Consider the following 230686-nt stretch of genomic DNA (forward strand, 5'->3'; position numbering starts at 1 on the left):
TAGCCTTGCTCGGTCACGAGAGCAACGGCTTCATCCTTAAATTCTTGTGGGTACTGTTTGTAACTGCGTTTCTGACTCATGGTTGGCACCTCTGGCTGAGAAGAGTTTATCTCTTCTTGAGGTGTCCAGGTTAAAACCAGAACACCTGGTTTTAACCTGGTTTTAAGAGAATACAGTCCGTTAAAGTTCTTTCTGCTGCTGATGTTTTATTCTGGCTGTGGTGCAGGGGCAATCTATTTGGCGATTTTCAAAAAGAAGTAAATCTGTAACCGGAATCAGCTCAGTGCCAGCGGCCAGTTTAGATAAATGTAAAATACCCAGTGATTAACGATGCCCACAACAACGCCAATCAAGATCGGCATTATGAGCGATAAAGTCAGATTGAATCTGGTTGTATTTCTGAGTTCTATCTGAAGCTATCTCTTTCCAACTCGGTCTTGCCATAAACCACAGTGACAGGCACGCCGGACTTGGCTTTGTCTGAAATCAGTTCGCAGAGGCGGGGATTGATTTTCAGGTACAGGCTAACCAACACCAGGTTCTTGGTGGACTTGAGAACGAGTTGTTCCAGGAGAAAATTAAGGGGTGCTTCAGTGAGGAGCTTGGCCATGGTTCATCCTTGAGTAGTTACATAGCCAATTTACTTGATTTTGACTCTGCTGTCAGGAGTTGGATGGAGTGCCCAGGGCGGATGCCAATCGGGATATTCTAAAGCATCTTTTGAATTTGAATTGTCGCCAGCTGCCTGAAGGCTCTGATAGGAGAGGGATATAGATGGTAGGATTATCCAATACTTCAATTTGCCATTGTTTGTCACCGAGGAATTCAAAGACTACCTTATTCGGTTCAATCAGACCAGATATTGCAAACACCCCTGTGTTGTATGGCCAAAATAGAGATGCACTATCCAGAATACTGTTACAAAAATCAACCAGGGTGATATTTAATACTTCTTCGAATAGGCAGTCATCCGTTGCAAACACGAGAACGAAGTCACTGCATTGAATGCATGCCTCAACAAACGTACCGCTCACAGTTATATCTATCGGCGAATCAGTTATTACTACGCGAATTTTTGCCGAAGTATCTTCAGTGCTTTCAGTCACCAACGTCGAGATGATGCGATTCCCGTCAATAATATGCATATGTCTCGATCTTTAGCTCAAAAACCGTTAAGTCGACCTTACGGTTAATCCTCTGACACTTCCGTTAACACAGTCATAATCTTTTCAATATCACTAACGGATTCTTTGCTCTTAACAGCCAATTTACCCTCCATACCAAGCAAAAAACGCCGAGCCCGCCATGAGAATGGCAGGTAGTCTATGCGGGCTGTTGTGATCCTGTGTTGGCCAATGAGATTGGGGAGCTGTTTGTCTAAGGCATTAAAGCCAGCAGTTGAGTCAGGCACCACCCAGAGAGAATGGTCAAAAATCAGTATGAAGCAGCATGAGTCATTCGCAAGAACATCGCTACCGATCAGCAAGGCGTAAACACTGCCGAGGCTTTCTACCTGCTCAGAAACGCGTTCACCGTTAGGCAACTGCAACTCTAGGGTGTCGATACTTGTACTTATTTTTCCAATAGGCATGATTTTAATCACTGCTGCGAGCTGGAGTGGGAGAGGTTGTCATTACTGGGTTTGTCTGGCAGCAGCAACTTGTTAAATGCATTACTGCACACTGAAATTCACTTCTCGTGTGCGTCCATTACATTCAAATCCTGGATCCCCAATGCATGATCCAGTTTCGACTATGGCACCGCCCACCTCAGAGACCACCCCCAAATTAAATATTGTGGGCATAGGATGTGCCGTAGGAAGTATCACAGCAAAAAACTCGAATTCCTTTTTTGGCATCAGCTCGTAGTAACCGTTTTTATCAGTTATCGTATAGAGCTCGGGATTGGACTCATAGAATACTTTTGCTCCTGAAACTGGCTCACCCGTCTTTGCACTTGATACAACGCCAGTAAATTTGGGGGTCTTCCAATTGTGGTGAGGATAAGGAAATGCACACCCGTACAAAGATAGAAAGATTGCAATAGACGCGATATGTCTCATAGGCATTTAACGTCGCCGTCACTGGACAGCTGGCTGTAGTTGTAGTTGTAGTTGTAGTTGTAGTTTATGTTAACGGAGCGACAGCGTAGTGCATAAACTGCAACGAAAGACTGCTGTTCTGGCGCACGGCTTGGTTAACACTAGTATTTGAACAGTGGTTTTACCTGATCATTAAAGTACCAAGAATTTAGTAGCCACTTATCTTTTGGCTTGTAAAATATGAAGTGCCAAACCATTACATGTTTTTCAAGTTTCTGAAGATACATATATTGTATTAATGAATCACCAAGATGATCTTCTTCAATAAATTCATACCCAATTGACCTGCCAAATCGTTGTGAGATAGCTGGAAGTTTCATGTCCATCTGGTTTATTTGAACATCAAATTCGGCCACTGGAATAACAGAATATGGGCGAAGCTTTGAAAGACCCTCTTTAAAATTATCTTTACTAACACTATCCATTACATCTTTTGCTAACGATTGAGCGTCTTCTTTACTGGTCAGATACTCAATAGCTTGTGCAGAAAAAGACAAGGTAAGTATAAGCATTAATATCAGGTATTGCATTGTGGCTCCTTGTGAGTGTTGACAGTTTGTGAGTGCGTATGGGCGTTTTTCTGGTGGCTTATATTTTTGCAAGTGATGACTATCTTATTGATTTCCATGAAAACTTCCTTATATAAGAAACACCCGATCACTAGAAGAACGAGCATGCGCGTATATCCATTTTCTTTTGCGCGATAATCTGTAAACCCTTCACACAAAGTCCCTGCCTTCAGCCACTTACGCTAGCATCTACCAGAAAAATGAGCAATCCATCTAGAGAAAACAGGCACTAGGATTGGAAATTGGTGATTATGCTATATGGATATACAGATTCTGGGGCGAGGGACTATCAAGCCCCCTTTTAAAATACGTGTTACAGGGACGCATCCCCAGGGCAGGGCACAGCAGAGAAGCCTGCACGGCCTGCATGAGCTTTACCATCGCTAGGCTAATCCTGGCGGTCCGAGACTTGTGGAGTTGACTGACGGGTTACCAGACCTGCTGCGAGACGGGCGCCTGCTGCGCTGGGTAAACCCTTGACCGCAGTCTCCAGGAGAGGGGTAACCATGCCAATCCCCACCATATCGGCGTTGCCGCATTGACCAGATGCAGATCCGGACGCCTGCGAACACCGCACAGCGGCGCTCGCAGCCCCCCCCAGAGCATTCACACTGGCTAGCCATAGAGAATGGGGAGAAGGAACCAGATCCTGCAGTTGTAATTGCCGTTATCAGTAGTGACAACGAAGCAGGGCGGTATCGGTGACTTTGTAGACCAGAATACCCTGACCAGTTGTGCTTGAGGGGCTCAGGATCACCAAGCCCTTCAAACGGATGTCGCTGAATGTCTTTGGTCAGGGTGTTGATGTGTTTCAGGATTTTCTTGTCGGTCTGTTGCCAGTAGAGCGTCTTTGGCCCAGGACCGGATCACTCTTCAATCAATCCTTGTTCTGTGCCGTGCCCCGCTTCAAGTTCAGCAATAGCCCGATTCAAACGCTCGGCGTTTTTGGGCTGGCCATCAAGTAGGCGGTTTCTTCGTAAGCGTGGAAGTCTTCCAGGCTCATGACTACCGCGGCTTTACCATTCTGACGTGTGGTCATCGTTGACTTTGTCGAGCACGCTGGACAGCTGTGACCGGAAGGACGAGTAGCTAATTGCGTCCATCTGTTCTGCCTCTTTGGGTTGTACAAGTTATTGTACTCTCACATTCGAATTTCAGCTGCTGCTTTCCTGATAATGCAGTCGAATATATTCAGTCGCTATTTGCCTGACGTCATACACCGTCAAGTCTTCTGGTAAATCTCCCGCCTCGCAAATTTCCAGGATTCGTTCGGCAAAGGTGTTTATCGCCTCTGCTTGTAGCTTATTGAACATGGCTTTCAGTTGCTGGCATTCCGCGGCAAGGTCGTCGCGTTCAGCCTGTAATTTGAGGTAGTCGCTGGAGGATGGGATTTTCAATGAGGGATTCCCGAATTTAAGGCATCAGTGGAATTCGGGGATTTTCGCATGCCGGCAACCGGGTTTCTGCGACATCTGGCTGGAATGGATTTTTTTGCTGAAATTGCCAATAGCTGTCGTGAAAGCACCCTGAGCTGGTGACAGCTCAGGGTCTTAGAATTACTGGCGATTCGGATACAGTCCGGTAATCGAAATAAAATAGCTCAATCCTTCAAGTGGTGATTTGCCGCGTAAATCCGGCAGTGCAAATGTTGCAGGAGCCTCTCCACCGAAACGATTCCCCAGCACGGAGAACAATGCTGCATTTTGCTGCACATTCATTATTTGACCTTCACAACGAGCCCAACCCTGAATAGAAAATTCATACGGAAACAGCTGGATCTGGCCCAAAAGCGCTTCGTGCATCGGATACTCCTTTATGCGGATTGGTAGTAGGAGAAGCGACCGTATCAGTCGATCAAAAAACGTGCAATTACGCCGGGTAGTCCAAGCGTGCCACCGACTGAATTTGTATACCGGGTCACTCTTAAGCCAGTATGCAACGCACTCCGACAGGCCGTCGATCATCCATATGGCCGATTCTGGTTATAATCTTGCTGTGCGCCGCTGCAGACTGGCTATTACAGCAGCTCCAACCACCTGAATCATCGAGATACTTATGTCACTTCAATCCTTGCTTGAAGCCCTTGGCAAGCAGCCATCAGGAATGCTTCCTCCCGTCAAAGACTGGCACCCTGACTTTTGCGGTGAAATCGACATTCGCATCGACGCTGCGGGCAACTGGTTTCATGAAGGCGGACAAATTACCCGCGAGCCGCTGGTGCGCTTGTTTGCCTCGGTATTGCGCAAAGATGGCAATGACTATTTTCTGGTGACGCCGCAGGAAAAGCTTCAGATCCAGGTGGAGGATGTACCATTTCAGATTATTGCCATTGAACGTCAGAACGGTGTGATTCAGGGCATTACCAATGTTGGCGACAGTTTTGAGATCTCCGCCAGCCAGCCGTTTGAAAGCGACATGCAAAATGGTGTCGATGTCCCCGTGGTCGATATTCGTCAGGGATTAAAAGCCCGCCTGGGTCGTAATGCGTATTATCAGCTTATTGACTGGTGTGAAGAAGACAATGGCCGTTATTTTGTTCGCAGCGGCGATTACCGCTATTGGTTTGAAGGGCTGACAGACTAGCTCAGGGCAGGGCAATCAGCCGCCCAACACCTTCTGAGCCTGGTGATGTTAGGATCGATGACTTGCGACGAGCATCAATCCAGAAGTAGCCGCCAGTGGCAATATCAAATGGGTCGAGCAGGTTTGAGCCGTAAGACGCAGTTGCCTCAGCGGGGATTTCAACCCAGCGCCAGGCCAATATTCCAGCGCTGCGACGAGCATGCTGATGGTGGCAGTCGGCCGTCAGGCTGGCAGCAGGCTGGCGCTGAAAGGCATCATCCAGATACAGGGCCGGGTTGCCATACGACGTCAGGGCAAACCAGGCAAGCCGGATTTGTCCCGTCGCCAGTCCTTTGTTGAGTTGCTGGGCGCTGGTCTGATGGCTGATAATAGCGGATTCCCCGGCCATTTGCTGCAGTTGTTGCTGTAGCCAGTCGCCGTCGGGGTTGATGGTGTAAGACAACTCCAGCGGCGCACCCGTCAACTTCAACGGGCGAACCAGGCATTCCCACAAATTCACCGGCTGGTACTGATAATGGTATTGGTCGACCGCGGCACGGGCAGTCAGTGCGGTTTCATGATCAGCAATGGCCGGATCAAGCTGCAAGGTGTCCAGTTCGCCGCGCTCAAGCATCTGATAAGCCTTGTGGGCTTCCGGCAGCAAATAAACCATCACCCGACTGACGTTGTAGCGATACCAGAACAGGGGCACGCGCAACCCCCACCAATCGGATCGCCGACTGAGGGTAATTTGCTGGTTTTTAATGATGCGGGTGATGTTGTACGGACCAGACGTCGGTTCGGCGCGCCAGTCACGATCCTCAAACCACTGAACCTTGCTCCAATAATGCTTTGGCAGTGGCCGCAAGGCCTGTATTTGTTCAATCAGATCATTGGAAATGGCCGCTGTAGCGACAATTGAAAAATGGCGTTCGTCGTGAATTTCAAGCGTCATACCAAGTTGACGAACGACAGCTGCGGCCCAGTCTGAGCGGCCAACGACCGATCTGAACGTATAGACAATGTCTTCCGTATTGATGGCGACGCCGTCGCTCCAGAATATGTGGTTACGCAGTCGGAAGGACAGTCGTTTGTGATCAGCAGAAATCGCCCAGTGATCAGCCAGCCCGCCCTGAAGCTCGTCACTTCCGGGCAAGCGATAGAGCAGCGGAACCTGCAGAGAGTCGAGCAAGGGAGTCAGTGCATGACTGGAATCCGGGCCATAACGCCGCAAATTCAGCTCTGTGCCGATAATCGCCATGCGAAAGGTGCCGCCAACAACGGCTTCCGGCACACCACGCGCAATTTCGGTGACATTGGTTTGCCAGTCAATAAAGGCTGGCAGGGGTGTTTCGAGGATCTCGATCGGGTTATCGCTCGCCGTGACGTCGAACGTAGCCAGCAAACCCAGTGCAAGCCAGACGGACGCAATGCTTCGACGAGCGGACAATCGGGACATCAGAACTCCCTGGGTATTAGCGCACCACGTTCACATACAGCAGCAATGACATACCGGGCTGCAGGTATTTGGCGCGGGTGTCGTTGGGGTTCCACTTGCGAATATCTGCCACCGAAACCCGGAAACGACTGCCAATGCTGGCGAGCGAGTCACCACTACGTACCCGATAGGTCACTTTACGAATTTCCTGACGGCCGCTATTACCACTACTGGTCGGCTTGCTGGTCGGCTTGCTGGTCGGAATCCAGATTGTCAGCTTTTTGCCAACAGTCAGAGGGTCGCCCGGAGCCATGCCATTCCAGTGGGCAATTTGACGCGAGGTCACGCCATATTTTTTACCAATTTCCCAAAAGGTATCACCAGAGGCAACCTGGTAGGAAATCTTGTTGGTATTGGCAGGCTGGCGCGCCGTCTGGGTGCGATCCATACGTTGTGACAAACTGTAAGAGTAACTGTCCTGGCCCTTGATAGCGCCGGGAATCAGCAGCGTTTGACCAACCCGGATAGTATTGCCAGACAGGCTGTTTACCCGTTTAACCACATCAATGGTGGTGCGGTAATGATTGCTGATGGTTTGCAGATTATCGCCGGATTTGACTGTGTAGCGGTGCCAGCGCACCCGCTGCGAGGCAGGCAAAGAGGCCAACCGAGTCTGAAATTCCGCCTGCTGTTCCTGTGGTACCAGAATTTCATGCGGGCCATCGGGGTGCGTCGCCCAACGGTTGTATCCGGGATTGAGACGGTAGATTTCATCAAGATCGGTATCGGACAAATCGGCAACCTGTGCGAGGTCGATCTGGCCACCGGTCTGCACTACCGCAAAGTAGGGTTTGTTCTCAACCGGCTGGAATGGAATCTGGTAACGCTCCGGATATTTAAGCAGCTGCGCCAGTGCCAATAGTTTGGGAACATAAGCCTGGGTTTCGGTTGGTAAGTCCAGCGCCCAGAAGTCTTCCGGTTTGTGAGCCGCCTTGTTCTGGCGAATGGCCTTGCGGACAGTGCCTGCGCCTGAGTTGTAGCTGGCCAGCGCCAGCTGCCAGTCACCGTCAAACTGACGCGCCAGACTGGAAAGATAATCCAGCGCTGCGTTGGTGGCCGCGCGAATGTCACGACGGCCGTCGTACCACCAGTCCTGATTCAGTCCAAAATACTTGCCGGTCGACGGAATAAACTGCCAAACCCCGGACGCCCGTCCATGGCTATAGGCAAATGGATCAAAGGCGCTTTCGACGATGGGCAGCAAGGCAACTTCGCCAGGCACCTCACGCGCTTCAATTTGCTCGGCAATATAGTAGAGGTAGGGGCGCGCCCGTTCTGTCACCCGTTTCATATATTCCGGGTGCTTGATGTACCAGTCACGCTGCTGACGCAGACGTTCATTGTCGACGTTCAGATCAAGCTGAAAGCTGTCGAGAATCCGCAGCCAGACATCCTCTTCGACGAAGGATTCCACCGTTGTGCTGTCAGGTAGTTCATCCAGCAAGGTGACCGCTTCGCTGGCAGGCTGCCAGGCCGCGACGGCAGGTTTCAGATTTTGCTGGCTACAGGCGGTTACCCAGGCGAGGGGTAACAGAATGGTGACTAGTGAGAACGGACGCATGCACTTAAACTGTCAGAAGATTCGCGGCACAGTCTAGTGATTGACCGAGTGTCAGGCAACCAGAGGATCAACAGGAGGTCGAATAGTGGGCGCCAGAGTAAAGTCCGATGCATATCGCAACTGGATTGCAACACGTTCGGCCAGACGATTGTTGTCGCTTGAGGCTGGCTGGATCCGGGAGGTTCTGGTGGACCTGCACGGCCAGCACCTGATGTATTCCGGCGTCGATAATACGCCAAGGTTTCTCAAGCGCAGCCGGATGCGTCATGCCTTTAACATGGGCATGACCTGGACAGATTCCAATGCCGTTGATGGCCTGATGGCCGAAGATGCCTGGCCGCTGGCGGATGAATCCCTGGATGGCGTAGTCCTGCAGCACAGCCTTGATATGTGCGCGCGACCCCATCAACTGGTCCGGGAAGCAGCGAGGGTATTGCAGCCAAGCGGATATCTGGTTGTGGTGGGATTTAATCCGCACAGCGTCTTTGGCGCGGTTAAATTGGCCTGTACACTGTCGTCCCAGGTGCCGTGGGTCTGTAATTGTGTTGATTCCCGCCGCTTGCGTGATTGGCTGACACTGCTGGATTTTCGGGTTGAATCGGTTACGTCGGTGGCTCATTTGTGGCCGTTGCGGCTGCTGACGGAAAGCGCCAGTCGTCGCTTTGACCGGGTTTTTGCCGGTCGCAACTGGCTGCCAGCCAACGCCTATATTCTGGTCGCGCGTAAAACCATTCCAGGCCGCACGCCCAGTCGTCAACGACGCTGGCAATTGCCGCCGGGCTTTGCCAGTAATCCGGCGATAGCACGAGTTAAACAACAAGACTGAATATTATTCAGGCAAACAGGTGTGTTTTGAAAGTAGAGATTTTTACGGATGGAGCCTGCAAAGGTAATCCTGGCCCGGGTGGCTGGGGAGCCCTGCTGCGCTTTGGTTCGGCAGAAAAAGAGCTGTGGGGTGGTGAGCAGGGAACCACCAACAATCGAATGGAACTGATGGCAGCGATTCAGGGTCTGGAGGCTTTGACTCGCCCTTGCGACGTCATCCTGACCACCGACTCCAAATACGTAATGCAAGGTGTTGAGCAGTGGATGGCGGGCTGGAAGCGTAACGGCTGGAAAACTGCCTCCCGGCAGCCGGTGAAAAATCAGGACCTGTGGCAGCGCCTCGATGCGGCAGTCGGCAAACACAAGGTCGACTGGCGCTGGGTCAAGGGTCATGCCGGACATGACGAAAACGAACGGGCCGACATGCTGGCCAATCGTGGTGCGGCAGGGGTGAAATAATGAGACAGGTTGTACTGGATACGGAAACCACCGGTATCGGCGAGGGGCACCGGATTCTTGAAATCGGCTGCGTCGAGGTGATTGAGCGAAAACTGACCGGTCGTCATTTCCACAAATACATCAATCCGCAACGTGAAATCGATCCAGAGGCCCAAGCTGTTCACGGCATCAGCATGGAATGGCTGACAGAGACCAATGCGCCATTTTTTGGCGATGTGGTCGATGAGTTTCGCGAGTTCATTGATGGTGCCCAGCTGGTGATCCACAACGCCGCGTTCGACGTCGGCATGATGGACTACGAATTCCGCCTGTTGGGACTGTCACCGACCATCGAAATCTGCAGCGTGCTGGATACGCTGAAAATGGCTCGCGACATGTTCCCGGGCTCACGGGTTTCACTTGACGCCCTCTGCAAGCGTTACGACATCGACAACAGCCATCGCGAACTGCACGGGGCCTTGCTCGACTCCGAAATTCTTGCGGATGTGTACCTGGCCATGACCGGCGGCCAGACGGCGTTGATACTGGCTGTCGAAGACGACAACAAGGATGGCATCGTTGAATTGGATCTGGATCAGCTGGGCGGTGTTGATACTACCAACCTGCCGGTAATTCGGGCGCTGGCGGATGAAATCAATGCCCATAACAAGATGCTGGAATTGATCGACAAGAAGAGCGAAAACGGCGCGATCTGGCGATCGCTGGAAGGATAGGCTGCCGCGACAACTCGTGGCGGCAACCTGAAAGCCCATGCAGAAACCTGCATGGGCTTTTTACTTTACAGCCAGTGGGTGACTGCAAAATAACCGATGCCGGTCATGACCACGGTGTATGGTAATGCCATTATCACCATACGGCCGTATGACAATCGAATCAGCGGTGCCAAAGCAGAAGTCAGCAGGAACAGAAATGCTGCCTGGCCGTTTGGCGTGGCAACACTCGGCAGGTTGGTGCCAGTGTTGATCGCGGTTGCCAGTACATCGAAGTGTTCACGGGTGATTTCACCGGCCAGCAAAGCGGCCTTCACCTCAGAGATGTAAACCGTTGCAACAAACACGTTGTCACTGATCATCGACAGCACGCCATTGGCGAGGAAGAACACGCCTGGTTGTGAATCTGTGGTGACGTTATTGGTATCCAGAATCCAGCTGATAATCGGCGTAAACAGATGCTGTGCGTGAATCACGCCAACAATACTGAAAAACACTACCAGTAGCGCAGTAAACGGCATGGCTTCTTCGAATGCCTTGCCAATCTGATGCTCTTCGATAATGCCGTTAAAGGCAGTCAAAATAATAATCACCGCCAGGCCAATCAAACCGACTTCCGCCAGATGCAGTGCCAGCCCCAGCACAAGGAAAATGGCAACCAGTGCCTGAATGGCCAGCTGAGCCTTGATTTTGGGTGTCAGTGCAGCTGATTGTTTGTCGTTGAAATCCTGCAGGATGGCGCGTACATCTTCTGGTAGCTTGGCGCCATAGCCAAAGAAGCCGGTTTTTTCCAGCAAGGCACAGGTGATCAAGCCGGCAACCAGAACCGGCATGGTAACCGGTGCCATGCGAGTGAAGAATTCAATGAACTCCCAGCCAGCCTCTTCCGCGATCAGCAGGTTTTGCGGCTCACCAACCAGAGTACAGACGCCGCCAAGAGCAGTACCAACCGCGCCATGCATCATCAGGCTGCGCAGAAAGCCGCGGAAAGCGTCCAGATCCTGACGATGCTGTTCCTTCAGCTCGGCATCGGAACCGTGATCGTGTTCATTGTTGAAGTTTTTACCACTGGCGACCCGGTGATAAACACTGTAGAAACCGACAGAAACACTGATCAGCACAGCGGTGACCGTCAGCGCATCGAGGAAGGCTGACAACAGAGCCGCAACAATACTGAACAGCAGCGACAGCATTACCTTGGAGCGCACACCCAGTAGAATCTTGGTAAAAGTAAACAGCAACAGGTCCTTCATGAAATAAATTCCGGCCACCATAAACATCAGCAGCAGGATCACCGGGAAGTTGTGCAAAGCCTCTTCATACACAACTTCAGCAGGCACCATGCCGAGCAGAATGGCTTCAATAGCCAATAGACCACCCGGTTGCAGCGGGTAACATTTCAGCGCCATGGCCAGCGTGAAAATAAACTCGACAATCAGCAGCCAGCCAGTGATATAGCTCCCCAGCGCGTAGACGCTGACGATGTTAAACGCGAGAAAGGCAAGTATGGTTTTTTTATACCACTGGGGCGCGCTTCCCAGAAAATTGCCCAACACGGCGCTTGTTATTGATGGATTCATTCTTGTTTCCTTGGTCGTATCCCTCTTTGGGGTGTCGGAAATGTAATGGGTTTTGCATTAATTTCAACTGACACAGGCCAGTCAGCTGTTCAGTTAACGGCCAAATGCCAACCTTGTTCCCGCTCATGCGGCAGTTTGGATAGAAGTCTGTCACATGCTGAATATCTTCTATCTGCAAAAGGTTTCACGAATAAGGGGTTATATGGATAGAATACCTTTACCTCTAGTGCGTGGACTAAGCGATACAGCGTCATGGCAGAACTCAACCCGGCAATTGAAGATACCCAGTTTGCAACATCCCTGAACCTGGTGAAGGGAGAAGTTGTGAACGCGCTTGATCAGGCGGCATCACAACTGGACCTGTATTCCGATACAGGAACGCCAGAAAACCTGCGATCCTTCCTCGAAGAAGTGCAGCAGGTGCGTGGTACTTTCAAACTGCTGGATTTCCGCGCCGGCGAACGACTGTGTGAAGAATTTGCGGATACAGGTCGTTCAGCTCGCGGCGGCAAGTTGCCTGATTCGACCCTGTCTGCATTCACCCAGGCAATTATTTTTCTCAAACGCCTGGTTGACCTGATGGGTGAGGGTGCGCCAGTGTCACCGAGCCTACTGGTACCAGCTATCAACCAGATTCGTCGCGAACGCAACGACGCACCACTGCCAGAATCCTATTTTTTCCTGGTCAACCTGCGGCCGAGAGTAGACTTGCCAAAAACCGAGCCGGGCGCTGCCCGGTTTCCATATCGGCGTGCCCGTCAAATGTTCCAGCTAGGCTTGCTGGGTCTGATTCGTGGCCAAAGCCGGGCTGGCGCCATCAAGATCATGCAACGCGCGGTAGGTCGTTTTGAGCGCGCCAGCCGCGGCGGCGCCTCCTGGTTGTTTTGGCATGCAGCATCTGCCGCACTGGATGCACTAACCCAGGACGAATTTGAAATGACCGGCACCCGTCTTGCGTTGCTAGGCCAGCTGGATCGTCAGGTTCGCAAAATTCAGGAAACCGAAGGTCGAGGCTTTGCCGAGAAACAGCCTGACTGGTTGCTGAAAGAGTTCATTCATATTGTTTCGCTGGCGCAGCCTTCGACCGATCTGGTTCGCCAGGTGCAGGAAGAATTCCACGTTGGCAAGGGCATCAAGGAAACCCAACTGATCGACTTGCGTAGTCAACTACGCGGCCCGGATTCCAGTGCGCTGGCATCGCTGGCTATTGCACTGCAGGAGGAACTGCAGTCCATCAAGGATCAGATCGACCTGATAGAGCGCATGGATATTGCGCCGGAAGAATTCAAGGAACTGGTCTCAGGCCTGCGCCGCATTTCCGACACATTGTCGATCACCAATCATGTTGAAGCAGCGGACCGAGCCAACCTGCTGGCGGTTAATCTTGAAGCAACCGGCATGGCCGGGCTGCGTAATCGAGCCACATTTGTTGCCGATGAAGTCATCAAGCTTGAGCAAAGCCTGCGCACGATCGGCGCCAGCGGCATTGATAAAACCGCCGCCGTTGATCCTGTCAGTCTCAATGAAGCCAAAATCGCCATCCTTTCTGAATCCATGGCGGCTTTGGGCATGGTCAAACGCGCCATTGGCAGCTACCTGGAATCCGCTGGCGACAAGCTACATGTCCGCAATGTCAGCAAGAGCCTGCTGGATGTCGCTGGAGCCATGCTATTCCTTGAACGCCAATCCATCCACGATATTCTACTGGCCTTGCGTGATTTCATCGAAAACCAGGTCCTGGCCGGTGAAGAGATGATTGAAGAGCACAAGATGGAAGCCTTCGCGGACGCCATTACCGCAGTTGAGTATTATATCGACTCAATGAACACTGGCGGAGCCGGTTCAACAGAAGCGGTTAAACTGGCCCAGGAAAGTCTTCGCCACCTGATTAGCTGAAGGATGTAGCACATGTTACTGGGGACGCTCACGGCAGTATTTGCAGGGATCATCGTTGTTATTCTGGTTGTCGTGGGCATCATGTGGCTCGGCAAGCCCTGGTTTATACAATGGCTGAAGGGCACCGCGGGCATTCTAATGCTGTTTGGCGGCGTCATCATCGTTTACAGCATTCTTGATTTGATCACCTACAAGCAGGCAGCGCTTGAACCGCCTGCACTGACCGTTACAACCTACCGCACTGGCGATCAAACCTACGACGTCAGCCTGGTAGATCAGGAGGGTACTGAACAACGTTTTGTGTTGCGTGGCGATCAATGGCAGCTGGACGCGCGCATGCTGCGCTGGACCGGTCCAATTGCTTCCCTTAACGCTTATCCACTGTATCGCTGGGATCGCCTGTCTGGGCGTTATTTGTCGCTGGAGCAACAGCGCAGCGAAGAACATTCAGCCTACAGCTTGGCTGAAAAAAGCCAGGTCGATCTATGGTCGGCTTTCGCAAAAATCGGGTTTTGGCTGAAAGCCGAGATGGGCAGCGCGGTATTTATGCCAATGGCTAACGGCGCCACATTCGCCGTATTTGTAACCAATGATGGTGTGGTGACTGAACCAGTCAATGCGGTTGCGGAAAAGGCCCTAAAAGGCGAGTGGTAAGAAACATGAGCAACAACAGCAGATTGAAGACATAAAAAAACGGGCCATGGCCCGTTTTTTTATGCTTGTCGAAAAGATCCCTCGGGTATCAGTTCGGGAACAACTCACCAATCTTGGTGGCCAGCATCATATCGCCTTCAACTCGCAACTGACCGGACATAAAGGCCTGCATGCCATCGGTTTCGCCAGTAGCAATACCTGCCAGTGTCTCGGTATTCATAATCAGGGTAACGTCGGCATCATCATGCTCGCCTTCACCAAACTCACATGCGCCGTCTTTTACCGTGATGTAATAGTCATCACCGTCTTCGATACTGAACTGGAATACAGCGTTCAGATCATCAGCCGCATCAGAGTCAAAACGGCTGTTCAGGGTATTGATGATTTCAGAAACGGAAGTCATTGCTGGGTCCTTATTGTTGATTTTGCAGCGACTCGTCGATCAGCGACGTGGTTCGTTGTGTTAAACGCCACTCTAGGCTTCTCTGCGAGGGGTGTCAACCGGGTTTCATACGGGCGTTTGAATTTACTCGGTCGTTTTGTTGCCGCCGCTCTTCAGTTAAACTAGCGGTTTTAATCGACGAGAGTGCCTGAGTGGAATTTCTATCTGATTACGGCTTGTTTCTCCTGAAAACCATCACCATGGTCGGGGCGCTGGTAATTGTTCTGGCAGTGATTGCCAGTATCAGCATGAGGAACCGCCATCGCACGGACGGCGAACTGGTCGTGAAGCGTCTCAACGACGATATTGAGGACTTCAAAACCACCCTTGAAGAAGCCTTGCTGGACGAACACGAATACAAACAACTGCAAAAAAAGCGCGAAAAAGAAGAGAAGGAAAAAGCCAAGGCGGACAAAAAGCGTACCCGCGATGGCCTTGAATCCTCCGAAGTCAAAAAGCGCGTGTTTGTGCTCGACTTCAACGGCGACGTCAAAGCTTCGGAAGTCGATTTGCTGCGCCACGAAATCACTGCAGTACTGACCGAAGCCGACAAGGACGACGAAATTGTGCTGCGACTGGAAAGCCCGGGCGGTATGGTTCACACCTATGGTCTGGCAGCATCACAACTCAAGCGCATCCGCGACAAGGGCATTCAGTTGACTATTTGTGTTGACGAAGTGGCGGCCAGTGGCGGTTACATGATGGCTTGCCTCGGTAACAAGATCGTTGCCGCGCCATTCGCACTGATCGGCTCTATTGGCGTATTGGCGCAGATCCCCAACTTCAGCCGTTTACTGAAAAAGCACGATGTTGACTACGAACTGTTCACAGCCGGTGAATACAAACGCACGGTAACCATGTTCGGCCGCAACACTGCCAAGGCACGGGAAAAATTCCAGTCAGACCTGGAGGAAACCCATGAGCTGTTCCGTCAGCACGTGCAGAAGTTCCGTCCGCGTCTGGATGTGAACGCAGTTGCCAATGGTGATGTCTGGTACGGTCAGCAGGCCCTGGAGCTGCGCCTGATCGACGAAATCGGCACCAGCGATGATTACATCGTTAACGCCTGTGCCAAGGCCGATGTTTACAGCATCCGTTACGAATATCGCAAGAGCCTGCAAGAGAAGCTGGGTGTTGGTGTTCAGGCTGCCATTGAGAAAGCGACCACCACCATTCTCGGTCGCATCCAGCAACAAAACATCAGCAAGAGCTGAAAATAAAAAAAGCGGGCATAGTCCTAATGCTGCTCACTTAACAAATCCACGTCATCACGGACGCGAAGCAGATTCGGGATCCATAGGGCGGTGAATTTCCCATCGCCACATGGATTAAGCTCGTATGGCAGGCGTCATTTATTAGGTATAGCCCGCTTTTTATCCCCGCTATCCCGCCTTATCAATCCCGCCGCAATTTCTCGGAAACCGCAATCGGATTCGGGTAGTTGAATACCACAATATAACTGCTGGCGACGAAAGTAATGATCGCCGTGGCCTGAATCAGCAGTGAGCCTTGTGCGCTCAGTAAGCCGCCCTCGGCAGCCACAAAGGCAATTAACAATGAGAACTCGCTGATCTGACCAAGACGAAATCCTACGTCCCAGGCGAGGCTGGTTTTTTCACTGAATTTTTGCAGCAAGACCCGGAAAGTCACAGGTTTCAGAGCCAGTACCAGCGCCGCCAGCGCGACTGAGGCGAAAGCAACCGTCGATAGCAGGCCCAAATCCAGTCGTGCCCCTAGCGCGAAAAAGAACAACACCAGAAAGAAATCCCGCAAAGGTTTCAGACTAATCGCAATAAACTGGGCAATGGGACTGGTGGCCAGGGTAATACCAGCGATAAAGGCCCCGATTTCATAGGTCAGTCCCGCCAGTTTGGCCGCTTCGGCTACCGCCAGACACCAGCCGATAGCCAGAATAAACAGGTATTCCTGATAACGATCGAAGCGGGTAATCAGTGGCAAGATCACCCATTTAACGGCGTAATACGCCACCGCAATCACCACCGGCAGTGCCAGGAATGGTTGCCATACCGGCATCTCACCATCACCCCTCATAACGCCCAGCAGAATCAGAGTGAAAATCGCCAGCATGTCCTGCAACAGCAGCAAGCCGACCATCAATTCGCCCATGTGCTTGTGGTGCAGCACGGTTGTTGGTAACAGCTTGAGGCCAATAATGGTACTGGAAAATATCAGTGCCAGACCGACCACCACAGCGTCCATTTGTGGATAGCCGAATGCCAGTGTTAAGCCATAGCCGCCGACAAAAAACACCAGTGAGCTCACCAGCCCAACGGTTGACGCCTGCCGCAGGACCGCCAGCAAGGCCCGTGGCTGCATATCCAGCCCCAGCAAGAACAACAGGAAAATAATGCCGATGTGCGACATTTCTTCCAGCTGCTCCGGATGTTCAATCCAGCCCATGCCGAATGGACCAACAATGGCCCCCAGACCAATGTAGGCGATCAATACCGGCTGTTTGGTATAAAGCGCAAAGGTCGCCAGCAACGAGGCTCCGGCAAAGATCAGGAAAATGGAAAAGACAATGTCTTGCTGCATATTGGGCTCCTTGCTTATTCCCATGCAGATTACGTGAATGCGGCTATTTACGCCAATACAGGCCGAATGACAGAAAGATAATCCGGACGTTGAGCAGATGGCGACAGATAATCTGGCAGGGGCATTAACAGCTGAAACAGGAAGGAAGAGGAGAGCTGCCAGCCTGAAAGACTGGCAGCAGATCGATCAACGGCTGACGCGATTAAACAGCGGCTTGTCGTTATCAACCGCAGCCTGATAAGGCTGGCTAAAGCTGCTGAACGCGGCCAGCGCATTGGCTTCGTTCTGATCTTCACGCAGGGCGTAGGAGCTGAAGCCACAACGCTTCATAAAGAACAACTGGTCGATCAGCACATCGCCAACGGCGCGCAGGTCACCGGCATAGTGGTACTGTTCACGCAACAGGCGCGCAGCGGAATAACCACGACCATCAGTGAATTTCGGAAAATCCACGCTAATGACCGCAAAGTTGCGGCACTGTTCAGCCACCAAGTCAGCGGTTTGATCACTGTTCAGATACAGACCCAGCTTGCCACGGGATGCCAGTGGTTGCAGTTCAGCCTGCTGATGAATCCAGCGATCCAGGCTGATCAGGTTGTATTCCTGCACCATCTCATCATCAGCAACGACCACCCATGGATCGTCATTGGTAAATGCGCCGCTTTTAATCAGCTTTGCCATAAACGGTCTCCTTGAATGTGTCGTGACCAATACGCTTGTAGGATTCCAGGAAGCTTTCGCCATCGATACGTTTTTCAACGTACAGCTGCAGTACCTTGGCAATCACATCCGGCACCTGGGCGCGGGAGAATGATGGACCAAGGATTTTGCCGATAGAGGCTGCGCCGCGGCCGCCAGAGTTGCCACCAAGGGAAACCTGGTAGAATTCTTCGCCCTTCTTGTCGACACCCAGAATGCCGATGTTGCCGATATGGTGGTGGCCACAGGCATTCATACAGCCGGAAATGTTGAGGTCGATTTCACCGATATCATACTGGAAGTCGATATCGTCAAAACGAACCTGCAGATCTTCTGCAACCGGAATCGACTTGGCATTGGCCAGCGCACAGAAATCACCGCCAGGGCAGCAAATCATGTCAGTCAGCAGTCCCAGCGATGGTGTCGCCAGGCCCAGTGCCTTGGCTTGTTGCCAGAGGGTAAACAGCTGACGCTGCTCAACGTTTGGCAACACCAGGTTTTGCTGGTGCGTGGAACGCAGGTCGCCAAAGCTGAACTGGTCAGACAGGTCCGCTACTGCGTCCATCTGGGCGTCAGTCACATCACCAGGCGCCGTGCCTTTTTGCTTCAGGGTCAGGGTAACAACCGCATAACCAGCTTGCTTGTGCTCGCGCACGTTGCGCTCCAGCCAGCGAGCAAAAGCCGGATTTTCGGCTTTGGCGTTAACCAGTTCGGCCGGGTTGTTTTCCAGTGCCGCGTATTCCGGATCGATAAAATGCTGCTTGACGCGATCCAGCTCAACCTGAGTCAGCCTGGTAGCAGAATCCTTGATACGATCCCATTCAGCTTCGACCAGTTCTTTCATGCGCTCGATACCCAGCGCCTTGGTCAGAATCTTGATGCGGGCCTTGTATTTGTTGTCACGACGACCGAACTGGTTGTAGACGCGAATGGCGGCTTCCAGGTAGGTCAGCAGGTCCTGTTCTGGCAGGAAATCACGAATGACTTCACCCAGAATTGGCGTACGACCCAGGCCGCCACCAATCAGGATGCGATAGCCCAGCTCACCAGCTTCGTTGCGAATGATGTGAACGCCGATGTCGTGCACAAAAGTCGCGGCGCGGTCAGAGCCTTCAACAGCATTAACGGCGATCTTGAACTTGCGTGGCAGGAAGGCAAATTCCGGGTGGAAGGTCGACCACTGACGGATAATTTCACAGTACGGACGTGGATCGACCAGCTCTTCGGCAATCACACCGGCGTATTCGTCGGTAGTGGTATTACGGATACAGTTGCCACTGGTCTGTACAGCGTGCATCTGCACTTCGGCCAGCTCAGCCAGAATTTGTGGACAGTCTTTCAGCTCTGGCCAGTTGAACTGGATATTCTGGCGAGTCGAAAAGTGGCCATAACCCTTGTCGTAGTCACGGGCGACCTTGGCCAGTGCGCGCAGCTGCTTGCTGTTCAGGGTGCCGTAAGGAATGGCAACACGCAGCATGGGTGCATAGCGCTGCACATAAATGCCGTTTTGCAGTCGCAGTGGCAGGAATTCGTCTTCAGCGATCTCGCCGGCAAAATAACGCTCAGTCTGTTGTTTGAACTGGGCTACACGCTCGTTGAGGATCTGCTGATCGTACTCGTCGTATTGGTACATAGCGTCTCGGTTGCTTGGCTGGGCGCAAGGCGCCTGTGTATGCAAACGGCGAACGGGCTTCGCCGCTATTATTCTGATGGCTGCGAACATTACCAAAGCCGCTTTATTCTTAAAACGACTATTTACCTATATGGTAATTACTTTTCCGTCTTAGTTCGTTCGGCCAAACCGAATAGCAAATGATTCTTATCGAGCCGTTTCAGAAGCGCCAGACAGCAGGGCAGGATAGTCACTGAAGACCGCATCAATTCCCATATTGAAGAGGGATTCCGCCTGAATAGCCGAATTGACGGTATAGCACCGCAGTTGGTAACCCAGCGACTTCAGCTCAGCCACCGCAACCTCATCCACCAGCTCGGCGCAGAAGTGCAATCCTTCACACTGCAAGGCGGCCAGTCGGGCAGCGGCGTCAACGGCAATGGCTTCGGTAAGCAAGGCGCGTTGAAGCCCGGGATGACATTCGCGCGCCAGCTGTAAGGACAGGGGATTAAAGGAACTGAACAGGATTTGATCCGCCTGCAGGGCGGTATGCTCAAAAGCCCACTCCAGCGCGCGATGAATTGCTGCAGCCGTCTCCGGCTCACGGCCCAATACCGGTTTGATTTCCAGGTTCAGGAACATGTGATGGCGCGCAGCCCAGTCGAGCACCTCAGTCAGGGCAGGAATCGTGGCACCAGTAAACTGCTCCGAAAACCAGCTGCCCGCATCAAGGGCTTTCAACTCGGCCAGCGACTGTCTGATCAGCCAGCCGGAGCCATTGGTGCAGCGTCGCAGAATTTCATCGTGGAAAATTACCGCTTCGCCATCAGCACTGACGGCAACATCCATTTCCAGCCAGCGTTGACCATGTTGGCGCGCCAGTTCAAACGCCTGCAGGGTATTTTCCGGCGCCATCGCACTGGCACCACGATGACAAATCAACGAGCTGGTCTGCATGTTACACCTGTATCTGGGTCCATTGGCGACGTTGCCAGATAATACTGTAGATCAGCGACAAACCGGTACGCTGAACCCCTTGCAAAATCCACACGCCAAGCAAACCAAACCCCATCACCGGACCGACCAGCCAGGCCAGTGGCAAAAATACACACCACTGCATCATAAGATTAATCTTCATTACCTTGCTGCTGGCACCGGCTCCGAGCAATGCCTGGGTCAACACCATTGCAGTCACCTCAAAGGCGATAAATACTCCGGTCACCTGCAAGGGGTGAATGCCCGCAGCGATGAGGGCGGGCTCATCAGTGAAAATGCGCAGAATCAGTTCCGGGAACAGCCACAAGGGGACGCCGATCAGGGCAATCACCAGGCTGGCAACCCGTACCACTTCCCAGCCCCAGCGATGGGCATCCTGATGATTACCAGCCCCCAATGAATGACTGACCAAACTGGTAGCGGCGATCCCCATCCCAACCGCTGGCAGGATCAGCACCAGCTGCAGCGAAATCAGAATATGGCCGATAGCCTGTTCTACTGTGCCGATCTGGCCAATGATCCAGAAAAACACACTGATGCCGAGTGCAAACAGGGTTTGCTGAACCGAATTGGGCCAGGCCAGACTGCCAAGCTGGCGCAGGGTTCTTTTGGTCGGCAGTTCAACATTGCCAAGCTTGTGGCGCTGCTTGCGGAAGGTCATCCAGGCGTACATGGCAGTGCCACACACCAGTGCCATTGCGGTGCCAATGCCCGAGCCAACAGCACCCAGTCCAGCCCAGTCTCCAAGGCCGAACACCAGCGCATAGCTGAGAGATACATTGATAAAATGCATTGCCAGCAAAATAATCAGATAGTGACGGGTTTCGCCAATACCACTCCAGTAACCGCGATAAACAAAGTTCATCGACACCGCCATCAAGGCTGCAGTGCGCCACTGAAAGTAGGGTGTGGCAATGGCAGCAACATCCGGATTGTCAGTGAGGGCGGGCATCAGCCAGGGGGCCAGAAAAATAAACAGCAACGTCAGCGGAGCGGCAATGGCGCAGGCCAGAAACAGCCCCGCCATTAATGGCTCATGCAGGCGTTCGGTATTACCGGCTCCCTGACGCCGGGCCACCAGCGCCTGCACGGCAGCAGACAGGCCCATCACCATCGAAACCATCACAAATGAGGCGTAGCCACCAATACCAACCGCCGCCAGCGCAGCATCGCCCAGGCGGCCCACCATGGCAGCATCGATCAGATTGATCAGGCTCTGGGACAGCATGGCGCCGATGATCGGTAGGCCGATGCCAAAGATGCGCTGAACACGCTGCGGCTCAAGCCGCAGCAGGGTTCCCAGCCAATGACTGACGGGCATGAATCAGCGGTCGTAGCTCAGGTTTGGCGACAGCCAGCGCTCCATGGTTTCAACATCCATGCCTTTGCGAGCCGCAATGTCTTCCACCTGATCCTTGTCGATTTTGCCAAGGCCGAAGTATTTGGCTCCCGGGTGGCCGAAGTACCAGCCACTAACAGACGCTGCCGGTGACATGGCGAAGTTTTCGGTCAGGAATACTCCGGTGTTGGCTTCCGCATCCAGCAGGCTGAACAGGGTCGCTTTTTCGGTGTGATCCGGACAGGCCGGGTAGCCTGGTGCCGGACGAATACCCTGATATTTTTCCTTGATCAGGGCTTCGTTATCCAGTTGTTCGTCGGCTGCATAACCCCACAGTTCCTTGCGCACTTTTTCGTGCATGCGCTCGGCAAAGGCTTCCGCCAGACGGTCGGCTAGCGCCTTGATCATGATGCTGTTGTAGTCATCGTGGTTGGCGTCGAACTGTTTCGCCAGGCCTTCTGCCTCGATACCGGCAGTCACCACAAAGGCGCCCAGGTAATCCTGTTTGCCATTGATCAGTTTTTCTTCCGGGGTGACAAAGTCGGCCAGCGAATAGTTTGGCTGGTCGTTTGGCTTGTCGGTCTGCTGACGCAGGTGGTGCAGTACTGCCAGCTCTTCCGTCGGGTTCTGCGGGTTGAAGATCACAGTGTCGTCGTTGCCGCGTTTGGCAGCAGGCCAGAGACCAACCACAGCACGAGCGCGGAACAGTTTTTCGTCAACGATGCGCTTCAGCATCAGCTGGGCATCCTTGAACAACGCCGTAGCGGACTCGCCAACCACTTCATCTTCCAGAATGCGCGGGTATTTGCCCGCCAGCTCCCAGGACATAAAGAAGGGTGTCCAGTCGATGTAGTTCACCAGCTCGGCAACGTCGTAGTGATCGTAAACCGTCACACCCAACTGCTTCGGTGCGACTGGCTGATAGGCGTCCCAATCACAGGTAAAGGCATTTTCAGCGGCTTTGTCATAGGTCAGCAGCGCTTTCGCCTTACGATTGGCGTTACGCTCACGCACGTGGATGTATTCGTCACGGGTTTCCTGGATAAAGGTTTTCTTGGCTTCCGGGGTCACCAGCTTCTGGGCGACCCCGACAGCGCGGGAGGCATCCGCCACATAGACGGCGATGTCGTTCTGGAATTGCGGCTCGATCTTCACTGCTGTGTGGGCTTTGGAAGTGGTCGCACCACCAATCATCAGTGGCAGATGGAAGTTCTGACGCTGCATCTCACGAGCAACATGAACCATTTCATCCAGTGATGGGGTGATCAGGCCGGACAAGCCAATAATGTCGACGTTTTCTTCTTTGGCGATCTTGAGGATTTTCTCGGCCGGAACCATTACGCCCAGGTCAATCACCTCGAAGTTATTGCACTGCAGCACCACACCCACGATGTTCTTGCCGATGTCGTGAACGTCGCCTTTTACCGTCGCCATCAGGATCTTGCCCTGCGACTCGGACTTGCCGTCTTTTTCAGCTTCAATAAATGGCAGCAGATAGGCAACCGCCTGCTTCATAACGCGGGCGCTTTTCACTACCTGTGGCAGGAACATCTTGCCGGATCCAAACAGGTCACCAACCACGTTCATGCCGTCCATCAACGGACCTTCGATCACCTCAATAGGGCGATCGAACATCTGGCGGGCGGCTTCGGTATCTTCTTCGACGTAGGCGTTGATGCCTTTCACCAGGGCGTGAGTCAGACGCTCAGCCACTGGCAGTGAACGCCATTCCTCACTTTCTTTCTCAGCGACAGAGCCATCACCGCGATAGTTATCAGCAACTGCCAGCAGGCGATCGGTAGCGTCGTCACGACGGTTCAGTACCACGTCTTCAACCAGCTCTTTTAATTCGGCTGGCAGGTCGTCGTATACCGCCAGCTGACCAGCGTTAACGATGCCCATGCTCATGCCGTTTTTGATAGCGTGGTATAGGAATACGGAGTGGATGGCTTCACGTACCGGGTTGTTGCCACGGAAAGAGAAGGAGACGTTGGAAACACCACCGGAAATCTTCGCAAACGGCAGATTTTCAGTGATGTATTTACAGCTATTAATGAAGTCAACAGCGTAGTTGTTGTGCTCTTCAATACCGGTCGCTACCGCAAAAATGTTCGGGTCGAAAATGATGTCTTCCGGCGGGAAGCCAACTTCATCGACCAGGATGCGGTAGGAGTTTTCGCAGATTTCGTTTTTGCGGGCTTCGGTGTCGGCCTGGCCTTGTTCGTCGAACGCCATGACCACCACGGCAGCGCCAAATCGCATACAGGATTTGGCCTTGGCGATAAATTCTTCCTTGCCTTCCTTCAGCGAGATAGAGTTCACCACCGCCTTGCCCTGAATGCACTTCAGACCGGCTTCGATGATGTCCCACTTGGAGGAGTCGACCATGATGGGCACGCGAGCAATGTCTGGCTCGGAGGCGATCAGGTTAAGAAAACGTACCATCGCGCCCTTGGAGTCCAGCATGCCTTCGTCCATGTTGATGTCGATGACCTGGGCACCGTTTTCAACCTGTTCGCGAGCAACCTGCAACGCCTGGTCATAGTTCTCTTCAACAATCAGGCGCTTGAATATGGCCGAGCCAGTCACGTTGGCGCGCTCGCCCACGTTTACAAACAGACTGGTGTCGTCAAAGTTGAATGGCTCCAGGCCAGCCAGGCGACAGGCGGGCTTGATCTCAGGAATCTTGCGCGGCGCATGTTTACTGACGGCTTCTGCCAGCGCCTTGATGTGGCCAGGAGTGGTGCCACAGCAACCACCGAGAATGTTGAGGAAGCCGCTTTGAGCGAATTCTTCAACGATGACAGCCATTTCTGCTGGCGTCTGATCGTATTCGCCAAATTCGTTGGGCAGGCCCGCATTCGGGTGGGCGGAAATAAAACAGTTGGCCTTGGCAGACAGTTCTTCGACGTGCGGGCGCAACTCTTCAGCACCGAGCGCACAGTTCAGACCAATCGACAGCGGCCGGGCATGGGCAACTGAGTTGTAGAAGGCTTCGGCGGTCTGACCGGACAGAGTACGGCCAGAAGCGTCAGTAATGGTGCCGGAAATCATGATCGGCAATTCTTCGCCACGGGCTTCAAAAACACCCTGTACCGCATAAATGGCAGCCTTGGCGTTGAGGGTGTCGAAAATGGTTTCGATCAGAATAATATCCGCGCCGCCGTCCATCAGGCCTTCAGTGGCTTCGGTATATTCCTCAACCAGCTGATCAAAGGTAATGGCACGGAAACCCGGGTCGTTCACATCCGGAGAAATTGAACAGGTTTTTGAGGTTGGGCCAAGCACGCCCGCAACATAACGCTGCACGCCGGTTGTCGCGGTAACTTCGTCACACACGCGGCGGGCGAGGGCCGCAGCTTCGCGGTTCAGCTCGGGGACCAGTTCTTCCAGATGGTAGTCAGCCTGGGAAACCCGGGTGCTGTTAAAGGTGTTGGTTTCAATAATGTCCGCACCGGCGTCCAGATACTGGCGGTGAATACCGGCAATAATGTCTGGTTGCGTCAGCACCAGCAGGTCATTGTTGCCTTTTACTTCCTGGCTCAGTTCGGCAAAACGCTCACCGCGGTAATCTTTCTCTTCCAGCTGGTGTGACTGGATCAGAGTGCCCATACCACCGTCCAGAATCAGAATGCGTTCCTGGATGGATTGTTTCAGTTGCTGGATGCGTTGCTGGCGACTGTTGTTAGGCATTGGGTATCGACTCACTTGTGACATCGGACATCAAAGAAAAATGGCGCAGGATTGTATCAGAGGTGACACAGCTTGTCTTTTCCAACCATTTTGGTTGGGTATTTCGTCTGCCGCCCCCATTCGCTACAATAGCGCCACGTTTAAAGGAATTTTTGAAATGACCGAATACCTGACCATTACCCCGGATGCTGAAGAGTATCTGGCTGATTTGCTTGTCAAACAGAATGTCGAGGGCATGGCTGTACGTGTCTTCATCACCCAGCCGGGCACGCGTTACGCGGAGACCTGTCTGGCCTACTGCCGTCCTGAAGAAGTGAACACCACGGACGAAGTACAGCAAATGGAGAAGCTCAAGGTATTCGTTGAGGCCATGAGCATTCCTTACCTTGAAGAAGCGACCATCGATTTCGCCAAGGATCGTATGGGTGGCCAGCTGACCATCAAGGCGCCCAACGCCAAGATGCCAAAAGTAACTGCCGACAGCCCGGTGGAAGAGCGCATCAATTATTTGCTGTACACCGAGATCAACCCAGGACTGGCTTCTCATGGCGGTGAAGTCAGCCTGGTTGAGCTGACCAGTGACGGTATCGCCATCCTGAAGTTCGGCGGCGGCTGCCAGGGTTGCAGTGCTGTGGATATGACCCTGAAAGACGGTGTTGAAGCCACCATGGTTGCTCGCATCCCGGAAGTCAATGGCGTGCGTGACGTAACCGACCACACCCAGACCGAAAACGCCTACTTCAAATAAGTTGGCTCGGGTCGAATAAAAAACGGGGAATCATCCCCGTTTTTTATGCTGTTGTTTTTATCTGACCTCATCAAACCGGACTGCCACTTCCTCCTTGTGGTCATCCACATCACTGACTCGAATCACGGTAAAGTCTGCTTCCAGTGGCGCCGTATGACCACCACCACTCTGAATTTCAACGATACCCTTGTCGCCATCCGCAAGTCCGGTAGGGGATTGTGAAATCATCCGTGCTCCAGTGCTGGAAAGATCCACACAGGTCACCGCCAGTTCAACACCGTTGACGCTGATTTTGGCGTTTGTCTCTACCGTCATACGTCGAAAGTCCCGTTTTTCGGAATGGTACATTGGGTGCTCCTGAGTGACTTTTTGAGGTTTGCCAAAGAGTATAGTTAAGAATAGTCGTGCCATATGCGGATTTGGGATTGCGTGGCATGAGTTGAGGCGTTAGTGTTCGCACGTTTGAAGGGGGCTCTGGCTGGCAGATTCCCGAGGCTGATCCAAACTGTATATTGTTACGCCTGCTTTGTTACCTTGCTGAATATTCCGGAGATACAGATGACCGCAACCGTGTTGGTCATTGATGACGACCCCAGTGTTCTGGATAGCGTTGCCGCCTTCCTGCTTGACTATGAATACCAGGTTGAGACTGCCGACAGTGCCGAAGCGGCCTGGGGAGTGCTGGGCCGAACCCCGATTGATGTTGCTATCTGCGATCTGCGCATGCCTGGCGTCAGCGGTATCGAATGGCTCGAACAGCTGAAACTGAAACAGCCATCCATTCCTGTGATTGTCGTGTCTGGTGCCGGTGTAATGGACGACGTCGTCAAGGCGTTGCGACTCGGTGCCGATGACTTTCTGGTAAAACCCATACTCGATCTTGAAGTGCTGCACCATTCGGTGAAACGCGCACTCGAACGAGTAGAACTGCAACGCCAGAACGAGTCCTACCGCAACTACCTTGAAAAAACCAACTTTGAATTAAAAGAAGGCCTGGAAGAATTGCGTCGCGACCAGCTGGCCGGTCGCCAGATCCAGATGCGCATGCTGCCGGACCCACTGGAATTCCAGGGTTTTGAGTGCGACCACAAGCTCTACACTTCCTTGCTGCTGAGCGGCGACTTTCTTGATTATTTCGAACTTGGTGAGCATCGGCTGGTGTTCTACATTGCCGACGTCTCTGGCCACGGCGCCTCGTCTGCCTTTGTGACTGTATTGCTGAAAAACCTGTCCTATCGCTTGCGGCGTAATTATCGCCGCGGTTCCAGTGACGACCTGCTGTTTCCGGCACGGGTACTGGAACGCATAAATTCGGAAATGCTGGCCACCGGACTGGATAAGCACCTGACCATTTTCTATGGTCTGATAGATACCCAACAAGGCACCCTGCAATACAGCGTGGGCGGCCATCTGCCCATGCCGGTGCTGCTATCGGCAAACGATTGCCACTATCTGGAAGGCCGAGGCATGCCGGTTGGCATGTTCGCCGAAGCGGAATACCAGAACCGCACAGTGGAACTACCGGACAACTACCGGCTTCTACTGTTTTCTGACGGCATTCTTGAAGTCTTGCCGCCAAAAGAGCTGGAAGACAAGGAATCCGCACTGCTGCAATTGATTGAGCAGCAAAAAGGCAGCCTGGAAGGGCTCGCCCACGAACTCGCATTGGATAGCCTTGAAGAAGTACCAGACGATATCGCCATGTTGGTGATTGGTAGGGGAGCCATATGACGGCAGGTCAAATTGAAGTGGCGCAGCAAGAAGGCGTACAGATCATCCGCTTGCAAGGGGATGTGCGACTCAACCTGTGTACCGCGTTTGAGCGTTATATCAAAGACGAGTTGTCAGAGAAGCCGTTCAACAACATTCTCATCGACCTATCCGGTGCCGAAGGCATCGACAGCACCTCGCTGGGGCAGCTGGCTAAAATCGCCATTCTTGGCCGTCAGCGTTACGGTATTATGCCAACTGTGTATTCGCCGCGATCCGGCATTACCCGTATCCTGATGAGCATGGGGTTCGATGCCGTGTTTCATATCATTGAAGCGCCGTTTAATAACGAAGCCGAATTTCGCGAATGGGTAGACGACACCATTGATGAAGAACAAGCCAGAGAGCATGTTATCTCTGCACATCGGGTGTTGATGGATCTGAACGAAACCAATCGCCAGACATTCAGCGAGCTGGTTGAAACCCTCGAGTGCAGCAAGCACTTCTGAAACGAGTAACAGGGCCAGCAATCGTGTGCGGCCTTGTTGTCAACAGAGAACAATTCCAAGGGAGGAAGTAGTGGCAATCCAACGCGCAGCCGTTATCGGTGGTGGCAGTTTTGGAACCGTTGTCGCCAATATTCTGGCCGACAACCATGTAGATTCAACCCAGTGGCTTCGCAATGAAGATATTGCGAACAGCATCAACCAACTCCACACCAACGAGCAGTATCTGCCTGGTATTGCACTCAATCCAGCCCTGAAAGCCACCACGGATATTGCTGACGCCATTGCTGGTGCCGACGTGATTTTTGTCTCAGTACCGAGCAAATCCGTACGTCAGGTGCTTGGCAGTCTGGCAGGTCTGGTAACGCCAAATCAGGCACTGGTCAGCACCACCAAGGGTATTGAGCCGGAGCAATTCCTGCTGATGAGTCAGGTCATCAGTGAGATGTTTCCCAACAATCCGGTTGGCGTGCTGAGCGGCCCAAATCTGGCAAAGGAAATTGCCCGCAAGGAGTTGGCTGCAACCGTGATTGCCAGCGAAAACAGCGACCTGCGTCGGGATACCCAGGAAGCCCTGAGCTGTGATTATTTCCGTGTCTACGCCTCCAATGACGTTTTTGGCGTTGAGCTGGGTGGTGCGCTGAAAAACATTTACGCCATCGTGTCAGGCTTTGTTGCTGCACTGGGAATGGGTGAAAACACCAAAAGCATGATCATCACCCGCTCACTGGCGGAAATGAGCCGTTTTGCCGAAGCGATGGGAGCCAACCCGTTAACCTTCCTCGGCCTCGCCGGTGTTGGTGACCTGGTAGTGACCTGTATGTCACCACTGAGCCGCAACTATCGGGTCGGCTATGCTATTGGCAGTGGCAAAAATCTCGAACAGGCAATCGACGAATTGGGCGAAGTCGCCGAAGGTGTCAATACCTTGCGCTATGTCAGGGCCAAGGCTGCAGAATGGGGTATCTATATGCCCTTGGTGATGGGCGCGTACGAATGTTTATTTAACGGCGCCAATCCAGCTGTTGTAGCACAGGGATTGATGACGGGCGAAGCGGCGTCCGATGTAGAATTTGCCTTACCCAAACATGAAATTTGAATTCAGAGATTGTGGATATGAGTAAAGGTAGCTTCCAATCCAGTGTGACCTCCGAGAGCTTCTGGTTCCGGACCCTCTACACAGTGATTTTTTTTGTGGTTGTTCGCATTCTTGATCTGATTCTTTTGGTTGCGACGATTGTGCAGTGGCTTGCACGGCTGTTTTCTGGAGAGGTAAGTTCCAGTGTTGCCAGATTCAGCTATTCGCTCGGCTTGTATTACCAGCAGGTGGTGCACTACCTGACAGGCTGTAGCGATGAAAAGCCATTTCCTTTCTCGGACTGGCCCGAGCCTGCACCTCAGCAGGCAGCAGAGGCTGAATCAGCCGTCGACAAGGATGCCGCAGCCTAACCATTAAGGCGGTTGATTTGTGAAAATCTGCGTAGTTCGTCATGGCTCTGCCATGGCAGGCCAGCTGGATGACGTAAGCAGAGGGCTGACGGAATCCGGCTTGCGTGAAGTAGTCATGGCAGGAAAATGGCTGGCAAGCCAGCAGTGGAACAACCCGGTCATTTGGGCCAGCCCATACCATCGCGCCCAACAAACTGCAGCTGCCATCAGCGAGGCCAGTGGTCTCGATGTTGACACTCACCCGACACTGGTGCCTTCCGCCGACGTTCAGCCGATCCTGGACGACCTGGTGCAACAACAACGCGATCTGATTCTGGTATCTCACCTGCCACTGGTTGGCCGCCTGGCTGCCACCCTGATTGATGGTCAGGCCTATGATCAACCCTGGTCGCCAGCAGAATGCTGGGTGCTTGAGGGTGATATCGCTGCTGCCGGTTGCATGTCTGTTGCAGCGGTGTGGTACCCTGCGCTGGAGCGCTGATCCCAACCATTCGGCGTTCCTCATGCAATTGCGCAGGACAATGAATGAAAGAACGCCTTTTCTCCGTCGATGGTCATCAACTGGCTGCACTTGAATACGGCAGCGAATTTTCATCGCTGGCCGTTGCCATTCATGGCTGGCTCGACAACGCCGCCAGCTTCTGGCGACTCAGCCAACATCTGCAATGCCGCATTATTGCACTCGATCTGCCAGGCCATGGCAATTCGGACTGGCTGGCCGACGGCTATACCATCTGGCGTCATGCGGAAATTGTTTGCGCTTTCGTGCAGCAGTACTGCGAGGTGGCGCCGCACTTGATTGGTCATTCACTGGGCGGCGGTATTTGCAGCATGGTTGCAGGTACGCTGGGCGAGCAGATTGCCAGCCTTACCCTGATTGACAGCATAGGGCCAATGACCACAGAAGGCGTATTGGCGGCTGAAACCTTCCAACGTTACGTTCGCAGCAAAGCCAGCAAGGCTCGCTTTGCCCGTTACGACGATGAACAACAAGCCCTGGCCAGTCGCTTGCGCCATGGAGCTGGTATCACGCCAGCCGCACTTCTGCCGATCGTTCGCCGCGGCTTGCGCGCCGATGCCAATGGCGTCAGCTGGAAAATGGACCCTCGTCTGAAACAACCGTCACCTGTGCGCCTCACGCCAACCATGCTGGAAAGCTTTTTAAGCTCAATCCAGGTTCCGGTTTTGGCCGCCAGGGCCCGCGATGGTCTTTACGATGCGGACACTTTCGAACGCCTGGCAGGTTATATTCCGGACTGTCGCATTCTGGTCACTGATGGCCATCATCATTTTCATCTTGAAGACGATGGCTGCAAGGCACTGTCGCCAGCCATTCAGCAATTGACAGGAATCCAATGACTCATCGTGTTTCGCAGCCGCTCTGGTTGATTGTGCTACTGGCAGGCTTGCTGGCCTCAGTCAGCTTGTCCTGGTTCGGCATGGGCAAGGTCCATTACGGTTTTTCATACTGGTATGACTTCTACGGCATCGAGGCCCATATCGACAAATACGGCCCACAAAATCGCTACATTCGCGGCCTGGAAAGCGTCTCACCGATAGAGCATATCCGCCTGTTCAATGAGATAAGCGATGCCGTCCACAATCATGGCGAAGGCCTGAAAAGCATCAGCTTTGAGCGCTGGGGCCATCAGACCCGCTTGCTGCGCAAACCTGAAGTTCAGCACCTGCAAGATGTTGCTGATTTGATTGACGTACTACGTATTGCTGCGATTATCAGCGGGCTGATCTGTGTTGTCGGCAGCGCTGCATTGCTTGGCCTGAAGACCAGACCATCCTGGGCCATTCAGGGTGGCTTACTGCTATTCCTGATTGCAGGAATCACAGCAGCAGTGCTGATAACAGGCCCGCTAAAGGTGTTCTATTTCCTGCACGAGCATATATTCCCACCCGATCACGCCTGGTTTTTCTATTATCAGGATTCTCTGATGGCAACCCTGATGAAGGCGCCGGATTTGTTCGGAGGTATTGCAGCGGTAATTGCAATAGCAGGAGTGGTGCTGTTTGGTGGCTATTTATGGCTGCTGCTGCGGGCAGCAGCATGGCGCAACCGTCAGGTATAAACCTGACGGCCGTTGGCATCAGAAGGGCGCAGGGCAGACAATGTCCATACGCTCGCCCGTGCGAGGGTGATCGAACGATAATTCGCGCGCATGCAGATGCATGATGGGCGTGCGCTCCTCACTGTAATCCTTGCTGTAAAAAGGATCGCCGACAATCGGGTGACCAATCTGCTGCATATGCAAACGCAGCTGGTGTGAGCGCCCGGTTTTCGGATACAGCTCAACACGGGTAAAAACACCGTCTTCTGTGGTTTCAATTGCCAGTTTTTTCCAGCGGGTGAGAGCATAGCGGCCATCCACATGAGCAATTTTCTGCAGTGGGCGATTGGGCCAGTCAACAATAATTGGCATGTTAACCGTGCCCTGGTTGCCTTTCACAATACCACTAACACGCGCTTCATATACCTTGCGGGTTGTCTGCTTTTCAAATTGCTGTTGCACCGCAGTCAGGTCTTTTTTGCTGCGGGCGTAAACAATAATGCCAGAGGTGTCACGGTCAAGCCGGTGAATGATGTGCATTTCACCAAGCAAGGCCTCCAGCCGACCAAAGGCCGAATCCTTGTTGTGCAGGCCCGGAACGCTGAGCAAGCCGGATGGTTTGTTCAGGATGACGATGGCGTCATCCTGATAAATAATTTGATCTTGAATCATGTCTATCCAGTCAGTTCTGATCGATGACCGCTGCGAGTCAGGCTTGATCCGGCAAATTGCGAATCAGCATGGCGTTTTCCATATTAAAGTTCAGCGCCGCTGGCGGAATTTCAATGCTGACCTTGAAGCCGGAGCCTGGCGCATCCTGCCGAGGCTCGCCTTTCTTGTCGACAATAGATTCCAGTCGGAACGGCACATTACCGTCGCGGGTCATCAGTTCCAGCTCATCACCACATTCAAAGCGGTTGCGCACGTCGATATGCAGTCGATCACCCTCACGACCCAGTACTTCACCCACAAACTGCTGGGTGGTGCTGGTTGAGACACCACGCTCGTAGTTCTGATATTCATCGTGTACGTGACGGCGGAAAAAGCCTTCGGTGTAGCCACGGTTGGACATGTGTTCGAGGGTGTCCATCAGGCCAATATCAAATGAGCGACCGGCAATGGCATCATCAATTGCCTGACGATAAGCCTGGGCGGTACGCGCAGCATAGTAGTGGGATTTGGTACGACCTTCGATTTTAAGCGAATCCACGCCAATTTCGACCAGCTTCTGTACGTGCTGAATCGCCCGCAGATCACGGGAATTCATGATGTAAGTGCCGTGCTCGTCTTCAAAGGCTGGCATGTACTCGTTCGGACGCGAGCCTTCCTGCAGCAGGAAGATCTGGTCAGATGGCTTGCCTTCGCCCAACGTCGGTATATCGCCGCCCAGTGCGTTCGGGTCAAACTCAATTACCTGGGCCGGAATTACATCACCGCTATCGGTTTCCCTGGCTTCGTGAGCATCATACTTCCAGCGACAGGCGTTGGTGCAGGTACCCTGGTTTGGATCCCGGTGGTTCATGTAGCCAGACAGCAGGCAACGGCCAGAGTAGGCAATACACAATGCGCCATGCACAAAAACTTCCAGTTCCATTTCCGGACAGCGCTGCTTGATTTCGGCAACTTCATCCAGAGACAGCTCGCGCGACAGAATGATCCGGCTGACACCCTGACGACGCCAAAACTCTACCGCGGCGTAGTTCACCACGTTGGCCTGGACAGACAGGTGAATTTCGGTTTCCGGCCAACGATCCTTGACCATCATGATCAGACCCGGATCAGACATGATCAGAGCATCCGGCTGCATCTCGATCACCGGCTCAATATCACGCATATAGGTGGCAATCTTGGCGTTGTGCGGCGCGATATTGCTGGCCACATAGAATTTTTTACCAAGTTCGTGAGCCCGCTTGATACCCAGTGCTAGGTTTTCGAGGGTAAAGTCGTTGTTGCGTACTCGCAAGCTGTAGCGTGGCTGGCCCGCATAGACAGCATCCGCGCCGTAGGCGAAAGCGTACTCCATGTTTTTCACGGTGCCAGCAGGAGAAAGTAATTCGGTCTTCATAATAATGCCATTGGGTGAGCCGGAGTCCGCCAGGCGGCCTCAACGACGGGTTTGCCAAAGTTGTTGTCAGTATAAAAATTAATCGTCAGCGACGCCAAACAGACTGGTGTCTTGCTGACCCAGCCACTGAAAAAAGTCCTTGCTGACCGGCACCTGGCGAACACTACTCCAGCTGGCGGTGAATTCCTGCAACAGCTCGCTGCTGTATTGTTGCAGGGGCTCCATTTCCGGTTGCATCTCAATCAGGTCGCCAAGAATGTCGTCGATGTACTGGTTCAGCAGACCAACATCGTCGCACTCTTCATCGAACAGGGTTTCAACCGATGCATAGAGTGCCGCCATCGCCAGATCAGCGGCCAGCCAGCCGAGACTGTCGTCGGCTTCCAGCGTTGCGCGCCAGTCGATAAATTCGTTAAAAAACCGCGCCAGATTGTCACGGGATTTCAGCTCACCACGCAAAAAAGCCGTTTGTTTGGACAATAGTTTATTGAACGGCTCACAGTCGCCATTTGACCAGATATCAACATGAATCCGGTTGACGCTGGCAATGACCAGACACCAGGCGCTACGGGCAATGTGATTGGCGAAACTCATGACTTGGCTCCGGAGGCGGGTTGTTTGGCACACAGCCAGACATTGAATTTATTGTTGCTGGCGACCAGCTCTACCTGTCGAAACAGGCGTGCCAGTTCGGCCCGGTAATTAAGATGGCGATTTGCAACGATCAGCAGTCGACCATTCTGTGTCAGCTGTTGGTGACTGTCGCGAAACATGCTTTTGGCGATGTTATCCAGCTGTTTGTGGCCGTCGTGAAAGGGTGGATTACAAATCACCCAGTCGAGATTTTCGGTAACTGCGGCGAGGCTATTGCCATGGCAAACATCAGCAGCCAACCCCAATTGAGTGGCGTTGTGGCGGGCAGATCTTACCGCTGCCAACGAATCGTCGGTCTGGATCAGCTGAATCTCTGGCAGACGGCTTTTCAGCCACAACCCCAGTACACCATTACCACAGCCAAGATCACAAACCTGGCCATGAATATCAGCGAGTTGTTCATGACCCGCCAGGGTTTCAATCATAAAGCGCGCGCCCGGATCGAGACTGTCACGACAGAAAACCCCGGGTAATGCTTCATAGCGCTGCTGTTCGAGGTCATAACCTTGCCAGATCGCTTTGCGCTTTACTGACTTGCGGCTATGAACGCAAATGAGGCGTGCCTTGCGCTGCTGGGGCAATTGCTGATATTCGGCGTACTCAGACTCCAGCCAGTTGAGCCAGCGAACCGGGATGTGCTTACTCATGCCTGCCAACCAAATGCGGGCGTGCGGAAGCAATTCGGCACAGATATCCAGCCACCAGGTCAATTGCTCCAGATTCTTCGGAATCTTGATGGCGACTTGCTGAACATCTCCTGCGACTTGCCTTAAAGCCTCTTCGCCGTCAACCCAACCAACCTCACTTGCCAGCTGGTTAGCCGCCAGATTGGTGGTGGTAGCAAGTTGGCTGCAAGCGCTTTCCAACCAGCCAAAAGCCGATGGCAGGGCACAAGCCAGTGCGCCATGCCGATCATTAAACAGCAGGGTCGTTTGGTCAGAGTTGATGTGCTGCAACAGGTAATCATCCGCTGCATCCCAGGGCAAGCTGACGTGCTCCGGGACAACCGGGAAGCATTTGAGATCGAGGTTTTGTTGAGTCCAGTAAGGCATCAGTAAATGTCTTTGAAATCCTTGCTTTCCAGCTGTTCAAGCAGAGATTTTTCTTTTTCCTTGGGTGCTTTTTCTGGCTCAGCAGCTGCGGGCTTCGGTTTTGACTGGGCCGCAGTCTTCGACTTCGGCTGGGCAGCTTCTTGCTGTTGCTGCTTGACGGACTCCGCCTTGGCATCCGGATTTTCGGCCAGGAATTTTTCATAAACCGAGGCAACGCGGTTTTTGACTCGCTTGCCAGTTTGACGGTCCGCACCAGCTTGCTTCTTGAGCTTGGAGATGCTGCCGGTTTTGACGTTGTGAATACGTTTTAGTGAGCGAGTTTTCTTCAGGCGAGTCATGACAATCGATCCAACAAATTTGGTGGCAAAGTATAGCAACAATCCCATGTTGTTTACATTCATGACGCGTGCTGTACTGTGTCGGCAAATTCGACTCAATAGTCAGGAAACAACCTTAAGATGTACCTTCAATCCCTTGTTTTTACTGCAGAAATTATCCTGCCAGTGTTTTTATTGGCCATTCTTGGCGTGGTTCTGCGCAAGCGCAATATGATTGATGATCACTTTGTCGGGGTTGGATCGAGACTGGTATTTAACCTGACACTGCCGGTATTGGTGTTTCTGGCCATTTCAAAAATCCGTTTTGACTCCGGCACCCACCTGGGATTGATGGGCTTTGTTGCCGCCTCCATCCTGATCGGTTGGCTGTTCTGCATTGGCTGGTCGTATTTCTTTCGGGTCGACAATAGCGATCGCTCAGCTTTTGTTCAGGCGGCATTCCGCGGCAATCTCGGCATTGTGGGTATTGCTACCGTGGTTTATGCCTTCGGCGAAGAAGGGACTCGCGCCGGCGCACTGGTACTGGCGGTAGGAGTGCCGATGTACAACCTGCTGTCGGTCGTTACTCTGGCACAAGGGCAAGGCGTAAACTGGGGTGGTCAAATGATGCTGATCGCCAAAAACCCGTTGATCATTGCCATTGTTGCTGCACTGCCATTCAGCTTTTTTCAGTGGCATTTACCGACACCCATCCAGAATGCAGCGACCAGTCTCGGTCAGATGACATTGCCATTGGCCTTGATCGGTGTTGGCGGGAGTCTTGATTTTCAGGCTTTGCGTCGCGCCAACTGGGTCGCCGTTCAGATCAGCTTGCTTAAGTTGCTGATTCTTCCAGGTGCCAGCGTAATCGCTGCCTGGTGGCTTGGTTTTCGCGGGGTAGACCTTGGTGTGATAGCACTAATGCTGGCCAGCCCAACCGCTGCCGCATCGTTTGTGATGGCGCGTGCCATGGGCGCCAATCACGTACTGACAGCCAACACTATCGCTGTGACAACCCTGGCTTCAATGGTGACCATGGGCGGATTTTTTTATGTCTTGAGCGTTATGTCGCTGGTATAGTGACGTTCTTGGGCTTTAAATGACAATTTTTGATGGGTGAGTCTGAATGCCAGAGAAGTACCGCCACATGGTGTACCTGGCGTCCAACATGGATGGCCTTGAGCTGGAGCGTTACGAGATCCAACGCTTGCTGGCTCGCAATGGAATGATAGACGTAGGCATAGCTTGCCCCCCAGCCGGAGTGAATTACGACTGGAACCTGGTCCGCCAACAAATTGAAATGGCGGATCTGTTTATTTTGCTGACTGGCGACAGTTATGGCCCGGTGACTCAAACCGGCATTAGCCATCTTCACCGGGAATATGTTCACGCTCGCACGCTCGACATTCCGGTAATTGGATTTCTGAAAAAGCTTCCCACAGGCAATCTTAATCCGGAGCAATTGCGCCTGAAGGGCTTTTACCAAATGGTCACCCAGCAGATCAGTTACAAGCTCTGGCATCTGCGAGACGAGTTGCTCGCCTACGTAAAATCCAATCTGAAAAGCATTCAGCCAACTCTTGGAGTTGGCTGGAGTCCAGCCGACCCTGTGCCTGAAACTCCGCAGTTGCCAGCACCCAGGCCACAGGCTATTGCCCCGGGCATCAGCGCCAGAGAAAAAATGGAGCTCTCTCGCAAGGAAGTAAAACTGGTCGTATCGGCCAAGGTTTATGAAGGCGGCAACCTCACCCCGGAAGAAGTCATTCTGCCTGCGCGACTGGATCAGTTATTCCGCGCATTACAGGGCAGTTTTACCTCATCAACCAGCGAGGATCGTATTCGCGCAGGATTGGAGAGTGTTATTAGCGACACCGTGCGCAAACAACTTCTGGGTCGACGCCCCTCAGCGCACGCCGTTGACGACATCAAGCTGTCAAAGATCCAGTTCCGGTCAATTCTGGAGTCATGGCAGTTGCTGGGACTGGTAGAGCACCAGTTTCATTCAGGCAGGGATTTCTGGAAGGCGATACCTGAAGCCAGCAGGGCAGGTACCGCCTGAGACGGCTGCTGCCGCTGATCATTTACTGCCGGAAAGTGCAATCCCGAGCAGTGACTGCTTTTGTTCCCACTCATCTTTCATGCTGTCGCACACCGTGCTGCACAAATCGAAGACGAACGGCGTTCCAATGCTGAAATAAGCCATATTGCCTTCCTGGCGACGCTTTACCATACCCTGGGTTTTCAGTGTAGAGAGGTGCTTGGACACGTTTGGCTGCGAAGCCCCGGTGGCCTCAACCAGCTGGGTTACAGATTTTTCACCGGCCTGCAAATGATGCAGGATCTTCAAACGCATGGGATCTGACAACAAACGAAAGCGCTGGGCGATTAACTCCAGCATTTCATCAGACAGGTTTTCTGGCATGACTTTCTCCTGAATTTCAAGCCAGTTTACCTCAAATCAAAATATTCCATCCTATTCATATAGGCATTTTTAGAAATTTTTATTTATAAGCTTATTACTTGGATGTTTTTGATTTATCAGTAAAAACCGCAATCAGCGGCAAATGATCCGATAGTCGAGAGGCGGCAGCACTCTGATCAACTTCGGCATTCAGACGCTCAAGCTGACGACTGTAAAACAGATAGTCAATGGTACGGTCCGGGCCAGACACATCAGGATCGTTAGGGTAGTGGGTGTACCAGCTTGCTGGTGTAACCAGTACTTCCGCCAGTGATGGCACTGAAGGCCAGTGCAGCAAAGGCTCCAGCTCCGTTTGCGGGTCATACAGATATTGTTGCGAGGCCTGCAGATGGGCGTATTGTCCGGGCATCAGCAAATTCAGGTCGCCACCAAAGACAAAAGGCAGTCGGGCATTGTCATAACCAGACAATAGCCCGGCAGCCATCAAGGCCTGGCGCTGCATCGTATCCGACCCCTGAGCAAAAGCATCAAAGTGAGTATTAATCAAATGCCAGGGAGTACCGGAAGAAGTCGGCAGTTCAACATCCAGCAAAGCTCGCTTCAGATAAAACTGACTGGAAACCCAATCCATTGGCGGCTGCGGCAATTGATAGCGCACAGGTTTTTCAAGTCGGTAGCGCGACAAGGTCACCAGCTTCATGCCAACACTACCCATAATTCGCGGGTGAGGAATGAAATCAGCCTTCCAGTACCAGGCTGACGCCTGGCATGGATACATTGCAGAGGGCAACAAATCCATCAACGCCGCTAACTGATCCCGATGATCTGTCGCTGCTGCGCCGTCATGAACTTCCTGCAGCAATACAACATCTGGATGGTGCCGCTGAATCAGCCCTGCAATGCCCTTGAGCGTGGCAGCTATATCCTTCGCAGCCGGGCGATCGTCCGGCCCGGCATTATTGGGCAGGTCGTAATAGAAAACGTAGTTTTTACCCGCAAAAAACTGCACGTTGTAGCTCATTACCTTGAGCGGCTGCTGATGATCAAAAACCGGTGCGTCGAGCGAGCACTCGATATCAGCCACTTGTTCCGGTGCCGGATGCCAGGTGCTCAGCCAAACCCAGGCAAAAAAGCCTGCAACCACAGTCGTCAACGCCAATAAAATGACTAACACGATCTTTTTCATGCAATTCCCTGATTTTATTAATCATGGCGATTCGAAAAACGGACTTTATCACCCGCCGGCGATGATTATCAGGGATCTTGGCTGTATACTGGCGCGCCATCAAGGGGGATTCATGCCTAAGCACCTTATACTCGCCTTTTCGTTTCTTTTTATCCTGACGGCTTGCTCAAAAGAGCCTGAAGTTGTTCGTATATCCGGCCCCACCATGGGCACCCAATACCACGTTAGCTGGGTCGGTGACGAGTCCAGCGCAGAAGCCATTCAGGCTGACATCGATGCCCTGCTGGTGCAGGTCAACAAGTCGATGTCGACGTATGACCCACAATCCGAACTATCGCTGCTGAATCAGCAAAAACAAGCCATTGATCAAACCATCTCAGCCGGACTGGCGGATGTATTGACCGAGGCCCTGGAAGTCAATCACAAATCTGAAGGCCTGTTTGACGTCACCGTCGGCCCGCTGGTTAATGCCTGGGGATTCGGCCCAGGCAAGCACCTCGACGAACGCCTGCCACAGAATGAAGTGGATGATCTGCTGACCCAAATTGGCTCCGACCACATTCATCTGAACGGCCAGCAACTGCAATCGGATATTCCGCTCTATATCGACCTGTCAGCTATTGCCAAGGGCTGGGGCGTTGATCAGGTTGCCGAGTTGCTGGTCAGCAAGGGCATCAATTCCTACCTGGTTGAAATTGGCGGCGAGCTGCGTATTGCAGGCAACAAGCCCGACGGGGCCAGCTGGCGCATTGCCATCGAGCGACCAACCAGCGAAGTTTCCGACCGTCAGGTACAACTGATTCTGGAGCCCGGCCAGGCAGGTGTTGCCACCTCTGGCGACTACCGCAATTACTTCGAAGAGAATGGCGTGCGCTATTCTCACACTATCAACCCCAAAACCGGCTATCCGATCACCCATCGACTGGCATCTGTCACCGTGATTGCCGACAAATGCTCAATGGCCGACGCCTGGGCGACTGCCCTGAATGTGGCGGGCCCGGAATTGGCGATGGAATTAGCCAATCAAAACAAACTGGCAGCGTTTATTATTGTCCGTACAGATACGGGCTTTAGCGAGGCCGCATCCGACGAATTCAAACGCCGTTTCCCGGGAGCACTGGAACAAGCGGCAGCAGGAGATTGATATGACCATGTTTCTGGTGGCATTTGGTGCCATGTTGTTGATTGTGGCCGGCATGGCGATTGGCGTCATTATGGGCCGCAAGCCAATTAGCGGATCATGCGGGGGTATGTCTGCGATTGGTATGGACGTCGCTTGTGACATCTGCGGCGGCGACAAGAACAAGTGCAAAACCGAAAGTGAAATTGCAGCCAAGAAGTCCAAGAATGCCGACTTCTACGACGCGACCTCAGGTAAGCGTTAAGTTACTGCAAGCAATAACCAAAAAAATTCAGAAGAACACTCAGACTGGAGATGGAGTAAATGGCTGATTACCGCTACGACGTAGTCATCATTGGGGCAGGGCCTGCGGGTGAAGGCGCTGCCATGAATGCGGCAAAACACGGCAAAAAAGTGGCTGTGATTGAAGACAAGAAACTGGTCGGCGGTAACTGTACCCATCTGGGCACCATTCCATCCAAGGCACTGCGTCACGCGGTCAAACAGATCATCCAGTTCAACACCAACAACATGTTCCGTGAAATTGGTGAACCGCGCTGGTTCTCTTTCCCGCAGGTGCTGCAGAGCGCCGAGAAGGTGATTGGCAAGCAGGTCAAGATGCGTACCGAATACTACGGTCGCAATCGCATCACGGTTTACACCGGCAAAGCCCGTTTTGCCGATGCCAACGCCGTTGATGTTTATCAGGGCAACATGAGTAATACCCGCTTGCATGCCAAGGAAATTGTCATCGCAACCGGTTCCAGCCCATGGCGCCCAAGCAACATCGATTTCAACCACCCGCGCATTTACGACTCCGACACCATTCTGAAGCTGGAACACACGCCGCGCACCATCATCATCTATGGCGCTGGTGTTGTTGGTTGCGAATACGCGTCGATCTTCTCTGGCCTCGGTGTAAAGGTAGACCTGATTCACCCGGGCGACCGTTTACTGAACTTCCTTGATGACGAAATCTCTGATGCGCTCAGCTACCACCTGCGCGACAAGGGTGCACTGATTCGCCACAGCGAGCAGTTCGACTCCGTCGAAGCTAACGACCGTTATGTCACCATGACCATGGCGTCCGGTAAAAAGGTCAAGGCTGACGCCTTCCTGTGGGCTGCTGGCCGCAGTGGCAACACTGCCAATCTGGGACTGGAAAATGTTGGTATCGAAACCAACTCCCGCGGCCAGATTGATGTCGATAAAGAATACCGCACCTGCGTCCAGAATATTTACGCCATTGGTGATGTGATTGGCTGGCCAGCTCTGGCATCTGCGGCGTACGACCAGGGTCGTGCGGCGGCTTCCGTGATTGCCTGTCCGTCCGACTTCCACTATGTGGATTCCGTACCGACCGGTATTTACACCATTCCAGAGATCAGCTCGGTTGGTAAAACCGAACGTCAATTGACGGAAGAAAAGGTGCCTTACGAAGTTGGCCAGGCGTTCTTCAAGAACATTGCCCGCGCCCAGATCACTGGCGAAGGGGTTGGCATGCTGAAGTTGCTGTTCCATCGCCAGACGCTGGAAATCCTTGGCATTCACTGCTTTGGTGACCAGGCCGCCGAGATTGTGCACATCGGCCAGGCCATCATGAACCAGCAGGGCGAAGGCAACACCATGCGTTACTTCGTCAACAACACCTTCAACTACCCAACCATGGCGGAAGCCTACCGGGTCGCAGCGTTGAATGGTCTGAACCGTCTGTAACTGAAGATGGAGAGTCGCCTGTCTCAGGCGACTCCGCAGCCATCATAAAAAAGGCCGCATCAGCGGCCTTTTTGTTATGCAAGGTTGCCTGGAAGTCAGGCCGCTCCATCCCGATATACGCCAAACACACCGGCGTGTTTCTGATTCAAATGGTGCGCGTGAATCTTGCTCATGGTACCTTTCTGGCAGTACAGCAGATAGCGCTGCGCCCCGGAAACGTCCAGCTCAGCCAGACGACTGTCCAGTTCATAGAAAGGAATAGCCAGCACCTTGTTGTTGGCGAACTGCAGCTCAGCGCCTTCCAATTCACCCGGATGACGGATGTCGATAATTACATCGGAAAGAGCCGGGGTATTTAACTGCACCACATCCTCAAGACCGGTTTCAGCTTCGGCCAGAACTTCGTCGATTCGTTGAATCCTTGCGTTGGCCAGGGCATTTTCCAGCACCTGCATATCGAACGCCTGTTCGGCTTTTTCGGTTTTGACCAGATCACCCTGGGTCAGCGGGTTAACAGAAATCACCCCGCAATATTCCGGCATACTGGCAGCAAAGGCTTCAGTGCCTATGCGACGCGAAATCGCAATGATGTCCTGCTTGTCCATGGTGGACAGCGGACGCAGCACCATACAGTCGGCCGCACGATCAATGATCGCCAGATTGGAAATGGTCTGGCTGGCAACTTGTGCAACCGCTTCGCCGGTAGCAATCGCATGCACATTCATACGAGAGGCAACCCGCGAGGCCGCACGCATCATCATACGTTTCAGCACCACGCCCATCTGGCCGTCATCGACGTTGGTGAGGATTTCAGTGACCACATCCTCAAACGGCACAGTGACAAACTTCACCCGATGACTTTCACCGTAGAGCGACCATATGTAATGAGCGACTTGCTTGACGCCAATTTCATGCGCGCTGCCACCCAGATTGAAAAAGCAGAAATGGGTTTTGAGGCCGCGACGGGTCAGCAAATAGCTGGCAACAGTTGAGTCATAACCGCCGGAAATCAGCGACATAATCTCGCCCTGACTGCCCAGCGGAAAACCACCCAAACCCTGAATACGATGCTTGACCACATGCACCTTGTCGTTGCGAATTTCGACATTCACAACCACATCCGGATTTTTAAGTGACACCCCGGCTGCTTCCGTTTCCTTCAGCAGACCACCACCCATGTAGATTTCAGCCTGATGGGAGGTGAAGTCATGATTGCCCGCACGCTTGACCCGCACACAAAAGGTTTTTCCCTTGATAACATCGCGATTGGCTTCACGCACCAATTGATAGGCCTGATCCAGGGTCTCGAACGGGTGTTCGTCGATTTCCAGCGAATAACCAATACCCGGCGTATGCGACAGAATCTGAACCATCCGGCGATGGACGGTCTCAGGGTCAGAGTCTTCGGTCACATTGACGGCAATCACCAGACTGTCCCAGCGGTCCTGCACGTCAGCAGACACATCATGCTTGCGACACAGATTGCGCAAGTTGGCGCGCAGGATTTTGGTCATCTGCTTGCGCACTGACTTGGATTTGATAGTAATTTCGGGGAACAGCTTGATGACGAACTTCATGAGATTCTTACGGAGGATAGGGGCAAAGGGAAGCGATTATAACCCAGGTCATCAAAGGGTTCACTCGAACTGGTGTAAGGTGATGCCAATTGGGTCAGTCATGCCAAATCGAGACAACCGAAACAAGAAAGCTGGACTCATTAACCGTGTTGTCATATCAAGATAGCAAGCTAAGTTTGACCATAGCCGAAAGAGCAAAAGGAGTGGATAGTATGTCTAAACGCGTTGCATTGGTTACCGGTGGAACCGGGGGAATTGGTACTGCGATTTGCAAGAAACTGCATGACGACGGTTACCAGGTAGTGGCAGGGTATTACTCAGGCGGCAAGCATGAGAAAGCCCAGGCTTGGCAGGCTGAACTGGCCGCAGAAGGCTATGATATTGCGCTGGGATTCGGCAACATCACCGACTGGGAATCCTGTGAAGCTTGTATCGATAATATTCGCAAGGATTTCGGCCCGGTCGACATTCTGGTCAACAACGGCGGTATCACCCGTGATACCACGTTGCGTAAAATGAGTCCTGAGATGTGGCATGACGTCATCGCCACCAACCTGACTTCCGTGTTCTTTATGACCCGCTTGGTGATTAACGACATGCTGGAGAAGAAGTGGGGGCGCATCGTCAACATTTCATCTATCAATGGTGAGAAAGGCCAATTCGGTCAGGCCAACTATTCTGCTGCCAAGGCAGGTATGTACGGTTTCACCAAAGCAGTTGCCCAGGAAGTTGCTTCCAAAGGCATCACTGTGAACACGGTTTCTCCTGGCTACATTGCAACCAGCATGATCATGGATGTACCAGAAGAGATTCGTGAAGGCATTCGAAAGTCTATTCCGGTTGGCCGTTTTGGCGAACCTGAAGAGATCGCTCGTGTCGTCAGCTTCCTGGCTTCCGAGGAAAACGGTTTCATTACAGGTGCAAACATTTCTGCCAACGGCGGTCAGTATATGCACTAACAGCTGTTAGCCGGACTAGTACTCCGGCTTCAGTTTCTTGTTGCGGGCGCTGGCATGGCGCTCGCGCATTTCGGTATCGATATACCGATCCGTTGTCGCCAGACTGGCGTGACCAGCGTCTTCCTTCACATGTTCCTTCGGACGATATTTCACATCCTCGGAAATTCCGGTGTGACGCAACCAGTGGACTGTTGCCACCTTCAATTCATTGGCTTCCTGTTCCAACCCTTGAGCACGCATAGCCTCCCAGGTTTGATCAAAGCAAAATTGCACCAGATAACGGATCTGCCGGGTACTGGTAACCGGCCCCTTGCCACGCAGCTTGGCAACCAGCGGCGTTTGTTCGCCGGGTGTCGGCAACTCAGACAGGCCCAGATGATTTCGATAACGACGCAGGGCAGTGAGCATCTCATCCGACACTGTGACCATGCGCGCCTTGTTACCTTTACCAACGACCCGCAGCCACCAGTTGCCATCCATATCACGCTGAAAATCACCCATCACCGGTGTCGAACGCTCATCAGCCACCAGTTCTGAAATCCGCAAATACATAGCAAACAAACAACGCATTACAAACAACGAACGCTCATGTTCACGGGGATTTTCTGCCGCCAGCTTCTCGACCGTTTCCATCACATAGTCCCACTGCAGATTGGAAATCCGCCGGATCGGTTCGGAGTAGGCATGGCGCTGCAGGAACTTGCTTTTCTGGCGGATCAACGCCACCGGATTGCCTTCCAGGTAGTCCTCCTGAATCAGGAAATTGAAGTAGGAAGACAAAACCGCAAATAGCGATTGCAGGCTTTTCTGCGACAGTTCAAAACCCGGCGAGGCATCGGCATTCACAAACGGTCGCCATTTGGTGTTGGCAATCCGCTGGCCCTGATTGGTAATAAAGCGGGGGACTTGTACCGGCCCAACCCAGCTGGCAGGCGGTGCCTGGCAAAATCGTATGTACTCCTCCAGATCTGCCCGCCGCAGCTGTTGCAACGACTTACCATGAACAAAGAACGCCCACTGCAGTAGTCGCTCAGCTTCACGGCGATAGCTGTTAAAGGTAGCCGTCGAACCATTAAAGCTGATCAGAAAACCTAACGTATGTACGATGTCGTCAAAAGCGCCATCAACCTCGTTGAGCCGGGGAATACGCCGGGCGATTTCGCGAGCGTCAGTCAGCGGGCTGACAAGGTAGTTCAGGTTGTCAAAAAAGGCGACTGGACTGGCAGGCTGACTCATGAAAAATCCCGACATCTGATAATTATCGGAAATAGTGACAATTCAAACGGTCAATTGCAAGTATGCCAACGCCAGCAGCCGTCCTTGGCATGAGCCGAAAAGTCAGGCAAAGGTCTTAATTATTGGCTAGAGTAACTCAGCTTAAAGTTGTAGAAGTTGAAATTCATGAAAGTCATTGTAGTCATACTGTGCCTGTTGGCAGGCGCAGCTCAGGCCGCCGATGAATTATGCGGTAACTATGGTTGCCCAATCGGCATGTCGGCATCCAATCAACGGGTCGAACGACCGATTTACATACTCAGCAACAATGCCACAACCAAGTTCGCGGACTGGGCTGCGTACCGGGTTACGCCGGCAACTATCAATGGCCCAAGTCGTAAACGCCACTGGAAAGCTGACCCGGAGATCGCGCCAGAAAACACGCTGGAACCGGACGATTACCGTGGCGCACATGAAAACCTGCAAACCGATCGCGGCCACCTGGTGCCGCTGGCGTCGTTCAGCAATACCGAGTTCTACAAGATGACCAATTATCTGTCGAACATCACGCCACAGAAATCCAATCTAAACCAAGGCCCATGGGTCGACCTCGAAACTGCAGTTCGGCAATTGGTTGAAACCGGTCAAACCGTGTTTGTAGTGACCGGGCCCATGTATGAATCTTTTAGCGGAGATTTGCCTGGCGCAGATGAAACGCACCGGATTCCCAGCGGCTATTTCAAAATCATCAGCGTTTGGCAGGCGGAGCAGCCGCGGCTATCCGCATTTGTGATGCCGCAAAGTGCAGGCCGTAAAGACAATTATTGTGGCTTTGAAGTCAGCGTCGATGAAGTTGAGCGTCGGACCGGACTGGATTTCATGCCAGCCATGCCGAAAGAGCTACCGGATGGCGAATTGAATGTTGAAAATAAAACCGGCGGTTTAAGCCAGGATCTGGGCTGCCAAGCCCCTTAAAAGCCATATTTCCAACTATTCCGATAATATCAATTATCGGAAATATAAGAGATAACCAAGGCGCGCTCTGCGCCTGTTTAAATGGTCTGGATTCTGAATCGTGTTCAGCCCAACGACTTTTTGTCCGGACACATGCCCGCCAGCGCAGCATCTATTTCACTTTTGATAGCTGCCAGCTCGGCGATTTTTTCTGCAATCTCGTCACGCTTGTCGCGCAAATGCAGCTCCATCTCGCGTGGCGTTAACGAATTCTGATACAGCAACACAGCCAGACTTTTGATTTCTTTCAGCGTAAAACCCAGATGCTTGGCCCGCTTGATCAGCTTTAATTGCCGAACCACGCTTTCGTCGTAATGCCGATACCCGTTGCCAGATCGGACCGGCGCCGGGATCAGACCTTCCTTCTCATAAAAACGAATGGTATCGCGGCTCAAATGGGTCGCTTCGATCACTTCTCTCATCTGCATGCAGCTTGTCCTTGACTATGGAGTTAACTCCATAGTTTAGGCTGCATTGAATTCGACTGAAACAGGATCAAACCATGCAGGTTCAATTTGTCACTGATGACCAGGTCACCCTCAACGGCTACTGGTTTGACGCAGAAAATCCCCAAGGTGCGGTTTTGCTGAACCCAGGCACCGCCACCCAAACACTGTTTTACAAAAACTTTTGCGAGTTTCTGGCCGTCAACCGGTACCAGGTGCTGCTATGGAATTATCGGGGTTTTTGTGAATCGCGCTCGGGATCACTCAAAGATGCAAACTATCGCTACTCTGACATCGGCCGTTTCGACATCCCGGCTGCAATTGCCGCCATCAAAAGCCGTGCCCGTGCAGACCTGCCGCTGTTTTGCATTGGCCACAGTGCCGGTGGTCAGCAGTTCGGCTTTGCCAGTAATGCCGAAGATATCAAAGGCCTGATCGCAGTGGCGTCGTCTGCCGGATACTTCCCTAACATGCCGCTGGCCTATCGTCTCAAGGCGCTGTTTTTCTTCCGGATGTTTTCACCGCTGTCTTCGGCCTTGCTCGGCTATGTTGCTGCCAGCAGATTCAATTTGATGGAGGATCTAACCAGCAATCTGGCTCGCGAATGGAATGACTGGTGCAGTGAACCCAACCTGTTTTTCGCCGACCGCTATTACGGCAAAACCATTGAGAAAGGACACTATGAGAACATGCCGATGCCGGTACATGTGATCAGCGCCAACGACGATGAAATCTGCACGCCTGCTAACATCGACAACTTCTGGAAACACGTTAAAAGCCGCCAGGGAATTTCGTTCAGTCAGTATCCGGCGGCTGATTCTCCGTCTAAAAAGATCGGTCACTTCGGCTATTTCAAGCGCTCGAACAGCTACATCTGGGAAGATATCCTGCAGCAGCTGGAAAGCTGGCGTAGCTCCAGCAGCTAACCCATTTCACAACCTGGCACCCAGACAAATAACTTGTTGCAGTCAGCCGCCTGAGGCAGAGTTGCAACTCGCCAACCCTGCCAGGATGTCTCCGCGATGTTTGATCCCCTGCTATTTTTGTCTTTTCTTGCTGCAGCGACCCTACTGGCGATCACCCCGGGACTTGATACCCTGATGGTGCTTCGAGCATCCATCAGCAAAGGGCCTGTTCCGGCATTCTATGCGGCAGTCGGCATTCTGCTCGGATGTCTGGCCTGGGGGGCTGCTGTTTCGCTTGGGCTTGGGGCGATTTTGCAGGCTTCAGAGGTGTTGTATCTGGCAATCAAGCTGGCTGGCGCTGGTTACCTGATATGGCTGGGCGCATGTCTGCTGCTTCAACCGAGGACAGCATTGAACGATGCATATGAAACACCTGCTGGCGACAGCTGGCAGGTGCTCTGGCAAGGCCTGATCACCAATTTGCTGAATCCGAAAGTTGGCATTTTCTATGTTTCCTTCCTGCCACAGTTTATTCCCGCCGACACCAATGTTGCCCTGTATTCTTTTATGCTGGCTGGTATCCACACTCTGATATCTGCACTCTGGTTTGCCGTACTGATTGTACTGAGTAAAAAGTTGCGTACGACCCTGTTCAAGCCCAGAGTCGTTACCTCACTGGATCGAATAACTGGCGGACTGTTTGTTGTTCTGGGATACAAGCTGGCAGGATCATCCTGATCAAGCCAGCCTGGGGCTTTGGGTGCTTGCGTTTTGAAAGACCGGGAAACCAGTTAGCTGTGGCGAATGCCACTAATGCTGCTGGAGGGTAATGCCGTTGGCTTGCTGAACTTCCCGAATAAATTTGACGATGGCCGAAGCTTCGTAAAAGCCGACCCCTGGCTGTTTTGGCATATCGCCATAAGGCCAGTGGTGTTGGCGCACGCCATTATGAATGGCACTGAATATGGATTTGTCGCTGTGATGGCCGGGATTGTAAATCGCGTGAATCAGTGACGGCCCTTGCATTGTTCCTGAGCCATTTTCACCGTGGCAACTGGCACAGCTCTGGTTGAACTGCAGTTGCCCTGCACTGCCCATTTCGCTCAACGCTGGCAGGCGGACATCAACGTGCCCCTGGCGATGATCTGCCAACGCGGAATTGGCCAGCAACAGCATGATTAGCAGCCCCGAGGTCCGTTTCAGCAAACATTGCAATAACATGATTAAATCCAATCTAACGCTTGGGCGATTTGTTGCAGCAGTGTGCTTCGTGACGGGAGTTGTTGTGGATGTTCTGGTCGATCTGGCGTTGCCAGCCCAGTCTCAGCTGGCTCCACCAGTGTTCACTGACGGAGCCGCCGTGTTTTTCCACCACTGCGATGACTTCATCGATATTGTGGCTTGACGCGTCATAAGCCAGTTTCAGTACCTGCCTGGGCGCATCCAGCTTAACCTTGTCCATCCAGGGGAAGGCGCCCAGTTCCTCGGCGGTTTGTGAGGCGGCCTGTTCACTCAGGCCACACAAACTGAGGCGGTGCTTGACCACAAAACCCGGGTTGATAGCGGTTTTATACTGGCTCATGAAACTTCTCCCTGACGGTAAAACTGCCATCAGTATACGAAAGCTGGCCAAACAGCTGCATGACCCGAAGATTACAATTCTGTCATCCTGTCGCAGCCGCCCGTGTCAGAAAAGCTGGCTGTACATCAGATTCACGCCCATCGCGGTTTTGCGATCAGTCAGCGGGCTGTCAGTAATTTCCTTGCCATAACGGGTGTGAGTCAGCTGCAAACGTACAGCCCCTGCCAATACGCCCGCGCGCGAAAAAGCCAGGCTGTATTGCTGATTCATGGTGCCGTTTGGCGAATATTGCGGCCGTCCGGGGCGAGCTTCCGAGGCTTTGACGCCGTAATAATAATCGACGTACTGCTGGCTTTGCCAAATTGCCTGAATACCCGGTTCGATACGAAATCCTGCTACCAGCAGACCATAGGAAGCCCCGGCCGTCGTTTCATAACCCTGATAAACATTGAGCAAATCGTGCATGGCGGTCAGGTTCAGCTGCCAGTTGCCTGGCCGATAGTCCATCCGCAAACCGCCAGCCATGGAATAGCTGCGATCATCCATGCCTTTTAATGCCGGGCTATCAGAAGACGAATAACCAGCGAACACCGGGTTCACCTGCAAGGCGACGCCCACTGCCCCCACTCGGGCCAGATCGTAACGGGCGTAAGGCCCATATAGATGAAACCGGTCGCCCCGATAAATCACCATCGGAAATGGAATCACCCGACGGTCAAAGCCTTGGTAAACATCCTGCGATGACACCATGCCAACGCCCACGCTCCAGGGTGATGACTGCTCGGCTTGCGCCAAAGAAGCAGCCACGCAGGCAAATCCGGCGGCTAACGACATCAGCGTTCGGTGTGAACGATCAGGATTACTGGTGCGAACGGACTTCACAAGAGGCCTCCGGCAATGAAAAGTGTCAATAACTGTTAATGAGAATACTGTGAACAGCGAACAACCAACATGGTCGCAATGGCAACAAGCCGTTCCAGACACGCCGTGTATGTCAGCAGAGTTATCTCCTTCAGCCAGGATCCAGAGAATCAGGCAATGAATACAGAGAATCCATGTACCGCCCGATCAGCCACTGTCGGCATAGTAAACATCAACGAATAACTTCCTGATTTCTCAAACGAAGGAGCAAGACCATGCAACTGACTCAAGAATGGGATAAAACCTTCCCTGCCAGCGACAAGGTAAACCACCAGAAGGTCACCTTCAAAAACCGTTACGGCATTACCCTGGCGGCTGACCTGTACACGCCCAAAGCTCCGATCGATCACAGCCGTCCAGCACTGGCGGTAAGCGGCCCATACGGTGCAGTAAAAGAACAGGCATCCGGCCTGTACGCCCAGACCATGGCAGAACGTGGCTACATCACCCTCGCCTTCGACCCATCCTACACCGGCGAAAGCGACGGCGAACCGCGTCACCTGTCTTCCCCTGAGATCAACACCGAAGACTTCAGCGCGGCGGTCGACTTCCTCGGCCTGCAGCAGCAAGTAGATCGCAACAGGATCGGCATCATTGGTATTTGCGGTTTTGGTGGTATGGCACTGAACGCCGCTGCCGTCGACAAGCGCATCAAGGCCGTCGTCACAACCAGCATGTACGATATGTCCCGGGTGATGTCGAAAGGTTACTTCGACGCCATGACGCCCGAACAGCGCAGCGTGGCACTGGCAGCCATGAGCCAACAGCGCTGGGCGGATGCCGAAGCCGGTGAACCTGCCCTGTCCGGCGTCGGCTTGCCAAACGAACTGACTGGCGAAGAGCCTCAATTCGTCGCCGAGTACTTCGATTATTACAAGACGCCACGTGGCTTCCACGCCCGTTCAATCAACTCCGCCAGCTCCTTCCTGGCCACGACAGCTCTTTCTTTTATGAACATGCCGTTGCTGACCAATATTGCGGAAATTGCACCGCGCCCGATTCTGCTGATTGCCGGTGAGAATGCTCACTCCCGTTATTTCACCGAAGACGCCTTTGCCGCGGCGGCAGAGCCAAAGCAAAAGCTGATTCTGGATGGCATGGTTCACGTTGATCTGTACGATCAATTGGACAAAATCCCATTCAACGCCATCGACGCTTTCTTTGGTGAAAATCTGGTGTGAATTAACCGCCAGAACGGATTCTTTCAGCAATCGCAAAACCAAAAACCCGAGTCGTTACCGACTTGGGTTTTTTATTTCGCCAGACAAATCAGGCTCGTCCGCTACTTCTTCACGACGTCGGCAATGGCAGCAACAACCCGCTGGCCCACAGACTTGCCAACCCGGTAATCCAGCAGGCTGCCAATGTCTTGCAGTTGCTGCTGACTCAAGCCGGTATTCATGGCCATAAAGATATGGGAGCGGAGTTGTGAGTCCGTGCCATCCATCGACGCCAGCATGGCGACAGTCAGGACTTCGCGAGCCTGATTGTCGAGCAAGCCACGGCCGAATACATCACCAAACAAATGCTTGCGCAGAAAGGTATTGGCAGCTGGTGCAAAATCAAACAAAGGCCCTTCGACCGGGTGGCCAACCAGTTTGGTCTGGATCTTGGTTCCGGCCGCCAGCGCATTCTCTGGCAGCTCTGTCGCTGCGTCACCGATAACGTCTTTTTTACCCTCAGCCTTGCGCTCTTCCACGACCGCCATCATGGTCGCGAGGGCGTTGAGAGCTTTCGGGAAACCACCGTACGGATACAGGTGAATCATCACTTCTTTCAGTTCATTCACCGTCAGGCCAGCATCGAGCGCGTTGTTCAAGGCAATTTTCAGTGAGCCTGACTGATTGCCGGCAGCATAGGCAGCCACCACGGCCAGTTGCTGGTAACGGCTGTCCAATGCCTTCAGTTCGGGCTGCTGATCGGCCAGCGAATCGAGCGCCGCCTGATATTGAGCGTCGGTCACCTTGTCTTTCCAGGTAACGTTTTCACCTTTTTCGTTGCTGCCAGTGATTACAAAATGCGTCATGGCGGAATGCGGCGTTGCGCCGTGCCAGTGATCAATATCCTCCGGACACCAGACGGCTTCACCCTCATGAAATTCCACCACCTGCCCCGCACGGGTGGCCGTGATCGCCGTGCCTTTGGTTACTACCATATGCTGCCCGGCTGGATGCGAATGCCAGGCAGTGCGGGCGCTCGGCTGAAAGGTGACGTAAGCGCCGGAAAAAGGTTTCTGATCGCCGGGGAACACCACCTGCACATCAACCTGACCGGTGAAGAGTGTTTGCGGGCCGCTGAAGCTCGGTTGGCTGCCTGCGCTATAGACAAGCTGGTCTTTTTCTACCGCAGCGGCTTCACCAGACAAAGCCGCCAGCGCCAACAAGGCTGCCGGGCTAAGACGTGTTTCGTTCGACATAAGGGATCTCCGTAATCAAGGGCTTGAAGTTGGCCGGGAACCAGTTATTAGAGCGTTTTGCGCCTCTGGCTCAGTACACTGATTGCCTGAAGTTCTTGCCTGATTCTCTGATGAGGTGAATAGAAGAGCTGAATGGCGCTGAACAGCAAACCAATAAGCACCCGGCCTGGATGTTGTTATTATGACCGCCGTCACCGGGAGTTATTCATGAGCAGAAATCATTACCGCAACCGGTTTATTTGAATTAAAACCTGGGCCCGACGAGCGTAAGCTGCGGCCCAGGCCAATCCAGCCGGGAGCTTTACTGTATGAACCTGCCTCGTGATGCCATTGCTTTCTGGGGCACCGCTGTTGCGTTAATTCTGGCTTACGCCTCTTCCTCCACCCCTGTTCCACTTTATGAAACCTGGCGTGTTGCTGATGGCCTGACCTACTCCGATTTATCCCTCAGTTCGGTGATTTATTTTATTGGTGCCGTGTCCGCACTGATGTTCTTTGGCCGCTTGTCTGATTTTCTCGGTCGTCGCCCCATTGCAATCCTGGCGATGTTGCTGGCGGCTATTTCCAGCGTGCTGTTTATGTTTGTCGATAGCGCCTTGCCATTGCTACTCGGGCGTGGCTTGCAAGGTCTGGCCAGCGGCCTGGCCTCAACCGCCATGACCGCCTGGATTGTTGATTCAGCCAAACCTCATCAACGCTCATTGCCACCCCTGATCATCAGTGTCAGCCCACTGGTTGGCCTGTCGCTGGGCAGTCTCGGCGGTGGCGCACTGATCACCTACGCACCACTGCCGCGCACGCTGGTATTTCTGACCAGTCTGGCGCTGATCATTATTTCAACCTTGATGCTGTGTTTTGCGCGTGAATCCATCAGCCGCAAGCCCGGCGTGCTGCAATCCATGAAGCCGCTGGTCGGCTTGCCTGAAGCAGGTAAACGCTGGTATCCGATTGCCGCCATTACCTTTACCTGCACCTGGGCCATGGGCGGTTTCTATCAGGCGTTTGGTCCAACCATTGCTGCCCAGTACCTGCATTCAACCACCGCCATTGCCGCTGCCATCGTGTTTGCGTCTTTTATGATGCCAAGCATTTTTGGCGCGACGCTGGCCAGCAAGCTGACACAGGAACGGGCAGTGATTCTGGGTTTACTGGTATTCATGGTTTCCGCTGCCGGCGTGGCGGTTTCGCTGTATTTCGGTGCGCTGGTGCCGTTCCTTATCTGTGGCGCCTTGGCAGGTACCGCACAAGGCGCCTGCATGAATGGCGGCATCCGACTACTCATGACGGGCGCCCAGCCGCACCAACGCGCCAGCACCTTTTCGGTGATTTACGCCACCGCCTACACTGGCGCGGCGATTCCTACTCTGGTGGTTGGCCGCCTGACTGGCAGCTTTTCGCTGATGGAATTGGTATTCGGCTACGCCATGCTGGCGGTACTGGGATTTGCATTGGTGTCGTTGCTGATGCTGGCACAGCTGCGCAAACAGCAACTGCCTCTTGTCTGATAAAAGATTCTGGCAAGGCATGCCTTGCCCCTACCCGATTTTTCGTCAGGCGCGCATCGCCAAGCGCAGATTCTCGATATCCCGTTTCGGCGGTGCACCGTACAAGCGGCTGTATTCCCGGCTGAATTGCGAAGGGCTTTCGTAGCCCACTTCGTAGGCAGCACTGGAGGCATCCAGGTGTTCGTTCAGCATTAATCGCTTGGCTTCATTCAGGCGCAGCCATTTCTGGTATTGCAGCGGGCTCATACCGGTAAGCTGACGAAAATGATGATGAAAGGTCGGTGTGCTCATTTGCACCCGCGTAGCCAGCTCATCAATTTTCAGTGAGGCGGCATAGTTAAGCTTGAGCCAGTCGATGGCTTTAGCAATTCGGAAGCCCTGGCTATCGATCGAGGCGATCTGACGCAACCGTTGGGCCTGATCCGTTTGTAGCAGCCGGAAGTGAATTTCACGCTTGATCATGGGGGCCAGAATATCAATGGCTGCCGGTTCATCCAGCAAGGAAAGCAAACGCTGGAAGGGTTCGACCAGAGTGACGGAGGCGTCGCTGAGCCACAGTCCAACGCCTTTGTCGGCAGAGCCTTGACGAGCCTGTGCAGGCACTGCCCCCATCGCTGCCAGCTCGGCAATCAACCGCAAATCCAGCTGTAGCACCAGACCTACACAAGGCTGTTGCGGGCTGGCTTCCACCACCTGGGAACTGGCGGGCAAATCCAGCGACGTAATCAGAAACCGCCTGGTGTCATACGGAAATTGCTGCTCGCCGATATGCATGATTTTGCGGCCTTGCATCACCATCACCACGCTAGGTTGAATCAGGCAAACATCGGGCTGGGTTGGCTGGTCGCGGCGAAACAAGCCCAGGCCGTCGATGGCGGTCGGGTAATCACCGGTTTTCTGCGCATGGCTGCAAATTACAGCGGCCATATGGGCATTGATTCGATCAAGATCGGTTGTCCGGGTCATGGCAAGACCTGTCGCAAGCAGTTGATTGCCGAAGTTTACTTCAGGACTTTCGCGTTTGCCTTTAAACCCCGGATAACTCAGAGGATCAGGCAAGAATTACAGAGGATTTTGATACGGCTTGCGACGCTTGTTATGAAAAATAGAGCATGAGAGAAATAGAGCCAGTGGTCTGTGCTCCAAACAGCCACCAAAGTTATGCGCCGGAGGTTTTGTGGGTTTATTACTGAAAATTGTACTGATTATTGTCGTTGGGGCTGCCTTGCTGGCATTCGGTATCTGGCTGTTTTTGCAGCAGAACCAGTTCGATGAGCCGGAAGTTGCACCAGCATTGCGGCAGCCAGCGCCGTCGATCACAGGATCCGCCCGTTATCAGGATGGCAAATTTCATAATCTGGAAAATACGGTGGTAATGACACAGGCAGCCGAACCGACACAGAAAAAGTCCGGGCTGTTCGGCAACCTGTACAAGTTCCTGTTTGCCAAAACGCCAGGTGCGGTACCAGAACAACCCCTGCCTTCGCGCAAGACGGATTTGTTCAACCTCGACCCGGCAGAGAATCTGGTGGTCTGGATGGGACACTCCAGTTATTTCATCCAGCTGGATGGTCAGCGGATTCTGATTGATCCGGTCTTCAGCCAATATGCGTCGCCAGTTCCGGGCACCAATGGTGCCTTTGCAGGCACCAATATTTACACCACCGACGACATCCCGCAGCTGGATCTGTTGCTGATTAGCCACGATCACTGGGACCATCTGGATTACCCGACGATTAAAGGGCTGCAAGGCAAGGTAAAACAGGTGGTTACGCCGTCTGGTGTGGGCTCTTATTTCCGCCAGTGGGGCTGGCCAGCCGCACAAATCCTTGAAGGCAACTGGGGTGATGTATTTAGTAGCGGCAATCTGGATGTGCACATTCTGCCAGCCCGCCATTTCTCTGGACGCCTGTTCGAGCGCAACCGCACCCTGTGGGCGTCCTTTGCGCTGATCACTCCGGATCATCGTTATTACCTTAGCGGCGACACCGGCTACGGCCAGCATTTCAAGGCGATTGGTGACGCCTTTGGGCCGTTCGATCTGGCGATTCTGGAGTGCGGCCAGTACAACGCCAACTGGGCAAACATTCACATGATGCCAGAAGAAACCGCGCTGGCAGCCATCGAACTGCAAGCCAGCAAGGTAATGGCAGCCCACAACAGCAAGTTCAAACTGTCCCGTCACAGCTGGCAGGAGCCGCTTGAGCGCATCAAGCTGGCCAGCGAAAGCCAGCCCTGGCATTTGCTGACGCCGATGATTGGCGAGTTGGTGGATGTTGATGACAACAACCAATTGTTTACCGAATGGTGGCAGCCAGCAGAAGACGGTCAGATTGCAGAACAGGCTGACAGCATGCGCCAACCTGCTGGTTAAACAAATTTTCGCACTCGTGAAGATAATGAAATTGAATCGTTGATTCTGGCTGCCACGACTATATTTGCGCCTCATTTCTGTCAGCGTTCGCATGTATGTCGTGTCCCTATTTTGAGCAGTCGCTGTGCCGCTCCTGTTCACTGCTCAATACGCCGTACGACCAGCAGGTCGAAGCCAAAAGCCGGACCCTGCAGGCACTGACCGGCATCCCGCAATCGCAATGGCTGGCGCCTTGCACCAGTGCTACTGAAGGCTTTCGCAATAAGGCCAAAATGGTCGTCATGGGAGTCGCCCAGGCTCCGGTGCTGGGCATTGAAATTGAAACTGCTGACGGTTTTCAGCCCCTGTCGTTACTCGATTGTCAGCTCTATCCGCAAAGCATGCAGACGCTGCTACTGGATCTGCCGGAGTGGATTCGCAGCTCCGGCTTGCCGCCTTATAACCGTCACAAGCGTCGTGGTGAACTGAAATACCTGTTACTGAGCCAGAGCCACAGCAGCGGCCAGTTTATGCTGCGGCTGGTTTTGCATAGTGAAAAAACGCTGGAGCGAATTCGTCATAACCTGCCACGCTTGTTGCAACAGCACCCCGCAATTGCCGTGGTTAGCGCCAATATCCAGCCCGTTCACATGGCCCGCCTGGAAGGCGAGCAGGAAATATTTCTGACCGGACAGCAAACCCTGGAAGAGAGCTTTAACGGCATTCCGCTGTTTATGCGCCCCAAAGGGTTTTTCCAGACCAATCCGGTGATTGCCGAGCAGCTGTACGCCACCGCCGCCCGCTGGGCCAGCGAAGGCAGCACAAAACACGTCTGGGATCTGTTCTGTGGCAGCGGCGGTTTTGCGCTGCATTGTGCATCGTTCGCCAGCCGCGTGACCGGCATTGAGATTGAAGCCGAAGCGATTGCCTGCGCCCGTTTGTCTGCCAGTCGTCTGGGTATCGACAATCTCGATTTTGATGCGCTGGACTCGGCCGCATTCAGCCAACAGCAGGCAGCGGTTGCACCGGACCTGGTGATTGTGAATCCACCCCGTCGTGGCCTTGGTGACGAACTGGCGCAACGGCTGCGTGAGCTGGCACCAGCGCGGATCATCTATTCCAGTTGTAATCCCGCTACGCTGCAGAAAGATCTGCAAACATTGCAGTATTCCGTAGTGCGGGCCCAGTGGTTCGATATGTTCCCCAACACCGAACATATGGAAGTATTGGTCGAGTTGCGGCGAGACTAACCCTTCAGTTATTTATTCACTGGCCGCCGTTAGTGCAACCCCGGCCAGCTTCTGAAGATGTCATAACCGCATATCCGCGTTTAAGGCAATAATCCTTCCCTTTGTGTCCATTGGTTAGGCCGCCTCATTGCGTTAGACTTCGCCGCTTGTAACGCACCCTGTTCCATGGGCGCATTTTCAGCACGTTTTATCAGGATTTTCTTCTATGTACTCAGTTGGTCAGCGTTGGATCAGCGAAGCCGAAACAGACCTCGGACTTGGGCTTGTTCAAAGCGTCGACTTTCGTTCTGTCACTCTTTATTTTCCGACCATCGACGACGTCCGGACCTACGCGGTGCAAAACGCCCCGCTGACCCGTGTCGTTTTCAAAGCGGGTGACAAGGTGCCGTTGCAGGACGGTTCGGTCGTAGAAATTGATGAGGTTGAGCTGATTGATGACATCGCCTTTTATTTCAGCAGCGGTCGCTCGATTTCTGAAATCCAGCTGAGCGGTTCAATTCAGCTGAACCAGCCGGTTGACCGGCTGTTTTCCGGCCAGATCGACAACAACAACCTGTATGAGCTGCGTCAGCTGAGCCTGCAGCAACTGACCCGTCTGCGTCAGCGGCCGTATTACGGCCTGCTCGGTGCCCGTACCAGCATGCTGCCGCACCAGCTCTACATTGCCCAACAGGTCACCCAGGATTCGCTGCCACGGGTATTGCTGGCGGACGAAGTGGGCCTGGGTAAAACCATCGAAGCCGGCCTGATTCTGCACCGCCTGATGCTGCAGCAGCGCATTCAGCGCGTCATGGTGCTGGTGCCGGATCATTTGGTACACCAGTGGCTGGTGGAAATGATCCGCCGCTTCAACCTGAGATTCAGCATTCTGCAGCAAGACGACATCGACGACGCCAAGGACATTTGCGCGCCAATTTTTGGCGGTTCGCAGATGTATCTGTGCCCGATGTCATTGGCCAACGACCCTTACGTTGCCCATTCCATGACCGCCAACGAATGGGATCTGCTGGTGGTCGACGAAGCGCACCACCTGCAATGGTCACCGGAGGGTGCTGACCAAGGCTATCAGCTGGTTGAAGCGCTGGCGGCCAAAACGCCGGGTATCCTGCTGCTGACCGCCACCCCGGAGCAGCTGGGTGTTGAAGGTCACTATGCGCGCCTGCGCCTGCTCGACCCGGAACGCTACCCAAGCCTGGAGCAGTTCCTCGACGAACAGTCTACCTACCAGTCAATTGCCGACCTGGCCTCTGCGTTGTCTGACGAGCAGCCGTTAAATGCTGATCAGACCAGTCAGCTGCAGGCTATCCTGCCGGATCTGGCCAGCGAAATTACCGCTGAAGACGGCCGCCAGCGGCTGCTCGACGCCCTCATCGACCGTCGCGGTCCGGGCCGTGCCATGTACCGAAACACCCGTCATGGTGTTGCTGGCTTCCCGGCTCGAGTGCCGCACTTGCAGCAATTGCCTGCGCCGGAACTTCAGGAGACCGCGGTTAATCTGCAACAGGCACTGTATCCGGAAGTTGGTCAGCCAGACTGGTGGCTTGATGACAGCCGCGTTGATGCGCTGATGGAAATCATCAAGGGCACTGGCAAGTCGAAGATCGTGCTGATCTGTCACAACGCCGCTACCGTGCTGGATCTGGAAGCCTTCCTGTGGGAAAAACACGGCGTTCAGGTGGCGGTTTTCCACGAGAAAATGCATCTGATCGAACGTGACCGTGCCGCCGCCTACTTCGCCGACCCGGATCAGGGCGCACGCTTGCTGCTGTGTTCTGAAATCGGCAGTGAAGGTCGTAACTTCCAGTTCGCCCACCATCTGGTGCTGTTCGATCTGCCGTTCAACTGCGACCTGATTGAACAACGTATCGGCCGTCTTGACCGTATCGGCCAGGCCCATGAAATCCAGATTCACAGCCTGGCGTTCGACAACCATCCGTCAGCGCGCTGGCAGACCCTTGTTCACGAAGGTCTGAACGTTTTCAGTGAGCCGAACCCGACGGCCCAGACGCTGCTGGATCTGCACCGCGACGAAATCGAACAGGCGATTCTGGCCGATGATTCGCTGCAACCGCTGGTCGAGCGCCTGGCGCAAGAGCGTGTGGCGCTGCAACAGAAACTGGAGCAAGGTCGTGACCGCCTGCTGGAGTTGCACTCCTGCCATCCGCAGAACGCCCGCGCGCTGGCGCAGGAAATGTCGATCACCCATATTGAAGACGAAGCCGAACTGAACGACTTTGTTGACCTGTTCGCCGACGCTGTCGGCGTTGAAGTGGCAGATCTGGGTAACGACTGCGTCACCATCGCTCCTGGCGATCACATGCTGGTGCCAGAACTGCCACACCTGCCGGAAGACGGCTTTATGGCCACTACCCGTCGTGATGTGGCGCTGGCCCGGGATGATGTGCAGTTCCTCAGCTGGGAACACCCGTTTATCGATCAGGCACTGGAGCTAGTCACCAAGGGGCCAATTGGTAACGCGGCCATCGGTTATATCGACAACCACGACCACCAGACTGGCGATTGCTTTATCCAGATCCAGTTTGTCGCCAACTGTCCGGCGCCCAAACGCCTGCAGGTTGAGCGCTACCTGCCAATCGACGCCATGCACCTGACCTTCACGCCGAAAGGCGAACTGAAGGTTAACGAACCGGAACTGGTGGGTTTTGTGCTGCCGCTGAAGAAGTCCACCGGTCGCGGTCTGGCAGAACAGCGCATGGCTGAAATCAAACCGCTGCTGCACAAGCTGGAAAAACTCGGGGCTGGTCAGCTCGACAAGATGATCGCCCGCGCAACCAGCAAGGCAACCGAAGCTTACGAAGACCGCATCCAACGTCTGCGTGCGCTGTCTGAGCACAACCCGAACATCTCGCCAGCACTGTTGGCGGATGTTGAAAAAGAAGGCGCTGAAGTACTGGATGCCATTTCCCGTGCCCAGCTGCAAATGGACAGCGTACGCCTGGTGTTCTGCGGTTAAGCCTGAGAGGCGGTGCCCGGAGCGTTCGGGCCGCGCAGGCCCAGGATCCATACAGCTTTGATATTTTCAAGGCTGTATGGCCCCCAAATCGCTGCGCGTTTGGGGTGACGGTGTTGTTCAGCTCAGTCCGTATCAGATCTGCCGCGCCGGGCTGCGCATGGTGACAAACTCTTCTGCCGCTGTCGGGTGAATCCCGATGGTGCTGTCAAACACGGCTTTGGTGGCTCCGGCTTTGATCGCCACGGCCAGGCCCTGCATGATTTCGCCGGAATCTGCACCCACCATATGCACGCCAATCACCTTGTCGGTGGAAGTTTGCACCAGCAGCTTCATGTAGGAACGTTCTGGCAAACCGCTGATGGTGTGTTTCATCGGCCGGAAGCTGGATTCAAACACAGTCACGTCACCGCTGAACTGCGCCCCCGCCTCTTCTTCCGTCAGGCCAACCGTGGCGATATTAGGCTGACAGAACACCGCCGTCGCAATGTTGCTGTAGTCCATCGAGCTGGTATCGCCAGCGAACTGCTGGGCGACGAATTTCATGCCTTGTGCCAACGCAACGGGCGTTAGTGCCGGAGTACCGACAACGTCACCAAGCGCATAAATGCTGTCGACTGACGTGCGGAAAAAATCATCAGCCACAATGGTACCGTCATCGCGTGTTGCAACGCCCAGGGTTTCCAGGTTCAGGCCGTCAGTCATTGGCCGCCGGCCAGTGGCGTACATCACACAGTCGACTTCGGTGGTGCTGCCGTCCTTGAAGGTGACCTTGAGTGATTCGTCGGCGTTCTGTTCGATAGCGGCGATATCCGTGTTAACAAGAATCTCGATGCCTTTGGCAGCAATCTGCTCAGCCGCGAAATTACGTACGCCGTTATCAAAACCACGCAGCACCTGCTCACCGCGATAAACCAGTTTCACACTGGAACCCAGGCCATTGAAAATACCGGCAAATTCCACTGCGATATAACCACCACCCACAACGATCACGCGTTTTGGATAACGCTCCAGATAGAAGGCTTCGTTAGAGGTGATTGCCAGCTCGGCACCCGGTACTTCCGGTTTGAACGGCCAGCCACCGACGGCAATCAGAATGCGTTCGGCACTGTACTCCTTGCCTTCAACGGTGACCGTATGAGCATCCTTGATCCTGGCGGTGCCGTTGATAACAGTGACGCCAGCATTGCCCAGCATGGTGCCGTAAATGCCGTTCAGGCGTTCGATTTCATGGGTTTTGTTGTCGCGCAGCGTGGCCCAGTCAAAGCCGTTAACGGACATATCGACGCCAAAGCCTGCGGCTTCTTTGGCTTTTTCAGAATATTCCGAGGCGTAGACAAACAGCTTTTTGGGAACACAGCCGACATTGACGCAAGTGCCGCCGAGATAACGATTTTCCACCACCGCTACCCGCGCACCTTTGGCAGCAGCCATACGAGAAGCCCGAACGCCACCGGAGCCTGCGCCAATCACCAGTAAATCAAAATCGAATGCCATGTGTGTTTCCCTAAAAGATTGAGCGATGGTGCATGCTAGCTTGTTAGCCGCCAAAACAAAAATGGCGATAGCTGTTCGCTATCGCCATTAATCAAGAGATACAAAACCCAAGCGCTGCGGGTTTATTCCGCCGTCAGTGTCGCCCGCACATCAACCCAGCCCGGCGCGTCATTGGAGTCGACGGTGATCTGGCTAACGCGAATACCATGGCGCACCTGCAGACTTTCGACCCAGGCGATAAAACGGTCAAACTCGATATGATCGAGCCAGATCCGCACGCCTTTGCCGTCCTGTTCGTACCGATCCAGTTTGATATTGTCCTGCCGTGCAGACTGGCTGATCATCGGCAAAATCGGGCCGCTCGCAGCCGTCACCGTCCGACCACCAAACTTGTCAGCGTTGCTGGCGATCAGGTTATACAGCTCGAGGTTTTTCTGCAGACCCTTTTGGGCGCTGGCGTTGCCTTGCAGCAAGGGGGCAAACACCATCAGATAGACCAGACACAGCCCTACAAACCCGGCCACCGCCTTGACGATCAGCTGATCCCTGGCAGGCAAGGCCCGATACCAGCCCTGCGCCGCTTGTAACTGCGGATGCGCAGCCAGTCGGGATTTCAGTTCAGCCAGCTGGCTCATACTGAACCCTCCACCTTGATTCGACCTTTAACCACGTTGTTTTCGTTGGCGGCAGACGCCACTTCGGCCTTCAGGCCCTTGGCTGCGATGGCTTCACGCAGGCTTTGAACGTCGGCCAGATTGGTCGCCACCACTTCCAGAATCAGCTCGCCCTGACGCTCGTTAAAACGCATGGAACCGAGTTTGAGATTGCTGGCCTTGAGCTCAGCCACTGCTTGCGCCGTCAGATTCACCAATTCGCCAAAACCGCCGGTTGATGCATTGGCGCCCTCGGACAACTTGCTGCGAAAATCCCGTTCCAGATACTGGATCCGACTGCCCGGGAACAATTGCCCGTAGAGTTGTCGCGCCTGCTGATAGGCCTCGGCGGATTGCTGTTTGAGCTGGTGGTTTTCAACGCCCAGCCCAACGGCATAAATTATTGCCAGGCTAGCCGCCATGGCCGCCAATGGACGCCACCAGACCCTGGGTTTGTCGATGCGGGTTTCACGCACTGCAAACTGGCCTGACAACAGGTTGGCTGGACGAGTGAGCTGATCGACGGATGGCAGCAGGCTGTCACCACCTGAGTGTAACACCACATCGCTGAACACGCCGCTGTAGCCGGTTTCAATGGTGGTTTTCAGCAGATTGGCCTGGTCGATGCCCGGTGCCTGAATATGGAATTCACCAATGCCCTGCTTGTCGGTCAACAAGGTATCCAGCATCGGCGTCATCGCCGCAGCTGGTAACCAGCCCTCAAACTCCCCGGAGATTTTCAGCAGCCAGCCTTGCTCGAACCAGATTGCTGAGGAAGATTCCGGCAGCAGCCAGGTTTCCGGAACCAGCTCAAAAACCTGCAAGTGCAGATGCTCAGCCTGTTCCAGCAGACGCTCAACCAGGTCGGTACTGGCTGCATAGGCCCGCACCTTGCTGCCGTGTTTGCCAGCAGCAACAATCTGATAACGACTGACATCTTCAATCAGATGTTCTTCCAGTGCAAAAGGCAGTGCCCGCGCCAGATGGCGACTGGAAACACCTGGCAGCTCAACATAGTGTGTACTGTAGTTTGCCGACGCCAGCAGCATTCTGACCTGGCTTCGTTCCGGCTGACTGGCAGCCCATTGCTCCAGCGACAGCGGGTTTTCGCAGCCTGGGAATGGCATCACCAGCCATTCGCCTGCCAACTGGTTCCAGTAAACCCTGATCGTATTCATGATTCGTCCTGTTGTCTTTATCACTGAGTGGTACTGACGGACTCAGCTACCGGCCGCGCTTGCAGGCGCGAGAAGTCCCGATAAATAGTACGGAAGTTACCACTGCTGGCATCGCGTTTCAGCAGCATCTCCGCAGTCGCCACCCATTCACTGCCAGGGCCGTAGGCAACCTGGGTGAATATCTCAAAATATTCTGTCTTTACTGTGAAATCGTCGTTAGACCAGCCGCTTTTGCTGCTCGACTCACTGTCGCTGTCTGAACTGCTGTCGGAATCTGACTCAGTGGTTGTTTTGGTCGCCGCTTTTTTAACCGCGTCGACGGTCATAAAGGCATCCACATCAGTAAAGCCTTCGTCGCCTCGCTCACTGATAATCGTCTGTCCATCTTCGATGGTCAGATCCGTTCCCAATGAGGCCAGCACCAGGTCTGACGCCGTGTTCACGTTCAGCTGTGTGGTCGCTGGCAGACAGGCGATATAGGGTTCAAGGCGGTCATAGGTTGCCTGATCCACGCCTTCAACCAACATCAACTCCGAGGTATGGGCACAAAGGTTATAAGCCGCGCGATATGGTACTTCCAGCCCAAGGTAGTCATTGTCGACCTGACTTTCAGAGTTGAACCAGTTGGCCAACCGCTCGGCAATTTCGACATCCAGACCAAGATCATTCAACAGTTTGTAAAAGCGCTGCTGCCAGAGACTCTGATTGGAAGCACTGGGTGACAGCCAGTTGAGGTTAAAACGCCCCTGGGCGTCGGCGATGTGCACCAGCACAGCGCCATTATCCATCGGGAACTGGCGGTCGATATTCCATTCTTCCATCGCGTGGTCAATATCCGGATCGTTTTCCCAGTCCAGATGCAGGCCACTGCGTACCACGCTTTCGACACCAAACGTCAGCGCCCGCGCCTGCTGGGTAGACAGCTGCGCTATCGCCCGTTGAATATCGCGCGACTGGCGATCAATCATGACCGTAGCCAGCACGCTAACCACAGCAAAAATCATCAGCACCATAATCAGTGCCAGACCGGATTGGGAGCGCCGCATCAGAGGTTTTCCCCGTCGTGAGCAATCGGCCACAGCCGGGTGATGGAACCAACCACCGGTAATTCCATATTCCAGCGCACCGCGACCGGAATCACGCTTTCACCGCTGTTCTGTACGATCGGCCAGCTGCTGTACCAGTCGGTGGCGGTACGGTTGCCATCTTCGTCGAACGTTTCGCCAAGAATCGAGATTTCCAGCTCATCAATCTGGTCCAGCACCACGGTGGATTTCGGCTCGCTGTCATATGCCCGATCCAGCACTGCCCAGCTATAACGCACCAGACATTGCCCCTGCGGTTCACTGACACCTTGGTCAGCCAGTCGCTGACGGGCGAACTCACAGGCGTCGGAATCCATGTCTTCCAGATTGTAAGCCACCCGTTGCAGGGTTGAGCGTGGATCTTCGGCGCCAGGCCGGTTACGCCAGCCAGCGCGGCTGAATTCAAACAGGTAGTCGCCGTCTTCCAGCCGTAAGGATGAGACATCATCGCCGTACATGTCGCGGATACTGCGATTGATGAATTGCTCAATGTCGCGTGACGCCACCCCATTCATACGTTGCAGTGCGTGCATTTGTTCTGAGCGCAGCTGGGTAATATCGCGGGCATTGATAATGCCGCTGAGCAGCTGCACCGCACCAACACCGATGCTGGCGGTGATAGCCACGGCAATCAGTACCTCCAGCAAGGTAAAGCCACGCTGGGTTGAATTTTGATGCGCTGACTTTTGACATACCGGGTTTGGATAAGCCGGGAGAGACGACAGGGACATCAGTCGTAGGCTCCCATCACGGTAGTCAGAGTGGCGATGGTTGAATCGGCATTGGCAACTTCCGCCACCGACACCGTAACGCGTACGACATTGGGAAAATCGGTCGCCTCCACCCTGGTGGTCAACTTCCACTCGCGGTTAGCCATTTCGACTTCATCCTTGCTCTGGCCAACACTCGGCAAGCTGTGATTGAGGCGTAGTTCTGTGAGCCGGTTTTCTGCCACCCAGGACGCCAGCGACTTGTTTTCCAGCGTCAGCAGGGTATCTGTTGACTGACTGGTAGTGCCACTGACCACCACCGCGATCGAGGCAAATATAGCCAGCGCAATCATCACTTCCAGCAGGGTAAATCCCTGCCAGCGACCAGCAGAACTAGCTTTCATAGGTCACCAGTTCCTTGCGTACCGGATTGAAACCATCGCCATGAATCACAAACACAAAGCGGTTGTCGGCGCTGTTTTCAATGGTCAAATCAAAGGCGGTGTATTCTTCCGAGGACAGGAATAGCAAGGCTGGCAGCGGGCCATCGTCCGAGTTCAACAGCTCGTCGAAGTCGACCTCAGCGCCGTCAATGCTGAGCGACAGCCGAATGCCCTCAGGCACTTTGGGAACACCCAGTACGGCGTTGCTGTAGGCCGTCCAGGGATTTTTCTGCAATTGGGAGAGTTCTTCTGCACTCATGCTGGTGGATTGCGCTCGCTGGCGCACATCCGTCCACTGCAGTAACAGCATTTCCTGGCTGTCCATCGCCAGACCGTAATCGGCATTGCGGTATACAGCTTCTTCCCGATAGAGATTCATCTGCACCACCAGAGCAGCAGCAAAACGACCGGTCTCGTCGCGAACCTTGGTGTCGCTGCCATTAAGCGACACCAGTCCCAGCAGACCAGCGATGATCGCCAGTACCACCATGATTTCCAGCAGCGTAAAACCAGACTGTTGGGCAACTGGAGTTTTCATGCAAGCGGCCGTTTCCTGTTAGCTCTGTTTATTCCGGGTAAACGATATCAGCGTTATCGTCTTCGCCACCTTCGGCACCGTCCGCCCCCAGTGAAATGATTTCGTACTTACCCTTTTCCATGAAGTAGAGGAAGTTGTTCTGCCAGGCATCCGTCGGCACAGAGTTGCCTTTCAGGTAACCACCGCTGCGGTAGTTCTTTGGTTCTGGTGAAGAAGACGGCTTTTTCACCAGTGCTTCCAGACCCTGCTCAGTGGTTGGATAGGTGAAGTTGTCCAGCTTGTACATGTCCAGCGCACTTTCGATCAGGTGCATCTGGCTTTTGGTGGTTTTAACGCGGGCATCCGCAGCTGAGCCGATAATATTGGTTGCTACCAACGCCATGATGCCGCCGATAATCGCCAGTACCACCATGACCTCAAGCAAGGTAAAGCCTTGTACGCGCTTGCGGGTTTGCATGTATTTCTCCTATTGAACCATTTTTTGCAAATCGAGAATGGGCATCATGATGGCGGCAACAATCAGGGCCACAATGGCCCCCATGACCAGCAACATCACGGGCTCAAAAATTTTAACCAGCGCTGAGACCGTATTTTCCAGCGTGGTTTCCTGCTGACGGGCAGTTTTTGCCAGCATGGCGTCCAGTTCACCGCTGTTTTCACCACTGGCAATCATGTGCAGCATGATGGGGGAAAAGTAACCGGTATTTTTCAGTGCCTTGTGCAAGGCACCACCTTCGCTGACTTCGATGGTGGCATCGACCAGTGAACGCTGGATCGGAATATGACTGACCACCTGACTGGCGATTTTCATCGCCTCGACCAAAGGCACACCGGAGGTCGTCAGAATCGCCAGCGTACTGCCAAAGCGGGCAGTATTGGCGTCCCGGGTAAAGCCACCGATCAGCGGAATGCGCAACAGCGTCTGGTGCCAGCCAGCACGAAAGGTTTCATTCTTCAATGCCTGACTGAAACCCAGCACAGCAGCGACCCCGCCGATCAGAATATAAATGCCTGAGCCGGTAATCAGGTGTGACAGATCCAGCATAAACTGGGTCAACGCCGGTAACTCCTGGCCGTTTTTGACGAACACATCAACAATGTCCGGCACTACATAGGTCAGCAGCCCGACCACAATACCAATGGCCACAATACTGAGGATGATGGGATACATGGCCGCCAGTTTGATTTTCTGGTCCGACTCCTGACGGGACTCGGTGTAATCCGCCAGCCGGATCAAGACGCCATCCAGATGCCCGGCATGCTCACCGGCACTGACCGTGCTGCGATACAGATGTGGGAAAGCCCGAGGGTATTCCGCCAAGGCTCTGGCAAGGGTGTAACCCTCAAGAACCTTGGAGCGAATCGCCAGAATCATGGCTTTGGTTTTGGCACGGGACGTTTGTTCGGCCAGCGCTGACAAGGCTTCATCGATCGGCAAACCGGCACCAATCAGGGTTGCCAGCTGACGCGTCAGCAGTGCCAGCTCCGACACCGACAAGCGCGGGCCCTTGCCGGTGCTGCCGGTGGTCTTTTGCTTGACCACGGTGGATTGCACGTCCAGCGGCATCCAGCCCTTGTCGCGCAATTTCTGACGAACCTGGCGAGCACTATCAGCTTCCAGCACCCCTTTCTGCTGTTTGCCTTTGGCATCCAGCGCCTGAAATGTAAATGCTGGCATGCTTAACCCTTGGCAACCCGCAGCAGTTCTTCAATCGTGGTACTACCCGCCAACACCTTGCGCACACCATCCTGATGAATGCTTGGGCCAAGCGCCCGGGCATGACGTTCGAGTTCCTGTTCGCCAGCGCGATCGTGAATCAGGGTTTTCATGCCTTCGTCAACTTCAACGATTTCATAGATACCCTGACGGCCGCGATAACCAAGCTGGTTACATTTTTCACAGCCCTTGGCGTGGTAAATCACCGGCGCCTGCTCGACTGCCAGGCCCAGCACCTCGCACTCGGAAGCGTCTGCTGGAGCCGCCACCTTACAGTCGTCGCACAACACCCGTACCAGTCGCTGGGCCAACACGCCAACCAGACTGGAAGACAGCAGGAAGGGTTCAACGCCCATGTCCTGCAAACGGGTTACGGCGCCCACTGCCGTATTGGTGTGCAGGGTCGACAAGACAAGGTGACCTGTGAGCGACGCCTGAATGGCGATTTCAACGGTTTCAAGGTCACGAATCTCACCAATCATCACCACATCCGGGTCCTGCCGCAGAATCGCCCGCAGTCCCTTGGCGAACGTCATTTCAACCTTGGTGTTTACCTGCGTCTGGCCAATACCTGGCAAGCTGTATTCGATTGGATCTTCAACCGTCAGAATATTACGACTGGTATCGTTGAGGTCGCTCAAGGCGCCATACAGAGTGGTGGTTTTACCGGAACCGGTTGGGCCGGTAACCAGAATAATGCCGTGTGGCTTGCTGATAATGTTGCGCATCACCCGCAAGTCGCGCTCGGACATACCCAGCTGAGACAGGCTCAAGCGACCGGCTTTTTTGTCCAGCAAACGCATCACCACCCGCTCGCCATGGTTGGACGGCATGGTGGAAACCCGCACGTCCACTTCCCGGCCGCCAATACGCAGGGCGATACGACCATCCTGCGGCACCCGCTTTTCAGCGATATCGAGTTTGGCCATAACCTTGATACGGGAAACCAGCAAGGCTGCCAGTGCCCGTTTGGGTTGCACAACTTCGCGCAGCACGCCGTCGACCCGGAAGCGTACTACCAGACGCTTTTCGTAGGTTTCAACGTGAATATCAGAGGCGTTTTCCTTGATCGCTTCGGTCAGCAAGGCGTTGATCAAACGAATGATCGGCGCATCGCCATCCTGCTCCAGCAAGTCTTCGGTTTCCGGCACCGAATCCGCCAGACTGGCGAGGTCCATGTCGTCACCCAGACCTTCCATCATTTCCATCGCTTCGGATGAGTCAGTCTGATAGGCCAACCCCAGTCGGCGCTCAAATTCCTGATCATTAACGGCTTCAATCTGGAACGGTTGGCCCAGAAAACGCTGCACTTCGGTCAGCGCGACCGGTGCCAGTGGTTCCTTGTAAACCAGCCGAATACCATCGCTGGTGCCTTCCGTCAGAACGCCAAACCGCTTGGCAAAGCCAAATGGCAAACGTGTAGTCAAACCGGTTGAGACAACCCGGCCGTCGTCAGCGAGTTCCATGCTGTGCGTTGTTACTGGTTCAGCGGTGATTTCGTTGTTGATCATTTGTGTCCTGCTTATCCGGCTGAACGGCCAATACCTGAATAAATGAAACCTTGCTGGGCAAGTGCTTCCGGATCGTACTGATTACGGCCGTCGACAATAACAGGCGTCTGCAACAGTTTTTTGATGGCGATGAAATCCGGCTGGCGGAAAGGTTTCCATTCCGTCACCAGTACCAGCGCGTTAGCGGCTTCGACCGCATCGTATTGGTGACTGGCAAAACGCAACTGCCCGGATTCGACCATCTGATTATCAAACCATTGGGATGCCATGGCCTGATCACAAACCGGATCGTATACCTGCACCCGTGCGCCGGCTTGCAGCAAGGCCTGAATCAAGGGAATCGAGCTGGATTCGCTCATGTCAGCAACGCCAGGCTTGTACGCCAGCCCCCAAACGGCAATTACCTTGCCTTGCAGCTGGTTGTCGAACAGCATTTCAAGCTTTTCAAAAAGGCGGTTTTTCTGCTGTTTGTTACGCTGTTCGACAGCACGCAATACTTGCGGATCCAGACCGCAGGTTTCAGCCGACGCAACCAGGGTGCGGACATCCTGACTGAAACGGGCGCCGCCGTAACCACAGCCCGGATAAATAAAGGAGTAGCCAATACGGCTGTCAGAACCGATACCGCGCCGGATGTTCTCGATATCCACGTCCATCGACTCGGCCATCAGCGCCAGCTCGTTCATCAACGAAATACGGGTCGCCAACATGGCCGTAGCGGCATACTTTGTGAACTCGGCGTCACGACGTCCCATGAACATCATGCGGTCGCGGGTGCGGGTGAAGCTGGTGTAAACCTGGGCCAACAAACGACCGGATTCTTCGCACTCAGTACCAATAATAATGCGGTCAGGACTCATGAAGTCGTCGACCGCAGCACCTTCCTTGATAAATTCCGGGTTGGAAACCACTTCATAGCTGCAGCCGGCTCGACGGTTGGCATCCAGATAAGCATGTACCTTGTCAGCCGTTCCCACCATTACGGTAGATTTGATGGCAATCACCGTATGGCCTTCACAGTAGCGGACTATATCCGCCAACAAACCCATGATTTCGGCGGATTCGGTAACACCAACAACATCAGCCGGGCGACCGATGGCAATAATACAAATCTGGCATTCGGCCAGAGTTTGCCAGTCGGATGAGAAGCTCAGCCGACCCGCCATGCTGTTTTGGCGCACCAGATTTTCCAGTCCAGGCTCCTGTGTCGCCAGTTCGCCCTGCTGCAGTCTGGTAATGGCTTTCTCATCCTGATCAATACAAACAACCTTGTTTCCCATTTCTGCAAAGCAGGCGGCGGTCACCAATCCGGTATGACCTGCGCCAACGACAACAATATCCAAACCTGTAGTCCTTCTGTTCTTTATGAATTCAATCAGCCGGGCAGCTTATGTCTATTTAATGACAAATCAGTGACATAAAAAAGCCCGGCTAGTGCCGGGCTTTTTTAAAGTTTTGAAATCAAACGAGTTTTTCAAGCTCAGGAATGACGTCAAAGAGGTCTGCCACCAGGCCATAGTCTGCGACCTGGAAGATTGGAGCTTCCTCGTCTTTGTTGATCGCAACAATAACCTTGGAGTCTTTCATACCGGCCAGGTGCTGGATAGCGCCAGAGATGCCAACTGCAATGTAGAGCCCAGGGGCGACAATCTTGCCGGTCTGGCCAACCTGCAGGTCGTTTGGTACGAAACCAGCGTCAACAGCAGCACGGGATGCACCAACGGCCGCACCCAGTTTATCCGCCAGGTTGTACAGCATGGCGAAGTTGTCGCCATTCTGCATGCCACGACCACCAGAAATAACGATGTTGGCAGCAGTCAGTTCCGGACGATCGGACTTGGCCAGTTCTTCACCAACAAAAACTGCTTTGTCGTAACCGCTGACAAAACCAACCGCTTCAACCGCAGCCGAACCGCCAGTGGCTTCAACAGCGTCGAAACCAGTGGTACGAATGGTCAGCACCTTGATCGCGTCGCTGGTCTGGTAAGTGGCAATCGCGTTACCAGCATAGATAGGACGGGAGAAAGTGTCTGCCGCAACGACTTCAACGACGTCAGACAGCATGTTGACATCCAGCAGAGCTGCTGCACGTGGCAGGAAGTCCTTACCGGTAGTGGTCGCTGCAGCCAGTACGTGGCTGTAACCCTTGGCCAATTCAGCCACCAGGTCGCCCATTACTTCGCCCAGCTGATGTGCGTATACGGCGTTATCAGCCAACAGCACCTTGCTGACACCTGCAACCGCAGCAGCGGCGTCGGCAACGGCCTGACAGCCAGCACCGGCAACCAGCACGTCGATGTCTCCACCGATGGCCTTGGCCGCTGCGATAGTGTTCAGGGTGGCGCCTTTCAGGGAGGCGTTATCGTGTTCTGCAATAACCAGAATGCTCATGATGCCGCTCCTTAAATAACCTTGGCTTCGTTTTTCAGCTTGTCGACCAGTTCGGCGACGTCAGCTACCTTGATGCCAGCCTGACGTTCGGCTGGTGGAACTACTTTCAGCAGCGTCTGGGTAGCAGCCATAGCAACCCCCAGGTCAGCCGGAGAAGTCATGTCCAGCGGCTTACGCTTGGCTTTCATGATGTTTGGCAGCGATGCATAACGAGGTTCGTTCAGACGCAGATCGGTAGTCACGATGGCTGGCAGAGTCAGGCCAACAGTACGCAGACCGCCGTCAACTTCACGAGTGACGTTAACCTTGTCGCCGTCAACAACCACTTCAGAAGCGAAAGTACCCTGTGGCATGCCAGTCAGGGCGCCCAGCATCTGGCCAGTCTGGTTGTTGTCGCTGTCGATGGTCTGCTTGCCCAGCAGTACCAGCTGTGGCTGTTCTTTTTCAACAACCGCTTTCAGCAGCTTGGCAACAGTCAGGGATTCCAGCTTCTCGTCGGTTTCAATCAACAAGCCGCGATCTGCACCGAGCGCCAAAGCAGTACGAATCTGCTCCTGCGAGGTTTTCGGGCCAATCGATACCACGACGATCTCAGAGGCAACACCCTTTTCCTTGAGGCGTACGGCCTCTTCTACGGCAATTTCACAGAATGGGTTCATTGCCATTTTAACGTTGGTCAAATCAACATCTGAGTTGTCTGGCTTGACGCGCACTTTGACGTTGTAGTCAATAACGCGTTTAACAGCGACGAGAACCTTCATAGATTCCTCATTTATTAAACTGGTTAGATTTCATTTTTCCCGTACGGTTGGAACCATACATAGCAATTACGGGAACACGCGAAGGGATTATTCTAATCCTTCACTTTTAAGTCAATAGTGAAGCTTGATTGATTCCAAACAATCACTAGTGCAGTGAGATCCAATCGCCGTTAATTTTGTCGACTAAATCCCCACCCCGTAGAAACAAAAAAGCCCGCTTGCGCGGGCTTTTCAGTGAATGCTTATTGCACCACTTCGGTATTGTCTCTGGACCACTTGCGGAAGCTGACCAGCGCAATACGAGCCCGACGGGCATCTTCCCGCGCCAGGCTGTCTTCATCAGCCATCACATCGTCCATTGCCGGAGTCTGAATGTCTTCAACGCGTACGACGGTATAACCCGCTGGCACACGTACGGATTCTGACTGCCCCTTGGCCAGACCAAATGCCTTGGCCTGAGCTGCACGCGGCAGATCATTACCCTGTGCAAAAGTGGTCGTCAGCTGAGTCCATTCAGCCTCAGCTTCACCCGATGCTACAGCCTTGGCCTGCTGTTCCGCCAATGACGTGGCCTTTTCACGCTTCAGGGTGGTTTCAATCTGGGCACGAACAACCGCCATCGGCAAGGTTGTTGGCTCGTTGTGTTCAGATACTGTGAACACATAGAGGCCGTCGTCAGTTTCAACCACATCGCTCAATTCACGATCCAGCAAAATATTTTCTGCGAAGGCTTTTTGACGGACGTTTTCGTTGGCGGCAATGCCATCACCAGAATCACGGGTGAAGGCCTGGCTTTCCTGAACCTTCAGGCCGAGAGAATCAGCAACTTCGTCGATTGAACCCGCGGAGAATGCCAGGTTACCCAGCTCCTGTGCCTGTTCGGCAATAAACAGCTTGGCTTTTTCTGAACGAATCCAGTTTTCCAGTTCTGCTTTTTTGCTGGCCATGGACTCGGTATCAGCAGCCTTCACTTCTTCCAGATTGATAATGTGGTAGCCAAATTCAGTCTTAACCGGTTCAGATACATCACCAGCGTTCATGCTGAACAGCTTGTCTTCAAACTCGGTAGCAAAAGCGCCATGCCCAACAAAGCCCAGCTCGCCGCCACTGGAAGCACTGCCAATATCATCTGAGTATTCTTTCGCCAGCGCAGCAAAATCACCACCCGCTTTCAGCTTGGCTTCGACTTCTTGGGCGCGCGCCAGAGCATCCGCATCAGAGCGATCATCGTTCACTTCGATCAGGATGTGACGAGAGCGACGCTGTTCTTTTTTGCCCAGGTCTGACAGGTAGTCCTTGTAGGCAGACTGCAGATCTTCTTCGGAAACTTCCTGTTGGGCTTCAATCGCAGCACGATCAAAACCTGTGTAGCGAACCTTGACCGTTTCAGGCGTCTTGAAACGCTCCTGATTGGCGTCGTAGTACTGCTTCACTTCATCTTCGCTGACTTCAGCACTTGCCATCAGGTCATTGACGTTAACAGACGTCCACGAAATGGTGCGCAGCTGGCCTTCCAACATGCCGTTGAAGCGGGCCTGGTAAGGAGTTGCAAAGTCTGACAGGGAAACAGCCTGGCGCAGCTGGTTGGTCTTGATGTCGCCAGCCAGATTTTCCCGGAAAGTCATTGGCGTCCAGCCATTCATGCGCAGCACGTTCAGGAACTGGTCTTTATCAAAGCGACCGTCAAGCTGGAACGCCGGGATGGATACAATGGTCTGATCGACCAGAGAACTTGCCGCATAGATGTCGAGACGACGAGCCTGTTCCTGTTCAACAGAATCCTGAATCAGTTGTTCAATAGCAGACTGGCGCAGCAAATCCTGATTAAACAGGTTTTCATCAAACTGCTCACCAAACTGGCGACGCAGATTGGCTTTTTGCTGTTCAACGACACGCTGAATGTCAGCCTCGTAGATTTCGTGATCACCTACCTTGATTGCGGCGTCGTCACCACCGCCCAGGTTTACGATGCTTTCAACACCCCAGAGGGCGAACACAAAAATAATAAAAAAGACGATAATCTTGGCAACAATACCCTGAGCGTTGTCGCGCATCGTTTGTAGCATGGTTCCTCCAAATATTTGCTACAGCCATATAAAAAGAGCGCATCCATGATGCGCTCTTTAGATTACGATCCGACTGTTTTCCAGAAGGATCGTTCAGAGAGTTGCCTCTCTGCAGCTATTAGTTAACTGCGTCCTTCAGAGCCTTGCCAGGCTTGAAGCCAGGAACCTTGGCAGCCTTGATCTGGATAGGCTCACCAGTTTGTGGGTTGCGGCCAGTGCGTTCTGCACGTTCTTTAACCATAAAGGTTCCGAAACCAACCAGGGCAACCTGATCACCCTCTTTCAATGCTGTGCCAATGCTTTCGATCATTGCATCCAACGCACGACCAGCAGCTGCCTTAGGAATATCAGCAGACGCTGCGATAGCATCAATCAACTCAGACTTGTTCACACTTATCCCCTCACTCTGTGCGCAATATTAATAACTTTATTTCTGCGAACGGGCGATCGCTACAAAAATTCAAGAGCGTCGATTTATACCAAGCAGGTATGGCACCGTCAAGCAGACTCAGTGGGTGTTGGGCCGACTTGCCTCATCTTGCCCATTACTACCCTCATCCCCAGAGATCATCGGGGCTGGCTGAGCCTCCGGCTTACTCTCCAGAGCAATATCAAGAACCTCGTCTATCCAGTCTACCGGAATCACCTTGAGATCAGCCTTGATATTGTCCGGGATATCCCGAAGATCCTTTTCATTCTCTTTCGGAATAATAACAGTCTTGATGCCACCACGATGGGCTGCAAGCAGCTTTTCTTTCAAGCCACCGATCGCCAGCACCTTGCCACGCAGGGTGATTTCACCCGTCATGGCCACATCAGCCTTGACCGCAATACCAGTCATCACAGATGCCAGCGCAGTCGCCATACCGATACCGGCACTTGGACCATCCTTCGGCGTAGCTCCTTCAGGCACGTGAACGTGCAAGTCGTGTTTTTCGAAGAAGTCCGCCGAAATACCCATGCCTTCAGCGCGACTTCTAACGACCGTCAGGGCCGCCTGAATGGATTCCTGCATGACATCGCCCAACGAACCGGTCTTGACGATCCGGCCTTTGCCTGGCGTTGCTGCAGATTCCAGGGTCAGCAACTCACCGCCAACCGACGTCCATGCCAAACCGGTCACCTGCCCGACCTGATTGCTGACACCTGCCAGGCCATAACGGAACTTCGGCACACCGAGATATTCTTCCAGCAACGCAGAGTCGATCGTGCGTGTCGCCGTGCTCTTGTCGAGCATATTGGCTTTCACCACGCGACGACACAGTTTGGCGATTTCACGCTCCAGTCCACGCACACCAGCTTCACGGGTGTAGTGGCGAATAATGCCGCGCAGCTGCTCATCCGGCAGTGCCAGTTCAGTATCCGCCAGACCATTTTGCTTGATCTGTTTTGGCAGCAGGTAACGCTTGGCGATATTCACTTTCTCATCTTCGGTGTAACCCGGGATGCGAATAATCTCCATACGATCCAGCAACGGACCCGGAATATTCATGCTGTTGGAGGTACAGACAAACATAATATCGGACAGGTCGTAGTCGACTTCCAGATAGTGATCCGCGAACGTTGCGTTCTGTTCAGGATCCAGCACTTCCAGCAAGGCAGAAGCCGGATCACCACGGTGATCCATACCCATCTTGTCAATTTCATCGAGCAGGAACAGCGGGTTCTTGACGCCAACCTTGGTCATACGCTGTACTAGCTTGCCTGGCATGGAACCAATATAGGTGCGACGATGGCCGCGAATTTCCGCCTCATCACGCACGCCACCCAGCGCCATACGCACAAACTGACGATTGGTCGCCCGGGCAATGGATTTGCCCAGTGAGGTTTTACCAACCCCTGGAGGTCCTACCAGACACAGCACAGCACCTTTGACTTTCTTGACCCGGTTTTGTACCGCCAGGTATTCCAGAATGCGTTCTTTCACTTCTTCCAGACCATAATGATCGGCATCCAGAATTTCCTGGGCGCGCGACAGGTCGTGATTCAGGCGAGTGCGCTTCTTCCACGGCAGATTCAGTAGCCAGTCCAGATAGCCACGAACAACCGAGGCTTCAGCTGACATCGGTGACATCATGCGCAGTTTGCGCAACTCAGCCTCAGCCTTCTCTTTGGCTTCCTTGGTCAAACCAACGGTTTCAATTTTTTCCGTCAGCTCATCAAATTCGTTACCACCATCTTCCAGATCACCGAGCTCTTTCTGAATCGCTTTCATCTGCTCATTCAGGTAATACTCGCGCTGGCTCTTTTCCATCTGCTTTTTGACGCGACCACGAATACGCTTTTCAACCTTCAACAGGTCGATTTCGGATTCCATCAACTCCATCAAGTGCTCTACCCGATCTTTCGGGTCGAACATTTCCAGCACTTCCTGCTTCTCATCCAGCTTGAGAGAAATATGGGCAGCAATGGTGTCGCTCAGGCGGCCGATTTCCTCAACGCCAGAGATGGTGGAGAGCACTTCGCTCGGCACTTTCTTGGACAGCTGAACATACTGTTCGAAATGTCCGGTCAATGAGCGAGTCAGAATTTCGTTTTCACGTTCGCCAATTTCACGAACACCGGCCATTTGAATCTGGCCACGGTAGAGATCATTTTCGTTGATCAAACGATCCAGCAAGGCACGCTCTTCGCCTTCGACCAGCACTTTGACTGTACCGTCTGGCAGTCGCAGCAATTGCAGAATGGTGGCGACAGTACCCACCGGATGGAGCTGCTCCAGGCCCGGTTCATCGACAGAGGCATCTTTCTGGGCAACAAGCATGATGCGCTTGTCGGCCGCCATGGCCTCCTCAAGCGCGTTAATGGATTTTTCGCGACCTACAAACAGCGGGATAACCATTGACGGAAACACAACGACATCGCGCAATGGCAACAGGGGTAGAACTTCTTGATTCATCAGATATATATCTCTGCTGGCAGCAACAACTTCAGAGTGGGGGTTGCAGGCGGGAATTACAAGGTAGGGACAAAGAAAAAGGAGCCATTGGCTCCTTTGGTGCGATCGAAAATACGACCTCAGTCATTTTCCGAAGACGCTTTGGCGACATCCGAACCATCATAAATAATGATCGGCTCTGCGGTTCCGCGAATCACGGAATCCTCAATCACCACCTTGGAGATAGAACTCTCGGAAGGTACTTCATACATGGTTTCGAGTAGCGCGCCTTCCAGAATGGAACGCAGGCCACGAGCACCGGTTTTACGCTCCATCGCCAGATTGGCAATGGCTTCCAGCGCCGACTCACGAATCTCCAGTTCAACCTCTTCCATTTCGAACAGCTTCTGGAATTGGCGAACCAGCGAGTTCTTTGGCTCGGTCAGAATACGGATCAAGGCATCCTTATCCAGCTCATCCAGGGTTGCAATCACCGGCAAGCGGCCGATGAACTCAGGAATCAAGCCGAACTTGACCAGGTCCGTTGGTTCAACATCACGCAACGCCTGACCAATGGATTTTTGATCTTCCTTACCTTTCACCGTAGCGGAGAAGCCAATACTGCTGCGCTCGGAGCGATCACGAATGATCTGGTCCAAACCTGCAAAGGCACCACCACAAATAAACAGGATATTGGACGTATCAACCTGCAGGAATTCCTGCTGCGGATGCTTGCGACCACCCTGCGGAGGAACTGAAGCAACTGTCCCCTCGACCAGCTTCAGTAACGCCTGCTGAACACCCTCACCGGATACATCACGGGTGATAGACGGGTTGTCGGACTTGCGGGAAATCTTGTCGATTTCGTCAATGTAGACGATGCCGCGCTGGGCTCTTTCAACATCGTAATCGCACTTCTGCAACAATTTCTGAATGATGTTTTCAACATCTTCACCAACATAGCCGGCTTCAGTCAGGGTTGTTGCATCAGCGATTGTGAATGGCACATTCAGCAGTCGGGCAAGCGTTTCTGCCAACAGGGTTTTACCACTACCGGTTGGGCCGATCAGCAAGATGTTACTTTTGGAGAGCTCAACATCCGCAGCCTTGCCTTCACCGAAACGAAGACGCTTGTAATGGTTGTACACTGCTACTGACAGTACAATCTTGGCTTTATCCTGACCAATAACGTACTCATCCAGAGTTTGACGAATTTCTTTCGGCGTTGGCAGCTTGTCAGAACCACCCTTGTTTTCTGCTTCTTGCACTTCTTCACGAATAATGTCGTTGCACAGGTCAACGCACTCATCGCAAATAAACACCGAAGGCCCGGCTATCAGCTTGCGTACTTCGTGCTGACTCTTACCGCAAAAGGAGCAGTACAGCAGCTTGCCGCCATCTTCGCCTTTGCCTTTAGTATCGTCGGTCATTCGACTGCCTCATTCTTTAACTTAGCATTCATATATAGGTGCTGCAGGCGGGCTATTCAAGCCCTGCCCGCCTCACCGGGGACAAATTTACTCACCGCGACGGGTCAGAACCTTGTCCACCAGGCCGTACTCCAGCGCCTGCTGCGCTGTCATAAAGTTATCACGCTCGGTATCGGCAGTCACAGTCTCAATATCCTTGCCAGTGTGGTGCGCCAGAATGGCATTCAGGCGCTCCTTGGTATGCTGGATATTTTTGGCGTGGATCTGGATATCGGTCGCCTGACCCTGCGCGCCACCGCTTGGCTGGTGAATCATCACACGGGAGTTAGGCACGCTGTAACGTTTGCCTGCTGCACCAGCGGCCAACAGGAAGGCACCCATGCTGCAAGCTTGACCAATAACCATGGTACTGACGTCAGGCTTGATGAACTGCATGGTGTCATAGATAGACATACCGGCAGTTACTGAACCGCCAGGTGAATTGATGTACAGGTGAATATCCTTGTCAGGATTTTCAGATTCGAGGAACAGCAGCTGGGCAACCACCAGGTTGGCCATGTGATCTTCAACCGGACCGACAAGAAAAATTACCCGCTCTTTCAGCAAACGGGAGTAAATGTCGTATGAACGCTCACCGCGCGCCGATTGTTCGACCACCATTGGGACCAGAGCACTCTGAATATCACTCAAGCCCTGATCATAGATCCCTTTCATATAAATTCACTCCCGTATCTGATACGCAACGCTCAACAAAAAACAGCCGCTTCATGGGCGGCTGTTTTCGAGTTTAGTCATTGAAGGACCAGATGTCAGTCCCCAAAATCCAATCTTTGTTACAAAACTTGTTACATCTGATTGGAATTCGCAGCGCGAATGACATCTTCGTAAGAGGCTTCAACCACTTCAACGCTGGCAGCAGCCAGAATTTTCTCGATCAACTGCTCTTCCAGAGCCAGTGCTTCGATTTGTGATTTTTGCTGAGCATTGTTGGCATAGTATTCACGAACTTGCTCAGGATCCTGATAGGTCTGAGCAATTTCTTCGATCAACTCGGCAACTTTTTCTTCTGAAGCAGTCATGTCAGCAGATTCAATAGCTGCATTCATCAGCAGACCAACGCGTACGCGCTGCTCAGCCTGGCCCTTGAAGATTTCCGCTGGCAGCTGGGATGGGTCCATCTGACCGCCGAACTGCTGTACTGCCTGCTGACGCAGACGATCGATTTCCTGATCAACCAGAGCTGCAGGAATGTCCAGCTCGTTGGCTTCAACCAGCTTGGCAATCACAGAGTTCTTGGTCAGGGTGCGCAGGGCACGCTTCAGTTCGCGATCCATGTTGGTGCGAATTTCAGCAACAAACTCTTCTTCAGTTTTGGATTCAACACCGAAAGTCTGGAAGAACTCTTCGTTCAGCTCTGGCTGCTGACCTTTTTCGACCTTGTGCACAGCGATCTTGAATTCAGCTGCCTTACCTTTCAGGTCTTCCTTGTGGTAATCCTCAGGGAAGGTTACCTGGATAGACTTTTCGTCGCCCTTGGAGAAGCCAACGATGGCATCTTCAAAGCCTGGAATCATGGAACCGGAACCCAGCTGCAGGGTATGACCAGTAGCCTTACCACCTTCGAAAGCAACACCATCAATAAAGCCTTCGAAATCGATAACAACGCGGTCGCCGCTTTCGGCAGCTGCATCAACTTCTTCCCACTTGGTGTTTTGCTGACGCAGAGTGTCAACCATCTTGGCAACATCAGCATCAGACACAGAAGCAGTTTGCTGCTCTACAGACAGCTCAGCGAAATCTTTCAGGGCAACTTCTGGATACACTTCAAAAGTAGCCTTGAATTCGAAATCCTTACCATCTTCATCGATGGTTGGCTCGAAGCTTGGCATGCCAGCCAGTTTGACTTCCTGGTCCTGAACCGCACGGAAGAAAGACTGTTGCATTTGCTGGTACAGGGCTTCGTAACGAGCCTGCTTGCCAAACATACGCTTGATCACAGCTGGAGGAACCTTGCCCGGACGGAAACCATCGATACGACGGCCTTTAGCCAGCTTTTTCAGCTCGGCACTTACTTTTTCTTCTACTTCCGCTGCCGGAACGCCAATCGTCATACAACGCTGCAGACCACTGGTTGTCTCAATGGACACTTGCATAGATGCCTCTCAGATAACTTGTTGGAACAATCAGGCGATTTGCCGCCATGAAATAACAAAGCGGCGGAGTATAGCGCATGAAAACAAACGAATAAACGGAAGAAACCCCGCCAAACAAGACGGATTTACGCTGAATCGACCACTAAACAACCAGAACACGGATTTGAAACAATCTGCAGCCACCGCTCGACAGCAGCACATCAACCAGTCCGATAGGAATGACAGACAAGAAAGACAGATGTCAAAACATAGGCTTGCAGCGGGATTGAGATTCGCCGAATGAGCCGTCACAAGGACAAAGCAAACAACAGGGAGCTAAGTAACCTGCCCTACAGGGAAGCACTGACAAGGCAGCACCAGGTTTCATTGGAAATTGCCAGAAATCTCGTTTCCGGCCCTTCCTGCATCAAAAACTGCAAGAAGTAAGAAGAAGTGGGGTGGCCGACGGGGATCGAACCCGCGACAACAGGAATCACAATCCTGGACTCTACCAACTGAGCTACGGCCACCACAAAGATAATCACTTTCGGACTGCACCTAATGGCGCACCCGGCAGGGCTTGAACCTGCAACCCTCGGCTTAGAAGGCCGATGCTCTATCCTGTTGAGCTACGGGCGCATAGGCCACAAAACCTTAGCGATTAAGTGGTCGGGGTAGAGAGATTCGAACTCCCGACATCCTGGTCCCAAACCAGGCGCGCTACCAGACTGCGCTATACCCCGAGTACTTTTGGACGGGCTTGACTGCCTCCCCTCAAGTGCCGCGCATATTATAGAGAGCTCCCCTGCCCGTCAACACCAATTTTAAAAAAACTTTAAAAAAACAATAACTTTGGTGATTTTACCCGATATTAGATCAGCTATTAATCAACTCTGTTTAAAAGACAATCAATACTCGCCCAATATGATCTTTTTATAACCAGCAGCAATCCCGAACGACACCGCCGAGCAACACTGCCGAGCGATAAAACCAACCCCAATAAAATCAGAATCCGCCAATCCCGGCTGAAAAACTGACGCCCTGTAAAAAATCCGAAGCCTCTTTCTATATATAAGGAAACCGCCCTCGCCGAAATAAGCCTCCTGACCAGCATGCGGCTTTGTTTTCCTTTATCGACGTGAGAAAATCCAGCCTCTTCATATTTCCAAGCTACAGGCTCCCAGATAAATGACTGCACAACTGATTGACGGCAAGGCTCGTGCCGAGGCAATTCGCTCTTCTATTAAAGCTCGTGTATCCGAGCGTCTGGAGCAAGGACTGCGCGCACCGGGCCTGGCCGTTATCCTGGTTGGGGAAGATGCTGCATCCCAGGTTTACGTTTCACACAAGCGCCGCGACTGCGAGCAGGTTGGCATTATCAGCAAGGCTTACGACCTGCCCGCCACTACCAGCCAGCAAGAGTTGCTGGACCTGATCGACACCCTGAACAAAGATGACGCAGTTGATGGCATCCTGGTACAGCTGCCACTGCCTGCCGGTCTGCGAGCTGACGAGATCCTCGAACGCATCGCTCCAGACAAGGATGTTGATGGCTTCCACCCATTCAACATGGGTCGCCTGGCTCAACGCATTCCGCTGCTGCGCCCCTGCACACCATATGGTGTCATTGATCTGCTCGAAAACGCCGGTATTGAACCCAAAGGCATGCACGCAGTAGTGGTTGGCGCATCCAACATTGTCGGCCGCCCAATGAGTCTGGAGCTGTTGCTGCGTGGCGCCACGGTAACAACCTGCCACCGCTTCACTGCCGATCTGGAACATCATGTACGCCAGGCCGAGCTACTGGTTGTTGCCGTCGGCAAACCGGGCATCGTCAATAGCGAATGGGTAAAAGAAGGTGCCGTTGTTATCGACGTAGGCATCAACCGTACCGCCGATGGCAAACTGGTAGGTGATATTGACTTCACCACAGCTGCTGCCAAGGCCTCTCACATCACACCAGTCCCCGGTGGTGTTGGCCCAATGACCCGCGCCAAACTGCTGGAAAACACCCTGTTTGCCTGCGAAGAGCTGCACGGCTAAGCCAAACCCGTAGCTTTCAGGCATAAAAAAGCCGGTCAAATTGACCGGCTTTTTGTTTTCAGGAGTCAGGCAATTATTGCTTGATCCAGGTCGTTCCTTCCGGGCCGTCTTTCAGAGTAATACCTTTGGCCGCCAGCTCATCACGCACAGCATCCGCGGTTGCGAAGTCTTTGGCCTTTTTGGCATCAGCACGTTTCTGGATCATTTCTTCAATCCAGTCAGCCTCGTCACCGGCACCCGCCTGGAAGAAAGCTTTTGGATCAGACTGCAAACAACCCAACACACCACCCAGATAACGCAACTGACCCGCCAGCGCGGCCTGCTCGTCACCACTGGCCTTGTTGAGCTCACGCGCCAGCTCGAACAGTGCTGCAATCGCTTCCGGAGTATTAAAGTCATCGTCCATGGCGTCATGGAATTTCTTCGAAAACTCGTTATCCAGATCCGCAACCTCACCAACCACCACGCCATCGAGCGCGTTATAGAAACGCTCCAGCCGAACCTGCGCCTCCTTGAGACTGTCTTCGCTGTAGTTGATCGCACTGCGATACTGGGACGACAGCAACAGGAAGCGCACCACTTCAGCCGGATACTTGTCGAGAATTTCACGAATGGTGAAGAAATTGCCCAGTGACTTGGACATTTTTTCGCCATCAACACGAACTGCCCCAGCATGCATCCAGGTGTTCACGAACTTTTTGCCATTGGCCGCTTCGGACTGGGCAATCTCATTCTCATGGTGCGGGAATTTCAGGTCCGGGCCGCCGCCATGAATATCGAAGGTATCGCCCAGGCAGCACTTCGACATGGCGGAACATTCAATGTGCCAGCCAGGACGACCGATACCCCAGGGTGATTCCCAATGCGGCTCTTCCGGCTTGGCGGCCTTCCACAGCACAAAATCCAGCGGATCCTGCTTGTGGACTTCAACATCGACACGGGCACCGGCTTCCAGCTCATCCAGCACCTTGCCGGACAGCTGGCCGTAGCCTTCAAATTTGCGAACGGAATAATACACATCGCCATTATCAGCAGCGTAGGCGAAACCCTTTTCGATCAGGGTTTCAACCAGAGCAATAATGTCGCCGATATGCGCAGTGGCTTTCGGTTCGGAATCCGGCGCTTCAATACCCAGCAGTTCGGAGTCCTTGTGCATCTCGGCGATAAAACGCTCGGTCAGGACATTAAATGCCTCACCGTTTTCATTGGCACGCTTGATGATCTTGTCATCGATGTCGGTGATATTGCGGATGTAATTGACGTCATAACCGCTGTGACGCAGGTAACGTGCGATCACGTCAAACGCCACCATCACCCGGGCGTGACCCAGGTGACAGAAGTCATACACAGTCATACCACAAACGTACATGCCAACCTTGCCAGCAACCAGGGGTTTGAATTCTTCTTTCTGACGCGTCAGCGTATTAAAAATCTGTAATGCCATCTGTCTGTCAGCCTTTCGCCAATTCCTTGTCTTCACGCAATCCTATGGTCAGATTGAACACAGGTGCGTCTGCAGTGTGGTCGTAGCGATCTGCCACGTAATAGCCTTCACGCTCAAACTGGAAGCTGCTTTCCGGAGTAACCTGGGCCAGCGCTGGCTCAACCCAGCCTTTTGCAACCACCAGAGAATCCGGATTCACATGCACCAGATAGTCGTCTTCGCTCTTGTCTGGTGTTGGATGATTGAACAGACGCTGATACAAGCGCAGTTCCGCCTCCACAGAATGGGTCGCAGACACCCAGTGCACCACGCCTTTTGGCTTGATGCCATCTTCCGGATCCACGCCCAGGGTATTTTCAATCAGCACAGCACGAATCTCGGTGACGTCGCCCTGCTCGTTCTTGTCAAAGCCGGTTGCTTCCAGCACATAACTGTGACGCAGACGAATACGATTACCTGGCGTGAACTTCTTCTTGAACTTCTTGCTGTACTCTTCCTTGAAATCTTCACGATCAATGTAGAGTTCGCGGGTAAATGGCATCTCGCGAGAGCCCAACTCCAGCTCATGATGGTAAGGCGCAGCCAGCTGCTCCAGATGATCTTGCGGCAGGTTTTCAATCACCACTTTGACCGGATTGATCACACACATGGCACGCGGTGCGTTTTTGTTCAGGTCATCACGAACCGCGTGCTCCAGCATGGCAATGTCTACCAGGCCATCACTGCGGGTCACACCAATCATTTCGCAGAAGTTGCGGATCGAGCTCGGGGTAAAACCACGACGACGCATACCGGAAATGGTTGGCATGCGCGGATCACTCCAGCCAGTCACCACGGCGTTATCCACCAGGCCTTTCAGCTTGCGCTTGGAGGTCACGGTGTAATCCATGTTCAGGCGGCCGAATTCGTACTGCTTTGGCTCACACGGCACAGGCAGATTGGCGATAAACCATTCGTACAGCGGACGGTGATCTTCAAATTCCAGCGTACAGATGGAATGGGTTACGCCTTCGATGGCATCTGATTGACCATGAGTAAAGTCATAGGTCGGGTAGATGCACCACTTGTCACCGGTCTGGTGGTGATGGGCCTTGCGGATACGATAGATAATCGGGTCGCGCAGGTTCATGTTGCTGGAAGCCATGTCGATTTTGGCGCGCAACACGCAGGCACCTTCGTCGAACTCGCCAGCACGCATTTTTTCGAACAGCTCCAGGTTTTCTTCTACCGAGCGGTCACGGTACGGGCTGTTCTGACCGGCTTCGGTCAGGGTGCCGCGATACTGACGCGCCTGCTCCGGGCTCAGATCACAGACATAGGCATTGCCCTGCTCAATCAAATGCACCGCCCACTGGAACAGCTGGTCGAAATAATCAGAGGCGTAATGCACCTCGCCTTCCCAGTTAAAGCCCAGCCATTGCACGTCATCCTTGATGGCGTCGATAAATTCCTGGTTTTCCTTTTCTGGGTTGGTGTCGTCAAAACGCAGGTTACAACCGCCACCAAATTGCTGGGCCACACCAAAGTTCAGACAAATAGACTTTGCATGACCAACATGCAGATAGCCGTTTGGCTCTGGTGGGAAACGGGTAATAACCCGCTCGACCTTACCATTGGACAGGTCTTCTTCAATAATTTTGGCAACGAAATTATTACCGCGCGCTGGTACGTCTGACATAAACACCCTGACAACGAATTGCTGGATCGACTGATTAATAAGCTACGATCATCTGACCGGCTGGCAGATAACCACCGCCAACACTGTAAGCCCGTAAAAAAGCCGGTATTATAACCGCCCTCGGGTTCCAGTGTTACCTGAATTCCATAACCCGCCAGCACTTGTTTGGCTGGCACAGCTACGGACGATATCAATATGATTCTGTTAAAAACCAACTTCGGCGACATCAAGATCGAACTGAACCACGAAAAAGCGCCAAAAACCGCAGCCAACTTCGAAAGCTACGTTAAAGATGGTTTTTATGATGGCCTGATCTTCCACCGCGTCATCGACGGTTTCATGATCCAGGGTGGTGGTTTTACACCAGACATGGGTGAAAAGCCGGAAGGCAAGGCACCAATCGACAACGAAGCAGACAACGGTCTGGCCAACAACACCGGCACCATCGCCATGGCTCGCACCATGGACCCGCACTCAGCCAGCTCCCAGTTCTTCATTAACGTATCTGACAACAGCTTCCTCAACCACACCGCCAAGAACATGCAAGGCTGGGGTTACTGCGTATTCGGCGAAGTTGTTGAAGGCATGGACGTGGTAAACCGCATCAAAGCCGTTAAAACAACCAGCAAGATGGGCCACCAGGACGTTCCTGCCGAAGACGTCATCATCGAGAAAGCGGAAATCATCTGATCATGGCTGTTTATTTCATCTCTGACCTCCATCTGTCACCGGAGCTCAGCAGCCTGACGGCTGGTTTTGTGCGCTATCTGGATAGCCTCGAAGACGCCGACAGCCTGTACATTCTGGGCGATTTTTTTGAAGCCTGGATTGGAGATGATGCCGTCACTCCCCTCAGCAGCGAAGTCGAACAGGCGTTAAAGCGCCTCTCGGAGCGCCAGTGCAGCATTTACCTGATGCACGGCAATCGTGATTTTCTGATCGGGAGTGACTTCTGCCAGCGGGCTGGCTGCCAGTTGATAAACGAAGGAAGCGTGATTGAACTGGGTGATCAGGCCGTCGTCCTGTTGCATGGCGACAGCCTCTGCACCGACGACACCGCCTATCAACAAGTGCGGCAGATGCTGCGCAACCCGGCCTGGCAACAGCAATTCCTTGCCAAAACCATTGCCGAACGCATCGAATTTGCCCGCCAGGCCCGCCAGCAAAGCCAGCAACACGGTCAAATGACCAGCGACGAAATCATGGACGTGAATCCGGATGCCGTAAACCAGGCGCTCGACAGCGCCGGTGTTGAGCTGATGATTCACGGCCATACCCACCGCCCGGCCTGCCATCAATGGCAAGCCGACCAGCAATCCCGCCAACGCTGGGTGCTGGGCGACTGGTCTGAAACCAAAGGCTGGGATATTCGCTGGACAGCAGCAAATGGACTTGAATTGCGGGAGTTTTCCTTGAGCTAACCCGTTAGCTGCGGGAGTAACTTCCAAACAGCTGGGGCTCCGGCTCCAGCATCACAGCAAATTGCTGCCTTACCGAATCCTGCACCGCCGCCGCCAGCTTCCAGACATCCGCCAAACTGGCAGAACCATCAGAAACCATCACCAGCGCCTGCTGGCAATGCATCGCCACCGGCCCCAGCCATTTACCTTTCCAGCCTGCCTGATCAATCAACCAGCCCGCTGCCAGCTTGCAGTGTTCTGGATCTGCCAATGGATAAACCGGCATGGTGGGATATTGCTGTTGCAGCTGGTTGGCCAGCGCAGCAGGCACGACCGGGTTCTTGAAAAATGACCCAACGTTTGGCGTTTTATCGGGATCGGGTAATTTGCTGGCGCGAATTTCTACGACCCGCTCGACCAACGCCGCTGGTGTCAGTTGACCGCTGCGCAGACCGTCTTCCAGTTCTTTTAATGGCCCATAGGACAGCTCGGGGGCAAATTGACGCTCCAGCCGAAACACCACCCGGTAGATAATGGCATCACCGGCCAGCTCACGCTTGAAGATTGAATCCCGGTAACCAAAGCGGCATTCGCTGGCATTCAGTCGCCGCAACTGTCCGGTTGAGGGCTGGAAAAATTCCACCGACTCAATCAGCTCACCGACTTCAACACCGTAAGCGCCAATATTCTGCACCGGCGCAGCGCCAACCGTGCCCGGGATCAGCGCCAGGTTTTCCAGCCCAAATCCATATTCCCGACTGGCAACAACCCAGTCATGCCAACAAACACCCGCATCTACTGCAACATACGCATGCTGTTCAGTAGAACGCTGCAGCCGCACATTGGTCATGGCTGATTGCACAATCAGCGCCTCAACATGCTCTGGACACAGTACATTACTGCCCCTGCCCAGCGGCAGCATTGGCAAGTTCGAAGCCTCGGAAGCACGCCAAAGTTCCAATAGCTCGGCGACGCTGCTGAAACGCCCAAACTGACTGGCAGTACACTGCAGACAAAAGGTATTGAGCCGCGACAGGTCGGCATTGGATTCAATCAGCACGGCGACTCCAGACGCTGGCGAACATCTGCCAGCAAGCCACGAGAGGCCGCTTCGACCAGATCCAGCACTTCGGCAAAGCCATCCGCACCACCATAATAGGGGTCCGGAACTTCGCGCACAGGCTGTTGGCTGGCGTATTCAAGAAACAACTGGATAGATGCCGAATCTACTTTCGATTTCTTCTGTAACTTTTTGATTTCAGAAAGATTATTACCATCCATAGCCAATACGTAATCAAATTCAGCCAGATCTTCTGAAACCAGCTGACGAGCCCGCAAATGAGCTAACTGGTAGCCGCGCCTGGCCGCTTCCGCCGTTGAACGGCGATCCGGTGCCTCACCAACATGCCAGCCACCGGTCCCACAGGAATCAACCCGCACCCGATCGGCCAGGCCGGCATCGTCAATCATCTGCTGAAATACACCATGCGCTGTTGGTGAACGGCAAATATTGCCCAGACACACAAACAGCACACTCACATCCGCCACGCTCAGGAATCCGAACCTGCGGTTGATGAATCCGCCAGATCCAGCTTTTCTTCTGCCGACATCTTGCGGGCTTCATTTTCCAGCATCACAGGTACGCCATCACGAACCGGAAACGCCAGACCGTCAAACGTACACAGCAGCTCAGCAGCCTGGGCATCATATTTGAGTTTGCCCTTGCAGACTGGGCACACCAACATCGCCAGCAATTGCTTATCCATTTCTTTTCTCCCCCCAGGTGAGCAACAATTTATCCAGAGTGTGACGCGCCGATTTGGTCAATACCGCCCCAACCGGTAAATACCAGCTGTTGGCAGCGGCAAAGGCACGACATTTCACCCAGTCTTTTTCTGTCATAACCACCGGCAGACCATCACCAAAATCGAGGTCTTCCGGTTTGAATTCATGATGGTCATTGAACGGGTGCTCGATCAATTCCATCCCCAGCTGCCGCAAGGTCGTAAAAAAGCGTGCCGGGTGGCCAATACCTGCCACTGCATGTACCTTCTTGCCTTCCAGCGCCAACAAGTCTGCCTGCTCATTGGTATCACCACGACGCAGGCTCAACGGTTCCAGTACAAAGTCTTCGCCATTTACCAATACCGCGTCCACCGTCTGCAGGCGGGCCCTGGGCTCACGCAATGGTCCAACCGGTAACGTCCAGCCGTTACCAAAACGCCGTTCGCCATCGACCACAACCAGTTCAGCAACACGCGGCATGGCATAGTGCTGCAACCCGTCGTCGCTGAAAATAATATCAACCTTGCCTTGCAGATATTCAACCGCTCGACGACGTTGCGGGTCTACCACCACGGTGCAGCCGGTGCGATTGGCCAGCAAGCGCGGCTCATCACCACACAGCGACACATCGGTATCAGCTGTCACTTCCAGTGGATACTGTTCAGACTTGCCGCCATAACCACGACTGACCACACCAACCCGCATATTGAGCTGCATCGCACGCTCAACCAGCCAGGTGATCAGCGGGGTTTTCCCGGTACCGCCAACATTGATATTACCAACCACCACAACCGGCACAGACACAGCTTTTGGAGGGAACACGGCGTAATAAATACGCCGCAGCACTGCAACCACCACAAACAACCAGTTCAGCGGCAGCAACCAGAGGTTGTACAGCGCAGGGCGATACCAGTTGCGCTCAATCAGCGCAGCAAGGCCGCGGCGGGATTCAGAACTCATTCACCAACCTGTTCATCTGCACCGAACTGCATCTGACTGAGCTGATAATAGATGCCCTGCTGTTGCAGCAATTGCTGGTGACTGCCATCTTCGACCAGCTGCCCCTCATCCATCACCAGAATGCGATCAACGCTTTCAATGGTGCTGAGGCGGTGAGCAATTACAAAGGTCGTGCGACCTTTCATCACTTCTTCCATGGCCGCCTGAATATGCCGTTCAGAACCGGTATCCAGCGCCGAAGTGGCTTCGTCCAGAATCAGGATTGGTGCGTTTTTCAGGATCGCCCGGGCAATCGCAATGCGCTGACGCTGGCCACCCGACAAAAGCACACCATTGTCACCCAAACGGGTGTTATATCCGTCCGTCAGCTGGGAGATAAACTCGTCAGCGTGAGCCGCCACCGCCGCAGCCAGGATTTCCTCATCACTGCAGTGACGCAGTGAGCCGTAGGCAATGTTTTCCTTGACCGTGCCATCAAACAAGGTGATCTGTTGGCTCACCAGTGCAATCTGGCTACGCAGACTCGCAAGGCTGTATTCACGGGTATCAACACCATCGATGCGCAGCTGGCCAGATGTCACCTCATAGAAGCGCGGCAACAGGCCCACCAGACTGGTTTTACCACTGCCGGATTTACCAACGATGGCAACCGAGGTGCCCGCTTCAATCGTCACCGACAACTGCTTCACGGACGGCTTGTCTGCACCTCGATAGACCAGCGAAACCTGATCGAACTCGACCCGGCCCTGACAAGACTCCAGCACCCGGGTGCCAGTATCGGATTCCTCTTCCGAATCCAGCACCAGAAAAATAGATTCTGCCGCCGCCATGCCACGCTGAATCACCGAGTTAATATCGCTCAACGAACGTAAGGGCTTGGCAATCAGGGATGCGGCAGTAATGAACTGGAAGAAATCCGCGCTGGACATTGAACCTGCCGAGACGCGCTGGAACATGATGTAAACCATCACGCCCAGACCAATCGAGACGATTTGCTGGGTCAGTGGCACACTGATAGCACTGGTCAGATCGAACTTCAGCGCCTGTTTGCGATTGTACTCACTGGCTTTCTGAAAGCGGCCCTGCTCATAATCAATCGCACCATAGGCACGCACATCGCGATAGCCCTTGATCGAATCATTGGTTACCTGGGTTACGTCACCCACTGATTTCTGTACTCGCCGGCTGTAGCGCCGGAAGAAACGACTGGCCAACGCCACCACGGCAACAATAAAAGGCACCAACACCAGGAACACCAGCGTCAGGGTAGCATCCAGCCAGATCAGGTAGCACATCAGGAAAATCACCGTCAGACCTTCCTGCACTACGGTCGTCAAGGCACGGGTAGAAGCGCCAGTGACCTGATCAACATCGAAGGTGACCCGGGAAATCAACCGACCACTGGATTCGTTGTCGTAATATTCGCTAGGCAAGCGGCTCATTTTATTGAACAGGTCGACCCGCAGCGAATGCACCACGTTACGGCCAACCACAGCAATAAAATATTTACCCAGAAAGGTGCCTACACCACGATAGAAGAAGGTTCCCATCAGCAGCGCGATCAAGGTCAGGATTTTTTCCTGGCTGGGTTCTGTGAGCGTTTTCTCAACCGTACCCATCAGATGAGCCAGCGCGGGCTGGGCGGAAGCAAACAGGGCAAGACCGGCCACACTGAAGGCAAAAGCCCATTTGTGTGGCCATACATATTTCAACAGGCGGCGATACAAGACAGAGGTACTGACCTTGTCACCGTCCTGATCGGGAACAGCAGATTTAGTTGGCATTGTCGGTTTGGCGCGTCGTAATACTCAGATTGATCAAACCCAGCTGCCCTGCTGCGTCCATGGCTTTGACGACCGCGCCATGGGGGGTGTTGGTATCGGCTGTAATCACAACCGGTGCCGTCTCACGCCCGTCCAGAATTTTGAGCAGTGCACGTTTGAGAGTGTCGACCTGCTGATTCAGCAAGGCCTGACCATCAACCTGGTATTCACCAGCCGATGAAATAACAATTTCGATTGCTTTCGACGGTGCCTGGGATGGCTCTGCCGATGCTTCTGGCAAATCAATGCTCAGGTGGCTTTCCTGGGTAAAGGTCGTCGACACCATAAAGAAGATCAGCAACAGAAAAACGATATCAATCAGAGGCGTCAGGTTAACTGACACCTCTTCACGGTTCTGACGCTTGAAATTCACTTCTTGTCAGCCTCTTGGGAATTATCGACAACCTCGCGATCCCCATGCAGCACGTCAACCAGTTTCAGGGCTTCCTGCTCCATGTAGATCACCATGTCATCAACCCGGCGCTGCAGGGTACGGTGACACACCATCGCCGGAATCGCGATAATCAAACCCGCCGCAGTGGTAATCAGGGCTTCAGAAATACCACCTGCCAGCACACCCGCCTGACCTGTGCCCTGAATCATGATCTCGGAGAACACCTTGATCATACCGATTACGGTACCCAACAAACCCAGCAGTGGCGCAATCGAGGCGATTGTACCCAGAGCATTGAGATAACGCTCCATTGCATGAATTTCCTGAGCGGCCACTTCTTCGATGCTTTCCTTCATGATCTGACGACCATGACGGGAGTTCACCAGGCCAGCAGCCAACACCCGACCCAACGGACTGGACTGTTGTAACTCACGGATTTTGTCTGCGTTGAGCTGTTTTCCTTTCATCCAGCCCCAGACACGGGCCAGCAAGTCCGGCGGTACTATTTGCGAGGTACGCAGCGTCCAGAAACGCTCTACGCTGATACCCAGGGCGAGCACCGAACAAAGAATGATCGGTACCATCATCCAACCACCACTCTGGATGATCTCGAACATGGAAAACATCTCCCTAAACCAAATTTGCGCGCTACTCTAGCACAAGCCAGAAGTAACAGGTAAGACACGTCACAAGCTACCTTGAGATAACTGCTGGTGCAGTCTCAAAGCTGATCAGTATTCGCCCGAAACTGATTATGGTTTGTACAAATCCATCATCTGAACACCCCAAAAGCGGCAGATATGCATCATAACCATCAGGCGATCGGCCGTTTTTGACAATCGCTATCAGAACGGTTTCACTCCGAACGCAAAATAAAAGCCCGATAACAGCGTACTGCTATCGGGCCAGAACGAGTGTTAGCCACTCACGTCAGATATCTATCCGCCTTAGTAGAGGTATAACGCCGGATTCCGGTCTTGCACTGAACAGCCGAGGTTGTTGGCGCCGATCGCCAGTGTGCCATCGTCAGCCAGTGACACACTGATGCCAAAATAATCACAGTAGATGTTATCCGTTGGCGCCTTTTTCACCGAACGAATGAAATTACTGCGCACCCAATCACCAGTACCATCCGGATCTTTCAGTACATACACAGCACCTGAGTTGATCATTTCAGTATCCAGATTACTTGGGTCCGCATTAATGCCATAGCCATCACTGCGATCACCCGGAGCACCAATTGCGATGGTTCGGCCATCCCGGCTGATTTCGAGATTTTTGCCGAATTCCTGATACCACATGGTCGTTGCTGCGGCCAGCGCGGTGCTGCTGTCCAGCTCATAGCCACCGGCAGTCCAACGCATAACGTACATACTCACACTACCAGGGGCTCCAATCGCCAGTACCGAACCATCTTCACTGAGCGACAGGGTTTCGGCGAAACGCGCACCGATCGGCGGCGTCACCGGATCATGTGCCAACAGCACTGGCGTTTCAGTAATATCATCCGCATCAAGCCGGAAAATATTAACGTTTTCCGCTTCACTTGACTGGTAACCCACCGCCAGCGTCAAACCGTCTGCACTCAGCGCCAGACCATTGCCGAAGTTCGGATTGATATTCCAGGTCGCATTTTCAATATACGAGGTGTAACAGTCCTCATTCGGGCAACCAAAATACTGAGAGCCAACAGTGAAACCTGTTGTAGTTGCCGTAATGTCGTACAGATAAACCCGTCCGGCATTGGTCAACCCACCCGTTGAAATAGAAGCCTGCTTGTCTGGCGCACTGACCGCCAGTCGCAATGTGTCACCGACGTTCTTCATTTGCCCGCTCAGCGCAACATTGGCGCCGTAGCGCGAGCTGGCGCCAATAACAACGGTGCTATTCAGTTCCGAGAGATAGAGTTCAGTCCAGCTGTTTTCACCGTTCTGGTAATACAGGAACACCTGGCCGGTTGGCTGGGATGATCCTCTGTCACCATAATAGCCAGCATCACCAATCACAAAAGCAGAGCCATCAGCATTCACTGCCGGTCTGGAGAAGCTGACCGGATTCAGTAACTCCTGACTCCAGACCAGCTGCCATTCGGCACCTGCCCGCTTTAACACGTAAATTTTGCCAATCCCGCCGTAGTTAGCATTGGAATTGGAATCGGCGAATACCAGCGTCGTACCGTCAGCACTGAGAGTGCCGTTAAAGCCCAGTCCGGAATCCAGTTTGATGCTTTCGCCCAATGCCACACGATCAAGACGCAGGATGCCGTCATTAAGATCCGCCAGCGCTGGCGAAACAGCGGCGGAATCCACACAACCATTCACATTACAGCTGCTGACCACATAGCTGGCATCAACACGATCATACAAGGAGACGTTGATACTGATGCTTTCAACGCCTGCGGCCACAGGATCACCAACAGCGACATAACCTGACGCACCGTCCTTGTTTTCATACAACTGATAATAAGTAGCAGCGGCAACATCGTTCCAGCTGATGGTCAAGGCGCGTTCACCGTTACCCGCAATCGTTGCCGTGACCGGCTCCAGCGCCGCATCAGCAACAACCACTGTACGTTCAATTGCTACCGCCTGGTTACCCGCCGCATCAACCACGCTATAAACCAGCGTATATTCACCAGCCACCGAGGTATCGACCGAGCCACTAACCTGTATGCTGGCAGAGAGATCACCATCGATATCGTCTATTGCCGTTGCACCAGCGTCGGCATAGGTTTCCCCAACAGTCACCGTGATGTACTCATCACCTACCAGGGTAATGACTGGCGCAACCGTGTCAGCGACTGCCTCCACAATCACGGTACGACTGACAGTCACCGCCGTATTACCAGCAGCATCCTGCACACTGTAAGTCACGGTATAAGTACCTTCGGTGCTGGTATCAACGGAATTGGAAACCGTAATGCTTGCAGTCAAGTCGCCATCCTGGTCATCCAGTGCTGTCGCTCCCGCATCGGTGTAGCTATCGCCCACCGCCAGAGTAATGCTGGCATCACCCAGCAGGGTAATGACTGGCGCCACCGTATCAGCTGGACGAGCCACTACCACCGTGCGATAAGCTGATGCCTGGTTGCCTGCTGCATCACTGACGCTGTAGGTCACCTGATAGGAACCCGCCACGGATGTATCAACGCCGTTACCCACCACAATTTGACCGGATATATCACCGTCAACATTGTCATGAGCGGTTGCACCCGCATCGACGTAGCTGTCACCAACCGTCAACTGAATCCGCTCAGCACCAAGCAGGGTCAACACAGGTGCGGTGGTATCTGCTACAACGACATCCTGTTCTGCCACAATAACCAAGCGAACCATGGTTGCGGCGACATTACCGGCACTGTCGGTCACATCGTAGGAAACGGTATAACTGCCAGGTACCAATGGATTAACCGGATTGTTAACCACGATGCTGGCGGAAATATCACCATCGACATCATCATAGGCTGTCGCACCGGCGTCATAATAACTGTCGCCATAGGCCAGCGACACGGACTGGGCGCCAATCAGCGAAATCACCGGAGCCGTGGTATCAACGATTACCGGAGCTTCTGCTACAACGACCGTTCGAACCACCTGGACTGCTGTATTTCCAGCGGCATCCGCAACGTCATAGGTGATCCGATAGGTTCCAGCGTGTTTGCTATTGATAGCGTCGCCACCGATGACGACATTGGCACTGATATCACCATCGATGTCATCAGCTGCTGTCGCACCTGCCTCAACATACTTAGCGCCAAAAGGCAGCTGGACGGTTGATGCTCCCAGCAAGGTAATCACCGGTGCGGTGGTATCTATCGTGGTTTGATTGTTATTGCCGTTCGGCGTGTCAGTTTGTTGTGTGCCATCTGACGATCCGCCCGCGCCACAAGCGGCAAGTGTGGTTGCCAGCAAGGCGGCGGCGAGTTGTTTGGGTAACCCTGAAGCCATGAATCAGTCCTTTATGTCCGAGAATTAGAACTCGAACCTCACAGCCCTGTCGGTAACGCCCCGCCACGCCAATAACCATAAGCAGCGCCTGCCCACAGCAACATCCCTGCCTGCTGCAAACCCTCAACCGGTGCTTCAACAACTCTATATTGACGACACTCAAGGCGCTTTTATTACCGCTATCAATTCGTACGGATGACCAAAAAAACTGCAAGGTTCGAACGGCCGGATTTTGTTAAATGGCAATTCCAGCGGCATCTACCAAGTGGTATAAAACGTCAGGAAAGGTGTTCTGGAAGGGAATAAATGAGTATTAATTGTCAACCAGGCCTGCTGGCCGGCGAACAGATCGAGCCACAGCAGATTCGCAACATGGTGTTGTCTGTGATTCGTAGCCAGCAGGATTACAGTGCCATCCTGCAATATATGGAGCCTGTCACCCGAGCTGGCGGCCCACTCAGCAGCGACACCGTGATGGAGCTGGCCCTGCTACTCAGCGATGTCGAACAGCAGGCGGCACTGAACGACCAGCTTTACAATCTGGTCAAGGACGAAAGCTCACCAACGCTGGTATTAACTGAGGCCGGAGTCATCCTCGCGCAGAATCGCGCCGCCGCTACCCTGTTCCACACAACCGACGGCGAAAACCATTCCCGCCTTGGTATCAGTAGCAGTGAATTTGCCAGCTTTCAGCAACGTATCTTCACGCATCGCGGCCCAACCTTGCTGCAAACCTGGCCGGAATCCCGCCAACAGATGCCCTTGATCATGACGGCCTCCTACTACGAGCCACACCATGTTTTTGTGCTGCAATCGCTCGAATGCCGCTGGCCGGAATCCATTGATCATGCGTTACAGGAGCTGTTCGACCTGACGGCCAGCGAGCGCGACATTCTGGCTTGCCTGGCACAGGGCATGACCGCCGAACAAATCAGCGAGCAGCGCGTGCGGGCATTGGGAACCGTGCGCCAGCAAATCAAAACCCTGATGAACAAGCTTGGCACCCATCGTCAGAATCAGGCGGTGTCACTGGCTGCCGCTATTGCCAATCGAACCCAGGGCAATACATTGAGCCACAGCCAGCCAGGGCAGATTTCTTCCCGCCCACTGCAACTGGGAGAATTTGTAAGGGATAACCGGCTGGTGGGCTGGCGTCGTTACGGACCTCGCAGTGGAATCCCGGTGCTTTTGTTACATGGGCCATTTTTTGGCGCCGGAGATTTTGAGCATGACCGCGAGTTGGCGCATCAACACAATTTTTGCGTCTGGATTCCGGAACGTCCCGGCTATGGTCGCACCCAGCCAGCCGGTCGCGACATTGATCCACTCGAAAACCAGCTGCAAGACTGCCTGGAACTGATGCAGCGCGAAAACATTGAACAGGCTTTTCTGCTCAGTCATGAATCTGGCCTGATTCCCGCTTTGGCACTGGCCGAACGAGCACCGCAACGATTTCACGGCTTGCTGGCGGTTTCTCCATCTGGCCATTTCAAACCCAACGTCAACCTCGAAGCCATACCGCGCCAGCAACGTATGCTGCTATGGGCAGCTCGACATGCCCACTGGATGCTGCGCATGATGATTCGTCTGGGCATGGTGCAGGTACGTCAGCTGGGCCCTGAACGCTGGGTGGAAGCCATTTTTGCTGACTCGCCACTGGATCTGAAAGTGCTCAATGAAGACTCAATGCGGCAGGGAAAACTGGGGACCTATCATTACAACTACAGCCAGAACGGCGCCGGACTGGAGCTTGATGTGCAACAAACCACCACGGCGTGGGATCGCCTGGTGAGTACGGTACGGCTTCCCTTTCTCGGAATTATGGGCAGCCAGAACGCCACTACGCCACCAGACTTCGTACGTTCGTTGCTTGATCTGAACGACCAGATCCAGTTACTGGAAATTCCGGAAGCTGGTCAGACACTCAGCCTGTCTCATGCCGACCTGGTCTTTTCACTACTGGCGCAAATGGTCGAAAATCACTACCACAACCGGGCTTCAATCAACCATGCCTGATCTGCGCTGTCGCCAGGGTGGCTGCAAGCGCTCCAGCTGCTGCCACACTGCGCCATTTATCTCCATATGAATCGCCCCCAGATCGGCAGTATTGCGCACGGTGATTCGCCGTTCTTTCAGCCGTTTGATCAAGCCATCGGCTGGGTGGCCATAGCGGTTGTTAAAACCGCTGGAAATCCAGACTTCGCGAGGCCGAACCGTTTGCAGAAATTCCGCTGAACTGCTGCTGGCACTGCCATGATGGGCTGCAATCAGAATATCGGCCTGCAATTGCGAGCCGTACCTGGCAATAAACTGCCGCTCTACCGAGCTGGGAATATCACCGGGTATCAGTAGCCGCTGACCATACCAGTCGAGCATTAACACGCAGGATGCTTCGTTATCAGACAGGCTCGCTGCTTCGATGCGATTAGCTACAGACAACAATCGAAACCGCAGCTTCGCAGGCTCATTTGGTTGCCAGGCATCCGAGTCGTGACAGCTATGATGCTTTCGCGCCAACAAACCCCGATTCTCAACATCCAATAACGCCCGATAGGCATCAGCAGGTTGTCCCAGATAAACAGTTTGCTGGCCAGTCGCAACCTCACCATCAAACTGCTTCAACCATGCATTCAGACCACCGGCATGATCACTGTCGGCATGACTGACAATCAGGGTTTGTGGCGAACTCCAACCCTGCTGTAACAACAAGGGAATCACCACCCGATCAGCCAGATTAAAGCCGTCTGCCGACCCTGCCCCCAGGTCGTACACCAGTTGCTGGTTTTCTGCCGCGACCAACAACGACAGCCCCTGCCCGACATCGGCCATGATCAAACCAGGCGCAACCGATCGAAACCGGCCATCATCCCTGACAAGATTGGTCGCCAACAAAACCAGCAGTGCCGCCAGTGTTAGCAGGCGCAGCCGACTATTCAGCCCCAGCCAGAGCAGCACCAATGCCGCCAGCATTAACAACTGGGCTGCTGGCGGTAACAGCAAACTGGCATCCGTCCATCCCGCCAGCCAATTCAACAGCCACCACCAGATGTGATCCAGCTGTTGTAACAGTCTGTCCAGCCAACCCAAACCGCTCAAGGCCAATAGCAACACCAGCGGCAGCAACACCAACGTCATCAAGGGAATCGCCAGCAAATTGGCCAGCAAAGAAATCACCGGCAGCGGCTGCTGCCAAACCGAGCCGACCAACACCATGGCGGCAAACACCACCAACTGCGGCAAGATGAGCGCCTGCCACCAAACCAGTCGACGCCCCTGCAGAAACGCCAGCAAGGCAGCCACCGCCGCAAACGAATAGCAGAACCCGGCACTGGTATAGATCAGCGGATTAATCAGCAGCACCACAAGCAATGCCAGCCACAACACCAGCCAGTAATTGGGTCGATTCCAGAACACCGCCACGATAACCGCCAGCATGGCCATGACCCAAGAGCGCTGCAACGCGATACCTGCGCCTGCCAACCAGACAAACCCCAGCGTGACCAGCGCACTGGCCGACGCCTGAATGGCCAGATCAAAACGAGCCGATCGCTCATCAGACACCAGCAACCGGCGCAAGCCACCGAACAACAGCAACACCAGAGCGATAATCATGCCCAGGTGCAATCCACTGACGACCAGCAGGTGCACAGTTCCAGTCTGTCTGGCCAGCTGCCACTGCTCTTCGCCAAAGGCTCCCTGCTCACCAAATACCAGTCCATCAACCCAGCCGCGACTGGTAGCAGACAAGTGAGACAAGACGCTTTGCCGCAGAGCGTCACGCAAGCCCGGTTCTGTTGCGGCAGGCTGATAACTCACCAGTTTTTTGATATAGCCGCGGCCATCCAGCTGCTGACGAAGCTGCCAGGCTTCGTAATCAAACGTCAATCCGTTGGCAAATCCCACCCCAGCTCGCAATAACGCCTGAACCTCAAGCTGGTCAGCCACCTGCAAGCGGGGTTCTGACTGATAGAACCCCAGGCTCAAATAGCGCAGTGACGAGGTGTCGCAGGCACGGGTTTCCAGCACTTTCGCCCGGATGCGCTGATAGCGTTCCTGCTGTGCTTCAACTTCCTCAACCTGCAGTTGCAGCACACAGGAAATACGATCGAGACTGGCTGGTAAACGATGCTGCAATTGCCATAAAAGCCATCCCTGCCCCCAGCAAAGCGCCAGCATAAACAGCCCGATGCCCAGCAGTAACTGGCGCGAACCGGTGATCTTGGAACCTCGCCGATACAACAGAGTCAGAGCCAAACCTGCTGAAAAAAGGAAGGCCATCAGGTAGTAAAATTGATGAGACAACAACAGCGTGCCGACAATCAGGCCGCCACTGCAGACGATCAGGATGTATTGCATTGCCACTCCATGGCTTAGTCGGCATAATCGCCGCGCAGTGTCATCACGGCGGTTCCCATGCCCAAAAAGTTATTCAAACGCATCTTCCCGTCCCCGGAAGAAATTCAGGCTAACAAATCCCTACGTTTCCTGGCACCACTGTTCGCCAACCCGAACTTGTGGCATCTCAACAGACGAGCGGTTTCCAAAGCATTTTTTGTTGGTTTGTTCGTGGCATTTTTGCCAATGCCTTTTCAGATGGCGATTGCCGCCCTGTTTGCCTTCTGGGCCAACGCCAATGTGCCGATTTCCGTTGGTCTGGTGTGGGTCAGCAATCCGCTGACGATTCCACCACTGTTTTACGGCACCTATCTGTTTGGTACCTGGATGCTGCAGACGCCGACGCGGGATTTTCATATCCAGCTGTCCGTAGACTGGGTGCTGAATGAGTTGGAGCTGGTTTGGGAACCATTGCTGGTCGGATCGCTGACCGTTGGTATTGTCCTCGGTATCATCGGTTATTTCGGCGTTGACTGGTTCTGGCGACACCATGTCTGGCAGAGCTGGAAAAACCGTCGCAGGACCACTCCGCCGAAAAACAGCTGACCTCAAAAACAGCTGGCGAGAGCAAGTCTGTATCCGTTAATCCGTTAGCCACGCCAAATGCGGCCAATAAAAAAGCAGCTATGGTTAGCTGCTTTTTTTTTGCGCTGCGAATAATCCAGCCGTCAGTCAACCTGATCTTCGACCAACAGCTGATTTTTCAGGCGCAAACACCTATCCATTCGTCGCGCCAGCGATTCATCGTGAGTCACCAGCACAAACGCGGTATCGACCGAACGAATCAACTCCAGCATCAACTCTTCTACCTGAGCGGCCGTTTGCTGGTCCAGGTTGCCGGTTGGTTCATCCATCAGAACCACTTTCGGCTGATTCACCAATGCTCGCGCAATCGCAGTACGCTGACGCTCACCACCAGATAACTCCGCTGGCTTGTGGCTGGCACGTTCTGCCATTCCCAGCCGACTGAGACACTGCATCGCCCGCTCACTGGCTTCCGCCGTTGGCTTGCCACCCAGCAGCAAGGGCATCATGACGTTTTCCAGTGCGGTGAATTCTGGCAACAGGTGATGAAACTGGTAAACAAAGCCAAGACTCTGGTTCCGCAGTCGGGTCCGCGCGGCTTCTGACAGCTGATGAATATTTTCACCACCCAATAACACAGAGCCTTCATCAACTTTGTCGAGGCCACCCAACACGTTCAGCAAGGTGGTTTTACCAGAACCCGAGCTCCCAACAATTGCCAGGGTTTCGCCAGCATGCAGGGTAACCGACACATCTTTCCAGACCGTCACCGACTGCGGCCCACTGGTGTAGGTTTTACGCAGCCCTTCTGCCACCAGAACCGGTTGATTATTCATAACGCAGGGCCTCCGCTGGCTGCACCCGGGAAGCCCGGTAAGATGGATACAGGGTTGCCAGGAAACTCAGCACCAGCGATGAGCCGGTAATCATGGCCACATCACTCCACAGCAATTGCGATGGCAGATAGGAAATAAAATAGACGTCCGGGTTAAGGATATGGAAACCAAAAACGCTTTCAGCCCAGGCTACGATGTCAGAGATAGACCAGGCCCCCAATACGCCCAGCGTCGTCCCCAACACCACACCAACCAGACCAATCGACAATCCCTGCACCATAAATATCGCCATAATGGTCGAGGGTTTCGCACCCATGGTGCGCAGAATGGCAATGTCCGCCTGCTTGTCTGTGACCACCATCACCAGGGTCGAAATAATATTGAAGGCAGCCACGGCAACAATCATCAGCAACAGCAGCCCGATCATGGTTTTTTCCATATGAATGGCCGCAAACAGGTTGCCGTGGGTGCGAGTCCAGTCACTGCCGGAATAAAAGCCGTCAAGGTTATTAATCAGCTTCCAGATCAGCTTTGGCGCCTGGAACAGATCATCAAACTTGACTCGCACCGATTCGGCCTCGCCATTGATACGACCCAGTTTGCCCGCGTCCTGCAGGTTGATAACCGCCAGGTTGGCATCCAGTTCAGCGCCGACTGAAAACACCCCGGCAACCGTCAGTCGACGGACCCTTGGAATCACCCCGGCCGGACTCAGCGTTGCTTCCGGCAACATAAATGTGAGCTTGTCACCTTCGACAACGCCCAGATTACGAGCCAATAACTCACCCAGCAACACGTTGTAACTACCGGGCGTCAAATCAGCCAGCGAGCCGGTTTTGATATGTTCAGGCAAGATCGACACATCGGGTTCGGCAGCCGGGTCGACGCCGGTCACCAGCACGCCTTTCACCCGCCCGTTAACCGCCATCATGCCTTGCAAACGGGTCAGTGGTGCCACTCCGGCCACTCCGGGAAACTCCTTGATTTCCTGCGCCAGCGCCTGCCAGTCCTGAATTCCACCGGCCTTGTAAACCACGCCGTGCGGTACCATGCCCAAAATACGTTGACGCAGTTCGCGGTCGAAGCCGTTCATCACTGACAGCACCAGAATCAGCACCGCCACACCAAGGGTCATGCCCACCATCGACGAGGCGGAAATAAAGGAAATAAAGTGATTGCGGCGCTTGGCGGCCAGATATCGCAAACCGATACCGAGCGGCAAACTGCCTGCTGACAAACTCATGTGTCGTACTGCTCCCGATTACGAACGCGGATTCAAACCTCGCTGGCGGTCCTGCCAGACGGGCTGCGCAAGTGTGCCCGAAGCAGGCCGGAAAGGCCACGTTTGCCCCATTCCTGCGCTGCGGTGCCTGTCTCAGAAAGGTTTACAGGCGACTGGTTCCCGAGAGATGAGATCGAAAGTGGGAAATAAAATAGATAACGGTATAAAGAATTCAGAGGGAATTTGGAACAGACGCAGGCAAGATACCTGCGCCTGGTGTCAATCAGCCAAGGCGTCAGATACGCCGTAACGGCGGCATGGCATCCAGCAGCAATTTGCCATAACGGCTGGAAATCAGTCGCTTGTCGAGGATGCTGACCTTGCCACTATCGGATTCCTTGCGAATCAGACGACCACAAGCCTGTACCAGTCGAATCGAGGCCGCTGGCAGTGTCAGATCCATAAAGGGATTACGGCCGCGGCTTTCGAGCCATTCGCTGGTGGCTGCATGAATCGGGTCATCCGGCACCGCAAAGGGAATTTTCACGATCACCACATGCGTCAGGTATTCACCCGGCAAGTCGATCCCTTCGGCAAAGCTGGCGAGACCAAAGATCACACTGCCTTTGCCACCATCAATGCGCTCTTTATGGCGACGGACGATTTCACTTTTCGGCAAAAAGCCCTGACACAGCAGGCTTTCGTACCAGTCACGAATAAAGGTCTCGCGGGTGGCCTCCAGCTGCGCCCGGGAACTGAACAACACCAGCGTGCCTTTGGTCAGATCAAGCTGGGTTTTAAGCCAGCCCTCAACATCTGACTGGAACTGCTCACTTTTTGGGTCCGATGCCAGCTGCACCACTTCCAGCTGGCCCAGATTCGGATAATCAAACGGACTGGCAACCCTGTGGTAGCCAACCCAGTCCGGCAAACCGGTTTCCCAGCTGAGGTTGTTGAAGCTGTTCAACGCCGTCAGGGTTGCCGAGGTTACGACGGCGCCATGACACCGCCACCAGAGGTTCTTGCGCAATTGATCGGCAACGGCAATCGGTGAGGCGCTGAGTTTGATATCCCAGTCTTCACCGAACGGCGTTTTGGCTATCCAGCGCGCTACCGGAATTTCCCCTTCGGCTTCTTCGGCAGCCATCCAGGTAACGGCTTCCCACAGTGATTCTGCCCGCGCCAACATCATGCCCATCGGTGCCTGCCAGCTTTCAGCGACATCACGACTGAACTCGCCTTCACCCTTGGCATCGAGCGATTGCTGCAGCATGTCGTTGAGTTTATCGAGGCATTGCAGCAACGGCTGCAGCGGCGCCTTGATGTTGTTGAGCAAGTCGCGCAGGTTGTCTGGAACCCGGCCCTGTTCAAACCGCAAACGGTCACGGTCGCCCATCAGGTCAAACACCAGCGGCCACATCAGGCTGAAATGGCTACTGAGTTCGCGACACTGACCCGGCGCATCCTGCAAGGCATACAAAATGGATGGCGGCATGCTGGTCGCGCCGACAAACTGCTCAACCCCCTGCTCCAGCTGCTTGAGCCACTGGCGCTGGGCCCGCACACCGAATTCCAGCCGGAAGTGATTGAGCGCCTTGTCGGCCAGGTGATGGCCTTCGTCGAACACATAGATAGTCTTTTCCGGCGCTGGCAACACAGCGCCACCACCGAGACTCAGGTCCGACAACACCAGATCGTGGTTGGCGACAATAATGTCAGCATCTTCCATGGCCTGACGGGCTTTAAAGAAAGAGCAGTTATCAAACTCAGGGCAGCGTCGATTGGAGCATTCACGATGCGTCGCCGTCAGGTGACCCCACTGACTGTCGGAAATTTCCTCACCCCAACGGTCGCGATCACCATCCCATTTGCCAACGGCGTATTGGCTCAGCATGGATTCGTACAAATCCCGATCCTGCTCTTCTGGCGACTGCTCGAACAGATCAATGGTCGAGAGAATGCCGGACAGCTGTTGCAAGGCCTTGTCGAGTTTTACCAGACACAGATAACGACCACGGCCCTTGGCCAACGCGAAGTTAAACGGCAGCGAGATATGCTTTTTCAGATTAGGCAGATCCTTGTCGAGAATCTGTTCCTGCAGGGCAATGGTGGCGGTGGAAATGAGCAGTTTCTTTTCCTGTTCAATCGCCAACGGCAACGACGCCAACAAGTAAGCCAGGGTTTTACCCGTCCCGGTACCCGCTTCCACCACAACGATACCAGCGTCGTTATTGCGCTCGCCCTTGTCGTCGGTTTTGACCGAGCCCAGCGCCTTGGCGATTTCCGCGATCATCACCCGCTGGCCCATACGCGGCTTGAGATCAAGCGCCTTGATCAACTCACGGTAGAGCGCCTGGATTCGTTGTTTGGATTCGTTACTTAACACACTATTACTCAATTGCTTGCCAGCCACGGCGGCGGCTGATCGTCAGCGGATAACCGTCGACGTCGATAATCAGACCATCAGAGGTAATCTGGTCCACATAAATACCCGGGCGAATCATATCGCCCTCATGAAAACTGTCGCCGTTCAGCGTCACACTACGACTGCTGACGTCCGGTCCATAAATGTGGCCGGTGACATCGAGCGTTGGAATTTTTTTCAGCGAGCTTAAGGGCGGCAACTGACGAACTTCGACCCTGGCAGTGGCCATTGCGGGTTCTTGTTCGACTGATATAGCCGCCGGAGTCGCTGGCGCTGATTCAACAAGATCAGCAGACTGAGGCACAGGCGGTGGCGTTATGGACGACACAGAAGCCGCAGCAGGCGGAATTGGCGGCCGCTCGGCCGGATCAATCCGCAGCACAATCGCCGGATTCAAGGTCGCCACCACTGGCGGCTGCACCACATGAGTTTCGGACTCGGGAATCACATCCGTTACGACTGCCACTGGCTCAGCGATCTCTGCCGGGGTTACTGACTCAAGCGCATGATCGTCACCTGACAGTCGATAGACAGACCAGCCCACCACAGCAATCAGCAGCAACACCGCAACCGCGATCAGAGGCAATGGCAATTTGGCCTGGGTGATCACAGTCGTCTGAACCGGCACGCCCTCAGCTGATCCCGGTTTGCCTTGCTGTTCAGACTTTTTCAGCGCATCCAGAATGTACGACATCAGGAATCACCTCCGTCGTCGCTATTCGCCTGCTGAGACTGCTGCGCCTGTTGTTGCAGCTGGCGCTGGATATAGATCAGCGTCTGTGGACCAATAATGCGGTCAGCATTGAGACCGTTTTCGGCCTGAAAGCGAGCCACCTGAATCTGGGTAATGGGGTCGTATACCAGAGGGTCCAGTGTCAGCGGTTTTTCGCCGCTGGGGCCAATAACTTCCCAATTGGCATGCGCTGCAACACCTAACGCCCGCCGCACCCAATCCACTACCAGAGATGACTGGCCGGGATAAATGGCCTGCTGATACCCCACTGGCGGCTGCCACAACAGCAGCGCTTTCTGGTTGCTGGCGTTGGCAGCATGATCAGCAAACCAGTCCGGGCCATAGACCCATGCGTTGTTTTGACGAATGACCAATTGGTACTGCACACCTGCCAGCTGCTGGGCGGGCCACTCCACTTCCAGGCAATGCCAATCTTCAACAGCCAGAGTTTCACAATCGCCAGCAACCAGGCCCATCGACCCGCTGAGGAATTTTGCGGCCCGGTCTTTTTCTGATTCTGGTGGCAATGCAGATGGTTCAGCCGCGCTCATAGCCAGGGAATCCGGGGGTTGTGCCGTATTGGTTGCTGGTTGTGGGTTGGTTTGCGGCGTATTGGTGTTTTGGTCATAAGCCGACGGCGCAATCCAGCTGGCCAGCTGTGTTCTCACAGAATCCAACCCGCCAGCCTGTTGCAGCAGCAACACCAGCACACACAAAGCCAAACCACTGGTCAGCCAGGACAACTGACGCAGCTTGCGATCAGTCGCTGTTACAGCCGGTACGGCAGTTGCTGCGGAATCTGTTTGAGCAACGGAGTCCGGCGCTCCCAGAACTTCCGTCAAGGCCGTTTTTGCCGTAGCCCGATCAACATGCTGTTTGCCCTGAGCGAATGCTCCGAGCAAGGCGCGGTCAGCGACACTGTTGATCAACCGTGGAATGCCCTTGCTGCCCTGCCAGATGACTTCACAAGCAGCGGGTTCAAACACGTTCTGCTCACAACCGGCCAACTTCAGCCGATGAGCCAGATAATCCGCCGTTTCTGCCGGTTGCAGATGATTAAGGTGATAGCGGGCAGTAATACGCTGACTCAGCTGGCGCAGCTGATGCGACGCCAATACCTCACGCAGCTCCGGCTGGCCGACCAGAATCAGGGTCAACAATTTGTGATGGCTGGTTTCCAGATTGGTCAGCAGCCGCACTTGCTCAAGCGTCGCCGCTGGCATCGCCTGTGCTTCATCGATCAGACAGATAACCCGCTTACCGTCAGCGTACCAACCCAGCAAGGCTTCATTTAACTGGCGATACAAGGTCTGCTGGGAATCCTCTGCTTGCCAGGGTAACTCCAGCTCATCAAACAAGGCGCGCATCAACTCCAGCGGCGACAGCAGCGGATTGAAGATGTAGGCGGTTTTGAATTCGTCACCGGTCTGTTCCAGAAAGGCCCGACACAGCGTGGTTTTACCCGTACCTACCTCGCCGGTCAGACACACCAGACCGCCGTGACCTGTCAGCGCATATTGCAAATGGGCAAGCGCTTCCTGATGGCCAGCGGAAGGAAACAGAAATGATGGATCAGGCGCGATAGTGAACGGAAATCGTTCCAGCCCGAAATGACTCAAGTACATGCACGACTCAGCAGCGGATCAATCAGCGCGCCATCATACCGGAAGTTGGGAGGCAATCGCACGACTAGCGTCGCCAGACGCCAGACGCCAGACGCCAGACGCCAGACGCCAGACGCCAGACGCCAGACGCCAGACGCCAGACGGGAGCATTATTATAGGCTGGGCCATGCCCAGCAAATGTTGGGCGCGGCCCAACCCACACAGAGTCGGGACTTGGAGATCGAGCGGGCACACAGACCCGGAAGCCGCAGGAGGGAATTCATTCCCGAAACCAGGGGTAACGTTGGGCGCGGGCCAACCTACTCTAGAGCCTGCCCTGCCCACCCAGACCCCAAGCCAGAACAATCCCACACCTGGAACAGTCCGATGAAAATTACCCCTATTAGTTTTTACTAACAACAAATAAAAGGAACTCAGCTAGAATAAAACCATCTACCAGAAACCATTTATCAAGGAGCCCACGATGACCTGGACCACTGTCCTGGTGCTGACAATTGCCGTGTTTGCTCTGGTAGCACTCGGTTGGTTCAGCCCCATAGCTGCAATTGTTCTGAAAGGCCTGCTGTCGGCCGCTATTATGGCTGGCCTCGCACTGCTGCTGTTCAAACGTCAGCGCACCATCAAAAAACAGTACGCGACCTATCGCGCACATCAGATCACTAACAAGCATACAAATAACAAGAGGACCCAATGAAAAACAACGCCATCCAGAAAACCATCCAGTCATTTCTGCTGGTTTCGGCCGCCTACCTCACCGTTCCAGCCACCGCAGCAAATACCGCGGAAGTTTTCGATAATCTGTTGACCACCAGGACGTCTGAACTGAGCCACGACAAACAAGACACCGACTCATCCCGCGCCAAACCCTCTCTGCAAGACTGATCACACCGGCGGATTTTGCTTGCAGAAGGCCAGTCAAAAGATAACGGTATAAATCAGAAAGGCAATGCCAGTCGCAAATTGAAGTCGGCATCGCGAACATTCGCCATGCGGTAATCGTCCAGCTTGAGATCCAGCGCCAGGTACTTCCAGCCAACTCCTGCGCCCAGCTGTCGACTGGAATAGATGCCACTGTGTACCGACCAGCTGTCAGCCAGTTGCTGCCGGACAGTTGCGCCCACTCGGCTATAATCGCCCTGATGATAGAGATTGATTCCCAACTGCAAGCCCTTCAATTGCGGAGTCCAGCTCAGATTAATCTCTGTCGCCGGGCGCAGCCGACCATAGAAGACTTCCTGACCGGATTTACCCGATGCCGTCGCACTGCTGGTGCAGACGCTTTGGGACGGAGAATCAAAGTTGATACAGGCGTCGGTGTAGCCGGAGTCTTCCATGCGCCAGAGGTTCCACAGATCATCGATCTGGCCGCGCAGACGCCACTGTTCGGCAATTTGCCAATCCACACCCAGATTGAAACTCAGACCCCAACCAGCGGCAGGATCAACCTGATACTCCAGCAGTTTGTCTTCATTAAAGTGATAATCGAGCGTCGCAGAGGCACTGCCAGACGATCCAGCCGCCGCCCAGCCATTCAAGTGACCAAATTGCCAGGAGTCGGCCCGATAAACCGTCACCGATGGAGTCAGCTTCAAGGACTGTTCAGTCAATTCAAACTGCTTTCCAAAATTCAAGCCCGTGGCGGTAATGGCACGAATGTCCAGTCGCAGTGATTCGTCCTGTTGAAGCGCTTCACCCGTCTCGGAAGCACGGTAATAACGCGCCATTCCTTTTGAAAACGACAGGTCGTAATGCCAGCGTCGCTGCCATTCCAGTAGCCAGTGCGAACCTTGCGGGTCACCGACCAAAACACCAAGACGCTGACGGGCATCGGCATAAGCGTACTCACCATCCTGAAACCCACCGTCCCAGCCATGGATCATATCGCGCAGCGAAACCGCCGCTGAACTGGCGACCAGTTTGGTGTCGGAGTACAGCTCATCAGCGTTTGCAGATGGCATCCAGACCGTTGTGAATAGAAGTACGCCCAGATTCAATTTGTGTTGCTGCAACACCGGATACCACCTGCCAGCCTAGGAAAACCGCTCTTATACCAGCTGAATCGCCAGATGCCAGCACAGCAACACATTTTTGCTTTGTCAGTCGGGCTATTTGTTTCGGGCAAATATACCCCCTACATAAACTCCGAATTAATTACATATATTAATATTCCCATATGATTATCTTGATATTTATAAGCCACACAAATACTAAGACATTTACAATTCCTGACTGAAACTGTTTCGATTTATTGAATTCCTATAAACCGTTGAAAATGAAAAGTTTTGACGCGCATCAAAAATTGGTTATAGTCGCGCCCACTGCATCAAAATTCCTCTAATAAGCAGACAAAATGTGACCTTCCGGCACAAAGGCCGGTATAAGAGCCATGGCCTGTATTAGAGGACCCAGTATTTATATGAGCCACCATTTCCTGACCAATCAACTGACGAGACACCTGCTCACTCTGGCTGCCCTGCTGGCGGCTATGACTGCGGGCGTTGGTGAGCTGGTTACGGAACTGAGCAGCATCAGCGACCTGTCGCTGCTGGATCTGCGCTCACTGCTGTCCGTGTCGGAATGGAGCGTCATCAACAGCTTGTTGATCAGCGCACTGTTCTGGATCCTGTTTCTGGAACGTCGTGTTCCTCGTTGTTTTCTTACTTTTCGTACCCTGTTCCGCGAACCATTACATGGTATTCGCCGGGGTCTGGAATCGGCTCACAGCAGCCGCGCACCACCACTTTTTTAACGCTCAAGTCACATATCGGGTAGCTGCTATATAAGCTGCTGCCGGCGCTGGCTTATGCGTTCCCCTTTGCCGATTTAACCTTTCAATAACTGCGGTTATATGCGCAGTTATAGCCGGGTTATATCGTCAACTTCAGCGGTTCAGTCCGCAAATTTACCGACTTCACAATTGTGTTGCGGAAATCTTTTGCCCATTAACCAAGGTTCGATAATGAAAAACGCCAGGAACAATCGGCTTTTGGCCGTATTTCTTGTCGCCGGCAGCGTATTACTGTCCGGGTGTTCGGGAGGTATTCTCGACCCCAAAGGACAGGTAGGTGTCGACGAGAAGAATCTGATTCTGATTGCTACCGGTTTGATGCTACTCGTGGTGATACCGGTTATTTTTATGACGCTGTTTTTTGCCTGGAAGTACCGTGCCAGCAACACTCAGGCGCCGTACAACCCTGAGTGGTCACACTCTAACAAGATCGAAGCAATCGTCTGGACCATTCCGATCGTTATCATCCTGGTGCTGGGTACCATTACCTGGATTTCCACTCACGATCTGGATCCATACAAGCCGCTGGAACACGACAAGAAACCCCTCGAAATCGATGTTGTGTCCCTCAACTGGAAATGGTTGTTCATCTATCCAGAACAGAACATTGCCACCATCAATGAGCTGGTGATTCCGGCTGGCCGTCCGGTGAGCTTCAAGCTGACGTCCGAGTCAACCATGAACTCCTTCTTCATCCCTCAGCTGGGCAGCCAGATTTATACCATGGCGGCGATGACCACCAAGCTGCACCTGATTGCTGACGTACCAGGCACCTATAACGGTTTCTCTGCCAACTACAGCGGCTCCGGCTTCAGCGAAATGAAGTTCGACACCGTTGCAACCAGCACAGATGCCGAGTTCGACAAGTGGGTAGCCAAAGTGAAGGCGGCTCCTGCCGTACTGAGCAGCCAGGAATACGACAAGCTGGCGGTGCCAAGCGAAGGCAACCCGGTTGCCCACTACGCCTCCGTCAAGCCAGGTCTGTTTGACGATGTCGTGATGAAGTACATGCAGCACCACGGCGCTACACCGTTTACAGATCAGAAAATGGATCACATGTCTGCGACCAGCATGCACAAGCACGCTGAGCACGAAGGCCATCAGGCGACTGCCGAGGAATCCATGAACCCAGCGGCAATGCCAGCAGAAACCATGCACCAGGAGGCCGGAGAGTAATATGTTCGGAAAACTCACTCTCGATGCCGTTCCGTACCACGAACCCATCATCATGATCACGCTGGCTATTGTCGCCGTGATTGGTGCGGCACTGGCCATCGCAATTACCAAGTATCAAAAATGGGGCGTGCTGTGGCACGACTGGATCACCTCGGTTGACCACAAACGCCTGGGCGTTATGTACATCGTACTGGCGCTGGTTATGCTGCTGCGCGGCTTTGCCGACGCTATTATGATGCGGACCCAGCTGGCCGCTGCCACCAATGGCGCGGAAGGCTATCTGCCACCGGAACACTACGACCAGATCTTCACCGCTCACGGTGTGATCATGATCATCTTCATGGCCATGCCTTTCATGATTGGCCTGATGAACATCGTGCTGCCACTGCAAATTGGTGCCCGTGACGTTGCCTTCCCGTTCCTTAACAACCTCAGCTTCTGGCTGGCGGTTGCCGGTGCCCTGCTGGTGAACATCTCACTGGGTGTGGGTGAATTTGCCCGTACCGGCTGGGTTGCTTATCCACCCTTGTCTGAGCTGGCCTACAGTCCCGGTAGTGGCGTCGACTACTACATCTGGGCGCTTCAGATATCCGGTATTGGTACCACGCTGACCGGGGTTAACTTCCTGGTAACTGTGATGAAGATGCGCACCCCGGGCATGAAGCTGATGGAAATGCCGATTTTCACCTGGGCCTGTACCTGGGCCAACGTGCTGATTGTGGCTTCCTTCCCGATCCTGACCGGCGCGCTGTTGATGCTGACCATGGACCGTTACTTCGACTTCCACTTCTTCACCAACGACCTTGGCGGTAACGCCATGATGTACATCAACCTGTTCTGGGCCTGGGGTCACCCCGAGGTGTACATTCTGGTACTGCCAGCGTTCGGTATTTTCTCTGAAATCATGGCGACCTTCTCTGGCAAGCCACTGTTCGGTTACAAGTCGATGGTCTGGGCCAGCGGTTCGATCGCCATTCTGGGCTTCATCGTTTGGCTGCACCACTTCTTCACTATGGGCTCAAGCGCCGATGTAAACGCCTTCTTTGGTGTGATGACCATGATCATCGCGGTGCCAACCGGCGTGAAGCTGTTCAACTGGCTGTTCACCATGTACCACGGTCGTGTGCAGTTCACTCCACCGGTACTGTGGACTCTGGGCTTTATGGTGACCTTCAGCATCGGCGGTATGACCGGCGTACTGCTGGCGGTACCGGGTGCCGACTATGTGCTGCACAACTCGCTGTTCCTGATCGCCCACTTCCACAACACCATTATCGGTGGTGCGGTATTTGGCTACCTGGCCGGTTTCTCTTACTGGTTCCCGAAAGCCATGGGTTACAAGCTGGACGAGAAATGGGGCAAGCGCGCCTTCTGGTTCTGGCAGATCGGTTTCTTCGTGGCCTTCATGCCGCTGTACGTATTGGGCTTCATGGGTATGACCCGTCGAATCAACCATACCAACAACCCTGACTGGAACATCTGGCTGTACATCGCTGCCGTGGGTGGTTTCATCATCGCTCTGGGCATTCTGTCCCAGCTGATCCAGCTGTACGTCAGCTACAAAAACCGCGAAGCCCTGAAAGACACCACCGGCGACCCATGGAATGGACGTACGCTGGAATGGTCCACCATGTCACCGCCACAGTTTTACAACTTTGCGGTTGATCCAAAAACCGACGGTGTTGATGCCTTCCACGGCATGAAGAAAAACGGCACTGCCTACCAGCGCCCTGGCAGCTATGCACCGATCCATATGCCACGCAACACCAGCGCTGGTTTCATCATGGGTATGTTGCTGACGGCCTTCGGCTTCGGCTTTATCTGGCACATCTGGTGGCTGGTTATCGCGACCTTCGTACTGACGATTGTCACCCTGATCAAGCGTAGCTACGACAACGATGTCGACTACTACGTCCAGCCGGAAGAAATCGAAAAAATCGAAGGCGAGCACCTGGCAGCCATCCAACAGCAATCTCTGTTAAAGGCCTGAGTATGACGACTAGCGCTATGACACATGGTGCTCACGGCCACGACGCCGGGCACTCACACGACGACCATCACCACGACACCAGCAGCACCACGCTGTTTGGTTTCTGGGTGTACCTGATGACCGACTGCCTGTTGTTCGCATCGGTCTTCGCGACCTACGCCGTGTTGTTTATGAACACTGCGGGTGGCCCTTCCGGCCACGACATTTTTGAACTGGACTATGTGCTGGTTGAGACCTTTGCACTGCTGTTCTCCAGTATTACCTATGGCTTCGCCATGATCAGCGGCCACAAGGGCAACAAGCAGGCCACCCTCACCTGGATGATGGTGACCTTTGCCCTCGGCGCCGTGTTTATCGGCATGGAAATCAACGAATTCCATCATCTGATCGCCGAAGGCTTCGGTCCTGACCGCAGCGCATTCCTGACCTCGTTCTTCTCGCTGGTGGGTATGCACGGCTGTCACGTAACTGCCGGTCTGATCTGGATGATCGTGCTGATGCTGGAAGTGAAAAACCGCGGCCTGCAGCCACGCACCATGACCCGTCTGGGATGCCTGAGCCTGTTCTGGCACTTCCTCGACATCGTCTGGATCTGTGTATTCACCGTTGTTTATCTGATGGGGGCCGTGTAATGAGCCAACATACTCCTGACGCACACGCTGACCACGGCAGTGTCGGCTCCTACGTCACCGGTTTCATCCTGTCAGTGATCCTGACCGTGATTCCGTTTGGCCTGGTAATGACCGAAGCACTCGACAAGGTCGCCACCATCTGGATCTTCGTGATCATGGCGATCGTACAGATTGCCGTGCATCTGAAGTACTTCCTGCACCTGTCATTTGTGACCGAAGAAGGCAAGCTGAATACTTTCACCTTCCTGTTCTCGGCGCTGATTATTGTGCTGGTTGTGGGTCTGTCGATCTGGATCATCTACGCGTCCAACGCCATGATGATGGGCTGACGGGAGGCATCTATGAAGCCTTCTGGCAAGCCTTCTGCCGAGGGGCCGCAAGGCCCCTTCAAACGCTACCTGACGGTGACCAAGCCAGGCATCATCATGGGCAACCTGATCGCCTCCGCAGGCGGATTTTTCCTCGCCTCGCGCGGTGAAATCGACTACCTGTTGCTGCTGGCAACCGTGGTAGGCCTGTCGCTGGTGGTTGCCTCTGGCTGTGCCATCAACAATGGCATCGACCGTGATATTGACGGCCATATGCAGCGCACCCGCAATCGCGTCACCGTTACCGGCGAAATGTCGGTACTGGCCGCGGTCGCCCATGGTGTGGTGCTGGGGCTGCTGGGCTTCGGCCTGCTGGCCTGGCAAACCAACACCATTACGGTGCTGTTTGCCGCCTTCGGTTTTGTGGTTTACGTCGGTCTGTACAGCCTCTGGCTGAAACGCTCATCCGTTTACGGCACGCTGATTGGCAGCCTGTCTGGTGCGGTACCTCCGGTGGTCGGCTATTGCGCCGTCACCGGCAGTTTTGACGTAGGGGCGGGAATTCTGCTGCTAATGTTCTGCCTGTGGCAGATGCCCCACTCCTACGCCATCGCGATTTTCCGCTACGACGACTACAAGGCAGCCGGTATTCCGGTACTGCCGGTCGCCCAGGGCATCGGCAAGACCAAACTGCACATGGTGTTGTACATCATTGCGTTTGGGCTGGTCACTGTCCTGCTGACGGCCACCGGTTACGCTGGTTATGGCTACCTCGCAGTGGCCTGTGTCACCAGCCTCTGGTGGCTGGTACTGGCGCTGAAAGGCTGGCAGGTTGAAGTGGACAACAGCGGCTGGGCAAAACAGGTGTTTATGGTCTCTATCGTGACCATTACCGCTCTGAGTATTGCCATGGCAGTGGACTTCCACAGCCCTGCGCAACACTGGCTGACTCTGGGTTAATCCCGGGGTCACCCCCTATTCCTTGGCTTGGCGGACACGGACAGCCGCCCCGGAAAGAGTCGTCATAGACCAGCGTTGTTACGGGCACCCAGACCACCCGTAACGGCGTCATTCCATGGCGACTCTGCAACCTCACTATCCGACTTCATGAGGGTGTGGTTTGATGGTGAGGCTCCCAAAACCCCCGATTGGTTGGGCCGATCGGGGGTTTTCTTTTACCCCGTTACGTATTTATCCCCACTCCGTTTACCAGCAAACCGTTCACCAGTAATACAGCCACCAACAACATTCCCACCACCTCCCCCCATAGCCAGAACCCCGGGATTAGCCAGCCGTGACGCGCTGCGACCTCCTCGCAGTCTGGCCGAATTGGTCTAGGCTTGGGAGAAAGTATGCCTCGACCGGAGAAACCTGATGTTTATTGACAAGCTCAACATCAGAACCAAACACACACTGATCCTGCTTCTGGTGATTGTCGGACTGATCATCACCTCTGCCCTGACCGTTTTGCAGTTCACACAACTGGTCGACCTGGGCCACGTGCTGTATCAACAAGAGAAAATTAACAGTGACATGCTGATGCTGCGCCGCCACGAAAAAGACTTTCTGGCCCGCAAGGATCTGAAATACGCCGATGAGTTTAAACAGCAGGCGGTTCAGACCAGCCAGAACCTGCAGCAGCTGCAACAGGAAATGAACACATCAGGGCTGGAGACCAATCTGGTGAACCAGCTGTCATCACACATAACCCGTTATGAAAGCGTATTCAGTGAACTGGTAAAACAGCAGACGGAAGCCGGTCTGGACCCGGAAAGCGGCCTGTATGGCGCGCTGCGCACGGCCGTCCATAACATTGAGCAAACCGCCAAATCCGCTGACGATTACGAAGTCCTCTATTACATGCTGATGCTGCGGCGCCACGAAAAAGATTTCATGCTGCGCTCGGATCCTAAATACATCGACAAATTTAACCAGGGCATTGAAGACTTTCGGGCGGCACTACCAACCAGCAGTCTGGCTGGCAACAGTACCGTCACACAGCAGCTGAATGCCTATCAAAAGGACTTCACCAATCTGTTCAACAAGGAGAATCAAATTGGCCTGAGCCAGGACAAGGGGCTGCGTGGTGAAATGCGTTCTGCCGTACATCAGACAGAAACCGGCTTTGAAGAGCTGGCGTCCTACATCAGAACGACCATGGAAACCAAACGTCAGGCGATTTACACCAATATCACCATCAGCATTGTGATTACCTTTTTGATTGTCTCGATACTGACAGTACTGGTATCGCGCGCCATTTACCGGCCAGTACAGGATATTACCAATCGTATTAAACAGATCGCGGGCGATCTCGACCTGACCCAGATGACCGCCCATCAATCCAACGACGAAATCGGTGTCTTGTCCCATGCGTTTGACTCGCTGATCAAGACCCTGCGCGACACGGTTCATCAGGTGAAATCCGGTGCTGTCGAGGTGGCGTCAGCATCCGAAGAAATGTCAGCGATTACCCGCGAGGTTGGCCACGCCAGCCAGTTGCAACAGGACGAAGTTGTCCAGACCGTGACGGCAATGAACGAAATGACCGCGACCATCCAGAATATTGCCGGCAACGCTCACGAAGCCGCCAGCGCAGTTGGCAGGGTGCACGACGAAGTTAATCATGGCCGCAAAATTTCCGATCAGGCCCGCGACGAAATTGAGCATCTGAACAAGGAAGTACTGGAAGCCAGTCAGGCCATTGAAAAGCTGCAGCAAGACAGCGCCAGTATTGGTGCCATTCTCAATGAAATTAACGGCATTGCCGAACAGACCAATCTGCTGGCGCTGAACGCTGCTATCGAAGCTGCCCGTGCCGGTGAACAGGGCCGCGGATTTGCCGTGGTGGCCGATGAGGTTCGCACCCTGGCTCAACGAACCCAGGAGTCGACCGAATCGATCCGCACCACCATCAGCGAATTCAACAAAGGTACTGCCGATGTGGTCAGCACTGTGCTGAAATCCCGTGAACGAGCCCAGGCCGGTATCAGCAAGGTCCGTGACGCCAGTTCAGCCTTGCAGGTGATCTACGAAAACATTACCAGCATCAGCGACCTTAACAATCAGGTCGCCACTGCGGCAGAACAACAAAGCTACGCTGCCGAAGAAATCAATCGCAATATTGTTCGGGTCAACGAACTGGCCGACAGCAGTCGCAGCCAGGCCGCCCAGGCTGCAGAAGCCAGCCAGGCGTTGGCCGCGCTGGCCACTCGCCTGACCGACACGGTGGAAAAATTCACTGTGAACTAACCATCAGCGAGCACAGCCGCCGGGCTAACACACTGATTCAGCAGACTTGCCAGCCGGGCATCGTTAACCTGCCCGGCCACCAGCCGAAAGCGTTGTATTAATGGTCCGGCAAAATCTGGCTGCAAATCGAGTGGCAGCCAGTGTTCCAGCAAACAGGCCGACATACCAGGGTCACTGAGCGCAAGCTCCAGCGCGCACAAGGGCGCAAACGCCTCACCGAATATTTCGCTCTGGCTCACCACAAATTCACACAAACCGGCCACCAGCGGTGTCAGCTCTGCTGTTGGAGACTGATCGTCACCAACCACGTCTAGCAAGGAATTATTGATCGCCAGTTCAAAACCATGGCGCTTGCCCAGCGTGCGATTGAATTGTTGCAGCCGGGGCTGATCAGCCTCCAGCAATTGCGGCAACAGCCGACTCTCAAGGCTCACAGTGGCAGAACCGGCAGGCTGCAGCAAACACCATTGCGATAACGTTCGAGCCATATTGTGTTTACGCAGATAACGCTTGTATTGCCGTTGCCAGCTGACAAAACGCTGAATCAGCTGAATTTCCGCTGGCTGCAACCAGCGTGGTTCGTCCAGCCGTCCAGCCGCTTTCTGCAACTCAGGAGCCGCCACAAGCTCCTTGAGGTCGGCCAGCTCCAATAACGCCTGCGGCAAACAGCGTTGCCATTGCTCATAATGCAGCAACCGGACATCGGCAAAACTGCCGTGCAAGGTCGACACCCAGTCAAGTTGATCGATCAGAGAACATTCCGCCAGAAAGCTTTCCAGCGCATCCGTATTCCCGCCCTGCCGCACGCTTTTTTCGAACCGCGAATAGCAGTAAGGCAACAAATCCCGTACAAACACCAGAATTTGTAGCTCAATGCCTTCCCGCTGGGCCGCTTGTTTGAGTGCCGCCAAAGCCTTGCTGTCCCACGTCATTGGATTGGCCGACAACAACAGTCGTGGATGTCCGGCAAACAGTTCGCCAAGGCGAATCTGAGCCACCGGCAAACTGCGCAAGGATTGCAGCAAGTCCGCAGCGTTACTGGCATCCGGCGCTTCGGCGAGGGGGTAAAAGAGTCCGGCTGCCAGCAACTCCTGTTGCTGCACCAACAGCCAGCGGCGCAATGTCGAGGCTCCGGTATGTTCGTCACCGAGATGAAAAATCAGCTGCTGCGGCACTATTGGCACTCCTGTTGATCCCGTTTCATGGAAGAGGAATTGCAAAAACAGCGCCGCTCACCGAGATACTGTATATAAAACCAGTTCTCGATAGAAATGGCACCGTGCAGCCGACTTGCCCGAATTATTTAAAACCCCGCTTTCGAACCCGCCAGAGCAGGTCAATGATCAGGTTTTTTGCTGAGCGACCTGCCTGACTGCGAGTTCCAGCCCAACCTACCTGGCAACAAAGTGCCTTCGCAACCAAATACTGTACAAAAACACAGTATCACTATTCAAACCGACTCTTGATCAGCTGTTTGCCTTCCTTCAGCGGGTAAAGCAGCTGCCCAAGCACCGTCTTTGGCAACGGCGACGTCGTTCCATATTCAGCAGGCCAATGTTGTTTGGGGAAATGGCAGGTACGGAATAGCAGATCAAACAGGATGGTATGAGCACCATAGTTGGTATCCAGGGCAGGATCTTCAGAGCTGTGATGCCAGTGATGAAACCGAGGCGTTACAAAAACGTATTTCAAAGGGCCAAAAGGTATGCGCGTATTGCAGTGAATCAGCACCGCCTGCAATGCTGCGAAGGTGACATAGACGTTCAGTGCGGCAGTGTCGACTCCGGTCAGGTACAAGGGCACCATGACCAGAGCCCGTTCAGAAAAGACCTGAACAAAATGCCCTCGTGAACCCGCCAGCCAATCCAGCTGTTCAACCGAATGATGGACCGCATGGATAGGCCAGAGAATCCGCACTTCGTGGTACAGGCGATGCTCCCAGTACAAAACAAAATCGGCCGCCAGAATAATGAATACAACCTGCAGCCACAGCGGTAATGCCTGCACCCAGCTCTGGAAGTCCGTGCTTACCGCCCAGTTGAAATGGCCAATATGATAGTTTGCAAACAACAAAATGGCTGAGATCGCCAGATGGTTGAAGCAGAAATACACCAGGTCTACGTCCCAGTCCGGCCGCAGAATCGGCTGGTCACCATACTGAGGCAACAGTTTCTCCAGCGTCATAAAGATCAATACCGAGCCCAGAAAAGCCAGGATCATCCAGTCGACACCCAGTGTCAGCGAGCGAGCCTCAACCGGGCCGATGGGTATTTGGTATCCCCCCAACGCAAACGCCAGTAGTGTCAACGCGCTGCCCCAGATACCGTATTTCCGATAACGTCCACGATTGAGCAGCAGACTAAGGCAGCCAAGCAATAACGAGAAATACATACCGTACTTCAGAATCTGTTGCAGAACCCGGGCATCGTAAACCTGACGTAGCTCAGTGGTCGTCAGCCAGGCAGGATAGAGATAGGCCAAAACCGTGAGCAAGCTCAGGATTCCAAGCGTGAGTGAACCGACGCCACTGATTTTTCCTTCGCCGAAACGAAATTCCCGCTCTGGTTGTGGCTGTACCAGACGTTGCCGATATTGATATTGCGGTTTCAAGCCCTTGCTTCCTGCAAAAATTAGAGCGTCGCAGCATACTTTGCCCGCGGTGCGGGGTCCGTGAAAAGTTTCACCCATCACTATTCAGAACCCAGGAAAACCGTACCCACTTCCCAAAAACCTGATAAACACCGGGCACTTATGATGATTTCTTGATTTGGCTACTTACCCGGTTACAACGAAAGTGCATGCTATTGCTTATCGTTGATGTATCCAGGAGCAGCATTATGAATCTGATCAGCCGTAGCGATTTCGCAATCAAGGCAAGTAATTTCAATATATTCAATGGACTGGTGCTGATGCGCATCGCTTGTGGTCTGTTTATGTTGCCACACCCGTTCGGCAAGTTTGCCGATGGTGCTCCGGCCGCCGGAACCGTGGCGTTTTTCAGCAAAGTCGGCTTTCAACCCGCAGAATTATGGGTCTGGATTGCCGGCGCCTCTGAACTGGCTTTCTCGCTTCTGCTGATTGCTGGCATTTGCACTCGCTGGGCAGCGCTGGGACTGGCTTCCGTGATGGCGGTGGCTGTGTATTCCATTTATGCACTGAAGGGATTCGTCTGGATGAGCACCGCGGGAGGGTTCGAATATGCCGCATTTTTCGGCACCATGTTGATTGCACTGGCGATAACAGAATTCAAACGTCACCCACTGTTCTGAGCCCATTTTCCTTACATTTTATTACCTTCAATGATTGCAGCGACCGCCTCTCCGGCGCGGGATATTCAATTCCCGGTCGCTGACATCATATATCCGTCAAACAGCGGAACTTTCCATTGTTTGCACCTGTCCAGACTGCTCAAATTCAGGTTATATCTGCTGCCACTAACTTTTTGATTCTGACTGCCTTTGCCGGTTATGCCAGACCCTGCCACTCGCTGGCAAATGTCTGAGATCAGCATCTGTAATCAGCAAGTCTGACGGTATCGATATAGCCGCAGCTGGAGCCTGTCTCCCGGCGCAGAACTAATAAAAACACTGACTCCCCCGACCGCAAACTCTTGTCGATCGCCTCCCAGCCAGTGACACCGAATCAAGGATCTTGTAACCGCGCAGCGTCATCGCGGCCTGCGTTTCCCCAGGGATGTTTGTTTAATAATTAATCTGGAATCCATCCATGAATGCATGGTACCTGCTCTGCTTCCTGTCGGCCCTGGCTGTACTGATCGCCTTTTCCAACCAGTACATCCTCAAACTTCAGACCACCATCGCGATCACCACTGGCTCTGTGCTGATCTCATTACTGCTGATGCTTTCTTACAATCTGGTCGGTGATGAAATCGCTGCACCCGTTACCCAGGCGATGAGTACCATCGACTTTAACCAGCTATTACTGAAAGGCATGTTGGGCTTTCTGTTGTTTGCCGGGGCGCTGGAAATTGACCTGCACGCGCTGCGCAAACAACGCTGGGAAATCACCATTCTGGTGTTGTTCTCAACGCTGGCGTCGACCTTTATTGTTGGTTACCTCGCCTACTGGCTGTTAGCTATGTTGGGATGGCCGGTACCGCTAATTTATTGCTTGCTGTTCGGCGCCCTGATCAGCCCTACCGACCCGATCGCCGTACTGGCAATTATCAAGCAGATGAAAGCGCCGGAAGGCATTTCCATTCAGGTGGAAGGTGAATCACTGTTCAACGACGGTGTTGGTCTGGTGGTGTTTACCACCATCTTTGCGGTGGCTTTCTCAGGCACTGAACCAACGTTCGGCAGCGTTGCCGAGCTGTTTATGGGCGACGCCGTCGGCGGCATCCTGTTTGGCTTTGTGCTGGCACTGATCGGCCATGTATTGCTGTGTAACTCGCTGCAGAACGCCAACATCCGCCTGCTGATTACCATGATGATTCCATCGGCCGGTTTTGCGCTTGCCAATCTACTGGATATTTCCGGTGCGCTGGCAATGGTGGTTGCGGGTATCTTTATTGGTAACGTGACACGCGCCAAGGTCGCCAACCCGGATGACCCGATGAGTTCGCATTACATCAACAGCTTCTGGCACGCCACCGACAGTTTCCTCAACTCATTGCTGTTCCTGCTGATTGGTATGATGCTGGTGACCATGCCGGTTTCCATGGCCGAAGTTGGCCTTGGTCTGTTGATGGTACCTGTGGTGCTGCTGGCGCGTTTTATCAGTGTCGGCATGCCGTTCAGCCTGTTCCGTCGCTACCGCAGCTACGACGTCAATTCCGTACGGATTCTGACCTGGGGTGGTTTGCGTGGTGGTCTGGCGCTGGCGATGGCAGCGTCGATTCCAACCGGCAAAATGGTGCTGAACGGGGTCGATATCCATAACCTGATTCTGATCATCACCTACATTGTGGTGATTTTCTCAATCGTGGTGCAGGGGCTGACGATTGCGCCGATGATTCGCACCAGCATCAAGGCTGCTGAGCAGGCCAAATAATCAGCGGCTGATTCGCTCCCACGCTCCGGTATCGGCGCGCGTGGGAGCCAGAATTCACCCCTCCAACAGCTCACGCACTCGCGGCATTACCTGCTCGCCATACAGACGGATGCAGTCCAACTGATATTCATGCGGTACCGGCCCGGTGACGTATTTCAGATCAAATCGCTGCAACGATAAATCCACCACTGCCCGGGCAATTTTGTTCGCCACCGTTTCAGCGGAGCCGACAAACAAGGCCCCCTGCTCAACTTCCTCGATAAAGCGGTCTTTGGTCATCGCTGACCAGCCACGTTCGCGCCCAAGGCGATTCATCATGCGCTGGTAATATGGCCAGAAACGTTCTTTCGCCTGCTGATCGGTTTCGGCCACAAAGCCTGGCGAATGCATGCCGATTGGTTTAGGCGACCGCCCAAGTCGGCTGCAGGACTGCAGATATAAATCCACCAGCGGCCGGAAACGTTTTGGAGCACCGCCAATAATGGCCAGCATCAACTGAGCATCGTGGCGTGCTACCCGCACCACCGATTGCGGCGTCCCGCCAACGCCAACCCAGGTGGTGAGTGGCTGCTGTTCAAATTGGGGAAATACCGCTGCCCGGTTCAATTCGGGCCGGGTTTTGCCTTGCCAGCTGAGCGGGTTTTCTCTGGTCAGCTGCATAAACAAATCAAGCCGCTCCTCGAACAGCAGGTCATAGTCCGCCCCCTGAAAACCAAATAACGGATAGCTTTCGGTGAACGCTCCACGCCCAAGAATCACTTCCGTACGGCCATTGGCAAGCGCGTCGAGTGTCGCAAAGCGCTGAAACAATCGTACCGGGTCATCCGTCGACAGCACAGTGACGGCGGTGCCCAACCGGATACGTCGGGTTTTGGCGGCAATCGCGCCAAGAATGACCTCAGGAGAAGAAATAGCGAAGTCATCGCGATGATGCTCACCCAGACCGAGGTAATCAACGCCAACTTCATCGGCCAGCACACCCTGCTCGACCACATCTCGCAGAACCTGCGCCATTGATTTGAGCTGAGCTCTGGCTGAATCCACAACGGCCGAATCCACAAAGGCCGTTACATCACCAAAGCTGTGCAGCCCTAATTCAATATTTGCCATTCTTCCACCCCGGGCTGTCGCCGATAGCTGTCATTGGTAGCGATCATTATGCCGTTGCGGCCAGCCCGGATTCAGCCCTGCCTCAGCAAACGCACTGTTACCACCAGTTTGACAGTCGCTTGCTGCGGTTACTGCTGACTCAGGGCTGTATGGTGAGCTGATGACAGTCGACGAAGGTCAAGCCTGTTTGCTGGGCGAACTGGTTAAGCGCAGCGAGATTGTCGAGCGCCCTTGGGTGAACATCGTGATAGAGAATAATGCCGTGACGCCAAAGCAGCATCAGGGTCTTTACGCGGTCACGAACCTCGTCATTGGTCAGCTTTTTGTTCCAATCCTGGCTGTCGATATTCCACAGCATCACTTTTCCACCCTCTGCTGCCACATGGTCCAACAGTTCCTGATGCCGCTGGCCGTAGGGTGGTCGCAGCCAATACGGACCTGACTGATAAGGCACCAATGCCTGGGTTGTTGCATCCAGTGATTCTGCCCACTGTTGCCATTTCTGGTGGCTTTTGTGCTGCTGACCATGAGAACCAAGACACTGGCCATCGTAGGTGTTAATGGCAGGTTTCTGACTAACCAGTCGCTCTCCCAGCACAAAAAACTGGCCGTGAAGACCAAAACGGTTAAGCGATTCAACCAGCATTGCGGTTGGGTTAACCACTTTGCCATCGCGGGTGGCGTCAGCAGCGGGGCCGTCATCATAGGTCAGCAGAAAATGCAGATCCGGAAACTCTGTGCCGTTAATTTCCTTATCGGGATCAAGCAAACTGATTTCACTGGTAATGCGGGGAAACAGGGCTGCCAGACGCACCTGTTCGTAGAGATAGTACTGATGGAATTTCTGGCTGGCGGTAAGCCATGCCGTGTTATCAGCTTGTGTTTGCGACAGTGGCTGGCTGACCAGTGACTGCCAGTCAGTGACTCCACAATCAGCACAAGCCAGCTGATAATTTCGCAGCAGTTGTTGGCGGGTTCGATCACGCCAGCGATAGACTTCTTCGGCATTGATATTCTCGATGCCCGTGAATCCCTGGATGTTGGCCTCGGAGTCGATATCGATCTGGTCCAGCAGTTGCGAGAATACGAGAATTTCTGCCGCAGATGCGCGGTTGAATTCCTGTTTGTTCACTATGGCTGTCGGCCACAATCCCCGATCCATGGTGGCGACTTTTTCTGGCCCGGCGGCGGTCGCAGGCATCGACAGCAGGGAAAACGACAATACGGAAAGTGCGAACAGATGGGAGATTGGTTTCACCGGAAAATCCTTTAATCGGTCGGGAGCACGAATACCAGGATGGCAAAGCCCGGAACAACAGCTGACTATCGTTCCGGGCTCAATAACAAATATCGGTTTGCAGTCAGTTTACAAACCAAGCTTCTCTTTCATCCGGGCGACGCCGGCGTCATAGGCATTGTGAGAACGGAAGGACATCGCCCAGTAGAAATTCTGCAACGCCTCTTCGTACTTGTTCTGGGCTTCAAATATTCTCGCGATGTTGTAGTAGGAGCTGGCGCTCACCACATTGCGGGTTTTGCCGCGAGCCAGAGCAATCGCCTTCCGGTTTGCCCAAATGGCATTTGGATAGTCATTGACGCGCTGATAAGCCAGTCCCAGATTGCTGTATGCTTGCGCGAAGGAAGGATCTTTATCGATTGCTTCCTTGTAATGATAAATCGCGTCTTCGTATTTCTTCGCGTGATACAGCTCTTCGCCCTTGCTGTTCAACTCCAGCGCAATACCATGGGCCATGCGGGCTTCCTTGGCTTTGCGAATGGGTTCGATCAGACGATCGGTTTTGCCGGAATAGAGCTCGACCTCACCAAAGCCTGTTTCGCTGGCACTTGCCTTGACGATACTGACCTTGAATTGGTTGATCGCCATTTCACGATCAAATTCACCAGAGATGAGCTGGCCGGAAGCATCCGGGCTATAAAAGCGTTTCTCACCACCGTTAATCTGAACCGCAACCGTTGTTGGCAAACTGGAGCCGGAACCTGCACGAATAGCAAATTTACCAACAGCCTCCGGTTTGTTGAAGTTCATCGCCAGCCATTCCCCTATGCCAGAACCGCTCACCCCTTCAACCCAGCCAGTGCTATCGGAACCATCAACAACATAATGCGGTGCATAGCTGGATTCACCGCCTTTGAGAGCATCCTTACGACTGGAAGCAGTCACCCAGCTCGGCGCCTGATATTGCGTCACGCCGTTGTCAAAATCATGCCCCTGAACCTTCAGTTCCAACGCACGCCAGGTGAAGTCGTACTCTGGGCGAGGACTGTTAAAGGTCAGACGATAGTTGCCAGAGCTACCGCCGGCAATCTGGGTAACAATGCGCTGGAATTGGCCAGAGTCCTTGTCATAAAAGGTGCCGCCCAGATCCGCAGTCATTACCTTATACTGGTCGATGTTTGGCCCAACGGTATGAAACTTGATGTTTTTGGCTTTCAGGGTATTAACCACATCATGCATGGTCAGTGACGTTACCGAGTCAGATGCGTGGAAGGTTGCATCGGTAATAAGTACAAAAATGACCTCGGCCCCGTCGCGGAACGTGGCTGCGGCAGCCTCGTTAATCGCATCAAGGGCGTTCTCTGGCTCATCATCGCCACCATCGGCGTTGAGGTCAGAAACCCAGCTTTTGAATACATCAGCCTTGTCGGTAACCCGGTATTTCTTATTGACGACATCCTTATAGGAAATCAGTCCCAGGTTATAGTCGAAACCGCTGCTCTGAATAATATTGGCGAATTCGATGGTTTTATTTTTCAGACCCTCGATTTCTTCCGCCATACTACCGGTATCATCAAAAACGAACACCACGTCAATACGATTATTGCCCAAGCTGGCGTCTGTTGTTTCAAACCCGGTGAGAGCCACGTCTTTCAGATCTTCGGACAGCATGAAGTCTTTCATTTGAAAGCCGCTGACGGGCTTGCCATCCTTGTCCCGAACATTCACATTCAGTTCAATGGCGGGATATTGGCTTGCCACCGGCTGAATATAGATTTCACCTTCACTGGCCTGGGCAGCAATAGCCGCAAACAGAGAACTGAAGACCAGCGTCCTTGCATAAATTTTGATCATTTAAAACACTTCCGAATACACAAATCGGCGTATATTAACCACGCATGCTCCAGAAGCCAGTCAACGACCCGGGAAATGTATTTTTTCTTGACTCAGTGCTCAATTAAAAGACATAAATAAATGGTATTGAATATCGTCACCTTGGCTGTTCAATAGCCGCCAGGTGTTTATATCCCAGAGAATATCCGTTGAAGACGGTGCAGCAGCATCCATGCTCTGCGCTGCCTTGAATTATCCGCGCGCTTGCACCAGTGGCGGCAGGTTGAACAGCTCCTTCAAGACCGCGTCATACTCGTCGGGATTAACCATCCGCTGGCTGGTTTCACCATTGGTGATGGTTTTCAGGCTGCTGCCCAGCAATATTGTGCGGCCAGCCGGATTGAACGAAACTACCAAGGGCTTTTGCACAAAAATCGCGTCCGGGTGGGTGGAGTTCATAAAGTTGGCTGGGGCGAAATCAATCCATTCCGGCGAGTACAAATCAAAGGCGTATTGGTTGGCCCATTCGCCCTGTACCAGTGCTTTCAGCAGGTAAGCCGGCTCACTGTTGGATGACGCCACAGGCTCCAGCATGAAAGTATCGCCGTCTTGCTGAACCGGCTGATTCAACACCGCCAGGTTCATTGGCGCACGAATACCGTAACTGCCGAAGCCCAGATCACACAGCCATTGTTCGCCATCGAGACTGACGATAATCGCCATATGCGTCTTTGGCCGCAGCACCGGGTAAAACATCGGCCGGGCCGCGACAAACTGGTATTGGATCCCAAGCGCTTCCAGCGCCATGGCAAAAACGCCATTCACTTCGTAGCAATATCCACCACGACCAACCCCTTGTGAATTCGGCAGCACGATTTTGCTGACGATTTCTTCCGGCTCCAACGAGACAATTTTGCCCGCCTGTACATCCAGGTTTTCAAACGGTACGGAAAACAGCTGACAGCGCATCAGCTCAGCGACCGTTTCAATCGAGGCGCTTGGTGTTCCGGTATAACCGATACGGCAGAAATAATCAGCAAGGGAAAAGTTGGCGGCGTTCATGGGTCACTCACTACTGGTTGGCAAGCATCGCAGTCTAGCGGCCAGACCGCCCTTGAGGCAAAGCCCGCGGCCCTCTCCGGGCAATACAAATCCGAAGAAAAGCAGCGGTACAATTCCAGGTACAACTCCAGCCAGGTTCGAAAGCAGAGTATCAGGATTGCCAAACCTGGCTGGCGATATCACATACCAGGCGGATCTTGTTCCATTGCTCTGCCACCGTCATTTTGTTGCCTTCCTCAGTGGAGGCGAAGCCACACTGCGGGCTCAGACACAGATTTTCCAGTGGCACATATTGCGTGGCTTCTTCGATACGCGCCTTGATCACCGCAGCCTCTTCCAGCTCAGGGAACTTGCTGGTGATCAGGCCCAGCACTACCTTGCTGCCGTTGTTGTGCCAGTGACGCAATGGTTCGAACCCACCGGAACGATCGTTATCGTATTCCAGAAAAAAGCCGTCATAGCGGGTGGCGAACAGTTGCTCGGCAACTGGCTCGTAGCCACCGGAAAACAGCCAGGACGAAGCATGATTGCCACGGCAGATATGCGTGGTGATCACCATATCCTGTGGTTTATCGGCCAGCGCATTATTGATGATGTTGGTGCACACAGAAGCAATCTCCTGGGCATTCATGCCACGTGCCTGCAATTCCTGCTGTTTATTGGCGTCCGCCAGAAAAGCCCAGTTGGTGTCATCAAACTGCAGATAACGACAACCGGCCTGATAGAACGCCTGAATCACTTGCCGGTAAGTTGCAGACAGATCGCGATAGAACTGATCCAGTGACAGGTAAATTTCCTGCAGCCGTGACGACCCATCGTTAGCCAGCAGTTCCTGCCGCAGAATCATGGTTGGGCTGGGAATGGTCGCCTTGGCTGTGGTTTTGCCATCGGTTTCAGCGACACGTTTCAGGAACTCATAGTGGCCGATAAACGGATGCTCTGGATTAAAACTGAGCTTGCCGACCAGACGGATGTTATAGGACGGTGCCGCCTTGCCTTTGAATTGCTGGTTGTAGCCAGCTTCCGGCACATAACCTTCGATACCCGTCAGGTTCTCCAGAAAGTCGATATGCCAAAAAGCACGGCGGAATTCGCCGTCGGTTACCACGTCCAGGCCAGCCGCTTTTTGCTGCTGCACCAGTTCGATAATCGCGCGGTCTTCAACCTCGGTCAGGGCAGCACGATCAATAACCCCGGCCCTGAAATCAATACGAGCCTGTTGCAGATAATCCGGGCGCAAATAGCTGCCAACAATATCGGCACGGGCTGGAAATGGTTTAATCACTGCATATCCCTCATTGGATCCAATTCAATGAGCGGCATCCTAACGCAGCCTCGCCTTGATGTTGCGCGCAAATATTTCAGCATGATTTGAAGCCAATTCATGTTGCTGTAAGCAGCCCCTGCAAACGCGCCAAAATGCAGCTAATATCAGCCCTATTGAATCAGCGTCCAGGATTGTTCTGCTATGACCGCCCTTCTGCTTTCTGTTGTTGCCGCCATTGCTCTGGGATGTCAGTGGCTGGCCTGGCGTATTCGTTTACCGGCCATTCTGTTTTTGCTGTTGGCAGGTCTGCTGGCCGGGCCCGGACTGGGATTGATTGATCCCGATCAGCTGTTAGGTGAATTGCTGTTTCCGCTGGTGTCGCTGTCTGTCGCCATCATCCTGTTTGAAGGCAGCCTGACTCTCGATCTGAAGGAAATTCGTCAGCAACAACGGGTGGTGCTGAAGCTGGTGAGTATTGGTGCGCTGGTGACCTGGGCAGTGATTGCGGTTAGCTGTCAGTGGCTGTTTGAACCCGGCTGGGCGTTGAGTATTCTGTTCGGTGCACTAACGGTCGTTACCGGCCCGACCGTGATTGCGCCCATGCTAAAGGCTATTCGGCCAAAGTCCGAACTCGGTAATATCCTGCGCTGGGAAGGCATTGTGATCGACCCCGTCGGGGCCCTGCTGGTCGTGGTGGTGTACGAATTTATTGTCGCCCATGGCCAGAGCAGCGGTATTGGCAACAGTCTGCTGGCTTTTGTCGAAATCATCGCCGTTGGCACTGTGCTGGGTCTATTGGCCGGCTGGCTGCTGGGCAAGGTGCTGGCGCGCCAGTGGCTGCCGGAATATCTGCAAAACCTCGGCACACTGGCGAGCGTGATGCTGGTGTTCAGCGCTTCCAACACTCTGGTACATGAATCCGGCCTGCTGGCGGTGACCTTGATGGGCGCCTGGCTGGCCAACCGCCGTGATATTCATATCGCTGAAATCCTCAACTTCAAGGAAGAGCTCAGCCTGGTGCTGATTTCCGGGCTGTTTATCCTGCTGGCAGCGCGGCTGAATCCGGAAGATATTCTCAGTCTTGGCTGGGCTCCACTGGCCCTGCTGGCACTGGTGCAGTTTGTCGCCCGGCCGCTGTCTGTGTGGGTTTCAACACTGGGCAGTTCATTATCGATCAAGGACAAGTTATTTCTTGGCTGGGTCGCGCCGCGTGGCATCGTTGCCGCGGCGGTTTCAGCACTGTTTGCCATCAAACTGGAGCAGGCAGGCGAGCCTGCCGCCCGCCTGCTGGTACCACTGACCTTCTGTATTATTTTTGGCACCGTGATCTTCCAGAGCCTGAGTGCCCGTGTCTGGGCTCGCTGGCTGGGCGTGGTTGAACCGGCCCGTAATGGCTTCCTGATTCTGGGTGCCAACAAGGTTGGCCAGGCGATTGCTGAAATCCTGCAAAAGCAGCAGGTTCCGGTATTACTGGCCGATAGCAATTACGAGCTGATCCAGCGTGCACGGCTTGCGGGGCTGCGTACCTTCTTTGGCAACCCGCTCTCGGACTATGCCGCCAATCGGATGGACCTCAGCGGTATTGGCAAACTGCTGGCGGTATCACCGGACCAAAGCATCAATGCGCTGGCTTGCAGTCATTTCAGGGAAGAGTTTGGTGAACAGAAAGTGTTTCTGCTACCAACCGAAGCAGAAAAATACCTCAGTGAAAAACATCGTGCCGGAGCACCGCTGCGGGGCCATGCCTTGTTGGCCGAAGAACTCAGCTGGAGTGAACTGGCCTATTACCTGAGCTGTGGTTACGAATTCAAATCCACTCGCCTGAGTGAGGAATACAGCTACAGCACATTCCGGGAAACCCAGCCCACAGCTATCCCGATGATGAGCATTTCCGAACGCGGCCAGGTCATACTGCGAATCAGTGCCGAGGACTTTAACCCGGCTCCAGGCTGTCGGTTGATCAGCCTGTCCAAGCCGGAAAGCTGACCCGTTAGATTACTGAACGGTTCAGCAAAAGGTCAGTGGCTGGGGAAATCAACCACTGACCTCAATACCAATCTCATATCAGCGCAGCAAACTCAAACCAGCGAAGCGAATAATGGCGCGCCAATCACCATGGCAATGCCGGTAAAAATCATCGTCAGACTGGCAATGACGCCTTCCTCTCGACCAATTTCGTGGGCTTTGGCCGTACCTGCGCCGTGAGACGCAGCACCAAGCGCGGCTCCTTTTGCCAGCGATGTACGGATTCTGGCCAGTCGAAACGCCGGCTCACAAATCAACATGCCCACCACCCCTGTCATCAGCACAAGCATGGCAGTCAGATCCGGTACGCCACCAAACTGTTCGGTAACCTGCATTGCAAACGGCGTGGATACTGAGCGGGTTAACATACTTCTGGCAGCCACATCCGGCATCGGGAATATTTGCACCAACAACCAGGATGACAACAATCCCATCACAACACCCGTTGCCACGCCCACCATCAAAGTGAGTGGAAACCGCCTGATCGTTTCACGCTGCTGATAAATCGGCACAGCGAAAGCGATGGTCGCCGGACCAAGCATCAGTACCAGCAGATTGGTGTATCGGAAATAGTCCGGCAGCGGAATATGCAACAGCATCACAAACGCCACCAGCGCCACAGGAACCGCCACCATCGGTGAAAGCCAGAAAACCTTTTTATGGCGATAGGCCAACTTCGCCAGCAGATAGAAGCCAACCGTGGCGGCAAAACTCAGGCAGGCCAGCAAGGTATCCGACATCAGACGCCCTCCCCGACATGGTGGTCGTCATGGAGATGACGTTGCTGATCACGCTTGTCATTCATTCGCTTTTCCAGCGTATAAATCCGATCAACAACCAGGGCAGTCCCAACCAAAGCCATCAAAGTACCCAATACCACGCAAGCCACAATCACCAGACCATCAGCTTGCAACAACGCCCGATACTTCAGCACAGATACCACCGGTGGAATAAAAAACAGCAATAACTCACCCAGCAGTACCGCTGAACCCGCTTTCACCGCCCGTTCAGGAACAATCCCAACACCCAGTAACAAAACCAGAATACCCAACCCGAACACACTGCCGGGAATCGGAATATGCAAGGCAGCAACAGCCAGATTACAGAGCCAGAACAGCCCACAGAAAGCGACCAGCTGCAGTAGCGAATATGAGAATGAACGGACCTTTACCATGATTGAATGAAGTCTCCGGAATGGAAAAGCCCCGCCAGAATTGGTGGGAACTGGACCATAGTCTAACGAGGATGAAATCATATAAATAATGAATGATAATCATCGAATAGATAACTAGAGGTTATTCAATGGATCTGCGCGTATTACGCTACCTGATGGGAGTCGTTGAATCCGGTGGCTTTGGCAAGGCTGCCAAACGCCTGCACCTGTCACAGCCTGCGCTGAGCAAGGCAATCCGGAATCTGGAAGAGGAACTTGAAGTCACCTTGCTTGACCGTGGCAAGCGTGGTTCGAGCATTCGGCTAACCCCCGCTGGAGAAGTGGTTTATCGTCATGCAGCCGGTTTGCTTGAAGCCCGCCAACGCATGATGCAGGAGCTGCAAATGCTCAATCAGCTGGAGTGTGGCGTGCTCAGAATCGGCCTTTCGCCACTGGGCAGCGGCGTATTGTTTGCCCCGATTATTGCCCGCTTTCGGGCCGCCTGGCCCAAGGTTGAAATTGAACTGCTGGAACAAGGTGGTGCTGCGCAGGAAGAAGCCTTACGCAATAACAAGGTTGAGCTGGCCATGAGCATGGTGCCGGAAAATGAGGAATTTGACTGGCTGCAAATGCGCGACGACCCCATGATGGTCGCCCTACCAACCAATCACCCGTTAGTTAATCAACCCTCACTGACACTAGGGGAACTGAACGAGTGTCCGCTGATTACCTTCGAAGACACCTACTCACTGGGCAAACTCATCTATAGACACTGCATCGAAGCCGGATTCGCCCCTCACAACGTGATGCGGGTATCCCAGATTGAATTCGGCATGGCACTGGTTGCTTCAGGTGCGGGGGTATTGTTACTGCCGCAATTGATTGCCGAACAGCTAACCACTGCAGGTGTCGTACTGAAACCACTGGCGTCTTCGACATTGCGCTGGCGACCCTCCGTGATCTGGCGCAAAGACACCACCTTGTCGTTTGCCGCGATGGCGTTGATGCAATTGATTAGGGAACGGTATGCGGGGTGAGCCTGATCGTGTTCAAGCCAACACACGTGGTGATCCAGGAAGATTAACATCGCTTCCTGCAGGCACTACCGCAACAACGTCTCCTGTCTTAAACGCTTCAACAGGCACATAGCAGAAGCCATGCTTACCTGTACTGGAGACACCTGAATCGGCGAGATCCTTGCGATATTGATCAGCCAGTACAGAACCGACCTTTGCATTGTTTACATATATATCAACGGATACAGGTGTTTCGTTGGTTCTTGCCAGCACCCAGCCACGAACCACCTCTGCCTCAAGACTATCCAGGCAACCGCTGAAACCGAGATTCTTGAGCTTTTGGATATCCGTCCGGGAATCAGCCCATTTCCTATAACCTGTGGGACTGGGGTTTACTCCTGAGATAATGGCATTTACGTTTTCCTGGTTGGATTCCATCGACAGAAATGCAAGCAACCGCCGAGCATAATCATCTGTATTCGTAATCATCTTTTCGTATGAAATCAGAAGACAATCCGGCTTTCGATATTTAATAAAATTTAAAACCTTTAAGTATTGGATCGATGCTTTCAGCATGCCAGCCAAATGGGAACGACCGAGGGCTCTGTTCATCCGATCGCTTATCGAATAGATATCGCGAAAAACAAAAACGTACCTAGGGTTCTCAAAAAAACCATCTATTTTGCGAAGCTTGTTGATTACTCCCGGGTATTTCCATGCAAAAAGCTGATGATCTCGCTCGTATTCCGCAATCTTTTTCTGGAAGTTTTGCCAGTCCCGCTGCTGAAATTTTTCGGCCAGATACACATCCTCATAGTTAGGTTTATGCCATTCATCTCCAATGAATACCCCTAAACTATAAAGCGATGACGTTACAGCAGAAGTGCCCCCTCGACCAACGCCAACAACAATGATCGAGGTACCCTTTTCAGCATCTGCCATCAATCGAAACTCCTCACCGATACTGCATCAACCTATCTGCCGCGGCGATCCTTTCACATCCAGAGCCGTTCCCGCCAGTACTACCGATACAGTATCGCCACTTTTCAGCGGAGGGTCGAGCGTATAAACAAAGCCATGACAACCGCTATTCGACACTGCAGCGTCAACCAGATCCTGGCGGTAATTATCAGCCAGAGCATTCCCAACCTTGACTTTATTTATATAGATATCAACCGAAACTGGATTTTCGTCCTTTTTTGAACGGAGCCAGCCACCGATCTTTTCTTTTTCAATGTAATCAAGATGCCCCAGGATTTGCTGCGCCTTGCGCTCACGGGATTTTTTTGATTCATCTGCCCATTCCTGATAACCCGACGGGCTCGGGCATACCGATGTAACAATTGACTCAATATTTTCACTGGTCTTTTCCATTTCCAGAAAGTCCAGTAGTTGCCGGGCATACTGATCAGTATTGGTCAGCATTTTCTCATAAGACACCAGCAAACAATCTGGCTTACGATATTTTATAAAAAAAATCGCATTCAGATACTGCAAAGAAGCCTTGAACATGGAAAATAAAAGTGAGGCGCCACGAGCACGATTTATTCTGTCACCGATAGCGTATATATCACGAAACACAAATATGTATTTCGGACTTGAGAACATGCCATCTACTTTAATCAGCCTGTTTATGGAATCCGGTAATTTCCAGGCAAAAACATCGTGAGAAGCCTCGTATTTCTTTATTTGTTTTCTGAATTTACTCCAGCTTCGATTACGAAAACACTTGGCCAAATAAACATCTTCATAATTTGGTTCGCGCCATGAATCCCCCAGAAATATGCCAACACTGTTCAATGAAGATGCAACTGCAGATGTCCCTCCCCGATTAACACCGACAACAATAATTGAGGAACCCTTCACCATGTCTTTCATTTCCATAAAACCCAGCAAATCAACCGCATTACCGCAGAACACATCAATACCGCGAAGGCTAAACCTTTAGCATCGGCAACAAAAGAAGTCTACTTCAATTTGCCCGGCCAATTTTAAATTGCAACCAGAAGACATGAATCGGGGCTTTATGAAATCACAAGCCAAAACCGACAAGCCCCGACCAGCAGAGCTGATCAGGGCTTGGGGTCTTGCAGGTGCTGTGGCGATACTGGCCGGCGCCAGTCCAGCAGATATTTTGTTACTGCGCTGCCTTGAACTTCAGACGGTAGGCGTGCAGCAGCGGTTCGGTATACCCGCTAGGCTGTTCCTTACCCTTGAAGATCAGGTCAGAAGCTGCCTGGAAGGCAATTCCATCAAAACCCGGTGCCATGTTGATGTAGGCAGGATCGCCTGCGTTTTGACCATCAACAATCGCCGCCATGCGCTTGAGGCTGTCTTCAACCTGCTCACGAGTACAAACGCCGTGCTCGAGCCAGTTGGCCAGGTGCTGGGATGAAATACGCAGAGTGGCGCGGTCTTCCATCAGGCCAATGTTGTTGATGTCTGGCACCTTGGAACAGCCAACACCCTGATCGATCCAGCGCACGACGTAGCCCAGAATACCCTGACAGTTGTTGTCCAGTTCACGCTGAATCTGCTCCTGCGTCAGCGAGGCCTGCTGCTCTGCGGTCATCAGCGGAATCGTCAGGATGTCATCGATATTGGCGAATTCACGCTGCTTCAACTGCTCCTGAATTTCGAACACATTCACTTGATGGTAATGCAGTGCATGCAGTGTGGCACCGGTGGGCGACGGAACCCAGGCAGTGTTGGCACCGGCTTTTGGATGGCCAATTTTCTGCTCCATCATCTGACCCATTTCATCCGGCATGGCCCACATACCCTTACCAATCTGGGCACGGCCTTGCAGACCATACTTGAGGCCGGTGTCGACGTTCCAGTTTTCGTAGGTGTTGATCCAGACCTGCTGCTTCATGATGCTCTTTGGTACGAAGGCACCCGCCAGCATGGAGGTATGGATTTCGTCACCCGTGCGATCAAGGAAGCCGGTGTTGATGAATACAACACGGTCTTTCGCCGCTTCGATACACCGCGCCAGATTCACCGTGGTGCGACGCTCTTCATCCATAATGCCCATTTTCATGGTGAATTGAGGCAGACCAAGCGCCGCTTCAACACGACCGAACAGTTCATTGGCGAAGGCCACTTCCTCAGGACCATGCATCTTCGGCTTAACGATGTTTACCGAACCTGTGGTGCTGTTGCGGAATGGCGCATTGCCTCGCAGATCGTGCATGGCACACAGAGTGGTGATCATGGCGTCCATGATTCCTTCTGGTACTTCGTTGCCATCCTGGTCGCGCATCGCCGGGTTGGTCATCAGGTGACCAACGTTACGAATGAACAGCATGGAGCGGCCTTTCAGCTTAACGGTCTCACCGTACAGGCCGGTGTATTCACGGTCCGGATTCATACGACGAGTGAAAGTAGTGCCGCCTTTGGCAACCTGTTCTTCCAGATCGCCGCGCATCAGGCCAAGCCAGTTGCTATAGGTAATCACCTTGTCTTCGGCGTCAACGGCGGCAACGGAGTCTTCGCAGTCCATAATGGTGGTCAGTGCGGCTTCAACCAGAATGTCCTTGATACCCGCCGGGTCGGTCGCACCGATTTGGGAACTGGCATCAATCTGGATTTCCAGGTGCAAACCGTTGTTTTGCAGCAGGATTGCCGTTGGAGCATCCGCTTCGCCCTTGTAGCCCTTCAGTTTGGACTGGTCGGCCAGACCGGTTACAGAGCCGTCCTGCAAGGTCACTACCAAAGCACCGCTGGCAATGCTGTAGTTGGTGCTGTCGGCGTGGGACCCAACAGCCAGTGGCGCAGCCTGATCCAGAACGTTGCGACCATAAGCGATCACCTTGGCACCACGAACCGGGTTGTATTCTCTGGTTTTTTCAGCGCCGCCATCTTCAGACAGTGCGTTGGTACCATAGAGCGCGTCGTACAAGGAACCCCAGCGCGCGTTGGCAGCGTTCAAGGCAAAGCGGGCGTTCATCACCGGAACCACCAGCTGCGGACCCGCCATGGTGCCGATTTCCGGCTCAACGTTTTGGGTCTGAGCCTGGAATGGTTCGGCTTGCGGCAACAGGTAACCAATGTCCTGCAGGAACGCCTTGTATTCGACAGCGTTATGCGGCTGGCCCTTGCGTTCAGTGTGGTAGCTGTCGATACGGGCTTGCAGATCATCACGCTTCAGCAGCAAGGCACGGTTTTTCGGTGCCAGCTCGTTGACGATCGCATCAAATCCGGCCCAGAAGGCATCGACGTCCACGCCGGTGCCAGGAATAGCTTGTTCGTTTACGAAATCGTACAGCGCTTGGGCGATCTGAATGCCACCCTTCTGAACGTATCCAGTCATCTTGGGCCTCTCTGGTGTGTTGGCGCTGGCGTTTACATCCGTGCCAGGCCTTTGGGTCGTTTACAGGCTTTTACGCCCTGTTTTTATCGTTGCAGCAGTATAGCTTTGGGCTACCGCCACAAGTAACCAGCATGGTTTGCATATTTGGCATTCACCAAATGAATAGGCTGGAGGGTTTGCCGGTATTTCTACGCAAACATGACCGATCGGTCAAGTTTCTGATCGAACTGGCAGCTCTGTCAGAAACCCTCAAATGGTCGTAAATGGCTGAGGGCCAGCTGAATCCGCCCAGACCAGCTGTTAGACTTGGGCACCCAATCAGGATTCCATCATGGACGCTATCGCTACTTCCCTGCTTTCCTCAGGCCGCGCGGCGGTCGATCTGGCCTTTTTTGTGCTGTTACCCATCATGATTGTGATGCTCAGCATCATGCGCTGGCTGGAATGGCAAGGCTGGCTTCCCAAAATCGTGGCGACTGTCGCGCCACTGCTGCGCCCGCTGGGCCTCACCGGCCTCGGCGTATTTGCGCTGATTCAGGTGATGCTGGTGAGTTTTGCCGCGCCACTGGCAACCCTGGCCGTGATGGCCAAAAACGGTACTGCGCCGCGTTATATCGCTTCGACACTAGCGATGGTTTTGGCGATGTCACAAGCCAACGTAGTGTTCCCGATGGCCGCTGTCGGCCTGGATGTGGTGCCTGTGATGGCGTTTGCGCTGATCGGCGGTTTGATCGCCGCTGCCACTGCATTTTATGTCACCGGCCGTCGTCTTGAACTGCATGAGGAAACAGCCAGTCCGACCCGTGATATCGATACAGATACTCGCGGCAACCTGCTCGACGTCATTAACCACGCTGGGCGTGATGCCTGGAATATCGCTTTGGGCGCACTGCCCTTGCTGGTGATTTCGCTGGTCGCAGTGAATCTCGTACGGCTAACCGGCATGATCGGCTGGCTCGAAACCAATCTGGCCTTTTTGTTTGAAGCGGTTGGCTACCCTGCTGACACCCTGCTACTGGTGATCACCAAATACATTGCTGGCGGTACCGCCATGATGGGCATTGTGGTGGAGCAGTTTCAGTCTGGCGGCCTGTCAGCCAACGACATTAATCTGTTGGCCGGTTTGCTGATTTGTCCATTGGATGTTGCCGGTGTAGCAATTCTGGCAGCCGCAGGCAAGCAAGTTGGCGCGGTGGTCAAACCGGCGGTGCTGGCAGCACTGGTTGGTATCGCCTTTCGGGTTATTTGCCATACGCTGGTTTATGGCTGATTGATCGCTGCAGCTGGCTCGTTCTGCAACCATATGGAGCACAGCCAAAATAGAAAGCACAAACAAAAATGCCCGCTTGATGCGGGCATTTTGTTGGATCGGGTAAACGCTGTGATTATTGCAGCGTTTCGAAGGTGCCATCGATATAGCGCACCACCCAGACTCCGCTCTCCTGCTTCACCGTGCCGTAAACGACATCCCGGTAATTAAGGTAGAAGGTCGCCGAGGTAATGTCTGTACTTTCATCAGACTCTGCCTGGTTGGCAGTCACACAGGTTTCGTATTCGCCATCGTCATTGACATAGGAAGTGTACGGCAACGGATCAAGATCCTTGCTCTGCTTCAAATACAGCGACAATGTGCTGTCAACGGTATCCGTAGTGCCGTCATCCAGCGCCAGCTTGGTGCCATCCTTGAAAATTACCAGACTACCGACGGTGTCGAAATCGTAGTCAGTACGATAGCTCAGCTTGATACGATCCAGGCTGGAGCCAGTACCTACAGTGATGTTGCCACTGGTCGTTGTACTGGAGTAGTCATGTGACAGTGCCGCGGTAACGTAGTAATCACTGGAGTTCGGGGCAGTCAGATACATATCAAACAGAGTATCCGGCTCACCCTTCAACTCAACCTCGGTCTGGAAACGCAGGCTGTTGAGGCCCAATACCATGGCGTCGTACAGGGTGCCATCAAAACTGCCACCGTCGCTGTCGAGATCATCCAGCACCATACAACCGTGGTCGTCCGTTGAGTTGGCTGGCCATTCGACAAAATAAGTGCCACGACCATCAATACTGATACGCGACAGCACGCCGGTCTTCCAAAGATCATTGATGTATTCCGTCAGATCCGTTTCACCGTATATACGGGATTTCGGCTCACAGGAATCAACCACCCAGTCAGAATCGCTTTCTTCCAGATAACACAGCTCGACATCGTGGGTATAGATCAGCTCGTCTTCATCATCGTCACCATCAAGGTCATCAGAATCTTCACGCTGTACATTCGGGTACAAGCGATAGCGAATAGATTCGCCTTTAGGCACGATCACATCAAGGTACTCAACCGTCTGGCTAGAGATGGTTTGCGATCCGGTACGGTAGCTGACCAGGTCACTTTCAACCGACCCTTCTGTAAATTCATCGGAAGTATTCGGGTTAAAGAAGCCGTTGAACGACGCAAATTGCTTCTCTGGATAATACTCACTGGCATTGGCGGCGCTGGCAGCAACATAGATATCCGTTGAATAATTATCGTCGTCGTCATCGTCACTGAAACTGTCCGATACCCGACCATCCAGGGCAACGGTATCAATGTTGAAATGCAGCTCAGAGGTGTCGTCCTGCGGATCACGAACGCCACGGTAGAACAAGCGGAAACTGCCACCAACCTGTAGCCGGTCAGAGGTGTAACGAGTGGTCGAATCATAAAATTCGAAATCGCCCCAACGCAGCTCATAACCAATCACTTCGTTGTTGTCAGGGTCATCCAGAGCCGATACTTCATCAGTGAAGTACACCCGCACTGCCGATGGCAGTTCGATGTCATTACTACTGTCGTCATCTTCGTAATAGTGATCGACCTTAAAAACCATATCGCCAATATTGAATGTACCCACAATCAGCACATCAATCGCGTGCGAGCTGGAAGGAGTATCGTCATCATCAGTGGTATTGGTATCCGCAACGCGCTGGGTCACGACGATATCGCCACCGTTCAGCACCAGCTTGCCGGTGGAGCTGTTATAGGAATCGATGCTGTCGAGCCAGGTCAGTGATGAATCCGGCGTTGGGCAACCCGCATTCAGGTAGCAACTGCTGTACAGTTCGTAGGTATCAATAAACGCCTGCAGGAAATCGTTGAACTCGTCTTCGTGTTCGTCTCCAAAATCTTTCAGGGTATCGAGATAGTCATCAACCGTATCGCGATAACCATCTTCAAAGAAGCTTGTCTGCACGTCCTGCAGCTGACCGACAAACGCCTTGGTGCGCTGCAGACCAACAGTGAAGTCTTCGTAATCATCGGAGCCCACCATGCTTTCGATGGTTGCTGGCACAGTTTCAGTCAGCGCATCTTCTTCAAGGTCGGCGATTTCGTCGTCGAAATCAGCGATCACCAGCGCCACATAACTAGCTGCTGTGGTGTTGGTCACAGTCAAAGCAGCGAGGTTGTCCCGCGCATCCTGATACAAGGCAGCCAGGCTGAGTGTTTGGGTGTCCCCAGCCTGCATCCACTGACCAGAGTTGCTAACCAGATCAGCCGCAACGTCATCCAGTAAGGTGCCAGTGGTGTCGGTTTCTTCCAGGTGCGTCCAGGCCGCCACCAACGCCCCATAACGGATACGATCCATGGCGGTAGCCTGATCACCGGTAAAGCTGTTGATATTGGTAAGATCCGCCGGGCGGGTGATCTGAATATCATCGACACCCAATTGGGTCGACATCACATCCACCGACTGCAATACAGACCAGGCAGAGTAATAACCGGTTTGCTGCCATTCAGCGGTCGATTCCACATACAGCAGGTTATAAGCCACTGATGCAGCCAGCCCGGTAAACGGCGTTATCATGATGCGCTCGTTCTCGGCCAGATCGTAAGCCACCGTGCTCCAGAGCTCACCGGCAACGGTATAACGACTGCCGAAATCAACAGCGTTGCCATCAAGATCGGTACAACCATCAACCCACTGACATTTACGCGTAGTACCGTCGACGTCCAGATCCTCATCGACCTTTTTGCCAATCAGGGTGAACTGGTGAACTTCCTCAGATGGAATAGTGATAGAGACACTGGCGTCATCTTCTGTCGCATATTCGGTGTAGGCCAGATTGGAGGCACTGTCGGTATTAACCTGACCACCTTCGTCCACGGTAACCGACCAGATGTAGGCATCCTTGAAATCATCCTGTCCCATCCGAACGTTGACGGATACCGTTGAGGAGCTACTGTTTCCTGAAGAACATCCTGCCAGCGTGGCAGTTACTACGGCGGCTGTCAGCAGCCCGCCTATTCGATTGTACATACCAATACAGATCCTGATTTGATTCGGCCAGCGAACAACATGACTCAGTCGTCCGGCAAACGGCGGTTATGATAGCAGGGTTTGGTCGACCAGCCAGAACAACAAGAGTTCAGATTCGTCAGAGTCTGCCAGAACCGTCGGCAGGGCGTGATTTAGCAACATAGCTCAGCTAGAATGCGCCGCCTCAAAGGGGTACCAAACATGCAACTATTCGTAAATCAACTGACCAACGTCGACTTTAGCTATCTGGATGCCGAGCGTGGCATGGTCGGCGAAACCTGGCTGGCTTCCGCCCTGCTGAATGGCGCACTGGATGACCAGGGCATGGTTTGCGATTTTGGCGTCGTTAAAAAGACCCTGCGCAACTGGCTCGATGATGAACTCGATCACCGCTTACTGGTGCCAGTCGACTCCCCCGCTCTCAGCTATACAACCTCTGGCGACCGTATTCAGCTGACGTGGCAAAGTGCCCGTGGCCCGATCGAACTGGATTGCCCGTTACAGGCCGTCACGCTGGTTGGTGCAGAAACTATCAACGAACACAGCGTGTCTGCCTGGTGCCTGCAACAATTGATGGGCAGCTTCCCGGTTAATGTTGAACAGCTGCAGCTGGAATTTGAGCCAGAAAATATTCACGGCGCTTTTTACCACTACAGCCACGGGCTCAAAAAGCACAATGGCAATTGCCAGCGCATCGCCCACGGCCACCGCTCCCGCATTGAAATCAAACTTGACGGGCGTCGCTCCCACGATGTCGAAAACGCCTGGGAAGAGCGCTGGTGCGACATTTACATCGGCACTGAATCCGACCTGATCGAGCAAACCGACAGCGCATTTCTGTTTGCCTACGATGCCCCACAGGGTCATTTCAAACTAAAGATTGAAAAGTCCCACTGTTATTTGATGGACACAGAAACTACGGTTGAACTGATTGCCACTCATCTGGCGAAGGTCATCAAAGCCGCCTACCCACAGCAACAGGTGGAAGTGCGCGCCTTTGAAGGCATCAACAAGGGTGCGGTGGCGTTCGCCTGAGCGCGCCCACCATTCATTCCCGCAGTTAGAAAAAGGACCCGACATGTCCAACATTGAACGTATCCAGAGCACCGAACGCATGAGCCGCATCGTCAAGCACAATGGCACGGTTTACCTGTGTGGCCAGACGGCTTGCCCTGCCGACGAAGCATGGAACATTCAGCAACAAACTCAAGGCTGTCTGGACAAGATCGACGCACTACTGGCTGAAGCCGGTAGCAGCCGTGACCAGCTGCTGTCTGTCACCATTTATATTCGCGATATGAAAGATTTCAAGGCCATGAACGAAGTGTACGACAGCTGGATTGCCAGCGTCGAAAAGCCAGCTCGCGCCTGTGTTGAAGCACGTATGGCACGGCAGGACCTTCTGGTGGAATTCAGCGTGATTGCCGCTTACTGAGCAGATCAGCACCCAGCTCCCACCCGTTCTTATGCAGGGTCCCGGCATGCCGGGACTTTATTGATCAGGCAGCTTGTTCTTCCATATTCTTTCTGATTTTCTTCTGCCCGAAGATAAACAGCAGCAGCGCAATCGGCAGTAACCACCAGAGCCATTCGTGCATCTGATCGGCATAACGCCGCCCCAACAGAAACGCCACCCCAAACAGCCCGGCAGCCCAGACCACGATCGACACCACATTGGCAATGGTGAAGGTGCTACCCGGCACCCGCGCCAGCCCGCAGGCGATATAACCAAAAGTACGCAAGCCCGGCATGCAACGGATTAGCGCCAACTGATGCCAGGGCGCCTGCTGCAATGGCAGCACCTGGCGCTGAATCAGCGGATGTTCAAAACGCTTCTTCAGCCACGGCCAGATCAGGGCGCCACGACCGGTCAAATACAAGGCACTGTCACCAATAAACATTCCCAGACAAATCGCCCCGAACGCCAGTTCGACATCCATTCGACCACTGGCTGCCAGCACACCGGCACCAATAATGGCGAGGTCTTCCAGCATAAAGGTAGACACGACAACCACCAGCACCAGCCAGGCGGGATTTTGGGAAAACGACAGCAAGGAATCGAGCATAACGACCTGCAAACATGGATTCATCAGCGCTGCCACCAGCGCCAGGCGGCGGCATTCTAACATTGTTGACCGCAGAGAATGGCTGACGTTTGCAAAAACTTTATGAAATAGCTGAGAAAAGGTGCATTTTCCGGTAAACTCCTGCGCCTTTTTCGGGGCCAGCGCGCGACAGAATCGTCATTCCCAAGCGGTTTGATGCTGTGCACGGCGGCCGCACATTCGCATTTTGAATCCATCGGGAAACGTCTATGGAACTTTCTGCACTTACCGCTATTTCACCTATCGATGGCCGCTACGGCAGCAAAACCAAGGCCCTGCGTCCGGTCTTCTCCGAATTCGGTCTGATCCATGCCCGCGTGGAGGTGGAAATCCGCTGGTTGCAGCGCCTGGCTGACCACGCTGAAATCGCCGAAGTGCCTGCGTTCTCCGAAGCGGCCAACAGCTTGCTGAATAACATCGTGGCCAACTTCAGCGAAGCCAATGCCCAGCGCATCAAAGACATTGAAGCCACCACCAACCACGATGTAAAAGCGGTTGAATACTTCATCAAGGAACAGTTCGCCGACAACGCGGAACTGCAGGCCATCAACGAATTCGTTCACTTTGCCTGTACTTCTGAAGACATCAACAACCTGTCGCACGCCATCATGCTGCGCGATGGTCGCGAAGTACTGCTGCAAGACATGCAGACCATCGCTGACGAAATCCGCAAGCTGGCGCATGAGCACGCCGCGCTGCCAATGCTGTCCCGCACCCATGGCCAGACCGCTTCCCCAACCACACTGGGCAAGGAAATGGCCAACGTGGTTGCTCGCCTGGAACGTCAGATTGCCCAGATCAAGGCCGTCGAACTGCTGGGTAAAATCAATGGCGCCGTTGGTAACTACAACGCCCACCTGAGCGCCTATGCCGACGTTGACTGGCAAGCCAACGCCGAACAGTTCGTTACCTCTCTGGGCATCAAGTGGAACCCATACACTACCCAGATCGAGCCGCACGACTACATCGCCGAACTGTTTGATGCAATCGCCCGTTTCAACACCATCCTGATCGACTTCGATCGCGATATCTGGGCCTACATTTCCAACGGCTACTTCAAGCAGCGAACCATTGCTGGCGAAGTCGGCTCTTCTACCATGCCGCACAAAGTTAACCCAATCGACTTCGAAAATTCCGAAGGCAACCTGGGTCTGGCCAACGCAGTGTTTGGCCATATGGCCTCCAAGCTGCCAATTTCCCGCTGGCAGCGCGACCTGACCGACTCCACTGTGCTGCGCAACATGGGCGTTGGTTGTGGTTACAGCCTGATTGCTTACGCTGCCACCCTGAAAGGCATCAGCAAACTGGAAGTTAACGCCGCCCGTATCGGTGAAGATCTGGACAACGCCTGGGAAGTATTGGCAGAGCCAATTCAGACCGTGATGCGTCGTTATGGCATCGAACAGCCATACGAAAAACTGAAAGCCTTTACTCGTGGCAAAGCTATCACCCAAGATGCAATGGGCGACTTCATTGCCAGCCTGGAACTGCCAGACTCAGTAAAAGCCGAGCTGAACGCCATGACGCCAGCCAGCTACATTGGTAACGCAGAAGCCCAGGCACGCGCTGTTTAAGCCGTACCGGACGCATGAAAAAGGCCGCAAATGCGGCCTTTTTCATTTGTCTGCTGCTCCAGACGATTATGGCTGCTGATGGCTACAGCCCAGCCATTTTGAGACCACCTCACCGAACAGCTCAACGTTCAATGGCTTGCTGACATAGTCGTCCATCCCCACCGCCAGACACTTCTCCAGGTCGCCCTTCATCGAATTAGCGGTCATTGCGATCACAGGTACCGTCTTGTACCCGGCACCACCTTCCCCGGCACGAATCCGCTCAGTCGCTTCATAACCATCCATTTCCGGCATCTGACAATCCATCAACACCAACTGGTAAGGATGCCTGCCATCATCACCACGCAACATGTACATCGCCTGGCGCCCATTTTCGGCAACCTCAGTAGCGCAGCCAAGGCGTTTCAACAATGACAGTGCCACTACCTGATTGACCCGATTATCTTCCACCAGCAGCACCCGTGCCTGCTGCCCGGCTGTCTGCAGAGATTCATCCAACGTATCAACGGCAAGGGAAATCGGTTGCCCTTCATCCAACAGCAAACTCACATGGGCGGTCGTGCCGACTCCCGGTTCACTTTCGAGGTCGATACTCCCACCCATCAGCTCACTCAGCTGACGGGTGATCGACAGACCCAGCCCCGTGCCGCCGTATTTCCGCGTGGTCGACGCATCTGCCTGAGAAAAGCTGTTAAAGATGATTTCCAGCCGATCCGGCGGAATACCAATACCCGAGTCCTGTACCGTAAAATCCAGGTGCACACCACCGGTGGGTTCCGGGGTGGTAATCACCTCCAGCCGAACCTCGCCAGCGGTGGTAAATTTCAGCGCGTTACCACACAGATTATTCAGCACCTGACGAATACGTGATGGATCGCCTTTCAAATAACGATGACGAATGCCTTCCGTTACCAGTACAAACTCCACATCCTTGCCCTGCAACTGGGCCTGATGCTGCTGCGCCACCTCATTCAGCAAACCTTCCAGATCAAAATCGATTTGCTCCAGCTCCAGCTTGCCCGCCTCAATCTTGGAAAAATCGAGAATGTCGTTAATCACAGTGATCAAAGACTTTGCCGACGACAACGCCAGTTCAGCACGCTCACGTTGATCAGCCGCCAGTGGTGCATCGAGCATCAACTGCAACATGCCCAGCACACCATTCATGGGAGTACGAATCTCGTGACTCATGTTGGCAAGGAACTCGCCCTTGGCCTTACTGGCACTCTCGGCAGTTTCGAGCGCCTGCACCAGTTGCTGACGTTCTTCCTGCAGCAGTGATCGCATGGTTTCAAAACGCACCGCCAACGCCGCCAGTTCGTTGCTACCAGCGAGCGGAATCACGGCCGCATAATCACCTTCCGACAGCGCATTCATGGCCTTGCCCAAGCCCTGGAGCGGCTGCGATACCAGTCGATAAAACACCGCCAGCATGGATGTGGCGACCAGAAACAGCATCACCAGCAATACCAGATAAATCGATTTGGTCTGGTCATGAATGCTGTGCAGCACAGACTCCAGATCAAAATAAAGATCAAGATGTCCGAGCAGCACCTTGTTATGGTAAATGTCGTGATGGTAAATCCGCACACCGGCTGAAAATTCCTGGCCGACCGGGTCCTCCAGCGGGTACAGCGACAGGCCGTCCGGGTTGTACAAACCAATCTCCAGCCAACGATCATTGTTGGCCAGAATCGAATCCAGGTTGTCATAGACGTTGGAAAGATCGCCCTGAATCAGCATCGGAATCAGGCCCTCGCCGACGATACCAAGTGACAACTCGACTTCGGTGTTCCACTCCTGCAAGGTGCGCTGGTCCACCTCGTCAGTCCAAATAAACCGCGCATACAACAAAGCCGCCAGCACCAATAACACCAGCGGCAACATAAAGCGAAAAAACAGACTGCCGGTCAGATTTTTCATATCAGTCCTGGAAGTTCTCCAGATGTAATTCCCTTACACCGTCATAGTCGGCAACACTGCTGGCGATTGGATCCCGCATTGGAATCTCCGCAAACAGCTCTGGTCTTTCCGCCGCCAGCGCCAGCAGCGCCTGCTGGATATTCAGCCGCATGGCTTGACCCAAACGCGGATGCACCACCAGCGGATGTGCCGGTACCTGACGGGTTTTATAAATGGTTTTCAGGCGCGCCTGAATGTCATCCGGCTGCTCTGACAAGGTTCGCTGGACACCACCACCCGCTGCTGCCAGCCCCTTGATAACATGCAGGTAAACCGACGGATGGGTTTTTACATAGCGCGGTACAATATCAATGCCGAATCGACCTTTCAGTTCAGCCCGCATCAGTAAGGAAGCTCCCAGCGCATTGGGCGAGGGAAACGCGACCACGCGACCATCCAGCTGTTCCAGCGAAGTGATATCCGAATCATTACGAACCACCAACACCCCTTGCAGCATCGCCGACCCTGACCGCAGCACCGGGATATAACCCTGGGTGTCGTAGGCCACCAACGCATGATAAGGATTCATATAGGCAATATCATAGGCACCGGCTGCAAAACCTTCTTCAAAATCCGGAATCCCCTCAGAACCGACCAACTGCAATTGACAGTGCAGACGAGTTTCCAGCTCGGCCAGAATCGGCTGCCAGGTCTCCAGCAGCTTGCGTTGCTCAAACTGTGGCACCACCCCAACCTTCAGTTCGCACTCTGCCCAACTACCCACACTGAGCAAGGCCAGCCCCAATAAACTCCAGTACCGCCACTTCATCACCCGGATCACCTGAACATTACTTATTCTGATCTCTAAGACTAGCAGCGAAATGCCAATTCAGCTGCTCCTGCAGATGAATATATGGCCATAAGGCGACATACGAAAAGCCTTCTCCGGACGATAAAAACCGAGGCATTTTTACGCGTTTTTCTATACCCTTCGCAGCATTCGTTTTACTTTTAGAGGAACAGCCTGTGCACCTGTTAGGCGAACTTAGCATTGAAGAATTTCTGCGTGATTACTGGCAGAAAAAACCGCTGTTGATCCGTAACGCCTGGCCCGATTTCGAGCCCCTGCTGGGTGCTGACGAGCTGGCGGGTCTGTCTCTGGAAGAAGAAATTGAATCCCGCATCGTGATTGAAAACGGCGAAGATGGCCCATGGTCGATTCGCAAGGGACCATTCTCGGAAGCGACCTACGCCGACCTGCCAGAAGAAAAATGGACCCTGCTGGTACAAGCCGTTGACCACTGGATTCCGGAAGCAGCCGACCTGGTCGAGCAATTTCGCTTTATTCCCAACTGGCGCATCGACGATCTGATGATTTCCTACGCCGTTGATGGCGGCAGTGTTGGCCCGCATTACGACCAATACGATGTATTCCTGCTGCAGGCCGAAGGTCAGCGTGAATGGCGTATCGGCCAGATGTGTAGCGAACAGTCTGCCATTCTCGACGGCCCTAAAATCCGCATCCTGGCGGACTTCGAAGAAACCGACCGCTGGGTGCTAAACCCCGGTGACATGTTGTATTTACCACCCCAGCTGGCTCATTACGGCATTGCCCGTGGCGAATGCCAGACCTACTCGATTGGCTTCCGCGCACCCAGTGTTGCCGAGCTGGCGCAATCTGCCATGGATCAGGTACTGAGCAACAGCACCGAAGACCAACGCTACACTGACGCCGACCTCAGCAGTGTCGAAAATGCCCGGCCCGGTGAAATTGGTGATGGCGCCAAACAGCGCCTGAAAGCTCTGCTGGAACAAGCCATCATGCAGCCAGAAGCACTCGGCGACATCCTCGGCAAACTGATGACAGAAGCCAAATACCCGGAACATCAGGCCGAACGCCTGGAAGACGAGGACTGGGAAGACTGGCGCGCCGAACACAAGCAGCTACCAGAACTGCGCAAGAACGAACACGCCCGCTTCGCCTGGCAAACCAGCGTCGATGGCATCCGCTTCTACGCCCAGGGACAGGCCTATGAGTTACAAGCAGAAGACCAGCAGCTGGTTGAGCTGCTGTGTCATTCCAACAGCTACCCCCGCGAACAACTGGCCGACCTGCCATGCTCTCGCGAAGGTTACGAACTGCTGAAAACCCTATGGCTCAAGCAGCTGATTTTTGAAGTCGAATAACTAACGGAGGGAGCGATGCCAGCCAGAATTATCGAAACCCGCTGGACCGAGCAAGAAGCCGCGATCAGCGCTATTCGCGAGCAGGTTTACATTCAGGAGCAAGGCATCGCCCCCGAGGATGAATGGGATCCACAAGGCGATGCTGAGGCGATTTATCTGCTGGCATTCGATGCTGAACAGCCGGTTGGCTGCGTTCGGCTGCTACCCGACGGTCACTTTGGCCGTCTGGCCGTGCTTAAATCCCATCGCTCATCCGGCCTTGGTGCACAGCTGGTCAATGGCATTGCCGACATAGCCCAACGCGAAGGACACCCGACTCTGCTGGCCAGCGCCCAGTGCTCCGCGGTCGGATTTTATCAGCGACTGGGATTTCTGATCGCCAGCGAGTTTTTCGACGATGCCGGTATTCCGCATCTGGAAATCTGCAAGCCGCTCAACGACTCGGCTGCCCCAGCGATTTTTAGCAATCACTGGTTACTGGGCGAAAACAGCAATATCCACACACTAGCCAGCCCGTTCGACATTGAAGGCTGCCTGCTCACCCTGCTTGGCCAGGGCCCCTTAAAACTGCAAATCGCCATCGCCAACCCGGAAAATCCACTCTGGCATAACGAACGTCTGCTGGATGCACTGACTCGTCATATCAGGAAACGCCACAGCAATCCGCTACCGATACTGCTTGGCCACGAACAAGGCATCAATGACAAGCCACTGGTGCGACTGCTACGCCGAGCCAGCAGCAAGTTCGATGTGCGGGTTCACAGCGGTCTGACAGAAAGCTTCTGGCTGATTGGAAGTACCGGCTGGGTGCAACAAAGCAGCGATACAGATGCTCGTGCCAGCGCCCACGATCCAAGGCATTTCAATCAGTTACAGCAGCAATTTGAAGACTTGTTCAGAACGGCCAACAAGGCCAGGGAAATGCGACAACTGGGGCTTTAAACCCCGGTTTTGGTTACCCGGCAGACCGGGTAACCATCAAAGCAAAGCAATCAGGCTCCAGCCAGCTGCTGCAACATCTGTTCGACACGAGCAACATCGTCCGGCGTGTCCACACCGTGTCCTGGCGGCTCATCAATCACCGACATATGAATCTTGATGCCGTTCCACAACGCCCGCAGCTGCTCCAGTGATTCCACCAGTTCCAGCGGACTGGCTTCCATTTCAGAATACTGCTTCAGAAAAGATACCCGGTAACCGTACATGCCGATATGGCGGTAAACCGGAGCCCGACTGGTGATCACACCCGGGTTGGTTTTATAACCATCGCGATCCCATGGAATGCTGGCGCGACTGAAGTACATGGCAAAACCCTGCTTGTCTGTCACGACCTTGACCACGTTGGTGTCAAAGGCATCGTGATCAGAACGCACTGGCGTACAAATGGAACTCATACCCGCGACCGGGTTTTCCAGCAAACCTGAGGCAGTTTTTTCGATCAATGAACGTGGAATCAATGGTTCATCGCCCTGCAGGTTCACAATCACAGCATCATCGGCCCAACCCTTGATGCGGGCAACTTCAGCAATCCGCTCGGTGCCGTTTTCATGATCCGGCGAGGTCATCACTACGTCCGCACCAAACGCCAGTGCTGCCGCCTGAATACGCTCATCGTCTGTAGCAATCACAATCTCTGCCACGCCGGTTTCACAGGCGCGCTCGTAGACATGCTGAATCATCGGCTTGCCAGCCAACTCAATCAATGGCTTGCCCGGCAGACGGCTGGATGCATAACGAGCCGGAATTACAATTTTATAATCACTCATTTCCCTGAAATCCTTATACCGCGATCACTCTGCGTGATACGCCTTGTACCATTCAACAAATTTACCCAAACCTTCGGCCAGCGGTGTATTCGGCGCGAAGTCGACATCAGCAACCAGATCATCCACATTGGCGTGCGTCGCAACCACATCGCCGGGCTGCATTTCCATGTAGTTGATATCCGCTTTTTTACCGATTGCAGATTCCAGTGTGGAAATAAACTCACCCAGTTCGACACTGTTGTGGTTACCAATGTTGTAAACCTTATACGGTGCACTACTGCGGCTCTTGTCGCCGCTTTCCGGCGTCCAGCCTTCGACACCTGCAGGAATCTTCTCAGCAATACGAACCACACCTTCAACAATATCATCTATGTAGGTGAAGTCCCGACGCATCTTGCCGTAGTTGTAAACATTGATGGTTTTGCCAGCCATGATGTTTTTGGTAAACCCCCAGGCGGCCATGTCCGGACGGCCCCATGGGCCATAAACCGTGAAGAAGCGCAGGCCGGTCACGGGCAAACCGTACAGGTGAGCGTAGGTATGGGCCATCAATTCGTTGGCTTTTTTGGTTGCTGCGTACAGCGATACCGGATGATCAACGCTGTCGGTGGTGGCAAACGGCAGCTTGGTATTGAGCCCGTAGACAGAGCTGGAAGATGCAAATACCAGATGCGGGACCTTCTGATGACGACAGCCTTCGAGAATATTCAGAAAGCCAACCAGGTTGCTGGATACGTACACATCCGGGTTTTCAATGGAATAGCGAACACCGGCCTGGGCTGCCAGGTTAATCACCCGGTCAAAGGTGTGTTCGGCAAACAACTGGGTTACCGCGGCCTTGTCGGCCAGATCCATCTCAATAAACTGAAAACCGGCTTTTTCCTGCACCCATTGCAAACGGGCATGCTTGAGGCTGACCTCGTAATAATCATTGAGGTTATCAATGCCGACCACTTCGTAGCCGTTATCGATCAGCTGACGTGAAACATAGGAACCAATAAAACCAGCAGCGCCAGTTACCAGAGCTTTCATTTAATCACCTCAAATTCAGGCAGCATCGCCTTGATATATGCGTCTTCGAGCGACATTCGACTTCCCAACACCAGGTCAGCCACTTCACGGGCAACACCCTTGCCACCCGGCTTGTCGCAGCAATAGTGAGCACGGTCATGCACCATCCAGAAGGCGTCGGCGGGCGCAACAGCCAGGCCAACGCGAGTCATGACCTTGAGGTCAATCACGTCATCACCGACGTAACAAACCTGCTCCGGCATCAGCTCAAGCTGATCAAGAATTTCCTGCAAACAAGGCCACTTGTCACTGGCACCAGGATAAAAATATTGCACGCCGAGATCGCTGGCGCGTTTTGCCAGCGCCGCTGAGCTTTTGGCAGAAATAATCGCAGTGGCAATATCAAAGCGTTGCAGCAATTTAATACCAACACCGTCTTTTACATTGAAGTGTTTTACCTGTTCGCCCCGCTCGCTGTAGGTCAGTGTGCCATCCGTCAGCACACCATCAACATCAAACACGACCAATTTTATGTTCGCAGCCAAAGCGCGCACAGCAGGGGAAACTCGATCAGTCCAGGACATGGGATTTCCGTTTATGGCTAAAAAATTCCGATTTCGGAGTAAGCAATTGTAACCAGACGGAGGGCTGTCAGAAACACCACAATGCTGAACAAAACCAGATAATTTGGTTTCGATATTCAACATGGGATATAAATGAGTTGGTACTACGGACGAGAAAAATGGTGGAGCCTAGCGGGATCGAACCGCTGACCTCAACACTGCCAGTGTTGCGCTCTCCCAGCTGAGCTAAGGCCCCATTTGCGTAAAGCAATAAGTGGCATCCCCAAGGGGATTCGAACCCCTGTTACCGCCGTGAAAGGGCGGTGTCCTAGGCCTCTAGACGATGGGGACACAAGGACTATCTTTGAGAATTGGTGGAGCCTAGCGGGATCGAACCGCTGACCTCAACACTGCCAGTGTTGCGCTCTCCCAGCTGAGCTAAGGCCCCCTCTCAAAGCGTGGACGCATAGTACTTAGAGGCCCCCGAGGTGTCAACACCTTTAAGAAATATTTTTTTAAACAATCACTTAGCAGCGACTTTAAAACCAAAACGGCGCTTTGGAAGCGCCGTTTCAAAAACCGAAAATGGTCAGGTACACCACTCAGGATTCGCTGATTGCCTGCTGGATAGCGGCTGCTACAACTTCGTAATCCTTTTCCATCTTCTTCAATTTCTTCTTGCCAACACCACCCAGTAACTCAATCGCACTGCGCACGCGAGAACGACTCATATCCGGCCCCAGCAGTGCCATGGAGTCCAGCACCGAAATCGTGCTGGAAGTACCGGCAATGGCGATAAAGAACGGATAAAGAAAATCACGCACCTTCAGTTCCAGCTGACCAGCCAGAGCAAACAGCCGTGCTTCAATTTCCGCTTTATCCCAGTGACGAATGGCTTCCAGTTGCCACAGACCAAACTGAAGGGTTTTCACGACAGACTCCGCGTCGTAAGCCTTGTGCTCAAACTGCTCAGCCTTCAGCTCAGGAATGCCCGCCAAAAAGTGACCCGCCAGCGGCACAACATCACTGAACACCTCAACGCGCGGTTGCACATGAGGAATCAAAGGCAGCATGTTTTCCGGCTTCAGACCCCACTGGGCAAATCGGGTCGCAAACTGCTCTGGCGTCAGCTCGCGCAGCCACATACTGTTAAGCCAGCGCAGCTTCTCCATGTCAAACACAGGACCACCGAGAGAAACGCGCTGCACATCGAAGTTGGCGAACATTTCTTCACGAGCGAATTTTTCACGCTCATCAGGCATTGACCAACCCATCCGACCCAGATAGTTCAGCAGCGCCTCTGGCATAAAGCCCATACGCTCGTAGAACATGATGGAAGTCGGGTTCTTACGCTTGCTCAGTTTTGTTTTGTCCGGGTTACGCAGCAGCGGCATATGACACAGCTTTGGCATTTCCCAGCCAAAGTACTGATACAACAACTTGTGTTTGGGAGCCGAGCTGATCCACTCCTCACCACGCAAAACATGAGTGATTTCCATCAAATGGTCATCCACCACGTTGGCCAGGTGATAGGTTGGCATGCCATCAGACTTCAGCAGAATCTGGGCATCGACCTGAGCCCAGTCCAGCTCGATATCGCCACGCAGCATGTCCTGCACCACACAAACGCCCTCTTCCGGCACTTTCATACGCACAACGTATGGTGCGCCAGCCGCTTCACGACGAGCATATTCGTCAGCATCCAGTTCAAGATCAGAGGCTTTAATGGCAGTACGGACTTCGGCTGCTTCTTTCTGCTTGCGCAGCTCGTCCAGCTCTTCAGTGGTACGGTAGCATTTAAAGGCATGACCGGAATCAAGCAGCATCTGTACGTGCTCGAGGTAAATATCCTTACGCTCGCTCTGACGATATGGACCATGAGGACCACCTACATCCGGACCTTCGTCCCACTCCAGTCCCAGCCAACGCAAACTGTCCAGAATCGCCTGTTCGGAATCTGCGGTGCTGCGCTGCTGGTCCGTATCTTCGATACGCAGCAGGAATTGACCACCGTGCTGACGGGCAAAAGCCAGATTAAACAGAGCGATGTAGGCAGTACCCACATGAGGATCGCCAGTAGGTGACGGTGCAACACGAGTGCGGACGGTCATGATAAAACTTCCGATGAAAATGAATGCGGGATTATAGAAAATCAGCAGGGGGTTTTACAGCTGCCGCCACACATTGCAGCAACAGCCAATCAAGCATTGGCAGCCAGAGGGTCAGAACGCTTAACAGCCAACTCAACATCTTCCGAGCAAGTCTTCGCGCTGAGCAAATCGAGAATACGCTCTTCGATGCCATAACAAGCGACTTCCATGCCTTCACGCACATAGAAATCACCCGGAATCAGAGACTCCTGCTTAAGCCATTGAATATAACGAGTACGCAGCTTTCTGGGGGCAACAAAACCACCCTCCCAGAACTCATCAAAATCCGGCTCTCCGTGAGCACAAGTAGCCAGCAATGGATTGGCATATAAAGCCTTGCCAACCACCATCAAAGGCACGCCATGGAAAATAGCCGACAAACCCGATGTGCTATTAATGGTAATCATGCCAGCCGAATGCCGAGCCAACAGACCCATTGAGCCAATGTCAATAACATCAACCCGATCAGCAACACCCAACTGATGGGCAAGATCACGAATAAAACCAATATAATTGCAATGCCCCCGCTCCATTGGATGAACCTTGAATACCAGCCGTGTAGTGGCCGGAGCAGAGCGGGAAAATGAATGAATGCTTTCGGAGATCAGCCGGGTCGAATTCCACCCCAGCGCCGCACTCTGCAAATTAGCATCGACAGAAACCTGCAGAGGCACCAGGTAAAACGCCTTGTCACTATGCTCCAGCAAACGCTCAATAGTATGAAAGTTAGAAGCCTGGCCGCGATAACGTCGATACATATTACGCAACCAATAGAACACCTCTACTGGCAGGATAAACCGTCGATGAAACAGTTCTTTTGAACGTCCATGAGTCGCCAGAGAGCGTGCCAGATAATACGCGGCACCGAGTGCAGACATACGAGAAAAACTCTTGAACTGGCGAACAGGAATATCCTGAAGACAGGCTTGGTCATCCGCAGGAATAATACCCGCGAGCGGGGATGAAGCATTATTACCACCCCGCTCCGCCGTAATAAAACCAGAACGGACATAACCCTCTTCCAGCGACAACACAACAATACCCAGATCCTGGGCCAGCTTGCGCGCAACCACATGAGCTGGTCGCTCAGAACCAAACAACACAATGACATCAATGGAATTTGCAGTCAGAAAGTCTGCGAGCCAGTGACGCCAGTCAGACAAACCACCACGAAAACTGATACCACCGCCAAACAGGCGATCACCAGCATTGAAGTTGACCTTCCAGACTCGAAAGGAACTCGCACGGAGATGCTCAGCCAGAGCATTGAAAAAGCCCCCAACCGGACCTTGCAACAAGAGCACTGCTGGCTTGGAGTCATTAGTCACCCCCAGAGATTCCCTCTCTTCAGCAACATCAACAGAAACATCTGGCTCCTGCTGATATGAACGATAGAAACCCACTCCCACTACGCTCATCAAGAATTTTCCATTCCAGTGATCAAACAAGCACTTCAGCGACTTTGCCACTCACCACGGCCAAAGCATACCCAAACCCGACAAAACAACGACTTATCACGTACGGACAGCGCAACAAACTGTTCAATCAGAGAATAGCAGACAAGGCAGCACCATTCAGGTGCAAAACGCTTCAATGTGCGAGCGGTATCAAAACGTAACGAAGAATCACAAACCCCAAAACAAAAAAGCCCGATCATTGATCGGGCTCTCTGGACTTGCGTCTTAATTAGTGGCGGTGAGGGAGGGATTCGAACCCTCGATACCTTTCGGTATACACACTTTCCAGGCGTGCTCCTTCGACCACTCGGACACCTCACCGTTGCTTCTGGGCGTTGCCCTGTCAGCGGTGGCGTACTTTACGGATGAACCCTCTCCATGTCAACACTTTTTTCAACAATTCCAAAAACTTAGCTGAACAATGTAAAATTGAAGCCAATAGCTGCTGGTAAATGACCGCCTATCCCTCGTGCCTTTACCTTGCATTCAATACCCTGTATACAGAATCCAATCACGGCGTATCCATTCATCGATCACTGCTAGCAATGACCACCCAGACCACTGACATTCCAGCTCCAGAAAGTCCATTTTCCGCTCGTCCCGACTATGTAGCCCGTTGCATTGGTTACGGCACAGGCGCGATCACCATCGCCACCGGCATCTCGCTGGGCTATTGGCACGAGGGCTTTCTGATCGCAATGGCGTTCTTCCTGGTCTTTCCGCACTTTACCGAAATAATCGACAAGCGCTTGCACTGGACTCGTCGCACTGCCTTGACCTGGCTAAGTCATCTGGATGCCTTTATAGCCGGCACCCTATTAGGCATGGTTGGTTCCCCCATCGAGTTCACCGCACCAGTATTCCTGATGTTGAATACCAGCCTGATCCTGATCGGCAACAAGGTCAGCTGGGTCACAGCCAACTCGGTATTTCTGCTGACAGCAGTCACAGGCGGAACCTTGCTAGGTACCAAAAGCCCGACCGATCTACCACCCGAACTGACACTTGCCTGCGCCGCTGGCACAGCCCTGTTCTTCTCCGCTCTGGCGGTTTATGCGTCCAACCAGGCTCGCTACATTGCCAAAATGGACGAACAACTGAGAAAAGAAGTAGATCGATATCAGGAACTGTCACAGCAGGTCTCCAAGTACGTCGCACCTCAGGTACGGGAATCCATTCTCAGCGGCAAAAAAGAAGCAATTCTGGAAACCCAGCGCAAAAAACTGGTGGTGTTCTTCTCTGATATTGTTGGCTTCTCATCTCTGTCTGATCAAATGGACGCCGAACCACTCACCGATCTGTTGAATGGTTATCTCACCGATATGTCCAACATTGCCCTCAAATACGGCGGCACCATCGACAAATTTATCGGCGACGGCATCATGATTTTTTTCGGCGACCCGGTATCCAAAGGCATCAAGCGCGACGCATTGGCCTGCGTTGCCATGGCGATTGAAATGCGCCGCCATATGCTGAAACTCAGGAAAAAGTGGGCAGAACACGGTCTTAGCAGCCCACTGCAAATTCGAATGGGCATTAATACCGGCTACTGCACTGTGGGGAACTTTGGCACTGACTCACGCATGGACTACACCATCGTCGGCCGCGAAGTGAACCTTGCCAGCCGCCTGGAGAGCGGCGCAGATGCCGGAGAAATTCTGATTTCAAGAGAAACTTATGCCCTGATCAAGGACAAGATCATCTGTCGTGAGCGCGGCACTATTATGGCAAAAGGCTTTCGCGATCCGATCCCGGTTTTTCAGGTTATGGACTACCGCCGCGACCTTGGAGCCAACCCGTCTTACGTCAACCATGAAACCGAAGGCTTCTCTCTATATATGGAGTCTGATCGTATCAAGGAAACCGAACGAGCCAAGGTTGCCGAGGCCCTTGAGCGAGCCGCAGCAAAACTCAAACGCGGCGCCGTCACCAGCAGAGGCGCCCAGCCAGCCACCCGGAAACCGGCAGCACCCAAACAGGAGGCCAGCAAAAGCTGACCTCCTGGCTTTGATATTATTGCCGCCCCAATCGGAAGTTTGGAAAACCCTCACACGGGCAACTGCTACGCACTGGATTGATATCCAGACCACCGCGTCGAACGTAACGAGCACACACCAATAGCCTTTCCGGAGCAAACTTCGCCATCAGATCGGCATAAATCTGCTCCACACACTGCTCATGAAAGCCCTGATGCTGACGTATCGATACAATATAGGCCAGCAACCCCTCGCGGGAAAATGCTGCGCCCTTGTATTGAACGTACAACGAACCCCAGTCTGGCTGCCCAGTGACCGGACAATTCGACTTCAGCAAGTGCGAACAAAACCAACCATCCTCTTCACCATCCGCTGACTGCAAAAGACCTGCATCAGGCTCATAGGCCGTCACTTCAATATCCAGATCATCCAGACAGACCGCCTCTGGCGCAGCCGGGAACACCGTATCCAGAGTCAACAAAGTTACTTTTACATCAGCACCAGCGGCTGCGGACAAATCCTGCTGCATCAAGGCAACCACGTCATCATCGCTGGCATAACGACTCTGGTTAAAGGAATTCAGATATAACTTGAACGACTTCGACTCAATGATATTGGGACTGGCTGCCGGAATTCGAAACTCCGCCATTTTTACGACCGGTTTGCCCCTTGGGTTCAGCCAGGAAACTTCAAAACCGTTCCAGGTATCCTCACCATAAAAATCACCGGTAAAACCGGCGATATGCTTGCGCCCTTCCAGCCTTGGAATCGGAAACAACAAGGACGCATCGTATTCATCCTTGTACTCTGACTGTTTACCAAGGGGATTTGCAGGAGAATCGATCGCTGCCACAGTTATTGCCTCATACCAGTGCCACGCTTGAGCAGGAATACACTGTACCCACCCAACAGCACAATAAATACAAACATCATCAAAAACGAAATACCAACCCCCACATCAGACACCCCAAGAATGCCGTAACGGAAGGTATTGACCATATAAAGAATCGGATTCAACTGCGACAGCCACTGCCAATGCTGCGGAAGCAGATCAATTGAATAGAACACACCACCCAGATAGGTCAGCGGTGTAATCACAAAGGTCGGTATGATCGAAATATCATCAAACTTGCGAGCGTGCACCGCATTAATAAAGCCACCCAACGAAAACAGCACCGCCGACAGCACCACAATCCCTACCACAATCAGCAGGTGATGAATCTCCAGACTGGTGAAATACAGCGACAGCAAGGTAACAATAACGCCCACACACACACCTCGAGCCACACCTCCAGCGATAAAGCCCGCCAGAATCGTCAAAGGATGCACTGGCGCTACCATCAACTCTTCAACACTTTTCTGAAACTTGTTACTGAAGAACGACGACGCCACATTGCCGTAGGCATTGGTAATCACACTCATCATGATCAGGCCCGGCACGATAAATGACATGTAATCGACACCATGCATCTCACCGATACGCGGCCCAATCAAATTACCGAAAATCACAAAATAGAGCGACATGGTAATCGCTGGCGGCACCAGGGTTTGTTGCCAGATCCGCATAAAACGACGGATTTCTTTCGCCACAATGGTCGTCAACGCGACCCACTGAATTTGGGCCTGAGTCACGCTGCACCTCCACGCACCAGATTAACAAACAACTCTTCAAGCCTATTGGCCTTCGGGCGCATACTTCTGACACCAATACCGGCCTGCGACAACTTTACAAATACCTCATTAATCGCTTGCCCTTCCTGAACCACAACCTCCAGGCAATCTGCAGACACCAGCCGCGATTCAACCCCTGGCAGCACAAAACCATCAACCAACGGGGACTGCAAATCGAGCACAAAGGTTTCAGCGTGCATTTGCGCCAACAATGAACGAACACTGGTCGAGCGCACAATCTCACCCTTGTTGATAATGGCAATATTGCGGCACAACTGCTCCGCCTCTTCCAGATAATGAGTCGTCAGAATGATCGTTGTACCGGATTCATTCAGCTCCTTCATGAAATCCCACATGGAACGACGCAGTTCAATATCAACACCTGCCGTTGGCTCATCCAGAATCAGGACTTTTGGCTGATGAATCAAAGCCCGGGCAATCATCAAGCGGCGCTTCATCCCACCGGAAAGCATGCGAGATGCTTCGTTACGCTTATCCCAAAGATCCAGCGCCTTCAGCAAATATTCCGCCCTGACCCGCGCTTCTGCTGCACGCAGACCAAAATAGCCCGCCTGGGTAACAACAATATCCTCAACCTTCTCAAACTGATTGAAGTTAAATTCCTGCGGCACCACCCCAAGATTCAGGCGCGCCCCGAAAGAATCAGCGTTTACATCACAGCCCATTACTTCCGCAGTACCACTGGTTTTTTGTACCAGACCACTCAAGATCCCCAGCGTCGTTGACTTGCCAGCACCGTTTGGCCCCAACAAGGCAAAAAAATCACCCTGCTCAACGGTCAAGTCGATGCCCTTAAGCGCCTCAAAACCGTTACCATATACCTTTCTCAAGCCCTGAACGTGCAGTGCAGGAACCATAAAATACCACCCGAGATTTGTATGAATCAGAAAAACGATCACATCGAACTGTTGCAAGCACTAAAAAGCCGCTTGAAAGCGGCCAACGAAAGCGACGTGATTACAGAGGACATGATACAACAGCTGGACGACCTGATTGACCAGCTGACGCAACACACCAGCACAGCCTATGACGATACGCGCGACTGGGTTGCCAACATCCTGCAATTTACTCCCCAGTTGACGCCCGCAATCGATCGCCAGCTGCTATGGCTACTGGGAGGCGACTGCCTTCACTACCTGACAGACGAAGAAATCGCACAGTTTCAGACCATCGACGACGCCAGCTACTAAGCTGACCCACCTGATTTTAGCCCATAGCAAAAAGGCCGATGCTTTTGCATCGGCCTTTTCATTTTTCAACAAAGACCCACTAAATATCGACCTTCTGAATATGGAGCGGGAAACGAGATTCGACCGGGCTGGCGTTCCAGCTCGCGACTTTGTCGCGCCTATCCGCTTGAAAAACTGAACATAAACCAGTCTTTCTGAATATGGAGCGGGAAACGAGATTCGAACTCGCGACCCCAACCTTGGCAAGGTTGTGCTCTACCAACTGAGCTATTCCCGCATTGTACTTCTCTAATGAGAAGTGGCATCCCCAAGGGGATTCGAACCCCTGTTACCGCCGTGAAAGGGCGGTGTCCTAGGCCTCTAGACGATGGGGACACTAAGACATACTGCAATTTACCAAGTAACCTTCAGGACCAATCACCAAAGTGATTTATCAACTGCTCAATACTTGGAGCGAGAAACGAGATCCAACCAAGCTGGCGCACCAGCTCGCGACCCTATCGCACGCTTTTCCATTAAATAATGGAGCGGGAAACGAGATTCGAACTCGCGACCCCAACCTTGGCAAGGTTGTGCTCTACCAACTGAGCTATTCCCGCACTGTACTTCCCTAATGAGAAGTGGCATCCCCAAGGGGATTCGAACCCCTGTTACCGCCGTGAAAGGGCGGTGTCCTAGGCCTCTAGACGATGGGGACACTAAGACATACTGCATTTACCAAGTAATCTTCAGGACTAACCACCAAAGTGATTTATCAACTTCTGAATATTTGGAGCGGGAAACGAGATTCGAACTCGCGACCCCAACCTTGGCAAGGTTGTGCTCTACCAACTGAGCTATTCCCGCACTGTACTTCCCTAATGAGAAGTGGCATCCCCAAGGGGATTCGAACCCCTGTTACCGCCGTGAAAGGGCGGTGTCCTAGGCCTCTAGACGATGGGGACACAAGGACAAATTTCCGAAACGCATAATAAATTGGAGCGGGAAACGAGATTCGAACTCGCGACCCCAACCTTGGCAAGGTTGTGCTCTACCAACTGAGCTATTCCCGCAATGCACTTCTCAAATGAGATTGGCATCCCCAAGGGGATTCGAACCCCTGTTACCGCCGTGAAAGGGCGGTGTCCTAGGCCTCTAGACGATGGGGACGTCTCGGAAGTGGTGCGTATCATACTGATAAGTTTTTGGTTTGCAAGGGCTTTTTTGGTTTTTCTTTGCAATAAAAGTTTTTGCTTGTCGACCTTTCACCATACAGGACCAAGGAGCCATAATCCCACCAAACAACAGGCATTTGAGGTAAGCCAATGCAGTCATCCACTCTCTTCGTCAGCTTTTCCAAGAGAGGTATTAACTATGCATTGGATGCGTCTGTTCGCTACCGCTGTATTTTCAAGGCGGAACAACTTCGAAGCAGGGGCAATCAGGCTGACATTATTCACATTCGCGACATTCGCAAGATCCATCTGCCCGACTACACGACTGTCATCTGCCACCGCCCGTTCTGGTGTCGGGAACTGTCCTACTTATTCAGGCACGGCACCCGCCTGCGACTCAAACTGCTTGCCGACTACGATGACCAGCTGTTTCGTCCCGACTTGGCGGCAGATAGCCCGACCGTCCAGAATGATCGTGAGTCGTTACAAACAGCTCGGCGCCAGAGCAAGCTGTCGAGAAAAGCGCTTCGCAAATTTGCTCATTGCCAGATGTCGACCACTCATCTGATCGACAGCGCAATGAAGGTCCACCACCTGTGCGACTACGAGTTTGTTCCAAATACCCTGCCAAGCTACTGGGTTGATATGTATGCAGCTGTCGAACCGTTAGAACGACTGCAGCAAAAGATCATCCGCTACTTTCCTGGCACAGCTAACCATACGGCTAATTTTGTGCTGGTGGAAAATTTCCTGTCGCAATGGCTGGGCCAGAACCCGGATGTCATTCTCGAAGTCGTAGGCAACATTCGAATAAACACTGACAAATTCAAACCACACCAACTACGCCAGCGTGCGTTTGTCGATTTTAACCTGCTACCAACACTGATCAGAGATAGTTGGGTCACCATCGCCCCACTGGATAAAAACAGCTTCAATGAGTGCAAAAGCGGCTTGAAGTTCTGGGAAAGCGGCGTTTTCGGCGTTCCTGTCATTGCTTGCAATAATACGGATATGGAGCGCTTTCGTAACGATGGATTATTACTGAGTGCAAATACAAGGGACTGGGAAGAATTCCTCGAACATTTAAAAGTACCAGACAATTATTGCAGCGCCTGTAGCGCAGCCCATCGGGCCGCAATGAGTGCAGTAATCCCCACACCACCAGAGAATTTTTCTCTTTCACAGCAAGCTGGAATACCCAGTCTGAACGCCACGAACGCCCTAATGGCAGCCGACAATACCAACCCTGTCATTAGTATTCATCATCGAAGATTCAAAAAATTGCTACGTGACCCGCGTAGATTCTGGCGCGACTCAAAACTGCGCAAACTAACCAGTCGTAGCAGCCAACAACAGAAAGGATAACATTGTCGCCATTTACGATAGGCTTGCCAGATTCCCTGCCTTGAATCAAAACCTCTCCGACTGCGACTTCCTACCATCGCAGTCAAACAGGAGGATCAAGCATGTCAGAATCATTGATAGCCGTCGCCGTACAGGCAGACGGTACAATTTCGCCACACGGCGGCCGAGCTGATCACTGGGACGTTTATGTGATTGGCAGCCAGGGCCCGGAGCTGGTGTGGAGTCTCGATCTGCAAGCAGCCGGGTCGCTGCATGAATGGCACGTTCGTGGTGATGGTAATCGACACCCTCTTCATGCTGTTGATGTCGCCATCTGCGGCTCTGCCGGTGAGGGCGTAACCCGCCGCTTGGGTGAGCGCGGCACCCTGCTGGAAACCACCACTGAAAGCCAGCCACTGAAAGCCATTGAGGACTACCTGGCCAGTCAGCTGGCGCCAGGACTACCACACGAAGAGGCAGCCTGCCTGCACCCGGAGCACAGACGGGAAGCCAGCGAAGCCTGAAGTGTCCTTACGCTGGCCTATTGGGCCAGCTCTGCTTTCAGCAGAGACAACACGTCACTGTTGATTTCATGCCCCATTTCCGGCACCAGAGACAATGACGCCGTGAAGCCCAACGACTTCAGGTGCTGCTCGGCGCTGGTCGCCCATTCCGCTGCAATAACCGGATCGGCAGTACCATGAATAAAGCTGAACGCTACACTGCTTGCTGCGACTGGCGCCATCACTGGCAGCGTCGCCATCCGCCCCGATAGTGAAACCACTCTGCCAGCCAGGTCATTTTCATACATGGCCGCTTCCAGCGACATAATGGCCCCTTGCGAAAAGCCAATCAGTACAGTGTCCTGTGGCGCCACCAGAAACATCGCCTGATAACGGCGCACACTATTCAGGAAGCCTGGCATGGCCTCCAACACTCGCGCCTGACGGTTATTTTCCGTAACACCCTTAACTGAAAACCATTGCAAGCCACCACCAAGATCACATGGATCAGGCGCAGCAACTGATACGATCGCTGCGTCCGGTAAAAAAGACGCAAGGATTTCACCAAGCGGAATCAGGTTATTGGAATGACTGCCAACACCGTGGTACAGCAGCACGAGCTGCCGGGGTTCCAGCGGCCGGGCAACAATATAATCCTCGTTCATTGATGGCTCCTGTTTGCAATGAAGGACAATGGCTTATTTATTTTTCCAGATTCGAGCCACTGCCGCATCAGTCCCAAGGGCCCCAACAACGAGACACACAGTACCAACGGTGAGAAACACCACACCGGGCAGCAGCCCACCGAACATATCGGCAGCAATAACCAACGCCAACGAACCACAGGCCAACAAGGTGAATAGCGCCCCCATGACCATCAGAATCAGGCGATAAGAAGGCTTGTAGAGATACTCACCCTCGCCCTTTTCAAAAATATTCAGTAATGGCGCAAAGATTTTTCGCAACAACAGATACATAAGCTCGAGACACTTTGATAAACACCCCTCAACTTTGCCACATACCACATGGCAGACGCCATTCTGAGACATGTTTTTGATTTTCTGTCATCATTTTGTGCAATTCTTGAACACTTGATTACTATTAAAAGATGCTGGTCAGCGGATGACATCAACAGCCATCCTTTCCCAACCAGGCTCATGGAGGTGTCCTGTGAAACAACACAAAAATCCCATTCTGGTAAATCTGATTGAAGCTGTTGTCGGCCTGACAATTGCGGTTGCTGTCAGCGCATCACTGCTGCTGGAGCCAGCACACAAATCCAATCAGGAGCACCAGCCAGCACTGGAAGACGGGGCGGCCTCGGCTGGTAAAATCTCCCGAACCTTTGAACGATAAGCGGCCGTTAAATCGGATACACTGACAATATTCATTCCTGTCTTGTCAGCGAGTACTGTTGTGACTGATTTAATCCCCCCAAATAGCGTTCCCCTGGAAATCCAGGGATGGCACATGCATGTCTACTTTAATGCCAGCACGCTTGCACAAGCCCGCAGCCTTTGCGAAACCATCGTCAATCGTTGGCCTGATGTGCAAATGGGTCGAATGCACGAAAAAATTGTTGGCCCACACCCCGACTGGAGTTGCCAACTGGGGGTCCGCAACGAATCTTTTCTGGAAGTAATGAGCTATCTGACAATGCACCGCAATGGCCTGACGGTGTTTATCCATCCAATTACCGGACAAGACACCATAGACCACCGCGACCGTGCCATCTGGATGGGCTCAGTCCGGCCACTGGCACTGGAGAAGCTGCCGGACTTTGGCGTGAAATACGACCTGCTGCAGAGCTAGTCGAATGTACGGGTGACGTAATCAATTGCGCCGAATACCGACGCGCCAGCAGCATCCAGCACAGCAAACGCCATCCGCTCTCCTGCCGCCAGAAACGCTTCTTTGGGCGCACCAAACCTGATCACTTCCAGCGCCCGCCACTCAGCCAGACAGGCAGAACCCACCCGCTCGGCATTCTCGTTGGAAACTGTGCCGAACCCCAATACAGTACCGGCACGCAGGTTGCGATTGAGCGCCAGATGCGCCAGTAATTCGCCAAAGCTCCAGTCCATCCGACGTCAACGCCACGGGGGCAAACACTGTCGCAGGCTTGGCATTGATAAAACCAACCCCAGCTTCAGCTCCCGATTCAGGTGAATACAGCAACTGTTCTAATCATCAGCAGAATCACTCTCTGCGGCGGTCAAGGATGTGTTGATGCGAATCGACACCACCATCACCACACTGCCACATGTCGCGGTCAAGCGCCCTGGCCAATCGAGTATGTTCGAGGAGTGGTTTTTGCGGGAACTGAGCATGACCCGCAATATTCAGGTCGCCGCCTACAGTCACACTGCGCCCTGCAGGCTGATCGTTGGCACTGACCGGATTGCCACCGTACACCGCCGCCTGGCCGAGGCAGCACGACAACACCTCCCCATCAGAATCATCGAACCACCACTGCAATTCCCTCGTTTCCAGCAGGTCATGCAGTGGCACCAGTATCGCGAAACCGACCCGGGGCTGATGTGGTTACGGACCAAGCTGCGCCAGGCAGCTCAAACGCTGAGAGAAGAAATGAACTGGATGAGTCGGTCTGGTTTGAGTGGTGGCGAAAAGAAGTAACCTTACAGGACGTCACAACGCATGTCCCGCAACAGCAGGACATGCTCTTCGCGTTCAACCCCCTCAGCAACGGTGGCGAATCCAAAACAGGATGCCATTTGAATCACGGTATTCACGAGGTTGAGATCCTGCGGGTTTGTGTCCATATCGCGGACAAAGGCACGGTCGATTTTCAACACCGAGATCGGCAGGTTTTTAAGATAGGACAAGGATGAATAACCCGTGCCAAAGTCGTCGATAGCGACCCGAATACCATGGCCAGCCAGTTCACTGAGTTGCTGAAACGCCAGCTCAATATCCTGCATCAGACCGGTTTCAGTCACCTCCACTTCAATCGCATCAGCAAGCCCGGCATGGGCTAATCTGGCGATCAGCCGACTGGCGAAGTCGACCTGCTGCAACTGGGCTGCTGAAACGTTAATGGCAACACGAAAATCAGCTGGCACAACCGCCGTCTGACGCCACTCCAGCAACTGCCGTATCGACTCATCGATCACCCAGTCACCAATCGCCAGAATATCGCCCGAGGCTTCGGCCAGTGGAATAAATTCATCTGGAGGCACAAAGCCGATGTCACGACTGTGCCAGCGCAGCAGCGCTTCAGCACTTTCAACCCGGCCACTAACGGCATTAATTTTCGGCTGATACAGCAAAAACAATTCTTTCCGGTCCAGCGCGTGCTGCAGTGCTTCGCGCTTCTGGTTACGCTGTTTAAAAGCATCTTCCAGTGCCTGCGAATATACCCCCAGACTGTTGGGGCTGGCAGGTACCGCAAGTGCCGCCATGCGAATCAATTGCTCAACGTCCCTGGTCTGGCAGGTATCCGCCATGCCGATCGACAACCGCATATTGAATCGAATGCCAGCCACTTCGAATGGCTTGCTGAGGCCCTCGATCAACTGAGCCGCCAGTATTTCACTGGTAGCCAGCTGATAGTCATGCAGCAATACCGCCCACTCATAACCATTCCAGACCCCTGCCAGAGCTCGTCCCGGCAGCATCCGCCGCAGCCGGTCCCGCACCGCCAGCGTTGCCACGTCGGCAATGCTATAGCCGTTCAGGCGAGCCAGCTCATCAAAACCGTCAAGGGTGATAAACAACACCGTCAGTGCTTGCTGGAGGCGCCCGGCATCCGCCAGGGCATTGCTAAGAGCCCGCCGGTTTGGCAAGCCGGTCAAGGGATCCTCTACTGACAGTCGTTCAAGCTCTTCCGTGCGTTGTTCTACCAGCTGCTCCATATGCTCGGCACGGCTGGTTTGCCAATTCATGCGGTGCTGCAAGCGCAGTAAATTGTCGATCCGCTTGAGTACTTCTTTCTGCTCAAACGGCTTGGTGAGATAGTCCTGAGCCCCCAGTTCCAGCGCCCGGATACGGCTGGCAAGATCATTTTCTGCCGACAGCACGATCACCGCCGGAGCCTTGTCTCCCAGGTGACGAGCCAGCTGCTCCAGCACATCGTGACCGGATAACTGCGGCATACGAATATCCAGCAGCATCAGATCCCGCGGCACCTGCTGTGCCAGCCCCAGCACTTCTCTAGGGTCGGTACAGCCATGCACATTCAGATAGCCCTCATCCTCCAACATATCCATCAACAGCTGGACGTTGGCCGGATTGTCGTCAACCACCAGAATATTGGCTCTTGTTGGCATTACCAGGCCTCCCCGGACAGCAGATGTCGAACCAGTTCCGTCAGCCGTGGAATATCCACTGGTTTGGTCAGGTAATCATAAAATCCTGCCAGCCGGGCACGGCGGATATGACTGGCGTTGGCTCCAGCAGACACCCCAATCACCGGAATGGCTGAAGTCATGGGGTTTTTGGCCAATAACGTCTGAGCCTGGAATCCGTCTATTCCCGGCAGGTCGATGTCCATCAAAATCAGATCCGGTGACTCCGAGCAGGCCAGTTCCAGCCCCATTTCGGCACTGTTGGCCATCACCAGTTCACAGCCTTCAATGTCTTCAAAAACATCGGCCATCAAACGCTGGTTAGCCAGATTGTCTTCGACATACAGCACCAGATTATTGCGCTGTATCGGCGATACAACCGGTTCCGGCAAGAACTCCTGATCGCTGTACTGACCACTTGAAGAATCCTCCAGTGGCAGTCGGAACCAGAACCGACAGCCTTCACCCGGCTGGCTTTCGACACCAATTTCACCACCCATCAACTCGATAAGCTGACGGGTCAACGCCAGACCGATGCCGGTCCCTTCTACCGAACCTGCTTCTGCACCCAGGCGGTTAAACGGTTGGAACAATTCACACAGGCGCTCTTTGGCGATGCCTTGTCCAGTGTCCTCGATGCTGACCTCTAACTGGTGTTCGAGCATCCGGCAGCGCACCACCACCCGTCCACCATCACGGTTGTACTTGATCGCATTGGAAATCAGGTTGATTAATACCTGCTTGAGACGGGTGTAGTCGGCCAGCACATAGGCATGCTCGGTTTGCTGCTGATCCAGCAACAATTCAATACCCCGCTCCTGCGCCAGCGGCGTGAAAATATCCATCACATCCAGCGTGACATCGCAAAAACCGATGGTTTCAATCGACAGCGTAATCCGGCCTGCTTCGATACGAGCCAGATCGAGCACATCGTTGATCAACTCCAGCAGGTGTTTGCCGCTGGTATAAATCTGTTTAACCTGGCGCTCCTGACGTTCGGTCAGCGGGTTTTTACCGGATAGCAACAATTGGGCAAAGCCGAGAATGGAATTCAGCGGCGTCCGCAGTTCATGGCTCATGGACGACAGGAATTCACTTTTCGCCTGACTGGCACGCTCCGCCCGCTCACTGGTTTCACGCAGTTCGTTGATGATTCGGGCACGCTCATCAAAACTGCGGTAAAGGTTGATCAACAGGGCGCAGGTGGACGTAAAGGGCTCAAGCCAGGCGACCAGATCCTCGTCGTACACATCCGGACTGTTGGCAATCGCAAACATGCCGAGAATTTCACCCTGATAACAAATCGGCACGCCGAGATAACGAAAAAAGGTTGAATATCCCGGCGGAAATACCGGATCGGCCATGCCGTAGGGAATTTCGTTAACGATCAGGGTTTCGCCACCAATGTAGACCTTGCCAAAAATCGTTTCCGGGCTATCAAGCGTTTGTTTGCCGTTGAGCAAGTCAGCCATTACCGCGCGGGATTCATCACTCCAGTCCAGCTCACTGATGGCATGAACACGCAGCTGATCTCCGCCTTCAACTACTTCACCGATCATGGCGTATTCACTGCCCGTCAACCCCTGTAAGGCATCCATCAGGAACTGCCAGAGGCTGTTGCCGGAAACCAGACTGCGATAATCCGTCAGGCCACGGTGCAACACTTTCAGCAGCATTTGTTCACGCTCCAGCTGCGCTGTCAGATGTGACAGAGCACTGATATCGTGTTCGATCGCAACCACCCCACAGACCACCCCGGCAGCGTTTTTCAATGGAGAATACGTTGTCTCAATGTGTTTGCCGTCGGTACTGAGCCTTTGCGATCCAATTGCAACGCCGCGCGCGATAACCTGCTGCTCTACTCGCCCAAGCAACTCGCCGGTATCCGCAAAACCGTCACACTGCCGCTTCAGGCAAGCTTCATTGGCGATCAGATAATTGCCATGCTGATCCCGGGCATAAATCGGCTCCCGACTGGCTTCGAGGACAGAGCGCAGCAACATCCGTTCTTCCTGCTCACGCTGCTCGGCCTGCCGTACACCGCTGAGGTCAGTCAGTACCGCAAGATATTCCGACGCCCCACCGGGCATGCTACTGAGAATCTGGCTGACTGCCAGGTGCACTGCAATCAGCTGGCCATCGGCGCGAATCGCCTGAACTTCCGCACCATCCGACGGTAACTGCTCACAGCCCGGAGCCAGTTTGTCGGCACCAGGAAACTGTTCCCAGCCGACGGGTATCAGTTGGCAAATCGCCAGCTGCAGCATCTCCGTCATGCCATAACCCAACAACTGACGGGCAAAAGGGTTGCTTTCCAGCACCCGACCATTGCTATCGATACGCAACATGGCAACCGGAGCCGAGCGAATCAGGGTGTCGCAATAGGCAGCGTGATAGTTACTGGCATAGGATTCGATTTCGAGCTGGCGGGTTTTTTGTTGCAGCGCCAGCCAGGCCTGCATTTGTTGACCAAATACCCGAAAACGCTGGCGCTCTGTGACACTCAGGCTGCGTGGCTGGTAGTCCAGCAAGCACAGGGTTCCAACCGCCAACCCGTCTCCGAGGACCAAAGGTATGCCCGCATAAAACCGGAATTCAGGTGGCGCAATAACCAGCGGGTGATTGGTGAATCTGGGATCCTCGCGAAGGTCATCAACGATCAAGGGTTCGGACTGACATATGGTATGAGCACAAAACGACAGCTCACGCGCCAGCACCGTCAGCTCGATACCGACCCGCGAGCGGCACACCAGTTGTTCATCGCCGATCAGATTGACCAGCACCACAGGCACTTCAAATACCTCAGCAATCACCTGGGTAAGATCATCGTAGCTGACCTCGGCATTTTCAGTGATCGAGATCAGCTCGTTGGCGACCAGCAGACGCTGGGCTTCATTGTCTGGAACGGGATAATTAGCCATACATCAATCTGAAACCGGTTACCTGTTCAGTAAAGGCCATAAATCACCAAATAACTACTCGCGCCGAGTAATTTGGGGCAATAGCTGCCAGACATTTTCAACCGCCGGGATCTGGCCATTCATGCCACCCGGCACGTCGAAGTTATCCAGCAGGTTTAATTGATAGACATGATGATAATGCTCATGAACTTCACTGGTCGTCACTGAGAATGGAGGCCCGGACATTTGCGACTGATCGTACACAAAACAGATCAGCAGCTGCGGCACTCCAGCAGTCAGGTCTATCAGGTGACGAGCGTATTGCTGCCGCATGGCTTCCGGTAACGCCACCAGCGCCGCGCGGTCATAGATCGCATCGACCGGGCCAATCATCTCGGCCGTAAGGGCAAAAATATCGCCAACAAAAATTTTCAATCCGTCGGCCTGCCACAGTTTGACAGCAGCACCAGCCACAGCCTGGTCACTCACGTCCGTTACTTCAGCAACAACACCGAGCTCCTCAAACAACTGTGCAATGGCCAGTTCGCTCAGTTCGGCACCAACCACTTCATACCCTTCACTCAACAGCCAGGCCAGATCCAGTGACTTGCCACACAGAGGCAAAAACACTCGCTGCCCCGGCGTCACAGGCATCTGCGGCCAGTTGCGGAGCAATAACGGATTGGCGTGCGGCTGATGAAAACCAATTTGGCCGCGTTCCCATTTGTCATGCCAGAAAGAGGCATCCATAACATCACCTTGAAACCACAATATTCCATTAACGGTATATAAAAGTGACCCTGCTGGCGTCAAGAGATGGACAATGAAAAACGATTAACGAAGCAGTGAACGGAAGAAGAGTGGAAGCGACGGAACCACAAAAACAAAATCGAATGGGATTATGAGAAGAAAATCAGCCCTGCTGAACAAATCCCTGGACAGTTCAGGGCAGGAAGCATCAAGCGCGGAAATCGTCCTCGCGGCGATACTGGGGATTGGCCTTTACTCGCTGGGGAGCACGCTCCGGAATACGGAAGAAGCCGGAAAAGCCAACAAACAGCACGCTCCAGACAATCAACACGGCCAGTACAGTAGCAATAGTCATCAAGGTCTCCTGTGATTGGAGTAAATGTTAGGAATGACAGCATAGGTTTAGTACAGCTGCGGCCATTTTTACAGTGATGACAGAATAATGTCAGTATTATTTACAATTCAATTTTGATTTGTCTCAAATAGTCCTATCTTTATATTTATTAATATGTTTATCGCACTAATTTTGAGCATGTTTTTGCTACAAATTAGTGCATTACGGGTTATTTATGACTCCTTGGTGGGCATTTTTAGGGTTTGATCGATTTTTCCGCAAAGCAATAATAGAACCAGGTTTCAATTTCGACCCGATCCCGCCACCTGTGCAACCAGCTTGAAGGTCAAGCCGGTTGCAAATCTCCCCGCTTGTCCCACGGCCGCTCATCCACCAGCAAGTGAATCACTGCCGAGAAGGCCCCAACACCCACACCAATCCACCACACCAGATTGTAATTACCGTACTGATCGTACATGGCACCACCCAGCCAGACCCCGAGGAAGCCACCAATCTGATGCGACAGGAACACCAGGCCATAAAGCGTTCCCATATACCGCAAGCCATAAATCTGCGCGATCAGGCCAGAAGTCACCGGCACGGTCGCCAGCCACAGCCCACCCATCAGCATCGAGAACAGGAATACCGTCCAAGGCGTAATTGGCGACAGGATAAACGCCGCTGCCACCAGGGTGCGCAGCGCATAAATACCGATCAGCAAGAGTTTGCGCGAATAAATATTGCCCAGATAACCGGCCAGAATAGTCCCAACGATGTTGAAGATGCCGATGATGGCCAATGCCACGGCACCCAGCGCCGACGTTGAAGTGATACCGAGCGAATGCAAAATGCCATGAGGCTCCACCGCCTGACACATCTCCGCCACAAAGGCCGGAAAGTGAGCGGTGATAAAGGCCAGCTGGTAACCGCAGGAAAAGAAACCGAGAAAAATAAAAATAAAGGTCGGATCTGCCAGCGCCCGTTTGACCACCACCCCCAGATTGTCATCGTTAGCCTGTGGCCTGGCTGGCGCAGGCACCTTCATAACCAGCAATGCCAGCATCACCGCCAGGATCATCACGGCAAAAATCATAAACACCTGCTGCCAGGCCATGTTGTCGAGCAGGTATTGCGCCAGTGGCGGCCCCACCACCTGACCAGCGGAACCCGCAGCGGTCGCAATACCCAGTGCCAGCGAGCGATGCTGGTCAGAGGCAGCTCGACCAACGACAGCCAGAATCACCCCAAAACCGGTACCGGCGATGCCAAAGCCAACCAGCATTTCCAGCAACTGGTGCTGTCCCGGCGTAATCGCAAACGCCGATAAAAACAGCCCACTGGCGTAAAAAACCGCACCAGCCAGAATGGCCTTACGATCACCGTATTTTTCTGCCAAAGCACTGAACAAGGGCTGACCAATGCCCCAGAACAGGTTCTGCAAGGCGATGGCAAAGGAAAATTCGCTCCGCAACCAGCCAAATTCTTCAGCAATCGGAATCTGGAACAGACCAAACGCCGAGCGAATGGCAAAGCCCACCAGAATGATGACGCAGCCCGCCAGCAAGACCGGATTAAACATCCGGGCAGAAGACGCAGTAACCGAATTCATAAGAACCTCAAAAAAACACAATCAAGCCGGGCACAGGGCTGGACATTGTAGGCAAGCCCGGGGGAGCCGGCACAGACACAGTTCCGGCCGAATATTGGCACACAGAGTTGCAGTCACCGACAAAGCAGAACGGCTTCAACCCGCCAGCGCAATATCCAGAAAGGGCTGCAAACAGGGATTCACATTAGCAGCATTCCAGTACACGCCCTGCTCCACCAGCGCCGACTGTTGCAACGGAATAAACACCGCACCCTGTAGTTGCATCCGATTCATCGACTGCGGTACCAGCGATACACCCAGCTCCCGCGCCACCAGATTGACGATGGTTTGCTGCAGCTGGGTTTCCATCACCACTTTCGGCTCGAAGCCACCCAGTCGACAGCACTGAATCAGGGCATTATGTAACTCTGGCGCAGTACTGGCAGGAAAAGTCACAAACTCCTGCCCTGCCAGCCGCTCAACCGCCAGCTCTGCCTGGCCAGCATCTTCATGCGTGGCTGGCAGTACCGCCACCATGGGCTCGTGAAAAACCGGCCGATACTCCAGTCCGGCCGGGCTGAGTGGCGGGAAACTGATGCCGACATCGACTTCGCCACTCAGCAGAGCGTCTTGCAGATCCTTCGGCAAGGTTTCCATCAGCCGAATCTGCACATCCGGCAACTGCTGCCGAAATTGAGCCAGCAGGTCTGGAATCACACTCCAGGCCGCACACATGGTGAAGCCGATGCGCAGCTCTCCACGCTCCCCTCTGGCTGTTGCCTGCGCAGCCCGTACGGCGTGATCGCATTCTTCCAGAATCCTGCGGGCACTGTGGTAGAAACCCTGCCCCGCTGGCGTCAGCACCACCGAGCGCGAATGGCGCACAAACAGGCTGATTTCAAGATCGGCTTCGAGTGCCGCAATTTGTCGGCTCAGCGGCGGCTGAGTCATATGCAGACGGCGCGCAGCTTCACCAAAATGCAGGGTTTCAGCCAGCACCACAAAAGATTTCAGGTGTCGCAAATTCATAAGGTAACTCGCGGATTGTCCGCATCGGCCAATCAATGCAGATCAGGTATCAATTTACCTTAAAAATAGCATTAGACGGTATCAGTTTACGATTCTACTCTGCACACCTCCGTTGAATGTTCCAGTTTTGGAAGTGCCGTTTTGATCCTCCATATTTTCTCCGTCCTTGCACCCATTTTTGGCCTTATCCTGCTGGGTTATGGCTGCCGTAAGACCAACCGTATCGGCCCCACTGCGGCCGCCGAACTGAATCGGTTTGTGGTCTGGCTGTGCCTGCCAGCCATGCTGTTTGAGTCCACCGCCACCGCGTCGGTTGAGGAAATCTGGCAGCCGGGCTTTATCTGGGTCATTGCCATCGGCACCCTGGCAATTTTTGTTGCCACCATTTTTTACACCATGTGGCGCGGCCGCTCGCTCGCCGATGCTGGCTTGGAAGCGCTCAGTGCCTCCTATGCCAATACCGGTTATGTCGGCATTCCACTGTGTATTTTTGTGCTGGGTGAAGCGGGTCTGGAACCAGCATTAATCGCCTCACTGGTTGTGGTTTGTGTGCTGTTTGCGATTGCGGTGGTGTGTGTTGAGGTCGGCTTGCAGGCAGGCCAGTCGGTTGGCGTCGCGATTCGCAAGGTCTCAGTCGCGTTGGCCAAGAACCCGATTGTGGTAACGCCGATTGTGGGCGTGTTATGGAATGCCAGCGGACTGGGCGTGAATCAGGGGGTACTGGAATTCCTCCATATTCTGGGAACCGCGACCATCCCTTGTGCGCTGGTATCTCTGGGAGCGTTTCTGGCCAGCAAGCAAGCCGGTTCAGCAGAAGGCACCATGACGCTGGTGTTTATCAAATTGATTGTGCACCCGGTATTGACCTGGGTGCTGGCCTATCAGGTGTTTCATCTACCGCCCATGTGGGCCAAGGCGGCGGTACTGCTCAGCGCCCTGCCGACCGGCACCGGCCCCTACATGCTGGCGGAGCTGTACCAGCGGGAAGCTTCGGTGGCTTCCCGTACAATCTTGCTGTCAACACTGGGGTCGCTGGTCACCCTGACCATCTGCCTGTATTTACTGCCGTAAAAAGTGGAGCAATAGATCTGGCCAGCGGCCCGGTGGTCCGGCATTCCGGCATTCCGGCGGCCCGCCCGTTATGGCTGGTACGGTAATCGGGCCTGTAGTGGTTGAATAGACCCGTACTCCCAAGTGAACTGCATTAGAGCAATAACCAGGCTGATCAGTATTGGTCAGCCTGCTTGTCGATTGAAGCGTACACTTCAACGGAGCCGTCGTTGTTCAGCTGCAACACCTGATAGGGCATAAACTTGTCACCCACTTCCATGCCCGGACTGCCCACCGGCATCGCGGGCACCGTCAGTCCATGGCCGCCCGCTGGCGGATTGGCCAGGAATTGCTGCACCAGTTTGGCTGGCACATGACCTTCAAACACATAACCGGCTGCGGACACGGCCGTGTGGCAGGATCGCAGTTGTGGGCTGATACCGTAGAACTGCTTCACTTCACCCATGTTGGCCGACATACGGACATCCAGATTCAAACCGCTTTGTTCAACGTGTTTGACCCAGTCAGTGCAACAGCCGCAGTTAGGGTCCTTGTAAACCACCAGATCGCTCTGTTCCTGCGTCTGGGCCTGTGTATTTGGGGCCTGTGTCTTTTGAGTCAGTGTTTCTTGTGCCAGAGCCGCTTGCCCACCGGCCAGCGTAGCGATCAATAGAAAAGCCGCACGTTTGATCATATGAATCACCTGTTCAATCTGTCTGAACGGAATCAGACCACACTAACCAAATCATTACCACGAGCTGGGTCACTGCCATCAGCCTCGGCCAGCGTGAACCACAAGCGTACCTCCAGGCCGCCAGCAGCAGGCAACACAAACTCCAGCCGACCGCCATGCACCCGCATGATGCGGGCAGTAATCGCCAACCCCAAACCACTGCCGCGGGCATCCGCCTGCCCCAGCCGGAAAAATGGTGCTGCCAACTGCCCCAGCATCGCCGCAGGTACGCCCGGCCCATGATCCCGCACGCTGACGGCCACTTCGCCAATGCCAGCCAGCAAGCTGATATCCAGCTGACCGCCGCCATAACGCACAGCATTGGTAATCAGATTATTGAGCGCGACCTCTGCCAGCGGCAGATTCACCTCAACAAGGCTGTTCACCTTGTCATCCAGACGACTGTCCAGCACAGCACCCTGATGCTCCAGTTGCTGATAACGACCGGCAATAACCCGCCGAGTCAACTCAGCCAAATCAACCCGGCTGAGAATCCCGGCATCCAGAGAGCCTTCCAGCCGCGCCAGCATGAGCATGTGTTCGACCAGCCGCTGCGAGCGATCAATACCTGCCTGCAAATCCATCACCAGGTCGTTGGCCACCGTCAGTCGATCAGCGCCCAGCAACACAGATTGCTGATGAATCTGCTTTTGCAGCTGCTGGGCTTGCAGCTTCAGTACGCTCAGTGGTGTGCGCAGCTCATGGGCAGCATCCGCCACAAAGCGCCGCTCACGACTGATACCATCGGTTAGGCGTTCAAACAGCTGATTGAGCGTAGTCACCGGCGCCAATAATTCGGCCGGATAATTCGCCGTATCAATGGCATCCAGATTGCGGATCGAGCGCCGGGTCAGCGCCTGCTTGAGCGACAATAGCGGCCGCAAGCCAAAATCCACCGCGTTGACCAGCGCCAGCGCGGCAAAAATCAGGCAAAAGATACTGCTGAGAATCCACACCTGGGCGAGATTGCTGTCCACTTCCTCACGCGCCTGGGGAATTTCGCCGACCAGCAACCAGGCTTGCAGCTCGTCCAGCCGGGTCGCAAACACGCTCCACTCGTTGCCATTACGACCGATATGGTGAAGACCAGACTGCAATGGCGAGATGGCATAGGCCGGGCTGTTATCCGTTTTGACCAGCAATTCAGTGCCATCCAGCGTCCACAACTGCACCAGAATCTTTTTTTCGTAAGGCTGCACACGCTCGGGAACGTCATCAAGGTCGGCCATCAGGTGCGCCAGATTGCTCTGCATTTCGGCCCGTGACGACAGTTCGTAGTGGCGATTCAGCAGGTGTTTCAGCACCCGGGTAGTCGTCACCAAATGAGCGTCGAACACTTCGTCAACTTCATGACGAACGATCCAGCTGCCGGTGATGGCGTTGAAAAAAAGCGTCGCCAGCAGCACCAGCAACAACAGCCGCAGCAGGATATGACGAATGGAATGAGTGGCTTTCGTCACCGTCACGCCACCGAACCAAGCCGGTAACCCAGTCCGCGTACGGTGGTGATCACACCCGTGCCGAGTTTTTTGCGCAAGTGATGGACATGAACTTCGATGGCGTTGCTACCCAGTTCTTCGTCCCAGTTATAGAGGGTTTCTTCCAGCTGGCGGCGGGTAAAAACCTGTTCCGGCTTGTGCAGCAGGGTTTCCAGCAACATCAGTTCCCGGCGTGATAATTCAACCGGCATACCGTGCAGGGTAACCCGGTGGGATCGCTGATCCAGCTTCAGGCCATCAATGCCGATTTCACAGCGCAGCTGCCCCTGGCGACGGCCGAGCGCCCGGATACGGGCGCACAGCTCATCGAAATCGAAGGGTTTGAGCAGGTAATCGTCCGCTCCGGCATCCAGCCCGGCGACCCGATCATCGATGCCGTCACGGGCGGTCAATAACAGCACCGGCACGTCCAGCCGCTGCTGGCGGATTTCCCGCAAACAACGGATACCGTCCTTGCCTGGCAAACCAATATCGAGAATCAGCAGCTCATATTCCCCCTGCTGCAACATCGCCAGCACCTGCATGCCGTCCTTGAGCCAGTCGACAACGTGACATTCCCGTTCCAGCGCCGCCTGCAAGCCGGAGCCGAGCATCAAATCATCTTCAACCAGCAGTAATCTCATCGCGATAAATCCAGTAGGTCACTTCTTGTTGTTGCAGAAAGGCTTCTGCTCCGGCGCCCTGCAGCGCGGCCAGCGTCGACAGCATACCCGCCTGGGTACAGGTACTGGCGGCCACGGTCACCGATGCCGGTGCCCGCCGTACCGGCCAGCCTGTCAGTGGATCCAGAATATGGCTGTAACGCACACCATCACGCTGTAAATAGCGATATTGGTTGCCACTGGTCGCCAGCGCTCCCTGCTGCATTTGCAGGGTTTGTGGCCGACCATCACTGCCATTATCAATCGCCACCAACCAGGCAACACCATTACGACGACGGCCATGACAACGCAGGTCGCCACCAAAGTTGACCAGCAAACTCATGCTGGTTTGCCGCGCCAGCAGTTCAGTGACGGCATCCACCGCGTATTCCTTGCCGATGCCGCCAAGATCGAGTTCCATGCCGACCGGCAGCGTCAGTACCGGCGATTGCCAGTCGAGTTTTGGCCAGCCCACCAGCTGGCGTATTTCATCGACCTGGGCATGGCTTGGCAAATGATCAGACTGATCAAACTGCCACACCCGCCGTAACACACCCGAAGTAACATCAAAGCGTCCCTCCGACAGGGCATGCAGACTGGCTGCAAAATCCAGCAAGCGGGCAGTTTCATCATCCAGCTGGATGGGTTCACCGGCCTGCCGATGAATCCGGCTGATCACACTGTCGTCCCGATAACGGGAATATTTACGCTCAATACGCCAGGCTTCATCACGGGCTTGCGTCAGCAAATCCAACACCAGCGGCATATCGGTACTGTCAAACAAGACTTCACAGGGGCAACCCAGGGCCTGAAAACGTCCAACGCTGTAATCACCATACTCCATTAACTGGATTGCCGGAGCTTTTACGACCACCATTCAGGGCCTCCGGACAATCATTACCAATGAAAACTATAGCGTGCCCGCAGCCACCAGGCGCGCGTCTCGGCGAACTGATCCATGCCGCTCAGGTCACTACCCTGTGGTACGTCAATATGCCGGTTGTTATCGATCTGGCGATAGCGCTCCAGGGCGATACTCAACTCGCTGTTGTCTGCCATTTGATAACCCAGTTGCAATCCGGTCGTGACAGCGCTGAAGGCCCCCAAACGCCCGTCCGCCGAAGCGTATTTCAGCTGTGGCACATAGCCCTGGCCGACCACAGTGACATCCGATCCGGCCTGCAGAAACGGCTTGTAAAAATCCGCTGCGGTTTGCCGATACCAGCGATAGTGCGGCTTCAGATACCAGTTCGAACCCAGCTGCCAGTGCAGCGACATATCTGCGGTATGCGATCGAATCCCCCAGTCGTCGGTCATATAACGCCAGGAGGTATCCAGTACATCATCGTTGGTCAGCGCCAGTTTGTTCTGCCAATAGAAGGTGTATTTGGTGCGCTGCTCTGGTCGTGATTCATACAGATACAGATAGCTGTCAATGCTGTCGATCAGATTGCCGTCCGCGGCTACCGTCAGAAACTTGTAGGGATCGGCCTGATAACCGGAAGCATGACTGACACCCAGATTAAAACGGCTGATCCAGCGACGCGTAAAAACCTGACTTAGCCCAAGGCTGAGATCCGCAACGGTTTTGGATTCCTGCTCCGAAACAATCGACGCCTGATCATAACGACTGAGCGCCTTACGGGTGCCGCCATGGGGCGTAATGATGTCGTACTCCAGATTGGTTCCCAGCGACAGCGTGGTGTTTTTATTATTCAGCTCACGGGCAATGGCACCATTCACGCTGTAGGAGGTGAAGTCGCTTTCAGTCGAATACGAACCACCAACGCTGGCTTGCCAGACTGGCGTCAGTTTGGTGGTCCAGCCCAGTCCAACCACATAACGCTGGTCTTCGAATGACTGATCGAGCGGCCGCTCGCCCGCCGCTGCTGTATAAGTGCTGCCGCCACCCTCTCCGTCATCGTCGTCATCATGATCGGTGCGACTGCTACTGGAGGGCGAACTGCGGGTCATGCTGACCGCCGACGTCGAATAGTCGGAATAGGAAGACGCCGTGATGCCAGCAGACGAGGCAGAGGTGAAAGTCTGTGGTTTGTTGGCGGGCATGGCACCGTTGGGCGACGCACCAGTGAGAGTGTCATACACCAGATGAATACGCAGACTGGTGTCTTCATCCACTTGCCGGACAAAATCCAGTGCTGGCTCAACCGCACTGACCCGGTCGTCGGCCTCCTGATAGATCAGCAAGCCGGAATCCACCTGCCAGCCTTGATCGGCTGCTTCCGCACTGTGCCCCAGCAAGGTCGCTGTCGCCAGCGCCAATTGACCAGCCACTGAGGCTGCCGTTAGCCGTCGATCACCGCTGGCATCAGGCTTGCGGCTGCCAGAACTGCCGGACGTTGAGTGATTCAGTTGCATCCGCAGCCTCCGCCACCAAAGCCGCGACCACCGGAGCTGGCCTCTTTGCTGAAATAGGTATGATCTTCATAACCCATGATGATGGCATCACCATCGAGCGACATTTGCGGCTTGGCCAACAGGTCGCGCTGCCAGGGTTTGACCCCGGCACAGCCGCTTAACTGGCTCAACAACACCAGCGCGGCCACGACTGAAAGAATTTTTTTATTCATCAATGTGACTCCAGCAGCTGGCGAATTTCGTGCTCGTATTGTTTTTCTTCATCCTTGCGGAAGCCGAGATGGCGCTTGACGGCATTGCCATCACGGTCAATCAGAAAACTGGTCGGCATGGTTTCAATGCCAAAGTATTCCGCCAGCTTGCCGTCCGGGTCGCGCTCAATACGAAAGTCGCTGGGGAATTGCTTGAGGAATTGCTGGTACAGCTCGGCTTCCTGATCAAGATTGACGGCAATCACTTCCAGACCCTGGTCGGCGTAACGACGATGCATTTTCTGCATCCAGGGAAACGACTCCCGACACGGCCCGCACCAGGACGCCCAGAAATCCAGATAGACAACCCTGCCCTTGAGGGCATCGAAATCAACTTCTGCCTGGCTGCTGGCGGGCAACCAGCTCAGCCCCGTTAACATCAGCGTCAGGCACAACGACACAGCAGATCTCATACTCAGCGTCTCCGCAACATGGAGCCGCCATTGTGTGATCTCTCCCTTAAGGAGTGCTTAAGACGTGTTAAGCACTCCTTAAGGCAGCCGTTCCATGATGGCACTCCGTTTTGTCTGATCCGGTATGGAGCCATCATGGTGTTGAGGTTTGCGCTGTTGTTATTACTGACTGGCGGGTTGTTGCCGTTATCCGCCCAAGCGTTACCCAGCCTGCAGCAGCTGGATGCCGATCCGGATTTTTTACCGGTTGACCAGGCGTTTCAGCCACAGGTACAGGCAACCGCTGACGGTTGGCAGGTGCATTTTGAGATTGCGCCGGGCTACTACCTCTACCAGCAGCGCATCAAGACAACGCCAGCAGCGGACGTCCGTTTTGTCCAGGCTGCAGAAACCAAGCAGGACAAGAATTTTGGTGAAGTGCAGGTCTACCATCGTCAGCTGGATCTGGTAATTACCAGCCAGCCTGCAGCCCTGACACTCAGCTATCAGGGCTGTTCCGAACATCAGTTGTGCTACCCGCCACAGACCTTGTTGCTACAGCCGGGCGGCAGTCAGGCAGCGGCCCAGCCAACCTTATCCAGCCAGACTGGAAATCTCCCGGGCGTGAGTACTACGCCAGTCAGCATCAATGCTGCACCGGTTCCAACGGTAACCCCACCCAATAGTCCAGACAGCCTGTTTTCCGGTAATCCGCTGATGGTTCTGCTGGGCTTTCTGTTATTGGGAGCCGGGTTGTCGCTGACGCCCTGTGTGTTTCCGATGGTGCCGATTCTGTCGAGCATTATTGCCGGGCAAGCAGCCACAGCACTGTCTACCCGCCGTGGTTTCACGCTGTCACTGGCCTATGTGATTGGCATGGCGGCGTCCTACGCCCTGCTGGGCGCGCTGGTGGCCAGCTTTGGTGCCAGCCTCAACCTGACTGCCTGGACCCAGTCGCCGCTGGTTCTGGGGTTTGCGGCAGCGCTGTTCGCGCTATTGTCGCTGTCGATGTTCGGGCTGTTTGAACTGCAGTTACCGGCTTTTTTGCGCAACCGTCTGAATCAGCTGAGCCAACGTCAGCAAGGTGGTCAGCTGGTGAGTGTGGCGATCATGGGATTTCTGTCGGCGCTGGTGGTGTCGCCCTGCGTTTCTGCGCCATTGGCCGGGGCACTGATTTACCTCAGTACCACCGGCAATGTGCTGATTGGGGCCAGCGCCCTTTTCGTACTCGGCATCGGCATGGGCTTGCCCTTGCTGATCATCGGCCTCAGTGGCGGCAAATGGTTACCCAGGGCAGGGGCCTGGATGATAGTGATCCGGCAGTTTTTCGGCGTCGCCATGCTGGCAGTTGCCATTGCCTTGCTGGCGCGGTTTTTACCAACTTCTATCAGCATGCTGCTGGCCGCAGTGCTGGCGATTGGCAGCGGTATTTATATGGGCGCACTGGAAGCCGCTGCCGGGGGCATGGCCCGCCTGATCAAAACACTTGGCGTCCTGCTGTTGTTGGTGGGTATTGGCTGGCTGCTGGGTGCAGCCCGTGGCAGCAATAACTGGTTGCAGCCGCTCGCCAGCCCGGCCGGCTCTGCCAGCAATATGGTGAATAATCCACTGCGCCAGCCGGGGGCTGTCAGCGTTCCGGTGTTCGAATCCCCCGCCGCCCTGCTGGCCAGTGTGCGTGACAGCGGCGACCAGCGCCCGCTGTTACTCGATTTTGCCGCCGACTGGTGTACCAGTTGTGTCGAAATGGACGAGCTGTTACAGCAAGCGGAGGTTCAGCCGGGGCTGCAGCAGTATCAGTTGCTGCGCCTCGACATTAGCAACAGTACCGCCGAACAACGCCAGTTGATGAGCCAGTTGGGCATCTTTGGCCCGCCAGCGCTGCAGATGCTGGACACGGCTGGCAAGTCACGCGGGCCTGCCATGCAAGGGCTGCCAACCACAATCGAATTGAAAACCTGGCTGCAGCAAGGAATACAGCAACAGCCGTAGCCGATTATTTTTTTACGCTGTCGGTAAATACCGACACCGCGTCCATCGCCTGCTGCACGCCGTCGCGGATTTCAACAATCACCTGCTCGGCTTTGCTGGCCAGCTCCACACCGCGTTGGGCCTGCTGCTGACAACGATTCATGGCGGCGATGGAGTCGTCTGTGCCAGACTGAATTTTGCCCACCATCTCGGAGATTTCACGGGTCGATGCACTGGTGCGAGCAGCCAGCTGACGAACTTCATCCGCCACCACCGCAAATCCACGTCCCTGATCACCGGCGCGGGCAGCTTCAATCGCAGCATTAAGTGCCAGCAGGTTGGTCTGGTCAGCGATGCCGTGAATACTGTTAAGAATGGTGGTGATTTTTTCGGTTTGCTGCCCCAATGCGGCAATGCTCTGTGCGCTACCCGTCACGCTATCGGCAATCGTATGCATTTCGCTGGCCGCGTCCTGAATAATAACGGCACCCTCACGCGCCATTTTGTCAGTATCGACCACCAGCTCATAAGCCCGGACAGCCCGTCTTGAACGTTCAGTATCCTCTTCCACACGCGGGGTAATATCGGTCGCGAACTTGATAACACTTTCGACCTTTCCATCCGCACCATAAACCGGTCCGTAATGGGCTTCCAGCCAGACAGAACGTCCGCGACTGTCGATTCGCTCAAAGAGGCCAGAAAAACTTTTTCCTACCGCCAGGTCATTCCAGAAGCGTTGATAACTGTCCGATTCCACCTGACTGCGAGGACACAAGATGCTGTGATGCTTGCCCTTGATGTCTGCCAGCTTGTAACCCATGGTTTTGAGAAAGTTATCGTTGGCAGTCAGAATCACGCCAGCAACAGTGAATTCAATCACCGCTGTCGAACGATTCAGGGCATCCATTCGCATCAGAGTTTCGTTGGTACGGGTGACAAAACCGGTGATGTCCGTTGCAAATTTAATGATAGATACAGGTTTGCCCTGCAGATCCAGAACCGGGTTATAGGTCGCTTCCAGCCATAGTACAGAGCCGTCCTTGCGAACCCTTTCAAACTTGCCCGAAATCACCTCTCCTCTGCCAGCTCGCTCCCAGGCACGCTGATACTCCGGAGAGTTATAAACTTCGGGGCGGCAGAAAATACGATGATGCTTCCCCACAATATCTGACAGCTGATAGCCGGTCGCCCGCAGAAACAGCTCATTGGCGTCACGCACTGTGCCATCAAGGTCAAACTCTATTACCGCCATTGAACGACGAATAGCGGCGTTGATTGAAGCATCACGATTGGCTTTGTCTGACTGAAGCTTGTCAGTACCGGTCTTGCGGAAAAAAGACATACCCTGGCCACCCAATTCACGGCTGTTTTCTCATACTAGACCAGCATCAGGCCGCCACTGCGTTTGGTGACCTCAGCCGGATCGAAATGAGAGATATGTCAGTTAAGTCAGCCAACTCCCGGCACCAAAGCCCTGGAACCAGCGTTCGACTCAGATTCTGCGGGCGCTCCAGAACGCAATCAGCTTCGGCGCCAACCAGTGCGAACAGAGTCCACCAATCGCACCAATCAGGCTGCCGAGGGAAATATCCAGCAAGCGGGTAAACACCAGCTCATCAGTTTGCAGGCCATGACTGGCAACGCCAGCAAAAATCACCGTTAATGGCGTGATAAACACCACCGCATAACCATAGTTACGCACGATCAGGGTTTCGATACAGAAGCTCAGTACCACAATCGCGGCCGACAAGGCCCATGGACCCTCCAGATACTGGAACAGCACCCAGGCCAGGCACATCCCCACCGCCGTACCACTGATGCGGTGAATCTTGCGCAGCCAGACCATCCGCATATTGGCTCCCTGCATAATCGCCGCACAGGAAATCGGCACCCAGTAGGGGTTGTGCATCCCAATCAGATGGGCAAACCAGAAACCGCCGCCAACAAACATCCCCATGACAATCGAGTTGGCCACCAGTTTGTGTAGCTGGGCACCGACAATCGGTTCAACCAGCTGATCCGGTTCCTCCCCCTTGAACATCAGCGCATACACGAAGGCCAACAGCAACGAACTCATACTGCCGAGCATCAGCAGACCCAGCCGTTCGGGAATCGCTGCCGGTTCAAACGGGATCACAGTGGCAATCGAGGCGACCATAATAAAAAAGAAATTGCCCGGCGGGGCGACCCGGAAATACCCGGTAAACAGGCTCACCAACGTCGCCGTAACCGCCAGCGTCAGTGCCGACACCGCCGGATGCACACTGCCCAGCAGCCCCAGACCAAAACAGAAAGCAAAACCAATCGCTGCCGTCGACAGCGTCAACATGCGCTTCGGCAGACTGGTCGGAATCAGATACATGACGATGGTGCCACCCATGGTCGCCATCAGGCCATGCTGGAAATCCCCCAGCAGTGCACCGATCAAGGCGGGCATGGCCATACAAATGGCAATCAACAATGGGTAACGAAAGGGTCTTTTGGTTGGTGCCAGGCCGTATAGCTGATACCAGAAAGAAGGACTGTTCCGGAAGGACGAGTTTGAGGACGGCATGAGGCTCCTGCGATTCAGCAACTAAAAAACCAGGGCTCCAGCCCCGGTGTTATTGATGCGCGGTTATTCGTTCAGAGCTTCGGCATACACCTCGCCACATGAGCGGGCCAGCATCTGACTGATGTAATTCAGCGACTCGCCGGTTTCATCAAGCCACTGATTGAGAATTGGCTGAAATTCAGTCCAGGCCTTACGAGACGACGGCGCTCGTTCCACGACGCCAAATTCCTTCAAGGCCTTTTCCACAGCAGGCGTCGGAATAAAACTGTCGACCCCCATGCGGCGTAACCAGATAGCACCGGTTTTGCCACCCAAACGATCTCCGCGCTGCTGCAATTCTAGCAGGTGTTCGCCGAATTCCCGATTGCGCCAGCCGGAAAAATATGATCCGACTGAACCATATTGCTGACCCAGCTCACTCAAAAGCGCTGCATTGGCGCGAAAGGCCTTGATTTTCGGCCAGTGCTTGACGATGGTGCCGCTGGCCATCTTGTCCTCTAGCTGCTCGTCCGACAGCCCGGCCACATAGTCTGGCTGAAAACCACCAAAGGCGACCTCAAAGGCAGGCCACTTGCGATCCACCTGCTCCCAATTAAAACCCGCCTGCATCACAATACGGCAAGCTTCGGACAACCAGCGGTCGTCCGGAATGGCAGCCACATCTTCGGCCAGCGCAGGAAATTGCAGCATTGCCTTGAGCGCTTCCATACCGCCATGACGCATGGCTGCCTGGTCTTCAATCTGGCCAAATGAAATCATTCTCATCCTTCCTTTTGCTCGCTGAAAATGCCGCCCAAAGGCAAGCGCTGGCACTCGCCAAACCCTGAATGTACTGCCCGGATGGATTGACGTCCATGCCCGCGCGGACAGAAACTGGCGCTTCTGTTATGGTCATTGATTGCCAATTTGAACTGCGTCCACATGAACCCGGTATCTGTCCGCCATCTGTGTGAATTTGCTGCCCGGTCCGGCAGCCTCGACTTCCGCTACACACCAGCCCCGACAGCACTGGAAGGCATGCAAGGCCATCAGTGGTTACAAAGTCAGTACACCGGCTACAGCGCCGAGTTTCCCCTGAGTGGCGAATTTGCCGGGGTATCCCTGCGGGGCCGATCCGACCTCTGCAAACTGGCCGAAAATGTTACATCCAGCCAGCCTGAAAACCACGATCCTGCCTCTATTGCAGCCTCAACAACTACCGTCAGCGAGCTGATCGAAATCAAGACCTTTCGTGGTCGCCTGGAGCGCATCAATCCCGGCCAGCGCGACTTGCATTGGGCCCAGCTGCAAGTCTATGGCGCCATGCTATGCCAACAATATGGTCTCAAGCAGGTGTTGCTGACCCTGGTTTATCTCAACGTCGACAACAAAAGCCAGCACCCGGACAGCCAACTCTTTACGCCGGCCGAACTGTTCGAGGAAGCCCAACAGATTTGCCAGCGCTGGTATCAATGGCAGCAACAGGAGCAGGCCCACCGCCAGCAGCGCAATGACTTTCTGCAGCAACTCCGGTTTCTGGACACAGGTTTTCGGGCCGGCCAGAAAGACCTCAGCGAAACCGTTTACAAGGCCACCTGTTTACAGGCTCGCTTGCTGCTGGAAGCTCCGACCGGACTCGGCAAAACCCTCGGGGTGATTTTCCCGACCCTCAAGGCCATGCCGCGCCAGCAGATCGACCGGCTGTTTTTCCTCACCGCCCGCACCACCGGCCGTCAACTGGCGCTGGATTCACTGGCACAACTGCTGCCCCCGACCAATCCTGCGCCGATTCGGGTGCTGGAACTGATCGCCCGCGAAAAAGCCTGCGAATACCCGGACAAGTCCTGTCATGGTGAATCCTGTCCTTTGGCTGACGGCTTTTTTGATCGCCTGCCTGACGCCCGCCAACAAGCCGTCGAGCGCCGCTGGCTGAATGCTGGCGAGGTTAAAAAAATCGCCGCCGCTCACCACATTTGCCCATACTTTCTGAGCCAGGAACTGGCCAAATGGTCGGACCTGATTATTGGTGATGTAAACCACTATTTTGATGACAGCGCCTTGCTGCATGCGCTGACGGTTGAACACCAATGGCGCGTCAGTGTGCTGATTGATGAAGCACACAACCTCATCGACCGCGCTCGTGGCATGTACAGCACCCGGCTGGATCAGCAGCAATTTGATGAACTGCGCAAACCCGGTCGCGCCCGTGGAGGCCTGCGCCCGGCGTTACAGGAAGTGCAGAAAGGCTGGCAGCAGCTGGAAGAATTTATGTTTCCTGAGCCCGCTGCCTTTGCTCACCTTGAGACAACCCTGGCAGAACAGCCAGGCGATTCAGCCACATCAAACGACGAGAAAGATAACGGTATAAAATCCAGATTTTCAGACGAGCTGCCAGACTTCCTGACTCGCCCGATCAGTAATCTGGCGGCCATGCTGGCAAAAACCCTGGTCGATACACCCGATGATCCACACCTGCAGCAAGCACTGTTCGCCTGCCTGGGTTTCAGTCGACTGGCAGAGCGTTATGCCGCACATTCCGTTATTGAAGTGGGCCGTGAGCAATACGATAGCGGTCAGTTATGGGCCAGCCAGCAACTCAGCCTCACCATTCACAACCTGATTCCGGCCGACTTTCTGCGCCCTCGCTTTGAAGATGCCTGGTCGGTGGTGCTGTTTTCCGCCACTTTACAGCCATCCGAGTATTACCGCGATCTGCTTGGCCTGCCGGAAGACACGGTCGATATCCAGGTCAGCGGGCCGTTCCATAAACGCCAGCTGCAACTGGCCTTCCCGGACATCAACACCCGCTACGCCCAACGCGAAGCCAGCATCGACAAACTGGCACTGACATTGCTGCAAAACCACCAGCAACGGCAGGGCAATCATCTGGTGTTTTTCAGCAGTTTCAGTTACCTGCACGCGGTCGCTCGTGCCATTGGCCAACTGGATGCGCGCCTGAAAATCCTCAAGCAACAGTCTGATATGAGCGAACGCCAGCGCCAGGGCTTTATCCGCAAATTCCGCCATCAGCGCGGTTTACTGGCGTTTGCGGTATTAGGCGGGGTGTTTTCAGAAGGCATTGATTTACCCGGTGACGAACTGATCGCAGTGTCGGTGGTAACACTGGGTTTGCCACCCGCCGACCGCTTGCACAAGATTCTCGAACAACGCATCAAACAGCGTTTTGGCGAACAACATGGCTGGAATTACACCTGGCTCTATCCGGGTATGCGCAAGGTCGTTCAGGCTGCCGGGAGGCTGATTCGCACCCCCGAAGATTTTGGCTGGATCGACCTGATCGACCCCAGATTCAGTCGCCCGGAAGTGCGGGCGCTGTTACCCAAATGGTGGTTTGAAGAGCACGGCTAACTACAACAGGAATTAAACCGGCAAATGCGGTAGCGGAAAACCCAACTCCCGATGAGGAGCCGACCAGTTAAACAGATGAGATCCTGAAATCCAGGTTCCCGGAACAACTGCGCCGCGCTGCCATTCACCCGCCGTCTGGCCCAACAAGCGGTCGCGAGCGGCAACCTGGGTGGGAATCTTCAGAAACGCCGGATTACGACCAAAGCTAACGATAAACACAGCCTGGTCAGCACTGAGTGTCACACCTCTTGGCGTCTCCAGCGGATAAGCATTAAGTAATCTGCGCTGATGCAAATCCCACAGGGTGATCATATTGCCGTCGGGATGGGTTACCAGCGTCACACCGGTGGGCTGATGCGTCACCAGACTCAGCGCTTCACCGAACATACGACCAACTACATCAAGCGGCTGCTGCACCGACTGCATGGCTTCACCATCCGGCATCAGGCTAACGCCACCAAGACCTCCCTGCTCAAGACCGATGCGCGGCGCCGATAACACTACCAGGCTACCATCTTCCTCAATTTCAAGATGGCCTGTATTCAGCTTGTCATTGGTCAGCTCGATACGTTCAAGCAAGCGACGGGTTTTAACGTCTACAAAGGTGACGGATGGCTGCTCACCTCCCAGTCCACCACCGGCATTGGTGATCGCCAACACTGCACCGCCCTGAATCAGTTTGCATTCGTGCGGTTCCTTGCCATAACTGGGAAATTCACCCAGATACTCCAGAGTGGCCGCATCTCTGACGGCAATTACGCCATCCCGTTGATCAAGCCAGGTTTCAGTGTTGTAAATGACGGAATTATCGGCCGCATAAACGCCATGTCCGTAGAAATGACGCTCAGGGACCGTGGCTATCTGACGGCTGATCGCCATCGCGTTGAGGTCAACCTCACAGGCGTGAGGCCCTTTCTTTTCGAACACCACCAGACGGTCAGGCATTTGTGGGTGCCAGTCGATACCGTGGGGCAAAAAACTCATGGCCAACTGCTGACTTTTCTGTGTAGCCAGGTCAACAACCGACAGCACATAACGCAGCTGACCCGTGTTTGCATCGAGGTATTTGCCACCACCCAGAATCCGGTCGCTGGCGTTCACACTACATCCGTTGAGTGCCAACCCGGGCAGGCCCATCGCTGCTGCCGCACCGGCCAGTTGTTTACAAAATTGGCGACGGTTTGCCCGTATGTCGAGGTTCGGCATCATAAATAGCATCCTTGCGGGGCCTGCGGGCAAAGTAGCCTGCAGGGGTGTGTTGCAATTGGCCAGATTCTGACATCCGCTGTTGCCAGTCAGAACTGATAATTCTATCCATGAAACCCTATCAGGCCCTTCGGCTAATCGCTAGTTTCTTCAAACAAGCTGCGGCAAACCCGGCGCCATCGTCGCTGCGTCCAGCGCGGCCACTAGCAGCCTTGTCCGGCAAGATCCTGAAGCAGTGCAGCAACATCCGTATAGGCACCAAAAATTCCGCCTTCGCGTTCCATGCTGGCAAATACGGAATCATGTAGCGACTGGCTGGCGGCACCACAGGCATCCCGAATCACCAGACAGTCGTAGCCACGGTCGTTGGCGTCGCGCAGGGTCGATGACACACAGACGTCCGTAGTAACTCCCTGAATGATCAGTTGTTTGATACCTCTGGCCTGCAGCATATGCCCCAGATCGGTGGCGTAGAAGGCGCTGTTACCCGGCTTGTCGAGCACCAGCTCCCCTGCCATCGGCTGAAACTCGTCGATCATGTCGCAGCCATATTCACCGCGAACCAACAGCCGTCCCATTGGCCCCGGCATACCGGGGGCCGCGCCCAACCGCTCGCCTTTGAGGCGCTTGTTGGGATTGAGATCGGCCAGATCCGGACGATGGCTTTCACGGGTCATAATCACCGTCATGCCGAGCTTGCGCGCCAGCTCCAGCATTTGTTTACCGGGTTCGATTGCCTGTCGAACGGACGTCAGGTCTTCCCCCAGCGACTGGAAATAGCCACCATCGGCGAGAAAATCCCGCTGCATATCGATCACGATCAAGGCAGTTTGAGACGCTTGCCAGCGGCCTGCCAACGGCCATGGATACGGCACCGATTGCGGAATGGCATCAAGCACCATGATTATTTCTCCTGCAGCACCGGGAAGCGTAATTGTATGTTGTCGGCATTACCCAGTACCGAGCCATCACCCATTTCGATACCAACAAAACCAGCGTCTGGCGCACCGTCGCCCAACAGGCCATGCTCAAAAGCAAACTCCGACATAAATTTCATGGTGCTGGCGAACTGTGGGCTTTGCACCGCTGCCGCAGCGGATGCCGGGCTGTAGAAATCGATGGTGCTGAGCTGTTGCTCTACAGACGCCACGCTGGTTTGCAGCGCGGCAGCAGAATATTCCATCAGATCCTTATGTTTGGGATTGTTGGCATCCAGCATATCCACCACTTCGTACCAGGCACCGGCAATGGCCTTGCCCAGTTCCGGGTGCGCTTGCAAGGTATTGGTATGTACCGCCATGACATCGACGATTTCCCCGGGAAGCTGTGCGGAATCAAACAGCACGTGGGTATTCGGATATTGCTCCAGAATGGTCGACAGCTGGGGCTTCCAGGTCACCACCACACTGGTGTCCGGCGAACCAAACACAGAGCCAATATCAGCATCCGAAGTGTTGACGACAGACACATCTTTTTCAGACATACCCGCCCCAGACAACGCCCTCGCCATCAGGTAATGAGAGCCCGTCAGCTCCACCAGATTGACAGACTTGCCCTTCAGGTCAGCCATGGTTTTGATATCGTCCCGAACAATGATGCCGTCGCTACCAGCGGAATTGCTCATCAGCATCAGCGCGGTGGTATCGACCCCGGAGGCGGCCGGAATCGTCAGCGCATCCAGTGAAATGGCAATCACGGCATCAAATTCACCGGCAGCAAACTGGGTTTGGGCTTCGATGTAGTCATTCAGTTGTACCGCTGTGATATCGATGCCGTAACGCTCACCCCACTTGTCGAGGATGCCCTTGTCTTCGGCATAACCGAGTGGCACAGAACCCGCGTAGATGGTCCAGGCGATACGGTATTGGTCTTTGGCCAGCGCCGCTGGTGAGGCCATTGCCAGAGCAGCCGTCATGGCAGCTGTCATCGCAGAACCCACAGCGGTGCGTGCCAGCAGACGGCTGACAGGATTAATCGGAAACTTCATGATGGATACTCCTGATCAAAGATGCTGTCAGGATGCAAAGACAAAGGAGGATGAAAAATGACTGCGTGTGCAGGTTTACGTGCAGGAGCTGTCAGGTGACTCGGCCAGCCCCTAACAGCTGTAACAGTTCCCGGACGATAGCGCGCTCACCGGCAGCCGGAGTCCATGCGGCTTGCAGCCGGGACTTGTGTTCCAGTTGATCCGCCAGCACCGCGACAAAACGACCCTGCTGCAAATACGGTTCGGCAAAATGCTGCGGGACAAAGCCGACATATCGGCCAGACAGAATCAGGATCACCAGTGCTTCAAGGTTCGACGAGAAGATCTGTTCGCCGCGATGCTGAGCCGCCAGTGACGACAAGTCACTGCTATTGAGGAACTTGCGGGTGACAAAGTCATGTTCCAGCAAGGATTCCCGCACAGCAGTTTCATCCGCCCCCGCCGCCAATAACTGCCCGACCACAGAGTGCGGCGCACAGAACAGCTTATCGACTTCTTCATAGAGCGGCGCATAGTTGAGCCATGCCTGTGGCGTTTCAAAAATGCCCAGCGCGACATCGACACGCTTTTCCGCCAGCTGCCGTTCTGCTTCCGCCGGGGTATGAACCTGCAGCGAAATATCGATGTCGGCACCATAACGCCGCACCAGGGTTTGCAGTGCAAGCGGTAGCGGACAATTGGGATCGCTGACGAGATTGTCGATCATGCTGATCGCCAGACTGCCACCAGCGGGCGTACCCAGTTCCGAAACATGCTGGCGGAAGCTGCGCAGCGCGCCAAACAACTGCACCGCCTGACGGTATACCTGATCGCCATCAGCGGTGAGTTCGAAGCCCTGACGACCGCGTTCACACAGCCGTAATCCCAGTTGTTCTTCCAGCCGGGCAATCGCCCGGCTGATGGTAGATGCGTCTTTATTCAGCGCCGCCTGAGCATTGGCAATGCCGTTCATCTCGACCACTGCCATGTAGATGCGCAACAGCTTGAGATTGATATCAACCAGATTCATATCACGCTCCGATCAATCAGCTTGCCGAATCAGTCGCATCAGGCCAGTTCGTCGACCGCCACCTTGTAGTTAGGGTCTTCGATGACGTTGACGTCACACTGGTTACCGGCCTTTTTCAACAGCTTGCGACATTCTTCACTGAGGTGCAGCAGGTGCAACTCCTTGCCCGCTTCGCTGTAGCGTTCGGCCAGGGTGTCGATGGCTTCCAGCGCAGAATGGTCCATCACCCGACTGTCGGCGAAGTCGATCAACACCCGTTGCGGGTCGTTGTCGATATCAAACAGATCACGGAAAGAGGTCACTGAACCAAAAAACAGTGGGCCGTAAACCTTGTAGAGCTTGGCACCATCAGGCTGCAGCTGGCTCAGTGCATTAATACGCTTGGCGGCCTGCCAGGCGAATACCAGCGCCGATACGATCACGCCGATAATCACGGCAATTGCCAGATCCGTCAGCACCGTCACCACGGTAACCAGCACCAGCACAAACATATCGTGCTTGGGTACTTTGCCGATCATGCGGAAGGAAGCCCATTCGAAGGTGCCAATCACCACCATAAACATCACGCCAACCAGGGCTGCGATGGGAATCTGCTCAATCAATGGAGAGGCAAACAGAATGAAGCTCAGCAGGAACAGCGCTGCAGCGATACCAGACAGACGCCCACGACCACCAGAGCTGACGTTAATCATCGACTGGCCGATCATGGCGCAGCCGCCCATACCACCGATAAAGCCGGTGATAATATTGGCAGTTCCCTGCGCCACACATTCCTTGTTGCCACGGCCACGGGAATTGGTCATTTCATCAATGACGGTCACCGTCAGTAGTGACTCAATCAGGCCGATAGCCGCAAAAATCGCCGAATACGGCAGGATGAACATCAGGGTGTCTAGCGTGAACGGCACATTCGGCACCGCGATTGGCGGCAAGCCACCAGCAATGGATGCCAGGTCACCCACGGTTTTGGTATCCAGATCCAGCCCAAAGGTCAGCATCGAAGCCACCAGAATACCGGCCAGTGCCGAAGGTACCGCTTTGGTCAGCTTCGGCAGATTGATGGTGATAAACATGGTCAGCGCAATCAGCCCCAACATAATGCCCAGTTCAGCACCGCTGAACCATTCACCATGCAGCCAGCCCCACTTACCTTCCGGCGTGCTGACCTGCAACTGTGGCAACTGGGCCAGGAAGATCACAATCGCCAGACCATTCACAAAACCCAGCATCACAGGGTAAGGCACCAACCGGATAAATTTACCCAGCCGCAAGGCTCCGGCGCTGATCTGGATAATCCCCATCAGGATCACCGCTGCAAACAGATATTGCACACCCATGCCGTCGCCAAAGTCGCGTTCGGCTTCCGCCACCAGCGACACCATCACGACCGCCAGGGCACCGGCAGCACCGGAAATCATGCCTGGTCGACCGCCGATACAAGCCGTCACCAGACCGACCATAAAGGCCGCATACAAACCCACCAGCGGGTGCACACCTGCAACAAACGCAAATGCTACCGCTTCTGGCACCAGCGCCAGCGCTACCGTCAAACCTGAAAGAACATCGTTCTTGATGTTCGGAGAGAAAGTTTGAGCAAACTCCCTGAAGAACTGCATTGAGGACCCACCCGCTTGAAAGAGGAGATTGAGAATTCGGAAAGGCGCGCACTATACCAGTACATCCCGACAAATTCAGGGCACAGCCGCAGATGGGCAGGATCAGCAAGGAAAACAGGCGGGAATGCACAGAGTGTCAGGCGTCATCCCGGACGCTTCCGGCCAGAGCAGGATTTTCCGTCATTCTGAACGGTTCGGATCGCGCAGGCTCAGGATCCATAGCGCATGGCAAGATTCATCGCCGCAGTCCCCTAATGCCGTTTACTTGAACCATCCAGTCTGGACAGCAGCGCAGACGGGCCGCCTGCATAAATGCCTTGCTGTGGGCGGGACGCCGGCACTCCCGGGTAAACATTCACTGAGTTGAACAGCGGATGGCTGTCAAAGCCATCCGGCATTATCACATCAGCCACTTCCACCAGATAAACAGCGCCACAAAACCGGCCAGGTAGATCAGGCCCGCGATCGACAACAGATTCAGCGCGCCGGTCATTTGCAGCTCTTGCGGTAAACGCGAACGGCGAATCAGTACATAGTTGAGCAAGGCCACCAGCGGTGCTGCAACAAAACCAACGGTCATGGCGAAGTTCAGCATCGGCATCAGGGCAGACGTCCACAGCAACACAATGCCCAGTGAAACGGCGGCGATCCCCATAATCCAGTAACCCAGCGTGCGGTCGTTTTCAGCAGGCTTGCCAGTCAGCATCAGGCTTTGGGCTTCCGCAAGCACCCGACCATAGCCATCCAGTACGGTCAGCATGCTGCCAAAAATACAGAAGAAGGCGATGGTGGCGATCATCAGACGAGACCAGTCACCAATGGTATCGGTGTACAGACTCACCAGCTGACGGGTGAAGCCAACCCCTCCGGTCGCCAGCTGGGTACCGGTGCCATAAAGCAACATGGCGCCCAGAGCCAGAAAAACGATGGCCAAAACAGCCGTCACAATATAACCAACGTTGAAATCCAGCAGCGCCGACTGCGGTGTAATGTTGTCGTTTTCACTCATCTGCTGTTTCAGCCACAGCGAGGTAATCGCGGAAATATCAATGGTCGTTGGCATCCAGCCCATGGTCACCACCAGAAAACCCAGGGCACTCAGTTGCCAGGCCGACGGCAGTTCTTCTGCGGGCACCACCACACTGCTGCCACCGGTTTTGGCAAAGGCAATCACTACCGCCAAAACGGTCGATACACTCAGCACCACCATGATGATTTTCGACACCGCATCCAGTGCCTTGTAATGACCCTTGAACAGAATCAGCAAACAAACGGCAATCACAATGGTCGCCAGCCAGCCAATCGCCAGACCACCCGGCACGAAATAGTCAAGCAAATGGGCGCTGAACAACAACAGCGCAGCTGAATTAACAATGGCACCAACCAGACACAACAGGGTAAACAGATACAGATAGGGTTTGCCCATACGAGCATAACCCTGCAACAGGCTCTCGCCGGTGCCTGCGGTGTACTGCACAGCAGCACGGAAGAATGGATACTTGAACAGGTTAACCAGCAAAATCAGAATCGCCAGCTGCCAGCCGTATTTGGCTCCGGCCTGGGTTGAAGCCACCAGATGGGAGCCACCAACACAGCATGCGGCGGTTACGATACCTGGCCCGAATGAGGCCAGAGTGCGGGATAATCGATTGGCGTCTGGCTGCGACGCGACTGTATCCATGAGGGTTCCTTGACTAAGCGTTCAGTTAACAAAATGGGCCAATATGCTACGCCTGTTCAAGGGTCTGGAAAAGCGGTGTCCGGGGCTTTAAAAAGTTTGAATATTCCAGTTTTTGGAAACCTCTGTTCCAATGTGGCCGGATCATTGAATATGCACTGTTTTGAGTCATGAGCAATGTCGATCTGACTGGCAATTGACGTAATTTCTGACCCCGCCGGGTCGTGCAACCCAGACACACAGCAAGGCTTTTGTCATAGCTGCATGGATACCAGGGCAAGCCTGGTATAACGGTGGATTAAAACACTCCGCAATCCCGAACTTTTCCGAATCCGCAAAACGCCCCGTCCTCCTGAGCTTGCCTCAGGAACCATAGTGCATGTCAACATTCAACCCCGCATGAATACCAGAAGGCTGCCACAACGACGGTTGAAGCCATGACAAGCCTGGCTTTGTCCTATTGATAATAACTCTGCGCCTGTCGCAGGCTATGATCGAACACCACTTCAATAAAAAACGGCCCGGCCTTGGTCTGGAACGGAATCACCATCACAGGCCCGGCCACCTCGTGGGCGATCATGTCTTCGCCGCTGAGCAGCTGTGGTTGTGCCATATGAAAATCAAAGCCCTTTTCCCACAACAGTTTGCGGGCACCACCCGACAGCATGTTAGTAAGCTCACCTGTAAGATCACGGCAGCTATCGTCGTATTCGACGATTTCCTCACCCAGCATGCTGGAACTGATACAAAGAATGGCGGCTTCAGAAAAGCTGATGGCTAGCGAGCCCTTGACGGTGTCGCCTGACATCGGAATCAGGCCAGTGACCACTCCGAGCGGAGCATCGTCCTGCTTGAGCCAGGGTTTGGAATACTCACAGCTCATGGATGCCATGGTGGCGAGAATGTGATTGATGGTTTCAACAAACGGATTTATGTATTCGACGTTCATCACCCGTACTGCCTCTATAGCCCTCTGACCGACCCATCACCAGAATCGAGATCAGACCATTAAGCGGATTCGACGTACGCAACTCCTGTTGGCTGTCCTACTAATTCTAGCGGCAACGGCCAAAAGAAAAGGCCGGGCTTCCTTACTGGAAACCCGGCCTTCCATGATCAACTGCCTTACCTGACCGGCTGATCAGTTTTAGCGAGCAGATTTCAGCTTTTACCGGCTCACGAACGAATAACGACTTTGTAAAATCAAAGACCCTTCACCGCGTAAATGCCTTTCAGGTTACGCCAGTAACCACGGTAATCCATGCCAAAACCGAACACGTAACGGTCTTCGAGGTCGAGACCGCTGAAATCCACGTCGAGCTTGTCGGTCTTGCGATCGTGAACCTTGTTACACAGCACGGCAGTCAGAACTTCCTTGGCACCCTGTTGCTTACAGGATTCAACCACTTCTGCCAGAGTGTGGCCTTCGTCAAAGATATCGTCGAGGATCAGCACATGGCGATCCTGCATCGGAATGGATGGCGGCGCCTGCCACTGCAATTCCGTGCTGCCAGTGGTCTCGCCACGGTAGCGAGTGGCGTGCATGTAACCGACTTCAAGAGCGAACTCAAGCTTCGGCAGCAGATAGCCAGCCATCATCAAACCACCATTCATCACTGTGTATACCACTGGCATGGTACCGTCCAGCCGGGCAGTAATTTCGGCGGCCAGCTTATCAATGGCGGCGTCTACTTGCTCAGGGGAAATCAGCAGGTCTGCTTCCTGCAGAATGGTATCCAGTTCTTGTTGGGTCAGTTCTTGACTCATTGAAGGTCTCTCGGCCAATGGTTAACTCAGATTGAAACGCGCGAGGATACCACAGCCTGCGGTGATCCCGCCCATTTCGAGTGCAATTCCCGGCTTGCTGGCAACTTTCATCAAGAATCTATCAATTAACCGCACAATAACAGGAACCGGCAAGCATCAGGCTTGCCAAAACAACCGTTATGGATTCACGCTGCCTAAAGCCTGAATGTCACTATAGCCAGCACAGCCCGGCACACCAGCGATGGCGAAACCCATGGCCTGATAGGTCACTTGTCAGCCCCATAGCCGATGCCAAACCTGAGCTGGCGGAACCAAAGGAGAACTCAATTGAACAAGTTTATTAGCGCCCTGGCGGCCAGTGGCGGCCTGCTGCTGGCAGGCTGTGCCAGCTATCCATCGTCGATTGAAGTCGCCAACCCGAAAACCCTGCCAACCATGCAGCAACTGATGAATAACCCGCAACAATACCAGGGCCAGACCGTGGTGCTGGGCGGCGAACTGGTCTCGACTACCAACGAGAACAACGCCACCGAATTGGAAATCCTGCAAATTCCACTATGGAACTCCGGTAAACCACGGGCTGAAAAAGACAACTCCAGCGGCCGTTTCCGCGCCCGGCTGAATTATTTTGTCGACCCGCAAATCTATCAGCCTGGCCGTCTTGTCAGTATTCGTGGCGTCTTCACCGGTATTGAAGAAGGCAGTATTGGCGAGCACCAGTATCGCTTCCCGATGATTCAGGCCGACGGCATTGAATTATGGCCACAAGAACAGCCACAGACGGAAGTTTATCTGCAAGCTGGCTGGGGCGTTTGGGGGCCATCGCCTTACTTGCTGACACCACATCGCAGCTACTATTACCCGGCACCGGCACCAACCACCAAATCGGCACCACCAAAACCGGCCAAACGGACGCCGCCACAATAAACTATCGTTAACCTCAAACATGGGCCGGGGCACTTCCTGCCAGCGCTTGCTGGTACGAGTCGCTGTCGGCCTGTGATACCATCCGCGGCCCTGCTGATACCCTATCCACCTCCAGGAGTCGACATGTCCCTCTCTCCCACCCTGCAACTGGCCTGTGACCTGATTTCACGCCACTCCGTAACCCCAGAAGACGCCGATTGTCAGGCCCTGATGATGGAGCGACTGGCAGCCGTGGGATTCAACAACGAACCGCTGCGGTTTGAAGAGGTCGACAACTTCTGGTCGCGTCGTGGCACCGAAGGCCCGGTCGTTTGTTTCGCCGGTCACACTGATGTTGTACCAACCGGCCCTGAAAGCAGCTGGCAGTATCCGCCATTCGAGCCACAAATCGTTGATGGCATGCTTTACGGCCGCGGCGCAGCAGACATGAAAGGCTCGCTGGCAGCCATGATCGTGGCGATCGAAAACTTCGTCCGCAAATTCCCGGATCACAAGGGCTCAATCGCCCTGCTGATCACCAGCGATGAAGAAGGCCCGGCCAAAAACGGTACCGTCAAGGTGGTTGAAACCCTTGAGGCCCGTAACGAAAAAATCGACATGTGCATTGTTGGCGAACCGTCGTCCACCAGCGCCACTGGCGACACCATCAAGAATGGCCGTCGTGGCTCACTCGGTGCCGAGCTGATCGTCAAGGGCATTCAGGGTCACGTCGCCTACCCGCATCTGGCGAAAAACCCGGTGCATCTGGCAGCCCCGGCACTGGCAGAACTGGCCAATGAAAAGTGGGACGACGGCAACGAATTCTTCCCTGCCACCAGCTTCCAGATTTCCAACCTGCACGCGGGCACCGGTGCGACCAACGTGATTCCGGGCAGCATGAAAGTGGTGTTCAACTTCCGTTTCTCGACCGAACTGACCGCCGAGATTCTGAAGCAACGCACTGAAGCCATCCTCGACAAACACGGCCTCGACTACGACCTCGAATGGAGCCTCAGCGGCGAGCCATTCCTGACGGATCGCGGCCCATTGGTCGACGCCTGCGTTGACGCCATCAAGGCGGTTGCCGGTATCGATACCAAACTGTCTACCGCTGGCGGCACATCGGACGGCCGCTTCATCGCGCCGACCGGCGCCCAGGTGGTTGAACTTGGCCCGTTGAACGCCACCATTCACAAGGTCGATGAATGCGTAAACGCCGCTGACCTCGACATCCTGACCGATATGTACGAAGGCATTCTGGAGCGTCTGCTCGCATGACCAGCCAGCCAGCCAACCTGATCAATGTGCTCGCCTGCCCGGTTTGCGGCGAGCCACTACCGGAACAGCCTGGTGACACCGACAAACGCGGTGCCGCCCGCCGTCGTTGCTGCAGCAACAACCACAGCTTCGACCGCGCCCGCCAGGGCTATTTCAATCTGCTGATGGTGAACCAGAAAAAGTCGAGAAATCCCGGTGACAACGCCGATATGGTGCTGGCCCGCCGACGCTTTCTCGACGGTGGCTTCTACCAGCCAATTGCCGACGCCATCAATCAGGCAATCGGCGCTGATCTGGCCGCCCGCCCGGCAACAGAGAAATCCTTCCAGATCGCCGACAACGGCTGCGGAGAAGGTTATTACACCAGCGTGCTGCATCAGCATTTACTGGCCAACCAGCTGCAACACCAACTGTACGGCATCGATATATCACGCGACGCGGTCAAAACCGCTTGTCAGCGCACCCGCGATATTGAGTGGTTGGTCGGCAGTGGCGGCAAGCTGCCATTTATGAGCCGTTCACTGGACATGATCTTCAGCGTCTTCACACCAGTGATGGCCGAAAAATGGTCGACGCTGCTGAAGCCCGGCGCCAGCGTCTGGCTGATTTTGCCCGCTGCCGAGCACCTGCTGGAATTGCGCGAACACATCTACGACGAAGTGCAAACGGATGAATATTCGCCGGTCGCCGAGATGGCCGCCGCCAGTTTTGAATTCGACCAGCAGCAGCGCATGCAAGCCAGGGTTGACGTTCCTGCCAGCGCCATTCCCGACCTGCTTACCATGACGCCACATGGCTGGCGAATCCGCGAAGACAAACGCCAACAAGTCACGTCTCTGGAAGGTCTGAATGTGACACTGGCGGTCAATTTGTATCGCTTTTTTGCGGCATAAACTGACCAGCGCAATAAAAATTGCCTTAATAAACACAGGTTATTTGAATGCTCTCTGCAACCACGCTAGCATCTCTCGGCAACGTCACCGCCATTAAAAGTTACGCCGCATGACCGACGTCTGGTTTTATGTGCTCGCCGCCACTACCGTCCCGGAACAGCTCAAATTTGTTTGTCGGTTGACGGAAAAAATCCAGGCGCAGGGCAAGCACACCTACATACATGTCGACGATGCGGCAATAGCCAGCGAGCTGGACGAAATGCTGTGGAATTTCCGGCCCAATGCCTTTGTTCCGCATCAGCTGGTTGCCGAGACACCAGCCAGTGAGCAATGTCCGGTGCACATCGGCTGGCAAGATGTACCGGTTAATCACCACGACGTGATGATTAATCTGAGCCAACAGTTGCCAGGCTTTTTTGCCCGCTTCGAACGTTTGGTAGAAGTGGTGATTCAGGAAGATAATGTGCTGGATTGTACGCGCAACCATTATCGTTTTTTGCGTGATCGTGGCTATGACATTAGCCATCAGGATATGAGACTTCGGACATGAGCACAGAGAAAAATCCACGCAATTTGCTGGATGAACTGGAAACGCTGCAAAAGGTTCTCGACGATGCTGCTGGTGAGCAGATCGACTTTGACCGCGTGCTGACCCAGCTCAACACCGTTGATGAAATTCCTGTGCTCAGCGACCTGTTCAGCCGCGACGAACCACCGGCCCTCAAACCAGTTAAAAACGTTGGCCGCAATCATCTTTCTGCCGTTAAAACGCCCCAGCCAGACCCTGCCAGCCGGCCAGTAATCAGCCGCGACGTGCTCGAATTTATTCGTAACGAAATGCAGCGCAAGGGCAACGAAGACAACGCCATAGAAACCCTCAGCGCCCTGCTTGGTAAAGCCCATTTGCAGGACGCCAGCAAAATGTCCGCGAACGACTTCGCTGGCAGCCAACGGCCAGAAAAACCTGAGCCACTGGTGTTTGACGACTCCCATGTATTTGAGCCAATGCAGCTCGACGACCTGCTGGATGGTATCGGTAACAGCCAACGCGGCAAGGATCATCACTTGCCAGACGACCTGGCTGAAGCCATGTTCGCTGCCATTGATGGCGACGATGATAGCAGTGACCAGACTGACGACGACCTGATCACTCTGCTGGATGAAGCCCTGCCAGAAGACGAAATCCCGCTGATCGACACCACTATCGATAGCACAAGCGATGACGCTATCGACGCCGACGAAGCGCCTGATATCGCCAACGAAAATGAAACCGCAGCTGAGCCAGCGACTGAAAACAATCACACGGCATCGCAGCAACCCGGGCAGCAACCAGCAACAGTGAAAGAACCAGCCCCCCAGCAGACCAATGCCCGGGCCGACGCCGTTCAAACAGCAGCAAGACCGGATTCATTTTACGCCGCCATCGACAGCAAAGCCTATCAACCAGCGACACCGGCCCAAGCCACCAGCCATGCTGTTGACCTCGGTAGTGGTATGATTCCGACACCACCCGTCAGCCGCCCGAGCAACAATCCGTTCTTGCCACAGTCAGTACTGGACCGCCTGACCAGCGAGCGCCTGGCTGCCCAGCACAGTGCAGAAGAAGCCCACCGCACCATGCAACGTGTGATGGAACAAAAGCAGCAGAAAGACGCTGCCGCACTGGCACAATTGGACACACTGGAAAAAGAAAAACTGGTTGAAGATCTGATCAACGAACTGACCCCCACCATCCAGGCACGCTTGCGCGAACGCCTGCGCTCCATGGTCGGCCTCAAGCATCCAGCACCGAAGCGCTGACGCCCCTGCTGTTGGATTACAGTCATCCCGGACGAGCCTGCGAGATCCGGGATCCATGCGGCTTTGAAAATCACCCCGCTGGCTGGATCCTTAGCCTGTGCGGTCCAAGCAGTCCGAACAGTTCAGGATGACGAGGCTTTAAACACCAGGCCGTGAACCAAACTACACCATCCGCCACATCCCTGCGGTAGTCTGTCTCTCCCAACAATAACGATCAGGGACATCCATGAACACCTATACACTCACCATCCACAACCACTCGAACGACGCCAAAACCGTCACCATTTTCCAGAAACCAGCGGAAGGCAGCGGCGACCTGCAGTCCCAAGCCTGGATGACCGTCTCCGCGCCCGCCAATACCAGCAGCAATTTCCAATGGAACAGCGACTACGACAGCCGTTGGCAACACCAGAGTCTTGCAAAGGGCGGCGACGACCAGCCCGTTCAAGCCCGAAAAATCGCCACCGGCAGTGAATCCGCCACACCATCCGCTTACCAACTGGTGATCGGCGATGCCACCGACGGAAAAACCCCAAACCCGGCACTCGCTGGCAAGTCCGGCTGTGAAATCTCATTCGGCCCCGACTGCACCAGTCAATCCGTTACCCTGCAACCCGACCACAGCCTTACCCCGGGCTAAAGCCAACCGCCAGAAACCCAGGCCGCCCACTGCATGCCATCCCGGGCGGCCTGAATTCAGTCCCACAAGCCCCCTTCGCCCCTGCCCAGCCCGCTACAAATCCGGTATACTCGTCGCCATTTTTCACAGCGTAAACAGTCGTTCGCCCGATCCATCGCGGCGGGGTTGTGGTCACCTTCGACCGAACTGCCGCCCCGATCAGGAAAACCGCCACGACTGGCCATTTATCCGAGTACAGACGAGCACCATGGACAAGACCTACAAGCCCGACGCCATTGAACAAAGCTGGTACAAAGAATGGGAAACCAAAGGCTATTTCAAACCGTATCAGGACGGTCTGGATGGCGAAGGCTATTCCATCATGATTCCACCGCCAAACGTCACCGGCTCGCTGCACATGGGTCACGCCTTCCAGCACACCCTGCAAGACGCGCTGATTCGTTACAACCGTATGCTGGGCAAGAAATCATTGTGGCAGGTTGGTACTGACCACGCCGGTATCGCCACCCAGATGGTGGTTGAGCGCAAACTGGCCGCTGAAGGTCAGCCAGACCGTCATGCGCTGGGCCGCGATAACTTCATCGAAAAAGTATGGGACTGGAAAGCCCAGTCCGGTGGCACCATCACCAGCCAGATGCGTCGCCTGGGCAACTCGGTTGACTGGGATACCGAACGCTTCACCATGGACGACGGCTTCTACGCCGCCGTGCAGGAAGTGTTTATCCGCCTGTATCAGGACGGCCTGATCTACCGTGGCAAACGTCTGGTTAACTGGGACCCGAAACTGCACACCGCCATTTCTGACCTGGAAGTGGAAAACAAGGAATCCAAGGGCCACATGTGGCACCTGCGTTACCCGCTGGCCGACGGTGAAACCTACACCGACGCCGAAGGCAACGTAAAAAACTACATCGTAGTTGCGACTACCCGTCCGGAAACCGTACTTGGTGACACTGGCGTAGCCGTTAACCCGGAAGATGAGCGCTACCAGCATCTGATTGGCAAGTTCATCGAGCTGCCACTGGTTGGCCGTCGCATTCCGATTGTTGGCGACGAACACGCCGACATGACCAAGGGCACCGGCTGCGTGAAAATCACCCCGGCCCACGATTTCAACGACTATGAAGTTGGCAAGCGCTGCAACCTGCCAATGGTCAACGTGCTGACCTTCAACGCCGACATTCGCGATCAGGCCCAGGTATTCAACACCGACGGTTCTGTGAACAACGAACTCGACCCGACCATCCCGGAAAAATACCGTGGCATGGAACGCTTCGCCGCGCGTAAAGCGATTGTGGCCGACTTCGACGCTGCTGGCCTGCTGGACGAAATCAAGGATCACGAGCTGACCGTACCATACGGCGACCGTGGCGGCGTGGTGATCGAGCCAATGCTGACCGACCAATGGTACGTCGACGCCAAAACTCTGGCCAAACCCGCCATCGAAGCCGTTGAAAACGGCGACATCCAGTTCGTACCGAAAAACTACGAAAACATGTACTTCAGCTGGATGCGCGACATTCAGGACTGGTGTATCTCCCGTCAGCTGTGGTGGGGTCACCGCATCCCGGCCTGGTATGACGAAGAAGGCAACGTTTTTGTTGGTCACGACGAAGCCGAAGTACGCGCCCAAAACCACCTTGCCGATGACGTTGAACTGACCCAGGACAACGACGTACTCGACACCTGGTTCTCCTCCGCGCTGTGGACTTTCGGCACACTGGGCTGGCCTAACATCGACGACGAAGAAGTGGCCCGTCGTCTGGCCGACTTCCACCCGACCGACGTGCTGGTAACCGGTTTCGACATCATCTTCTTCTGGGTGGCGCGCATGATCATGATGACCATGCACTTCATCAAGGACGAAGATGGCAAGCCACAGGTGCCATTCAAGACCGTCTACGTGACCGGCCTGATCCGCGACGAAGTGGGCCAGAAAATGTCCAAGTCCAAGGGCAACGTACTCGACCCACTGGACATGATCGACGGTATTTCACTGGATGCCCTGCTGGAAAAACGTACCGGCAACATGATGCAGCCACAACTGGCTGAAAAGATTGGCAAGCGTACCCAGAAAGAATTCCCGGAAGGCATCGCCCCACACGGCACCGACGCCCTGCGTTTCACCCTCGCCGCCATGGCCTCCACCGGCCGCGACATCAACTGGGACATGAAACGTCTGGAAGGTTACCGCAACTTCTGTAACAAGCTGTGGAACGCTTCCCGCTACGTGATGCTGTCTATCGCGGGTGAAGAAGCCGTTGAAAAAGCCGCCGCCGACAACTCACTGATCGCCATCACTGACGATATGAAAGCCGCCTGTGGCGCTGGCGGTGAAGCAGCCGCGCTGTCACTGGCCGACCGCTGGATCATCTCCCGCCTGCAGCGCGCCGAAGGCGAAGTGCGTCGTCACCTCGACCAGTACCGCTTCGACATGGCTGCCCAGGCGCTGTACGAATTCATCTGGAACGAATACTGCGACTGGTACCTGGAACTGTCCAAGCCGGTACTGTGGGACAAGAACGCCAGCGAAGAAGAAAAACGCGGCACCCGTGGCACTCTGGTCCGCGTACTGGAAGCCACCCTGCGTCTGGCCCACCCGATCATCCCGTTCATCACTGAATCCATCTGGCAGCAAGTGAAGGACCTGGCAGGCAAATCCGGCGACACCATTATGCTGGCGCGTTACCCGGAACCACAGGAAGCCCTGATCGACGCCGAAGCCGAAGCCGATGTTGAATGGCTGCAAGGCGTCATCACCGCCGTGCGTAACATCCGCGCCGAGAAAAACATCGGCCCAAGCAAGGAACTCGACGTCATCCTCAAGGATGGCAGCGACGACGACTTCCGCCGCGCCGATGAAAACCAGACCGTCCTGGCCAAGCTGGCCAAACTCGGCAAGATCACCTGGCACAACGACGGCGACGACGTCCCTATGTCCACCACTCAGCTGGTTGGCCAAATGGAAGTTCTGGTGCCAATGGCCGGTTTCATCGACAAAGACGCTGAAATCGCCCGCCTGACCAAAGAACTGGAAAAGCTCGCCAACGAAGTCAGCCGCATCAGCAACAAGCTCAACAACGAAGGCTTTGTTGCCAAGGCACCGGCTGCCGTGATCGAGAAAGAAAAGGAAAAACTGACTGGCTACGAACGTGACCAGGGCAAGATCAAGGAACAGATCGAAGCCATCAAGGCCCTGTAAACAGCAGCGCTGAAAAAACGGCGCTGTAAAAGTCGGGAGTCAGGCGTTTGGAGTCAGGCGCTCCCTGACCGCAAGACCCAAACAAAAAGGGCGTCTGTTTCAGACGCCCTTTTTGTTTTTCTGACTCCCGGCAAAACGCTAGTCGAAAAAGCCGAAGGCGCCTTCCGACAGCCCACAGGCCCGGGCCTGGCAAAGCCGTTGCCCAACAAACGCCACCCCAAACCACAACACTCTACACTCACGATATACCACCAAACCGCTCAAAATGCGTTAGGCTACAACCATTGAACGAGATGGAACCTACAGCAATGCTTGAGGCCACATTTGACCAGCTGCTCTCCCAAATAGTGGCAGCCGCAACAGCTGACCCACAGCTAGATGCCCTGTACTTGTACGGTTCCCATGCCAAAGGGTCTGCCAATGAACAAAGCGACATTGACTTGGCAGTGATTTTTGCGACAAAAGAATCCGATCCATTACAGCAGCGGCTACGTCCTGAGCTGCTGGCCATAGATTGGAACCAGAATCTGGGACTGCCAGAAAACACGATTTCGGTGCTGGATATGGAAATCGCCCCGGTACCGCTAGGCATGGCAGTATTGAAAACCGGTAAATTACTGGTAAACAAGAACCCAGGGCACGATTTCGAGGTTTCCGGCAAAATCATGTCCAAATGGGAAATCGATCACCTGTATCACTACCGGCATTTTGGCTAGGTTATTTTCTGTAAAAACGAGATCACATCCATGGACTCCACCTACCTGCTTTCAATGAAGTCCCATATCGCCGAGATTAATGCTGACCTCAGTGACCTGTCAGACATCCTGGAGGCTCGTTCGTTAAGCCGCATAGAATCCAAGGCCAGCGAACGCCTGGTGCAAACACTGGCGGAGGCCTGCATTGGCATTGCCAAACACCGCTGCAAGCAGCTGGGGTACCCGGCCCCTGAAAACGCCTATATGGCATTTGAACGACTGTCAGGCAAAGACCCCGAAGCTGTTGATTTGAACCAATGGAAACAGGTGATTGGTTTAAGGAATGCACTGGTACACGACTATCTGAACATAGTCCCCAGTGTGATTGAAAACCTGATCCGCCAGAAGGACTTCAAACTGCTGATCGACTTTGCCAACGACGGGCTGGGCAAGCTCGGCTGAGCCGCTCCATATCCGAATCACCATCTGACTACCAGCAAAACGCAGGTCGAAAAAGCCGCAGCCGTAATACATAAACCAGACTACAACAGCCCTTCATACCGCTTTAACGTCGCCGCAATTGCGTTTCTGACCTCACCGTCATAAACCAGCTCGCCACAATACATCACAACCAGAGGCCTGCTTGTCGGACTCTCATGAGGTAAGGTTTTACCGGAAAGCATGGGAACATCGCCAACACGAGAGCGAACAACCGCAGCCAGCTCAGCCAATACCTCAGGTGCTCCAGCGCGCGTGAGGTTAATAGCAAGAATACTCTCAGCCCACGACCAGCCTTGCTGCGACCATTCACCTTCCTGTGTAGTGGTTCAATAATCCCGGACACCCAGATAGGTGGTAACCTTGCCGCCAAAGAGGTGTTCCATAAAAAGACAACGTCGTTCCTTTACTCCTGAGTTCAAACTTGAAGCAGCCAGTCTGGTTCTCGATCAGGGTTATTCGATCCCGCAAGCCAGTAAATCATTGGATGTGGGTGAAACAGCCCTGCGGCGATGGGTTGATCAGCTTCGTGAAGAGCGTGGTGGTAAAACGCCAAGCTCCAAGGCCATGACTGAAGAGCAAAAGCGTATTCAGGAACTCGAAAAACGTGTCAGAGAGCTCGAAACCGAGAAGCGAATACTAAAAAAGGCTACGGCTCTCTTGATGTCAGACGAATTCAAAAATATGCGCTGATAGACCGTTTGGGAGAGCTGGAGCCAATCAAATGGGTCTGTCGGGCGTTTGGGATCAAGCGTTCAAGTTACTACGATTACTGTCGCAGTAAACGCCGTCTAAACCGTAAGCGACTGGAGCTCAAGGCCCATGTAAAACGGGCGTTCAACCTCAGTCGTCATGGTTTTGGTAGCCGGGGCATTCGCAACTTATTGAAGACCGAAGGCATTGACGTTGGACGTTATCTGGTGCGCAAGCTGATGAAAGAATCCGGGCTGATCAGCAAGCAGCCGGGTGCCCATAAATACAAGAAAACCGGGATGGAGCACGTTGAAATCAACAACCTCTTGAACCGTGGGTTCTCCGTTGAACAGCCCAATCAGGTTTGGTGTGGTGACATCACCTACATCTGGACGGGGGAACGCTGGTCATACCTTGCGGTGGTCATGGATTTGCACGCTCGCAAGGTGGTGGGCTGGGCCATGTCCGATAGCCCGGACAGCGAACTGACGGTAAAGGCATTGGAGGATGCCTGGCTGCGCCGGGGTAAACCGGAAGGCGTGATGTTCCACTCGGATCAAGGTTGCCAGTACACCAGTCTGAAGTTCCGCCAGCGGATCTGGCGTTATCGTATGGTTCAAAGTATGAGCCGACGCGGCAACTGCTGGGACAACGCCCCGATGGAGCGTCTGTTCCGCAGCTTGAAAAGCGAGTGGATCCCGGATACCTGGTATTGCTCACTGGTGGAAGCGAAAATGGATATTGGCCGTTATCTGATGGGGTTTTACAACCAGCAACGGCCACATACTGCAAATGATGGGATCAGTCCTCACGCAGCAGAAGAAAAACTTAAAACCGTGTCCGGAATCAGTTGACCACTACACTGTGAGATCAAACAAGTCGCGAACGCGTAATCCTTCAACGCCTCTTGAACCGAATCATCGGAACCGGACGCACTGAAACACACAACCAGCCCTGATAACGCAGCTATCGCAAAAGCTTTATGTTTCATAAGTCGCCCTCTTTGCTCTCCCAGCCCAACACAGATCAACACAGATCAACACAGATCAACACCGCAAACTCCCCGTCTCCCTGAACTTGCTTCAGGGTCCATGCTGCAACCGGCCTGCAAATCACAAACTCCCCGTCTCCCTGAACTTGCTTCAGGGTCCATGCTGCGACCAGCCTGCAAATCACAAACTCCCCGTCTCCCTGAACTTGCTTCAGGGTCCATACTGCGACCAGCCTGCAAATCACAAACTGCTGAAGATCGGCCATGCCCAACAAACATCAAAGCTTTGTAAAAAGCAGCTTACTAAAAACAAAAAACCGCCAAATCTGGCGGTTTTTTATTGCTCTTTGCAGCGCCTGCAAACACAAACGCAGCAGCCAGAAAGCTCATCGCTTACTTGTAGTAGGCTTCCACTTCGCCCTTCAGCTTCACCAGCATAGGACGACCGAAACGGTCCTTGGCCACTGGCGAGGAAACTTTTACCCAACCTTCGCTGATGTTGTACTCCTCAACATCATTACGTTCCTTACCCTTGAAACGGATGCCGATGTCATGCTGCAAGCATTCTTCAACATAGTGCGGGCTGCGCGGGTTAACGGACAGGTGATTTGGCAATTCTGGTTTGGAATCAGACATAATTTGGGGTGGCCTTGTAGTCAGTTTTAGCTGGCGAGAATTGTATATGGCCTCACTGCTCTTGCTCAACAAGCGCCGCGCGCGACCTTACCCGGGAGCCCGGCTGCCGCCGAATAAAACCAACCGCCACACCGTCATTCCGGACAAGCCTGCGAAGCGTTTTGGGCGAGATCCGGAATCCACCGCCGTGAAACAACCTCCTGGGAGCCCGGGCGGCTCGCCCGAATATATTGCGTTACAATAACCCCGCCGGATCTTGTCGGTAAAACAAGCTCAACTGCTGATACAAATCGGGTAACGCCCGTTGCAAGATCTGCGGGGCTTCAAAGAACGTCTCACTGCACACCGCAAAAAACTCCGCAGGATTGGTAAGCCCATAAGCATCAATCGGCACTCCGTAGTGATAAGAAGCATGCTGATGCTCGGCCAGCTGCTGCAACTGCTCCCAGGCTGCCTCAAACACATCATGCCACTGCTGACCGTTCATTCCTTTATGCAGCGGCGGCGCACCATTGGCCCCATCATTCAACATATCGAGCTTGTGCGCTAACTCATGAATCACCACGTTACCGGCCTTGCCCGAACGGGCGTGAGGGCCACAATGCTGAATCGCATCCCACGACAAAATCACCGGCCCACGCTGCCAGGCCTCACCACTCAAACCGGGCCCAACCTCGTGCACCACACCATCCGCACTGCGATAGGGCCGTTTGGGGCGAAAATCCCCTTCATACAAAATCAGGGTTTGCCACTCGTCATACCAGTTCAAACCCAGGTTCAAAATCGGCACACACGCCATCGTCGCGACTTTCAGACAGATCGGGCCCGTGAGTTCAAAATCCCGCCCGGACGCAAACACCTTGTGCACCAGAAACCGCAACGTCAGCTCAAACAGCTGCTGACGCTCGGCGTCGGAATAACGTTCTAACACCTGCCAGCCGGCGTTGGCAGCATCCCAATCCACGCGGGTGAAACCCAGCTGCTGGATATGGCGGTGCTCAAGCCAATGCTCAATTACTTCAAACAACTACTAACTCCAGCCAAAGACTACAAAATCGACAGACACTAATAACAGCACAGTTGATAGCTAACGCCAAACCTGGAACAGATTAGCTGTAATAACAACATTTGCAGGAGCGGTTTTATTCGCGAATACATTCGCCTCTACAAGGCCCCATCAGCAACGGAAGCTCAGGTCATCCGATCTCACAGGCTGAATTAACAACAGCGGACGTAGCTCACAGACCGTCGATCTGCTGCTTTCAAGCCTCGGGCTAGCTGACTAAATTATCCGCACAATAAACCCAGGAAGGGAAAAACATGATGAAACTACTGAGCACCATACTACTGCTAGCAGCTTGTCTGAATGTCCATGCAGGCATTTACAAATGGACAGACGAAAACGGCAATGTTCACTTCGGCGAACAACCCCCGGCAAATGTCGAAACCACTCAAATGACCATCAGTAACGGCCAAACCAGTGAGCCAATCACGGCACAACAACTACAAGGCAGCTGGACAGGCAAAGATGCCGATGGCGATAGCCACGAATGGATTTTCCATTCGGACGGAACGGCTTACATTACCTCCGAAAACAAACCCAAACACACCAGCTTCCGAATCGAAGGCCGCTATTCCATTCTGCTGGGGCGAATTGCTGTGGATGTGTCTATGATGCAAAAAACCGCAGGCATACCCGCCAACACCCAAACCAAACGTACCAGTCAACGCATCATGATTGCCGTTCTGAAACACTCAGCAGAACAGGTAACATTGAGTATGAACGGTCAAACCGTCACACTGAGCAAGGACGAAGCCTGACAGGCGGGCCTGGGCGGAGAGCGAAGGCATTCGCATCCCCGCTCCTCTCTTGAATACACTCGCAAGACTCAGCCTGGTAGCTGGAGCCAGGTTTGGCTAACACTTCAATAAATCAGCCAAGCAACGACACATTCACTAAACCGCATCGAGTCCACAGCCAGCGAACACCTGATACAAAAGCTGGCGGACGCCTGTATTAGTATTGCCTGGCAAGGTTGTAAACAACTCCGCTGAAAGTGCCTATATGACGCTTGAACGCCTGTCAGGCATAGATCTCGCGGCCCTCAATCAGGCACGTTGGCAGCAGTCGATTGATTTCAGGAGGGCTTTGGCGCACCGCCACTACTTCTCTGGCAAGTGGACTGCTGCATTGCCATATGGAGAACGGACCGAGTATTGAGCTTCAAAGCTCATAATCCGCCATAGTTGCTCGGATTACTCGCAAATATGCGGACGGGCCGTCCGCGCTCCCGGCGTGATAACGACTCGCGCGCCGTCTGATGGGTTATTAAATCTCTGTTGATGTTACTTGTCGGACTCCCGCTCCACTTCCGTCGCAGGCATAAACTGCTGCATATCTTTCAGCGGTAGCAAGTATTGAATCTGCGGCCAGATCAGCTGAATAGCGGCAGCCAATGCAATCACCAGCAAAGCTGGCCAGCCTATTGAGAATCCGCCGCCTAGGTCACTGCTATCAAACAGTACAGTGCCAAACATTATGGCGATTACGCCCGCAATCGCCATAAAGGCAACAAGGCCCTGGCGACTGCTGATGTCTTCAAGGCTGCGGGCTTTGGCCGGGCTGATGTTGGCAACGCGGATGGCGACTGGTTTCCCGATCACTACGGTGTATTCCTCTTGCAGGCCGGAAGTGCCTTCCAGCTCCCAGAGGCGTCCATCGGCTTCATATTGGTAGATTTTGAACCAGCAGATATTGATTTGTCCGTCCCGGCTTCGAAATGTGCGTTTGACCAGCCGCACACAGGTTCCGGTAATCTGGTGCGACTGACGCATAAAGTTCTTGTCGCTTTTTAGCAGCCACCAGCCGCCCGCACACAGCAAGGCACCAATAGAAAGAAGGAATATAGAGATCATACAAGTCCTTTTGTTTTCGGGTGGTGTATTACGCCTGCGGCTAATACACCCTACGAATTGAAGCGGGTTTCACAGCAGCTGCCGTTCCGTTACCACGTGGATCGTGGAATAAAGTCTCTCGATGTTGACTAGTTGCTCTGCGCACAGGCTTGGGGGCCCGCTGTCCAGGCTGGCACCTGAGTGATGCCCCAGACTCCAGTCAGCAACAGCACGACGATTGCCGCGAGTACGATAGTTGGCCGAATTCTGGTTTGCCAGCCGTAGCGGTATAGGGTCTTCCGAAACACTTTTTCGCCGGGTAACGGGTCTTGCCCCAGCTGCAGTACTTTGATTGAGCGGCGGCCTTCAAAAACGGCGAGCAAGAAGGCTGCGAACAGCGGAAAGCCGCCAAACAGCCCGTACATCACCAGCTGTGCTCTGGAAATATCGCCGCTTACAAGGCAACCACTGTGTTTTAAATAGTCCGTCAGCCAGTCGCCCAACCAAAGGTCAGACGCCAGGTAGAGAGGAATAAACCAGGCCAGGTTGAGCAGTACAATCCTTAGCCGTTCCTGTTTGCTGTATTGGGGGGCGTAGGCGCTCATGATTTGAATAGTCCTTTATTCACTTGAAGTCTGCTATTCCGCTACGTTACCACGCGGAGCACGGTCTGTTCGATCATGCCGTTGATTGCTCAGGCTGGTGTATTACGCCTTCGGCTAATGCACCCTACAGGGTTGGCGGGAGACTCGCAGAACCTGGCCATCCGTTGGAGGAAGATCTACTGATTAACGCCTGCTGGAAATTTTGCCCTGTTGTGGAGCACTTGGTGGCCATTCTTTATTGTGCAAAAAATCAGCAGTGATTTTTTAATAAATATGGAATAACCTCAGGAAAATCACCAATTCAATCGGAGTATTTCAGGGATTATATCGCTTGCCTGATAGGCTAATACATCCAGGTCTTGCTGATATTTATATTCACCAAATTAGGGCGTCAGGTTTTTATTGGTGCACAGATTAAATCTATGACTTTGAGAGTGGAAATTCATCTTCCAAAAATAAGACGGTGTGAAAACTTTTTATAGGATTTATGCGACCCGGATTTCTTATCGTTGAAGATGAAATCCGGGCCGTTATTCACGCATTATTGTTATTATCAGGCGAAGAAACGGCCCAGCATACGGCTGACAAAGCCTTTTTCGAGCGATTTTTTCACGTATGGAACATAGTGCTTGTCGTCGCGCTGGATGTGATTGGTAAGCCACAAACCGATGTCGGAACGAACTTCCTTGGCAACCTTGACGCAGTCTTCACCTTTCTCCAGGCGCGTGTCGTAAGACAGTGCCCTGGCCTTGAAAGCCTCATGAACCTTGGCGTGAGCATCAAGCACCGGGTAGTTGGCGTTCTCCATCAAGGTCTCTTCAAAGGCGTTGTGTGAGATCGAATAATCGATCAGGGCTTTGACCACTCCTTTGATCATGTCTTCGTTGGTTGTTTTGATCGCTTCATCAATTTCAATCAGATAATCAAAGATCCGTTTGTGTTGGGTGTCGATGATATCAATGCCGGTTTCAAACTCCCGGCTCCATTCGTACCGTTGCATGTATTCCCCCCTGAAATAAGCTGTATGTCAGTACCGGCCAGATATTAGCCAAAGGATTAATTGATGGAATAAAAATTACATATAAGAATACGAAAACACTGCTCAACATTGACCAGAATCAACAGTCAGGCAAATGCGCTATTTGTTTATGGCCACCAGATCATAGATATTTTTTATTTCACACAAGAAGAATTGATCAAGTCAGGCCAAATGGGACATTTTTGACAATATAGAAAATGGTTTTACCAATTAGCAATCTGACAGTTATCCAAATTGATTAATAGTCCATTAAAGAGCCTTTACTTATAAAATTATCGATAGCATTGCCCGGGCTGATTGTTTTCCACTCAAATTTATTAAAATAAGATCCAAACCCGTTAGCGCAACGCCCCCAATCCTCAGGCACAAAAAAACCCGGCAAGCCGGGTTTTTTCTACCGCTGGGTATCGAATCAAGCCTTGGCGCGGCCCTTGAACTCGCCAGTGCGAGTATCAATTTCAATGGCGTCGCCAATTTCGATAAAGGCGGAAACGGAAATTTCAGTGCCGTTTTCCAGGGTAGCCAGTTTCATTACCTTGCCTGAGGTGTCGCCGCGAACAGCTGGCTCAGTGTAGGAAACGGTACGGACGATGGTGGTTGGCAGTTCGATGCTGATCGGACGACCATCGTAGAACACCGCTTCACATACGTCAGTCATGCCATCAACGATGAACTTCAGGGTGTCACCCAGGTTTTCAGCGTCGATTTCAACCTGATTGTAGTCAGGGTCCATGAATACGTAGGTTGGCTCACTGTAGTAGGAATAGGTTACTTCAGAGCGTTCCAGAGTTACGGGCTCCAGCTTGTCGTCTGCCTTGTAAACCGGCTCCTGAGAGGCGCCAGTCAGCAGGTTCTTCAGCTTGAACTTCATAACTGCGGAGTTACGACCGGATTTGTTGAATTCAGCCTTGAGTACAACCCATGGCTGGCCGTTGAGGTTCATTACCTGACCGGAGCGGAATTCTTGAGCGTTTTTCATGATTAATTTACCAGGCACAGGGCCAATCGTTACGGTGCGAAAAAGCGGCGCAACTATACTCATTTGGCCGGAATTTGACGAGATTTGTTGCTAAATCTCCGTGTGCCAAACAGTGTTTTTTCCAGTCTTCGGCGTGTTTTTGCCATTCAGGCAGCCAAAACAGCAGCTGATCCCAGCATTTTGATGTGGTTGTTGGCTGTTCCGGGTCGCCATTCCAGCGTAACGATGCCGTCTTGAGCGCCCGCGCCAGCTCGGCTGGCATGCCCTGTTGATAGAGATTCAGAAAGGCTTCCAGCTTGTCGAGGTGGGCCAGTTGCTGTTGCGGATAGATATGCCACAGGGTTGGTTTACCAAGAATCTGCGAACGTACGAACGACTCTTCACCGCGCACCAGGTTGATACTGCTGGCTGCCAACAAGCGGTCATAATCCAGCTGGCTCATAAACGGCAACGCCAGCAAGGTCAGTGCACCTCGCTGCTGTGATTCACCAACCGGCAGCGCCTGCCCCAGCCACTGCTCAACGCCACTGCTGATTTTGCTTTGTGGCACCAGTAACAGCACTGGCAGGGTTGTCGCCTGCCAGCTATCCAGCAGTTCGGGCAAGGCCGGATTTTCATAACCAAAGAGGCTGACCCGACAGTCGATTTGCGCCAGTTGCCGAGCGGTTTGCGGCGGCAGTTGCAGGCTTTCCAACCAGTCAGCAAAGGCCAGTGGCGAAGCCATTTGCGCCGGTAAAGCGGCCAGTTGAGGTTCGTACAGCAAACCACCTGTGCCAGCGGCAAAGCCCGGCATAAAGAAATAGCGTGTCAGCCCCTGCAAGGGTGATGGCGCCGCGTGAAAATCGACAACCCAGGGTTCAGCACTGAGGTATTCCAGGTTCAGCCACAGCAGCTCTGAGCCAGCCTGTTGCATCTGACTGATGACCTCGGCAGGCAGCTGGCAGCCAAAGGCTTCGATCACCACCGAGGCTTGCGGCTCAGCGTCGAGCCAGCGGAACGGTTGTTGCCATTGCAGCACCTGCACTGCCGGGCAATGGGCTGGTTGGTCACTCGCTTGACCGCCAGTTCTTGTTGGCGTCAGCCATTGGCTGGCCAATTGCGGATTCAGCTGTGGTTGCAGGGCGACGAAGCTGTGCAGGTCATCAACCCACAGTTGCACCTGCTGGCCGTGCTCGCGGGCCAGCTGCTGTGCCAGCCGCCAGCAAACACCAATATCACCAAAGTTATCGACCACCCGACAGAAAATCTGCCAACGCCGTACGGGCTGTTGTTGTTGTTGCTGTGTCATATCAAACCGCCAGCCAGCCTTTGCTGACCGCCAGTTCGATCTGCTGCTGAATCCACTCATGCACCGGCGGAAACTCTGCGGCGATAAAGGCGTGGGCTTTTTCAACCTGATGGCGCTTCACCCCCAGTTCCTGCCAGGTACGACCTGCGCTTTCAATATTGAGAATAAAGGGCAACAACCGGTCGACCACCTTGAGCAATCGGGTTTCCGGGCTGCTGCCGGTCTCCTGCTCTTCCCAGATATCCGGCAGATCGTCAATACCATTGCCGTCGTGCTGGCTCAGCCGCTGAATGCATTCACGTTCTGCCTTGTGGGCATCGGGCCGATGGCTGGAATAGAGGAAGGTGTCACCGGCGTCGATTTCACCCAGGTCATGTACCAGCGCCAGTTTCAGCAGCTTTTCTTCGTTCACGTCGAGCCTGAAGTTGCGGGCAATCGACCAGCAGGCCATCGCCAGATGCCAGGAGTGTTCTGCTGAATTCTCCAGCCGCGAGCCGCCCTCGATGTAGCTGCGCCGGTTTACCTTTTTCAGCGCATCCAGCTCGAGTAAATGGCGGGTAATCAGATGAAGATCGGTAGTCATGCTCAGAAACATCTCCGGCGTTAGTTGCAAGAAGTGATGGACAAAGCGCCCGCTGACAAAGCCGACGAATGTGGTTTATGCGGCCATCCGCTGCGTTGGCAAACTTTGCGGATAGAGTTGCCTTACCCGGCGGATAGTCGGCCAACGCCGCCCACCGTGTAATGACATGGCACTTGCTCAGCCAACGAGAGAGAAAGCCATGACCATACAACGTACCCTGCCAGAATGGCGCGATTATATCGCCGGTTGTCTGGATTTTCGTCCAGATGAAGGTGAATACCGTGTTGCCCGTGACATGTTCACTGAACCTGAACTGTTTGACCTCGAGATGGAACACATCTTCGAAAAGGTCTGGATCTACGCCTGTCACGAAAGCGAAATCGCCAACACCAACGACTACATCACCCTGCGTGCCGGTCGCCAGCCGATCATTGTCACCCGCGACACCAAGGGTGAACTGCATGCCATGGTTAACGCCTGCCAACATCGCGGTGCGACCCTGACCCGTTTGCAGAAAGGCAACCAGTCGACCTTCACCTGCCCGTTCCACGCCTGGACCTACAAGAACGATGGTCGCCTGATGAAGGTGAAAGCGCCGGGTGAATACGCTGAAGATTTCGACAAGGCCTGTCGTGGCCTGAAAAAAGCCCGCGTTGAATCCTACAAGGGTTTTGTGTTCGTCAGCCTGGATACCAGCGCTACCGATACGCTGCCGGAATTCCTCGGCGACGCCCGTATCTTCTTCGACATGATGGTGGCCCAGTCACCGGATGGTCAGCTGGAAGTACTGCCAGGCAAGTCGACCTACACCTTCGACGGTAACTGGAAACTGCAGAACGAAAACGGCCTCGACGGTTACCACGTCAGCACCGTGCACTACAACTATGTCGCGACGGTACAGCATCGTCGCCAGGTGGATTCTGCCAACGGTGGCGCCTCCGACACCCTCGACTACAGCAAGCTGGGTGCTGGCGATGCCGACACCGATGACGGCTGGTTCGGTTTCAAGAACGGCCACACCCTGCTGTTCAGTGATATGCCCAACCCCGCGGTACGCCCTGGCTACGCCACCGTGATGCCACGTCTGGTGGAAGAGCACGGCCAACAGCGTGCCGAGTGGATGATGCACCGTCTGCGTAACCTCAACATCTACCCTAGCCTGTTCTTTATGGACCAGATCAGCTCGCAGCTGCGCATCGTCCGCCCAGTAGCCTGGAACAAGACAGAAATCATCAGCCAGTGTCTCGGGGTCAAGGGAGAGTCTGCCAAGGACCGCGAAAACCGCATCCGTCAGTTCGAAGATTTCTTCAACGTTTCCGGCATGGGTACACCAGACGACCTGGTTGAGTTCCGCGAAGCCCAACGTGGTTTCCAGGCACGCCTGGAACGCTGGAACGACATCAGCCGTGGCTGCCATCAATGGCAGTACGGCCCAACCCTGAACACCGAAACATTGGGCATTCAGCCCGCCATTACCGGCACTGAATTCACCCATGAAGGTTTGTACGTTAACCAGCACAGCAACTGGCAAGCCCTGATGCTGAAAGGCATTGACGCCAGCCTGCTGAAACTGAACGCCACTCTCAATACCAGCACAGAGGAGGATCTGTGATGAGCGCACTACAACATCGGGTTGAACAGTTCCTGTATCACAACGCCGAACTCTGTGACCGTCGCGAGTGGGATGACTACATCGCCACTTTCACAGAAGACAGCGAATTACACGTGCCCCAATGGGACTCGGAATACGAAGTCACCAGCGATCCCAAAACCGGCTTGTCGCTGATGTACTACCCAAACCGTTCGGGTCTGGAAGACCGCGTTTTCCGAATCCGTACCGGTAAATCTGCAGCTTCCGTACCGTTGCCGCGAACCCAGCACCAGGTTCACAACGTGCGTATCAAAGAGCAGGAGAATGGCGATCTGGCAGTCACCGCCAACTGGCAAACCGTGTACACCCGCATGGGCATGACCGAGCAGTTTTACGGTGAAGTGAACTACCGCCTGGTGAGCGCCGGTGACAGCTTCAAAATCGCCCGCAAACACGTGGTGGTTTACAACGACACCATCAATTCGGTGCTCGATTTCTACCACCTGTAAGACCGATCAGACCCGTAAGACCGTCTCCCGCCAGCCAATGTTCAGCACCGGCTGACGGGGGACACCGAATCATCAAAACCGCCGCTGGTTGCCCAACCGCCAGTTAACGGACCGAGGAATGTTTTATGACCCATACAGTCGCGCTCAGCTTTGCCGACGGCAACACCCTCTTCTTCAAGGCCGGACACAACGACCTGTTGATGGATGCCGCGCTGCGTAATGGTATTACCCTGCCGATCGATTGCCGTGAAGGGGTTTGTGGTACCTGCAAGGGGCTGTGTGAATCCGGCCAGTACGAAATGGAATACGCCGACGAAGAAGCTTTGACTGAAGCCGAAACCGCTGACCGTTATGTGCTGTCCTGCCAGACCCGCATCCAGTCGGATGCCACCTTTTATTACGACTTTGCTTCCAGCCTCTGCAGCCACCAGCCTGCCAGCCTGCAAACGGCGGTCATTACCGAGTTAAAAGACGTCTCCGCCGATACCACCTTGCTGCAACTGGCCTTGCCGGAGCGAAACAGCACTCTGGAGTTTTTGCCGGGCCAATACGCCAACCTGCATATTCCTGGCAGCGAGCTGACTCGCGCCTACTCTTTTGCCAACGCGCCAACGCCGGACAATCAGCTGCAGTTCCTGATCCGCAAGCTGCCGAATGGTCAGATGGGCCAATACCTGCAACAGGCCAGAGTCGGTGATCAGCTCCAGATTGAAGCGCCTTTCGGAGCCTTCTACCTGCGTGAAGTGACCCGGCCGGTATATTTCCTGGCTGGCGGCACCGGCTTGTCCGCCTTCCTGGCCATGCTCGACGTGCTGGTGCAACAGGCAGCACCGGTTCAACAACCGATTCGTCTGTATTACGGCGTTAATCAGGTTGCGGACCTGTGCCAGCAGGAACGCCTGAATCACTACCGCACCCTGCTGCCCGACTTCGACTGGCAGCCGGTAGTCTCGCAGCCAGATGACAGCTGGAACGGCCTGAGTGGTTATATCCAGCAGCACCTGCCGTTGTCGGCGCTGCGTGATGAAGCCTTCGATATGTACCTGTGCGGCCCACCGCCGATGATCGACGCCGTCAACCAGTGGTGTGACGAACATCAGTTGCAGCACGGCAAGCTGTATTCCGAGAAATTTACCGCGCCGGTGAAATAACAGCGTTTGAATTGCCATCGCTGCATCGCGGATAAATCCGCTCCTACATCAAAATAGCTGTAGGAGGGAATTTATTCCCGAAGCCCCGTATTTTGATTCGTTCTCCGTAACAGCAGCTGCTGTTACGTCCTTCGTTTGACGGAGCCACCCCGTTGCGGGTTCCTCCCTTTTCGGCTCCGTCTTTTTTAACAACGCAACGCTCAATCCACCGCCCCCACCCCGCAGGGCCGCTCCCAACATTCCCCCGGTTTGGCGATGGGCATAGCCCATCCTACATGTCTGCAAAACAGCGGCAGGAGGGAATTTATTCCCGTCCCTGAAATGACAAAGCCAACACTCTGCACGTTGTTGATTCATCTGCGTTTTCCGGATGCCGGTGGATTTTTCCGGATAGTGAACAAGTGCTCATCTTTACAAAATCATTGCAATCCCAATGACACAACCGAGGAGTGTTGCAATGACATCCAAGACGATTCAGATCTCCAGCCCGGATGGCCAATTCAGCGGCTACCTGGCAATTTCCATTGATGGCAAGGGCCCGGGTCTGGTGCTGTGCCAGGAAATTTTTGGCGTTAACGCCGATATGAAAGCCGCTGCCGATCACCTGGCAGAAGAAGGTTACACCGTACTGGTGCCGGATCTGTTCTGGCGTCAGGAAGCCGGTCTGGAACTGACCGAATCCGATTTTGAAAAAGCCCTTTCTCTCTATCAGGCGTTTGATGAAAACAAGGGCGTTGAAGACATCCAGGCAGCCCTGACCGCACTGGCAGCACAGCCAGAATGTGACGGTGATCTGGGCGTATTGGGTTATTGCCTGGGCGGCAAGTTGGCTTACCTGGCCGGTTGTCGTTTGCCAGAAGTTGCCTGTGCGGTTGGCTATTACGGCGTTGGCATCGAACAGGCGTTAAACGAGCTGGAAGGCCTGCAAGGCAAACTGGTGCTGCACATGGCCGACAACGACCAGTTCTGCCCGGCTGAAGCCCGCGAGCAGATTCTGGCTGCAGTTTCTGGCAACAGCCAGGTCAGTGCCTTTGTGTACCCGGACACCGAACACGCTTTCGCCCGTGTTGGTTCCAGCCATTTCAACAAGGGTGCAGCACTGGTTGCCCACGAGCGTTCGATCAAATACCTGCGAGCCAAACTCGGGCCTGACTACGATCTGGAAGCATTGTGGGAAGAACACATTCGCCACGAGTTCGATACCCGTGACGTACCTGCCACCATGGCTACCATGGTTTCCCAGCCTTATGTAAACCACATTCCAACCATGACTGGCGGTGTCGGTTACAGCCAGCTGGCGCGTTTCTACCGTTACCACTTCGTCCACGGCAACCCGGCCGACATGGGGATGATTCCGATCTCCCGCACCGTTGGTGCTTCCCAGGTGGTCGACGAATTCATCATGACCTTCACCCACGACTCCGAAATTGACTGGCTGGTGCCAGGTATCAAGCCGACCGGTCGCAAGGTCGAGATCCCGATGCTGGGCGTGGTCAAGTTCCGCGGTCCCAAGCTGTACCACGAGCACATCTACTGGGATCAGGCCAGCGTGCTGGTTCAGCTGGGTCTGATGGACCCTCAGGGTTTGCCGGTTGCCGGTGCCGAGACTGCGCACAAGTTGCTGGATGAGTCCCTGCCTTCCAACACCCTGATGCCATCCTGGTCCAGCAGCGAAAACAAGCCAATCGATTAAGGCTCCTTTTACGAACATCGACTGAGGAACATCGCATGATCAACCTGAGTAATAAAACTGCCGTTATCTGTGGCGGCGCCACGCTGATCGGCATGGCCGTTACCAAAGTGCTGTTGAGCCAGGGGGCCCGAGTGGTGGTACTGGATATCGACAGCAAGGCGGCCGCCGAAGTGGAAGCTGCTGGTGCGCAATTTATGACGCTGGATGTGACCGACGATGCTGCCATCAGCGCTGTCGCCAGCCAGATCGCCGAACACAGCGGCAACATCGACCTGCTGATCAACATGGCTTGCAGCTACGACGACGACGGTTTTGCGTCCAGCCGCCAACAGTGGCTGCGTGCCCTCGATATCAACCTGGTCAGCATGGCGATGGTAACCAAAGCCTTCCATGAGCAGTTGAAAGCCAGCAAGGGTGCCGTGGTGAACTTCACCTCGATTTCCGCCGAATGCGCCCAAACCGGCCGTTGGTTGTACCCGGTTTCGAAGGCGGCAATCAAACATCTGACCAAGGAAATGGCAATGGATCTGGCGCCGGATGGCATTCGGGTTAACTCGGTATCCCCAGGCTGGACCTGGTCACGGGTGATCAGCGAAGTCAGTGGCGGCAACCGAGCCAAAGCCGATGCCGTTGCCGCTGACTACCACCTGCTGGGCCGCCTGGGCGACCCGCAAGAAGTGGCCAACGTCGTCGCTTTCCTGTGTTCCGACGCCGCCAGCTTTGTCACTGGCGCCGACTATGCCGCAGACGGTGGTTACGCCGTGATGGGGCCAGAACAGAACAAGCCAGCAATTCCCCGCCTGGCGGAATAAGCCAACCAACGAACCACCAATCAACACCAGAACAATTACAGATTACGAGACAGAGGTACTTTTTATGCGCCGTATAGCAATCGTCGGAGCCGGCCAGTCTGGCCTGCAACTGGGTATTGGCCTGCTGGATCAGGGTTACCAGGTCACCATAGTGACGAACCGCACTGCTGATGAAATCCGCAATGGTCGGGTGATGTCGAGCCAATGCATGTTCGAAACCGCGCTGCAAACCGAGCGCGACCTGGGTATAGATTTCTGGAAAGAAAGCTGCCCACCAGTCGAAGGCATCAGCGTCAATGTGATGAACCCGGAACGTCCAGGCAGCAGCCTGTTCAGCTGGGCAGCCCGCCTAGATGGCAACGGCCAATCTGTTGACCAGCGCGTCAAGATGCCACTCTGGATCGAAACCTTTGTTGCCAAGGGCGGCAAGCTGATCATTGAAGATGTCGGCATCGAAGAGCTGGAACGTCTGGCCAGCGAATACGAACTGGTACTGCTGGCGGCCGGTAAGGGCGATATCGTGCGCTGCTTCGAGCGTGATGCTGAAAAGTCTGCTTTCGACAAGCCACAACGGGCACTGGCACTGACCTATGTGCAAGGTATGGAGCCAAGCGAAGACTTCTCGCGGGTGGCTTTCAACCTGATTCCGGGTGTTGGTGAATATTTTGCCTTCCCGGCCCTGACCACCTCTGGCCCATGTCACATCATGGTATTCGAAGGGATTCCAGGTGGCCCAATGGACTGCTGGCAAGACGCCAAAACCCCGGCCGAACACCTGCAGATGAGCCTCGACATCATCAACAAATATGCGCCGTCCGAAGCCAAACGCTGCGCCAATGTAACGCTGACCGATGACGGCGGTTACCTGGCTGGCCGTTTCGCACCGACCATTCGCCACCCGGTCATGACGCTGCCTTCCGGCAAGGAAATCTTTGGTATGGCCGATGCTCTGGTGGTCAGCGACCCGATTACCGGACAGGGTTCCAACAACGCTGCCAAGTGCACTGCCCTATACATGAAAGCCATTCTGGGCCGCGGCGAGCAGCCATTTGACCGCGCCTGGATGCAGCAGACTTTCGATGCCTACTGGGATTACGCCAAACACGTGGTGGCCTGGACCAACACCATGCTGACACCGCCACCAGCACACATCCTGCAGCTACTGGCGACTGCCAGCAAACGCCCGGACATCGCCAGCCGCATCGTGAACGGTTTCGATGATCCACGCACCTTCGCCCCCTGGTGGTTCGATGCCGATGCCTGCGCCGAGCTGATGAATTCTGACACTGCCGAAGTTTGCTGAGGACGTATCATGGAAACCCCTATCGCAACCGACCTGCTCAGTGCAGCAGACGCCGACAGCCGAAGCTTACGAAACCTGCTGGGTCAGTTCGCTACCGGCGTCACCATCATTACCACGCTGGCAGCCGACGGTACTCCCATTGGCCTTACCGCCAACTCGTTTTCGTCGGTGTCGCTGGAACCGGCACTGGTGTTGTGGAGCCTCGACAAGCGTTCTCCCAACCTGGAGCTGTTTCGCCACATAAAACACTTTGCCATCAACATTCTGGCTGCAGACCAGCAGCAACTGTCGAACCGTTTCGCACGACCAGCTGATGACAAGTTCGAAGGCGTGGACTTTCGCGTCTGTAGTAACGGCACAGTATTGATTGATGGCGCCCTGGCAACGCTGGTGTGTCGTAACGAGCGCCAGATTGATGCTGGCGACCACCTGATTTTTATCGGCGAAATCTGCCAGTACAGCAACGCTGGTGGTGAACCGCTGTTGTTCCATGCCGGCCAGTATCAGTCACTCTCACAGGCTGAATGCGCCTGAACCAGACGGAGATTCAAGTATGAAGACGAATACCCTGAACCTGCTCGCCGGCCCTGCCATCGCGGCAGCCCTGCTCATCAGTCCTGTTAGTCAGGCCTATGATCTGCCGGTGGTAAACCTCGGCTTGACAAGCTTTCTGGATGGTGGCGTTCCGGCCGGTCCAGGTCTGTATGCCCAGGCCTATTACCAGAGCTACTCGGCCAGCAAACTGAAAGATGAAAATGGCGACGCTCTTGGCCTGCCAAAAACCGACCTGGACTATCAGGTGATGGTGGCCCAGCTGACCTGGCTGTCAACCTACCGGGTTGGCAACGCCAGCCTGGGGATCAACGCCCTGCTGCCACTGGTCACGTCCATGGATGTTGACGACGGCATCAACAACATGGCGCTGAGCGCCCAGTCCGGCACCGGTGACGTGTTGGTAGGCCCCTTCATCCAGTTTGATCCTGTGATGGGCGCTGCCGGTCCAAAATTCGTCCAGCGCATTGAACTGCAGTTCAACCTGCCCACCGGCGATTACGACGCCGACACCAGCATCAACCCGAGCGCCAACGCGCTGTCATTCAACCCGTACTGGGCCGGCACCTACTGGTTCACACCGCAGTGGACTGCGTCAGCCCGCCTGCACTATCTGTACAACAGCAAGAACACCGACCCGGCGACAGCCTTTGGTGATGTCGATTCAACCCAGGCTGGTCAAGCCATTCATGCCAACCTGGCGGTCAGCCGCGATCTTGGCAAAGGCTGGCGGCTGGGTTTGAACGGCTATTTCCTGGAGCAAATCACCGACACCAAAGTCGATGGCAAGGCCGTATCCGGTCGCAAGGAATCTGTCTACGCCGTCGGCCCGGGTGCCATGTACAGCTTCTCGGCCGACAACCATATCGTTGCCAACGGCTACCGTGAATTCGGTGCCGAAAACCGCCCTGAAGGCAGCCGTGTACAGGTACGCTGGATTCACCACTTCTGAATCTGATGTCACTGACACCACCCCGGCCGGGGCTCTGAACGGGTCTCTGGCCGGGGCTTCTGATGAACTCTGGCAAATTAACAACGGAGGCTTCCATGCACAACAGTCAACTTGCCGAGGTGCTGACCAACAGTCACAGCCGCAACCAGGCCCGCTTGTGGATGGAAAAAATCTGTGGCCCTCACGAGCTCGACACCCGCATTGGCAGCGATGAGCTGGATTTTCATTACCATGCCCAACGGCTGCCCGGGCTGTCATTGATGTTTGGCGATATTTCCTACGGCACCGCCGTCAGTATCGGCGTCGATGGCAGAAATGGCTTGCAGGCCTACAGCATCAGCTTGCCAACCTGTGGCGAACAGTCGCTGGTAACTCCCGGC

General features: G+C 53.9%; 212 protein-coding genes and 15 tRNA genes (1 of these 227 cut by a window edge). 83 read left to right on the forward strand and 144 right to left on the reverse strand.

Translation table 11 applies throughout. From position 1 onward, the window contains the following. Positions 1–406: 406 nt before the first annotated feature. The 8 genes from K6123_RS13245 to K6123_RS13280 form a co-directional block, all read right to left on the reverse strand. Complete coding sequence (locus tag K6123_RS13245) at positions 407–610, reverse strand: hypothetical protein (RefSeq protein ID WP_221798509.1); 204 nt, start codon at positions 608–610, stop codon at positions 407–409. A 52-nt stretch (positions 611–662) separates the two neighbouring features. Next, positions 663–1145 carry a hypothetical protein gene (locus K6123_RS13250; RefSeq protein ID WP_221798511.1) on the reverse strand — a complete coding sequence of 161 codons (483 nt, stop codon included), beginning with the start codon at positions 1143–1145 and terminating at the stop codon, positions 663–665. Positions 1146–1189: 44 nt separating this feature from the next. Then, a complete protein-coding gene (locus K6123_RS13255) occupies positions 1190–1591 on the reverse strand; it encodes a hypothetical protein (RefSeq protein ID WP_221798513.1) in 402 nt (133 codons plus the stop codon). A gap of 611 nt (positions 1592–2202) precedes the next feature. Beyond that, positions 2203–2631, reverse strand: a complete 429-nt coding sequence (locus K6123_RS13260) for a hypothetical protein (RefSeq protein ID WP_221798514.1) — start codon at positions 2629–2631, stop codon at positions 2203–2205. Positions 2632–3053: 422 nt separating this feature from the next. Continuing rightward, a complete protein-coding gene (locus K6123_RS23505; RefSeq protein WP_221798981.1) occupies positions 3054–3488 on the reverse strand; it encodes a type II toxin-antitoxin system YoeB family toxin in 435 nt (144 codons plus the stop codon). A gap of 110 nt (positions 3489–3598) precedes the next feature. Next, positions 3599–3709 (reverse strand): type II toxin-antitoxin system Phd/YefM family antitoxin, encoded by a 111-nt coding sequence (locus K6123_RS23465; protein WP_343224000.1) that lies wholly within the window; start codon positions 3707–3709, stop codon positions 3599–3601. Positions 3710–3824: 115 nt separating this feature from the next. Next, on the reverse strand, positions 3825–4067 hold the full coding sequence (locus tag K6123_RS13275; protein ID WP_221798516.1) for a hypothetical protein: 243 nt from the start codon (positions 4065–4067) through the stop codon (positions 3825–3827). Between the two features lie 159 nt (positions 4068–4226). Continuing rightward, complete coding sequence (locus K6123_RS13280; RefSeq protein ID WP_221798519.1) at positions 4227–4472, reverse strand: phage tail protein; 246 nt, start codon at positions 4470–4472, stop codon at positions 4227–4229. A gap of 253 nt (positions 4473–4725) precedes the next feature. On the opposite strand from K6123_RS13280, the gene K6123_RS13285 reads away from it, so the two are divergent. Then, positions 4726–5253 carry a DUF1285 domain-containing protein gene (locus K6123_RS13285; protein ID WP_221798520.1) on the forward strand — a complete coding sequence of 176 codons (528 nt, stop codon included), beginning with the start codon at positions 4726–4728 and terminating at the stop codon, positions 5251–5253. 1 nt (position 5254) lies between these two features. Here K6123_RS13285 and K6123_RS13290 read toward each other — a convergent pair whose 3' ends face one another. Together K6123_RS13290 and K6123_RS13295 are read right to left on the reverse strand one after the other, a co-directional pair. After that, complete coding sequence (locus K6123_RS13290; RefSeq protein WP_221798523.1) at positions 5255–6691, reverse strand: ABC transporter substrate-binding protein; 1437 nt, start codon at positions 6689–6691, stop codon at positions 5255–5257. A gap of 16 nt (positions 6692–6707) precedes the next feature. Continuing rightward, positions 6708–8291 carry a lytic transglycosylase gene (locus tag K6123_RS13295; protein WP_221798524.1) on the reverse strand — a complete coding sequence of 528 codons (1584 nt, stop codon included), beginning with the start codon at positions 8289–8291 and terminating at the stop codon, positions 6708–6710. An 85-nt stretch (positions 8292–8376) separates the two neighbouring features. Here K6123_RS13295 and K6123_RS13300 point away from each other — a divergent pair, with 85 nt between their 5' ends. The 3 genes from K6123_RS13300 to dnaQ are packed head-to-tail and all read left to right on the forward strand — an operon-like array spanning position 8377 to position 10288. Next, on the forward strand, positions 8377–9117 hold the full coding sequence (locus K6123_RS13300; protein WP_221798526.1) for a class I SAM-dependent methyltransferase: 741 nt from the start codon (positions 8377–8379) through the stop codon (positions 9115–9117). Positions 9118–9143: 26 nt separating this feature from the next. Further along, positions 9144–9575: a ribonuclease HI gene (rnhA, locus tag K6123_RS13305; protein ID WP_221798529.1), complete on the forward strand. Its 432-nt coding sequence runs from the start codon at positions 9144–9146 to the stop codon at positions 9573–9575. Then, positions 9575–10288, forward strand: a complete 714-nt coding sequence (gene dnaQ / locus K6123_RS13310; RefSeq protein ID WP_221798531.1) for a DNA polymerase III subunit epsilon — start codon at positions 9575–9577, stop codon at positions 10286–10288. The genes rnhA and dnaQ overlap by 1 nt, the downstream gene beginning before the upstream one ends. A 65-nt stretch (positions 10289–10353) precedes the next feature. On the opposite strand, the gene nhaB is transcribed toward dnaQ, so the two are convergent. Then, complete coding sequence (gene nhaB / locus K6123_RS13315) at positions 10354–11865, reverse strand: sodium/proton antiporter NhaB (RefSeq protein ID WP_221798532.1); 1512 nt, start codon at positions 11863–11865, stop codon at positions 10354–10356. 252 nt (positions 11866–12117) lie between these two features. On the opposite strand from nhaB, the gene K6123_RS13320 reads away from it, so the two are divergent. Then, on the forward strand, positions 12118–13761 hold the full coding sequence (locus K6123_RS13320) for a FimL-related protein (protein WP_221798534.1): 1644 nt from the start codon (positions 12118–12120) through the stop codon (positions 13759–13761). Between the two features lie 12 nt (positions 13762–13773). Next, on the forward strand, positions 13774–14415 hold the full coding sequence (locus K6123_RS13325; RefSeq protein ID WP_221798536.1) for a hypothetical protein: 642 nt from the start codon (positions 13774–13776) through the stop codon (positions 14413–14415). Positions 14416–14503: 88 nt separating this feature from the next. On the opposite strand, the gene K6123_RS13330 is transcribed toward K6123_RS13325, so the two are convergent. Next, the gene (locus K6123_RS13330; RefSeq protein ID WP_221798538.1) at positions 14504–14818 is read right to left on the reverse strand and encodes an SCP2 sterol-binding domain-containing protein; all 315 of its coding nucleotides are present in this window, start codon (positions 14816–14818) and stop codon (positions 14504–14506) included. A gap of 191 nt (positions 14819–15009) precedes the next feature. Between K6123_RS13330 and sohB the strand changes: the two genes are divergently transcribed. After that, positions 15010–16071 carry a protease SohB gene (sohB, locus tag K6123_RS13335; protein WP_221798540.1) on the forward strand — a complete coding sequence of 354 codons (1062 nt, stop codon included), beginning with the start codon at positions 15010–15012 and terminating at the stop codon, positions 16069–16071. A gap of 181 nt (positions 16072–16252) precedes the next feature. Here the strand turns inward: sohB and K6123_RS13340 are convergent, their stop codons facing one another. The 6 genes from K6123_RS13340 to metH form a co-directional block, all read right to left on the reverse strand. Beyond that, a complete protein-coding gene (locus K6123_RS13340; RefSeq protein ID WP_221798542.1) occupies positions 16253–17413 on the reverse strand; it encodes a cation:proton antiporter domain-containing protein in 1161 nt (386 codons plus the stop codon). A 186-nt stretch (positions 17414–17599) separates the two neighbouring features. Next, a complete protein-coding gene (locus K6123_RS13345; protein ID WP_246624795.1) occupies positions 17600–18094 on the reverse strand; it encodes a DUF934 domain-containing protein in 495 nt (164 codons plus the stop codon). Beyond that, positions 18078–19745 carry a nitrite/sulfite reductase gene (locus tag K6123_RS13350; protein WP_221798544.1) on the reverse strand — a complete coding sequence of 556 codons (1668 nt, stop codon included), beginning with the start codon at positions 19743–19745 and terminating at the stop codon, positions 18078–18080. The genes K6123_RS13345 and K6123_RS13350 overlap by 17 nt, the downstream gene beginning before the upstream one ends. Positions 19746–19931: 186 nt before the next feature. Continuing rightward, entirely contained in the window at positions 19932–20681 is a 750-nt protein-coding gene (locus tag K6123_RS13355; protein WP_221798546.1) for a glycerophosphodiester phosphodiesterase family protein, read from the reverse strand. Position 20682: 1 nt separating this feature from the next. Then, positions 20683–22041, reverse strand: coding sequence for an MATE family efflux transporter (locus K6123_RS13360; protein ID WP_221798549.1), 1359 nt, complete (start codon positions 22039–22041; stop codon positions 20683–20685). A gap of 3 nt (positions 22042–22044) precedes the next feature. Then, the gene (gene metH / locus K6123_RS13365) at positions 22045–25752 is read right to left on the reverse strand and encodes a methionine synthase (protein ID WP_246624796.1); all 3708 of its coding nucleotides are present in this window, start codon (positions 25750–25752) and stop codon (positions 22045–22047) included. A 157-nt stretch (positions 25753–25909) separates the two neighbouring features. On the opposite strand from metH, the gene nfuA reads away from it, so the two are divergent. After that, a complete protein-coding gene (nfuA, locus tag K6123_RS13370; RefSeq protein ID WP_221798553.1) occupies positions 25910–26500 on the forward strand; it encodes a Fe-S biogenesis protein NfuA in 591 nt (196 codons plus the stop codon). A 57-nt stretch (positions 26501–26557) separates the two neighbouring features. On the opposite strand, the gene K6123_RS13375 is transcribed toward nfuA, so the two are convergent. Then, the gene (locus tag K6123_RS13375; protein ID WP_221798555.1) at positions 26558–26848 is read right to left on the reverse strand and encodes a PilZ domain-containing protein; all 291 of its coding nucleotides are present in this window, start codon (positions 26846–26848) and stop codon (positions 26558–26560) included. 210 nt (positions 26849–27058) lie between these two features. Between K6123_RS13375 and K6123_RS13380 the strand changes: the two genes are divergently transcribed. From K6123_RS13380 to K6123_RS13410, 7 genes are all read left to right on the forward strand, one after another. Further along, positions 27059–28231: a PP2C family protein-serine/threonine phosphatase gene (locus K6123_RS13380; RefSeq protein WP_221798557.1), complete on the forward strand. Its 1173-nt coding sequence runs from the start codon at positions 27059–27061 to the stop codon at positions 28229–28231. Next, positions 28228–28719 (forward strand): STAS domain-containing protein, encoded by a 492-nt coding sequence (locus tag K6123_RS13385; RefSeq protein WP_221798559.1) that lies wholly within the window; start codon positions 28228–28230, stop codon positions 28717–28719. Before K6123_RS13380 ends, K6123_RS13385 begins: the two co-directional genes overlap by 4 nt. A gap of 70 nt (positions 28720–28789) precedes the next feature. Then, positions 28790–29815 carry an NAD(P)H-dependent glycerol-3-phosphate dehydrogenase gene (locus K6123_RS13390; protein WP_221798560.1) on the forward strand — a complete coding sequence of 342 codons (1026 nt, stop codon included), beginning with the start codon at positions 28790–28792 and terminating at the stop codon, positions 29813–29815. 17 nt (positions 29816–29832) lie between these two features. Continuing rightward, positions 29833–30165 (forward strand): DUF4389 domain-containing protein, encoded by a 333-nt coding sequence (locus K6123_RS13395; RefSeq protein WP_221798563.1) that lies wholly within the window; start codon positions 29833–29835, stop codon positions 30163–30165. A gap of 19 nt (positions 30166–30184) precedes the next feature. Next, a complete protein-coding gene (gene sixA, locus K6123_RS13400; protein ID WP_221798564.1) occupies positions 30185–30646 on the forward strand; it encodes a phosphohistidine phosphatase SixA in 462 nt (153 codons plus the stop codon). Positions 30647–30690: 44 nt separating this feature from the next. Beyond that, a complete protein-coding gene (locus tag K6123_RS13405; protein ID WP_221798567.1) occupies positions 30691–31524 on the forward strand; it encodes an alpha/beta fold hydrolase in 834 nt (277 codons plus the stop codon). Beyond that, positions 31521–32246 carry a lipoprotein intramolecular transacylase Lit gene (locus K6123_RS13410; RefSeq protein WP_221798569.1) on the forward strand — a complete coding sequence of 242 codons (726 nt, stop codon included), beginning with the start codon at positions 31521–31523 and terminating at the stop codon, positions 32244–32246. The genes K6123_RS13405 and K6123_RS13410 overlap by 4 nt, the downstream gene beginning before the upstream one ends. A gap of 18 nt (positions 32247–32264) precedes the next feature. Here K6123_RS13410 and K6123_RS13415 read toward each other — a convergent pair whose 3' ends face one another. From K6123_RS13415 to K6123_RS13435, 5 genes are all read right to left on the reverse strand, one after another. Next, positions 32265–32897, reverse strand: coding sequence for an RluA family pseudouridine synthase (locus tag K6123_RS13415; protein WP_221798571.1), 633 nt, complete (start codon positions 32895–32897; stop codon positions 32265–32267). Between the two features lie 37 nt (positions 32898–32934). Beyond that, a complete protein-coding gene (trhP, locus tag K6123_RS13420; protein ID WP_221798573.1) occupies positions 32935–34290 on the reverse strand; it encodes a prephenate-dependent tRNA uridine(34) hydroxylase TrhP in 1356 nt (451 codons plus the stop codon). Between the two features lie 78 nt (positions 34291–34368). Next, a complete protein-coding gene (locus K6123_RS13425) occupies positions 34369–34884 on the reverse strand; it encodes a hypothetical protein (protein WP_221798575.1) in 516 nt (171 codons plus the stop codon). Continuing rightward, on the reverse strand, positions 34881–35996 hold the full coding sequence (locus tag K6123_RS13430; RefSeq protein WP_221798577.1) for a class I SAM-dependent methyltransferase: 1116 nt from the start codon (positions 35994–35996) through the stop codon (positions 34881–34883). The genes K6123_RS13425 and K6123_RS13430 overlap by 4 nt, the downstream gene beginning before the upstream one ends. Further along, the gene (locus K6123_RS13435; protein ID WP_221798579.1) at positions 35996–36433 is read right to left on the reverse strand and encodes a dihydrolipoyllysine-residue succinyltransferase component of 2-oxoglutarate dehydrogenase complex; all 438 of its coding nucleotides are present in this window, start codon (positions 36431–36433) and stop codon (positions 35996–35998) included. The genes K6123_RS13430 and K6123_RS13435 overlap by 1 nt, the downstream gene beginning before the upstream one ends. 21 nt (positions 36434–36454) lie before the next feature. On the opposite strand from K6123_RS13435, the gene K6123_RS13440 reads away from it, so the two are divergent. After that, a complete protein-coding gene (locus tag K6123_RS13440) occupies positions 36455–37393 on the forward strand; it encodes an AEC family transporter (protein WP_221798581.1) in 939 nt (312 codons plus the stop codon). 46 nt (positions 37394–37439) lie between these two features. Further along, positions 37440–38372 carry a DUF4062 domain-containing protein gene (locus K6123_RS13445; RefSeq protein WP_221798582.1) on the forward strand — a complete coding sequence of 311 codons (933 nt, stop codon included), beginning with the start codon at positions 37440–37442 and terminating at the stop codon, positions 38370–38372. A gap of 18 nt (positions 38373–38390) precedes the next feature. On the opposite strand, the gene K6123_RS13450 is transcribed toward K6123_RS13445, so the two are convergent. Together K6123_RS13450 and K6123_RS13455 are read right to left on the reverse strand one after the other, a co-directional pair. Next, the gene (locus K6123_RS13450) at positions 38391–38735 is read right to left on the reverse strand and encodes an ArsR/SmtB family transcription factor (protein WP_221798584.1); all 345 of its coding nucleotides are present in this window, start codon (positions 38733–38735) and stop codon (positions 38391–38393) included. A gap of 94 nt (positions 38736–38829) precedes the next feature. After that, positions 38830–39921 (reverse strand): endonuclease/exonuclease/phosphatase family protein, encoded by a 1092-nt coding sequence (locus K6123_RS13455; protein WP_221798586.1) that lies wholly within the window; start codon positions 39919–39921, stop codon positions 38830–38832. A gap of 112 nt (positions 39922–40033) precedes the next feature. On the opposite strand from K6123_RS13455, the gene K6123_RS13460 reads away from it, so the two are divergent. The 3 genes from K6123_RS13460 to sthA are packed head-to-tail and all read left to right on the forward strand — an operon-like array spanning position 40034 to position 42757. After that, positions 40034–41065: an FAD:protein FMN transferase gene (locus tag K6123_RS13460; protein WP_221798589.1), complete on the forward strand. Its 1032-nt coding sequence runs from the start codon at positions 40034–40036 to the stop codon at positions 41063–41065. 1 nt (position 41066) lies between these two features. Further along, positions 41067–41306, forward strand: a complete 240-nt coding sequence (gene nqrM / locus K6123_RS13465; protein WP_221798590.1) for a (Na+)-NQR maturation NqrM — start codon at positions 41067–41069, stop codon at positions 41304–41306. 59 nt (positions 41307–41365) lie between these two features. Beyond that, positions 41366–42757, forward strand: a complete 1392-nt coding sequence (gene sthA / locus K6123_RS13470; protein ID WP_221798592.1) for a Si-specific NAD(P)(+) transhydrogenase — start codon at positions 41366–41368, stop codon at positions 42755–42757. Between the two features lie 95 nt (positions 42758–42852). Here the strand turns inward: sthA and thiI are convergent, their stop codons facing one another. Next, a complete protein-coding gene (thiI, locus tag K6123_RS13475; protein WP_221798594.1) occupies positions 42853–44334 on the reverse strand; it encodes a tRNA uracil 4-sulfurtransferase ThiI in 1482 nt (493 codons plus the stop codon). Between the two features lie 212 nt (positions 44335–44546). Between thiI and phbB the strand changes: the two genes are divergently transcribed. Next, positions 44547–45293 carry an acetoacetyl-CoA reductase gene (gene phbB / locus K6123_RS13480; RefSeq protein WP_221798596.1) on the forward strand — a complete coding sequence of 249 codons (747 nt, stop codon included), beginning with the start codon at positions 44547–44549 and terminating at the stop codon, positions 45291–45293. Between the two features lie 15 nt (positions 45294–45308). Here the strand turns inward: phbB and K6123_RS13485 are convergent, their stop codons facing one another. Continuing rightward, positions 45309–46529 (reverse strand): tyrosine-type recombinase/integrase, encoded by a 1221-nt coding sequence (locus tag K6123_RS13485; protein WP_221798598.1) that lies wholly within the window; start codon positions 46527–46529, stop codon positions 45309–45311. 165 nt (positions 46530–46694) lie between these two features. Between K6123_RS13485 and K6123_RS13490 the strand changes: the two genes are divergently transcribed. Then, positions 46695–47483, forward strand: coding sequence for a DNA/RNA non-specific endonuclease (locus tag K6123_RS13490; RefSeq protein WP_221798600.1), 789 nt, complete (start codon positions 46695–46697; stop codon positions 47481–47483). 104 nt (positions 47484–47587) lie between these two features. Here the strand turns inward: K6123_RS13490 and K6123_RS13495 are convergent, their stop codons facing one another. Beyond that, positions 47588–47950: a MerR family transcriptional regulator gene (locus tag K6123_RS13495; RefSeq protein WP_221798602.1), complete on the reverse strand. Its 363-nt coding sequence runs from the start codon at positions 47948–47950 to the stop codon at positions 47588–47590. Positions 47951–48024: 74 nt separating this feature from the next. Between K6123_RS13495 and K6123_RS13500 the strand changes: the two genes are divergently transcribed. Then, positions 48025–48894 carry an alpha/beta hydrolase family protein gene (locus tag K6123_RS13500; protein ID WP_221798604.1) on the forward strand — a complete coding sequence of 290 codons (870 nt, stop codon included), beginning with the start codon at positions 48025–48027 and terminating at the stop codon, positions 48892–48894. Positions 48895–48990: 96 nt separating this feature from the next. After that, positions 48991–49611, forward strand: coding sequence for a LysE family translocator (locus tag K6123_RS13505; protein ID WP_221798606.1), 621 nt, complete (start codon positions 48991–48993; stop codon positions 49609–49611). 72 nt (positions 49612–49683) lie between these two features. Here the strand turns inward: K6123_RS13505 and K6123_RS13510 are convergent, their stop codons facing one another. From K6123_RS13510 to K6123_RS13520, 3 genes are all read right to left on the reverse strand, one after another. Next, positions 49684–50094, reverse strand: coding sequence for a c-type cytochrome (locus K6123_RS13510; RefSeq protein ID WP_221798608.1), 411 nt, complete (start codon positions 50092–50094; stop codon positions 49684–49686). Between the two features lie 13 nt (positions 50095–50107). After that, positions 50108–50455, reverse strand: coding sequence for a hypothetical protein (locus tag K6123_RS13515; RefSeq protein ID WP_221798610.1), 348 nt, complete (start codon positions 50453–50455; stop codon positions 50108–50110). Positions 50456–50560: 105 nt separating this feature from the next. Further along, entirely contained in the window at positions 50561–51337 is a 777-nt protein-coding gene (locus K6123_RS13520) for a MipA/OmpV family protein (protein ID WP_221798612.1), read from the reverse strand. Positions 51338–51591: 254 nt separating this feature from the next. Here K6123_RS13520 and K6123_RS13525 point away from each other — a divergent pair, with 254 nt between their 5' ends. Beyond that, positions 51592–52557 carry an alpha/beta hydrolase gene (locus tag K6123_RS13525; RefSeq protein WP_221798614.1) on the forward strand — a complete coding sequence of 322 codons (966 nt, stop codon included), beginning with the start codon at positions 51592–51594 and terminating at the stop codon, positions 52555–52557. A 101-nt stretch (positions 52558–52658) separates the two neighbouring features. Here the strand turns inward: K6123_RS13525 and K6123_RS13530 are convergent, their stop codons facing one another. Beyond that, entirely contained in the window at positions 52659–53792 is a 1134-nt protein-coding gene (locus tag K6123_RS13530; RefSeq protein WP_221798616.1) for a (R)-mandelonitrile lyase, read from the reverse strand. A gap of 308 nt (positions 53793–54100) precedes the next feature. Here K6123_RS13530 and K6123_RS13535 point away from each other — a divergent pair, with 308 nt between their 5' ends. Next, positions 54101–55297: an MFS transporter gene (locus tag K6123_RS13535; protein ID WP_221798619.1), complete on the forward strand. Its 1197-nt coding sequence runs from the start codon at positions 54101–54103 to the stop codon at positions 55295–55297. 45 nt (positions 55298–55342) lie between these two features. Here K6123_RS13535 and K6123_RS13540 read toward each other — a convergent pair whose 3' ends face one another. Next, complete coding sequence (locus K6123_RS13540) at positions 55343–56263, reverse strand: AraC family transcriptional regulator (protein ID WP_221798621.1); 921 nt, start codon at positions 56261–56263, stop codon at positions 55343–55345. 211 nt (positions 56264–56474) lie between these two features. On the opposite strand from K6123_RS13540, the gene K6123_RS13545 reads away from it, so the two are divergent. The 3 genes from K6123_RS13545 to rapA all read left to right on the forward strand — a co-directional run bounded on the left by K6123_RS13545 (position 56475) and on the right by rapA (position 61874). Next, complete coding sequence (locus tag K6123_RS13545; protein ID WP_221798623.1) at positions 56475–57671, forward strand: MBL fold metallo-hydrolase; 1197 nt, start codon at positions 56475–56477, stop codon at positions 57669–57671. Positions 57672–57766: 95 nt separating this feature from the next. After that, complete coding sequence (gene rlmC / locus K6123_RS13550) at positions 57767–58900, forward strand: 23S rRNA (uracil(747)-C(5))-methyltransferase RlmC (RefSeq protein ID WP_221798625.1); 1134 nt, start codon at positions 57767–57769, stop codon at positions 58898–58900. Positions 58901–59105: 205 nt separating this feature from the next. After that, positions 59106–61874, forward strand: a complete 2769-nt coding sequence (gene rapA / locus K6123_RS13555) for an RNA polymerase-associated protein RapA (protein ID WP_221798627.1) — start codon at positions 59106–59108, stop codon at positions 61872–61874. Between the two features lie 132 nt (positions 61875–62006). Here rapA and gorA read toward each other — a convergent pair whose 3' ends face one another. From gorA to K6123_RS13665, 22 genes are all read right to left on the reverse strand, one after another. Beyond that, a complete protein-coding gene (gene gorA / locus K6123_RS13560; protein ID WP_221798628.1) occupies positions 62007–63368 on the reverse strand; it encodes a glutathione-disulfide reductase in 1362 nt (453 codons plus the stop codon). A gap of 122 nt (positions 63369–63490) precedes the next feature. Beyond that, positions 63491–64003: a type II secretion system protein GspM gene (gene gspM / locus K6123_RS13565; RefSeq protein WP_221798630.1), complete on the reverse strand. Its 513-nt coding sequence runs from the start codon at positions 64001–64003 to the stop codon at positions 63491–63493. Next, positions 64000–65199, reverse strand: a complete 1200-nt coding sequence (gene gspL, locus K6123_RS13570; protein ID WP_221798632.1) for a type II secretion system protein GspL — start codon at positions 65197–65199, stop codon at positions 64000–64002. Before gspL ends, gspM begins: the two co-directional genes overlap by 4 nt. A gap of 20 nt (positions 65200–65219) precedes the next feature. Then, positions 65220–66245, reverse strand: coding sequence for a type II secretion system minor pseudopilin GspK (gene gspK, locus K6123_RS13575; protein ID WP_221798634.1), 1026 nt, complete (start codon positions 66243–66245; stop codon positions 65220–65222). Next, on the reverse strand, positions 66245–67015 hold the full coding sequence (gene gspJ / locus K6123_RS13580) for a type II secretion system minor pseudopilin GspJ (RefSeq protein WP_221798636.1): 771 nt from the start codon (positions 67013–67015) through the stop codon (positions 66245–66247). The genes gspK and gspJ overlap by 1 nt, the downstream gene beginning before the upstream one ends. Continuing rightward, positions 67015–67398, reverse strand: a complete 384-nt coding sequence (gspI, locus tag K6123_RS13585) for a type II secretion system minor pseudopilin GspI (protein WP_221798638.1) — start codon at positions 67396–67398, stop codon at positions 67015–67017. Before gspI ends, gspJ begins: the two co-directional genes overlap by 1 nt. Continuing rightward, positions 67388–67975, reverse strand: a complete 588-nt coding sequence (gene gspH, locus K6123_RS13590; protein WP_221798639.1) for a type II secretion system minor pseudopilin GspH — start codon at positions 67973–67975, stop codon at positions 67388–67390. The genes gspI and gspH overlap by 11 nt, the downstream gene beginning before the upstream one ends. Positions 67976–68003: 28 nt before the next feature. Next, positions 68004–68432 (reverse strand): type II secretion system major pseudopilin GspG, encoded by a 429-nt coding sequence (gene gspG, locus K6123_RS13595; protein WP_221798642.1) that lies wholly within the window; start codon positions 68430–68432, stop codon positions 68004–68006. Between the two features lie 9 nt (positions 68433–68441). Further along, positions 68442–69653, reverse strand: coding sequence for a type II secretion system inner membrane protein GspF (gene gspF, locus K6123_RS13600; protein ID WP_221798643.1), 1212 nt, complete (start codon positions 69651–69653; stop codon positions 68442–68444). A gap of 2 nt (positions 69654–69655) precedes the next feature. Further along, complete coding sequence (gene gspE, locus K6123_RS13605; protein WP_221798984.1) at positions 69656–71158, reverse strand: type II secretion system ATPase GspE; 1503 nt, start codon at positions 71156–71158, stop codon at positions 69656–69658. A 56-nt stretch (positions 71159–71214) separates the two neighbouring features. Further along, positions 71215–72546: a UDP-glucose dehydrogenase family protein gene (locus K6123_RS13610; RefSeq protein WP_221798644.1), complete on the reverse strand. Its 1332-nt coding sequence runs from the start codon at positions 72544–72546 to the stop codon at positions 71215–71217. 118 nt (positions 72547–72664) lie between these two features. Continuing rightward, positions 72665–73594 carry an electron transfer flavoprotein subunit alpha/FixB family protein gene (locus K6123_RS13615; RefSeq protein WP_221798645.1) on the reverse strand — a complete coding sequence of 310 codons (930 nt, stop codon included), beginning with the start codon at positions 73592–73594 and terminating at the stop codon, positions 72665–72667. A gap of 11 nt (positions 73595–73605) precedes the next feature. Beyond that, entirely contained in the window at positions 73606–74355 is a 750-nt protein-coding gene (locus K6123_RS13620; RefSeq protein ID WP_221798646.1) for an electron transfer flavoprotein subunit beta/FixA family protein, read from the reverse strand. A 242-nt stretch (positions 74356–74597) separates the two neighbouring features. Continuing rightward, complete coding sequence (locus K6123_RS13625) at positions 74598–76421, reverse strand: SurA N-terminal domain-containing protein (RefSeq protein WP_221798648.1); 1824 nt, start codon at positions 76419–76421, stop codon at positions 74598–74600. A gap of 118 nt (positions 76422–76539) precedes the next feature. Next, the gene (locus tag K6123_RS13630; protein ID WP_221798649.1) at positions 76540–76812 is read right to left on the reverse strand and encodes an HU family DNA-binding protein; all 273 of its coding nucleotides are present in this window, start codon (positions 76810–76812) and stop codon (positions 76540–76542) included. A gap of 117 nt (positions 76813–76929) precedes the next feature. Next, a complete protein-coding gene (lon, locus tag K6123_RS13635; RefSeq protein WP_221798651.1) occupies positions 76930–79320 on the reverse strand; it encodes an endopeptidase La in 2391 nt (796 codons plus the stop codon). Between the two features lie 119 nt (positions 79321–79439). Then, positions 79440–80729 (reverse strand): ATP-dependent Clp protease ATP-binding subunit ClpX, encoded by a 1290-nt coding sequence (clpX, locus tag K6123_RS13640; protein WP_221798653.1) that lies wholly within the window; start codon positions 80727–80729, stop codon positions 79440–79442. 87 nt (positions 80730–80816) lie between these two features. Continuing rightward, positions 80817–81443 carry an ATP-dependent Clp endopeptidase proteolytic subunit ClpP gene (clpP, locus tag K6123_RS13645; protein WP_221798655.1) on the reverse strand — a complete coding sequence of 209 codons (627 nt, stop codon included), beginning with the start codon at positions 81441–81443 and terminating at the stop codon, positions 80817–80819. Positions 81444–81574: 131 nt separating this feature from the next. Beyond that, positions 81575–82882 (reverse strand): trigger factor, encoded by a 1308-nt coding sequence (gene tig, locus K6123_RS13650; protein WP_221798657.1) that lies wholly within the window; start codon positions 82880–82882, stop codon positions 81575–81577. Positions 82883–83315: 433 nt separating this feature from the next. Further along, a tRNA-His gene (locus K6123_RS13655) sits at positions 83316–83391 on the reverse strand. A gap of 32 nt (positions 83392–83423) precedes the next feature. After that, positions 83424–83500: transfer RNA gene (locus K6123_RS13660), tRNA-Arg, on the reverse strand. A gap of 27 nt (positions 83501–83527) precedes the next feature. Beyond that, positions 83528–83604, reverse strand: a tRNA-Pro gene (locus K6123_RS13665). Positions 83605–84049: 445 nt separating this feature from the next. Between K6123_RS13665 and folD the strand changes: the two genes are divergently transcribed. Beyond that, complete coding sequence (gene folD / locus K6123_RS13670; protein ID WP_221798659.1) at positions 84050–84904, forward strand: bifunctional methylenetetrahydrofolate dehydrogenase/methenyltetrahydrofolate cyclohydrolase FolD; 855 nt, start codon at positions 84050–84052, stop codon at positions 84902–84904. Positions 84905–84977: 73 nt separating this feature from the next. Here the strand turns inward: folD and cysS are convergent, their stop codons facing one another. Both cysS and K6123_RS13680 read right to left on the reverse strand, forming a co-directional pair. Further along, complete coding sequence (gene cysS / locus K6123_RS13675; protein ID WP_221798661.1) at positions 84978–86348, reverse strand: cysteine--tRNA ligase; 1371 nt, start codon at positions 86346–86348, stop codon at positions 84978–84980. Positions 86349–86355: 7 nt separating this feature from the next. Next, positions 86356–88026 carry a glutamine--tRNA ligase/YqeY domain fusion protein gene (locus K6123_RS13680; protein WP_221798663.1) on the reverse strand — a complete coding sequence of 557 codons (1671 nt, stop codon included), beginning with the start codon at positions 88024–88026 and terminating at the stop codon, positions 86356–86358. 195 nt (positions 88027–88221) lie between these two features. On the opposite strand from K6123_RS13680, the gene K6123_RS13685 reads away from it, so the two are divergent. Then, the gene (locus K6123_RS13685) at positions 88222–88716 is read left to right on the forward strand and encodes a peptidylprolyl isomerase (RefSeq protein ID WP_221798665.1); all 495 of its coding nucleotides are present in this window, start codon (positions 88222–88224) and stop codon (positions 88714–88716) included. A 2-nt stretch (positions 88717–88718) separates the two neighbouring features. Beyond that, positions 88719–89447: a UDP-2,3-diacylglucosamine diphosphatase gene (locus tag K6123_RS13690; RefSeq protein WP_221798667.1), complete on the forward strand. Its 729-nt coding sequence runs from the start codon at positions 88719–88721 to the stop codon at positions 89445–89447. Between the two features lie 4 nt (positions 89448–89451). Here the strand turns inward: K6123_RS13690 and murB are convergent, their stop codons facing one another. The 8 genes from murB to K6123_RS13730 all read right to left on the reverse strand — a co-directional run bounded on the left by murB (position 89452) and on the right by K6123_RS13730 (position 98335). Then, complete coding sequence (gene murB / locus K6123_RS13695; RefSeq protein WP_221798669.1) at positions 89452–90486, reverse strand: UDP-N-acetylmuramate dehydrogenase; 1035 nt, start codon at positions 90484–90486, stop codon at positions 89452–89454. Continuing rightward, positions 90480–90965, reverse strand: a complete 486-nt coding sequence (locus K6123_RS13700) for a low molecular weight protein-tyrosine-phosphatase (protein WP_221798671.1) — start codon at positions 90963–90965, stop codon at positions 90480–90482. Before K6123_RS13700 ends, murB begins: the two co-directional genes overlap by 7 nt. 11 nt (positions 90966–90976) lie before the next feature. After that, positions 90977–91192, reverse strand: a complete 216-nt coding sequence (locus K6123_RS13705) for a Trm112 family protein (protein WP_221798673.1) — start codon at positions 91190–91192, stop codon at positions 90977–90979. Next, entirely contained in the window at positions 91185–92171 is a 987-nt protein-coding gene (gene lpxK, locus K6123_RS13710) for a tetraacyldisaccharide 4'-kinase (protein WP_221798675.1), read from the reverse strand. The genes K6123_RS13705 and lpxK overlap by 8 nt, the downstream gene beginning before the upstream one ends. After that, positions 92168–93955 carry a lipid A export permease/ATP-binding protein MsbA gene (gene msbA, locus K6123_RS13715; protein ID WP_221798677.1) on the reverse strand — a complete coding sequence of 596 codons (1788 nt, stop codon included), beginning with the start codon at positions 93953–93955 and terminating at the stop codon, positions 92168–92170. The genes lpxK and msbA overlap by 4 nt, the downstream gene beginning before the upstream one ends. Continuing rightward, positions 93945–94367: an ExbD/TolR family protein gene (locus tag K6123_RS13720; protein ID WP_221798679.1), complete on the reverse strand. Its 423-nt coding sequence runs from the start codon at positions 94365–94367 to the stop codon at positions 93945–93947. Before K6123_RS13720 ends, msbA begins: the two co-directional genes overlap by 11 nt. After that, positions 94364–95005, reverse strand: a complete 642-nt coding sequence (locus K6123_RS13725; protein WP_221798681.1) for a MotA/TolQ/ExbB proton channel family protein — start codon at positions 95003–95005, stop codon at positions 94364–94366. Before K6123_RS13725 ends, K6123_RS13720 begins: the two co-directional genes overlap by 4 nt. Positions 95006–95335: 330 nt before the next feature. Continuing rightward, a complete protein-coding gene (locus tag K6123_RS13730) occupies positions 95336–98335 on the reverse strand; it encodes a DUF5011 domain-containing protein (RefSeq protein ID WP_221798682.1) in 3000 nt (999 codons plus the stop codon). A 306-nt stretch (positions 98336–98641) separates the two neighbouring features. Here K6123_RS13730 and K6123_RS13735 point away from each other — a divergent pair, with 306 nt between their 5' ends. Beyond that, positions 98642–100351 carry an alpha/beta fold hydrolase gene (locus K6123_RS13735; RefSeq protein ID WP_221798684.1) on the forward strand — a complete coding sequence of 570 codons (1710 nt, stop codon included), beginning with the start codon at positions 98642–98644 and terminating at the stop codon, positions 100349–100351. On the opposite strand, the gene K6123_RS13740 is transcribed toward K6123_RS13735, so the two are convergent. Next, positions 100334–102691 carry a DNA internalization-related competence protein ComEC/Rec2 gene (locus K6123_RS13740; RefSeq protein ID WP_221798686.1) on the reverse strand — a complete coding sequence of 786 codons (2358 nt, stop codon included), beginning with the start codon at positions 102689–102691 and terminating at the stop codon, positions 100334–100336. The genes K6123_RS13735 and K6123_RS13740 overlap by 18 nt on opposite strands. A gap of 57 nt (positions 102692–102748) precedes the next feature. On the opposite strand from K6123_RS13740, the gene K6123_RS13745 reads away from it, so the two are divergent. Beyond that, the gene (locus K6123_RS13745; RefSeq protein WP_221798688.1) at positions 102749–103276 is read left to right on the forward strand and encodes a DUF2062 domain-containing protein; all 528 of its coding nucleotides are present in this window, start codon (positions 102749–102751) and stop codon (positions 103274–103276) included. A gap of 122 nt (positions 103277–103398) precedes the next feature. On the opposite strand, the gene K6123_RS13750 is transcribed toward K6123_RS13745, so the two are convergent. The 5 genes from K6123_RS13750 to K6123_RS13770 all read right to left on the reverse strand — a co-directional run bounded on the left by K6123_RS13750 (position 103399) and on the right by K6123_RS13770 (position 110096). Then, complete coding sequence (locus K6123_RS13750; RefSeq protein ID WP_221798690.1) at positions 103399–104091, reverse strand: ABC transporter ATP-binding protein; 693 nt, start codon at positions 104089–104091, stop codon at positions 103399–103401. After that, positions 104084–105334 (reverse strand): lipoprotein-releasing ABC transporter permease subunit, encoded by a 1251-nt coding sequence (locus K6123_RS13755; RefSeq protein WP_221798692.1) that lies wholly within the window; start codon positions 105332–105334, stop codon positions 104084–104086. Before K6123_RS13755 ends, K6123_RS13750 begins: the two co-directional genes overlap by 8 nt. A gap of 274 nt (positions 105335–105608) precedes the next feature. Further along, positions 105609–107699 carry an ATP-dependent DNA helicase DinG gene (gene dinG, locus K6123_RS13760; protein WP_221798694.1) on the reverse strand — a complete coding sequence of 697 codons (2091 nt, stop codon included), beginning with the start codon at positions 107697–107699 and terminating at the stop codon, positions 105609–105611. 4 nt (positions 107700–107703) lie between these two features. Then, complete coding sequence (locus tag K6123_RS13765) at positions 107704–108432, reverse strand: general secretion pathway protein GspB (protein WP_221798696.1); 729 nt, start codon at positions 108430–108432, stop codon at positions 107704–107706. Continuing rightward, a complete protein-coding gene (locus K6123_RS13770; protein ID WP_221798698.1) occupies positions 108432–110096 on the reverse strand; it encodes an ExeA family protein in 1665 nt (554 codons plus the stop codon). The genes K6123_RS13765 and K6123_RS13770 overlap by 1 nt, the downstream gene beginning before the upstream one ends. 463 nt (positions 110097–110559) lie before the next feature. Between K6123_RS13770 and K6123_RS13775 the strand changes: the two genes are divergently transcribed. Together K6123_RS13775 and K6123_RS13780 are read left to right on the forward strand one after the other, a co-directional pair. Then, positions 110560–110790 (forward strand): hypothetical protein, encoded by a 231-nt coding sequence (locus K6123_RS13775; RefSeq protein ID WP_221798700.1) that lies wholly within the window; start codon positions 110560–110562, stop codon positions 110788–110790. After that, complete coding sequence (locus K6123_RS13780) at positions 110787–110978, forward strand: hypothetical protein (RefSeq protein ID WP_221798702.1); 192 nt, start codon at positions 110787–110789, stop codon at positions 110976–110978. The genes K6123_RS13775 and K6123_RS13780 overlap by 4 nt, the downstream gene beginning before the upstream one ends. A gap of 53 nt (positions 110979–111031) precedes the next feature. On the opposite strand, the gene K6123_RS13785 is transcribed toward K6123_RS13780, so the two are convergent. Continuing rightward, entirely contained in the window at positions 111032–112054 is a 1023-nt protein-coding gene (locus K6123_RS13785) for a hypothetical protein (RefSeq protein WP_221798704.1), read from the reverse strand. Positions 112055–112512: 458 nt separating this feature from the next. Between K6123_RS13785 and K6123_RS13790 the strand changes: the two genes are divergently transcribed. The 7 genes from K6123_RS13790 (at position 112513) to K6123_RS13820 (ending at position 120239) form a co-directional block, all read left to right on the forward strand. After that, positions 112513–112845 carry a hypothetical protein gene (locus K6123_RS13790; RefSeq protein WP_221798706.1) on the forward strand — a complete coding sequence of 111 codons (333 nt, stop codon included), beginning with the start codon at positions 112513–112515 and terminating at the stop codon, positions 112843–112845. Between the two features lie 237 nt (positions 112846–113082). Then, positions 113083–114060 carry a ubiquinol oxidase subunit II gene (gene cyoA / locus K6123_RS13795; protein ID WP_246624797.1) on the forward strand — a complete coding sequence of 326 codons (978 nt, stop codon included), beginning with the start codon at positions 113083–113085 and terminating at the stop codon, positions 114058–114060. 1 nt (position 114061) lies between these two features. Continuing rightward, complete coding sequence (gene cyoB, locus K6123_RS13800) at positions 114062–116050, forward strand: cytochrome o ubiquinol oxidase subunit I (protein WP_221798709.1); 1989 nt, start codon at positions 114062–114064, stop codon at positions 116048–116050. 2 nt (positions 116051–116052) lie between these two features. Next, positions 116053–116682, forward strand: a complete 630-nt coding sequence (cyoC, locus tag K6123_RS13805; RefSeq protein ID WP_221798711.1) for a cytochrome o ubiquinol oxidase subunit III — start codon at positions 116053–116055, stop codon at positions 116680–116682. Then, positions 116682–117011 (forward strand): cytochrome o ubiquinol oxidase subunit IV, encoded by a 330-nt coding sequence (gene cyoD / locus K6123_RS13810; protein WP_221798713.1) that lies wholly within the window; start codon positions 116682–116684, stop codon positions 117009–117011. Before cyoC ends, cyoD begins: the two co-directional genes overlap by 1 nt. Before the next feature lie 12 nt (positions 117012–117023). After that, complete coding sequence (gene cyoE / locus K6123_RS13815) at positions 117024–117950, forward strand: heme o synthase (RefSeq protein WP_221798715.1); 927 nt, start codon at positions 117024–117026, stop codon at positions 117948–117950. Positions 117951–118364: 414 nt separating this feature from the next. Beyond that, positions 118365–120239 carry a methyl-accepting chemotaxis protein gene (locus K6123_RS13820; RefSeq protein WP_221798717.1) on the forward strand — a complete coding sequence of 625 codons (1875 nt, stop codon included), beginning with the start codon at positions 118365–118367 and terminating at the stop codon, positions 120237–120239. Here the strand turns inward: K6123_RS13820 and K6123_RS13825 are convergent. Further along, on the reverse strand, positions 120236–121414 hold the full coding sequence (locus K6123_RS13825) for a hypothetical protein (RefSeq protein WP_221798718.1): 1179 nt from the start codon (positions 121412–121414) through the stop codon (positions 120236–120238). The two genes, K6123_RS13820 and K6123_RS13825, sit on opposite strands and share 4 nt — an antisense overlap. 271 nt (positions 121415–121685) lie before the next feature. Continuing rightward, positions 121686–122849 carry a sterol desaturase family protein gene (locus tag K6123_RS13830; RefSeq protein ID WP_221798719.1) on the reverse strand — a complete coding sequence of 388 codons (1164 nt, stop codon included), beginning with the start codon at positions 122847–122849 and terminating at the stop codon, positions 121686–121688. A 227-nt stretch (positions 122850–123076) separates the two neighbouring features. Between K6123_RS13830 and K6123_RS13835 the strand changes: the two genes are divergently transcribed. After that, the gene (locus K6123_RS13835; protein ID WP_221798721.1) at positions 123077–123508 is read left to right on the forward strand and encodes a DoxX family protein; all 432 of its coding nucleotides are present in this window, start codon (positions 123077–123079) and stop codon (positions 123506–123508) included. A gap of 457 nt (positions 123509–123965) precedes the next feature. Further along, positions 123966–125252, forward strand: coding sequence for a cation:proton antiporter (locus K6123_RS13840; protein ID WP_221798722.1), 1287 nt, complete (start codon positions 123966–123968; stop codon positions 125250–125252). A 54-nt stretch (positions 125253–125306) separates the two neighbouring features. On the opposite strand, the gene K6123_RS13845 is transcribed toward K6123_RS13840, so the two are convergent. The 5 genes from K6123_RS13845 to K6123_RS13865 form a co-directional block, all read right to left on the reverse strand. Further along, complete coding sequence (locus tag K6123_RS13845) at positions 125307–126362, reverse strand: Atu2307/SP_0267 family LLM class monooxygenase (RefSeq protein ID WP_221798724.1); 1056 nt, start codon at positions 126360–126362, stop codon at positions 125307–125309. 139 nt (positions 126363–126501) lie between these two features. Continuing rightward, complete coding sequence (locus K6123_RS13850) at positions 126502–127620, reverse strand: polysaccharide deacetylase family protein (protein ID WP_221798726.1); 1119 nt, start codon at positions 127618–127620, stop codon at positions 126502–126504. A 108-nt stretch (positions 127621–127728) separates the two neighbouring features. Continuing rightward, positions 127729–129453, reverse strand: coding sequence for an NADase-type glycan-binding domain-containing protein (locus K6123_RS13855; protein ID WP_221798727.1), 1725 nt, complete (start codon positions 129451–129453; stop codon positions 127729–127731). A gap of 231 nt (positions 129454–129684) precedes the next feature. Then, positions 129685–130494 carry an arylamine N-acetyltransferase family protein gene (locus K6123_RS13860; RefSeq protein WP_221798730.1) on the reverse strand — a complete coding sequence of 270 codons (810 nt, stop codon included), beginning with the start codon at positions 130492–130494 and terminating at the stop codon, positions 129685–129687. Positions 130495–130645: 151 nt separating this feature from the next. Further along, a complete protein-coding gene (locus tag K6123_RS13865) occupies positions 130646–131779 on the reverse strand; it encodes a 5-methyltetrahydropteroyltriglutamate--homocysteine S-methyltransferase (RefSeq protein WP_221798732.1) in 1134 nt (377 codons plus the stop codon). A 183-nt stretch (positions 131780–131962) separates the two neighbouring features. Between K6123_RS13865 and K6123_RS13870 the strand changes: the two genes are divergently transcribed. Next, positions 131963–133747, forward strand: a complete 1785-nt coding sequence (locus K6123_RS13870; protein ID WP_221798734.1) for a cation:proton antiporter — start codon at positions 131963–131965, stop codon at positions 133745–133747. A 92-nt stretch (positions 133748–133839) separates the two neighbouring features. Here K6123_RS13870 and K6123_RS13875 read toward each other — a convergent pair whose 3' ends face one another. Beyond that, entirely contained in the window at positions 133840–134526 is a 687-nt protein-coding gene (locus K6123_RS13875; RefSeq protein WP_221798737.1) for an LrgB family protein, read from the reverse strand. Further along, positions 134526–134960 (reverse strand): CidA/LrgA family protein, encoded by a 435-nt coding sequence (locus tag K6123_RS13880; protein WP_221798739.1) that lies wholly within the window; start codon positions 134958–134960, stop codon positions 134526–134528. The genes K6123_RS13875 and K6123_RS13880 overlap by 1 nt, the downstream gene beginning before the upstream one ends. A 128-nt stretch (positions 134961–135088) precedes the next feature. Here K6123_RS13880 and K6123_RS13885 point away from each other — a divergent pair, with 128 nt between their 5' ends. Next, positions 135089–135976 (forward strand): LysR substrate-binding domain-containing protein, encoded by an 888-nt coding sequence (locus tag K6123_RS13885; protein ID WP_221798741.1) that lies wholly within the window; start codon positions 135089–135091, stop codon positions 135974–135976. 12 nt (positions 135977–135988) lie between these two features. On the opposite strand, the gene K6123_RS13890 is transcribed toward K6123_RS13885, so the two are convergent. The 3 genes from K6123_RS13890 to K6123_RS13900 all read right to left on the reverse strand — a co-directional run bounded on the left by K6123_RS13890 (position 135989) and on the right by K6123_RS13900 (position 140270). Continuing rightward, the gene (locus tag K6123_RS13890) at positions 135989–136897 is read right to left on the reverse strand and encodes a sulfotransferase (RefSeq protein WP_221798744.1); all 909 of its coding nucleotides are present in this window, start codon (positions 136895–136897) and stop codon (positions 135989–135991) included. Positions 136898–136924: 27 nt separating this feature from the next. Further along, the gene (locus tag K6123_RS13895; RefSeq protein WP_221798745.1) at positions 136925–137833 is read right to left on the reverse strand and encodes a sulfotransferase family protein; all 909 of its coding nucleotides are present in this window, start codon (positions 137831–137833) and stop codon (positions 136925–136927) included. Positions 137834–138092: 259 nt separating this feature from the next. Continuing rightward, positions 138093–140270, reverse strand: coding sequence for a malate synthase G (locus K6123_RS13900; protein WP_221798747.1), 2178 nt, complete (start codon positions 140268–140270; stop codon positions 138093–138095). Positions 140271–140601: 331 nt separating this feature from the next. Here K6123_RS13900 and K6123_RS13905 point away from each other — a divergent pair, with 331 nt between their 5' ends. Beyond that, positions 140602–141540, forward strand: a complete 939-nt coding sequence (locus K6123_RS13905) for a nucleoside recognition family protein (protein ID WP_221798749.1) — start codon at positions 140602–140604, stop codon at positions 141538–141540. Positions 141541–141655: 115 nt separating this feature from the next. Here K6123_RS13905 and K6123_RS13910 read toward each other — a convergent pair whose 3' ends face one another. Beyond that, complete coding sequence (locus K6123_RS13910; protein ID WP_221798750.1) at positions 141656–144562, reverse strand: hypothetical protein; 2907 nt, start codon at positions 144560–144562, stop codon at positions 141656–141658. A gap of 201 nt (positions 144563–144763) precedes the next feature. Between K6123_RS13910 and K6123_RS13915 the strand changes: the two genes are divergently transcribed. Together K6123_RS13915 and K6123_RS13920 are read left to right on the forward strand one after the other, a co-directional pair. Further along, entirely contained in the window at positions 144764–145597 is an 834-nt protein-coding gene (locus K6123_RS13915; RefSeq protein WP_221798752.1) for a 6-carboxytetrahydropterin synthase, read from the forward strand. A gap of 43 nt (positions 145598–145640) precedes the next feature. Further along, the gene (locus tag K6123_RS13920) at positions 145641–145997 is read left to right on the forward strand and encodes a RidA family protein (protein WP_221798754.1); all 357 of its coding nucleotides are present in this window, start codon (positions 145641–145643) and stop codon (positions 145995–145997) included. Positions 145998–146061: 64 nt separating this feature from the next. Here K6123_RS13920 and K6123_RS13925 read toward each other — a convergent pair whose 3' ends face one another. Beyond that, entirely contained in the window at positions 146062–146691 is a 630-nt protein-coding gene (locus tag K6123_RS13925) for a DedA family protein (protein ID WP_221798756.1), read from the reverse strand. 185 nt (positions 146692–146876) lie between these two features. Between K6123_RS13925 and purB the strand changes: the two genes are divergently transcribed. Then, a complete protein-coding gene (gene purB / locus K6123_RS13930) occupies positions 146877–148241 on the forward strand; it encodes an adenylosuccinate lyase (protein WP_221798758.1) in 1365 nt (454 codons plus the stop codon). Positions 148242–148307: 66 nt separating this feature from the next. Here the strand turns inward: purB and K6123_RS13935 are convergent, their stop codons facing one another. Together K6123_RS13935 and K6123_RS13940 are read right to left on the reverse strand one after the other, a co-directional pair. Next, on the reverse strand, positions 148308–150164 hold the full coding sequence (locus K6123_RS13935; protein ID WP_221798760.1) for an ATP-binding protein: 1857 nt from the start codon (positions 150162–150164) through the stop codon (positions 148308–148310). A 1-nt stretch (position 150165) separates the two neighbouring features. Beyond that, positions 150166–150972 (reverse strand): phosphate/phosphite/phosphonate ABC transporter substrate-binding protein, encoded by an 807-nt coding sequence (locus K6123_RS13940; RefSeq protein ID WP_221798761.1) that lies wholly within the window; start codon positions 150970–150972, stop codon positions 150166–150168. 197 nt (positions 150973–151169) lie between these two features. Here K6123_RS13940 and K6123_RS13945 point away from each other — a divergent pair, with 197 nt between their 5' ends. Next, entirely contained in the window at positions 151170–152330 is a 1161-nt protein-coding gene (locus K6123_RS13945) for a cupin domain-containing protein (protein WP_221798764.1), read from the forward strand. 15 nt (positions 152331–152345) lie between these two features. Beyond that, positions 152346–153272 carry a GNAT family N-acetyltransferase gene (locus tag K6123_RS13950; protein WP_221798767.1) on the forward strand — a complete coding sequence of 309 codons (927 nt, stop codon included), beginning with the start codon at positions 152346–152348 and terminating at the stop codon, positions 153270–153272. Between the two features lie 50 nt (positions 153273–153322). Here the strand turns inward: K6123_RS13950 and kdsB are convergent, their stop codons facing one another. The 9 genes from kdsB to K6123_RS13995 all read right to left on the reverse strand — a co-directional run bounded on the left by kdsB (position 153323) and on the right by K6123_RS13995 (position 159598). Then, positions 153323–154096 (reverse strand): 3-deoxy-manno-octulosonate cytidylyltransferase, encoded by a 774-nt coding sequence (gene kdsB, locus K6123_RS13955; RefSeq protein WP_221798769.1) that lies wholly within the window; start codon positions 154094–154096, stop codon positions 153323–153325. A gap of 24 nt (positions 154097–154120) precedes the next feature. After that, a complete protein-coding gene (locus K6123_RS13960; RefSeq protein ID WP_221798771.1) occupies positions 154121–155128 on the reverse strand; it encodes an NAD-dependent epimerase in 1008 nt (335 codons plus the stop codon). Further along, positions 155125–155691: a KdsC family phosphatase gene (locus K6123_RS13965; protein ID WP_221798773.1), complete on the reverse strand. Its 567-nt coding sequence runs from the start codon at positions 155689–155691 to the stop codon at positions 155125–155127. The genes K6123_RS13960 and K6123_RS13965 overlap by 4 nt, the downstream gene beginning before the upstream one ends. 159 nt (positions 155692–155850) lie before the next feature. Further along, a tRNA-Ala gene (locus K6123_RS13970) sits at positions 155851–155926 on the reverse strand. A gap of 19 nt (positions 155927–155945) precedes the next feature. Then, positions 155946–156021: transfer RNA gene (locus K6123_RS13975), tRNA-Glu, on the reverse strand. 21 nt (positions 156022–156042) lie between these two features. Further along, positions 156043–156118, reverse strand: a tRNA-Ala gene (locus K6123_RS13980). A gap of 154 nt (positions 156119–156272) precedes the next feature. Continuing rightward, complete coding sequence (gene gltX / locus K6123_RS13985; protein WP_221798775.1) at positions 156273–157781, reverse strand: glutamate--tRNA ligase; 1509 nt, start codon at positions 157779–157781, stop codon at positions 156273–156275. Positions 157782–157870: 89 nt separating this feature from the next. Then, positions 157871–159238: a capsular biosynthesis protein gene (locus tag K6123_RS13990; RefSeq protein ID WP_221798777.1), complete on the reverse strand. Its 1368-nt coding sequence runs from the start codon at positions 159236–159238 to the stop codon at positions 157871–157873. A 272-nt stretch (positions 159239–159510) separates the two neighbouring features. After that, positions 159511–159598, reverse strand: a tRNA-Ser gene (locus tag K6123_RS13995). Positions 159599–159822: 224 nt separating this feature from the next. Here K6123_RS13995 and K6123_RS14000 point away from each other — a divergent pair. Continuing rightward, positions 159823–161274, forward strand: a complete 1452-nt coding sequence (locus K6123_RS14000; protein WP_221798779.1) for an adenylate/guanylate cyclase domain-containing protein — start codon at positions 159823–159825, stop codon at positions 161272–161274. Between the two features lie 16 nt (positions 161275–161290). Here K6123_RS14000 and queF read toward each other — a convergent pair whose 3' ends face one another. Genes queF through K6123_RS14015 form a run of 3 tightly spaced genes read right to left on the reverse strand, consistent with a single transcriptional unit; the run spans position 161291 to position 163802 of the window. Continuing rightward, the gene (queF, locus tag K6123_RS14005; protein ID WP_221798781.1) at positions 161291–162106 is read right to left on the reverse strand and encodes an NADPH-dependent 7-cyano-7-deazaguanine reductase QueF; all 816 of its coding nucleotides are present in this window, start codon (positions 162104–162106) and stop codon (positions 161291–161293) included. Between the two features lie 2 nt (positions 162107–162108). Beyond that, positions 162109–162885 carry an ABC transporter permease gene (locus K6123_RS14010; protein ID WP_221798783.1) on the reverse strand — a complete coding sequence of 259 codons (777 nt, stop codon included), beginning with the start codon at positions 162883–162885 and terminating at the stop codon, positions 162109–162111. Continuing rightward, positions 162882–163802: an ABC transporter ATP-binding protein gene (locus K6123_RS14015; protein ID WP_221798785.1), complete on the reverse strand. Its 921-nt coding sequence runs from the start codon at positions 163800–163802 to the stop codon at positions 162882–162884. Before K6123_RS14015 ends, K6123_RS14010 begins: the two co-directional genes overlap by 4 nt. 21 nt (positions 163803–163823) lie before the next feature. On the opposite strand from K6123_RS14015, the gene K6123_RS14020 reads away from it, so the two are divergent. Beyond that, the gene (locus K6123_RS14020; RefSeq protein ID WP_221798788.1) at positions 163824–164135 is read left to right on the forward strand and encodes a PA2817 family protein; all 312 of its coding nucleotides are present in this window, start codon (positions 163824–163826) and stop codon (positions 164133–164135) included. A gap of 201 nt (positions 164136–164336) precedes the next feature. On the opposite strand, the gene K6123_RS14025 is transcribed toward K6123_RS14020, so the two are convergent. The 8 genes from K6123_RS14025 to K6123_RS14060 all read right to left on the reverse strand — a co-directional run bounded on the left by K6123_RS14025 (position 164337) and on the right by K6123_RS14060 (position 165284). Further along, positions 164337–164412: transfer RNA gene (locus K6123_RS14025), tRNA-Gly, on the reverse strand. A gap of 22 nt (positions 164413–164434) precedes the next feature. Beyond that, positions 164435–164510: transfer RNA gene (locus K6123_RS14030), tRNA-Glu, on the reverse strand. A gap of 148 nt (positions 164511–164658) precedes the next feature. Then, a tRNA-Gly gene (locus tag K6123_RS14035) sits at positions 164659–164734 on the reverse strand. Between the two features lie 22 nt (positions 164735–164756). Beyond that, positions 164757–164832: transfer RNA gene (locus K6123_RS14040), tRNA-Glu, on the reverse strand. A 73-nt stretch (positions 164833–164905) separates the two neighbouring features. Further along, a tRNA-Gly gene (locus tag K6123_RS14045) sits at positions 164906–164981 on the reverse strand. Between the two features lie 22 nt (positions 164982–165003). Next, positions 165004–165079: transfer RNA gene (locus K6123_RS14050), tRNA-Glu, on the reverse strand. A 32-nt stretch (positions 165080–165111) separates the two neighbouring features. After that, positions 165112–165187, reverse strand: a tRNA-Gly gene (locus K6123_RS14055). Between the two features lie 21 nt (positions 165188–165208). Then, positions 165209–165284 (reverse strand) — tRNA-Glu (locus K6123_RS14060). 155 nt (positions 165285–165439) lie between these two features. On the opposite strand from K6123_RS14060, the gene K6123_RS14065 reads away from it, so the two are divergent. Continuing rightward, positions 165440–166654 carry a glycosyltransferase family protein gene (locus tag K6123_RS14065; RefSeq protein ID WP_221798789.1) on the forward strand — a complete coding sequence of 405 codons (1215 nt, stop codon included), beginning with the start codon at positions 165440–165442 and terminating at the stop codon, positions 166652–166654. A 101-nt stretch (positions 166655–166755) separates the two neighbouring features. Next, positions 166756–167157, forward strand: coding sequence for a NifB/NifX family molybdenum-iron cluster-binding protein (locus K6123_RS14070; RefSeq protein ID WP_221798791.1), 402 nt, complete (start codon positions 166756–166758; stop codon positions 167155–167157). Positions 167158–167174: 17 nt separating this feature from the next. Here the strand turns inward: K6123_RS14070 and ypfH are convergent, their stop codons facing one another. Together ypfH and K6123_RS14080 are read right to left on the reverse strand one after the other, a co-directional pair. Continuing rightward, a complete protein-coding gene (gene ypfH, locus K6123_RS14075; protein WP_221798793.1) occupies positions 167175–167801 on the reverse strand; it encodes an esterase in 627 nt (208 codons plus the stop codon). Between the two features lie 33 nt (positions 167802–167834). Next, positions 167835–168113 carry a hypothetical protein gene (locus K6123_RS14080; protein WP_221798795.1) on the reverse strand — a complete coding sequence of 93 codons (279 nt, stop codon included), beginning with the start codon at positions 168111–168113 and terminating at the stop codon, positions 167835–167837. A gap of 193 nt (positions 168114–168306) precedes the next feature. On the opposite strand from K6123_RS14080, the gene K6123_RS14085 reads away from it, so the two are divergent. Continuing rightward, a complete protein-coding gene (locus K6123_RS14085; RefSeq protein WP_221798797.1) occupies positions 168307–168492 on the forward strand; it encodes a hypothetical protein in 186 nt (61 codons plus the stop codon). A 114-nt stretch (positions 168493–168606) separates the two neighbouring features. Continuing rightward, entirely contained in the window at positions 168607–168948 is a 342-nt protein-coding gene (locus K6123_RS14090) for a DOPA 4,5-dioxygenase family protein (RefSeq protein WP_221798799.1), read from the forward strand. Here the strand turns inward: K6123_RS14090 and K6123_RS14095 are convergent. After that, positions 168945–169220 carry a fumarylacetoacetate hydrolase family protein gene (locus K6123_RS14095; RefSeq protein WP_221798800.1) on the reverse strand — a complete coding sequence of 92 codons (276 nt, stop codon included), beginning with the start codon at positions 169218–169220 and terminating at the stop codon, positions 168945–168947. The two genes, K6123_RS14090 and K6123_RS14095, sit on opposite strands and share 4 nt — an antisense overlap. A 145-nt stretch (positions 169221–169365) precedes the next feature. Between K6123_RS14095 and K6123_RS14100 the strand changes: the two genes are divergently transcribed. Beyond that, complete coding sequence (locus tag K6123_RS14100; protein ID WP_221798802.1) at positions 169366–169773, forward strand: type 2 periplasmic-binding domain-containing protein; 408 nt, start codon at positions 169366–169368, stop codon at positions 169771–169773. 2 nt (positions 169774–169775) lie between these two features. Here the strand turns inward: K6123_RS14100 and K6123_RS14105 are convergent, their stop codons facing one another. The 6 genes from K6123_RS14105 to K6123_RS14130 all read right to left on the reverse strand — a co-directional run bounded on the left by K6123_RS14105 (position 169776) and on the right by K6123_RS14130 (position 178044). Then, entirely contained in the window at positions 169776–171425 is a 1650-nt protein-coding gene (locus tag K6123_RS14105) for an EAL domain-containing response regulator (protein ID WP_221798804.1), read from the reverse strand. Then, positions 171425–174364: an ATP-binding protein gene (locus tag K6123_RS14110; RefSeq protein ID WP_221798806.1), complete on the reverse strand. Its 2940-nt coding sequence runs from the start codon at positions 174362–174364 to the stop codon at positions 171425–171427. Before K6123_RS14110 ends, K6123_RS14105 begins: the two co-directional genes overlap by 1 nt. Before the next feature lie 54 nt (positions 174365–174418). Further along, positions 174419–175093, reverse strand: coding sequence for a thiopurine S-methyltransferase (gene tmpT, locus K6123_RS14115; RefSeq protein WP_221798807.1), 675 nt, complete (start codon positions 175091–175093; stop codon positions 174419–174421). A gap of 208 nt (positions 175094–175301) precedes the next feature. Then, on the reverse strand, positions 175302–175448 hold the full coding sequence (locus tag K6123_RS14120; protein ID WP_221798809.1) for a hypothetical protein: 147 nt from the start codon (positions 175446–175448) through the stop codon (positions 175302–175304). A 325-nt stretch (positions 175449–175773) separates the two neighbouring features. Further along, the gene (locus K6123_RS14125) at positions 175774–177036 is read right to left on the reverse strand and encodes an MFS transporter (RefSeq protein WP_221798811.1); all 1263 of its coding nucleotides are present in this window, start codon (positions 177034–177036) and stop codon (positions 175774–175776) included. A gap of 135 nt (positions 177037–177171) precedes the next feature. Continuing rightward, entirely contained in the window at positions 177172–178044 is an 873-nt protein-coding gene (locus K6123_RS14130) for a LysR family transcriptional regulator (RefSeq protein WP_221798813.1), read from the reverse strand. Positions 178045–178185: 141 nt separating this feature from the next. On the opposite strand from K6123_RS14130, the gene K6123_RS14135 reads away from it, so the two are divergent. Continuing rightward, positions 178186–179115 carry an AEC family transporter gene (locus K6123_RS14135; protein ID WP_246624798.1) on the forward strand — a complete coding sequence of 310 codons (930 nt, stop codon included), beginning with the start codon at positions 178186–178188 and terminating at the stop codon, positions 179113–179115. A gap of 154 nt (positions 179116–179269) precedes the next feature. On the opposite strand, the gene K6123_RS14140 is transcribed toward K6123_RS14135, so the two are convergent. From K6123_RS14140 to K6123_RS14170, 7 genes are read right to left on the reverse strand one after another with little or no spacing between them, the layout of a single operon-like run. Beyond that, positions 179270–179788: a DUF411 domain-containing protein gene (locus K6123_RS14140; RefSeq protein ID WP_221798815.1), complete on the reverse strand. Its 519-nt coding sequence runs from the start codon at positions 179786–179788 to the stop codon at positions 179270–179272. 32 nt (positions 179789–179820) lie between these two features. Beyond that, positions 179821–181287 carry an ATP-binding protein gene (locus K6123_RS14145; protein WP_221798817.1) on the reverse strand — a complete coding sequence of 489 codons (1467 nt, stop codon included), beginning with the start codon at positions 181285–181287 and terminating at the stop codon, positions 179821–179823. A gap of 2 nt (positions 181288–181289) precedes the next feature. Continuing rightward, positions 181290–181949: a response regulator gene (locus K6123_RS14150; RefSeq protein ID WP_221798818.1), complete on the reverse strand. Its 660-nt coding sequence runs from the start codon at positions 181947–181949 to the stop codon at positions 181290–181292. Next, positions 181930–182844, reverse strand: coding sequence for an FAD:protein FMN transferase (locus K6123_RS14155; RefSeq protein ID WP_246624799.1), 915 nt, complete (start codon positions 182842–182844; stop codon positions 181930–181932). Before K6123_RS14155 ends, K6123_RS14150 begins: the two co-directional genes overlap by 20 nt. Positions 182845–182864: 20 nt before the next feature. Continuing rightward, on the reverse strand, positions 182865–184346 hold the full coding sequence (locus K6123_RS14160) for a DUF3570 domain-containing protein (protein WP_221798820.1): 1482 nt from the start codon (positions 184344–184346) through the stop codon (positions 182865–182867). Next, positions 184337–184558, reverse strand: a complete 222-nt coding sequence (locus K6123_RS14165; RefSeq protein ID WP_221798822.1) for a DUF4266 domain-containing protein — start codon at positions 184556–184558, stop codon at positions 184337–184339. Before K6123_RS14165 ends, K6123_RS14160 begins: the two co-directional genes overlap by 10 nt. Further along, on the reverse strand, positions 184558–185010 hold the full coding sequence (locus K6123_RS14170; RefSeq protein WP_221798825.1) for a TlpA family protein disulfide reductase: 453 nt from the start codon (positions 185008–185010) through the stop codon (positions 184558–184560). The genes K6123_RS14165 and K6123_RS14170 overlap by 1 nt, the downstream gene beginning before the upstream one ends. A gap of 135 nt (positions 185011–185145) precedes the next feature. Here K6123_RS14170 and dsbD point away from each other — a divergent pair, with 135 nt between their 5' ends. Beyond that, complete coding sequence (gene dsbD / locus K6123_RS14175; protein WP_221798827.1) at positions 185146–186978, forward strand: protein-disulfide reductase DsbD; 1833 nt, start codon at positions 185146–185148, stop codon at positions 186976–186978. A gap of 4 nt (positions 186979–186982) precedes the next feature. Here dsbD and K6123_RS23380 read toward each other — a convergent pair whose 3' ends face one another. From K6123_RS23380 to K6123_RS14190, 3 genes are all read right to left on the reverse strand, one after another. Next, positions 186983–188299: a methyl-accepting chemotaxis protein gene (locus tag K6123_RS23380; protein ID WP_221798829.1), complete on the reverse strand. Its 1317-nt coding sequence runs from the start codon at positions 188297–188299 to the stop codon at positions 186983–186985. A 150-nt stretch (positions 188300–188449) separates the two neighbouring features. Next, entirely contained in the window at positions 188450–189511 is a 1062-nt protein-coding gene (locus K6123_RS14185; RefSeq protein ID WP_221798831.1) for an FUSC family protein, read from the reverse strand. Positions 189512–189574: 63 nt separating this feature from the next. Further along, positions 189575–190270: a DNA-3-methyladenine glycosylase I gene (locus K6123_RS14190; RefSeq protein WP_221798833.1), complete on the reverse strand. Its 696-nt coding sequence runs from the start codon at positions 190268–190270 to the stop codon at positions 189575–189577. A gap of 162 nt (positions 190271–190432) precedes the next feature. Between K6123_RS14190 and K6123_RS14195 the strand changes: the two genes are divergently transcribed. Next, positions 190433–192859 carry an ATP-dependent DNA helicase gene (locus K6123_RS14195; RefSeq protein ID WP_221798835.1) on the forward strand — a complete coding sequence of 809 codons (2427 nt, stop codon included), beginning with the start codon at positions 190433–190435 and terminating at the stop codon, positions 192857–192859. Positions 192860–192871: 12 nt separating this feature from the next. On the opposite strand, the gene K6123_RS14200 is transcribed toward K6123_RS14195, so the two are convergent. The 8 genes from K6123_RS14200 to K6123_RS14235 all read right to left on the reverse strand — a co-directional run bounded on the left by K6123_RS14200 (position 192872) and on the right by K6123_RS14235 (position 202122). Continuing rightward, positions 192872–194068 (reverse strand): DUF1513 domain-containing protein, encoded by a 1197-nt coding sequence (locus K6123_RS14200; RefSeq protein WP_221798837.1) that lies wholly within the window; start codon positions 194066–194068, stop codon positions 192872–192874. 200 nt (positions 194069–194268) lie between these two features. Next, on the reverse strand, positions 194269–194967 hold the full coding sequence (locus tag K6123_RS14205) for a cysteine hydrolase family protein (RefSeq protein ID WP_221798839.1): 699 nt from the start codon (positions 194965–194967) through the stop codon (positions 194269–194271). Positions 194968–194969: 2 nt separating this feature from the next. After that, on the reverse strand, positions 194970–196052 hold the full coding sequence (locus K6123_RS14210; RefSeq protein ID WP_221798841.1) for a putative urea ABC transporter substrate-binding protein: 1083 nt from the start codon (positions 196050–196052) through the stop codon (positions 194970–194972). A gap of 91 nt (positions 196053–196143) precedes the next feature. Next, the gene (locus K6123_RS14215) at positions 196144–197061 is read right to left on the reverse strand and encodes a LysR family transcriptional regulator (RefSeq protein WP_221798842.1); all 918 of its coding nucleotides are present in this window, start codon (positions 197059–197061) and stop codon (positions 196144–196146) included. A gap of 38 nt (positions 197062–197099) precedes the next feature. After that, positions 197100–198677 (reverse strand): SulP family inorganic anion transporter, encoded by a 1578-nt coding sequence (locus tag K6123_RS14220; RefSeq protein ID WP_221798844.1) that lies wholly within the window; start codon positions 198675–198677, stop codon positions 197100–197102. Between the two features lie 400 nt (positions 198678–199077). Further along, complete coding sequence (locus tag K6123_RS14225; protein WP_221798846.1) at positions 199078–200358, reverse strand: Nramp family divalent metal transporter; 1281 nt, start codon at positions 200356–200358, stop codon at positions 199078–199080. Positions 200359–200812: 454 nt separating this feature from the next. After that, positions 200813–201304: a chemotaxis protein CheX gene (locus tag K6123_RS14230; RefSeq protein WP_221798848.1), complete on the reverse strand. Its 492-nt coding sequence runs from the start codon at positions 201302–201304 to the stop codon at positions 200813–200815. Positions 201305–201558: 254 nt separating this feature from the next. After that, a complete protein-coding gene (locus K6123_RS14235; protein ID WP_221798850.1) occupies positions 201559–202122 on the reverse strand; it encodes a hypoxanthine-guanine phosphoribosyltransferase in 564 nt (187 codons plus the stop codon). 327 nt (positions 202123–202449) lie between these two features. Between K6123_RS14235 and K6123_RS14240 the strand changes: the two genes are divergently transcribed. The 10 genes from K6123_RS14240 (at position 202450) to K6123_RS14285 (ending at position 213581) form a co-directional block, all read left to right on the forward strand. Then, positions 202450–203049 (forward strand): Slp family lipoprotein, encoded by a 600-nt coding sequence (locus tag K6123_RS14240; protein ID WP_221798852.1) that lies wholly within the window; start codon positions 202450–202452, stop codon positions 203047–203049. Between the two features lie 123 nt (positions 203050–203172). Then, positions 203173–204306, forward strand: a complete 1134-nt coding sequence (gene dapE, locus K6123_RS14245) for a succinyl-diaminopimelate desuccinylase (RefSeq protein ID WP_221798855.1) — start codon at positions 203173–203175, stop codon at positions 204304–204306. Next, complete coding sequence (locus tag K6123_RS14250) at positions 204303–205199, forward strand: putative RNA methyltransferase (protein ID WP_221798857.1); 897 nt, start codon at positions 204303–204305, stop codon at positions 205197–205199. The genes dapE and K6123_RS14250 overlap by 4 nt, the downstream gene beginning before the upstream one ends. Positions 205200–205308: 109 nt before the next feature. Next, complete coding sequence (locus tag K6123_RS14255; RefSeq protein ID WP_221798859.1) at positions 205309–205749, forward strand: DNA polymerase III subunit chi; 441 nt, start codon at positions 205309–205311, stop codon at positions 205747–205749. Then, positions 205746–206999 carry a hypothetical protein gene (locus tag K6123_RS14260; protein WP_221798861.1) on the forward strand — a complete coding sequence of 418 codons (1254 nt, stop codon included), beginning with the start codon at positions 205746–205748 and terminating at the stop codon, positions 206997–206999. The genes K6123_RS14255 and K6123_RS14260 overlap by 4 nt, the downstream gene beginning before the upstream one ends. A 226-nt stretch (positions 207000–207225) precedes the next feature. After that, positions 207226–207639 (forward strand): hypothetical protein, encoded by a 414-nt coding sequence (locus tag K6123_RS14265; protein ID WP_221798863.1) that lies wholly within the window; start codon positions 207226–207228, stop codon positions 207637–207639. 247 nt (positions 207640–207886) lie between these two features. Then, positions 207887–210841: a valine--tRNA ligase gene (locus tag K6123_RS14270; RefSeq protein ID WP_221798866.1), complete on the forward strand. Its 2955-nt coding sequence runs from the start codon at positions 207887–207889 to the stop codon at positions 210839–210841. Between the two features lie 293 nt (positions 210842–211134). Next, positions 211135–211557 (forward strand): type VII toxin-antitoxin system MntA family adenylyltransferase antitoxin, encoded by a 423-nt coding sequence (mntA, locus tag K6123_RS14275; protein ID WP_246624820.1) that lies wholly within the window; start codon positions 211135–211137, stop codon positions 211555–211557. A 30-nt stretch (positions 211558–211587) separates the two neighbouring features. Further along, complete coding sequence (hepT, locus tag K6123_RS14280) at positions 211588–211998, forward strand: type VII toxin-antitoxin system HepT family RNase toxin (protein ID WP_221798868.1); 411 nt, start codon at positions 211588–211590, stop codon at positions 211996–211998. A gap of 420 nt (positions 211999–212418) precedes the next feature. Then, positions 212419–213581 (forward strand): IS3 family transposase gene (locus tag K6123_RS14285; RefSeq protein WP_221798988.1). Its coding sequence is split into 2 segments (ribosomal slippage): positions 212419–212674 and positions 212674–213581, totalling 1164 coding nucleotides; the frame shifts between segments, so codons are not numbered across the junction. A 530-nt stretch (positions 213582–214111) separates the two neighbouring features. Here K6123_RS14285 and K6123_RS14290 read toward each other — a convergent pair. Continuing rightward, positions 214112–214354, reverse strand: coding sequence for a DUF3297 family protein (locus K6123_RS14290; protein ID WP_221798870.1), 243 nt, complete (start codon positions 214352–214354; stop codon positions 214112–214114). Positions 214355–214589: 235 nt separating this feature from the next. Next, positions 214590–215381 carry a M90 family metallopeptidase gene (locus tag K6123_RS14295; protein WP_221798871.1) on the reverse strand — a complete coding sequence of 264 codons (792 nt, stop codon included), beginning with the start codon at positions 215379–215381 and terminating at the stop codon, positions 214590–214592. A 293-nt stretch (positions 215382–215674) separates the two neighbouring features. Between K6123_RS14295 and K6123_RS14300 the strand changes: the two genes are divergently transcribed. Next, positions 215675–216175 (forward strand): DUF4124 domain-containing protein, encoded by a 501-nt coding sequence (locus tag K6123_RS14300; RefSeq protein WP_221798873.1) that lies wholly within the window; start codon positions 215675–215677, stop codon positions 216173–216175. 525 nt (positions 216176–216700) lie between these two features. On the opposite strand, the gene K6123_RS14305 is transcribed toward K6123_RS14300, so the two are convergent. The 6 genes from K6123_RS14305 to K6123_RS14330 all read right to left on the reverse strand — a co-directional run bounded on the left by K6123_RS14305 (position 216701) and on the right by K6123_RS14330 (position 221743). Then, entirely contained in the window at positions 216701–217270 is a 570-nt protein-coding gene (locus K6123_RS14305; RefSeq protein ID WP_221798875.1) for a hypothetical protein, read from the reverse strand. Positions 217271–217398: 128 nt separating this feature from the next. Next, entirely contained in the window at positions 217399–217854 is a 456-nt protein-coding gene (locus K6123_RS14310; RefSeq protein ID WP_221798877.1) for a hypothetical protein, read from the reverse strand. A 553-nt stretch (positions 217855–218407) separates the two neighbouring features. Next, positions 218408–218854 (reverse strand): bacteriohemerythrin, encoded by a 447-nt coding sequence (locus tag K6123_RS14315; RefSeq protein WP_221798879.1) that lies wholly within the window; start codon positions 218852–218854, stop codon positions 218408–218410. Positions 218855–219305: 451 nt separating this feature from the next. Next, positions 219306–219872 (reverse strand): elongation factor P, encoded by a 567-nt coding sequence (gene efp / locus K6123_RS14320; RefSeq protein ID WP_221798881.1) that lies wholly within the window; start codon positions 219870–219872, stop codon positions 219306–219308. 7 nt (positions 219873–219879) lie between these two features. After that, on the reverse strand, positions 219880–221160 hold the full coding sequence (earP, locus tag K6123_RS14325) for an elongation factor P maturation arginine rhamnosyltransferase EarP (protein WP_221798883.1): 1281 nt from the start codon (positions 221158–221160) through the stop codon (positions 219880–219882). Between the two features lies 1 nt (position 221161). After that, complete coding sequence (locus K6123_RS14330) at positions 221162–221743, reverse strand: HD domain-containing protein (protein ID WP_221798885.1); 582 nt, start codon at positions 221741–221743, stop codon at positions 221162–221164. 199 nt (positions 221744–221942) lie between these two features. Between K6123_RS14330 and antA the strand changes: the two genes are divergently transcribed. The 9 genes from antA to K6123_RS14375 all read left to right on the forward strand — a co-directional run. Continuing rightward, positions 221943–223355: an anthranilate 1,2-dioxygenase large subunit gene (gene antA / locus K6123_RS14335; protein WP_221798887.1), complete on the forward strand. Its 1413-nt coding sequence runs from the start codon at positions 221943–221945 to the stop codon at positions 223353–223355. Continuing rightward, the gene (antB, locus tag K6123_RS14340) at positions 223355–223843 is read left to right on the forward strand and encodes an anthranilate 1,2-dioxygenase small subunit (RefSeq protein WP_221798889.1); all 489 of its coding nucleotides are present in this window, start codon (positions 223355–223357) and stop codon (positions 223841–223843) included. Before antA ends, antB begins: the two co-directional genes overlap by 1 nt. 125 nt (positions 223844–223968) lie before the next feature. Continuing rightward, entirely contained in the window at positions 223969–224994 is a 1026-nt protein-coding gene (gene antC / locus K6123_RS14345) for an anthranilate 1,2-dioxygenase electron transfer component AntC (protein ID WP_221798891.1), read from the forward strand. Positions 224995–225451: 457 nt separating this feature from the next. Beyond that, complete coding sequence (locus K6123_RS14350; protein ID WP_221798893.1) at positions 225452–226687, forward strand: dienelactone hydrolase family protein; 1236 nt, start codon at positions 225452–225454, stop codon at positions 226685–226687. Between the two features lie 35 nt (positions 226688–226722). After that, on the forward strand, positions 226723–227499 hold the full coding sequence (locus K6123_RS14355) for an SDR family oxidoreductase (protein WP_221798894.1): 777 nt from the start codon (positions 226723–226725) through the stop codon (positions 227497–227499). A gap of 64 nt (positions 227500–227563) precedes the next feature. Continuing rightward, a complete protein-coding gene (locus K6123_RS14360) occupies positions 227564–228802 on the forward strand; it encodes a styrene monooxygenase/indole monooxygenase family protein (protein WP_221798896.1) in 1239 nt (412 codons plus the stop codon). Between the two features lie 9 nt (positions 228803–228811). Continuing rightward, positions 228812–229336, forward strand: a complete 525-nt coding sequence (locus K6123_RS14365; protein WP_221798898.1) for a flavin reductase family protein — start codon at positions 228812–228814, stop codon at positions 229334–229336. Positions 229337–229355: 19 nt separating this feature from the next. Further along, positions 229356–230306 (forward strand): SphA family protein, encoded by a 951-nt coding sequence (locus K6123_RS14370; protein WP_221798901.1) that lies wholly within the window; start codon positions 229356–229358, stop codon positions 230304–230306. Positions 230307–230401: 95 nt separating this feature from the next. Then, a protein-coding gene (locus K6123_RS14375) for an AraC family transcriptional regulator (RefSeq protein ID WP_221798903.1) crosses the window boundary here: on the forward strand, positions 230402–230686 show its 5' portion. The gene runs 717 nt beyond the window's last position; 285 of the gene's 1002 nt are visible here — the first part of the coding sequence; it begins with the start codon at positions 230402–230404; the stop codon falls past the right edge of the window.

This window comes from Oceanobacter mangrovi (genome assembly GCF_019740315.1).
GTDB classification, from domain to species: Bacteria; Pseudomonadota; Gammaproteobacteria; order Pseudomonadales; family Oceanobacteraceae; genus Oceanobacter; species Oceanobacter mangrovi.

Excerpts from the sequence above, each read along its gene's own strand:
- K6123_RS13245 (WP_221798509.1), bottom strand. The coding sequence starts at position 610 with ATGGCCAAGCTCCTCACTGAAGCACCCCTTAATTTTCTCCTGGAACAA.
- K6123_RS13250 (WP_221798511.1), bottom strand. The coding sequence starts at position 1,145 with ATGCATATTATTGACGGGAATCGCATCATCTCGACGTTGGTGACTGAA.
- K6123_RS13255 (WP_221798513.1), bottom strand. The coding sequence starts at position 1,591 with ATGCCTATTGGAAAAATAAGTACAAGTATCGACACCCTAGAGTTGCAG.
- K6123_RS13260 (WP_221798514.1), bottom strand. The coding sequence starts at position 2,631 with ATGCAATACCTGATATTAATGCTTATACTTACCTTGTCTTTTTCTGCA.
- K6123_RS23465 (WP_343224000.1), bottom strand. The coding sequence starts at position 3,709 with ATGACCACACGTCAGAATGGTAAAGCCGCGGTAGTCATGAGCCTGGAA.
- K6123_RS13280 (WP_221798519.1), bottom strand. The coding sequence starts at position 4,472 with ATGCACGAAGCGCTTTTGGGCCAGATCCAGCTGTTTCCGTATGAATTT.
- K6123_RS13285 (WP_221798520.1), top strand. The coding sequence starts at position 4,726 with ATGTCACTTCAATCCTTGCTTGAAGCCCTTGGCAAGCAGCCATCAGGA.
- K6123_RS13290 (WP_221798523.1), bottom strand. The coding sequence starts at position 6,691 with ATGTCCCGATTGTCCGCTCGTCGAAGCATTGCGTCCGTCTGGCTTGCA.
- K6123_RS13295 (WP_221798524.1), bottom strand. The coding sequence starts at position 8,291 with ATGCGTCCGTTCTCACTAGTCACCATTCTGTTACCCCTCGCCTGGGTA.
- dnaQ (WP_221798531.1), top strand. The coding sequence starts at position 9,575 with ATGAGACAGGTTGTACTGGATACGGAAACCACCGGTATCGGCGAGGGG.
- nhaB (WP_221798532.1), bottom strand. The coding sequence starts at position 11,865 with ATGAATCCATCAATAACAAGCGCCGTGTTGGGCAATTTTCTGGGAAGC.
- K6123_RS13320 (WP_221798534.1), top strand. The coding sequence starts at position 12,118 with ATGGCAGAACTCAACCCGGCAATTGAAGATACCCAGTTTGCAACATCC.
- K6123_RS13325 (WP_221798536.1), top strand. The coding sequence starts at position 13,774 with ATGTTACTGGGGACGCTCACGGCAGTATTTGCAGGGATCATCGTTGTT.
- K6123_RS13330 (WP_221798538.1), bottom strand. The coding sequence starts at position 14,818 with ATGACTTCCGTTTCTGAAATCATCAATACCCTGAACAGCCGTTTTGAC.
- K6123_RS13340 (WP_221798542.1), bottom strand. The coding sequence starts at position 17,413 with ATGCAGCAAGACATTGTCTTTTCCATTTTCCTGATCTTTGCCGGAGCC.
- K6123_RS13345 (WP_246624795.1), bottom strand. The coding sequence starts at position 18,094 with ATGGCAAAGCTGATTAAAAGCGGCGCATTTACCAATGACGATCCATGG.
- K6123_RS13350 (WP_221798544.1), bottom strand. The coding sequence starts at position 19,745 with ATGTACCAATACGACGAGTACGATCAGCAGATCCTCAACGAGCGTGTA.
- K6123_RS13355 (WP_221798546.1), bottom strand. The coding sequence starts at position 20,681 with ATGCAGACCAGCTCGTTGATTTGTCATCGTGGTGCCAGTGCGATGGCG.
- K6123_RS13360 (WP_221798549.1), bottom strand. The coding sequence starts at position 22,041 with ATGCCCGTCAGTCATTGGCTGGGAACCCTGCTGCGGCTTGAGCCGCAG.
- metH (WP_246624796.1), bottom strand. The coding sequence starts at position 25,752 with ATGCCTAACAACAGTCGCCAGCAACGCATCCAGCAACTGAAACAATCC.
- nfuA (WP_221798553.1), top strand. The coding sequence starts at position 25,910 with ATGACCGAATACCTGACCATTACCCCGGATGCTGAAGAGTATCTGGCT.
- K6123_RS13375 (WP_221798555.1), bottom strand. The coding sequence starts at position 26,848 with ATGTACCATTCCGAAAAACGGGACTTTCGACGTATGACGGTAGAGACA.
- K6123_RS13380 (WP_221798557.1), top strand. The coding sequence starts at position 27,059 with ATGACCGCAACCGTGTTGGTCATTGATGACGACCCCAGTGTTCTGGAT.
- K6123_RS13385 (WP_221798559.1), top strand. The coding sequence starts at position 28,228 with ATGACGGCAGGTCAAATTGAAGTGGCGCAGCAAGAAGGCGTACAGATC.
- K6123_RS13395 (WP_221798563.1), top strand. The coding sequence starts at position 29,833 with ATGAGTAAAGGTAGCTTCCAATCCAGTGTGACCTCCGAGAGCTTCTGG.
- K6123_RS13405 (WP_221798567.1), top strand. The coding sequence starts at position 30,691 with ATGAAAGAACGCCTTTTCTCCGTCGATGGTCATCAACTGGCTGCACTT.
- K6123_RS13410 (WP_221798569.1), top strand. The coding sequence starts at position 31,521 with ATGACTCATCGTGTTTCGCAGCCGCTCTGGTTGATTGTGCTACTGGCA.
- K6123_RS13415 (WP_221798571.1), bottom strand. The coding sequence starts at position 32,897 with ATGATTCAAGATCAAATTATTTATCAGGATGACGCCATCGTCATCCTG.
- trhP (WP_221798573.1), bottom strand. The coding sequence starts at position 34,290 with ATGAAGACCGAATTACTTTCTCCTGCTGGCACCGTGAAAAACATGGAG.
- K6123_RS13425 (WP_221798575.1), bottom strand. The coding sequence starts at position 34,884 with ATGAGTTTCGCCAATCACATTGCCCGTAGCGCCTGGTGTCTGGTCATT.
- K6123_RS13430 (WP_221798577.1), bottom strand. The coding sequence starts at position 35,996 with ATGCCTTACTGGACTCAACAAAACCTCGATCTCAAATGCTTCCCGGTT.
- K6123_RS13440 (WP_221798581.1), top strand. The coding sequence starts at position 36,455 with ATGTACCTTCAATCCCTTGTTTTTACTGCAGAAATTATCCTGCCAGTG.
- K6123_RS13445 (WP_221798582.1), top strand. The coding sequence starts at position 37,440 with ATGCCAGAGAAGTACCGCCACATGGTGTACCTGGCGTCCAACATGGAT.
- K6123_RS13450 (WP_221798584.1), bottom strand. The coding sequence starts at position 38,735 with ATGCCAGAAAACCTGTCTGATGAAATGCTGGAGTTAATCGCCCAGCGC.
- K6123_RS13455 (WP_221798586.1), bottom strand. The coding sequence starts at position 39,921 with ATGAAAAAGATCGTGTTAGTCATTTTATTGGCGTTGACGACTGTGGTT.
- K6123_RS13460 (WP_221798589.1), top strand. The coding sequence starts at position 40,034 with ATGCCTAAGCACCTTATACTCGCCTTTTCGTTTCTTTTTATCCTGACG.
- nqrM (WP_221798590.1), top strand. The coding sequence starts at position 41,067 with ATGACCATGTTTCTGGTGGCATTTGGTGCCATGTTGTTGATTGTGGCC.
- sthA (WP_221798592.1), top strand. The coding sequence starts at position 41,366 with ATGGCTGATTACCGCTACGACGTAGTCATCATTGGGGCAGGGCCTGCG.
- thiI (WP_221798594.1), bottom strand. The coding sequence starts at position 44,334 with ATGAAGTTCGTCATCAAGCTGTTCCCCGAAATTACTATCAAATCCAAG.
- phbB (WP_221798596.1), top strand. The coding sequence starts at position 44,547 with ATGTCTAAACGCGTTGCATTGGTTACCGGTGGAACCGGGGGAATTGGT.
- K6123_RS13485 (WP_221798598.1), bottom strand. The coding sequence starts at position 46,529 with ATGAGTCAGCCTGCCAGTCCAGTCGCCTTTTTTGACAACCTGAACTAC.
- K6123_RS13490 (WP_221798600.1), top strand. The coding sequence starts at position 46,695 with ATGAAAGTCATTGTAGTCATACTGTGCCTGTTGGCAGGCGCAGCTCAG.
- K6123_RS13495 (WP_221798602.1), bottom strand. The coding sequence starts at position 47,950 with ATGCAGATGAGAGAAGTGATCGAAGCGACCCATTTGAGCCGCGATACC.
- K6123_RS13500 (WP_221798604.1), top strand. The coding sequence starts at position 48,025 with ATGCAGGTTCAATTTGTCACTGATGACCAGGTCACCCTCAACGGCTAC.
- K6123_RS13505 (WP_221798606.1), top strand. The coding sequence starts at position 48,991 with ATGTTTGATCCCCTGCTATTTTTGTCTTTTCTTGCTGCAGCGACCCTA.
- K6123_RS13510 (WP_221798608.1), bottom strand. The coding sequence starts at position 50,094 with ATGTTATTGCAATGTTTGCTGAAACGGACCTCGGGGCTGCTAATCATG.
- K6123_RS13515 (WP_221798610.1), bottom strand. The coding sequence starts at position 50,455 with ATGAGCCAGTATAAAACCGCTATCAACCCGGGTTTTGTGGTCAAGCAC.
- K6123_RS13525 (WP_221798614.1), top strand. The coding sequence starts at position 51,592 with ATGCAACTGACTCAAGAATGGGATAAAACCTTCCCTGCCAGCGACAAG.
- K6123_RS13530 (WP_221798616.1), bottom strand. The coding sequence starts at position 53,792 with ATGTCGAACGAAACACGTCTTAGCCCGGCAGCCTTGTTGGCGCTGGCG.
- K6123_RS13535 (WP_221798619.1), top strand. The coding sequence starts at position 54,101 with ATGAACCTGCCTCGTGATGCCATTGCTTTCTGGGGCACCGCTGTTGCG.
- K6123_RS13540 (WP_221798621.1), bottom strand. The coding sequence starts at position 56,263 with ATGACCCGGACAACCGATCTTGATCGAATCAATGCCCATATGGCCGCT.
- rlmC (WP_221798625.1), top strand. The coding sequence starts at position 57,767 with ATGTCGTGTCCCTATTTTGAGCAGTCGCTGTGCCGCTCCTGTTCACTG.
- rapA (WP_221798627.1), top strand. The coding sequence starts at position 59,106 with ATGTACTCAGTTGGTCAGCGTTGGATCAGCGAAGCCGAAACAGACCTC.
- gorA (WP_221798628.1), bottom strand. The coding sequence starts at position 63,368 with ATGGCATTCGATTTTGATTTACTGGTGATTGGCGCAGGCTCCGGTGGC.
- gspM (WP_221798630.1), bottom strand. The coding sequence starts at position 64,003 with ATGAGCCAGCTGGCTGAACTGAAATCCCGACTGGCTGCGCATCCGCAG.
- gspL (WP_221798632.1), bottom strand. The coding sequence starts at position 65,199 with ATGAATACGATCAGGGTTTACTGGAACCAGTTGGCAGGCGAATGGCTG.
- gspK (WP_221798634.1), bottom strand. The coding sequence starts at position 66,245 with ATGCGGCGCTCCCAATCCGGTCTGGCACTGATTATGGTGCTGATGATT.
- gspJ (WP_221798636.1), bottom strand. The coding sequence starts at position 67,015 with ATGTCCCTGTCGTCTCTCCCGGCTTATCCAAACCCGGTATGTCAAAAG.
- gspI (WP_221798638.1), bottom strand. The coding sequence starts at position 67,398 with ATGAAAGCTAGTTCTGCTGGTCGCTGGCAGGGATTTACCCTGCTGGAA.
- gspH (WP_221798639.1), bottom strand. The coding sequence starts at position 67,975 with ATGAAAACTCCAGTTGCCCAACAGTCTGGTTTTACGCTGCTGGAAATC.
- gspG (WP_221798642.1), bottom strand. The coding sequence starts at position 68,432 with ATGCAAACCCGCAAGCGCGTACAAGGCTTTACCTTGCTTGAGGTCATG.
- gspF (WP_221798643.1), bottom strand. The coding sequence starts at position 69,653 with ATGCCAGCATTTACATTTCAGGCGCTGGATGCCAAAGGCAAACAGCAG.
- gspE (WP_221798984.1), bottom strand. The coding sequence starts at position 71,158 with ATGGAACTCGCTGACGACGGCCGGGTTGTCTCAACCGGTTTGACTACA.
- K6123_RS13615 (WP_221798645.1), bottom strand. The coding sequence starts at position 73,594 with ATGAGCATTCTGGTTATTGCAGAACACGATAACGCCTCCCTGAAAGGC.
- K6123_RS13620 (WP_221798646.1), bottom strand. The coding sequence starts at position 74,355 with ATGAAGGTTCTCGTCGCTGTTAAACGCGTTATTGACTACAACGTCAAA.
- K6123_RS13625 (WP_221798648.1), bottom strand. The coding sequence starts at position 76,421 with ATGCTACAAACGATGCGCGACAACGCTCAGGGTATTGTTGCCAAGATT.
- lon (WP_221798651.1), bottom strand. The coding sequence starts at position 79,320 with ATGAATCAAGAAGTTCTACCCCTGTTGCCATTGCGCGATGTCGTTGTG.
- clpX (WP_221798653.1), bottom strand. The coding sequence starts at position 80,729 with ATGACCGACGATACTAAAGGCAAAGGCGAAGATGGCGGCAAGCTGCTG.
- clpP (WP_221798655.1), bottom strand. The coding sequence starts at position 81,443 with ATGAAAGGGATCTATGATCAGGGCTTGAGTGATATTCAGAGTGCTCTG.
- tig (WP_221798657.1), bottom strand. The coding sequence starts at position 82,882 with ATGCAAGTGTCCATTGAGACAACCAGTGGTCTGCAGCGTTGTATGACG.
- folD (WP_221798659.1), top strand. The coding sequence starts at position 84,050 with ATGACTGCACAACTGATTGACGGCAAGGCTCGTGCCGAGGCAATTCGC.
- cysS (WP_221798661.1), bottom strand. The coding sequence starts at position 86,348 with ATGGCATTACAGATTTTTAATACGCTGACGCGTCAGAAAGAAGAATTC.
- K6123_RS13680 (WP_221798663.1), bottom strand. The coding sequence starts at position 88,026 with ATGTCAGACGTACCAGCGCGCGGTAATAATTTCGTTGCCAAAATTATT.
- K6123_RS13685 (WP_221798665.1), top strand. The coding sequence starts at position 88,222 with ATGATTCTGTTAAAAACCAACTTCGGCGACATCAAGATCGAACTGAAC.
- K6123_RS13690 (WP_221798667.1), top strand. The coding sequence starts at position 88,719 with ATGGCTGTTTATTTCATCTCTGACCTCCATCTGTCACCGGAGCTCAGC.
- K6123_RS13705 (WP_221798673.1), bottom strand. The coding sequence starts at position 91,192 with ATGGATAAGCAATTGCTGGCGATGTTGGTGTGCCCAGTCTGCAAGGGC.
- lpxK (WP_221798675.1), bottom strand. The coding sequence starts at position 92,171 with ATGAGTTCTGAATCCCGCCGCGGCCTTGCTGCGCTGATTGAGCGCAAC.
- msbA (WP_221798677.1), bottom strand. The coding sequence starts at position 93,955 with ATGCCAACTAAATCTGCTGTTCCCGATCAGGACGGTGACAAGGTCAGT.
- K6123_RS13725 (WP_221798681.1), bottom strand. The coding sequence starts at position 95,005 with ATGTTCGAGATCATCCAGAGTGGTGGTTGGATGATGGTACCGATCATT.
- K6123_RS13730 (WP_221798682.1), bottom strand. The coding sequence starts at position 98,335 with ATGGCTTCAGGGTTACCCAAACAACTCGCCGCCGCCTTGCTGGCAACC.
- K6123_RS13735 (WP_221798684.1), top strand. The coding sequence starts at position 98,642 with ATGAGTATTAATTGTCAACCAGGCCTGCTGGCCGGCGAACAGATCGAG.
- K6123_RS13740 (WP_221798686.1), bottom strand. The coding sequence starts at position 102,691 with ATGCAATACATCCTGATCGTCTGCAGTGGCGGCCTGATTGTCGGCACG.
- K6123_RS13745 (WP_221798688.1), top strand. The coding sequence starts at position 102,749 with ATGCCCAAAAAGTTATTCAAACGCATCTTCCCGTCCCCGGAAGAAATT.
- K6123_RS13750 (WP_221798690.1), bottom strand. The coding sequence starts at position 104,091 with ATGAATAATCAACCGGTTCTGGTGGCAGAAGGGCTGCGTAAAACCTAC.
- K6123_RS13755 (WP_221798692.1), bottom strand. The coding sequence starts at position 105,334 with ATGAGTTTGTCAGCAGGCAGTTTGCCGCTCGGTATCGGTTTGCGATAT.
- K6123_RS13765 (WP_221798696.1), bottom strand. The coding sequence starts at position 108,432 with ATGTCGTACATTCTGGATGCGCTGAAAAAGTCTGAACAGCAAGGCAAA.
- K6123_RS13770 (WP_221798698.1), bottom strand. The coding sequence starts at position 110,096 with ATGTACTTGAGTCATTTCGGGCTGGAACGATTTCCGTTCACTATCGCG.
- K6123_RS13775 (WP_221798700.1), top strand. The coding sequence starts at position 110,560 with ATGACCTGGACCACTGTCCTGGTGCTGACAATTGCCGTGTTTGCTCTG.
- K6123_RS13780 (WP_221798702.1), top strand. The coding sequence starts at position 110,787 with ATGAAAAACAACGCCATCCAGAAAACCATCCAGTCATTTCTGCTGGTT.
- K6123_RS13785 (WP_221798704.1), bottom strand. The coding sequence starts at position 112,054 with ATGCCATCTGCAAACGCTGATGAGCTGTACTCCGACACCAAACTGGTC.
- K6123_RS13790 (WP_221798706.1), top strand. The coding sequence starts at position 112,513 with ATGAGCCACCATTTCCTGACCAATCAACTGACGAGACACCTGCTCACT.
- cyoB (WP_221798709.1), top strand. The coding sequence starts at position 114,062 with ATGTTCGGAAAACTCACTCTCGATGCCGTTCCGTACCACGAACCCATC.
- cyoC (WP_221798711.1), top strand. The coding sequence starts at position 116,053 with ATGACGACTAGCGCTATGACACATGGTGCTCACGGCCACGACGCCGGG.
- cyoD (WP_221798713.1), top strand. The coding sequence starts at position 116,682 with ATGAGCCAACATACTCCTGACGCACACGCTGACCACGGCAGTGTCGGC.
- cyoE (WP_221798715.1), top strand. The coding sequence starts at position 117,024 with ATGAAGCCTTCTGGCAAGCCTTCTGCCGAGGGGCCGCAAGGCCCCTTC.
- K6123_RS13820 (WP_221798717.1), top strand. The coding sequence starts at position 118,365 with ATGTTTATTGACAAGCTCAACATCAGAACCAAACACACACTGATCCTG.
- K6123_RS13835 (WP_221798721.1), top strand. The coding sequence starts at position 123,077 with ATGAATCTGATCAGCCGTAGCGATTTCGCAATCAAGGCAAGTAATTTC.
- K6123_RS13840 (WP_221798722.1), top strand. The coding sequence starts at position 123,966 with ATGAATGCATGGTACCTGCTCTGCTTCCTGTCGGCCCTGGCTGTACTG.
- K6123_RS13845 (WP_221798724.1), bottom strand. The coding sequence starts at position 126,362 with ATGGCAAATATTGAATTAGGGCTGCACAGCTTTGGTGATGTAACGGCC.
- K6123_RS13855 (WP_221798727.1), bottom strand. The coding sequence starts at position 129,453 with ATGATCAAAATTTATGCAAGGACGCTGGTCTTCAGTTCTCTGTTTGCG.
- K6123_RS13860 (WP_221798730.1), bottom strand. The coding sequence starts at position 130,494 with ATGAACGCCGCCAACTTTTCCCTTGCTGATTATTTCTGCCGTATCGGT.
- K6123_RS13870 (WP_221798734.1), top strand. The coding sequence starts at position 131,963 with ATGACCGCCCTTCTGCTTTCTGTTGTTGCCGCCATTGCTCTGGGATGT.
- K6123_RS13875 (WP_221798737.1), bottom strand. The coding sequence starts at position 134,526 with ATGTCGGATACCTTGCTGGCCTGCCTGAGTTTTGCCGCCACGGTTGGC.
- K6123_RS13880 (WP_221798739.1), bottom strand. The coding sequence starts at position 134,960 with ATGGTAAAGGTCCGTTCATTCTCATATTCGCTACTGCAGCTGGTCGCT.
- K6123_RS13885 (WP_221798741.1), top strand. The coding sequence starts at position 135,089 with ATGGATCTGCGCGTATTACGCTACCTGATGGGAGTCGTTGAATCCGGT.
- K6123_RS13890 (WP_221798744.1), bottom strand. The coding sequence starts at position 136,897 with ATGGCAGATGCTGAAAAGGGTACCTCGATCATTGTTGTTGGCGTTGGT.
- K6123_RS13895 (WP_221798745.1), bottom strand. The coding sequence starts at position 137,833 with ATGAAAGACATGGTGAAGGGTTCCTCAATTATTGTTGTCGGTGTTAAT.
- K6123_RS13900 (WP_221798747.1), bottom strand. The coding sequence starts at position 140,270 with ATGACTGGATACGTTCAGAAGGGTGGCATTCAGATCGCCCAAGCGCTG.
- K6123_RS13905 (WP_221798749.1), top strand. The coding sequence starts at position 140,602 with ATGGACGCTATCGCTACTTCCCTGCTTTCCTCAGGCCGCGCGGCGGTC.
- K6123_RS13910 (WP_221798750.1), bottom strand. The coding sequence starts at position 144,562 with ATGTACAATCGAATAGGCGGGCTGCTGACAGCCGCCGTAGTAACTGCC.
- K6123_RS13915 (WP_221798752.1), top strand. The coding sequence starts at position 144,764 with ATGCAACTATTCGTAAATCAACTGACCAACGTCGACTTTAGCTATCTG.
- K6123_RS13920 (WP_221798754.1), top strand. The coding sequence starts at position 145,641 with ATGTCCAACATTGAACGTATCCAGAGCACCGAACGCATGAGCCGCATC.
- K6123_RS13925 (WP_221798756.1), bottom strand. The coding sequence starts at position 146,691 with ATGTTAGAATGCCGCCGCCTGGCGCTGGTGGCAGCGCTGATGAATCCA.
- purB (WP_221798758.1), top strand. The coding sequence starts at position 146,877 with ATGGAACTTTCTGCACTTACCGCTATTTCACCTATCGATGGCCGCTAC.
- K6123_RS13935 (WP_221798760.1), bottom strand. The coding sequence starts at position 150,164 with ATGAAAAATCTGACCGGCAGTCTGTTTTTTCGCTTTATGTTGCCGCTG.
- K6123_RS13940 (WP_221798761.1), bottom strand. The coding sequence starts at position 150,972 with ATGAAGTGGCGGTACTGGAGTTTATTGGGGCTGGCCTTGCTCAGTGTG.
- K6123_RS13950 (WP_221798767.1), top strand. The coding sequence starts at position 152,346 with ATGCCAGCCAGAATTATCGAAACCCGCTGGACCGAGCAAGAAGCCGCG.
- kdsB (WP_221798769.1), bottom strand. The coding sequence starts at position 154,096 with ATGAGTGATTATAAAATTGTAATTCCGGCTCGTTATGCATCCAGCCGT.
- K6123_RS13960 (WP_221798771.1), bottom strand. The coding sequence starts at position 155,128 with ATGAAAGCTCTGGTAACTGGCGCTGCTGGTTTTATTGGTTCCTATGTT.
- K6123_RS13965 (WP_221798773.1), bottom strand. The coding sequence starts at position 155,691 with ATGTCCTGGACTGATCGAGTTTCCCCTGCTGTGCGCGCTTTGGCTGCG.
- gltX (WP_221798775.1), bottom strand. The coding sequence starts at position 157,781 with ATGACCGTCCGCACTCGTGTTGCACCGTCACCTACTGGCGATCCTCAT.
- K6123_RS13990 (WP_221798777.1), bottom strand. The coding sequence starts at position 159,238 with ATGAGCGTAGTGGGAGTGGGTTTCTATCGTTCATATCAGCAGGAGCCA.
- K6123_RS14000 (WP_221798779.1), top strand. The coding sequence starts at position 159,823 with ATGACCACCCAGACCACTGACATTCCAGCTCCAGAAAGTCCATTTTCC.
- K6123_RS14015 (WP_221798785.1), bottom strand. The coding sequence starts at position 163,802 with ATGGTTCCTGCACTGCACGTTCAGGGCTTGAGAAAGGTATATGGTAAC.
- K6123_RS14020 (WP_221798788.1), top strand. The coding sequence starts at position 163,824 with ATGAATCAGAAAAACGATCACATCGAACTGTTGCAAGCACTAAAAAGC.
- K6123_RS14065 (WP_221798789.1), top strand. The coding sequence starts at position 165,440 with ATGCAGTCATCCACTCTCTTCGTCAGCTTTTCCAAGAGAGGTATTAAC.
- K6123_RS14070 (WP_221798791.1), top strand. The coding sequence starts at position 166,756 with ATGTCAGAATCATTGATAGCCGTCGCCGTACAGGCAGACGGTACAATT.
- ypfH (WP_221798793.1), bottom strand. The coding sequence starts at position 167,801 with ATGAACGAGGATTATATTGTTGCCCGGCCGCTGGAACCCCGGCAGCTC.
- K6123_RS14080 (WP_221798795.1), bottom strand. The coding sequence starts at position 168,113 with ATGTATCTGTTGTTGCGAAAAATCTTTGCGCCATTACTGAATATTTTT.
- K6123_RS14090 (WP_221798799.1), top strand. The coding sequence starts at position 168,607 with ATGCATGTCTACTTTAATGCCAGCACGCTTGCACAAGCCCGCAGCCTT.
- K6123_RS14095 (WP_221798800.1), bottom strand. The coding sequence starts at position 169,220 with ATGGACTGGAGCTTTGGCGAATTACTGGCGCATCTGGCGCTCAATCGC.
- K6123_RS14100 (WP_221798802.1), top strand. The coding sequence starts at position 169,366 with ATGCGAATCGACACCACCATCACCACACTGCCACATGTCGCGGTCAAG.
- K6123_RS14105 (WP_221798804.1), bottom strand. The coding sequence starts at position 171,425 with ATGCCAACAAGAGCCAATATTCTGGTGGTTGACGACAATCCGGCCAAC.
- K6123_RS14110 (WP_221798806.1), bottom strand. The coding sequence starts at position 174,364 with ATGGCTAATTATCCCGTTCCAGACAATGAAGCCCAGCGTCTGCTGGTC.
- tmpT (WP_221798807.1), bottom strand. The coding sequence starts at position 175,093 with ATGGATGCCTCTTTCTGGCATGACAAATGGGAACGCGGCCAAATTGGT.
- K6123_RS14120 (WP_221798809.1), bottom strand. The coding sequence starts at position 175,448 with ATGACTATTGCTACTGTACTGGCCGTGTTGATTGTCTGGAGCGTGCTG.
- K6123_RS14125 (WP_221798811.1), bottom strand. The coding sequence starts at position 177,036 with ATGAATTCGGTTACTGCGTCTTCTGCCCGGATGTTTAATCCGGTCTTG.
- K6123_RS14130 (WP_221798813.1), bottom strand. The coding sequence starts at position 178,044 with ATGAATTTGCGACACCTGAAATCTTTTGTGGTGCTGGCTGAAACCCTG.
- K6123_RS14140 (WP_221798815.1), bottom strand. The coding sequence starts at position 179,788 with ATGATCAAACGTGCGGCTTTTCTATTGATCGCTACGCTGGCCGGTGGG.
- K6123_RS14150 (WP_221798818.1), bottom strand. The coding sequence starts at position 181,949 with ATGAGATTACTGCTGGTTGAAGATGATTTGATGCTCGGCTCCGGCTTG.
- K6123_RS14155 (WP_246624799.1), bottom strand. The coding sequence starts at position 182,844 with ATGGTGGTCGTAAAAGCTCCGGCAATCCAGTTAATGGAGTATGGTGAT.
- K6123_RS14160 (WP_221798820.1), bottom strand. The coding sequence starts at position 184,346 with ATGCAACTGAATCACTCAACGTCCGGCAGTTCTGGCAGCCGCAAGCCT.
- K6123_RS14165 (WP_221798822.1), bottom strand. The coding sequence starts at position 184,558 with ATGAATAAAAAAATTCTTTCAGTCGTGGCCGCGCTGGTGTTGTTGAGC.
- K6123_RS14170 (WP_221798825.1), bottom strand. The coding sequence starts at position 185,010 with ATGAGATCTGCTGTGTCGTTGTGCCTGACGCTGATGTTAACGGGGCTG.
- dsbD (WP_221798827.1), top strand. The coding sequence starts at position 185,146 with ATGGTGTTGAGGTTTGCGCTGTTGTTATTACTGACTGGCGGGTTGTTG.
- K6123_RS23380 (WP_221798829.1), bottom strand. The coding sequence starts at position 188,299 with ATGTCTTTTTTCCGCAAGACCGGTACTGACAAGCTTCAGTCAGACAAA.
- K6123_RS14185 (WP_221798831.1), bottom strand. The coding sequence starts at position 189,511 with ATGCCGTCCTCAAACTCGTCCTTCCGGAACAGTCCTTCTTTCTGGTAT.
- K6123_RS14190 (WP_221798833.1), bottom strand. The coding sequence starts at position 190,270 with ATGATTTCATTTGGCCAGATTGAAGACCAGGCAGCCATGCGTCATGGC.
- K6123_RS14195 (WP_221798835.1), top strand. The coding sequence starts at position 190,433 with ATGAACCCGGTATCTGTCCGCCATCTGTGTGAATTTGCTGCCCGGTCC.
- K6123_RS14200 (WP_221798837.1), bottom strand. The coding sequence starts at position 194,068 with ATGATGCCGAACCTCGACATACGGGCAAACCGTCGCCAATTTTGTAAA.
- K6123_RS14205 (WP_221798839.1), bottom strand. The coding sequence starts at position 194,967 with ATGGTGCTTGATGCCATTCCGCAATCGGTGCCGTATCCATGGCCGTTG.
- K6123_RS14210 (WP_221798841.1), bottom strand. The coding sequence starts at position 196,052 with ATGAAGTTTCCGATTAATCCTGTCAGCCGTCTGCTGGCACGCACCGCT.
- K6123_RS14215 (WP_221798842.1), bottom strand. The coding sequence starts at position 197,061 with ATGAATCTGGTTGATATCAATCTCAAGCTGTTGCGCATCTACATGGCA.
- K6123_RS14220 (WP_221798844.1), bottom strand. The coding sequence starts at position 198,677 with ATGCAGTTCTTCAGGGAGTTTGCTCAAACTTTCTCTCCGAACATCAAG.
- K6123_RS14225 (WP_221798846.1), bottom strand. The coding sequence starts at position 200,358 with ATGGATACAGTCGCGTCGCAGCCAGACGCCAATCGATTATCCCGCACT.
- K6123_RS14230 (WP_221798848.1), bottom strand. The coding sequence starts at position 201,304 with ATGAACGTCGAATACATAAATCCGTTTGTTGAAACCATCAATCACATT.
- K6123_RS14235 (WP_221798850.1), bottom strand. The coding sequence starts at position 202,122 with ATGAGTCAAGAACTGACCCAACAAGAACTGGATACCATTCTGCAGGAA.
- dapE (WP_221798855.1), top strand. The coding sequence starts at position 203,173 with ATGTCCCTCTCTCCCACCCTGCAACTGGCCTGTGACCTGATTTCACGC.
- K6123_RS14250 (WP_221798857.1), top strand. The coding sequence starts at position 204,303 with ATGACCAGCCAGCCAGCCAACCTGATCAATGTGCTCGCCTGCCCGGTT.
- K6123_RS14255 (WP_221798859.1), top strand. The coding sequence starts at position 205,309 with ATGACCGACGTCTGGTTTTATGTGCTCGCCGCCACTACCGTCCCGGAA.
- K6123_RS14260 (WP_221798861.1), top strand. The coding sequence starts at position 205,746 with ATGAGCACAGAGAAAAATCCACGCAATTTGCTGGATGAACTGGAAACG.
- K6123_RS14265 (WP_221798863.1), top strand. The coding sequence starts at position 207,226 with ATGAACACCTATACACTCACCATCCACAACCACTCGAACGACGCCAAA.
- K6123_RS14270 (WP_221798866.1), top strand. The coding sequence starts at position 207,887 with ATGGACAAGACCTACAAGCCCGACGCCATTGAACAAAGCTGGTACAAA.
- mntA (WP_246624820.1), top strand. The coding sequence starts at position 211,135 with ATGGAACCTACAGCAATGCTTGAGGCCACATTTGACCAGCTGCTCTCC.
- hepT (WP_221798868.1), top strand. The coding sequence starts at position 211,588 with ATGGACTCCACCTACCTGCTTTCAATGAAGTCCCATATCGCCGAGATT.
- K6123_RS14290 (WP_221798870.1), bottom strand. The coding sequence starts at position 214,354 with ATGTCTGATTCCAAACCAGAATTGCCAAATCACCTGTCCGTTAACCCG.
- K6123_RS14300 (WP_221798873.1), top strand. The coding sequence starts at position 215,675 with ATGATGAAACTACTGAGCACCATACTACTGCTAGCAGCTTGTCTGAAT.
- K6123_RS14305 (WP_221798875.1), bottom strand. The coding sequence starts at position 217,270 with ATGATCTCTATATTCCTTCTTTCTATTGGTGCCTTGCTGTGTGCGGGC.
- K6123_RS14310 (WP_221798877.1), bottom strand. The coding sequence starts at position 217,854 with ATGAGCGCCTACGCCCCCCAATACAGCAAACAGGAACGGCTAAGGATT.
- K6123_RS14315 (WP_221798879.1), bottom strand. The coding sequence starts at position 218,854 with ATGCAACGGTACGAATGGAGCCGGGAGTTTGAAACCGGCATTGATATC.
- efp (WP_221798881.1), bottom strand. The coding sequence starts at position 219,872 with ATGAAAAACGCTCAAGAATTCCGCTCCGGTCAGGTAATGAACCTCAAC.
- earP (WP_221798883.1), bottom strand. The coding sequence starts at position 221,160 with ATGACACAGCAACAACAACAACAGCCCGTACGGCGTTGGCAGATTTTC.
- K6123_RS14330 (WP_221798885.1), bottom strand. The coding sequence starts at position 221,743 with ATGACTACCGATCTTCATCTGATTACCCGCCATTTACTCGAGCTGGAT.
- antA (WP_221798887.1), top strand. The coding sequence starts at position 221,943 with ATGACCATACAACGTACCCTGCCAGAATGGCGCGATTATATCGCCGGT.
- antB (WP_221798889.1), top strand. The coding sequence starts at position 223,355 with ATGAGCGCACTACAACATCGGGTTGAACAGTTCCTGTATCACAACGCC.
- antC (WP_221798891.1), top strand. The coding sequence starts at position 223,969 with ATGACCCATACAGTCGCGCTCAGCTTTGCCGACGGCAACACCCTCTTC.
- K6123_RS14350 (WP_221798893.1), top strand. The coding sequence starts at position 225,452 with ATGACATCCAAGACGATTCAGATCTCCAGCCCGGATGGCCAATTCAGC.
- K6123_RS14355 (WP_221798894.1), top strand. The coding sequence starts at position 226,723 with ATGATCAACCTGAGTAATAAAACTGCCGTTATCTGTGGCGGCGCCACG.
- K6123_RS14360 (WP_221798896.1), top strand. The coding sequence starts at position 227,564 with ATGCGCCGTATAGCAATCGTCGGAGCCGGCCAGTCTGGCCTGCAACTG.
- K6123_RS14365 (WP_221798898.1), top strand. The coding sequence starts at position 228,812 with ATGGAAACCCCTATCGCAACCGACCTGCTCAGTGCAGCAGACGCCGAC.
- K6123_RS14370 (WP_221798901.1), top strand. The coding sequence starts at position 229,356 with ATGAAGACGAATACCCTGAACCTGCTCGCCGGCCCTGCCATCGCGGCA.